226 protein-coding genes, 21 tRNA genes, 4 rRNA genes, 1 other RNA gene, 1 pseudogene and 3 other annotated features (1 of these 256 only partly in view) are annotated in these 230686 nt (G+C 44.7%); of the genes and pseudogenes, 224 read left to right on the top strand and 29 right to left on the bottom strand.

The annotated features are described in order from the left end of the window. Positions 1-590: 590 nt before the first annotated feature. Positions 591-881, bottom strand: a complete 291-nt coding sequence (locus tag E5260_RS10605; RefSeq protein ID WP_003641368.1) for a hypothetical protein — start codon at positions 879-881, stop codon at positions 591-593. A gap of 165 nt (positions 882-1046) precedes the next feature. On the opposite strand from E5260_RS10605, the gene E5260_RS10600 reads away from it, so the two are divergent. From E5260_RS10600 to E5260_RS10375, 46 genes are all read left to right on the top strand, one after another. Then, the gene (locus tag E5260_RS10600) at positions 1047-1250 is read left to right on the top strand and encodes a helix-turn-helix domain-containing protein (protein ID WP_003641369.1); all 204 of its coding nucleotides are present in this window, start codon (positions 1047-1049) and stop codon (positions 1248-1250) included. Between the two features lie 12 nt (positions 1251-1262). Next, positions 1263-1511 carry a hypothetical protein gene (locus tag E5260_RS10595; RefSeq protein WP_003641370.1) on the top strand — a complete coding sequence of 83 codons (249 nt, stop codon included), beginning with the start codon at positions 1263-1265 and terminating at the stop codon, positions 1509-1511. 2 nt (positions 1512-1513) lie between these two features. Further along, positions 1514-1714, top strand: a complete 201-nt coding sequence (locus E5260_RS10590) for a hypothetical protein (protein ID WP_003641371.1) — start codon at positions 1514-1516, stop codon at positions 1712-1714. A gap of 177 nt (positions 1715-1891) precedes the next feature. Continuing rightward, positions 1892-2062 carry a hypothetical protein gene (locus E5260_RS10585; RefSeq protein WP_003641372.1) on the top strand — a complete coding sequence of 57 codons (171 nt, stop codon included), beginning with the start codon at positions 1892-1894 and terminating at the stop codon, positions 2060-2062. Next, entirely contained in the window at positions 2063-2368 is a 306-nt protein-coding gene (locus E5260_RS10580) for a hypothetical protein (RefSeq protein WP_003641373.1), read from the top strand. It begins immediately after the preceding gene. Between the two features lie 19 nt (positions 2369-2387). Next, positions 2388-3080 (top strand): putative HNHc nuclease, encoded by a 693-nt coding sequence (locus tag E5260_RS10575; protein WP_003641374.1) that lies wholly within the window; start codon positions 2388-2390, stop codon positions 3078-3080. Positions 3081-3129: 49 nt separating this feature from the next. Then, on the top strand, positions 3130-3927 hold the full coding sequence (locus E5260_RS10570; RefSeq protein ID WP_003641375.1) for a hypothetical protein: 798 nt from the start codon (positions 3130-3132) through the stop codon (positions 3925-3927). Continuing rightward, entirely contained in the window at positions 3927-4712 is a 786-nt protein-coding gene (locus tag E5260_RS10565) for an ATP-binding protein (RefSeq protein ID WP_003641376.1), read from the top strand. Before E5260_RS10570 ends, E5260_RS10565 begins: the two co-directional genes overlap by 1 nt. A gap of 135 nt (positions 4713-4847) precedes the next feature. Continuing rightward, positions 4848-5150 carry a hypothetical protein gene (locus E5260_RS10560; protein WP_003641378.1) on the top strand — a complete coding sequence of 101 codons (303 nt, stop codon included), beginning with the start codon at positions 4848-4850 and terminating at the stop codon, positions 5148-5150. Positions 5151-5152: 2 nt separating this feature from the next. Further along, positions 5153-5464 carry a hypothetical protein gene (locus tag E5260_RS10555; RefSeq protein WP_003641379.1) on the top strand — a complete coding sequence of 104 codons (312 nt, stop codon included), beginning with the start codon at positions 5153-5155 and terminating at the stop codon, positions 5462-5464. 79 nt (positions 5465-5543) lie between these two features. After that, the gene (locus tag E5260_RS10550; RefSeq protein ID WP_003641380.1) at positions 5544-5759 is read left to right on the top strand and encodes a hypothetical protein; all 216 of its coding nucleotides are present in this window, start codon (positions 5544-5546) and stop codon (positions 5757-5759) included. Between the two features lie 70 nt (positions 5760-5829). Next, a complete protein-coding gene (locus E5260_RS10545; protein WP_025015700.1) occupies positions 5830-6240 on the top strand; it encodes a YopX family protein in 411 nt (136 codons plus the stop codon). Further along, positions 6230-6388, top strand: coding sequence for a hypothetical protein (locus tag E5260_RS10540; RefSeq protein WP_003641382.1), 159 nt, complete (start codon positions 6230-6232; stop codon positions 6386-6388). The genes E5260_RS10545 and E5260_RS10540 overlap by 11 nt, the downstream gene beginning before the upstream one ends. A gap of 72 nt (positions 6389-6460) precedes the next feature. Continuing rightward, the gene (locus E5260_RS10535; RefSeq protein WP_021732015.1) at positions 6461-6886 is read left to right on the top strand and encodes a RinA family transcriptional regulator; all 426 of its coding nucleotides are present in this window, start codon (positions 6461-6463) and stop codon (positions 6884-6886) included. Positions 6887-7214: 328 nt separating this feature from the next. Beyond that, on the top strand, positions 7215-8198 hold the full coding sequence (locus E5260_RS10530) for a hypothetical protein (RefSeq protein ID WP_003641384.1): 984 nt from the start codon (positions 7215-7217) through the stop codon (positions 8196-8198). Between the two features lie 47 nt (positions 8199-8245). Beyond that, positions 8246-8656 (top strand): hypothetical protein, encoded by a 411-nt coding sequence (locus E5260_RS10525; RefSeq protein WP_129560430.1) that lies wholly within the window; start codon positions 8246-8248, stop codon positions 8654-8656. Between the two features lie 148 nt (positions 8657-8804). Beyond that, positions 8805-9110 (top strand): hypothetical protein, encoded by a 306-nt coding sequence (locus E5260_RS10520; RefSeq protein WP_003641386.1) that lies wholly within the window; start codon positions 8805-8807, stop codon positions 9108-9110. A 255-nt stretch (positions 9111-9365) separates the two neighbouring features. Next, complete coding sequence (locus E5260_RS10515) at positions 9366-9674, top strand: hypothetical protein (protein ID WP_025015701.1); 309 nt, start codon at positions 9366-9368, stop codon at positions 9672-9674. After that, complete coding sequence (locus tag E5260_RS10510) at positions 9658-9828, top strand: hypothetical protein (protein WP_003641389.1); 171 nt, start codon at positions 9658-9660, stop codon at positions 9826-9828. Before E5260_RS10515 ends, E5260_RS10510 begins: the two co-directional genes overlap by 17 nt. After that, on the top strand, positions 9797-10309 hold the full coding sequence (locus E5260_RS10505) for an HNH endonuclease (protein ID WP_033607701.1): 513 nt from the start codon (positions 9797-9799) through the stop codon (positions 10307-10309). The genes E5260_RS10510 and E5260_RS10505 overlap by 32 nt, the downstream gene beginning before the upstream one ends. A gap of 5 nt (positions 10310-10314) precedes the next feature. Next, positions 10315-10647: a hypothetical protein gene (locus E5260_RS10500; protein WP_129560429.1), complete on the top strand. Its 333-nt coding sequence runs from the start codon at positions 10315-10317 to the stop codon at positions 10645-10647. Positions 10648-10810: 163 nt separating this feature from the next. Continuing rightward, positions 10811-11266 carry a phage terminase small subunit P27 family gene (locus E5260_RS10495; RefSeq protein ID WP_003641392.1) on the top strand — a complete coding sequence of 152 codons (456 nt, stop codon included), beginning with the start codon at positions 10811-10813 and terminating at the stop codon, positions 11264-11266. Positions 11267-11275: 9 nt separating this feature from the next. Continuing rightward, complete coding sequence (locus E5260_RS10490) at positions 11276-13174, top strand: terminase large subunit (RefSeq protein WP_003641393.1); 1899 nt, start codon at positions 11276-11278, stop codon at positions 13172-13174. Continuing rightward, positions 13164-13358 carry a DUF1056 family protein gene (locus tag E5260_RS10485; protein WP_003641394.1) on the top strand — a complete coding sequence of 65 codons (195 nt, stop codon included), beginning with the start codon at positions 13164-13166 and terminating at the stop codon, positions 13356-13358. Before E5260_RS10490 ends, E5260_RS10485 begins: the two co-directional genes overlap by 11 nt. A gap of 2 nt (positions 13359-13360) precedes the next feature. Further along, positions 13361-14524, top strand: a complete 1164-nt coding sequence (locus E5260_RS10480) for a phage portal protein (RefSeq protein ID WP_003641395.1) — start codon at positions 13361-13363, stop codon at positions 14522-14524. Next, positions 14502-15242: a head maturation protease, ClpP-related gene (locus E5260_RS10475; protein ID WP_025015702.1), complete on the top strand. Its 741-nt coding sequence runs from the start codon at positions 14502-14504 to the stop codon at positions 15240-15242. Before E5260_RS10480 ends, E5260_RS10475 begins: the two co-directional genes overlap by 23 nt. Before the next feature lie 14 nt (positions 15243-15256). Beyond that, on the top strand, positions 15257-16489 hold the full coding sequence (locus E5260_RS10470) for a phage major capsid protein (protein ID WP_003641397.1): 1233 nt from the start codon (positions 15257-15259) through the stop codon (positions 16487-16489). Between the two features lie 72 nt (positions 16490-16561). After that, on the top strand, positions 16562-16894 hold the full coding sequence (locus tag E5260_RS10465; protein ID WP_025015703.1) for a head-tail connector protein: 333 nt from the start codon (positions 16562-16564) through the stop codon (positions 16892-16894). Further along, positions 16884-17231 carry a phage head closure protein gene (locus E5260_RS10460; RefSeq protein ID WP_003641399.1) on the top strand — a complete coding sequence of 116 codons (348 nt, stop codon included), beginning with the start codon at positions 16884-16886 and terminating at the stop codon, positions 17229-17231. The genes E5260_RS10465 and E5260_RS10460 overlap by 11 nt, the downstream gene beginning before the upstream one ends. Before the next feature lie 2 nt (positions 17232-17233). Continuing rightward, a complete protein-coding gene (locus E5260_RS10455) occupies positions 17234-17641 on the top strand; it encodes an HK97-gp10 family putative phage morphogenesis protein (RefSeq protein ID WP_003641400.1) in 408 nt (135 codons plus the stop codon). Beyond that, entirely contained in the window at positions 17641-18021 is a 381-nt protein-coding gene (locus tag E5260_RS10450) for a DUF806 family protein (RefSeq protein ID WP_003641401.1), read from the top strand. The genes E5260_RS10455 and E5260_RS10450 overlap by 1 nt, the downstream gene beginning before the upstream one ends. Positions 18022-18036: 15 nt before the next feature. Beyond that, positions 18037-18690: a phage tail protein gene (locus tag E5260_RS10445; RefSeq protein WP_003641402.1), complete on the top strand. Its 654-nt coding sequence runs from the start codon at positions 18037-18039 to the stop codon at positions 18688-18690. 76 nt (positions 18691-18766) lie between these two features. After that, positions 18767-19141 carry a phage tail assembly chaperone gene (locus E5260_RS10440; RefSeq protein ID WP_025015704.1) on the top strand — a complete coding sequence of 125 codons (375 nt, stop codon included), beginning with the start codon at positions 18767-18769 and terminating at the stop codon, positions 19139-19141. A 44-nt stretch (positions 19142-19185) separates the two neighbouring features. Further along, a complete protein-coding gene (locus tag E5260_RS10435; protein ID WP_003641404.1) occupies positions 19186-19371 on the top strand; it encodes a hypothetical protein in 186 nt (61 codons plus the stop codon). A 29-nt stretch (positions 19372-19400) separates the two neighbouring features. Continuing rightward, complete coding sequence (locus tag E5260_RS10430; RefSeq protein ID WP_003641405.1) at positions 19401-24554, top strand: NlpC/P60 family protein; 5154 nt, start codon at positions 19401-19403, stop codon at positions 24552-24554. A gap of 73 nt (positions 24555-24627) precedes the next feature. Continuing rightward, on the top strand, positions 24628-26400 hold the full coding sequence (locus E5260_RS10425; protein WP_003641406.1) for a phage tail domain-containing protein: 1773 nt from the start codon (positions 24628-24630) through the stop codon (positions 26398-26400). Positions 26401-26463: 63 nt separating this feature from the next. Beyond that, entirely contained in the window at positions 26464-28878 is a 2415-nt protein-coding gene (locus E5260_RS10420; protein WP_003641407.1) for a phage tail spike protein, read from the top strand. 16 nt (positions 28879-28894) lie between these two features. Continuing rightward, entirely contained in the window at positions 28895-31648 is a 2754-nt protein-coding gene (locus E5260_RS15515; RefSeq protein WP_003641408.1) for a carbohydrate binding domain-containing protein, read from the top strand. Further along, positions 31641-31880 carry a hypothetical protein gene (locus E5260_RS10410; RefSeq protein ID WP_003641409.1) on the top strand — a complete coding sequence of 80 codons (240 nt, stop codon included), beginning with the start codon at positions 31641-31643 and terminating at the stop codon, positions 31878-31880. Before E5260_RS15515 ends, E5260_RS10410 begins: the two co-directional genes overlap by 8 nt. A gap of 3 nt (positions 31881-31883) precedes the next feature. Next, entirely contained in the window at positions 31884-32045 is a 162-nt protein-coding gene (locus E5260_RS10405) for a hypothetical protein (protein ID WP_003641410.1), read from the top strand. Beyond that, the gene (locus E5260_RS10400; protein ID WP_003641411.1) at positions 32029-33096 is read left to right on the top strand and encodes a phage head spike fiber domain-containing protein; all 1068 of its coding nucleotides are present in this window, start codon (positions 32029-32031) and stop codon (positions 33094-33096) included. The genes E5260_RS10405 and E5260_RS10400 overlap by 17 nt, the downstream gene beginning before the upstream one ends. Continuing rightward, positions 33093-33305, top strand: a complete 213-nt coding sequence (locus tag E5260_RS10395) for a hypothetical protein (RefSeq protein ID WP_003641412.1) — start codon at positions 33093-33095, stop codon at positions 33303-33305. The genes E5260_RS10400 and E5260_RS10395 overlap by 4 nt, the downstream gene beginning before the upstream one ends. 12 nt (positions 33306-33317) lie before the next feature. After that, positions 33318-34484: a GH25 family lysozyme gene (locus E5260_RS10390; protein ID WP_003641413.1), complete on the top strand. Its 1167-nt coding sequence runs from the start codon at positions 33318-33320 to the stop codon at positions 34482-34484. Beyond that, a complete protein-coding gene (locus E5260_RS10385) occupies positions 34485-34781 on the top strand; it encodes a hypothetical protein (protein ID WP_003641414.1) in 297 nt (98 codons plus the stop codon). After that, entirely contained in the window at positions 34768-35139 is a 372-nt protein-coding gene (locus tag E5260_RS10380; RefSeq protein WP_003641415.1) for a phage holin, read from the top strand. Before E5260_RS10385 ends, E5260_RS10380 begins: the two co-directional genes overlap by 14 nt. Positions 35140-35318: 179 nt before the next feature. Beyond that, a complete protein-coding gene (locus tag E5260_RS10375; RefSeq protein WP_003641416.1) occupies positions 35319-35531 on the top strand; it encodes a LysM peptidoglycan-binding domain-containing protein in 213 nt (70 codons plus the stop codon). Between the two features lie 205 nt (positions 35532-35736). On the opposite strand, the gene E5260_RS10370 is transcribed toward E5260_RS10375, so the two are convergent. Together E5260_RS10370 and E5260_RS10365 are read right to left on the bottom strand one after the other, a co-directional pair. Then, complete coding sequence (locus E5260_RS10370) at positions 35737-36582, bottom strand: hypothetical protein (RefSeq protein ID WP_003641417.1); 846 nt, start codon at positions 36580-36582, stop codon at positions 35737-35739. Positions 36583-37179: 597 nt separating this feature from the next. Next, entirely contained in the window at positions 37180-38031 is an 852-nt protein-coding gene (locus E5260_RS10365) for a polysaccharide deacetylase family protein (RefSeq protein ID WP_003644667.1), read from the bottom strand. Between the two features lie 222 nt (positions 38032-38253). On the opposite strand from E5260_RS10365, the gene E5260_RS10360 reads away from it, so the two are divergent. From E5260_RS10360 to E5260_RS10345, 4 genes are all read left to right on the top strand, one after another. Beyond that, positions 38254-38646, top strand: a complete 393-nt coding sequence (locus tag E5260_RS10360) for a YxeA family protein (RefSeq protein ID WP_003641420.1) — start codon at positions 38254-38256, stop codon at positions 38644-38646. A gap of 223 nt (positions 38647-38869) precedes the next feature. Beyond that, positions 38870-40600, top strand: coding sequence for an ABC transporter ATP-binding protein (locus tag E5260_RS10355; RefSeq protein ID WP_003644665.1), 1731 nt, complete (start codon positions 38870-38872; stop codon positions 40598-40600). Further along, entirely contained in the window at positions 40600-42489 is a 1890-nt protein-coding gene (locus E5260_RS10350) for an ABC transporter ATP-binding protein (protein WP_003641422.1), read from the top strand. The genes E5260_RS10355 and E5260_RS10350 overlap by 1 nt, the downstream gene beginning before the upstream one ends. A gap of 14 nt (positions 42490-42503) precedes the next feature. Then, complete coding sequence (locus tag E5260_RS10345; RefSeq protein ID WP_003641423.1) at positions 42504-43475, top strand: hypothetical protein; 972 nt, start codon at positions 42504-42506, stop codon at positions 43473-43475. Positions 43476-43683: 208 nt separating this feature from the next. Here E5260_RS10345 and E5260_RS10340 read toward each other — a convergent pair whose 3' ends face one another. Then, on the bottom strand, positions 43684-44046 hold the full coding sequence (locus E5260_RS10340; RefSeq protein WP_003641424.1) for a hypothetical protein: 363 nt from the start codon (positions 44044-44046) through the stop codon (positions 43684-43686). Between the two features lie 131 nt (positions 44047-44177). Between E5260_RS10340 and E5260_RS10335 the strand changes: the two genes are divergently transcribed. The 4 genes from E5260_RS10335 (at position 44178) to manA (ending at position 47875) form a co-directional block, all read left to right on the top strand. Further along, entirely contained in the window at positions 44178-45206 is a 1029-nt protein-coding gene (locus E5260_RS10335; protein ID WP_003641425.1) for a branched-chain amino acid aminotransferase, read from the top strand. A 251-nt stretch (positions 45207-45457) separates the two neighbouring features. After that, a complete protein-coding gene (locus E5260_RS10330) occupies positions 45458-45643 on the top strand; it encodes a hypothetical protein (protein ID WP_003641426.1) in 186 nt (61 codons plus the stop codon). A 170-nt stretch (positions 45644-45813) separates the two neighbouring features. Further along, on the top strand, positions 45814-46833 hold the full coding sequence (locus tag E5260_RS10325; RefSeq protein WP_003644662.1) for a serine hydrolase domain-containing protein: 1020 nt from the start codon (positions 45814-45816) through the stop codon (positions 46831-46833). 76 nt (positions 46834-46909) lie between these two features. Next, positions 46910-47875 (top strand): mannose-6-phosphate isomerase, class I, encoded by a 966-nt coding sequence (gene manA / locus E5260_RS10320; protein ID WP_003641428.1) that lies wholly within the window; start codon positions 46910-46912, stop codon positions 47873-47875. 259 nt (positions 47876-48134) lie between these two features. Here manA and E5260_RS10315 read toward each other — a convergent pair whose 3' ends face one another. Both E5260_RS10315 and E5260_RS10310 read right to left on the bottom strand, forming a co-directional pair. Continuing rightward, a complete protein-coding gene (locus E5260_RS10315; protein WP_003641430.1) occupies positions 48135-48857 on the bottom strand; it encodes a type 1 glutamine amidotransferase in 723 nt (240 codons plus the stop codon). A 2-nt stretch (positions 48858-48859) separates the two neighbouring features. After that, entirely contained in the window at positions 48860-50206 is a 1347-nt protein-coding gene (locus E5260_RS10310; RefSeq protein ID WP_003641431.1) for a Mur ligase family protein, read from the bottom strand. Between the two features lie 261 nt (positions 50207-50467). Here E5260_RS10310 and E5260_RS10305 point away from each other — a divergent pair, with 261 nt between their 5' ends. The 6 genes from E5260_RS10305 to upp all read left to right on the top strand — a co-directional run bounded on the left by E5260_RS10305 (position 50468) and on the right by upp (position 56319). After that, on the top strand, positions 50468-51046 hold the full coding sequence (locus E5260_RS10305) for a thymidine kinase (protein WP_003644660.1): 579 nt from the start codon (positions 50468-50470) through the stop codon (positions 51044-51046). Positions 51047-51059: 13 nt separating this feature from the next. Further along, entirely contained in the window at positions 51060-52142 is a 1083-nt protein-coding gene (gene prfA / locus E5260_RS10300; protein ID WP_003641433.1) for a peptide chain release factor 1, read from the top strand. Beyond that, positions 52135-53001, top strand: a complete 867-nt coding sequence (gene prmC / locus E5260_RS10295) for a peptide chain release factor N(5)-glutamine methyltransferase (protein ID WP_003641434.1) — start codon at positions 52135-52137, stop codon at positions 52999-53001. Before prfA ends, prmC begins: the two co-directional genes overlap by 8 nt. A 292-nt stretch (positions 53002-53293) precedes the next feature. Next, complete coding sequence (locus tag E5260_RS10290; protein WP_003641435.1) at positions 53294-54313, top strand: L-threonylcarbamoyladenylate synthase; 1020 nt, start codon at positions 53294-53296, stop codon at positions 54311-54313. Between the two features lie 58 nt (positions 54314-54371). Then, complete coding sequence (gene glyA, locus E5260_RS10285; RefSeq protein WP_003641436.1) at positions 54372-55610, top strand: serine hydroxymethyltransferase; 1239 nt, start codon at positions 54372-54374, stop codon at positions 55608-55610. A gap of 79 nt (positions 55611-55689) precedes the next feature. Next, complete coding sequence (upp, locus tag E5260_RS10280; protein WP_003639227.1) at positions 55690-56319, top strand: uracil phosphoribosyltransferase; 630 nt, start codon at positions 55690-55692, stop codon at positions 56317-56319. A gap of 317 nt (positions 56320-56636) precedes the next feature. On the opposite strand, the gene E5260_RS10275 is transcribed toward upp, so the two are convergent. After that, complete coding sequence (locus E5260_RS10275) at positions 56637-56810, bottom strand: hypothetical protein (RefSeq protein ID WP_003645418.1); 174 nt, start codon at positions 56808-56810, stop codon at positions 56637-56639. Positions 56811-57471: 661 nt separating this feature from the next. Between E5260_RS10275 and E5260_RS10270 the strand changes: the two genes are divergently transcribed. From E5260_RS10270 to E5260_RS10145, 26 genes are all read left to right on the top strand, one after another. Continuing rightward, on the top strand, positions 57472-58752 hold the full coding sequence (locus E5260_RS10270; protein ID WP_003641437.1) for a uracil-xanthine permease family protein: 1281 nt from the start codon (positions 57472-57474) through the stop codon (positions 58750-58752). A 277-nt stretch (positions 58753-59029) separates the two neighbouring features. After that, positions 59030-59743 (top strand): F0F1 ATP synthase subunit A, encoded by a 714-nt coding sequence (gene atpB, locus E5260_RS10265; RefSeq protein WP_003641438.1) that lies wholly within the window; start codon positions 59030-59032, stop codon positions 59741-59743. A 37-nt stretch (positions 59744-59780) separates the two neighbouring features. Further along, positions 59781-59993 carry a F0F1 ATP synthase subunit C gene (gene atpE, locus E5260_RS10260; protein ID WP_003639224.1) on the top strand — a complete coding sequence of 71 codons (213 nt, stop codon included), beginning with the start codon at positions 59781-59783 and terminating at the stop codon, positions 59991-59993. Positions 59994-60046: 53 nt separating this feature from the next. Then, the gene (gene atpF, locus E5260_RS10255; protein ID WP_003641439.1) at positions 60047-60562 is read left to right on the top strand and encodes a F0F1 ATP synthase subunit B; all 516 of its coding nucleotides are present in this window, start codon (positions 60047-60049) and stop codon (positions 60560-60562) included. Then, the gene (gene atpH / locus E5260_RS10250) at positions 60552-61097 is read left to right on the top strand and encodes an ATP synthase F1 subunit delta (protein ID WP_003641440.1); all 546 of its coding nucleotides are present in this window, start codon (positions 60552-60554) and stop codon (positions 61095-61097) included. Before atpF ends, atpH begins: the two co-directional genes overlap by 11 nt. 22 nt (positions 61098-61119) lie before the next feature. Beyond that, positions 61120-62640 (top strand): F0F1 ATP synthase subunit alpha, encoded by a 1521-nt coding sequence (gene atpA / locus E5260_RS10245; RefSeq protein WP_003641441.1) that lies wholly within the window; start codon positions 61120-61122, stop codon positions 62638-62640. Between the two features lie 29 nt (positions 62641-62669). Further along, positions 62670-63614, top strand: a complete 945-nt coding sequence (locus E5260_RS10240; protein ID WP_003641442.1) for a F0F1 ATP synthase subunit gamma — start codon at positions 62670-62672, stop codon at positions 63612-63614. Between the two features lie 24 nt (positions 63615-63638). Further along, positions 63639-65042, top strand: a complete 1404-nt coding sequence (atpD, locus tag E5260_RS10235) for a F0F1 ATP synthase subunit beta (protein WP_003641443.1) — start codon at positions 63639-63641, stop codon at positions 65040-65042. 11 nt (positions 65043-65053) lie between these two features. Next, the gene (locus E5260_RS10230) at positions 65054-65482 is read left to right on the top strand and encodes a F0F1 ATP synthase subunit epsilon (protein ID WP_003641444.1); all 429 of its coding nucleotides are present in this window, start codon (positions 65054-65056) and stop codon (positions 65480-65482) included. A gap of 973 nt (positions 65483-66455) precedes the next feature. Next, the gene (gene murA, locus E5260_RS10225; protein WP_003644659.1) at positions 66456-67772 is read left to right on the top strand and encodes a UDP-N-acetylglucosamine 1-carboxyvinyltransferase; all 1317 of its coding nucleotides are present in this window, start codon (positions 66456-66458) and stop codon (positions 67770-67772) included. A 107-nt stretch (positions 67773-67879) separates the two neighbouring features. Further along, the gene (locus E5260_RS10220) at positions 67880-68434 is read left to right on the top strand and encodes a GNAT family N-acetyltransferase (protein WP_003641446.1); all 555 of its coding nucleotides are present in this window, start codon (positions 67880-67882) and stop codon (positions 68432-68434) included. A gap of 123 nt (positions 68435-68557) precedes the next feature. Beyond that, complete coding sequence (gene mreB / locus E5260_RS10215; protein WP_003644658.1) at positions 68558-69559, top strand: rod shape-determining protein; 1002 nt, start codon at positions 68558-68560, stop codon at positions 69557-69559. Between the two features lie 6 nt (positions 69560-69565). Further along, positions 69566-69838, top strand: a complete 273-nt coding sequence (gene yidD / locus E5260_RS10210; RefSeq protein ID WP_003644657.1) for a membrane protein insertion efficiency factor YidD — start codon at positions 69566-69568, stop codon at positions 69836-69838. Continuing rightward, positions 69822-70049, top strand: a complete 228-nt coding sequence (locus E5260_RS10205; RefSeq protein WP_003641449.1) for a DUF2969 domain-containing protein — start codon at positions 69822-69824, stop codon at positions 70047-70049. Before yidD ends, E5260_RS10205 begins: the two co-directional genes overlap by 17 nt. A gap of 147 nt (positions 70050-70196) precedes the next feature. Further along, on the top strand, positions 70197-71402 hold the full coding sequence (locus tag E5260_RS10200; protein WP_003644656.1) for an FtsW/RodA/SpoVE family cell cycle protein: 1206 nt from the start codon (positions 70197-70199) through the stop codon (positions 71400-71402). A gap of 30 nt (positions 71403-71432) precedes the next feature. Further along, a complete protein-coding gene (locus E5260_RS10195; protein ID WP_003644655.1) occupies positions 71433-71729 on the top strand; it encodes a glycine cleavage system protein H in 297 nt (98 codons plus the stop codon). 367 nt (positions 71730-72096) lie between these two features. Next, the gene (locus E5260_RS10190; protein WP_003641452.1) at positions 72097-73128 is read left to right on the top strand and encodes a methionine ABC transporter ATP-binding protein; all 1032 of its coding nucleotides are present in this window, start codon (positions 72097-72099) and stop codon (positions 73126-73128) included. Then, the gene (locus E5260_RS10185; protein WP_003641453.1) at positions 73121-73813 is read left to right on the top strand and encodes a methionine ABC transporter permease; all 693 of its coding nucleotides are present in this window, start codon (positions 73121-73123) and stop codon (positions 73811-73813) included. Before E5260_RS10190 ends, E5260_RS10185 begins: the two co-directional genes overlap by 8 nt. Positions 73814-73838: 25 nt before the next feature. After that, entirely contained in the window at positions 73839-74663 is an 825-nt protein-coding gene (locus tag E5260_RS10180) for a MetQ/NlpA family ABC transporter substrate-binding protein (RefSeq protein WP_003644654.1), read from the top strand. Between the two features lie 242 nt (positions 74664-74905). Further along, positions 74906-75823 (top strand): L-lactate dehydrogenase, encoded by a 918-nt coding sequence (locus E5260_RS10175; RefSeq protein ID WP_003641455.1) that lies wholly within the window; start codon positions 74906-74908, stop codon positions 75821-75823. A gap of 198 nt (positions 75824-76021) precedes the next feature. Continuing rightward, complete coding sequence (locus tag E5260_RS10170) at positions 76022-76996, top strand: DUF2785 domain-containing protein (protein WP_003641456.1); 975 nt, start codon at positions 76022-76024, stop codon at positions 76994-76996. A 21-nt stretch (positions 76997-77017) separates the two neighbouring features. Then, positions 77018-78046, top strand: coding sequence for a zinc-binding alcohol dehydrogenase family protein (locus E5260_RS10165; protein ID WP_003641457.1), 1029 nt, complete (start codon positions 77018-77020; stop codon positions 78044-78046). Between the two features lie 101 nt (positions 78047-78147). After that, the gene (locus E5260_RS10160; protein ID WP_003644652.1) at positions 78148-79260 is read left to right on the top strand and encodes a D-alanine--D-alanine ligase family protein; all 1113 of its coding nucleotides are present in this window, start codon (positions 78148-78150) and stop codon (positions 79258-79260) included. A gap of 75 nt (positions 79261-79335) precedes the next feature. Then, positions 79336-80895, top strand: a complete 1560-nt coding sequence (locus E5260_RS10155; RefSeq protein ID WP_003641459.1) for a glycerophosphodiester phosphodiesterase — start codon at positions 79336-79338, stop codon at positions 80893-80895. 449 nt (positions 80896-81344) lie between these two features. Beyond that, on the top strand, positions 81345-82241 hold the full coding sequence (locus E5260_RS10150; RefSeq protein WP_003641460.1) for a helix-turn-helix transcriptional regulator: 897 nt from the start codon (positions 81345-81347) through the stop codon (positions 82239-82241). Between the two features lie 117 nt (positions 82242-82358). Then, a complete protein-coding gene (locus E5260_RS10145) occupies positions 82359-83489 on the top strand; it encodes a serine hydrolase (protein ID WP_003644651.1) in 1131 nt (376 codons plus the stop codon). A gap of 88 nt (positions 83490-83577) precedes the next feature. Here the strand turns inward: E5260_RS10145 and E5260_RS10140 are convergent, their stop codons facing one another. From E5260_RS10140 to E5260_RS10125, 4 genes are all read right to left on the bottom strand, one after another. After that, a complete protein-coding gene (locus E5260_RS10140; RefSeq protein ID WP_003644650.1) occupies positions 83578-84060 on the bottom strand; it encodes a universal stress protein in 483 nt (160 codons plus the stop codon). 66 nt (positions 84061-84126) lie between these two features. Further along, positions 84127-84411 (bottom strand): hypothetical protein, encoded by a 285-nt coding sequence (locus tag E5260_RS10135; RefSeq protein ID WP_003641462.1) that lies wholly within the window; start codon positions 84409-84411, stop codon positions 84127-84129. Between the two features lie 382 nt (positions 84412-84793). Next, positions 84794-84981, bottom strand: a non-coding RNA gene (gene ssrS / locus E5260_RS10130) — 6S RNA. 60 nt (positions 84982-85041) lie between these two features. Next, a complete protein-coding gene (locus E5260_RS10125; protein ID WP_003641463.1) occupies positions 85042-86322 on the bottom strand; it encodes a replication-associated recombination protein A in 1281 nt (426 codons plus the stop codon). A gap of 109 nt (positions 86323-86431) precedes the next feature. On the opposite strand from E5260_RS10125, the gene gshAB reads away from it, so the two are divergent. The 9 genes from gshAB (at position 86432) to E5260_RS10080 (ending at position 95300) form a co-directional block, all read left to right on the top strand. Further along, positions 86432-88687 carry a bifunctional glutamate--cysteine ligase GshA/glutathione synthetase GshB gene (gshAB, locus tag E5260_RS10120; protein ID WP_003641464.1) on the top strand — a complete coding sequence of 752 codons (2256 nt, stop codon included), beginning with the start codon at positions 86432-86434 and terminating at the stop codon, positions 88685-88687. 239 nt (positions 88688-88926) lie between these two features. Further along, complete coding sequence (locus E5260_RS10115; protein ID WP_003641465.1) at positions 88927-89931, top strand: LacI family DNA-binding transcriptional regulator; 1005 nt, start codon at positions 88927-88929, stop codon at positions 89929-89931. A 55-nt stretch (positions 89932-89986) separates the two neighbouring features. Further along, positions 89987-90454: a PTS sugar transporter subunit IIB gene (locus tag E5260_RS10110; RefSeq protein ID WP_003644648.1), complete on the top strand. Its 468-nt coding sequence runs from the start codon at positions 89987-89989 to the stop codon at positions 90452-90454. A gap of 17 nt (positions 90455-90471) precedes the next feature. After that, on the top strand, positions 90472-91269 hold the full coding sequence (locus tag E5260_RS10105) for a PTS mannose/fructose/sorbose/N-acetylgalactosamine transporter subunit IIC (RefSeq protein ID WP_003641467.1): 798 nt from the start codon (positions 90472-90474) through the stop codon (positions 91267-91269). After that, entirely contained in the window at positions 91259-92074 is an 816-nt protein-coding gene (locus E5260_RS10100) for a PTS system mannose/fructose/sorbose family transporter subunit IID (RefSeq protein WP_003644647.1), read from the top strand. The genes E5260_RS10105 and E5260_RS10100 overlap by 11 nt, the downstream gene beginning before the upstream one ends. Positions 92075-92090: 16 nt before the next feature. After that, the gene (locus tag E5260_RS10095; RefSeq protein ID WP_003641469.1) at positions 92091-92507 is read left to right on the top strand and encodes a PTS sugar transporter subunit IIA; all 417 of its coding nucleotides are present in this window, start codon (positions 92091-92093) and stop codon (positions 92505-92507) included. Then, positions 92500-94194 (top strand): glycoside hydrolase family 13 protein, encoded by a 1695-nt coding sequence (locus tag E5260_RS10090; protein ID WP_025015678.1) that lies wholly within the window; start codon positions 92500-92502, stop codon positions 94192-94194. Before E5260_RS10095 ends, E5260_RS10090 begins: the two co-directional genes overlap by 8 nt. A 201-nt stretch (positions 94195-94395) precedes the next feature. Then, positions 94396-94674, top strand: coding sequence for an autorepressor SdpR family transcription factor (locus tag E5260_RS10085; protein WP_003641471.1), 279 nt, complete (start codon positions 94396-94398; stop codon positions 94672-94674). After that, positions 94674-95300 (top strand): DUF1648 domain-containing protein, encoded by a 627-nt coding sequence (locus E5260_RS10080; RefSeq protein ID WP_003641472.1) that lies wholly within the window; start codon positions 94674-94676, stop codon positions 95298-95300. Before E5260_RS10085 ends, E5260_RS10080 begins: the two co-directional genes overlap by 1 nt. Positions 95301-95355: 55 nt before the next feature. On the opposite strand, the gene E5260_RS10075 is transcribed toward E5260_RS10080, so the two are convergent. Beyond that, complete coding sequence (locus E5260_RS10075) at positions 95356-95820, bottom strand: YueI family protein (protein WP_003641473.1); 465 nt, start codon at positions 95818-95820, stop codon at positions 95356-95358. Positions 95821-95953: 133 nt separating this feature from the next. Between E5260_RS10075 and E5260_RS10070 the strand changes: the two genes are divergently transcribed. Next, positions 95954-96580, top strand: a complete 627-nt coding sequence (locus E5260_RS10070; protein ID WP_003641474.1) for a DUF1054 domain-containing protein — start codon at positions 95954-95956, stop codon at positions 96578-96580. A gap of 58 nt (positions 96581-96638) precedes the next feature. Here E5260_RS10070 and rpsD read toward each other — a convergent pair whose 3' ends face one another. Then, positions 96639-97247 carry a 30S ribosomal protein S4 gene (gene rpsD, locus E5260_RS10065; protein WP_003641475.1) on the bottom strand — a complete coding sequence of 203 codons (609 nt, stop codon included), beginning with the start codon at positions 97245-97247 and terminating at the stop codon, positions 96639-96641. Between the two features lie 201 nt (positions 97248-97448). Beyond that, positions 97449-97910: a GAF domain-containing protein gene (locus tag E5260_RS10060; RefSeq protein WP_003641476.1), complete on the bottom strand. Its 462-nt coding sequence runs from the start codon at positions 97908-97910 to the stop codon at positions 97449-97451. Between the two features lie 171 nt (positions 97911-98081). Here E5260_RS10060 and ezrA point away from each other — a divergent pair, with 171 nt between their 5' ends. From ezrA to E5260_RS09980, 16 genes and pseudogenes are all read left to right on the top strand, one after another. Next, positions 98082-99803 carry a septation ring formation regulator EzrA gene (gene ezrA, locus E5260_RS10055; protein ID WP_003641477.1) on the top strand — a complete coding sequence of 574 codons (1722 nt, stop codon included), beginning with the start codon at positions 98082-98084 and terminating at the stop codon, positions 99801-99803. A gap of 311 nt (positions 99804-100114) precedes the next feature. After that, on the top strand, positions 100115-101269 hold the full coding sequence (locus E5260_RS10050; protein WP_003644645.1) for a cysteine desulfurase family protein: 1155 nt from the start codon (positions 100115-100117) through the stop codon (positions 101267-101269). A gap of 17 nt (positions 101270-101286) precedes the next feature. Beyond that, entirely contained in the window at positions 101287-102504 is a 1218-nt protein-coding gene (gene thiI, locus E5260_RS10045; RefSeq protein ID WP_003641480.1) for a tRNA uracil 4-sulfurtransferase ThiI, read from the top strand. Between the two features lie 196 nt (positions 102505-102700). Next, positions 102701-103939: pseudogene (locus E5260_RS10040) on the top strand (glutamate--cysteine ligase). A gap of 239 nt (positions 103940-104178) precedes the next feature. Then, positions 104179-104673: a thiol peroxidase gene (gene tpx, locus E5260_RS10035; RefSeq protein WP_003644643.1), complete on the top strand. Its 495-nt coding sequence runs from the start codon at positions 104179-104181 to the stop codon at positions 104671-104673. 37 nt (positions 104674-104710) lie between these two features. Continuing rightward, positions 104711-104947: a binding site (T-box leader), on the top strand. 49 nt (positions 104948-104996) lie between these two features. Next, complete coding sequence (locus E5260_RS10030; RefSeq protein ID WP_003641484.1) at positions 104997-107666, top strand: valine--tRNA ligase; 2670 nt, start codon at positions 104997-104999, stop codon at positions 107664-107666. Positions 107667-107839: 173 nt separating this feature from the next. Beyond that, complete coding sequence (locus tag E5260_RS10025; protein ID WP_003641485.1) at positions 107840-109174, top strand: bifunctional folylpolyglutamate synthase/dihydrofolate synthase; 1335 nt, start codon at positions 107840-107842, stop codon at positions 109172-109174. A gap of 171 nt (positions 109175-109345) precedes the next feature. Next, positions 109346-109981, top strand: coding sequence for a JAB domain-containing protein (locus E5260_RS10020; RefSeq protein ID WP_003641486.1), 636 nt, complete (start codon positions 109346-109348; stop codon positions 109979-109981). A 225-nt stretch (positions 109982-110206) separates the two neighbouring features. Further along, positions 110207-111211, top strand: coding sequence for a rod shape-determining protein (locus E5260_RS10015; protein ID WP_003644642.1), 1005 nt, complete (start codon positions 110207-110209; stop codon positions 111209-111211). A gap of 70 nt (positions 111212-111281) precedes the next feature. Beyond that, a complete protein-coding gene (gene mreC, locus E5260_RS10010; RefSeq protein ID WP_003641488.1) occupies positions 111282-112127 on the top strand; it encodes a rod shape-determining protein MreC in 846 nt (281 codons plus the stop codon). A gap of 12 nt (positions 112128-112139) precedes the next feature. Further along, positions 112140-112658 (top strand): rod shape-determining protein MreD, encoded by a 519-nt coding sequence (mreD, locus tag E5260_RS10005; RefSeq protein ID WP_003641489.1) that lies wholly within the window; start codon positions 112140-112142, stop codon positions 112656-112658. 21 nt (positions 112659-112679) lie between these two features. Continuing rightward, the gene (locus E5260_RS10000; protein WP_003641490.1) at positions 112680-113348 is read left to right on the top strand and encodes a septum site-determining protein MinC; all 669 of its coding nucleotides are present in this window, start codon (positions 112680-112682) and stop codon (positions 113346-113348) included. Continuing rightward, the gene (gene minD, locus E5260_RS09995) at positions 113348-114154 is read left to right on the top strand and encodes a septum site-determining protein MinD (RefSeq protein WP_003641491.1); all 807 of its coding nucleotides are present in this window, start codon (positions 113348-113350) and stop codon (positions 114152-114154) included. The genes E5260_RS10000 and minD overlap by 1 nt, the downstream gene beginning before the upstream one ends. A 47-nt stretch (positions 114155-114201) precedes the next feature. Continuing rightward, positions 114202-114432: a binding site (T-box leader), on the top strand. A 201-nt stretch (positions 114433-114633) separates the two neighbouring features. Then, positions 114634-115275, top strand: coding sequence for an amino acid ABC transporter permease (locus tag E5260_RS09990; protein ID WP_003641492.1), 642 nt, complete (start codon positions 114634-114636; stop codon positions 115273-115275). A gap of 12 nt (positions 115276-115287) precedes the next feature. Further along, positions 115288-115929: an amino acid ABC transporter ATP-binding protein gene (locus tag E5260_RS09985; RefSeq protein ID WP_003641493.1), complete on the top strand. Its 642-nt coding sequence runs from the start codon at positions 115288-115290 to the stop codon at positions 115927-115929. 11 nt (positions 115930-115940) lie between these two features. Beyond that, positions 115941-116780, top strand: a complete 840-nt coding sequence (locus tag E5260_RS09980) for an amino acid ABC transporter substrate-binding protein (protein WP_003641494.1) — start codon at positions 115941-115943, stop codon at positions 116778-116780. A gap of 1083 nt (positions 116781-117863) precedes the next feature. On the opposite strand, the gene E5260_RS09975 is transcribed toward E5260_RS09980, so the two are convergent. Further along, positions 117864-119216, bottom strand: a complete 1353-nt coding sequence (locus tag E5260_RS09975; protein ID WP_003641497.1) for an aspartate kinase — start codon at positions 119214-119216, stop codon at positions 117864-117866. 209 nt (positions 119217-119425) lie between these two features. On the opposite strand from E5260_RS09975, the gene yfmF reads away from it, so the two are divergent. The 12 genes from yfmF (at position 119426) to E5260_RS09915 (ending at position 138651) form a co-directional block, all read left to right on the top strand. Continuing rightward, positions 119426-120691 carry an EF-P 5-aminopentanol modification-associated protein YfmF gene (yfmF, locus tag E5260_RS09970; RefSeq protein ID WP_003644641.1) on the top strand — a complete coding sequence of 422 codons (1266 nt, stop codon included), beginning with the start codon at positions 119426-119428 and terminating at the stop codon, positions 120689-120691. Then, positions 120688-121989 carry an EF-P 5-aminopentanol modification-associated protein YfmH gene (gene yfmH / locus E5260_RS09965; protein WP_003641500.1) on the top strand — a complete coding sequence of 434 codons (1302 nt, stop codon included), beginning with the start codon at positions 120688-120690 and terminating at the stop codon, positions 121987-121989. Before yfmF ends, yfmH begins: the two co-directional genes overlap by 4 nt. A gap of 103 nt (positions 121990-122092) precedes the next feature. Further along, positions 122093-122965, top strand: a complete 873-nt coding sequence (locus E5260_RS09960) for a helix-turn-helix domain-containing protein (RefSeq protein ID WP_003641501.1) — start codon at positions 122093-122095, stop codon at positions 122963-122965. Between the two features lie 22 nt (positions 122966-122987). Next, positions 122988-123572 carry a CDP-diacylglycerol--glycerol-3-phosphate 3-phosphatidyltransferase gene (gene pgsA / locus E5260_RS09955; RefSeq protein WP_003641502.1) on the top strand — a complete coding sequence of 195 codons (585 nt, stop codon included), beginning with the start codon at positions 122988-122990 and terminating at the stop codon, positions 123570-123572. Between the two features lie 271 nt (positions 123573-123843). Continuing rightward, the gene (locus tag E5260_RS09950; protein ID WP_003641503.1) at positions 123844-125106 is read left to right on the top strand and encodes a competence/damage-inducible protein A; all 1263 of its coding nucleotides are present in this window, start codon (positions 123844-123846) and stop codon (positions 125104-125106) included. A gap of 91 nt (positions 125107-125197) precedes the next feature. Further along, positions 125198-126340: a recombinase RecA gene (recA, locus tag E5260_RS09945; protein WP_003641504.1), complete on the top strand. Its 1143-nt coding sequence runs from the start codon at positions 125198-125200 to the stop codon at positions 126338-126340. Between the two features lie 230 nt (positions 126341-126570). Beyond that, positions 126571-128130, top strand: a complete 1560-nt coding sequence (gene rny, locus E5260_RS09940; RefSeq protein ID WP_003644638.1) for a ribonuclease Y — start codon at positions 126571-126573, stop codon at positions 128128-128130. Between the two features lie 124 nt (positions 128131-128254). Further along, entirely contained in the window at positions 128255-129061 is an 807-nt protein-coding gene (locus tag E5260_RS09935) for a TIGR00282 family metallophosphoesterase (RefSeq protein ID WP_003641506.1), read from the top strand. 27 nt (positions 129062-129088) lie between these two features. Then, on the top strand, positions 129089-131779 hold the full coding sequence (gene mutS, locus E5260_RS09930; RefSeq protein ID WP_003641507.1) for a DNA mismatch repair protein MutS: 2691 nt from the start codon (positions 129089-129091) through the stop codon (positions 131777-131779). Positions 131780-131946: 167 nt separating this feature from the next. Then, on the top strand, positions 131947-133983 hold the full coding sequence (gene mutL, locus E5260_RS09925) for a DNA mismatch repair endonuclease MutL (protein WP_003644637.1): 2037 nt from the start codon (positions 131947-131949) through the stop codon (positions 133981-133983). Between the two features lie 1047 nt (positions 133984-135030). Beyond that, the gene (locus E5260_RS09920; protein WP_003641510.1) at positions 135031-135429 is read left to right on the top strand and encodes a hypothetical protein; all 399 of its coding nucleotides are present in this window, start codon (positions 135031-135033) and stop codon (positions 135427-135429) included. A gap of 153 nt (positions 135430-135582) precedes the next feature. Continuing rightward, on the top strand, positions 135583-138651 hold the full coding sequence (locus E5260_RS09915; RefSeq protein ID WP_003641511.1) for a YfhO family protein: 3069 nt from the start codon (positions 135583-135585) through the stop codon (positions 138649-138651). Between the two features lie 133 nt (positions 138652-138784). Here the strand turns inward: E5260_RS09915 and E5260_RS09910 are convergent, their stop codons facing one another. Further along, positions 138785-139303: a hypothetical protein gene (locus E5260_RS09910; protein WP_003641512.1), complete on the bottom strand. Its 519-nt coding sequence runs from the start codon at positions 139301-139303 to the stop codon at positions 138785-138787. 200 nt (positions 139304-139503) lie between these two features. Here E5260_RS09910 and ruvA point away from each other — a divergent pair, with 200 nt between their 5' ends. From ruvA to trxA, 15 genes are all read left to right on the top strand, one after another. Continuing rightward, positions 139504-140115 carry a Holliday junction branch migration protein RuvA gene (ruvA, locus tag E5260_RS09905; RefSeq protein WP_003644635.1) on the top strand — a complete coding sequence of 204 codons (612 nt, stop codon included), beginning with the start codon at positions 139504-139506 and terminating at the stop codon, positions 140113-140115. A gap of 17 nt (positions 140116-140132) precedes the next feature. Then, positions 140133-141143, top strand: coding sequence for a Holliday junction branch migration DNA helicase RuvB (gene ruvB, locus E5260_RS09900; RefSeq protein WP_003641514.1), 1011 nt, complete (start codon positions 140133-140135; stop codon positions 141141-141143). 17 nt (positions 141144-141160) lie between these two features. After that, positions 141161-142195, top strand: coding sequence for a tRNA preQ1(34) S-adenosylmethionine ribosyltransferase-isomerase QueA (gene queA, locus E5260_RS09895; RefSeq protein ID WP_003641515.1), 1035 nt, complete (start codon positions 141161-141163; stop codon positions 142193-142195). Positions 142196-142504: 309 nt separating this feature from the next. After that, a complete protein-coding gene (tgt, locus tag E5260_RS09890) occupies positions 142505-143647 on the top strand; it encodes a tRNA guanosine(34) transglycosylase Tgt (RefSeq protein ID WP_003641516.1) in 1143 nt (380 codons plus the stop codon). Between the two features lie 77 nt (positions 143648-143724). Next, a complete protein-coding gene (gene yajC, locus E5260_RS09885) occupies positions 143725-144108 on the top strand; it encodes a preprotein translocase subunit YajC (protein ID WP_003641517.1) in 384 nt (127 codons plus the stop codon). A gap of 128 nt (positions 144109-144236) precedes the next feature. Next, positions 144237-145370 carry a DNA polymerase IV gene (gene dinB, locus E5260_RS09880; protein ID WP_003641518.1) on the top strand — a complete coding sequence of 378 codons (1134 nt, stop codon included), beginning with the start codon at positions 144237-144239 and terminating at the stop codon, positions 145368-145370. Positions 145371-145462: 92 nt separating this feature from the next. Then, positions 145463-146419 carry a DHH family phosphoesterase gene (locus E5260_RS09875; protein WP_003641519.1) on the top strand — a complete coding sequence of 319 codons (957 nt, stop codon included), beginning with the start codon at positions 145463-145465 and terminating at the stop codon, positions 146417-146419. Positions 146420-146421: 2 nt separating this feature from the next. Continuing rightward, a complete protein-coding gene (locus tag E5260_RS09870) occupies positions 146422-147765 on the top strand; it encodes a DEAD/DEAH box helicase (RefSeq protein WP_003641520.1) in 1344 nt (447 codons plus the stop codon). A 327-nt stretch (positions 147766-148092) separates the two neighbouring features. Continuing rightward, positions 148093-150735, top strand: coding sequence for an alanine--tRNA ligase (gene alaS, locus E5260_RS09865; protein WP_003641521.1), 2643 nt, complete (start codon positions 148093-148095; stop codon positions 150733-150735). 386 nt (positions 150736-151121) lie between these two features. Beyond that, the gene (locus tag E5260_RS09860) at positions 151122-151391 is read left to right on the top strand and encodes an IreB family regulatory phosphoprotein (RefSeq protein WP_003641523.1); all 270 of its coding nucleotides are present in this window, start codon (positions 151122-151124) and stop codon (positions 151389-151391) included. Then, positions 151388-151822: a Holliday junction resolvase RuvX gene (gene ruvX, locus E5260_RS09855; protein ID WP_003641524.1), complete on the top strand. Its 435-nt coding sequence runs from the start codon at positions 151388-151390 to the stop codon at positions 151820-151822. The genes E5260_RS09860 and ruvX overlap by 4 nt, the downstream gene beginning before the upstream one ends. Positions 151823-151834: 12 nt before the next feature. Then, complete coding sequence (locus tag E5260_RS09850; RefSeq protein WP_003641525.1) at positions 151835-152131, top strand: DUF1292 domain-containing protein; 297 nt, start codon at positions 151835-151837, stop codon at positions 152129-152131. A 131-nt stretch (positions 152132-152262) separates the two neighbouring features. After that, the gene (locus tag E5260_RS09845; protein ID WP_003645448.1) at positions 152263-152514 is read left to right on the top strand and encodes a cell division protein ZapA; all 252 of its coding nucleotides are present in this window, start codon (positions 152263-152265) and stop codon (positions 152512-152514) included. A gap of 59 nt (positions 152515-152573) precedes the next feature. Then, positions 152574-154937: an endonuclease MutS2 gene (locus E5260_RS09840; RefSeq protein WP_003641527.1), complete on the top strand. Its 2364-nt coding sequence runs from the start codon at positions 152574-152576 to the stop codon at positions 154935-154937. Positions 154938-155092: 155 nt separating this feature from the next. Continuing rightward, on the top strand, positions 155093-155404 hold the full coding sequence (gene trxA / locus E5260_RS09835; RefSeq protein ID WP_003641528.1) for a thioredoxin: 312 nt from the start codon (positions 155093-155095) through the stop codon (positions 155402-155404). 167 nt (positions 155405-155571) lie between these two features. On the opposite strand, the gene E5260_RS09830 is transcribed toward trxA, so the two are convergent. Next, on the bottom strand, positions 155572-156255 hold the full coding sequence (locus tag E5260_RS09830) for a YslB family protein (RefSeq protein ID WP_003641529.1): 684 nt from the start codon (positions 156253-156255) through the stop codon (positions 155572-155574). A gap of 37 nt (positions 156256-156292) precedes the next feature. Here E5260_RS09830 and racE point away from each other — a divergent pair, with 37 nt between their 5' ends. From racE to E5260_RS09800, 6 genes are all read left to right on the top strand, one after another. Then, positions 156293-157114, top strand: coding sequence for a glutamate racemase (racE, locus tag E5260_RS09825; RefSeq protein ID WP_003644631.1), 822 nt, complete (start codon positions 156293-156295; stop codon positions 157112-157114). Further along, the gene (locus tag E5260_RS09820; protein ID WP_003641531.1) at positions 157107-157715 is read left to right on the top strand and encodes an XTP/dITP diphosphatase; all 609 of its coding nucleotides are present in this window, start codon (positions 157107-157109) and stop codon (positions 157713-157715) included. Before racE ends, E5260_RS09820 begins: the two co-directional genes overlap by 8 nt. Beyond that, on the top strand, positions 157712-158230 hold the full coding sequence (locus tag E5260_RS09815) for a metallophosphoesterase (protein ID WP_003641532.1): 519 nt from the start codon (positions 157712-157714) through the stop codon (positions 158228-158230). The genes E5260_RS09820 and E5260_RS09815 overlap by 4 nt, the downstream gene beginning before the upstream one ends. An 87-nt stretch (positions 158231-158317) precedes the next feature. Further along, entirely contained in the window at positions 158318-158809 is a 492-nt protein-coding gene (gene cbpB / locus E5260_RS09810) for a cyclic-di-AMP-binding protein CbpB (protein WP_003641533.1), read from the top strand. A gap of 18 nt (positions 158810-158827) precedes the next feature. Further along, entirely contained in the window at positions 158828-159538 is a 711-nt protein-coding gene (dapD, locus tag E5260_RS09805) for a 2,3,4,5-tetrahydropyridine-2,6-dicarboxylate N-acetyltransferase (protein ID WP_003641534.1), read from the top strand. A 17-nt stretch (positions 159539-159555) separates the two neighbouring features. Next, complete coding sequence (locus E5260_RS09800; RefSeq protein ID WP_003641535.1) at positions 159556-160710, top strand: N-acetyldiaminopimelate deacetylase; 1155 nt, start codon at positions 159556-159558, stop codon at positions 160708-160710. A 267-nt stretch (positions 160711-160977) separates the two neighbouring features. Here E5260_RS09800 and E5260_RS09795 read toward each other — a convergent pair whose 3' ends face one another. Further along, positions 160978-161871 (bottom strand): mechanosensitive ion channel family protein, encoded by an 894-nt coding sequence (locus E5260_RS09795; protein WP_003641536.1) that lies wholly within the window; start codon positions 161869-161871, stop codon positions 160978-160980. A gap of 188 nt (positions 161872-162059) precedes the next feature. Between E5260_RS09795 and E5260_RS09790 the strand changes: the two genes are divergently transcribed. The 3 genes from E5260_RS09790 (at position 162060) to E5260_RS09780 (ending at position 163522) form a co-directional block, all read left to right on the top strand. After that, on the top strand, positions 162060-162476 hold the full coding sequence (locus E5260_RS09790) for a DUF948 domain-containing protein (RefSeq protein WP_003641537.1): 417 nt from the start codon (positions 162060-162062) through the stop codon (positions 162474-162476). 2 nt (positions 162477-162478) lie between these two features. Beyond that, positions 162479-162991 (top strand): YtxH domain-containing protein, encoded by a 513-nt coding sequence (locus tag E5260_RS09785; RefSeq protein ID WP_003641538.1) that lies wholly within the window; start codon positions 162479-162481, stop codon positions 162989-162991. Between the two features lie 69 nt (positions 162992-163060). Further along, a complete protein-coding gene (locus E5260_RS09780) occupies positions 163061-163522 on the top strand; it encodes a MerR family transcriptional regulator (RefSeq protein ID WP_003641539.1) in 462 nt (153 codons plus the stop codon). An 86-nt stretch (positions 163523-163608) separates the two neighbouring features. Here the strand turns inward: E5260_RS09780 and E5260_RS09775 are convergent, their stop codons facing one another. Next, on the bottom strand, positions 163609-164718 hold the full coding sequence (locus tag E5260_RS09775) for a M24 family metallopeptidase (RefSeq protein WP_003644630.1): 1110 nt from the start codon (positions 164716-164718) through the stop codon (positions 163609-163611). A 263-nt stretch (positions 164719-164981) separates the two neighbouring features. Here E5260_RS09775 and ccpA point away from each other — a divergent pair, with 263 nt between their 5' ends. From ccpA to E5260_RS09680, 19 genes are all read left to right on the top strand, one after another. Next, the gene (gene ccpA, locus E5260_RS09770) at positions 164982-165992 is read left to right on the top strand and encodes a catabolite control protein A (RefSeq protein ID WP_003641542.1); all 1011 of its coding nucleotides are present in this window, start codon (positions 164982-164984) and stop codon (positions 165990-165992) included. 122 nt (positions 165993-166114) lie between these two features. Further along, positions 166115-166987: a sugar phosphate isomerase/epimerase family protein gene (locus E5260_RS09765; protein ID WP_003641543.1), complete on the top strand. Its 873-nt coding sequence runs from the start codon at positions 166115-166117 to the stop codon at positions 166985-166987. Continuing rightward, the gene (locus E5260_RS09760; protein ID WP_003641544.1) at positions 166980-167300 is read left to right on the top strand and encodes a DsrE family protein; all 321 of its coding nucleotides are present in this window, start codon (positions 166980-166982) and stop codon (positions 167298-167300) included. Before E5260_RS09765 ends, E5260_RS09760 begins: the two co-directional genes overlap by 8 nt. Before the next feature lie 217 nt (positions 167301-167517). Next, positions 167518-168246, top strand: a complete 729-nt coding sequence (locus E5260_RS09755; protein ID WP_003641545.1) for a YebC/PmpR family DNA-binding transcriptional regulator — start codon at positions 167518-167520, stop codon at positions 168244-168246. A 136-nt stretch (positions 168247-168382) separates the two neighbouring features. Continuing rightward, positions 168383-169303, top strand: a complete 921-nt coding sequence (gene rbsK / locus E5260_RS09750; protein WP_003641546.1) for a ribokinase — start codon at positions 168383-168385, stop codon at positions 169301-169303. A gap of 199 nt (positions 169304-169502) precedes the next feature. After that, complete coding sequence (gene comGA, locus E5260_RS09745; protein ID WP_003641547.1) at positions 169503-170477, top strand: competence type IV pilus ATPase ComGA; 975 nt, start codon at positions 169503-169505, stop codon at positions 170475-170477. Then, positions 170416-171462, top strand: coding sequence for a type II secretion system F family protein (locus E5260_RS09740; protein ID WP_015640611.1), 1047 nt, complete (start codon positions 170416-170418; stop codon positions 171460-171462). The genes comGA and E5260_RS09740 overlap by 62 nt, the downstream gene beginning before the upstream one ends. Then, positions 171459-171815, top strand: a complete 357-nt coding sequence (gene comGC, locus E5260_RS09735; RefSeq protein WP_003641549.1) for a competence type IV pilus major pilin ComGC — start codon at positions 171459-171461, stop codon at positions 171813-171815. Before E5260_RS09740 ends, comGC begins: the two co-directional genes overlap by 4 nt. Continuing rightward, on the top strand, positions 171805-172278 hold the full coding sequence (locus E5260_RS09730; protein WP_003644628.1) for a type II secretion system protein: 474 nt from the start codon (positions 171805-171807) through the stop codon (positions 172276-172278). The genes comGC and E5260_RS09730 overlap by 11 nt, the downstream gene beginning before the upstream one ends. Further along, complete coding sequence (locus E5260_RS09725; RefSeq protein WP_003641551.1) at positions 172271-172456, top strand: hypothetical protein; 186 nt, start codon at positions 172271-172273, stop codon at positions 172454-172456. Before E5260_RS09730 ends, E5260_RS09725 begins: the two co-directional genes overlap by 8 nt. After that, complete coding sequence (locus E5260_RS09720; RefSeq protein ID WP_003641552.1) at positions 172449-172937, top strand: type II secretion system protein; 489 nt, start codon at positions 172449-172451, stop codon at positions 172935-172937. Before E5260_RS09725 ends, E5260_RS09720 begins: the two co-directional genes overlap by 8 nt. A 172-nt stretch (positions 172938-173109) precedes the next feature. Further along, a complete protein-coding gene (locus tag E5260_RS09715; protein ID WP_003641554.1) occupies positions 173110-174159 on the top strand; it encodes a class I SAM-dependent methyltransferase in 1050 nt (349 codons plus the stop codon). Between the two features lie 11 nt (positions 174160-174170). Beyond that, positions 174171-175364 carry an acetate/propionate family kinase gene (locus E5260_RS09710; protein ID WP_003641555.1) on the top strand — a complete coding sequence of 398 codons (1194 nt, stop codon included), beginning with the start codon at positions 174171-174173 and terminating at the stop codon, positions 175362-175364. A gap of 319 nt (positions 175365-175683) precedes the next feature. Continuing rightward, the gene (locus E5260_RS09705; protein ID WP_003641557.1) at positions 175684-177069 is read left to right on the top strand and encodes an amino acid permease; all 1386 of its coding nucleotides are present in this window, start codon (positions 175684-175686) and stop codon (positions 177067-177069) included. Between the two features lie 515 nt (positions 177070-177584). After that, a complete protein-coding gene (locus tag E5260_RS09700) occupies positions 177585-178193 on the top strand; it encodes a metallophosphoesterase (RefSeq protein WP_003641558.1) in 609 nt (202 codons plus the stop codon). A gap of 69 nt (positions 178194-178262) precedes the next feature. Beyond that, a complete protein-coding gene (locus E5260_RS09695; protein WP_025015689.1) occupies positions 178263-179648 on the top strand; it encodes a bifunctional metallophosphatase/5'-nucleotidase in 1386 nt (461 codons plus the stop codon). Positions 179649-179666: 18 nt separating this feature from the next. Then, positions 179667-180296 carry a YutD family protein gene (locus E5260_RS09690; RefSeq protein WP_003641560.1) on the top strand — a complete coding sequence of 210 codons (630 nt, stop codon included), beginning with the start codon at positions 179667-179669 and terminating at the stop codon, positions 180294-180296. A gap of 21 nt (positions 180297-180317) precedes the next feature. Continuing rightward, positions 180318-181109: a TIGR01457 family HAD-type hydrolase gene (locus E5260_RS09685; protein WP_003641561.1), complete on the top strand. Its 792-nt coding sequence runs from the start codon at positions 180318-180320 to the stop codon at positions 181107-181109. After that, positions 181093-181734 (top strand): TIGR01906 family membrane protein, encoded by a 642-nt coding sequence (locus tag E5260_RS09680; protein WP_003641562.1) that lies wholly within the window; start codon positions 181093-181095, stop codon positions 181732-181734. Before E5260_RS09685 ends, E5260_RS09680 begins: the two co-directional genes overlap by 17 nt. Before the next feature lie 90 nt (positions 181735-181824). On the opposite strand, the gene E5260_RS09675 is transcribed toward E5260_RS09680, so the two are convergent. Beyond that, the gene (locus E5260_RS09675) at positions 181825-182481 is read right to left on the bottom strand and encodes a VTT domain-containing protein (protein WP_003641563.1); all 657 of its coding nucleotides are present in this window, start codon (positions 182479-182481) and stop codon (positions 181825-181827) included. A 163-nt stretch (positions 182482-182644) separates the two neighbouring features. Between E5260_RS09675 and E5260_RS09670 the strand changes: the two genes are divergently transcribed. From E5260_RS09670 to E5260_RS09535, 28 genes are all read left to right on the top strand, one after another. Continuing rightward, positions 182645-183229 carry a peptidylprolyl isomerase gene (locus tag E5260_RS09670; protein WP_003641564.1) on the top strand — a complete coding sequence of 195 codons (585 nt, stop codon included), beginning with the start codon at positions 182645-182647 and terminating at the stop codon, positions 183227-183229. A gap of 129 nt (positions 183230-183358) precedes the next feature. Next, the gene (locus E5260_RS09665; RefSeq protein WP_003644624.1) at positions 183359-183766 is read left to right on the top strand and encodes a CvfD/Ygs/GSP13 family RNA-binding post-transcriptional regulator; all 408 of its coding nucleotides are present in this window, start codon (positions 183359-183361) and stop codon (positions 183764-183766) included. Then, entirely contained in the window at positions 183766-184146 is a 381-nt protein-coding gene (locus E5260_RS09660; protein ID WP_003641566.1) for a hypothetical protein, read from the top strand. Before E5260_RS09665 ends, E5260_RS09660 begins: the two co-directional genes overlap by 1 nt. 498 nt (positions 184147-184644) lie before the next feature. Next, positions 184645-186211: ribosomal RNA gene (locus E5260_RS09655) — 16S ribosomal RNA — on the top strand. 205 nt (positions 186212-186416) lie between these two features. After that, positions 186417-189337: ribosomal RNA gene (locus tag E5260_RS09650) — 23S ribosomal RNA — on the top strand. Between the two features lie 71 nt (positions 189338-189408). Further along, positions 189409-189525 (top strand): 5S ribosomal RNA (gene rrf, locus E5260_RS09645). A gap of 6 nt (positions 189526-189531) precedes the next feature. Beyond that, a tRNA-Val gene (locus tag E5260_RS09640) sits at positions 189532-189604 on the top strand. A gap of 4 nt (positions 189605-189608) precedes the next feature. After that, positions 189609-189681, top strand: a tRNA-Lys gene (locus tag E5260_RS09635). 54 nt (positions 189682-189735) lie between these two features. Continuing rightward, positions 189736-189852 (top strand): 5S ribosomal RNA (gene rrf, locus E5260_RS09630). Together the 16S, 23S and 5S rRNA genes with 21 tRNA genes alongside form the textbook arrangement of a ribosomal RNA operon. A gap of 6 nt (positions 189853-189858) precedes the next feature. After that, positions 189859-189931: transfer RNA gene (locus E5260_RS09625), tRNA-Val, on the top strand. A 4-nt stretch (positions 189932-189935) separates the two neighbouring features. After that, positions 189936-190008, top strand: a tRNA-Lys gene (locus E5260_RS09620). A 94-nt stretch (positions 190009-190102) separates the two neighbouring features. Then, positions 190103-190175, top strand: a tRNA-Thr gene (locus tag E5260_RS09615). 16 nt (positions 190176-190191) lie between these two features. Continuing rightward, positions 190192-190263 (top strand) — tRNA-Gly (locus E5260_RS09610). A gap of 15 nt (positions 190264-190278) precedes the next feature. Then, a tRNA-Leu gene (locus tag E5260_RS09605) sits at positions 190279-190364 on the top strand. A gap of 10 nt (positions 190365-190374) precedes the next feature. Continuing rightward, positions 190375-190448, top strand: a tRNA-Arg gene (locus tag E5260_RS09600). Positions 190449-190453: 5 nt separating this feature from the next. After that, a tRNA-Pro gene (locus E5260_RS09595) sits at positions 190454-190527 on the top strand. Between the two features lie 31 nt (positions 190528-190558). Next, a tRNA-Met gene (locus E5260_RS09590) sits at positions 190559-190632 on the top strand. Positions 190633-190647: 15 nt separating this feature from the next. After that, a tRNA-Ile gene (locus E5260_RS09585) sits at positions 190648-190721 on the top strand. Positions 190722-190760: 39 nt separating this feature from the next. Further along, positions 190761-190850: transfer RNA gene (locus E5260_RS09580), tRNA-Ser, on the top strand. A gap of 6 nt (positions 190851-190856) precedes the next feature. Beyond that, positions 190857-190930: transfer RNA gene (locus tag E5260_RS09575), tRNA-Met, on the top strand. A 3-nt stretch (positions 190931-190933) separates the two neighbouring features. Further along, positions 190934-191008, top strand: a tRNA-Asp gene (locus E5260_RS09570). Positions 191009-191037: 29 nt separating this feature from the next. Then, a tRNA-Phe gene (locus tag E5260_RS09565) sits at positions 191038-191110 on the top strand. Between the two features lie 12 nt (positions 191111-191122). After that, positions 191123-191193 (top strand) — tRNA-Gly (locus E5260_RS09560). A gap of 6 nt (positions 191194-191199) precedes the next feature. Further along, a tRNA-Ile gene (locus E5260_RS09555) sits at positions 191200-191274 on the top strand. Between the two features lie 4 nt (positions 191275-191278). After that, a tRNA-Ser gene (locus tag E5260_RS09550) sits at positions 191279-191366 on the top strand. Between the two features lie 19 nt (positions 191367-191385). After that, positions 191386-191458: transfer RNA gene (locus tag E5260_RS09545), tRNA-Glu, on the top strand. A 9-nt stretch (positions 191459-191467) separates the two neighbouring features. Next, a tRNA-Met gene (locus tag E5260_RS09540) sits at positions 191468-191541 on the top strand. Positions 191542-191543: 2 nt separating this feature from the next. Beyond that, positions 191544-191618, top strand: a tRNA-Asp gene (locus E5260_RS09535). Positions 191619-191961: 343 nt separating this feature from the next. Here E5260_RS09535 and E5260_RS09530 read toward each other — a convergent pair. Beyond that, the gene (locus tag E5260_RS09530) at positions 191962-192462 is read right to left on the bottom strand and encodes an antibiotic biosynthesis monooxygenase (protein WP_003640886.1); all 501 of its coding nucleotides are present in this window, start codon (positions 192460-192462) and stop codon (positions 191962-191964) included. A 140-nt stretch (positions 192463-192602) separates the two neighbouring features. Between E5260_RS09530 and E5260_RS09525 the strand changes: the two genes are divergently transcribed. The 5 genes from E5260_RS09525 to pepF all read left to right on the top strand — a co-directional run bounded on the left by E5260_RS09525 (position 192603) and on the right by pepF (position 198057). After that, positions 192603-193346: an MBL fold metallo-hydrolase gene (locus tag E5260_RS09525; protein ID WP_003644623.1), complete on the top strand. Its 744-nt coding sequence runs from the start codon at positions 192603-192605 to the stop codon at positions 193344-193346. Between the two features lie 286 nt (positions 193347-193632). Then, positions 193633-194031: a transcriptional regulator SpxA gene (spxA, locus tag E5260_RS09520; RefSeq protein ID WP_003640884.1), complete on the top strand. Its 399-nt coding sequence runs from the start codon at positions 193633-193635 to the stop codon at positions 194029-194031. Positions 194032-194166: 135 nt separating this feature from the next. Next, positions 194167-194898 carry an adaptor protein MecA gene (locus tag E5260_RS09515; protein ID WP_003640883.1) on the top strand — a complete coding sequence of 244 codons (732 nt, stop codon included), beginning with the start codon at positions 194167-194169 and terminating at the stop codon, positions 194896-194898. A 184-nt stretch (positions 194899-195082) separates the two neighbouring features. After that, complete coding sequence (locus E5260_RS09510; RefSeq protein WP_003640882.1) at positions 195083-196168, top strand: competence protein CoiA; 1086 nt, start codon at positions 195083-195085, stop codon at positions 196166-196168. A gap of 77 nt (positions 196169-196245) precedes the next feature. Further along, positions 196246-198057, top strand: a complete 1812-nt coding sequence (pepF, locus tag E5260_RS09505) for an oligoendopeptidase F (RefSeq protein ID WP_003640881.1) — start codon at positions 196246-196248, stop codon at positions 198055-198057. 214 nt (positions 198058-198271) lie between these two features. Here the strand turns inward: pepF and E5260_RS09500 are convergent, their stop codons facing one another. After that, complete coding sequence (locus tag E5260_RS09500; protein WP_003640880.1) at positions 198272-198907, bottom strand: DsbA family protein; 636 nt, start codon at positions 198905-198907, stop codon at positions 198272-198274. 292 nt (positions 198908-199199) lie between these two features. Here E5260_RS09500 and E5260_RS09495 point away from each other — a divergent pair, with 292 nt between their 5' ends. From E5260_RS09495 to E5260_RS09485, 3 genes are read left to right on the top strand one after another with little or no spacing between them, the layout of a single operon-like run. Further along, a complete protein-coding gene (locus E5260_RS09495) occupies positions 199200-199862 on the top strand; it encodes a GTP pyrophosphokinase (protein WP_003640879.1) in 663 nt (220 codons plus the stop codon). Then, positions 199859-200662, top strand: a complete 804-nt coding sequence (locus tag E5260_RS09490; RefSeq protein WP_003640878.1) for an NAD kinase — start codon at positions 199859-199861, stop codon at positions 200660-200662. The genes E5260_RS09495 and E5260_RS09490 overlap by 4 nt, the downstream gene beginning before the upstream one ends. Continuing rightward, positions 200659-201561, top strand: coding sequence for an RluA family pseudouridine synthase (locus tag E5260_RS09485; protein WP_003640877.1), 903 nt, complete (start codon positions 200659-200661; stop codon positions 201559-201561). The genes E5260_RS09490 and E5260_RS09485 overlap by 4 nt, the downstream gene beginning before the upstream one ends. A gap of 253 nt (positions 201562-201814) precedes the next feature. Here the strand turns inward: E5260_RS09485 and E5260_RS09480 are convergent, their stop codons facing one another. Together E5260_RS09480 and E5260_RS09475 are read right to left on the bottom strand one after the other, a co-directional pair. Next, on the bottom strand, positions 201815-202453 hold the full coding sequence (locus E5260_RS09480) for a copper homeostasis protein CutC (protein WP_003644620.1): 639 nt from the start codon (positions 202451-202453) through the stop codon (positions 201815-201817). A 15-nt stretch (positions 202454-202468) separates the two neighbouring features. Beyond that, complete coding sequence (locus E5260_RS09475; RefSeq protein WP_003640875.1) at positions 202469-203488, bottom strand: lactonase family protein; 1020 nt, start codon at positions 203486-203488, stop codon at positions 202469-202471. Positions 203489-203619: 131 nt separating this feature from the next. On the opposite strand from E5260_RS09475, the gene E5260_RS09470 reads away from it, so the two are divergent. Both E5260_RS09470 and E5260_RS09465 read left to right on the top strand, forming a co-directional pair. Further along, positions 203620-203979 (top strand): PTS glucitol/sorbitol transporter subunit IIA, encoded by a 360-nt coding sequence (locus E5260_RS09470; protein ID WP_003640874.1) that lies wholly within the window; start codon positions 203620-203622, stop codon positions 203977-203979. Between the two features lie 14 nt (positions 203980-203993). Beyond that, positions 203994-205148 (top strand): AI-2E family transporter, encoded by a 1155-nt coding sequence (locus tag E5260_RS09465; RefSeq protein WP_003640873.1) that lies wholly within the window; start codon positions 203994-203996, stop codon positions 205146-205148. Positions 205149-205309: 161 nt separating this feature from the next. Here the strand turns inward: E5260_RS09465 and rpsN are convergent, their stop codons facing one another. Then, a complete protein-coding gene (rpsN, locus tag E5260_RS09460; RefSeq protein WP_003640872.1) occupies positions 205310-205579 on the bottom strand; it encodes a 30S ribosomal protein S14 in 270 nt (89 codons plus the stop codon). Between the two features lie 266 nt (positions 205580-205845). Here rpsN and E5260_RS09455 point away from each other — a divergent pair, with 266 nt between their 5' ends. Beyond that, a complete protein-coding gene (locus E5260_RS09455; RefSeq protein ID WP_003640871.1) occupies positions 205846-206700 on the top strand; it encodes a methyltransferase domain-containing protein in 855 nt (284 codons plus the stop codon). A gap of 347 nt (positions 206701-207047) precedes the next feature. On the opposite strand, the gene brnQ is transcribed toward E5260_RS09455, so the two are convergent. Continuing rightward, positions 207048-208397 (bottom strand): branched-chain amino acid transport system II carrier protein, encoded by a 1350-nt coding sequence (gene brnQ / locus E5260_RS09450; protein ID WP_003640870.1) that lies wholly within the window; start codon positions 208395-208397, stop codon positions 207048-207050. Between the two features lie 334 nt (positions 208398-208731). Next, entirely contained in the window at positions 208732-209379 is a 648-nt protein-coding gene (locus tag E5260_RS09445) for an NAD(P)-dependent oxidoreductase (protein WP_003640869.1), read from the bottom strand. 291 nt (positions 209380-209670) lie between these two features. On the opposite strand from E5260_RS09445, the gene E5260_RS09440 reads away from it, so the two are divergent. Both E5260_RS09440 and E5260_RS09435 read left to right on the top strand, forming a co-directional pair. Continuing rightward, complete coding sequence (locus E5260_RS09440) at positions 209671-210183, top strand: tRNA (cytidine(34)-2'-O)-methyltransferase (RefSeq protein WP_003644616.1); 513 nt, start codon at positions 209671-209673, stop codon at positions 210181-210183. A 112-nt stretch (positions 210184-210295) separates the two neighbouring features. After that, positions 210296-212683, top strand: coding sequence for a DNA translocase FtsK (locus E5260_RS09435; protein WP_003640867.1), 2388 nt, complete (start codon positions 210296-210298; stop codon positions 212681-212683). Positions 212684-212992: 309 nt separating this feature from the next. On the opposite strand, the gene E5260_RS09430 is transcribed toward E5260_RS09435, so the two are convergent. Together E5260_RS09430 and E5260_RS09425 are read right to left on the bottom strand one after the other, a co-directional pair. After that, positions 212993-213112: a DUF4044 domain-containing protein gene (locus E5260_RS09430; RefSeq protein WP_003645940.1), complete on the bottom strand. Its 120-nt coding sequence runs from the start codon at positions 213110-213112 to the stop codon at positions 212993-212995. 75 nt (positions 213113-213187) lie between these two features. Continuing rightward, positions 213188-214147 (bottom strand): magnesium transporter CorA family protein, encoded by a 960-nt coding sequence (locus E5260_RS09425; RefSeq protein WP_003640865.1) that lies wholly within the window; start codon positions 214145-214147, stop codon positions 213188-213190. A 115-nt stretch (positions 214148-214262) separates the two neighbouring features. Here E5260_RS09425 and E5260_RS09420 point away from each other — a divergent pair, with 115 nt between their 5' ends. The 16 genes from E5260_RS09420 to ileS all read left to right on the top strand — a co-directional run. Further along, positions 214263-214631, top strand: a complete 369-nt coding sequence (locus tag E5260_RS09420; protein ID WP_003640864.1) for a DUF3397 domain-containing protein — start codon at positions 214263-214265, stop codon at positions 214629-214631. 169 nt (positions 214632-214800) lie between these two features. Further along, positions 214801-215226 carry a division/cell wall cluster transcriptional repressor MraZ gene (gene mraZ / locus E5260_RS09415; protein ID WP_003644614.1) on the top strand — a complete coding sequence of 142 codons (426 nt, stop codon included), beginning with the start codon at positions 214801-214803 and terminating at the stop codon, positions 215224-215226. Between the two features lie 33 nt (positions 215227-215259). After that, positions 215260-216219 (top strand): 16S rRNA (cytosine(1402)-N(4))-methyltransferase RsmH, encoded by a 960-nt coding sequence (gene rsmH / locus E5260_RS09410; RefSeq protein WP_003640862.1) that lies wholly within the window; start codon positions 215260-215262, stop codon positions 216217-216219. 30 nt (positions 216220-216249) lie between these two features. Continuing rightward, positions 216250-216636, top strand: a complete 387-nt coding sequence (ftsL, locus tag E5260_RS09405; RefSeq protein WP_003640861.1) for a cell division protein FtsL — start codon at positions 216250-216252, stop codon at positions 216634-216636. Continuing rightward, complete coding sequence (locus E5260_RS09400) at positions 216633-218774, top strand: penicillin-binding transpeptidase domain-containing protein (protein WP_003640860.1); 2142 nt, start codon at positions 216633-216635, stop codon at positions 218772-218774. Before ftsL ends, E5260_RS09400 begins: the two co-directional genes overlap by 4 nt. Before the next feature lie 28 nt (positions 218775-218802). Next, positions 218803-219768, top strand: coding sequence for a phospho-N-acetylmuramoyl-pentapeptide-transferase (mraY, locus tag E5260_RS09395; RefSeq protein WP_003640859.1), 966 nt, complete (start codon positions 218803-218805; stop codon positions 219766-219768). A gap of 291 nt (positions 219769-220059) precedes the next feature. Next, complete coding sequence (murD, locus tag E5260_RS09390; RefSeq protein ID WP_003640858.1) at positions 220060-221439, top strand: UDP-N-acetylmuramoyl-L-alanine--D-glutamate ligase; 1380 nt, start codon at positions 220060-220062, stop codon at positions 221437-221439. Further along, on the top strand, positions 221439-222530 hold the full coding sequence (gene murG / locus E5260_RS09385; RefSeq protein WP_003640857.1) for an undecaprenyldiphospho-muramoylpentapeptide beta-N-acetylglucosaminyltransferase: 1092 nt from the start codon (positions 221439-221441) through the stop codon (positions 222528-222530). The genes murD and murG overlap by 1 nt, the downstream gene beginning before the upstream one ends. 30 nt (positions 222531-222560) lie before the next feature. Beyond that, positions 222561-223436 carry a cell division protein FtsQ/DivIB gene (locus E5260_RS09380; RefSeq protein ID WP_003640856.1) on the top strand — a complete coding sequence of 292 codons (876 nt, stop codon included), beginning with the start codon at positions 222561-222563 and terminating at the stop codon, positions 223434-223436. A gap of 116 nt (positions 223437-223552) precedes the next feature. Further along, positions 223553-224899 (top strand): cell division protein FtsA, encoded by a 1347-nt coding sequence (gene ftsA / locus E5260_RS09375; protein WP_003640855.1) that lies wholly within the window; start codon positions 223553-223555, stop codon positions 224897-224899. A gap of 29 nt (positions 224900-224928) precedes the next feature. Then, positions 224929-226212, top strand: coding sequence for a cell division protein FtsZ (gene ftsZ / locus E5260_RS09370; RefSeq protein ID WP_003640854.1), 1284 nt, complete (start codon positions 224929-224931; stop codon positions 226210-226212). Between the two features lie 23 nt (positions 226213-226235). Then, positions 226236-226658 carry a cell division protein SepF gene (locus E5260_RS09365; protein WP_003640853.1) on the top strand — a complete coding sequence of 141 codons (423 nt, stop codon included), beginning with the start codon at positions 226236-226238 and terminating at the stop codon, positions 226656-226658. A gap of 18 nt (positions 226659-226676) precedes the next feature. Next, positions 226677-226931, top strand: a complete 255-nt coding sequence (locus E5260_RS09360) for a YggT family protein (RefSeq protein ID WP_003645935.1) — start codon at positions 226677-226679, stop codon at positions 226929-226931. 23 nt (positions 226932-226954) lie between these two features. Continuing rightward, positions 226955-227740: a YlmH family RNA-binding protein gene (locus tag E5260_RS09355; RefSeq protein ID WP_003640851.1), complete on the top strand. Its 786-nt coding sequence runs from the start codon at positions 226955-226957 to the stop codon at positions 227738-227740. A 17-nt stretch (positions 227741-227757) separates the two neighbouring features. Next, a complete protein-coding gene (locus tag E5260_RS09350) occupies positions 227758-228456 on the top strand; it encodes a DivIVA domain-containing protein (protein ID WP_003640850.1) in 699 nt (232 codons plus the stop codon). A gap of 31 nt (positions 228457-228487) precedes the next feature. Further along, positions 228488-228700, top strand: a binding site (T-box leader). A 69-nt stretch (positions 228701-228769) separates the two neighbouring features. Continuing rightward, a protein-coding gene (gene ileS, locus E5260_RS09345; RefSeq protein ID WP_003640849.1) for an isoleucine--tRNA ligase crosses the window boundary here: on the top strand, positions 228770-230686 show its 5' portion. 882 nt of this gene lie beyond the right edge of the window; the window shows 1917 of its 2799 coding nt (coding positions 1-1917); its start codon is at positions 228770-228772; its stop codon lies beyond the right edge, outside the window.

The following is a 230686-nucleotide window of genomic DNA, read 5'->3' as shown; positions in this document are numbered from 1 at the left end:
CTAGGCGGGTAGCTGATGATTCAATTCATAAGGAGGAATTGCCATGGTAGAAGTAGCAGTATTAACTTGGGCGTTAACAACCGTGTGGTACAAGCGCTGTGAGATTAAACATTGGTTTGGTATTTAAGGAGGACACTGCAATAGCAAGAGTACTAAATAAACTGGTATGTGTATTATGGATAATTCAAAAGGACCTCCACATTATTGCAAGTAACATGGGGGTCCAGAGTAAGAATAGAGACTAGTGCTTTTTAATCCACGTTTTGACATCGTCCGTGAAACCGTGCCAAGCAGCTTCACCGCTTAGCTTGGCCACAAAAAGTTTGTCATTTTCATTTATATATTTTACCAAATGATTGCGTATGCTTTTTGCAGACAAGCCAGAAGTTATGCACCAACATGAATGTGTTAAGTTGGCCCATCCGCCAAAAGATTTGATGGCAGTTATTAATTCTTCATAATTTTCGGAAGAACTTTCTAAGTCATAGCTGATTAAATATTTAATAATAATTCGCCTCGATTAATTGGAATAAATAATTTTTGTTTTCGAACAATCAAATTGAAAAAAGACAATAAAAAAATAATGAATATTAATTATTGTCATCTTCATGGGCTAAGGCATCTTTAAAATCATCTATAGTATTAAACCATGCAGATCGTGATCCGGAAACATAGTCAATAATAAATAGATGGTCATTTTCATCTAAACAGGGTTTTATAGTGTCTCTTAATTTTGCAGGAGTGAGAGAAGTATTTACCATCCAAAGTGATTCTGTGATTTTTCGGTGAGTAGAAAAGTTTTTTAATAATTTGTAAAGGGCGTCGTAGTGTTGGCCTCTGTTTAACAGTTCAAAAGCAACGAACTTACTGGTTTCATTCATATTTTAATCACCTCAATTATTAAAGACATACTAATTGTAACGCTATAAGGAGTTATACGCCATGAACATTATTTTGATTTCGCATGTTCTGACCATCAATTGTGAATGATTAGAAAGTAGTAGTCATAAGTTAGCAACATGTTTGAAATTTAAGGAGGAAACAGCATGCAAACAGATTTGCCAAAGCAAATGAATTACAAGCAAGCACTAAAATTTTTCAACATTGGTTCTTATAACACATTGTATTCGTTCATTAAAAAGGGACTTAAAGTTACACAGATAGGTGGTGTTAGAAGGATTGATCAAGATGACGCAAATGAGTTTTTAGAAGCACATAAAACTCAAGTAGGCAGTGAAGGTGCAGAGTAAGGAGGAAATGATATGTATGAAGAAGACATTGAGCACGCGTTAAGAGCACGTAAGTATAACGCGATTCGTGCAGATGAACGTGAGCTGATTAATGCTATTGCTTATGACACAACCGGAATTATTAAAAGGCACCCGCGTCTTTACTATTCAGAAGAGTTTATTGCTGAATTACAAGAACACGATATTAATGTTTGCGAGCCAGATGAAGAAAACGACGATGGATGGACATTTACATTACCACCAATGTATCGGGAGGAATAACCATGAAAGTTCATGTAGGTGATCGAGTGAGTTACAAGGCAGAGTATAGTTGTGGCCAATTAATACGAGAAGCCGGCGTTGGTAAAGTAGTAGATATTAAAAAAATTCCGTTCACATTGCGCACTCAAAAAGATGTGGCTGTAGTTGAACAAAATGGACAGCAATTCGAGATTATTACCAATGGTATTCAAGTGCTCAAGTAGGAGGAATGATCATGCAAAAAGTATCAGTTTTATCAGTTAACAACTGGAAACGAGCGCAAAAAAGCCATCGCTAGTATTGGCTAACGATGGACTAATGGAAAAAATGTTCAGCACCAACATCTACTCTATTCCAAAGCAGTCTCGTTTGCAAGTGCTAAGAAAGCGAGGACGGTAGTTATGGATAGTCCATTACCTTACAAAGAACAACAGGATTGTATTTTTCATGGTATTACACGGATTGCATCAATTGATCCACAAGAATTAACTCCAGAATTACAGCAAATTGAAAATAATATGGCGATGGCATTTTGCTTGAACCTGTGGATGTTTAATAGGGGGCTGAAATAAATGGTGGACTTACTATCTGAATGCCAATCATTTGAAATGAAACTTAACCGTGTAGAAAAAAAGTTATCTGCGGCCACAAGCGCTGCTGACTTTGCCTACAAGGCGGTACAGGCACGTCAAAAAATTGTTTCGTTTGACGACCTGGACGATGAGGAAAAGATTGCACTGTTTAACGAATATGACTGGTTGTTATTAGAACTAGAAGGTTACTTAGGTGGATTGGAACAGCAATTTGAAGATGCGGATGAAGGCTTGTCTGGCGGAAAATTTTTGCTGGAGGCTTTAAAAGATAATTCGGTGATATAAATTAGGCAGAGGTGATCGTGTGGAACTGCTACCGACTAAGTTAATTGAAAAAGATGGTGAGTGGTATCAGGTTCAGAAGCTCACCCATAAGCCTAACCTTGACCATGTTGAGACGGTAAGTGGTTCTGCTGACGAATACTACACGTACTCGGAATTAGCTGACACACGTAAAGCTAGGCCACAACAGCGACGCTTGTTCTTCGCGTTGCTTAGTGACATCTATACGTGGTCAGGCATGCCGACTGACTTCTTGAAAAACTTGTTTTATTTGCAGTATGAGACATACACGTTTGGCAAGCAGATTAGCCTGTCAGACACCACAGAATCGTCTGTGAGCGATGCTAACCAATTACTCGACCTAGTCATCGACTTCATGTTTGAGTGGCACGTGCCGCTCAAGGAAGGCTATAAACTATTACCACGTGAGCAAGAGTATTACCTGTTCCAATGTTGCCGCCACCGAGTTTGCATGATCTGCGGTAATCGTGCTGATATCCATCATGTAGACGTTATTGGAGCCGGCTTGAACAGAACACACGTTGACCACACCAAACGGCACGTTATGGCATTGTGTCGAGTCCATCACAGTGAGATTGAGCAAATTGGCTCCGTGGCATTTAGTGCAAAATACCACGTCCCGGTAGATGGCATAAAACTAGATAAAAAAACGTTAAAACGAATTGGCTTGAAAGGTAAATACAGCAGTGACTAATACACCGGGTAGGTGGAATGCCTACTAGTAAATAAGGGAGGATTAAGAGATGGCACAGAGAAGAATGTTTAGTAACCGTATAACTGATAGCGCTAAATTTTTAAAGATGCCGTTGAGCAGTCAGGCACTCTATTTCCATTTGGGGTTGCATGCGGATGATGATGGTGTTGTAGAAGCGTTCTCGGTTATGCGGCAAACTGGTGCAGTTGAGGACGATTTGCGAATACTAGTAGCTAAGAATTTTGTAAATGTTTTAAACGATGACTTAGTTGCCTATATCACGGATTGGAACGAAAATAATCGAATTAGAGCGGATAGAAAAGTGGATTCGATATATAAGGACTTGCTATTAGAAGTCTTGCCAAACATAGAATTAACTGAACCAAAACCACGTGCTGACACGGGTAAGGCTACTGGACGTCCAATGGACAACCAATGGACGGGCAATGGACCGCATAGGTTAGGTAAGGATAGGTTAGTAGAGGTTAGGTTAGGTAAGGATAATAAAGATAGTCACCATTCGACAAAACCGAATTATGACCCGTCTTCTCAGCCATACAAAATTGCTAGTCATTTGTTGACCAGAATTAAACAACGGCAACCTGACTTCAAAGAACCAAACTTACAGAAATGGGCTAATGATATTCGATTGGCACACGAACGTGATCATCGTGATTATGAAAAATTAGATTGGCTAGTAGATTGGTCACAGGATAATTCATTCTGGCAAGCAAACATTTTGTCGGCAGGAAAGTTACGCAAGCAATATGACGCACTCATGGGTCAGGTTAAACGTGATCACCCGACTAACGTTGCACCACAGACACGAGAGGATTGGTTTGGCTAATGGAAAATGTAACGAAGCTATTCAATCAAGCCACGATTCAGAAAGTAGTAGCGGCTAGGGGAATTGATACAACTAAGTTGCCAACCAAAGAAGAATTAGATCATCAAACGATTGATCGGGCGAATGCGGGCGTAATTGCTAACCGAAAACGGTATTACTATCGCATGTCAGTCTGGTCTGGAGGCGTGCCACTACGATTTAGCTTTAATGATTGGCAGGTTGATAAACAGCCTAATCAAGCTAAAGCTAGAGAACTTGGTAATCAAGCATTTAAGTTAGCTAGGCAATTAGAGACTAACCAGTTCAACGTAGCACTAGCAGGCGGACCTGGCGTTGGTAAAACATCATTAGCGCTAGCAATCATGTATCAGCTAATGAATGCAGGACAGACAGCAATGTTTGTCTCAACAGCTGAGTTGCTACGGCTGGTTAATGAAAAGTATGAAGCACCGGATGTACGTCAACGTTTACTATACATTCTAAAAGGCATGCAAAACGTTGATGTTCTAGTTTTAGACGATTTTGGTACTGAAGGTGGTAAGCCAACTGAAAAGGGGTTCTACAAGCCAGTACACAAAGATTTGCAGACACTGATGTATCAAGTGGCGAATGCGCGTTGTGATTTTGATCATAACGAAGTCAAACATATAACCATCATTACGACTAACAACACACGTAAGCAATTAGAAAGTATGTATGATGGCAGAACAATCGACCGCTTATATACCAAGGATACTAGCTGTCAATTGCTGTTTGACAACATGGAAGGAGTCAGAAGTGTATGAGTTGTGAATTATGTCATGGTAGTAAAGTTGTTCAGCAACCACTTGGGAGTTATGGTTTCACGTTTGGACCATGCCCAAATTGTACGAATGAGATACATGATCATTACGAGCAGGAGATTGAAAGGAAGTTAGCCTATGGCGAGCAAAAATTGGCCTAAAGAACTAGAAGTAATTCATAAGCTAGAAGCGAGATATGGCAGCATGGATAACGTGCCTGAGAGCAAACTAGCTAACTTGCATAAGATGCCTGGAATTAAGACCGTATCAGGCGATTACACGGAGATTACGCGTACCCAGTATAATGCCATCAAATTAGTCATGGAAGGCAAGCAGGGTAAAACTAGGACGTCTCGGGAGCTAAAGAACAGTAACGTTTGGCTGGAAAATCGTATTCGTGCGATTGACGAAAACAAATACTACATTACGGAGGACAAATAAGCATGATTGATATGAAAATTGACCAGTATCATCTGACTAGTGACAAATACGAAGTTAAGGTTAACAAGATGTCAGTAGACAGTCAGGGCCACCCAGTAACTAGCTATGATGATAAGTCTGGCATCAATCGCCTAGTAGAAGCACCCCTAGCGCATTGTAAGAATGTCGAGGACGCATTGCACTGGCTTCGTGGGTATTTAATCCGGACCGGTAGTGAACGTATTACAACAGTGGATCAGTTAGCCAGAGAGAGTCGTAAAATTGAGCGGCAATTTGACACGTACATTAAAGAGCGTGTACCGGAAGGACTGTGAGTTATGCCTAAACACACTAAGAAACGTTCAACGATTAAACGGAAGCACCGGCGTTTGAAGCGTTCGGGGAGGGATATAAATGTTAATTGATGTAACACGTGTTAAAAAATATAACGCAGCTTGGAATCATGTTATTAGTATTGATGGCACGCCTGTTGCTATAACTAAGTCAGCTAACCGAGCTAATGAAGTAGTGGCTTATTTGATGGGAAATCAAGCTGATTTAAATGATGGCACGTTTATTAAGCAATTAGATAAGCACAAAAATAGTCATGGGAGGATTGAAAATGATTGAATCAGATGAAGTAATAGAATGGTTCTTAAGCCAATTGGTACAGGCCTGCTAGTGATAGGAGATGGCGACGATGATTAAGTTTAGAGCGTGGGACAAAGCGACAAGTAGCTATCGTAAGGTGCTAGAAATTGAGTTTTACCCTGACGGCGAGTTAAAAAAAGTCAAAGTAGCAGGCCTTCAACGTAAAGGCGCAATAACACCTGACAAGCTGGTGCTAGAGCAGTTTACCGGCCTGACAGACATGAGTGACAAAGATATCTATGAAGGCGATATTTTACAGCCAGTCATTTCTTACACTAAGAGGAATATTGGCAAACCTTTTGAAGTTAAGAAAGGCAATTATGTATACGGTAAATGGATTGCTAAGGATGTTTTTAGCAAGGAATTTGGCGTAGATGGGTACTATTTCAGTAATGAAATGCGGCTAATTGGCAACGTACACACTAACCCGGAACTATTGGAGGAAAAAAATGACAATTGAGTATGAGTGCCAAGATATGTTTTCACACGAGGTCATCGCGACGTTCGACACCTATGATGAAGCCAACAACTTCATGGACGCAGCGTATGACATGCCCGACTGGTGGACGACACCAGCAATGACTATTGTGAAGGTATTGTGGAGGTGACTAATGACGAGCAATGATACGAAGCGGGACGTGTTCGAAATATTGCGGAGTTGAGTGAAAGGGGAATTGGTAGTGAAACGAACGACGATTAGAAAAGTTGAAGATATTCTACGTGACTATCCCAAAATTGACAAGTATATCGAGAAACGTGAACAGGAATTACGTTATCCAACTGTACCTCGTGATGATAATGTCGGAGGTGGCAAAGCACAATACAAGTATCCAGATACGGCGTTAAATACGCTCATTACAATTGACGATGATCGGCGCATTAACACATTGAAGCGTCAGCGAGAAGTAATTGATGATTGTTTAGACGGCGTTGGCCGTGATACAGAAGTAATTATAAATGAGCTATATTTTAAGAAACACCAGCAGTACACAATTGACGGATTAATTGCAAATCATATGATAAATGTTAGCCGTCGAAAAGCATTTGACTTAAAGAAAACTTTTATCAACGATTGCGCTAAGGGGTTTGGATTGTACGAAATATAAAAACGTGCACTAATCGTGCACTTTTGACCCCTATAATCGTGCTAAATTGGTAGTATGCCAAATGTGATTGACGTGCATGACGTAATCCTCCAAATTACAGACTGGTAATCGCTGTGGGCTAATTGGTAAGCCACAATGGAATGTAGGTTCGAGTCCTACCGGCGATATTCAGATATATAATCGAGACTAATAGCTTGGTTTCGAATATATGTTCTGATGATGTTTATTTATCCACATATATTATTAGTTATAGGTGATAGTCTATTGAACTATTACCTTTTTTGGTGTTTAATTTTAATAACTAATAAATATACGATAGGTGAATATTATGATTTCAAATACAACTCAAAAAAAATTTGATTTTTTTGCCATTTATCGACATACCTCTTTAGCAAATAAAGACGGCTTTGACGAAAATGGTGATTGTTTTGACTTAACACCGATTGATATGGCACTCTTAGATAGATTTAAAATGGATGAAACTAAACTAAATTTAGTAAAGCTTGGGCAAACGCTCTTTGCAGGTATCACACATATCCGTTTGATTTATTTAAATGGTACTGTTGGAAATAAACGGGAAGAAGAAACATTGTCCCTTGATACTGAACATGTTTGGGTTTTTAATATTGAAAAGGCTAATACCCTTGATAAGGCAGTAATTGTTGATATTAATGAATCTGTTGGAAATGGAAGGACTGAGTATGGTGATGATCCCGATGAAGGGGCGGCGAGAGATACTGTTGTTTGTTTCAATCCGTCAAATGGTGTTATTGTAGTACCACCACGTTCAGCCATGGGTGTAAACATGTTGGAGCGTTTCTTTACCCATATCACAACTCCTAGGACCACTGGGCTATATGATGATGTGGTTCGTGACTCAACGGGAACTGGAAATATAGCCCACTTGAGTGGAATAAATGAGATTGATCTTCGAGTCAGTAATTTGTCGGATACTGTTAAGCATGGGAATGTGAAAAAGGCCATAGAGTTAAGTAGTCATAAAATGTCATTAAAACTCTACGATGGAGGATTCACAGTTGCTGAAGCTGCAGACTATGTGAAGAAACTATTTATGCGCCAGAAAAACAAAGAAGTTGTTGTTGAAAAGCTGCTTATAGATGGTGAATACAATGATACTCACCAACTGATTGATTTAGTAGATCATCGAATGATTGCAACTGTTGATGTACCAACGAATAGAAATGGAAAAGTTATTGTGGATGCTATGATGGATGCAGTATATAGTGCGTACACTTCTAATAGAACTAAGCTGGATATTAGTCATGCAGTGAAAGGTGGGAATGGTGTATGAGATTTATAAGACGGCATTTCTTTTTACTATTTGTAGGGATAGTCGTCATGCTAGCAGAATGGAATTTTAAAGTTTATCCTCAGAATCTGGAGTCTCTAATGTCAGCTGTTTTAACTTTATCTGCTACTCTAACTGCAATATTTGTGGGGTTTGTTTCTATAGTGTTGAGTTTGCGAAAAAATGTAATTTTTCATGCTTTGGACTTAGATTTGAGTATGTTGGAAAACTTAATGTTAGGAACATTTGCATATTTAGCATTATCGTTTGAATCACTTTTGGGATTCTTTATAAGTAGTTCAATGGGATCCTTCAGAATTTTTATGACTATCTGGTTTGTAACTTTGTCGCTTGCATTTGGTGTCACTATCTCTCTTCTAAAAGACCTAGCCTATATATTACATGGTCAGTGGAAAAAGAGGCAAGAAAATAAAGATATATATCCAGATAAGAAAGACTAATTAGATTTTTTTGTTTATAATTCTCCAAACTAGCTCTCGCTTATTGGCGGGAGTTTTTTGATACATAAATTTAGGAGTGACGTCACGCCAGTGTGGGTGCAATTTACACAAAGCAATAAAGTAGAATAATACGGAAGGTGGCAGATAAATGGATAAGTTAAATCAAGAGGAAGCAACCACACTAGGCCGATTTATCGGAGACCTATTAAACCTAGCACATTGGCTATTTACAATAGCAGTATCCAATGGACTATTGTGGCTGGCTGGTTTATTATTGCCAATACTATCCGGACCAGTTATTAGCATACTGTTGGAGCTAGCATTATGGGCATGTATATTCCTAGCTGGCCTTATCCTAGTTGGCAACATATTAGCCTATTACTACGTGCTATACTGTGAACGCAATAATCTAGACCGATTTATCAAGCAAGCTAAAAAGGAATCAGGTAAGTAGAATGATGGCCTCACATAGCGACCACGTTGGAGTGTTATATTCAGACAATCGACAGGTAATTAGAATGGAGGCATCACAATGAATAGGGAAGACAACAAGGCTATTGAGAATGATTGGAAAAAAGTTAATCTAGAACTATTCGGGGTACAATATCCATTCTGTTCAAGCAGTGAGGCAACTCATAGTAAAAAAACGGTGGATAGAAACAAATAAGCCTGAATAGTATTCAGACTTTTTTTATTGGAGGAATCAAAAGTGACATTAAAAATCGTGTTATGTGGAACGCTAAGAGATGTTGAAAAGCGGATAGTACTTGACTATGAAATAATGTCTAAAATTTATCCTCAAGCCAATGTGGTTAGACATGGCCATACTATTGAAATTAATAGCACTTGGATTAGCAAGTATATCTCAGTTAGACAACTTAAAAATATTGATGGGCTAAAGCCAAGATATATGGAAGCTGATGTATCTGCATTCTTAGTAGCAACATCAAAGCAAATGAAACTCGCAACTGAATGGTATCAAAGTGTGTCGGTGATTAACTATGGCAAAGATGATTAACACAAAGTATGGCTACGTCACGCCACAAGAAGCGGAGATGGATGCCCACTTAGATAAATGGATGAAGCGTCGTGCTAAACAGCATGGCGCTTTTAGTTTGGAAAAGAAACGGAGAAAGCAACATGCCAAGGACAAGAAGATGCCGCTATCCTAACTGCCATGCGATGGTCACTTTCCCTGACCACTATTGTCAGCAGCACTATGAGCATGAAGCTGAGTACTTGGCTAGTCGGCAACGTTGGGCACGTAGCAATGATAAACAATACACACACAAGTACAACACGGTTACACGTTATCGTAATGAAGACAAGCGTCAACAATACAGCTTCTATCGGACAAGGCAATGGTCACATCTAAGGCAACGAGTCCTAGAGCGTGACCATTACTTATGTGCTTACTGTAAAGTGCAAGGCGTTATCACGCCTGCTAAGACAGCCGATCATATTGTGCCAATTGAGTTTGATGAAACGTTGAAAGCTAACGTTGATAACTTAGCTGTAATTTGTGGGAGCTGTCATCGTGCTAAGACGGACTGGGAACAATCATACTATGGCACCGGTCAAGGAAACGAGTTGCAAAACGTTACGCCAATCAATGATGTATCAGCAATCGTTGTGTTAATGAATGAGGAGTGATGAATGTGGAACGTTCTAAAGAAGAATATGAAGCTATTGCAAACGAGATATTAGCAGTTCTTATGAACCCTGAATCGTTTGCATCATTTAACGAAACAATTAATGATTATAACGCTTTTGGAATTAAATACATTGTCAAATTGGTAAATGACAAGTCACCGGAATTAATGAGCTGTGTTTATGATAAATATAGATTCGTGGGAAAATCAGAATTAGAAGTAATTGGCAAAGTCGCACGATACGTCTATCAACACACGACCATTAAGAAGGATGGAGAATCATATGAAGTAGTTATGCCAGATGTTTTAAACCAGTCTAATTGGCATCCTAAGGAATAATAAAACAATCATGTATAATTGGTCGCAACGGTAATTAAAACAACCCCCGCCCCCTCATACGACGCGAGAAGAGCACACACATTGCCGTTATTTTGTGATAGAAACAATTTTTGAAACTTTTTAGGTAGGGGGGGTCACCAAATAATGAAAGGAGAGATTAGTGATGAAAAAGTCGGATAAAGACGTCAACGACGGGCAATTAACGCGTACACCGCCAGCTTACTTGGGCCGGCAAGCTAAGGTCGTTTGGCGTCGATTAGTGCCTTTTTTAGAAGACAGTACCCCGGTTAAACGCATTGATAGCGGGCTTGTAGAGCAATATGCTTCCCAATATGAGATTTATCGCAATGCGTATAAACATATCCAGGAAAACGGTGAAGTCCAAGCAATCTATAAAACGTTACAAGATCAGACCGGTAAAAAAATCGGTCAAGACTTCGTGGGTTACAAGCGTAATCCCATGACACAAATTTACGATTCAGCGGTTAAAAATCTGACTAAACTAGGCGCTGAACTAGGCTTGTCGCCAAAATCGCGTAGTGATTTGTTAAAGCTGAATTTAGATGATCATAAAGACAAACGCAGCGTCGCTGATCGAATGAAAGAGTTTTTAGGATAGGCGGTAATTATGAAAGTTGATCTAACACAAACACACGATGTCTTGGGCGTTTACCAATCAATCGATTGGCAACCCATTAAAACGCGTTATAACGATGCTGGTACCAAATACGCTTTCTCAGTTTTAGATGGCGATGTTGTTACCGGTTATTTGATTAAGCTAGCTGCACTACGACATTTGCGTGATTTACAGCGTCAGGGAAGTGTTGACTTTCCCTTCCATTATTCAACCAAGAAAGTTTCACAGGTTTTGAAGTTTGCAGCAATTTGCCCGAATGTTGATACTGGTGAACCCACAAAACTAATGCCATGGCAAGAGTTTATTATGGCAATGCTGATTGGTTGGCGTAATGATGACGGTGGCAAGCGCTTTTCGCGAGCAATTGTTTCCGTTGCGCGGGGGCAAGGTAAAACTTATCTGATGGCGATTATCACTGCCTATAGTTTTTTAATTGAGTCATTGGGACTATCTAACCAAGACTATCTAGTTTCATCAATTAATTACAAACAAACGAGCAAGATTCTGGGCTACATTAAGTCAATGCTTGCTAAGATTGCAACTATTGAGCCATTTAAAACACTAATTCAAGATAGTGGATTAGATACACGGACGCTGTCCTCACAGGCCGATCAAGTCACAATGAGCAAGACTAATAACAAGCTACGGGCGATTAGCCATGAGGCTGGTCAGTATGACTCATTTCACTTTACAACTGCTATTTTTGATGAAATTGGTGAAGTAAGAACACGGCAGAAGATTTCTAAAATTGTTTCGGGCCAAGTTAAGGTGCGTAATAAGCAATTTATTCAAATTTCAACGGCATATCCTGATCCCAATGTCCCATTTCACGATGATGAGCGTATGATTCAGCAAGCCATGGAACAAGATTATTTGCGCGATGCTGATACATATTTGGGGCTTATTTGGTCGCAGGACAATCTGGACGAAACTTATAAGCCCGATATGTGGGTTAAAAGTAATCCCTTACTAGATTTACCAAGCCAACGAGAAGTGTTGCTGAACGGCTTGACAGATAAGCGCGATTCTGACGCTTTGTCGGGCACACTCAACGATTTCCAAAACAAAAACCTTAACTTGTGGCTAGAACAATCGACCGACAGCTTCTTGAAACTGCCTGACGTTGAGCGAGCTATTATATCATCATTTAGTTTTGATGATCGGCAAGTTTATATTGGTTTTGATTACTCGATGTTTAGTGATAACACGGCGCTAGCGTTTGTATTTCCTTATCGTGATAATAATGACAAACCACGATGGTTTATTTATCAGCATAGCTTTATTCCCTGGCAGAAAGCTGGTTCGATTGAAGCTAAAGAAAAGCAAGACGGTATTAATTATCGGAACTTAGCTCAAAAGGGATTTTGCACAATTAGTAGCCATCCTCAAGGACTAATCAATGACGAGCAAGTTTATCAGTGGTTACTTAACTTTGTTGAGCGGCATCGACTGGAAGTTGTTTTCTTTGGTTATGATGCGTGGGGGCTAACACCCACAATCAAGCAATTGGATTTGAATTCAGGGTGGCCATTGCAAGCCATTCGGCAGCGGACTAGTGAATTGAAGGATCCAACTAAGTTTTTGCAGACGATGTTTGTTGAAGGCTCGGTAGACCGCTTGGATGATCGAATTATGGAAAAGGCATTACTAAATGCTGAAATTTATGAAGACAAAATTGGTATTCAAGTCGATAAAGCTAAGGCCACATTGAAGATTGATGTGGTAGATGCGTTAATTGATGCCTTATTCCAAGCCATGTATCACTTTGAAGACTTTTCAGACGTAAACAATCCTGATAAACAGGTCGAACGTATGAACGAAAAACAAGTTCTTGAATGGTTTAATAACCCGGAGTCAGGATTGCTAGGAGATGATATTGATGATTTTTAAACAATTTTTTGCAACTATCTGGCATTATTTTGATGTACTGTGTTTCATTCTAGGCATGATTGCTGGGGTATATGCAGCCTTTTTATTGGGGCAGGCACAGGGCGTTCTAGCAATTGCTGTAGCTTTGTTTTTAGTTGGCTGGCTTTCGGAAGTCGTAACAGCTGGCCAAAAAGGAGGTGATTAACAATGCCTTTTTTTGAACCACCAACGGCAATAAATAATTCAGTTAGTATTCAAAGCGTGCCAGTAGAAGACGATAATATCGTTAATTTTCTGTCGCCAACTAGCAATAATGAGTATGTTAGTGCCAAAGATGCTTTGGAAAATTCAGATATTTATTCAGCGGTTAATCAAATATCTGGAGACTTGGCCACGATACAATTAATAGCCAATATGCCACGAGCACAAGGAATTCTAAACAATCCTAGCACGACAGCTAATGGGCACACGTTTTGGCAGTCTATGTATTCACAATTGTTATTGGGTGGTGAATGTTTTGCATATCGCTGGCGTAATCCTAATGGCTTAGATCTGCGCTGGGAATATTTGCGACCAAGCCAAGTGCAAACCTACTTATTAGATGATGGCAGTGGTTTAACCTATACGGTTACCTTTGATGAGCCTAATTTGGGCGTTCTTCAATATGTACCACAGTCTGACATGATTCATATTCGTTGGGCTAGTACCGATGGCGGTATGACGGGTAACAGTCCATTAAAAGCATTATCGAATGAGTTACAAGTCAAGAGTTCATCTAACAGTTTAACGTTGGCTGCATTAGCGCGTTCAATTAGTGCTCCTGGCGTCCTATCTATTCAGCACGGTGGGCTGCTGAGTGAGAAGATGAAGGCCAGCCGTTCACGTAACTTCATGAAACAGGTGAACAAGTCAAACGGTGGCCCGGTAGTTATTGATCAACTTGAAGATTACAAGCCACTAGAAATGAAAGCAGATGTTACTAAGCTGTTAAGCCAAACAGATTGGACGAGTAAGCAAATCGCTAAAGTCTTTGGCATTCCTGATAGCTATTTGAATGGCCAAGGCGACCAGCAAAGTAATATTGACCAAATTAAAGGCATGTACACGAACGCCCTTAATCGCTATTTACAGGCGATCTTAGCTGAGCTGGATAATAAGCTTAACGCTAAAATCACGGCCAATATACGGACTGCTGTAGATCCATTGGGAGACTCATTTGCAGCTACTCTATCAGGGTTAGCTAAAGATGGCACAATTGCTAATAATCAAGCAACTTGGTTATTACAGCAGACTGGTTATTTCCCAGATGAAATGCCTGCTGCTCAATCGGGAAAAGGAGGTGATAATGATGACAAAGAAAGTGATGATTAAAGGCGATATTGTTGATGATCAAACAGCCGGTTTCTATCAGTTCTTTGGAATGCCAGCAGTATCACCTTCGGGCGTTGCTGACATTTTAAATGATGACGATGACACTGACGATGACGACGGTGATGATGAAGCACTTGAAGTTGACATTGCTTCCAATGGCGGCGATGTTTTTGCGGCTAGTGAGATTTACACTATGCTAAAGAATTATGCTGGCAATGTAACAGTTAATATTCAAGGCTTAGCCGCTAGTGCGGCAAGCGTGGTTGCTATGGCTGGCGATCATATCAACATTTCACCAACTGCTCAGATTATGATCCATAAGGCTTGGTCACAACCAGCTGGTAATGCTGACGATCTGGAGCATGAAGCCAGTATTTTAAATGGCATTGATCAATCGATTGCCAGTGCTTATGAAGCTAAAACTGGCATGGATCAAGCTGACTTGCTACAGCTAATGGCAAATGAAACATGGTTAACCGCTAGTGATGCCGTCGATAAAGGCTTCGCTGACGAAATTATGTTTACTAATGATCAACAATTGCAACCGGTGAATGCTATTTCACATATTCCGCCTAAATCTGCAGTTAACAAGCTGCTGAATCTCATTTATAAGGCGGATAAGGATAAAACTAAGCCATCTAAAGAAGAAAATACTACTAATAGTCAATCTGCTGAATTACGAAACAGCAAATTGGCTATTTTATTTGGCAAAAATTAAAAGGAGGCCAACTAATGGCTAATATCAATACAATGAATGATGCCTGGATTGCCCAAGGGCAAAAGGTGTCAGACTTGAACGATAAGTTAAACGCAGCTGTCCTTGACGACAGCTTTGATCAAGAAGAATTTAAAGCAATGAAGCAAGATCGCGACAATGCGGTTGCCCGGCGTGATGCTTTACATGAACAATTGGAAGAAGAACGCAAGGCTCAAGAAATTGCCAATATGGATGACAAGAATAAGACCCCACTTGATGATGACGAAGAAGACATCAAAGCCAAGTTCATTAAGAACTTCCAAGGCATGATTAAAGGTGACCCTAAAGTTATGAACTTGGTAACTTCTTCTACCGACGAAGCTGGTAACGCAATTGGTTTGACTATTCCTCAAGATATTCAAACTGCAATTAATACACTGGTTCGTCAATATGACAACCTTCAACAATATGTTAATCGGGAAGCTGTTAGCACCCAGACGGGATCACGAGTTTTTGAAAAATGGTCAGATGTCACTCCATTGATTGATTTAGATGATGAAACAGCCACCATTGGTGATAATGATGATCCAAAGCTTACTTTGATTAAGTATGTAATTCATCGTTATGGTGGAATTACGACGGCAACAAATTCATTATTGAAAGATACTGCTGACAACCTTATGGCATGGCTTACCCAATGGATTGCTAAAAAGGTTGTTGTTAGTCGTAACACTAAGATTATTGAAGCCATGAATAATGCGCCAAAGAAGCCAACCTTAGCTAAGTTTGATGACATCATTGATATGATCAACACGGCTGTTGACCCAGCAATTAAGGCAACATCGTTCTTGTTGACGAACACGTCAGGATACAATGAGTTATGCAAGGTTAAGGACGCTATGGGAAATTACCTATTGCAACCAGATCCAACCCAGCCGGACCGCATGATTGTCCGCGGTAAGCGAGTGGTTATGATTGCTGACAAGTGGTTGCCAAATACTGGGACGGCAGCGGCACCAGTTTATCCATTGTATTATGGTGACTTATCACAAGCGGTTACTTTATTTGACCGAGAAAATGCGTCATTGTTAACGACTAATATCGGAGCTGGCGCCTTTGAAAAGGATCAAACTAAGATTCGTGTGATTGATCGTTTTGATGTTGAAGCTACTGATACGGAAGCCTTTGTTGCAGGTTCGTTCAGTAAAATTGCTGACCAACCGGCCAACTTTGCGGCGAGCGCTGCTACAACGACCCCTGCTAAGTAATTAGCCAACTATGTCGCCAATAAATACACAGTACAGTGACAATCTGGGCGGCTAAGTAAGGATGTGATTAAAGTGGCAGCCGATTTAGGAACATTAAAATCATCTTTGCGAATTGACGGGGATGATGATGACGAGCTGCTAAAAGGTTATTTGTCTGCAGCCACTAGCTACATTGAACAGGCCATTGGTGATGAAAATGGCGTTACGGGGTTCTATGAAATGGAAGGCGTGAATGACTTGTTTGAAACTGCTGTTTACGCCTTAGCTGGTTCATACTGGTATTACCGGACATCAATCACTTCAAACACCGTTAATCCAGTTGACTTAGTTGTTGATTCAATCATTGGCCAACTACGAGGTCTGTATAATCAAAAACAGGATGAGGTGGACGACAATGGCAATTAATAGGCTAACTCCAGTTGACTTTAACCAACGTATACAGATTGGCACTGTTAAAACTGTTCAAAATCCTATTAACGGAACTAGCAAACAGACATTTGTTAGTCAGTTTAGTTTATACTGTGTATCCTATACACGATCGATTGCATATTCATATCAACTCACAACTGAGCAATTAGAGCAAGTAGTGGTCATTATTAGGCACAATCCTAAAGTTTATGAAGGCATTAAATGCCAGTATAAAGGTAAACTTTACGATGTCATCAATGACAGCATGGATGATTCTAGTAATTATCTGTCTTGCGATTATTTGACGCTTAAACAGGTCACTAAGGGGGCCTAGCTATGGCAAACGATGATATGGCCGACCAACTAGCAAGCTGGCTTAAAGACGTCCATAAGCTAGTTCCCAATGAAGCTGAACAGGAGCGGATAACCAAAGCCGGCGCTAAGAAGTTAGCTGATAACTTGACGGAAGTCACGAGAAAGAAACACTATTCAAATCATAAAGACGAGAAGTACGGACACATGGCTGACAACATAAGCTATAACAGCAACGATATAGACGGCGAACACGATGGGAGCTCAATTGTAGGGTGGACTAATAAATACCATGATATGAACGCCATGAGGCTAAACGATGGGACTAAACATATTAGGGCTGACCACTTTGTTGATGAGAACTTAGCCGACAGCCAAGATGATATCTTTAACGCCATGCTAGATGAATATAAGAAGGAGGACGATGACTAATGCTATTACCAGTATCACAGGTAGCCAGCCTAGTTAACGCCCTCAATTTAACGTGGCTAGATAAAGTCTACCTTAATGAAATACCTAACGAAGATTTAGACAACACTACTAGTACAGTCATGCTATTGCAAGAGACCGATTCAAGCCCGGCCTACCTTGCAAACAACACGTTTAAAGGGTTAGCAATGGGTGTTGAGATTCAAATCTTCTACAAGGTTAACCTAGCCGATGACTTTAACCCATTGGAAGCTGAGATAGCTTTGATGAAAAGCCTTAAAGAGGCCGGCTGGTTAATTGTATCTAGTCAGCACCACACAACTGACCCGGATACCAACCAAGTGACCAAAACAATTTATGTAACTAAAAATGAAATGATTTAAAGGAGAGATATTTAAATGTCAAAACACAACATTGTAAAAGCAACTTTTGCTTTGCTAGATGATAATGGCGACTTAATTAAAGACGCTACCAAAGGTCTATCTACTGACGGAATCTATGTTGCCGATCACAATGGCGAAGGTTTCAGTCAAATCAATGTGACTGCTATCGAAGCGGCCGGGACGCCTGGTTGGGGGAATGGACAAATCAAACGAACAGCTTATGGTAAGTCTATGCCCACGCTGGCTTTAACCGCCTTAGATTTGGACTTCAAGATTAACCAGATGCTAAAGGGGTTCACACAAAACACCAATACAGGTGCCTGGGTTCGTCAGCTACCTAAGCCACATGTTGCGATGATTGCCGAATCACAATCATTAGATGGCGACATCTCAATTTATGAATGCTTTAACAATATCGAATTCGTTGAAGAAGCATCTAATAACAGTACTGATACCAACAGTGAAGCTGCTTACTCAACTGTCCTAAATGGTACCGTCTTAACGCCATTAAAGTCTAACATTTTCTTAGCTGCCAACGGGGTACAACAACCTTATATGATTGCCAAGTCAACTGATACTAACTTCGACCTAGACAAGCTTATGGCTGAAACGTTTGGCGGCTACACTAAGTCAACAAGTGGCACAACCGGTGGAGCGACTGGTAAATAGAACTAATTATCTAAAGGCTTCCTTAATTTGGGTGGCCTTTTTACATACCTAAAAATAAATGAAAGAGGTAATTTTTATGAAAATCAATGCTAAAAACTATTTTAAAATCAACAAGACGGCTGATGTAACGCCAACTAACAATATCATTCGATTAGCTACCAAAGTTCAAATTGGTATGTTGGAATCACAAGACACCGAAAAAGAAGTTACCGAACTAGACGCAATGAAAAACGGCCTAGAATTACAGGACGAAATGACCAGCTTTGTACAACGGGTTATGGGCTACACTGACAAGCAGATGGAAACGATTAACGATACCATCTCAATTGAACGGTTTGGCGAAGGTGTCGGTTACCTAATCATGCGGTTAAACGGTATCTCAGACGCTGATATTAAACTGTCTGAACAGAAGCAACGTAAAGCCATCGAAGACGCTAAGTCGTCAAAATAAGCCGGCACAAACGTAACGGTGAGCTTAAAAAGGAAGTCTTAAAGTTGAAAAACCAACAGGAAGACTTCAACTTACTAGCTAAACAATTATTAACCGAGGGGTTATCACCGAAAGAATTTGATGATAGCTCATTTTTTAATATGATGGCTAGTTTAAACGCTCGTAAAAAGGAAGACCGTGCTGAACTGGTTGACCCACTAGAATCCATTAATCAAACGTATGGCTTATAAGCGTTTGTGCCTAAAAGGAGGTTAAATAAATGGCTAAAAAAGTAGTCGGCCGTGAGATGACTAGTAAGGTTGGCCTAGATTCAGCAGAAGCTGTTAAATCACTCAAGACGTTGACAGCTGAGGTTAGAGCCAATACTAGCGGCTGGAAGGCTCAAGAGACGGCCTTAAAATCAGCTGGAGAGTATCAAAAGGCGGCCGCATCTAGGGTAGACGGGTTAGCTAAGTCAATGGAGATGCAAAAGTCTAAAATTGATGAGTTAAAGTCCCGTCAAGCAGGCTTAAACAGGGATACTAAAGATGGTGAAGAAACCTATCTAAAGCTGTCTGACCAGATTAACAAGGCAAGTCGGTCATACGACTCAATGGGTGGTCAGCTAGACCGGGCCAAGTCAAAGCTACAGTATTACAATTCAGGCTTAGCAGACCTACAAAAGGGCTATAAACAGAGTACAGCTTTAAGTGAGTCCTATGTTAAGCGCCTAGAAGCCGAAGGTAGGTCAGCCGAAGCCAACAAGGCTAAATTGGGTGGTTTAAAACAGGCCTATTCTAACATGGAGGCTCAGTATAAGGCCCAAACTAGCGAACTGGAACGAATTAAGACGGCCAGCGGTGCTACTAGTGACGCTTATAAACGTCAGCAAGTGCGTGTTAATGAAACCGCAACAGCCATGGCTAAAGCTAAGACTAGCCAAAACGAGCTACTTAAAGCGATGGAAAAAGAACCTCATGGATTTATGCACGGTGTTCGTTCTAAGCTTGATAGCATTGATGACAAGGCTAAGAAGACATCTCATTTATTCGGTACAATTCTAGGCGCCCATTTAGTTGCTAATGGGATTACCAATGCTTTGTCAAGTATGACGGAATCTTTTGGCGAACTTACTAGTGCTGTAACAGAATATGATAACAAACAACGCACAATGACGGCCACATGGACTACTTTAACCGGTTCAAACGGAAAAGGTAAACAAATGGTCGACATTGGTAATGGGTTAGCTTCGGCTTTCAATCAAAATATCAATGTGGTTGATGAACTTAACCAGTCGTTCTATCATGTGTTTGATAATGCACCACGGACTAAAGAATTAACTAAGTCCATCTTAACGCTGGGTGATACGCTTAACCTAAGTGATGAGAATGTTACCCGACTAGGCACTAACTTCACTCATATGCTATCAAGTGGCAAGATGCAGCTTGGCGACTTCAACATGATTAATGACCAATTGCCAATGTACGCTGAAAAGATGTTGGAGTTTGAAAAGAAGCAACAGCATAACAGTAAGCTAACCATGTCAACACTACGTGACCAGATGAGTGCCGGCAAGATTAGTGCTAAAGACGCTGAAGAAGTTATGAACTCACTTGGTGGTAAGTATGCCAAGGCTTCAGAAAACTTGATGAAGACCATACCCGGTATGGAACGATCAATCAGAACTCAAATGCCGGCGTTATTAGACGCAATTTACAAACCAATTGCCAATATGAAATCTCCGTTAATGGGCCAGTTTACCAAGTGGATTGGTGATAAGAATACTAAAGCTGAGTTTAAAGATGTTGGCAATGCGCTAGCCTTGCAGATTAACAACATAACTAAAGCATTTGCCGGTAAGAATTTCAACGTTGGCAATACGCTAGATAAAATGTTGGCTAATCTAGCAAAAGGCATTGATAAAATGGGCGCTAATATTGTTGCTCACAAAAAAGAGATTAAGTCATTCTTTAGTTCGATGAAGACTGCTTCTAAGACATCATTCAATGTGTTTGTACAATCCCTCAAGGACATCGAACCTATACTGAAGATTGTTGGTGGATTTGCTGAGAAGCACCCTAAAGTATTCGCTGGTTTAGCTTCTAGTGCCTTTGTAGCAAGTAAGGGTATATCTGCATTAAAGCTAGCCTTCAGTGGCTTAGACTTGGCGAAGGGCCTAGGTGGCAAGCTCAGCCGGCTTGTGTTCAAACCAAAGGTTGATGGCGCTGAAGGCAAGCGCGAACTAACCAAGTTTGCAAGTTTTGTTAAGCGTTCAGGAACTGGAATGGGGCACTGGTTAAAGATGGCTGCTAGTGTAACCACCACTAAGGCAAAAGGTGCGCTTAGTAGTATGTGGACACACACTAAATCAGTCGGTGGCAAGATTGGTAAGGGCTTGAAGTGGACGGCTAAGATCGCTTATAAGGGCGCTTCTAAGGCATTCAGTGTGCTAGGTGCTGGCATTAAAACACTAGGTAAGTCATTTCTATCATTGGGAAGGCTATTATTAGCTAATCCAATCGGCCTAGTTTTAACCGCTGTGGTTGCTTTAGGTGTAGCATTCTACGAGGCTTACAAGCACATTAAGCCGTTCCGTGAATGGGTTAACAAGACATTTAAGTCAGTGGTTAACTTTGGCAAAGGTATCGCTAAATGGGGTTCAAATGTTGGCAAGTCGGTAGGCAAAGCGCTAGGTAAAGTTGGCAACACCATGGGTAAATGGGCTAAAACCACTACCGGTTTCTTTAAAAAACACAAGACCGAGATATTAACTACTTTGATTAACCCATTTGCAGGCTTAGCTACATGGTTCTTAAAGGACACTAAAACTGGTAAGAATATTCAAAAGTGGTCTAAAGGTTTTAGCAAAGACATTCAAAAAATGGGCTTTAAGAAGGCGATGGACAAACAGGTCAATGACGCTTCTAAGGCGTTTAGCAAGACTAAGTTCGGCAAGTGGTTTAAGACCGTTTCAGATAGTTTCAACACTTGGAAGTCTAGCTTTAAAAAGAGCTGGAACGGTCACTGGTCAGCCATGGGTAAATCGCTCAGGAACAACTGGAACGGTTCCGTTAAGAACACTAGGAACTTCTTTAGCACCGTTGGTAAGAAGTGGAATGGCTTTAAAAACAGCTTTAGAAAAGGTTGGAACAGCCATTGGAATGCTATGACTAGGAACTTGCATGGTGCATGGAACAGTTCCTATAAGCACACTAGAGACTTCTTTTCTAGCATGGGTAAGAAGTGGGACGGTTGGAAGTCTAGCTTTAGAAAGAGCTGGAACAGCCACTGGAATGATATGCGTTCCAACTTAAACCACTACTGGAACAGGTCAATTAAACATACTAGAGATTTCTTTAGTAGTATGGGATCCAGATGGGTTGGATGGAAAAAGAGCTTTGCACATAGTTGGAACAGTCATTGGGACACCATGCGATCTAATCTGCATAGCTATTGGAACAAAGACTTGAGCCATACTAGAGTGTTTGGCCATTCAATGGGTGACTGGCTCTCAACATTCAAACATTCATTCAAATCAGGCTGGTCTAGTTTAGGAACCGGCGTTGAGAATATCTTCAAAGGTCTTTGGAAGGATTTAAAGAATTTTGCTAAAGATGGCATGAACGATGTTATCGACATTATCAACGGTGGGATTAATGCGGTTGATAGTGTCATCCATACATTTGGTGGTAAGAGGAAGACTATCGGTGATTTAAGCCATGTTCATTTTGCCGAAGGTACTGGTATGTTTAGTGGGTCGCGGAATCCGATTACACGCCCTACTATGGCAATGTTAAATGATGGTAATGATAGCCCTCAAACTGGCAACAAAGAAATGGTCATGCTACCTAATGGTGACTCAGGCATTGTTCAAGGCCGTAACACTAAGATGATGCTACCCGCTGGCACTGAGGTATTGAATGCCAGTGAGACAGCCATGTTAATGGCAATGCAAGGCGTGACTAAGTACGCTAAAGGGACTGGATTATTTGGTGACATTTTAAACAGTGTCACTAGTGGCATTTCAGGTGTGACTAGCTGGGTTGGTAAAAAGGTAGGCAGTTTAGAGAAGTTATTCAAGACCGCTGAAAATATTATTGCTCACCCAATTAAGTCACTAGAAAACCTGTTTAGTTGGTCTTCTAAGGGCGTCTCAGGTGTCATGAGTAACATTGGTCACGGCCTATTTAATGGTGTTGAAAAACAAGCTAAGACGTGGTGGTCAACCCTATGGGGCGGCGTTAGTGACAGCCTAGACAGTGGTGCTTCTAGTTCTACGCTAGTTAATGCGATGATGAAATATGGCGCCACAAACAAGTATGTTTACGGTGCTGAGGGCCCTAGTGCGTTTGACTGTTCCGGCTTAGTTGAGTACACGCTAAAGAAGCTTGGAATTAGCTTCCCACGGACTAGTGGCGAGCAGTATAGGGCGTCTAAGTATGTCAGCAATCCTAAACCGGGTGACTTGGTATTCTTTGGCCCAGGTGGTAGCGATCACGTTGGGGTATACACCGGTAATGGCGAGTTTTACAGTGCTGAAAATGAGCATGATGGTATGGGTATCAGTAAAGTTCATGGCGGTGGCTATGGGTCGTTTGCTGGCTATGGGCGAGTACCTGGTTTATCAGATAGCGCTAGCTCAGATAAGTCTTCTAAATCTAGTGGGCTGTTAGGCACCATTAAAAAGCAAGTTGGCTCAGGCTTTTGGAAGTTCATCAGCAAGTTAGCCGATGAGTTTGGCGATGGCGGTAGTAGTAACCCCGGTGGTTCAGGTGTTCAACGTTGGAAGCCAGACGTTATCAAAGCGTTGAAGAAGAACGGCTTTGAAGCCAGTGCTAGTCAAGTCTCGGCTTGGATGAAGGTTATTGCACGTGAATCAAACGGTGACCCGTCAGTGGTCAACAATTGGGACGCTAACGCTAGAATGGGTATTCCATCTAAAGGGCTGGTTCAAACTATCCAGCCAACATTTGATGCCTACAAGTTCCCTGGTCATAACAATCCACTTAATGGTTATGATGACTTGCTAGCTGGTATCCACTATATGAAGGCTAAATACGGATCAGGTGCTAGTGCGTTTGATCGTGTTAGTGGGCCTGAAGGTTACGAAAACGGTGGCATCATCAACACTAACCAGTTGATTGAGGTTGCTGAACACAACAAACCTGAAATGGTGTTGCCGTTGACTAATAAATCACGGGCTAACCAGTTAATTGCACAGGCTAGTCAGGTGGTAAATGGCAATACTAGCACACAGGTTGCGTCTACTAACAGTGAAAGTAATGAGAAGCTTGATAAACTAATCAGCTTAATGTCAGCCATTCTAGGCAACATGGGCAGTGTTCAAGCAGTCATTGCTAAATCCGATGTGGTTAATGCCGTTAAATCTGACAATAAGACAGCTTCACAGTATTCACAAATGATGGGCTATTAAAGCCATCAATCAAAGGGTCGTCCTTAAATGGGCGCCCTTTTTACATAGCTAAACTTAAAAAGGAGGTTAAATCGTGACCTTACAACGAGATGATTTTGAATATGCCAGTTTAAATAGCCGGGACGATTTACAAGTTGAGATGGGTAACGTGGTATTGCCTAGTGCACCGGCCATGGCTGAACAGGTGACTGATATACCGGCCATGTATGGCAATCAATTTAATGGCACCGATTTTACTAGCCGGACGATTAGTATACCGGTATCCATTTACTGTGCTGATAACCAAGATGCCTTTAATCAGATAATGCACAATTTAAGCGGGTTGTTGTTAAGTGATGACCCTAGCGATAATGGTAAAGAGTACCCACTAGTATTTGGCTTTGAACCTAAAGTGACATATTGGGGACATATTACCGCAATTAGTGACCCAGCCCCGATTAACACGGGTATGTATGACATGACGGTAACCATTACCTTTGTGCAATCTGACCCACGGGCAACCTTACCACAGGTTGAAACACCATTAAAGAACGGTTTAAATACAATCACTGTTGATGGTACCGCTAGAACAGAGCCGGTTATTCAGGTCATACCTAAGCGGGATTTAAAACACATTGGTTTCACCTTAAATGGTGGTGAATATGGACTAGGGCCAGATAGTGATGAGGATCAAGCGGTGGCAGTACAGCCTTACACGCAAGTTGTGAACAGCGACGTATTAAATACCATGGCTGAGTGGACTAATGATGCCAATGCCATTGCTCAGATGAAGACCGCCGGCAAGTACATTTATCAAGGTGAAGCTGATAGCAACCGAGATACCCAAGTGTTAATGGTCAAGCTAGCTAATGGGGTTAAACAGTATGGTAGCCATCAGCCAGACTGGTATGGTCCCGCTGTTCGCTTTACCGGTATGACTAACAGTTTAACCAATTATCGAGTTAAAACTAGAATCCACCACATTAAGCACTCAGGTACTCATAATGGGCGTGCAATGGGGCGCGTGGAAGTCCTGTTGTTAGACCCTAATGGGGCAACGATTGGTCGCTTTGGTCTAGCTGATACTAATTCTGGCGGTACACCAACTTGTTACTTACAAATCACTAAGCCGGGTGGCACGTTTGCCGGCGGTGATGGTAAACATGAGACGTTCTACAATGGCAAAGGCCCATCAGGTAGTTCCAGCAATGGCCGTGACCAGAAGATTAAAATTAAAACTGGCACTACGACTAAGACAGTGGTTAAAAGATCACGCAACAAGCATGGCAAAGTAACCACTAAAACCATTAATAAAAAAGTCGATAAGTATATCACGGTCGTCAACAAAGAAGAAAAGTCGGCGCTAAGCACTAGTTGGCTAGAACTCGACTTAATCAAAAATGGCAAGGTATTTAGCTGGTCAATCACGCAATACTACACCAGTGGCAGTCATAATGGGCAACCATGTAAAGACCCTAAACGGTTCCTAATTGTTCATGGGACATTTGTTGATAGGAATTCAGATTATCAATCGGCTTTAGGCGGTATCGGCGGAGTATTCTTTAAGCACTCGATTGCCGAGGATGATGAAAATATCGGCTATGAAAACCCGTTTATGTCAATCACCCACCTAGATATTTACCAAGTTAATGATGTAGCTCAGGACGCACCTAAGTACATTGCTAATGCCGGTCAAGAGATCGTGCTAAATTGTGAGACTGATAGTACCACGGTTGGCGGTAAGCTAGCTAGTCCAATCTGGTCAACGGACTATCCCAAGCTTAGTCCGGGGGTTAATAGTCTGACGATGATTGGTGACTTAGATGACGCACAAATAACGCTTAAATATCTACCCAGATTACTATAGCAACACTTAAAGGCTTACCACTTGGGTGGCCTTTTTACATAATTAAAATAAGGAGGTTAACAGATGGCTTTAAATAACCAGTATTTAATCCTAGATTCAAATTTAAAGCGAATTGGTACTCTAACTGTGGATGGTGCCACTAAGTTCTCTAATGACAGCGTCAGGATTCAACTAGCCGACTCAGATACAACTAGCACTAGCTATGATGATGACATCAACGTGGGTACTAATGACACGTTTAACGGCACGATTAACCTAAATGCTCAGTCTAAGAAGTTTGACCATCAAGGCTCATTAGACGTGCTTCAAGGTCAACCTGATTCAGACAAGGTAGTGGCTGGTAACAACTTAGCTTATTATGATGCCTTGTCGGGTCATTGGTATGTCATGCGTATATACAGCGTGGAAGAAAGCAATACCGCCGCTGTTAAACACGTCACAACGGCTAACTTTACCAACCTATGCTTGTACAATTTAGCTCATCATTATCCTATCGCTAATACAGCTAGTGCAAGTACGATTCAGACAGCTTTTAACGAGTGTTTTAATGCCACTGGATGGACGCTAGACTATCAGACGACTAATGTGATGACCCCAACGATTACCATTGACGGTAAAACGAAAGCTAGTACGCTGATTCAGACACTAATCCAGACTTATAACGTTGAGATTGACCCTTATGTTGAGATCGATAGCCAAGGTAATATCACAAAAAAGGTATGTGTCATTACTGATCAGCTTAATGCTGACGTGGTCTATAACGAGGCAGTATTCGGCAAGAACATGACTAGTATTAAACGGACAACGGTATCAACACCTATTACTAAGCTGATTCCTTATGGGGCAAACGGTAGCACGATTGCAGTGGTCAATAATGGTAAGCCCTATATCGTTGATGATGAGGCTAATCAGAAATATAACCCTGATTGGCAAGCCGGACTGTATTATGAAGCCATTGTTACTGCTAATCAGATTAGTAACTCAGCCGGTTTAAAGTCATGGGCTCAGGATATGCTTAAACTGTATAACCACCCTAGAACGTATTATGAGGTAAATGTAACACCTAACTTTAATCCACCATTAGGCGCCACAATTAGGTTTAAAGATGAGTTAATTGATCCGGTATTAGACGCTAGTGGCCGGGTTATTCAGCGGACAATCAGCTTTGCTAACCCTTATGGCAACACGGTTGGCTTTGGTGAGTATACAACTGTTCAAGCTGCCACCCCAGCATGGATGGAACAATACCAGAATGCGCTCAGTAAGGCGGTTGATGAAGCTAAGAAGGACGCTAGTTCAATTAAACCAGCTGCTTTAACACCTGACGGTAACAATTTCACGGATACTACGCAGACTAAGCGCTTAATCTTACAGGCTTGGGAAGGTAGCACCAATATTTCATCATATATTGACAGCAAGGGCTTTATATGGCGCCGTTATAATACCGATGGCACAGTCGATAGTAGCTATAAACAAACGGGCTACCTAATTAATGCAACTAGTAACGCTGTTGGTACCTTACACGGCACAATTGAATCCGACTATATCCAGGATGACCCCGAGATTAAGCTAGACACCACTGGGATTAGCTATTTAGGCGTCTATGGTCCCGATGATAATGGGGCGCATTCAGCGACCCAATATATGGCACGTTTAAGCAATGGGCAGTACCTAACTAGTCGGGCTCGTGATGACAGTGGGTCTAGTGATACCATGTTTGCTTTACAGGATAGCAAGTTTGCCGTGCAGTCAGTGATGTTACAAGTCCATGGGCAACATGGTGGGACATTCGGCGTGCAGGAGGTCAATAACACGGTCTATATCTGGAACATTGTGAGCTTAAAGAACGATGGTAATTACATTCTCGTGCGGTTCCCATATGTAGCGGGGCTTACTTTACAGCCTACCGATAGTCGTGTTCAACAGATTATGGCACTCAAAGGTTACGGCCGAATTAACTATGACCGTCAACATGATATGGTTTCAATCGGTTATAACAATGGTAGCACAGACATTCTCAAAGCTAGTGACCTGCTAGCCGGCAATTACAACGTGCTATACAACTTTAATATCACGGATTATGGGATTGATTTTAATAAGAATACTTACCAATCGGAGTGTTTAGACTTCCCATACTTCTACTTTGCGGCTGGTGGTGGTGAAGCTGAAACAACCGATGACCCCCATAAAGTATGGGCGTTAAATGTTGTGCATAAAGGAGCCGAGTTTGAAGCTTACTTTGACAATGATATGGTAATGCCCAACCTAACTGATGAAAGCCGTGAAGTGGAAACTTGCAACGTCTTTTACCAAGGCACACAGGCCTACTTGTTAGTGACCTTTAACACGCGGGTACTAGAAATTGACCCCTATTCAGTTGAAAAGGAAAAGGTGTACACAATACCCATTACGAAACGATCGGCAGCTAGTGTGATTGATAAGGGGACAATCAATGAAAATGATAGCACGGCTGATTAGAAGGGAGGTGAATTAAATGGCTGAATCTAACGCAACTCAGGTCATTCTAACCGATGATGGCATTAAAATTATCAAGGCTCAAAATACGGCTGACAATGCAGCTAGTCAGGCAGAAAATGCTGATAGTGCCGCTTTAATCGCACAGTCTACAGCGAATGCCGCTAAATCAGCCGCAGATAGCAATTACAACTACGCCAATTCAGAAATAGCCGTCCAGTCTAATGCTACTGCTAAGGCTCAAAGTACAGCTGATAATGCCTTTAGCCAAGCTCAAGCAATTGGTAGTCAAGCTAGTGCTGAAATAAACAGCAACTCTACAGCTACTGCTAAAGCTAAAAGTACGGCTGATAATGCCTTTAGCCAAGCAACTACAGCAATAGACAATGGCAAAGTAACTAGTCAAGCAGTGACAGACCTAAAAGACGGTTCCAAGCTAACGATTGCTGACCTAGAAAATGGACTAGCTACCAAGGTTGCTAACTCAGACTATGCTAGTTACAAGGTTCAGACAGCTAGCCAGATAGCGCAGAAAGTTGATAATGGTGCTTTCTCAGCCTATCAAACGACTACCGCTGACTTAATAGCCCAAAAGGTGGCTACTAAGGACTTTTCAGCCTACCAAGCTACAACTGCTAAGTCGATTGATAGTAAGGTGTCGTCTAACGACTTTAACACGTACAAGACACAGACTGCTGACCTGATTGATGACAAAGTTTCTAGCTCAGAGTATGCGTCTGACAAAACACAGACTGCCAGTGAGATAACTGATAGAGTAAGTAATAGTGCTTTTTCAACTTATCAAACACAAACAGCTAGCCAGATAGCCCAGAAAGTTGATAATGGCACCTTCTCAGCTTACCAAACAACTACCGCTGGCTTGATAGCCCAAAAGGTAGCTACTAGTGACTTTTCAGCCTATCAAGCTACAACCGCTAAGGAAATATCTAGCAAGGTAGAATCTAGTGACTTTCAAACTTATCAAACACAGACTAAGGATATGATTGCTAGCAAGGTTTCTAAATCAGATGCTAATAATGCCAACTTAATTCCATATTCAAGCAACTTTACTACCCCACTTACTGGTTGGACATTAATGAACTGGGGGGCAACTGACCGGAAACTATCAGTGACTACACATACTTTCTACCAGAACGGCACTGGGGCACTGCTTTATTTAAATACAGCTCAAAATGGTACTGCTGCCGCTGGCTCAAATCGTTTTCCATTATCACCAAATACAACTTATACATTCCAATTTAAAGCTTTTGCATCTTCTAATGTTGTCGGTGCAAATGTCTATTTGTTAACTAGGACTTATGGGTCTACTAATGATTACGATATCGTTCACGGACTGTTTACGAATTTGGTAACTTCTCCGTCACATATTGACCAGTATACGGTTACTTTCACAACTGGAGCTAATGATAACGAAGGCTATATTCGAGTTGACAACATCGGGTCTAATAATAGCGCTTCTTCTGGTTTATTCTTTACAGAGCTAAAACTAGAACTTGGTGGTGTGGCCACACCTTACGTATATGGTGGTCAAGACTCTATGATTTCTCAAATGTCTGATGATATTAACCTTAGAGTTACTAAAGATGGCTTGATTGACCAGATTAATATTCAGGCCGGTAATACCCTAATATCATCTAGTGGTCAACTAACGCTAGCTGCTGACACGATTTACTTTGATACTAAGAAGCCAGTTATAATTCCTAACGCGAATATTACTGATACATTAAACGGTAAAACATTCCATGATGGTGACATTATCAATGACGCTAACAATACTAGTAATTTTTATCCATTCACCATTGAACCTACTGGCAAAGCTTCCACGACACTCTTTAACTCAATGGACGCTCTAAGGACAGAGATGAGTGGTGGCGGACTAAGAACCATGTATCGCGCCATAAACTCTTCCGGAAGTCAATATGAAGCTTATGATGGCAATTTTAGTGGCGATATAATTTCTTTGAACTCTGGCTTTACTAATGGCAAGGATATGTCATTCTCACAATCTGTTTCCGGTAATCAATTAACTGGTCAGGTTATTCTTAGCCCATTAGATGGTATTCATTTATGGGGTAGTACGCAATCTATTCATTTTAGCGGCCTTCAAATGAACGGCACGGGTATTACTTTTAACAGTTATGGCAACATTATTGCAGACCAAGCTTCTACTTGGTGGCGAGTTACCAATTTTTCTGGATCTGATATTGCAAACTTTGGTACTGACACGGCTGGCTCTAATGTGATTCAGTTTAACCGTGAGCTAGATATTGGTAACTTCCACATCAATACCGGCCATACGTTTACTAGTGCTGATAACGGTGATATTCACTTTGCTAAAGGTGGAGGCGGTGCCGCTAACATCTATGCTGGTGCCGTTAACTATACTAGCTTAGTTAAATCGTCCCTATTAAGTGTCAAGCGGGACGTTCAAAAGGCTGATACGGCCTATTGGGCACAACTAGTTAACTCAATTGACTTGGCAACATACCAATACAAAACCGACGATAATACCAGTCATTCGCGATTATCTAGCATTGTTGACGACGTTAATGTAACAAAACAGTGGCAATTGCCAGATGTATTTATTAGTCGTGATGAAAACGGCAGGTTAAATGGGGTGGATGACAGTGTGCTTTTAAATGCCACCCTAGCTACGGTACAGGAACAACAAAAGCAGATTGACCAATTAAATGGTCACAACATGGAATTGGAAGCTAGATTAAACAAATTGGAGGCAAAATTAAATGGATAGCATTTTGATTACAAATTATAAACCAGATTACACGAACAATATTATGACTATTAGCATTCAAATTAACACGCTGGGGATCAGTTCACAGGTAAGTATTACCATGGATGAATTTAACACTGCCATTGCTGGAGGTGCCGGGGGAGCAGATAGGGTTAAATTGAAGGTGTTGAACACACTAATTGACAGTCTGACCGCTTTAAAGCCAGTTACCACAACCACACAGGAGGCTTAAATTATGAATATCGATGCACAGGCTTTGATTAACAAGCTGACGAGTAACTATGCCCAAGCGATTGCCCTTAAAGACCAGCAGTTAGCGATGGCTCAAGTTCAAATCGATCAGCTTAATGCCAAGTTGGCTGAAAAGGAGGCACCTAAAGATGGCGAAAACGCTTAGTTTTACCGATACTTCACCACAGACTGTTAAAATTGGCGATACCACCACTAGCTTTACGTTAATTTGTGGCAATGATAACGTGGCAACGGACTTAACTAATGCCACTTCAATTACCGTTAAATTGGGCAATGCTAGTGGCTATCTTAAATCAGCCACTATTGACCCAACTAGTTTAACGGACCCAACGACTGGTCAAGTTACCGTTACCTTTAATGCTGACTTGATGACTAGTTTACCAGCTGGCAGCTATTCCATTGAAGTCTGGGTGGTTGATAGTACTGGGACGTCAATCTACCCTAGTGATGGGTCAACTGGGTTTGCTATTACCAATAACATTCAAAGCGCCAATGGTAGCACGATTACCAAGATTACCTTTGATGACTTTGTTAAAGCAATGAATAAAGCCGCAAGCACAATTAAGTGTCCCAAGGGTGACAAGGGTGATAAAGGTGACACTGGCACTGTTGATAATGCTGGCTTGACCACAGCACCAGCTTTTGTTGAGCTTCAAACGCAAGTTGATAATAGTGCAGTTGGAACAAATTTATATGTTGATACTCGTGACTTTGACAATCCGAGTGCATGGGCTCATTGGGGGAGTTCTTACAAAACTGGAGAAAAATTTAAGGGACTAACAGTCATGGGAACGGAAGCTAATTGGTCTGGTCTAGGACAAATTATACAGGTCAAAAAAGGTGAGACTTACACCTTCTCAGCGTATGTGAAATACCAAAGTGGTACTGGAAATTCTAAAGTATTTTTTGCAACTGATAGTGGTCTTAATGTTGTCAGCATTGGGAACATACAGGTTTCTTTAAATGAAACATGGCAAAGGGTCACGGGAACTTTTACAATAATCGTAGACGGACAAATAAGTCCTCGTATTGAAAGAACTGATGACAACGCTAATACCTTGCTCATTGCGGGGCTAAAGCTTGAACGAGGGTCCAGGGCAACTGACTGGTGCCCTAATCCATCAGAAATTTTGACACAATCAGATTACGCAAAAATAAAAGCAGCTATTGTAGCGCTAGGAGGTTCTTTATCATGAGTTTTGATTTAAGCAATTTTTTAACAGAAGGGTTAATTGATAGTATTAACAATGGATTGATTCCATCTGATTTGGCAACTGTATATGCTGGCAATTATCTAGTAAAATCACTGATTACCCAAACTCAGGTTACTCAAATATCAGATGCAATTACAGCCTACAAAGCTGCACAGGTATCAGCTACCGTAGATAATAACAGCGTACAATAGGAGGTAACCTAATTGAATAAGCGCAAGTTGAAGGCACTCGTCTTAATGGTGGGCGCCATTTTTATGGCCTTTTTTATGTTCAATTTAAACAGTCAGGCTTCAACTAGCCGTGACCAAGGGGTTGATTGGTCTAAGTTTCAAAGCAATAGTGGTGTATTCGGCTATAGCACCGATAAGTTTGTATTCTCACAGGCGGGTGGCTTTTATGGTGGCACTAACATCCCTCAAACCACTTATGCTAGCCAAGTGGCTAGTGCTAAACAGGCTGGCAAACGGGTGCACACCTATTTATGGGATGGTGTTGGTGGCAATATGATCAATGCCAAGGCGATGATGGCCTATTACTTGCCACGAGTTAAGACACCCAAGGGTAGTATTGTAGCGCTAGATTACGAGAACGGTGCTTCTTATAGCGTGACAGCCAATACTAATGTCATTCTAGCCCAGATGGCTCTCATTAAAGCGGCCGGCTATACACCGATGCTGTACTCCGGTAAAGCTTACCTCAATGCTCATGTTAATGTGGCTGATATTGTACGTGCCTATGGTAATTGCCTGTGGCTAGCTGAATATCCGGACTATCTGGTGAGAACTAAGCCGGATTATAACTGGTTCCCTAGCATGGACGGCGTGGCTATCTTCCAGTTCACTAGCACTTACAAAGCTGGCGGATTAGATGGCAATGTCGATTTAACAGGCATTACCAAGTCAGGCTATACGACTGCTAGCAAGGCTAAAGCACAGGCCAACGTTAAGAAGGCTCAAAAGGCTCAGGCAGCTAAGGTCGTTAAATACAGCCAACGTGGGGTGTTCTACCCTAACCGGACACTAGCTGTTCGTTACACGGATAGCGACAAGGTACGTCAAGTGGCTACCTATTACAAGGGTGAGAGTGTAATTTACAATGCTGTCATTATTGAACACGACTACGTCTGGGCGCGCTACACCCGTTCAAATGGCCTGTACGGCTTCATCAAGCTAGGTGTCACCAATGGGCCAGCCTACGGGAAGCGAGTTGTTGGTCAGCTGGTTAGTCATACGTATTACACAGTCAAGTCTGGCGACAGCTGGTGGACAATCGCTCAGCGCAACGGCCTAAGTATAACTACATTAGCTAGTCAGAACGGCAAGACGATTTACACCACTATCTATCCTGGTCAGCGATTGGTGGTGCGGTAATTGCATACACTATTAGGATTAGGTTGGGATGAATGGGGATCCATTGTTGCCATTATCACTAGTATTTGTGTATTGGCTAATTGGATTTTAAATAAAACGGTTCGTATTCCGCTTAACGATTTAGGCAAGCGGCTGAGCCATTTTACCGATGAAAGTTTAAAAGTGAGGCAGCAAAATGCTGAAGCAATGAATGCGATTGAAAATCGGGTCATTAAGGTAGAAGGCCGGCTAGATGGTCATGACATGGAATTTAAACATCTATATGAAAAGGAAACCAAAAGAAATGAGAAAAATTAGTTTTAAGAATGTCGACGGTAGTTTGAATGGTAAATTGATCGCTGGGATTATTTCGTTATTAATTGTGTTAATCCAACAAGTCTTTGCCATGTTTGGTGTTAAGTTTACTGGTGATTGGTCAGCAATTATCGCAGTAGTGAATACCGTATTAACGATCCTTGGTATGCTGGGCGTTATTACTGACGTTCAAACAGTGACAGTACCAACAGTTAAAAGTGACGAGGAAAGCCAAGTCGAAGCAGCAGCTAATAAAGTTGCTGACGAAGCGCAAACACCAACGTCCACAGTTGCTGTAGTGGATAGTTCTGCATCATCTGACACTGAAACGGCGTCAGAATCCGCCTCACAAGCAAGCTAAAAGTAGTATAATAATCGTGAACTGTTCTAGTCCCCCATGCTTCGGCGTGGGGGATTTTTTATGTATTACCCGCCTAGGAATTTTGGTGCACATTTGGTGCACGCCGTGAAACGAAACGTTGCTATGTCAGTACCTAACCACCGTATACTACTCCGGGTGGGTACGTCAGCCACGATTTAATGGGTTATGGTTGTCTAGCAACAGGCCCAGCCAATAATTCACTGGAATACGTTAAAACGGATGCTTCTCACACGTATTACACGGTCGTTTCAGGTGATAGTTGGTGGTCGATTGCCAAACGAAACGGCCTGAGCATGTATACGTTAGCATCACAAAACGGTAAGAGTATCTATTCAACGATTTATCCGGGCATAAAATTGATTATTAAATAGACGAAACCCCTATACTAGCAATTGCTGGTATAGGGGCTTTTTTCGTTTGTTGTAAAATTTACGCTTTCATTGTATAACTGTGTAATGATTACAAAAATCGGTGTAATAGTAAAAAATTGCTTTTTAACTACAAAAGTTGTAATTTTAGATAAAATAAGAAAAAAGTCCACACTAGTCTTAATTGGCCGGCGTGAGGTTTTGTTGTTTATTCAAATGTTATTTCTTTGATTTCTTCATAATTATTATAAAACTCTAAAAATCCTGTAGCTGAAGGTGCGTTAAGTTGCAAGTATGCAGAGCCTTTTTTCGGAACTGTTACTTGAGAAATATGATTTTTGGTAGTCTGTGGTTTTGCAAAGCTAACTCCCACTCTGCCTTCATGCTGAGGTTCAAAAAAATTGGGCTTATTCAACACTGACATTTTGACGCTCTTAGTGTAAATATTATCTGTGTTACATTCTGGTAAATCTAACGGTATATCAGATAAATCGATGTCTCTATTTGAAGCTAATAACTTTTCAATCGGAATAGCTAGATTACAATAATCATCTAGAGAGCGATAATTTACATATCTATAAAAGTAACCAACACCAGTTAAGTTTTCTCGCGCAACACAGTTATTGAGTGCTTTTAGAAAGGGTCCTATGTAGTTATGCTTTACTAGAATAAACCCTCGTTTGTTTATTTCAGTTCTGTCTATATCTTGAATAAATTTGTTGGATAAATGTCCATCTTGGGTTAAATCGTTTTTTGTGACGATGTAAAAGCAGCTTATAAATGACACGTTATCTGGAAATTTTGTACTTAGAATGTGATTTTCTAACGGATCTACTTGGTAATCTGATTTATTATTAAAATAGCGTTCTAGACTGTCGGTATCATATCCTATAGGCTCAGATTCCTTTTCATATGATGTTGATGATGTAAAGCGCCAGCAACCGTTTTGAATATTTGACATGGCTTCATTGTATACAAACTCAATTAAACCGACAGTTTCCTGGTCCAACAATCTTTTCTCATTCTTAGAAATATCTAAGGGCAGTGTGTTCATATGGATAGCCTCCCAATTGTAAAGCTGAAAAACTTCAAACTGTAACTATTATAACTCTAAAAGTAAATGTTAAATTCGGCATAATGATATTTCTATTTTAAAATTAAAACGAAAGATTTTTTATCAAAAGGTCACCCAGTAACATTCTGTTATCTCACCTTAAATAATTATACGAACGAGTGTTTCTGATTACGAGGCTAACTTTTGAAAATAGATAATGGTTAATTAAAATAAACGATTGACGTGAAATAACGAATTATAGAATGTTTTGGGGCTTTCCACGAATTATAGAATGTTTTGGGGCTTTCCACGATTTGTAAATTAAAAATCTCTCTTTTTCAGAAATGGCTTATAAATGGCATTTATAGCGTGCTACCCTTAATGGTATAACTACCGTGCGGGTGATAAGTCGACGTCGGTAGATAAAAAGAGAAGCGTCATAATGCTGGTATATCAGCATTATGACGCTTCTCTTTTGCTAATTGGTATCAAATTAAAACCCCAATTTTGCGTTTTGGCTGTTGTGATCACAACAGCACTGTTAAGCGCTCATAAAAAAGGGTTTTGGGATCGTGTCACAAGTAAGGGTCCTATGAATTAATTATTACTCGTTAATAGTGTCTGAAAGGCCGTTAGCGACATTCCAGGTACGACCCGTTGTCGAGTGAGATTGTATGGGTTCTGTGTGCTGGTGGCGATGCCAGGTGCCGTTGATAGGGCATACTGATAGCCAGCCTGTTTATCGGCTTTAATGGTCTGCTGATTAGCACGGCCGGCTGGGTAACAAATAACTTGTGTGTTCTGTTGTAAATTATGATCGAGCCATTTTTTGGAACTTGATAATTCCGTAAGTTGAACCTGGTAAGTTAAATTATTTAAATCCAGATGGCGAACGGTGTGACTTTGAAAATCAATATTACCGGATGCTTGCATCCGCTTAGCATCAGCTAAAGTTAAGTGGTTTTTCTTATGGGTAAAGCCGGTAATAAAATTAATGGTGGCGTGTTGGTGCGTCTGTTTCAAAATTGGCCAAGCTGCTGTCATGTTATCTTTATAGCTATCGTCGAGTGTGATCCAGACAATCTTCTTTTGTGGAATTCGCCGATGTTTGAGCGCGTATACGGCTTCATTGGCAGTCAGCGTTCGGTAGCCGTGTGCCTTTAGATAAGTCATTTCAGTTTGAAATTCTTTGGCGGGGACACGTAACTGGTTCCCGCTAGAAATACTGTGATACATCAAAATAGGCAAGTGAACATCTTTGACGGTATGCCAATGTTGATAAGGCCGTGCTTGTGCTTGGTGTTTAGCCGAGCTGTGAACGCTTTTAGCGCTAGTCTTAGATGATTGACTGCTGGCTTGTTTAGTTGCCGGTGAAGCCGCCTGACAGCCTGCTAACAGGCCGAGCGCGACGCCGAGACCTAATACAAAGTTGATACCCCGCATGTGCATGATAAATCCCCCCATGATTTAAAAACTACTTCCTATTCTAATAGAATAGCATGCAAAGCGCGATAATTATTGAATTATTGTTAAAATAATTTCCTTAATGTTTAAGGAAAATCGAATTTGATTAGTAATCGTTTAAACTGATTAAGAAAGCCTAGTTAGGGTAGCCAGAGGAGCTTTACTCCGATACGATTAATAAAATAATTAATTCGGGGGATAGTATTTATGAATAAAAAAAGGGCTATTTGGTTGGCGGCGATTATTATGATGATTAGTGTAGGTACATTGTTAATTGTACCGACGATGACGAAGAATCAGGGGAGTGAGCTGGCAATGGCGGTGGATAACTTAAACCCATTTGTTAAGGTACAAACGGTCTATGGTCGGACTAATCAGGCAATCGGCCACTCGACTGGTCAGATGGGCGAAGATATCTATACCTATCGAATGCTGACCAGCGATGCGCAAGGTAAGCAACGCTGGTTGACATTTACCGCAGATCACCGGCTAAAGCAACGACACTATTTAAAGATTGAGACGAAGGGACAAAACGTGAATTCATGGGAGGCCGTTGCGACAAATCAGGTACCTCAAAATATACAAGAAGTATTGGCTTAAATTTAGGCATAGTGCCGTGTCAGCGATTAGTGACGCAGCACTTTTTTTGTGTTATTACGAAGGCGAGCTTAATAAATTCTTAAATCCTTTTGAGTGCTAAACTGCGATGAGTGCGTTACAATATTTTACGTGAGACTTGTAAAGATGGTTGACAAAAGGACCATTTTTAGTTAGATTAAGATACTGCATTATTATGTAATAATGAATGAAGGGGAGCTTGCAAATGCTTAAAATAGCAAAGGGTCGGATTTCGTATCCCGCGGTAATCGGTGCGGTCTTATTTATGATCGTGCAAGTGATTGCGACCTTAAATCTGCCTAGTTTGACATCTAATATTGTGAATAACGGGGTGGCTACTGGTGACATTAGTTATATCTGGAAAATCGGATTTGAAATGATTGGTTTTTCATTGTTATCAGTCGTCGCAGCGTTTGGCAACGTCTTTTTGGCGGCGCGGTCATCACAACAATTAGGGAAGAATTTACGGTCGGATATTTATAAGAAGGTCATCAACTTTTCAAATGATGAATTTGATAAAGTTGAGACGTCTTCACTAATCACTCGAACGACCAATGACGTCGTCCAGATTCAAAACGTGGCCATGATGGCGTTACGAATGATGATTATGGCGCCAATCATGCTGATTGGTGCAAGCTTTTTAGCGTATACCAAGAGTCATGAATTAACTTGGATCTTCGTGGTTTCTATTCCGGTACTATTGATTTTTATTGGTTTGATCATGGCGTTTGCAATACCGTTGTTTCGGGCGATGCAAACTAAGACTGACCGCATCAACCTTGTTTTTCGTGAAGGCTTAACGGGAGTACGTGTTATTCGAGCATTCCGTCAAGATAAATTTGAACAGGACCGTTTTGAAGACGCTAACCAAGATTACACGCACAATGCGATTAAGGTTAATACGATTGTGGCCTTGGCTTATCCGGTAATGACTTTGATTATGAGTGGGACTAATGTGGCAATTGTCTGGTTTGGTGGCCAATTGATTAGTAGTCAAACAATGCAAGTTGGGAACATGATTGCGTTTATGACTTATGCCATGCAAGTATTGATGAGTTTCATGATGCTTGCCATGGTATTTGCGTTCATCCCACGGGCGGCCGCTTCCGCTTCCCGGATTCAAGAAGTCTTGAGTATTGAACCTAAAATTACTGACCCTGACAAGGCAGCAACGTTACCAGCGACGACTGAACACAGCTTAGAATTTGATCATGTCAACTATCGGTATCAAAGTGCGGAGCAATTAGCGCTGGCAGATATTGACTTTAAAGCCCATTCTGGACAGACCGTTGCCATTATTGGTGGGACCGGTTCTGGGAAGACCACGCTCGTTAATTTAATCCCTCGATTCTATGATATTGAGAGTGGGGCGGTCAAATTAGATGGGAAAGATGTTCGGCAGTTGAAGTTAGCTGATTTACATCAAGCCGTTTCGTTTGTCCCGCAAACTGCTACTTTATTCACGGGGACGATTCGTGAAAATATGCAATTCGGTAACGAACACGCGACCGATGATGAAATCTGGCATGCGTTAGAAATTGCTCGTTCAACTGACTTCGTTAAAGAAGAAGGCGGCCTGGATGCACACGTTGAACAAGGTGGGGGTAACTTCTCTGGTGGTCAACGGCAACGATTAGCAATTGCTCGTGCACTTGTCAAACAGGCTTCCGCTTATGTATTTGATGATTCTTTCTCCGCATTGGACTTCAAGACTGATGCTCAATTACGGGCTGAATTACGCCAGGATAAACAGATTCAACAGAGTGTCGTAGTTATCGTGGCGCAACGAATTGCGACGGTGGCGGATGCTGATCTGATCTTGGTCCTAGATAACGGTAAGTTAGTCGGCAAGGGGACCCACGCTGAATTGAAAGCTAATAATGAAGTTTATCAAGAAATTATGAAGTCACAATTACGAGAGGAGGATCAGCTGTAATGAGCGAAAAGAATACGAGTTCTACTAAGCCTGCACGTCCTGCTGGCGGTCATGGCCCCGGTGGTCATGCTGGACTAGTTGAAAAGCCTAAGAGTTTTTGGAAAACGGCGATTCGATTGATGCGCTACATGTCAGACCGGTGGGTCGGTTTGGCAGTGGTCATGATTTTTGCCATTGCTTCCGTGATTTTCCAGATTCGAACACCTAAGATTTTAGGTAAAGCAACGACCGAACTTTATAAGGGAATTATGAAGGGGGCCGCGCAACAGAAGGCTGGTATCAGTCAATCCGGTTACCCAATCAACTTTGAAAAAATCGGTCAGATTATTATGATCGTTTTGATCATGTACTTGGCCTCAGCACTGTTCAACTTTATTCAACAGTACATTATGACGCGGATTTCCCAACGGACCGTGTATAAGTTGCGGCGTTCATTTAAGGGTAAGATGCAAAAGGTGCCGATTTCATATTATGATACCCATTCGAATGGGGACATTATGAGTCGGGCCGTCAATGATATGGATAATATTGCCAACACGTTGCAGCAAAACCTAACCCAAGCGGTGACAAGTACCGTCACCTTTGTTGGAACCTTATGGATGATGCTGACGATTAGTTGGAAGCTGACCTTGATTGCACTCGTTACCATTCCACTGAGTGTCGTGGTGGTTGGTGTGATTGCGCCGAAATCACAGAAATTCTTCGGAACACAGCAAAAGAGCTTGGGGTTGTTGAATAACCAAGTTGAAGAAAACTATGCTGGACACGTGGTCATCAAGAGCTTTAACAAGGAACAAGATGCCATCGATGATTTTGAAATCCAAAACAATAATTATTATCAATCAGCCTGGAAAGCGCAATTTATTTCAGGTATTATCATGCCACTGATGATGTTCTTAAATAATATTGGCTACGTCTTTGTTGCCATCATTGGTGGGATTGATGTGGCTAACGGGAACGTTTCGTTAGGTAACATTCAAGCGTTCTTACAATACACGCAACAATTTTCACAACCGATTTCACAAATGGCGAACTTGTTGAACACGATTCAATCGACCGTGGCTTCCGCTGAACGGGTCTTTGAAGTGCTTGATGAAGAAGAAATGAAACAGACGAAATCCAACTTACCAGCCGAACCAGATAGTGATAACTTGATTAGTCTGCAACACGTTCAATTTGGTTATGCGGATAACGACCTGTTAATGAAGGATTATAATCTGGACGTTAAACGTGGGCAACAAGTGGCCATCGTTGGGCCAACTGGTGCTGGTAAGACGACCATCATTAATTTGTTGGAACGTTTTTATGACATCAAAGGTGGTTCTATTAAATTGAAAGGGACCGATACACGGGACCTGGATCGTGAAGACTTGCGGTCACACTTTGCGATGGTGCTTCAAGATACCTGGCTCTTTACTGGGACGATTTTTGACAACTTGAAGTACGGCCGTGAAGATGCGTCAGATGAAGAGATTTATGCTGCGGCTAAAGCGGCCCATGTTGATAGCTTTGTTCGCAAATTGCCAGATGGTTATCAGACGGTTCTGAACGAAGAAGCTTCAAATATTTCACAGGGACAACGCCAATTATTGACGATTGCCCGGGCGTTTGTGGCTAATCCAGAAATTCTGATTTTGGATGAAGCAACGAGTTCGGTTGATACGCGGACTGAAGTGCATATTCAGCATGCCATGGAACGACTCCTGAAGAACCGGACCAGTTTTGTGGTTGCGCACCGGTTATCAACGATTCAGGGTGCGGACAACATTATTGTGATGAACCATGGGTCAGTGGTTGAAACTGGGACGCATGAACAGTTGATGGCTCAAAATGGGTTCTATGCGGATCTATATAACAGTCAATTTACTGGCAATATTAGTCTCGACTAAAGGAGGGGTGTCAATTGTTCCGGAAAACAGCAATGGTTGCCGTTACTGCGGGTGCGCTAACGTTCTTATTAGCGGGCTGTGGCAAGACAACCTTATCAACGACTAAAACCACATACAAGCCGAACGGGTTAGTAGCGGCCGTCAAAGGAAAATCCAACGTTAAAAAGGTTCATTATCAGCTTGACGGTGGTCAGACGAAGACGGCGACGGTGCGTAATCATACGTTTGTTATTCAAGTTCCGACCAAGACGACCCGCCAAACGGTGAAGATTAAGGCCGGTTCGGATACCACGACGGTGCACGTAAAGGGCGCCAAGAAGCTAGTTGGCTATCAAAAGATGGCGACGACTTACAATCAGGCTTTGATTGCTTCTAAACTCAGCAAGTCTGATCAACAGGCGGCTAAGAAGTTGCAAACTGAGGGTGCAGCCCTTAAAAAGCAACAAGCAACGATCCAAGCCAAAGTCAAGCAAGCCCAGGCCCAAATCAAGGCTGGCGGTACGGCGGCTGCCACGGGTGCTAAGACACTCCAGGCCCAACAAACTGCTGCGGCGCAGCTCAAGACCAAAGCAGCTAGTTTGCAAACGACTCAGAAGCAGGTCGAAGCGGCAATGGCAACGGCGAAAAAGCAGGTCAAGTCGCAATTGTTACCGACGAAGATGCCAAGTGATGGCATTAAGAACGTGTTAACAACTAAGGATTATAAGATCCGGCTAAATGTTCAGAAGGGTGACGTATTAGGGGCAGCGATGATTGTTCCAACCAAGGCCTTTAAGAACAAGACCCGCCAGAAGAACTTTGGGACGGCGTTTGCTTTGATGACGACAACAACGGGCGCCAATGCCAAGAAGGTTATGAAACAGTTCCAGAAGGAAACCAAGGATAATAGTGGTAGTACGACGACAATCGATCCGATTACCTCTAAGGGCGTTCGCTTCACGATTGGTGTCTCCACGTCTGACTTGTATATCTTTATGACTAAGTAACGTTTTATGAGCGCGACTGGACTTTGATTAGTCAAGTAAAGCTCACTATTCGAGGTTATGACGGGACGAACCCGTAGTTCTAAGTCGGCTGCATTTTACGCTTGTAAAGTAATTAAAAAATCACCACCTGGATTATGTTCATCCAGGTGGTGATTTTTTGATTGTTAAATTTGATTCCAAATAGATCGTAAAGGTTACGTGCGTTAAATTACTCAAATGATAACTCTAAGAAGTATAAGTGTTTGGCTGGTAAATGGGCCGAAGAAACCCATACTTCATGGTAGTTAGGGACCTTTTTCTCTGTGTAATCGAAGAAGAAGTCAAGTAAGTTGCCGTTTTTAGCGACAAAGTCATCCTGAAATCGGTTGACTAATAGCTTGTTGTCAGGAAAATAAATTTCGGGGTTAGCGACCTTAATATGATCGGGGACACCCATCCGAACGACATTCGTGTATTCCGGTTGGGTAAACTGAATTTCAGTCGGGTGATGGGTGATATAAAACATGACGTTATAAATTGAATCTGAATTACTAGCCACGACAAACCAGTCCTTTGCTAAATTTACACTCATTATACCAAAAAAATCTTAAAGCGTTGGAAATGTTTAACGGGCCCTTGACAAACTTCTAATTAACCATTAATCTTTTAATTAAATTCAAATTAATTAATTTGGAAAATTACATATAAAGGAAGTCGAAGCATATGGCAGACGTACAATTAGACTGGAACAACTTGGGGTTTGAATATCGGAATCTTCCGTACCGTTATCGTGCGTATTGGAAAGATGGTGCTTGGTACAAAAAAGAATTAACGGGAGATGCAACTTTACATATTAGTGAAGGCTCAACAGCATTACACTATGGTCAACAAGACTTTGAAGGCTTAAAAGCTTACCGCACTAAAGATGGTAGTGTTCAATTATTCCGGCCAGATCGTAATGCAGCCCGAATGCAGACCAGCTGTGAACGGTTATTAATGCCACAAGTGCCGACAGACATGTTTGTGGACGCTGTTAAACAGGTTGTTAAGGCTAATCAAGATTACGTGCCACCGTATGGAACTGGTGCGACTTTATACTTACGGCCATTGATGATCGGGGTTGGGGGTAACATTGGTGTTCATCCAGCTCAGGAATACATCTTCACGGTCTTTGCCATGCCAGTTGGTAGTTATTTCAAAGGCGGGATGACGCCAACCAACTTTACGACGTCCGAATATGATCGTGCGGCCCATAAAGGAACCGGGGCTTATAAAGTTGGTGGGAATTATGCGGCTAGCTTATTCCCAGGTCAAGAAGCTCATGCCAACGGTTTCTCCGACTGTGTTTATCTTGACCCGGTTGAACATCGTAAGATTGAAGAAGTAGGTTCAGCGAACTTCTTCGGGATTACTAAGGATGGCACTTTTGTGACACCCAAGTCACCATCAATTCTACCTTCCGTTACGAAATATTCATTACTCTACTTGGCAGAACATAAATTTGGGATGAAGACTGAACAAGGCGACGTCTACATTGATGATTTAGACCGGTTTGCTGAAGCTGGGGCTTGTGGGACAGCTGCGGTTATTTCACCAATCGGTGGCTTGGAACATCAAGGCAAGTTACACGTGTTCTACAGTGAAACGGAAGTTGGTCCGGTAACGAAAAAATTATATGATGAATTAACTGGAATTCAATTTGGCGATCGGGAAGCGCCTGAAGGTTGGGTCCAGAAAGTTGAATTAGACTAAGTACAGTGTTGTTTGTGTGAATAAAAAGACGGCTTTAGTAAGACCCGTGATACGGGTGGAACTAAAGTCGTTTTTATGTGCGTGCGCATGATGCACGTGGTATTGTGAATAGTAAGAAATGCTGTCTAATCAGTAGACGCATGATTGGAACGACAGTTATTCGGCTAAGGGGACGTTACGGTTAGGTTAAGATTGCTGATTGTGATGTAAAGTTGCTGAAGAAACGCTAAAATTAAAGGGAGTTGGGCAAGATGATAAAGTGGAGTAATCGACATTGGCAGACAGTTGAATGGGTCAGCACGGGAATTTTGGTGGGCTGTACGTTACTGTATAATCATCAGGTTGTCTCGAATCAATGGCTTCTCGTCATTGGCGGGGCCGCTTTAATCAGTTATTGGTTGGTCACATTACCGCGGTTATTCGGAAGTCAGCACTAGCTTCGGGAAGGTCGTTGATGCAATCAGGTCAGTTTGTATCCGTAGAAATTGTCAGGGTAAAACGTGGACAGTTTGCCAGGTTACTTGGTTGATACTGACCTTGAAGGCGGTTTAGCCACAGTCAATCCCGACTTGAATCATGATCCTAATAAGAGAGAATGAATAAATTAATGTTAACTTTTAGTAGAACCGCAGCACTAATTAACCAAATGGTCCAAGATCAAGTGATCCCAGGGGCGAGTTATGCCTTGATCGATGGGGCTGAGTGGCACACGAATCAAGTGGGCGTCGCTCAAATAAAACCAACGATCAAACCATTATGGCCGGATGCGATGTATGATTTGGCCTCGGTTACTAAGGTCGTGGGAACGACAACCGTGGCGATGCAGTTGATGCAAAATGGGCAACTTGAAATTGATCGCCCCGTGCATGACTACCTACCGACTTTACAGTCCACAACGATCACGGTTCGTAATTTAATGACCCATACAAGTGGGCTGAGTGGTTATATTCCAAATCGGAATGCGTTGTCAGCGGATGCGTTATTAGCCGCGATTCAACAGCTACCAATCAGTGAGCGTAACCGCAATCATCGGGTGGTTTATACGGATTTAGGCTTGATCATCATGGGGCAAGTCATTGAACGAATTCTTGGAGCGGCCATTCAGCCAATTATCACTGAGCGCGTCTTGCAGCCATTAGGGTTGGCACACACGAGTTTTCAACCTCAACTAGCGCAAACCGTTCCGACGACGTATTCCATGAAAACTGGGTTGTTACGGGGGATCGTTCATGATCCTAAGGCCAGAGTCTTAGGTGAACACTGTGGTTCCGCCGGTTTATTTGCCAGTGTGACAGACCTTGTTCGGTTTTCACAACTGATGCTCGGCCAAATCGACGTACCAGCTGTGCTATCACAGGCTACGATTGCAAGCTTGTATCAAGATTGGACGCCCAATCAACACTTACGCCGGAGCTTTGGTTGGAACCTCTGGCACCGTTCTGATGAGACACTGCCGGTGATTTTTCATACTGGTTATACTGGTACGCTCCTGATGCTTGACCGTCAACGGCAACGGGGCCTTGTTTTCTTATCCAACCGGGTGCATCCAGTTGCAAATAATTCGGTATTCCTTCCAGCACGTCGCCGGTTAATTGCGGCTTGGTTGGCGGATACGGTTACAAATTAGCTACTTCGGTTTCACAACCGCTTTCATTTATGCTAAAATTTAGATATTAAATTCAACAATGGAGTGAGTAGATCTTATGAGTGAGCCATACTTTTTAAAGCCGGTGTTCCATGAAAAAATTTGGGGCGGTACCAAATTACATGATGATTTTAATTATGATATTCCCAGTGATCATACTGGTGAATGTTGGGCTATTTCAGCTCATCCGCATGGTCCGGCGACCGTTGAAAATGGGCCGTACGCTGGCATGACACTGGATCGGGTATGGGCAGAACATCGTGATGTGTTCGGTGATGCTAAGGGAGATGTCTTCCCACTATTAACGAAAATCTTGGATGCTAGTGAAGATTTGTCGGTGCAAGTGCATCCTGATGATGCGTACGCGGCTGAACACGAGCACGAACTTGGCAAGACTGAATGCTGGTACGTGATTGCGGCTGAACCGGGTGCAACGATGATTTATGGTCATCATGCGAAGACCCGTGAACAGCTCGCTGAATGGATCAACAACGGTGAATGGAATAAGCTATTACGGCGAGTGCCCGTTAAGCCCGGCGATTTCCTTTATGTCCCATCTGGAACGATTCACGCGGTTGGTAAGGGAATTATGGTGTTAGAAACGCAGCAGAGTTCTGATACGACTTACCGGCTATATGATTGGGACCGGGTCGACAAGACCACTGGTCAGAAGCGCGAGCTGCATTTGCAACAATCCATTGATACAACTAACGTTCCGCATCATGACCCTGATCTTGACATCACGACTACCCAGGTTGGGGATGCAACGGTGACCAAATACGTCCAATCACCATTCTTTGGTGTTTGGCAATGGCGGCTAACAAATGGGCAAGCAACTTTTAACCGGGGAACAGCACCTTATACGTTAGTCTCTGTACTTGATGGTGAAGGTAGCATTGTCGTTGACGGTCAAGACTATCCATTGAGTAAGGGCGTCCACTTTATCTTGCCATTTGACGTAAAACAATGGACATTGAAAGGCGATTTACAAATTATTGCTTCAGAACCTGGGGCTAAGGCATAATTAGTTAACCCCTTGATGGGATAAAAAAGATTGATACTGGTTGGAAGCCAATATCAATCTTTTTTTGTGTATCTACTGATAGTATCAGTTTATTAATAATCACTATCTGAAAGTATATAAATATTTATTATAGCTTGAAGGGGTTTACTAATGAGAAGGCTTCCAAAAACTATTATCATTGTAACCAATTAATACGGATCAAACTAAAAAATCGTCACTGGCTGGTAACTAAGTCAGTGGCGATTTTGAGTGATACGTTTTAAGGTTTCACGATAACGTTTTTAGTGAGGTCTTCGTTGAGTTGATCCAGTGCATCGAAGTTGCCTTCAGGGTACTTACGTTGTAAGGCCAGTTTCAAGATTCGTTTAGCGAGGGCTTCATTGCGTGCAAGGATTGGACCATGGAAGTAAGACCCAAAGGTGTTCTTGTAGATAACGCCCTCAGATTGATCTTTGCCATTATTGCCGTTACCTTGGAGCACTTGACCAAGGGGCCGTTCACCTTCGCCCAGGAAGGTCATCCCGTTGTGGTTTTCAAAACCATAGTAGGTCTGGTGGGTTTCGGCGTTCTCAATGGTTATATTACCAATAAAGCGATTGTTATCCTGACTGAGCGTGTAATGATCTAAGGCACCGATACCCGCGATCTTTTCACCATGGGCCCCAATGTAGTAATGGCCCAGCATTTGAAAGCCACCACAGATTGCTAATAATGGGCCACCGGCTTCGATATATGCGGTCAAGGCGTCTTTTTTCGTTTGTAAATCCTTGGAAACAATCGTTTGCTCGTAATCCTGACCACCGCCGAAGAGGGCGAAGTCATATTTTTCTTCGTCAAACCGATCATCCAAGCTAACTAAGTCAACAGTGATGTCGGCATCCACTGCTTTAGCATAGTAGCGCATTGCTAAAATGTTACCGATATCACCATACGTGTTCATTAGATCGCCGTAGAGGTGTGCGGCGTGTAGTGTATAAGTCATGGTTAAGCCATCCCCCCATCGATAATGCCTTGGCTAGCAAGTTGTTTTCGTAATTGCAACATCGCGGTGTAAGTTGCGACGACGTAGACTTGCTTGGTCGGTAGTTTTTGAATTGCGGTCGTCATGTTGGTCAGGTCAGGAATAATGGTTAACTGATCTTCCGGTACGCCAGCAACTTTTAGCCGGAACGTGATATCACGATAACGTTCACCGCCACTAATATAGGCGGGAATATTCAATGCCGGTAATTTTTCAAAATTACCATCCCAGATCCAACTAGTATCAATACCATCTGCATAGTTTGCGTTGAGCAGAGCGGCAAATGAGAATGGCCGGTCATCGGTGCTGATTGTTTGCAAGACTTGGTTAAGGCCCACTGGATTCTTGACGAGAATCAGCGTGACGTCCTTTTCGCCAACGTGAAAGGTCTCTTGACGACCAAAGACTTGTTCATCGTTGTCGCTAAGGGCGTGCGCGATTTTGGCCGGCGTGACGTCCATGAAGCGCCCAACCGCGTAGGCAGCTAGCGCATTATAAATATTGTATTGACCACCGATATTAAGATGCATGGCCTGACCGTTGATTTCAAAGTCTGAGCTAGTCGGTGTCATAGCGGTTAGGGCGTTTAATTTGTATGTCAACTGTGGACGCTCAAAACCGCAGTGGGGACAATAATACTTGCCCATATTGCTATAAGTTCGACTATGGTAACGCAAAATATGCTGACAACGCGGACAAAGCAGGCCATCCGTATTTGCTGGCGCTTGTTGGTCATGGTCGGGCTGGTAGTCAAATCCGTAATACAGTATCGGATTAGGCAATTGTTTGGCATTGAAGAGTGGCAAATCACCGTTGGCAATAATTGTCGCTTCAGGTGCTAAAGCAACCCCGTCTAAGATTTTTTGATATGTCGTGTAGATTTCACCATATCGATCCATCTGGTCACGGAAAATGTTCGTGAAGACAAAGGCTTTTGGTGTGATGTACTTGGTGACCATGATTACGTTAGCTTCGTCGACTTCTAGAACTGCGAGTGGCTTTTGGTGCGCTTTAGGTGCCCGTAAAAAGGTCGTGACGATACCTTGCTTCATGTTGGATCCGCTTGGATTGGTTAAAATGTCAGGGTACTGTTCACGTAAAACCTTGACCGTCAAGGCGGTCGTTAACGTTTTACCGTTGGTCCCAGTGATGACGATGACGTCGTAGTTTTTAGCGAGATGCTTTAAAATCGTTGGATCGAGCTTCAGCGCTAACTTGCCGGGGAGTGAGCTCCCACCGCCACGGAAGGTGTGTAAAAACCAATATGCGGATTTACCCGTCCAGGTGGCTAATGTACTATTAATTGACATAAGTTATCGGTACCCCTAATTCTTGATTTACCTGGGAAATGATCAGTGTGACCAACTACCGGGTATTAAAATCATAATTACCGGACAAAATGTCCTACTCTCAAGTATTTTATACTGAACGTCCCTAAAAGAAAAGTGATACTCCCGCCATTTAACCGCATATTATCAATTCGTTAATTAGTTTTAATGACAGAATGCTGAAATTCACGGCCAAATCCGCTATAATTGACTAGAAATGTGTAAAAAAGGGGAATGAGTCGCTTGGCACAGTTATTTTTTCGATATGGCGCGATGAACAGTGGTAAAACCATTGAAATTTTGAAAGTTGCCCATAACTATGAGGAACAAGATAAGTCGGTCATTATCTTAACGAGTGGCTTAGATAATCGTGATGGTGTGGGCTATGTTGCGAGTCGCATTGGCCTTAAACGTGAAGCAACGCCAGTATTTGATGATACCAATATTTTTGAGATCGTTAAACAAACCAATCCGGATGCTGCGTGCGTTTTAATCGACGAAGCCCAATTTTTGAAAAAGCATCACGTCCTAGAATTGGCTGACATTGTTGATGAGCTAAAGATTCCAGTAATGACGTTTGGTTTAAAGAATGATTTTCGTAACGAATTGTTTGAAGGTAGCAAGTACCTACTGCTATATGCGGACAAGATCGAAGAAATGAAGACAATCTGCTGGTTCTGTCGTAAAAAAGCAATTATGAATTTACGGTTCCACGATGGTCAGCCCGTTTATGAAGGCGAACAAGTTCAAATCGGGGGTAATGAGGCGTACTACCCAGTTTGTCGTCATCATTATTTTTACCCGCCGAAATTAACAAAGTGAGGATTAACTGAGAATGGATAAGTTTTTTGATAAGTTACAAGCCGTTGCCGATCGGTATGAGGAACTCGGTGAACTATTAAGTGATCCGGAAGTTATTTCGGATTCTCAACGTTTCATGAAGTTATCTAAGGAAATGGGTAATATTCGTGAAACGGTTGAAAAATATAATCACTACAAGGAAGTCACGAGTCAGATCGAAGAAAATGACGAATTGCTTCATGAAAAGCTCGACGATGAGATGAACGCGATGGTCAAAGATGATTTAAAGAACCTTAACGCGGAAAAGGATCAATTGGAACATGAAATCACGTTATTGATGTTGCCTAAAGACCCTAACGATGACAAGAACATCATCATGGAAATTCACGGTGCTGCTGGTGGTGACGAAGCTAGTTTGTTTGCTGCGGACCTGTTCAACATGTACTCGAAGTACGCAGAACGTCAAGGCTGGCAAGTAGAAGTGGCTGATCGTAATGAAACTGAAGTTGGTGGCTTTAAAGAAATCGTTCTGATCATTTCTGGTGACAAGGTCTACTCTAAGCTGAAGTATGAGAGTGGCGCGCACCGGGTACAGCGGGTGCCAGTGACTGAATCAGCTGGGCGGGTTCATACCTCAACTGCAACAGTCGGCGTTATGCCGGAAGCGCAGGATGTTGACATTGATATTGATCAAAAAGATATTCGGACCGATGTCTTTCGTTCATCTGGTGCTGGTGGTCAGCATATCAACAAGACGTCTTCAGCGGTGCGGATGACCCACTTACCAACCGGTATCGTGGTCTCGATGCAAGACCAACGTTCGCAACAGCAAAACCGGGCCAAAGCGATGGAAATCTTGCGGGCACGGGTCTACGACTACTATCAGTCACGGGAACAAAACGAATATGATGCTGAACGTAAATCAGCCGTTGGGACGGGTGACCGTTCTGAACGTATTCGGACTTACAATTTTCCACAAAATCGGGTGACGGATCATCGAATTGGGTTAACGCTCAACAAACTTGACCGGGTGATGAACGGCGAGTTAGACGAAGTTATTGATGCCCTCGTTTTAGCTGATCAAGCTGAAAAAATGGAGCGCTTAACTAATGAATAAGCCCACTCAACCCACTTATTTTGAAGCCCAGCAGTGGGCTTCTTTTTGTCTAAAAACGGCCCAGTTGCCGACTGATAGTGCTCGCTTCCTGTTATTGGGCTTGAGTCGGCTAGACCAGACACAATTACTCATTCGTTACCGCGAGCCGCTACCCAGTGCTGTTTGGCATGCTTATCAGCAGGGGATTGACCGGGTTGTTGCTGGTGAGCCAGTGCAGTACGTACTCGGAGACGCACCGTTTTATGGACTCACGTTACAAGTTGATCCAGCAGTGCTTATTCCTAGAGTCGAAACAGAAGAATTGGTAGACTGGATTTTGACGGATGTCCCAGCGACAGCGCCAGTTCGACTCTTAGACGTTGGTACCGGCTCGGGCGCCATTGCATTGGCAATCAAACACGAACGGCCGGCATGGGAGATTACGGCCAGCGACATTTCAACCGCTGCGCTGCAAGTTGCCAAAGCCAATGCGGACCGCCTACATTTAGATGTTAAGCTGGTTCACAGTGATCTATTGACCAGCGTATCTGCGCAGCCGTTTGATATTATTGTCAGTAATCCGCCATACATCGCTGCGAGCGAAAAAGACGTCATGGACGCCAGCGTCCTCGCCCACGAGCCACAAACGGCCTTATTTGCTGACCACGATGGGTTGGCACTTTACGAGCAGTTAGCGACGACGGTTGCCGATCATCTGACTTCGACCGGTCGCTTATACTTGGAATTCGGCTACCATCAGGGACCGGCCTTGCAGACGCTTTTCGCGCAGTCGATGCCCGACGCGACCGTGACGCTGCGACAAGACATGGCGGGTCACAATCGGATGCTGCGAGTTGCAATGACTCTGACTCGGCAATAGTTGCGCGTTATCCTGGAGAATGCTGATAAAAGCGGGCCGATTAGGTAGATTGCTGTTTGTAATCCGCGTCCCATTCCGGCCTTCGGGGGTGGGTGAACGCAGTCGTCGATTTGAGCTCGCGCATAACCCGCGTTATCTCAAATGTGAGTCTTATCCTAAGCGGGCTGTTTTTAACCTGGGAGGTACGGCGTAAATTTATGAGCAATTGATTAAGTCCGTGATGTAAAAATAATAAAGAATATTATATGAAAGTAACGATGAATTAATAATAAAGTAGAGGTTTGAATATATTATGGAAACGAAAGTATATACGCCGGCGGAGATTCCGGCTGCTGCGGCGTTGTTAACTGCGGGGCAGTTAGTGGCATTCCCAACGGAGACGGTCTATGGGCTAGGTGCCGATGCGACAAATGTGGATGCTGTTAAGCAAGTGTACTTAGCTAAAGGCCGCCCGAGTGATAATCCTTTGATCGTGCATGTTGCTGATGTGGAAACGGTTGAGCGGTTTGCTCAACCGTTATCGGAAGCAGCCAAGAAGCTGATTAAGGCGTTTTGGCCAGGACCCCTGACGATGATTTTTAAATTGAAACCAGATGCGTTGGCACCGGAAGTTACTGGCGGGCTGCAGACGGCGGCTTTCCGTAATCCTGATAATGAGGCAACCCTGGCTTTGATTCGTGCGGCCGGAACGCCTATCGTGGGACCATCCGCTAATACATCTGGTAAGCCGAGTCCGACGACGGCGCAACACGTATTGCATGATCTACGTGGTAAAATTGCTGGTATTCTGGATGATGGTCCGACGAAGGTTGGCGTTGAATCTACAGTTTTGGATCTTTCAACCGACAAACCAGCAATTCTACGGCCCGGTGCCGTAACGCCTGAAGCAATCGAACGGGTCATTGGCATGCCAGTTCAAACCGAATTGCACCATGTCGGAGCTAAAGAAGTTCCTAAGGCGCCAGGGATGAAATATAAGCACTATGCGCCAAACGCACAAGTTTATATCGTTGATCGTTCGGAAGATTGGCCAGAAGCGCTGGCGTGGGCAGCCCAGCAAGATGTGCCAATGGGCGTTATGGCAACAGATGATATTTTAACTAACAATCAAATTCCGGCTAATTGCGAACAATTTTCGCTTGGAGAAGATATTCAATCGGCAAGCCGGGAGCTGTTCGCGGGCTTGCGGCACTTTGATACTGAGACGGAAATTAAAGATATTCTGTGCCAAGCCTTTGAAAATAAAGGACTTGGGCTTGCCTACATGAACCGATTAAATAAATCTGCCGGTCAGACTCATTTTAGTGTATAATGATTGCAAGTCGGGAAAACCCGAAAGTTGTCACTTGCGAAATGGAGGAGATTTATTCATGAATTACCAGGAACAAGATCCAGAAGTATGGGCTGCGATTAGTAAGGAACAGGCACGGCAACAACATAATATTGAGTTGATTGCTTCTGAGAACATCGTTTCAAAGGGCGTCCGGGCAGCGCAGGGGAGTGTGCTGACCAATAAATACTCTGAAGGCTATCCGGGTCACCGCTTTTACGGTGGTAACGAATACATTGACCAAGTGGAAACCTTAGCAATTGAACGGGCTAAGAAATTATTTGGTGCGGAATATGCTAATGTGCAACCACACTCTGGTTCCCAAGCCAATGCGGCTGCATATATGGCACTGATTCAACCTGGTGACCGGGTGATGGGGATGTCACTAGATGCTGGGGGACACTTAACACATGGATCTAGTGTGAACTTCTCTGGTAAACTTTACGATTTTCAAGGTTATGGGCTCGATCCTGAAACCGAAGAATTAAACTATGATGCAATTCTTGCACAAGCACAAGATTTTCAACCAAAGTTAATCGTTGCGGGGGCTTCTGCTTATAGTCGATTGATTGATTTCAAGAAGTTTCGCGAGATTGCAGATCAAGTTGGGGCCTTATTGATGGTTGATATGGCTCATATTGCCGGCTTAGTTGCGGCCGGGCTACATCCTAATCCAGTGCCATATGCTGATGTGGTTACGACAACGACGCACAAAACGTTACGGGGGCCCCGTGGCGGTATGATTTTAGCGAAAGAAAAGTATGGCAAGAAGATCAACTCAGCCGTTTTCCCTGGCAATCAGGGTGGGCCGTTGGATCACGTAATTGCGGGTAAAGCGATTGCTTTGGGCGAAGACTTACAGCCTGAGTTTAAGGTTTATGCCCAACATATCATTGATAATGCCAAGGCAATGGCGAAGGTCTTCAATGACTCTGACTTGGTTCGGGTTATTTCTGGTGGCACGGACAATCATTTAATGACGATTGATGTCACTAAGTCTGGTTTGAACGGTCGCCAAGTACAAGATCTGTTAGATACGGTTTATATTACGGTCAACAAAGAAGCGATTCCGAATGAGACGTTAGGGGCTTTCAAGACCTCTGGTATTCGGTTGGGAACACCTGCGATTACGACCCGTGGTTTTGACGAAGCTGATGCAACTAAGGTCGCTGAATTGATTTTGCAAGCGTTACAAGCACCGACAGATCAAGCAAATCTAGATGACGTTAAACAGCAAGCAATGGCTTTAACAGCGAAGCACCCGATCGATGTTGATTAAGTAATTTATATCAGGTCTGGTTTTTTCTCTCTAAATTAGCTACAATAGAAAGAAATCACTAAGGAGTGTGCGTAGCAACATGGGTAAGTTTGAGGTTTTGGATCATCCGCTCATTCAACATAAATTGACGATCATTCGGGAAAAGAACTGTGGTACTAAGGTCTTCCGGGAAATGGTTAACGAAATTTCAACGTTGATGGCGTACGAAGTATCACGCGATATGCCGTTGAAGGACATTGAGATTGAAACACCGATTGCCAAGTCAACGCAAAAAACGTTGGCAGGTAAGAAAGTCGCCATTGTACCAATCTTACGGGCTGGCTTAGGGATGGTTGACGGTTTCTTAAACATGATTCCGGCAGCTAAAGTTGGGCACGTTGGGATGTATCGGGATGAAAAGACCTTGAAGCCGGTCGAATATTTCGTTAAATTACCAAGTGATATTTCACAACGGCAATTATTTGTCGTTGATCCAATGTTAGCCACTGGTGGTTCAGCCATCATGGCGATGGATATGTTGAAAAAGCGCGGCGCAAGTAATATTAAGTTTATGTGTTTAGTTGCGGCGCCTGAGGGTGTTAAGGCACTTCGGGACGCACATCCAGACATCGACGTTTACACGGCAGCACTTGATGACCATTTAAATGAAGATGGCTACATCGTTCCTGGTTTGGGCGATGCGGGCGACCGGTTATTTGGTACGAAGTAAGTTGCATTGACAAAAGGTAGCACCGCCAGGCAATGTCTGGGGGGCTACCTTTTTGTTTTCCAAAATTATTAACAACTTTAGCTATAATCATCCGCATTCTGTGAGTTCATTAGTCATGAATCGTGACTAAAACGTGCTAATTTCTAAGATTAAAAGCAGCCAGCTATGGACCACTGGAAACGGGTGTAAGTGGGCGTAAACATGCTTTGCTGGTTCGTCCTAAGCCGACTTCCAGTCGTGACAGTGTTCGAATGGCTGACGAAGATGTACCTAACTTTTGATGAATTTGTCGTTGCTTTTTACAACCAGTAATTTTGTCAATCAACCGGCAGACTGAAAATGATATTGAGATAGCTCACTAATCCTGAATTGGTGTAGTAAAATTTAATCTCTTGACAAAGTGCTAATGCACCTAACGCTTTGTTTAAAGTTCCAGTGTCAAAATAGTCAGCGACAAATTGTACCAAGTTAAGTGGCCGTTCATCAGCCATTTGAGCGGCTTACCGACCGGAGGGGCTGGGTGACAATGCTCAGTAGCCAAATTATTCTTAGCTGGAAGTGGTCTGCTTCCGGCTTAGAATAAGACTCGTATTTGAGATGACGCGGGTTATGCGTTAGCTCAAATCGATGTCGGCTGCGTTCCAGCAATTGTCACCCAGCCCCGGAGGTCGGAATAGGACCCACACCGGCTGACGCACAACAATCTAATTAGCACGTTTTAATCACCGTTAATGCCAAATAATAATTTGTACAATGCGTATATTATAGGTAGTTATTGACATTAACTGTTGGGGGACACTGGATAATTAGGGTGTTTTAGATGGCGATTACGCTGTATTGGTCGAATATTCGGTAACGTTGGGTGAGAAAGTCACATTATTTCAGGAATGTTGTCACAAATATTATGATGTTTTGAACTAATATCGTTTTTAGGGGCTGTTACTGGTTCGGTTCAAACATTGAGTTGACAATTATTTCGGAGACGAGTAGACTAATTGCAATTAAACAGTTCCTTTAAATTAGCTCAGAGAGGCTGAAAAGGATGAACGGACGTGCGCTTTCAAGGAAGCTGTGCGTAATTTCGGACAGCCTAGCCGCTTTGAGTGGTGGGCTGTCTTTTCTTTTGCAATCATTCATAAAAAGGGGTGCGTTATGACAAAGAAAGCGGCGTTTCATAATGATGAAGTCGTGTTAGATATTCATGACCGACCAAAATTAGGTAGTTGGTTAGGCTTGTCGGTGCAACATCTGTTCTCGATGTTTGGTTCCACGGTATTGGTGCCAATCCTGGTGGGATTAAATCCAGGTATTGCGCTGTTTAGCTCTGGTGTTGGGACGCTAATGTATATCCTCATCACGCGCGGAAAGATTCCGGCGTATATGGGCTCGAGCTTTTCATTTATCGTTGTGATGCAGTCTCTGATGAAGACCGCAGGATATCCGGCCATCGCTCAGGGGACTGTCGCGGTGGGCTGTGTGTACCTGCTAGTTAGTTTATTAGTTACTTTAATCGGTTCTGACTGGATCGATAAGGCGCTTCCCCCGATCGTCGTGGGGCCGATTGTGATGGTAATTGGGTTGTCACTCGCAGGGACGGCAGCTAAGGACGCAACGATGAACGGGAGTAGTTATGATATTAAATATTTCGGCGTCGCGATGGCGACGATGTTACTGACCGTCATTTTTAACATGTACTTGCGTGGATTTATGAGTTTAGTACCGATATTGTTGGGAATCGTCTGTGGGTATATCATTGCCGTGTTAGTTGGAATCGTTGACTTTTCTGGTGTGGAAAAAGCGCAGTGGTTTGCGATGCCCGCCTTTCAATTGCCTTTTATTAGTTATCATCCTGGCATTTATTGGGGCGCGATTCTGAGTATGGCACCAATCGCCTTTGTGACGATGTCAGAACATATGGGCCATATTATGGTACTCAATAAGTTGACTAAGCGGAATTTCTTCAAGGATCCTGGCTTGAACCATACATTGGCTGGTGACGGGACAGCCTCGATTATCGCCGGCTTTGTCGGTGGACCACCCGTGACCTCCTATGGTGAAAATATTGGGGTGCTGGCAATTACGCGGGTCCACAGTATTTATGTGCTCGGTGGGGCCGCCTTTTTTGCCATCGTCTTTAGTTTTGTGGGTAAGTTATCCGCGTTGATCGAGAGTATTCCATCACCCGTCATCGGTGGGGTCAGCTTTCTACTGTTTGGGGTAATTGCTTCAAGTGGGATGCGAATTCTGATTGATAATAAAGTTGATTTTAATCAGAAGCGAAATTTAATGATTGCATCAGCGATTTTGGTCATTGGAATTGGCAATGCCTATTTACAACTGGGAAGCTTTCAGTTCAGTGGTCTAGCAGTTGCAACGGTGCTCGGAATTGTGATGAACTTGGTGCTGCCAAAGACGGCGGTAAATGAGAAGTAGGCCGTCATTGCGCGTGCCAAGAATGAAAATAAAGTCAAAATAATGAAAATCCAACGATTTGAAAGCTTAATGAAAGCTTGATATTGTTGGATTTTTATTGATTGACGAAATGTTGAAATTATTTTGAATTTTTTCGACGGTGGTGGTATTATTACCTTTGTATTTTGATTAGGGGTGTCTCTAATCTACCATTTCAGGTTACGATAAAATTGACGTTGACTAGCTCAAAGGTTAAGGTTATCGTAGCACCGAAATTAAAGGAAAGAGGTGATATTCAGTGGGTGATCCAGTTCCTACAGTCAAATTCCTTGGACTGACGTTTAATATCGCGAATGACATCTCAGTAATTGTGACTTGTCTGATTGTTTTCTTGTTTGTTTTTTTACTTTCGCGACATTTAACAATGAAGCCCAAGGGTGGACAAAATGTGCTGGAGTGGCTCATCGAGTTCACGAATGGCATTGTCAAAGGGTCGATCAAGGGTAACGAAGCGTCTAACTTCGGTTTGTACGCATTTACATTGTTTCTCTTTATCTTCATCGCTAACCAACTTGGATTGTTCATTCACGTTCAGGTCGGGCAGTATACGTATCTGAAGAGTCCAACCGCCGATCCGATTGTGACTTTGACGTTATCGTTTATGACCGTTGCACTTGCACATGCTGCGGGTGTTCGTAAGAAAGGTATGGGTGGTTATTTGAAAGAATACACACAACCTTTTGCTGTTTTCTCGGTTATTAACGTCTTTGAACAATTTACCGATTTCCTAACTTTAGGTCTTCGGCTGTTCGGGAACATCTTTGCTGGTGAAATGTTACTAACGAAGGTTGCTGATTTGGCAAAGAGCAACGGTTGGTTGAGCTATGTTTACTCATTTCCAATTGAACTCTTATGGCAAGGTTTCTCAGTGTTTATCGGGAGCATTCAAGCGTTCGTGTTCGTAACCTTGACTTCAGTTTATATTTCTCAGAAGGTTAACGACGAGGAATAATTTCTAGTTTTTTAATTTTAAGGAGGATACACAGATTATGGGAGCAATTGCTGCAGGTATTGCTATGTTTGGTGCCGCTTTAGGTGCTGGTATTGGTAACGGTTTGGTTATTTCTAAGATGCTTGAAGGGATGGCCCGTCAACCAGAATTATCTGGTCAATTACGGACTAACATGTTCATCGGTGTTGGGTTGATCGAATCAATGCCTATCATTTCCTTCGTTGTTGCTTTGATGGTTATGAACAAGTAATCATTGGTCAACGAGTTCATTTTAATGAAAATGAAAGAAGGAGGTGTCATTAGATGCTCTCGCATTTAATTATCGGTGCATCCGGTCTCTACCTTGGTGATATGTTGTTTATCGGGATTAGCTTTATTGTTTTGATGGCATTGATCTCTGTTGTTGCTTGGAAGCCCATCACAAAAATGATGGCTGATCGAGCTGACAAGATTGCGAACGACATTGATTCAGCACAAAAGTCTCGGCAAGAAGCGAGTGACTTAGCTGATCAACGGCGTGATGCGCTATCACACTCTCGCGCTGAAGCGAGTGAAATTGTCGCTGACGCGAAAAAGAGTGGCGAAAAGCAACGGTCAAGTATCGTTGCCGATGCGCAAAACGAAGCAACGCAGTATAAACAAAATGCGCGTAAGGATATTGAACAGGAGCGTCAAGATGCCTTGAAGAACGTCCAATCAGACGTCGCTGACATTTCGGTTGCGATTGCTACGAAGATTATTAAGAAGCAATTGGATCCGGAAGGCCAACAGGCATTAATTAATTCGTATATTGAAGGGTTGGGAAAGCATGAGTCTTGATAATCTTACAATTGCAAGTCGTTATTCAAAGGCACTCTTTGAACTTGCAGTTGAAAAAGATCAGACCGAAGCATTCCTGGCCGAGTTAAAGCAATTACGGCAAGTCTTTGTCGACAACCCGCAATTGGCAGAGGTCCTCTCAGGATCATTGCTTCCGGTTGATCAAAAACAGACAACGTTGTCAACTTTGACTGACCACGCTTCAGAATACATTAAAAACTTTATTCAAATGTTGTATGATTACGGCCGCATGTCGAACTTAGTTGGCATTGTTGACGCGTTTGAAGCACGTTTCGATGAGAGTCGCAAAATAGTGCATGCCGAAGTAACGTCTGCGGTCAAGTTGTCAGATGAGCAAGCTGATGCAATCGCAAAGGCATTCGCCAAACGCGTTGGTGCCAATCAGGTTGTTTTGTCACGTAAAGTCGATGAAGCAATCATTGGCGGTGTAATTGTGAAGTCAAATAATCAAACGTTTGATGGTAGCGTTGCGTTACAACTAACGAATTTAAGACGAGCACTCATCAACAATTAGTTTACGAAGAGGTGAAACTTTTATGAGCATTAAATCTGAAGAAATCAGTGCTCTAATCAAACAACAATTAGAAAGTTATCAAACTGAGCTCTCAGTTGCTGAAACCGGTACTGTCACCTACGTTGGTGATGGGATCGCCCGTGCTCACGGACTCGACAACGCCTTACAAGGTGAATTACTCGAATTCAGTAACGGAGTTTACGGGATGGTACAAAACCTCGAAAGCAACGATGTTGGTATCGTTGTTTTAGGGGATTTTGATGGTATTCGTGAAGGCGATACTGTTAAGCGGACTGGCCGCATCATGGAAGTTCCAGTCGGTGACGCCATGATTGGCCGGGTCGTTAACCCATTAGGTCAACCAGTTGACGGTTTAGGTGAGATTAAGACCACGAATACGCGGCCAATCGAACATAAAGCTCCTGGTATTATGCAACGGCAATCAGTTAGCGAACCACTTCAAACTGGGATCAAGGCCATTGATGCCTTAGTTCCAATTGGTCGGGGCCAACGTGAATTGATTATCGGTGACCGTAAGACTGGGAAGACGTCCGTTGCCATTGATGCCATTTTGAACCAAAAGGACCAAGACATGATTTGTGTCTACGTTGCAATCGGTCAAAAGGACTCAACTGTACGGGCCCAAGTTGAAACGTTGAAGAAGTTAGGTGCGATGGACTACACAATAGTTGTAACTGCCGGACCTGCTGAACCAGCGCCATTACTGTACTTAGCTCCTTATGCTGGGGCAGCGATGGGTGAAGAATTTATGATGAACGGCAAGCACGTTTTGATCGTCTATGATGACCTTTCAAAGCAAGCAACGGCTTACCGTGAACTTTCCTTGATCCTCCGTCGTCCTCCAGGTCGTGAAGCTTATCCTGGGGATGTCTTCTACTTGCACTCACGGTTACTCGAACGGGCTGCCAAGTTGAGCGATGAATTGGGTGGCGGTTCAATGACGGCCTTACCAATTATCGAAACGCAAGCTGGGGATATTTCGGCTTATATTCCAACTAACGTTATTTCAATCACCGATGGGCAAATCTTCTTGGATAGTGATTCATTCTATTCAGGTGTGCGGCCAGCGATTGATGCCGGGGCCTCTGTTTCCCGGGTTGGTGGGGATGCGCAAATTAAAGCGATGAAGTCCGTTGCCGGGACCTTGCGTCTTGACTTGGCTTCTTATCGTGAATTGGAATCCTTCTCACAATTCGGTTCTGACTTGGATGCTGCAACCCAAGCGAAATTAAATCGTGGGCAACGGATCGTTGAAGTCTTAAAACAACCTGTTCATTCACCATTGAAGGTCGAAGAACAAGTAATGATTTTATATGCTTTGACCAACGGTTATTTGGATAAAGTGGCAGTTGATGATATTGCCCGTTACCAAAGTGAATTGTTTGAATTTATTCATGCTAGTCATCAGGACCTCTTTGATACGATTTTGGCAACCAAGAAGTTACCAGAAGCTGATAAGATGAATGGGGCCTTAGATGCGTTTGCAGAACAATTCCAGCCAACCGCTGCCGCTGCGAAGTAGTTATGGCTGAAAAGGATGGTGAGTAGTGCATGGCAGAATCATTAATGGATGTCAAGCGCCGAATTGACTCAACAAAGAAGACTCATCAAATTACGTCGGCAATGCAAATGGTCTCAACTTCAAAATTGAACCAGATTCAAAAGCATACCAGCACGTATCAGGTGTACGCTTCTAAAGTTGAAAGCATCGTTTCACATCTTGCCAAAGCTCATCTGATGTCAGCAAGTGCCGGTGTTGCTAACAGTAATTCGAATACGATTTCAGTTAGTGAATTGCTCGCGCAACGCCCCGTTAAAAAGACTGGTTTATTGGTGATCACTTCGGACCGTGGCCTCGTTGGTAGTTACAACAGTAACGTGTTGAAACAGACTAACGATTTCATGCGGACGCACAAGGTTGATGCCGATAACGCAGTCGTTTTGGCGGTTGGTGGCACTGGTGCGGATTTCTATAAAAAGAACGGGTTAAACGTGGCTTATGAGTACCGCGGCGTCTCTGATGTCCCAACTTTTAAAGAGGTTCGTGAAATCGTTAAGACAGTCACATCAATGTACCACAACGAAGTCTTTGATGAACTTTACGTCTTCTACAACCACTTTATTAATCGGCTCTCTTCTGGTTTTCGGGCCGTTAAGATGTTACCGATCTCCGAAGAGACCTTTGAACAAAGTGAGTCAGATAATCGTAAAGCCAAGGATAGCCGGGTAGATGTCGGTCCCGAGTATGAAATGGAACCGTCAGAAGAAGCCATTTTGTCGGCCGTGTTGCCACAATATGCTGAAAGCTTGGTTTATGGTGCAATCTTGGATGCCAAGACTGCTGAACATGCTTCGTCGTCAACCGCGATGAAGGCTGCATCAGATAACGCTGGCGATTTAATCGATAAATTAAATCTGAAATATAACCGTGCGCGTCAAGCTGCTATTACCACTGAAATCACTGAAATCACTGGTGGTTTGGTTGCGCAAGAATAACGAAGTGGGAGGAATTAACGACTAATGAGTACAGGTAAAGTTGTACAAGTTATTGGACCCGTTGTTGACGTTGAATTCTCTCTAAACGATAAGTTACCCGATATTAATAACGCCTTGATCATTCAGAAGGACAACGATGACACTTTAACGGTGGAAGTATCGTTGGAATTAGGTGATGGGGTTGTTCGGACCGTCGCGATGGATGGTACGGATGGCTTGCGCCGGGGAATGACAGTTGAAGACACTGGTTCTTCAATTACTGTTCCCGTTGGTAAAGAGACGTTAGGCCGGGTCTTCAACGTTTTAGGGGAAACCATTGATGGTGGTCCAGAATTCGGTCCAGACGCAGAACGTAACCCGATTCATCGGGATGCGCCTAAATATGATGAATTAACGACCAGTACTGAAGTATTGGAAACTGGAATTAAAGTTATTGACCTCTTAGCACCTTATGTTCGTGGTGGTAAGATTGGGTTGTTCGGTGGTGCCGGTGTTGGTAAAACTGTTTTAATCCAGGAATTAATTCATAACATTGCCCAAGAACATAACGGGATTTCCGTGTTTACCGGTGTTGGTGAACGGACGCGTGAAGGGAATGACCTTTACTTCGAAATGAAGGCTTCCGGCGTTTTGAAGAATACCGCCATGGTTTATGGTCAAATGAACGAACCACCTGGTGCCCGGATGCGGGTGGCCTTGACCGGTTTGACGATTGCGGAATACTTCCGTGATGTTCAAGGTCAAGACGTGTTGTTATTCATCGACAATATCTTCCGGTTCACGCAAGCTGGTTCTGAAGTTTCCGCCTTACTTGGTCGGATTCCTTCAGCCGTTGGTTACCAACCAACCTTAGCCACTGAAATGGGTCAATTACAAGAACGGATCACTTCTACCAAGAAGGGGTCAGTTACTTCGATTCAAGCCGTTTATGTACCTGCCGATGATTATACCGACCCGGCACCTGCAACGACTTTCGCCCATTTGGATGCGACGACCAACTTGGAACGTTCTTTGACGGAACAAGGGATCTACCCAGCCGTTGACCCATTAGCTTCTTCTTCAATCGCTCTGGACCCATCAATCGTGGGCGAAGAACATTATCAAGTTGCAACGGAAGTTCAACGGGTCTTGCAACGTTATCGTGAATTGCAAGATATTATCTCGATTTTAGGGATGGATGAATTATCTGACGAAGAAAAGACAACTGTTGCGCGTGCACGGCGGATTCAATTCTTCTTGTCACAAAACTTCTTCGTTGCCGAAAACTTTACGGGCCAACCTGGTTCGTATGTGCCAATCAACGATACCATCAAGGGCTTCAAAGAAATTCTTGAAGGTAAATATGATGACCTACCAGAAGACGCATTCCGTCAAGTTGGTAAGATCGACGACGTGGTCGAAAAAGCGAAATCGATGGTAACTGATTAGGAGGGGTTTACATGGCTGACAATGCAAAATCATTAACCGTTAGCATCGTAACTCCAGACGGTCAGGTCTATGAGAATAAGACGCCAATGTTGATCGTGCGAACGATTGACGGCGAACTCGGAATTTTGCCGAACCATATTCCTGTGATTGCATCGCTTGCAATCGATGAGGTTCGGATCAAGCAACTTGAAAGTGATCAGGAAGATGACGAAATTGCCGTTAATGGTGGTTTTGTTGAGTTCAGTAATAATACGGCAACGATTGTTGCCGATAGTGCTGAACGTCAGAATGACATTGACGTTGCTCGAGCTGAAAATGCACGGAAACGCGCTGAAACACGGATTCAAAATGCCCAACAAAAGCACGATGATGCTGAGTTGGCGCGGGCCCAAGTCGCTTTGCGGCGTGCCATGAACCGTTTGAATGTTGCTCGGCATTAACAACTTAAAATTCTGAAAAGCATCTGCAATTATTTGCGGGTGCTTTTTTTGTGCGGTTCAGTTAAGCCGCGATGCACAAGTTAGTCAAACTTACCGCGGTGAGTCGTACTCGTTACTGTCCAGTTTTAAGCTTGCACGGTTCAAAGCAGATTGGAACCGTGGGTTGATCAAGGGCCAAGCACTGGCTTACTAATGGCGATATCGCGTTGTTAACTAGAAGAATCGGTCTGATTCGAATATTTTTCGCCAACATTGCATCAGTATCTGGCAGAGCAGTAATTAAGACGTGGATCGCGACTTAAATGGGTGATCATCACATTCCGACAATTGGCAGCAATTTCCAAAGGTCGGCATAGGGAACATGAACAACTAAGTTTACATCGAACTTAAACGTTTCAGTGGCCAATTTTATCGCGACGTTGAAATGTTTTGTCCAGTCGGCGCGGATGTTCGTGAACTAGATTTTACTAATCGATTGAGCGTATTAGGGGCATTGCGATAAGTTGAATGGTAGAATGCAACTTATAGTGAGATTACAATAAAGAAAACGATTACAAACGAACGATACTGCTAATCAATATGGGTATGGCTTGTCAAATAATTGCACGACGGACTTCTAATTAGTTAACTAATCATAAGTATTTAATATTTGTGTTGAAATTGTAACGAAAATGTAAAATGTAATATTTATCCACTAGTGTTCTATGGTATGATGATTAGGAACCGATTTGAACCTGCATGCTGCTATTGGCAAGTTGCCATGGTGTGTCCAGGTTGTTTTGATGGTTGAGCTGGTGTTTGGATTGCACACCGCGCGTTGCCGATTTGCTTAGTACAGCGGTGAACAGTGGAATTTGGGCAGGTGCGAGGCATCTGATCCAATCGGGTTCTTTTAGTAAGTGTGCTTTTTACGCAATCCGAAATCTCACGTAACTTGTTTGTTGATTATCGTTTAGTGATGGAGGGTTTATCCATGGAGGAAATTGTAGTTCATGGCGGTCAACGTTTGACAGGAAATGTCCATATTGAGGGCGCTAAAAATGCCGTGTTACCAATCTTAGCCGCAAGCTTGTTGGCTAGTTCTGGTCAGACACATTTATCAAATGTACCAGTGTTATCAGACGTTTTTACAATGAACAACGTCTTGAAATTTTTGAATACTAAAATTGATTTTGATGAAATTAATAAAACAATTGATATTGACGCTAGTCGTCAATTATCATCCGAAGCACCATTTCAATACGTATCCAAAATGCGTGCTTCAATCGTGGTCATGGGACCACTATTAGCACGATTAGGCCATGCGAAAGTCGCGATGCCAGGTGGCTGTGCGATTGGTTCACGACCAATCGATTTACACTTAAAGGGACTGAACGCGCTTGGTGCTGAAATCGAACGCCACGATGGCTATGTTGAAGCAACCGCGAACCAGTTACACGGAGCGGCCATTTACTTAGATTTTCCAAGTGTTGGGGCAACGCAGAACATAATGATGGCGGCAACACTTGCAGATGGCATCACGACGATGGAAAACGTCGCTCGTGAACCTGAAATTGTGGACCTAGCGAACTATTTGAATCAGATGGGCGCTAAGGTTACCGGGGCCGGTACTGAAACGATCCGCATTGAAGGGGTTAAAGCGATGCATGGCTGTGACCATAGTATCGTTCAGGATCGGATTGAAGCTGGGACATTCATGGTCGCTGCTGCGGTGACTCAGGGAAACGTCTTGGTTGAGGATGCTATTGCCGAACATAATAAGCCATTGATCTCGAAGATGCGTGAGATGGGCGTCACAGTAACGGAAGAACCGGCTGGTATTCGGGTCATTGGTCCAGAAATCTTGAAGCCAACCTCCGTTAAGACGATGCCCCATCCGGGTTTCCCAACGGATATGCAACCACAAATGACAATTTTGCAGTTGTGTGCGCAGGGCACTAGTTTATTAACTGAAACGGTTTTTGAGAATCGCTTCATGCATCTTGATGAGTTACGGCGAATGAACGCCGACTTCAAAGTTGAAGGGCGCTCCGTCATTATGTATGGTCCCACTGACTTTAACGGGGCCCAGGTCACTGCGACGGATCTTCGGGCAGCTGCAGCGTTAGTAATCGCTGGACTGGTCAGTCGGGGTTACACTGAAGTGACTAATTTGAAGTATCTTGATCGGGGCTACTTTAACTTCCATGGTAAGCTGGCTAAATTAGGTGCTGAGATTAAACGAGTTGATGTTCCCGATGGCACCGTTTATGCGTTGAATCCTGATTTTGCGAACGAAGCTGCGGAATAAATCGAAATAAATGCTTACAAAACCTTCAAAGTGCGATAAACTCGTTTTTGAAGGCTTTTTTGTGGCGAAGCGGGGTAACCCGGCGCCAACATTCAGGAGGACAACTTATGTTTATTAATATTATCGACAAACACATTTCATTGAAACCAACTGAAGTGGCTGACGCGGAGCCGCTTTTCGACTTAGTTGATCATAATCGCGACCATTTGAAGTTATGGATGCCGTGGGTTGATGCGACGGCGACCGTGCAAGACGAGCGTCATTTTATCGAATCAATGTTGACCAAGCAGGCTCATGGACAGGTGTTTATCACCACCATCATTGTGGATGGCGAAGTCGCTGGGATGCTAGACTTGCATAATATTAGTGCCATTAATCACAACGGTGAGATTGGCTACTGGCTGGGCCAGAAATATACTGGTCGTGGCGTCATGACTAAAGCGCTCGAACGATTAGAAGAAATTGCTTTTACGGAGCTTGATCTGCACAAGGTCATCTTAGGTGCAGACGTTGCCAACCAGGCAAGTCGGGCTGTTGCTGAGCGACGCCAATATCATTTGGATGCGACCCTGCCAGAAAATATCTTGTTAAATGGTCAATATCGTGATGAAGCAATTTATTCGCTGACGGTCGATGAGTGGTCGAAACGACAGGATGATTAGGCACAGCCAATTGATTGGTAGTGACAAATGAACGAGTGGCTAGGACAGCCGTCAGTTCTCATCAACTGTAGAGTATGGTATAATGATTAGTCGTATAATTGTATGTTTGAGAGGAGCAAAAACATGGCTTTAGATATTGGTATTGACTTAGGTACTGCCAATGTTTTAATTTACGTATCGGGTAAGGGCATCGTCCTTAACGAACCATCCGTGGTCGCTATCGATACGAACACGAATCAAGTGTTGGCAGTCGGGTCCGAAGCCTACCAAATGGTTGGAAAGACGCCTAGTAACATTCGGGCAATTCGACCATTAAAAGACGGAGTAATTTCGGATTTTGATGTCACCGAAGAAATGCTGTCCTATTTTATTAAAAAATTAAATGTCCGTGGCATTATGTCGCGGCCAAGTATCATGATCTGTACCCCAACGAACACTACTGAAATTGAACGCAAGGCAATCTTGCAAGCTGCTGAAAAATCTGGCGGTAACAAGGTTTACTTGGAAGTTGAACCAAAAGTGGCGGCTATTGGCGCAGGGATGGATATTTTCCAACCACGTGGGAACATGGTCATTGATATTGGTGGTGGGACTAGTGATATCGCTGTCCTATCATTAGGTGACATTGTGGCAAGTAGTTCGTTACGAATGGCCGGCGACCGGATGAATCAGGACATCGTGAACTACGTCAAAGATCAACATCACTTGTTGATCGGTGAACGCAGTGCAGAACAAGTTAAGATTCAAATCGCACAAGTTTTCAAGCAGGACGGCGATGATGATAAGGTCACCCAAGTTCGTGGTCGAGATACTGTGACGGGGATGCCGCGCTCAATTGACATTGACTCCAATCAAGTTGAAGAAGCTATTCACGAAACGCTGATGCAGATCGTTAGCACGGCCCATCACGTGATGGAAACTTTACCACCAGAAATTGCGGCCGATATTATTGACCGTGGAATTACGTTGACTGGTGGTGGCGCACTGTTGAGTGGCCTCGATCAATTGATCAGTGAAAACTTAAAGGTGCCCGTAATGGTTGCCGAACACCCATTGAACAACGTTGCTCAGGGGGCTGGGATTTTACTTGAACATATGCAGAAAACTGCTAAGAACAAGAAATAAATTACGATGCGACGGTTATTAATGAAAGGCATCCGCTTTTATCAGCGGGCCTTTTCTGCGTTTAGTCCGGCTCATTGTCGCTATTATCCAACCTGTTCTAATTACACGTTAGAAGCGATCGATCGGTTTGGCGCAGTTAAAGGCGTTCTAATGGGAGTTGCACGTATCTTACGTTGTCAGCCCTTAGTTAAGGGCGGCTTTGATCCGGTACCAGCCCATTTTTCATTGCGTCGTAATCCGCAATACAAGGAGGAAGACCACCGTGGCAAGAAAAGATAAGGCGATTTCGGTCACTTTAAACGAAACTAAGGTCAACGGTCAACCAGTTACCGAAGTTTTGATCGGTAAACAAGTGATTGGACAAGTGACTCAAGTCGGTGAACGATTTGAAGCTGAAATGGTTAGTGACAACCAACCATTTGCGCATACCAAATCTTTTGATGAGAGTCTGCAAGAGATCTTGTCGGCTTACCATCTACACAAAGGCTAATTTTTAGTAAACCTTCAACCTGGTTCCGAGAATTCGGCACCAGGTTGTTGTATAATAAAAACTATCTTAAAGTACAAAATGATATTGTGAATAGGGTTAGTCTGACGCGTGCGGTGGGCTAATCCCAACAGGTTAGGAGCGTTATTTGTGGCAGAAGAATCTAGACTCCGCAGTCAAGACGAGGATTCAAGAATTGACTGGGGTATCATATTTTCAGTGATGATGCTAGGATTGATCGGGCTGGCGTCGATTTATGTCGCCGCAGTGCACGACTCTAGTTCAGTAAACGTCACGAAGCAGGTGATTTCTCAAGTCATGTGGTTCGTGATTGGGACCGCGATTGCCGTAATTGTGATGCAATTTGATTCGGAACAGTTATGGCGAGTGGCACCGATTGCCTATTGGTTTGGGATCTTCCTGCTTGCGGCCGTTTTGGTCTTGTACAGTAGATCACTGTTTGCGAGCACTGGGGCTAAAAGTTGGTTCGCAGTTGGTTCCTTGACGTTGCAACCGTCTGAAGTCATGAAGCCCGCCTTCATCTTGATGCTTGGACGAGTCGTGACAATGCATAACACGGAGCACCCAACACATACGATGGCGAGCGATTGGCAACTCATTGGGAAGTTAATTGCGTACATGGTGCCAGTTGCTATCCTTTTGAAGTTACAGAATGACTTTGGGACGATGCTGGTGTTCTTCGCGATTCTTGGGGGCGTTATCTTAGTTTCTGGGATTTCGTGGCGATTATTGGCACCGACGTTTGCCATTGTGGCGGCGATTGCGGGGACTGCGTTATATCTCGTGATCTCGCAGAGTGGTCGCCATATTTTGGAAGCTATCGGTTTTAAGCAATACCAATTTGCGCGGATCGATACGTGGTTGAATCCGTCGACGGACACGTCTAACAATGCTTATCAAGTTTGGCAGAGTATGAAAGCGATTGGTTCAGGTCAGATTACTGGGCGGGGATTTAACGTTTCCCACGTGACTGTTCCTGTGCGTGAATCTGATATGATTTTCTCGGTAATTGGTGAAAACTTTGGCTTTATCGGTTGTGCCGTGGTCATTTTATTGTATTTCTTATTGATTTACCAGATGATCCGAGTGACGTTTGATACGAAGAACGAATTCTACGCTTACATTTCAACCGGGGTCATTATGATGATTCTCTTCCACGTGTTCGAAAATATTGGGATGAGTATCGGACTGTTACCAATGACTGGGATTCCCTTGCCGTTTATTAGTCAAGGGGGTTCGGCGTTGATTGCCAATATGGCTGGGATAGGTTTAATGATGTCGATGCGATATCATTACAAGTCCTACATGTTCAGTCGTAACGACCGGTTTGAATAGTAAAATTATTGTAAAGGTATGGTGTTTAGTATGAGTGAAGATGCAGCTTATTTTTGGACAAAAGACGTTGATGGACATACGCGGTTAGGTTTAACTAAGGCCGCCCATGAGGCTCTTGGTGAAGTGAAATATGCTGAGTTACCAGCTATCGGTGACAAGGTCAGTCAGAACAGCGCTTTTCTGAGCGTTGAAGCGACCAAAGCCGTTTCTGAATTCAACTGTCCAATCAATGGGACCGTGGTTGCGGTCAACCCGGCGTTGAGTGAGAACTTCGATGCGTTAAATAGCGTTGAAGACGGCGTTGCTTGGTTAATCGACGTGGACTAATTGCCAGGCCTTGACAATTAGAAACAGGCTCGGTATACTCGTTACATTAACAATTGATTAAAAAAGTTATCATTTTGAAAAGATGAGTACGCGGTTATGATTACTTAGAGAGTCCCTGATTGGTGAAAGGGGATTAATCGTGAAGCTGAAGATGGTCTTGAAGTAATGAAGTTTAGTGAGCAGTCGCAAGCTAAGCTTGGGTCGCACCCATTATCATGCGGAGTTCAAAGTAACTCTTGAGACAACTGGCGTGAGCTAGTTGTGAAGATGGGTGGTACCACGAGGCTAAGCTTCTCGTCCTATTGATGATTATTGTCATAATTGTCTGGGATGAGGAGCTTTTTTTGATGCGTAAGGAGGAATTGACTTGATTGAATTTAAAGATGTGACGAAAACCTTTGATGCTAAGCAAGGGGCGGTTCACGCCGTTCAAGATGTTAATTTAAAAATCGAAGATGGTCACATTTATGGCATTGTTGGCTATTCGGGTGCTGGTAAAAGTACTCTGGTACGGATGCTGAATGGCTTAGAGACACCCACTAGTGGGTCAGTTGTGATTGATGATGTCAATATTACAACGTTGAGCGGGGCCAAGTTACGCGCCCAACGTCAAAAGATCGGCATGATTTTTCAACATTTTAATCTATTATGGTCGCGGACCGTTTTGGAGAACATTATGTTTCCACTTGAAATTGCTGGTCTGTCCAAGGTGGATGCCCGTAAGAAAGCCGAACACTTGGCAGACTTGGTTGGGTTGGCCGGTCGGGAAACGGCTTATCCGTCAGAATTATCAGGTGGTCAGAAGCAACGGGTCGGGATTGCCCGGGCACTTGCGAATGATCCTCAGATTTTACTTTCTGATGAAGCCACTAGTGCCCTAGACCCGCAGACAACTGATGAAGTGTTGGATCTGTTGTTATCGATCAACCAGAAGCTCCATTTGACGATCGTATTGATTACGCATGAGATGCACGTGATTCGCAAGATTGCTGATCATGTCGCGGTGATGGAAGCTGGTAAAATCGTCGAACAAGGACCAGTACTTGAAGTCTTCAAGCGACCACAGCAGGCTGTGACTAAGCGGTTTGTTAATGAAGAGGTCACGCCGTCGCTGAATGACACAACGGTGGTCGTGGACCAGCTGCTGGCGAAATATCCAAAGGGAACCATCGTACAACTGACGTTCCATGGCGATCAAGCCCAGCTACCGATTGTTTCAGAGATGTTGAAGAAGTATCCGTTAGATTTAAATATTATTGAGGGTGGGATTCACCAAACCCAAGAAGGGGCGATTGGTTCGCTGTACTTACAACTAACGGGTGATCAGGAACAGATTAAGGGCGCTCTAGCGTACCTACAAACGATGCGGGTGGAAACGGAGGTCTTGAACCGTGAATGATCAAGGATTAGATTCATATTTTAAATTTGCAAATGTCGATTGGGGTAGCATGATGTCGGCCACGTGGGAAACAATTTGGTTGACGATTGTGTCGATGGTCGTAGTTGCCATTCTCGGAATCGCCTTAGGTCTGTTACTTTATGAGACGGCGGGGAGTCAGAATCCGCTGGCTAAGGCCTTGAATTGGATTGTTGCGCTGTTCGTCAACGTTTTCCGGTCGATTCCTTTCATTATTTTGATCGTGCTATTATTGCCGGTAACGTCTAAGTTAGTTGGAACGATTATCGGACCGCGCGCGGCCTTACCATCACTGATTATTTCTGCTGCGCCATTCTATGCGCGGATGGTTGAATTGGCCTTCCATGAATTGGATCATGGAGTGATTGAGGCCGCTGAATCAATGGGGGCGACCCGGTGGCAGATTATTCGAAAAGTCCTATTGCCAGAAAGCATGCCGGCATTAGTTTCTGGAATCACGGTCACGACGATTTCATTAATTGGCTACACCGCGATGGCAGGAGCCATTGGTGCTGGTGGTCTGGGTAATTTGGCCTACCAAGACGGGTTTCAGTCCAATAACAACGCCATCACATTAGTGGCGACGGTAATCATTGTGATTATCGTGTTTATCTTCCAATTTATCGGGGATATTGCAGTTCGGCATATTGATAAACGGGTTAATTAAAGTTCGTATAGGAGGAAACGGAATTATGAAAAAAAAGGGAATTCTAGGATTATTAGCAGTTGCGGCAACGGCAATTTTGTTAGTCGGTTGTGGGAAGTCATCGTCAACAAAGACAACAACCATTACTGTAGGGGCTTCTTCAGTGCCACACGCACAAATCTTGAAGCACGTGCAGCCAGAATTGAAAAAGGAAGGCGTTAACTTGAAGATCAAAGTCTTTCAAGATTACGTCTTACCTAATAAGGCATTGGCTTCGAAAGAATTAGATGCCAACTACTTCCAACACATCCCATTCTTGGATAACTGGAATAAGGAAAATAATGGGAGCCTCGTATCAGCGGGGAAGGTTCACTTGGAACCAATCGGTGTTTATTCCAAGAAAGTTAAGAGTCTAAAAGACTTGAAAGACGGCGCAACCGTTCTGGTCAGCAGCAACGTGGCTGACTATGGTCGGGTCCTGACGTTATTTAAGGATGCGGGTTTAATTACTTTGAAAAAAGGGACAGATTTAACTTCAGCAACTTTTAATGACATTAAGACCAACAAACGTCATTTGAAGTTTAAACATTCATACGAAGCTAAGTTAATGCCAACATTCTACAAAAATAACGAGGGTGACGCGGTCGTTATTAACGCGAACTACGCGGTTCAAGCTGGGTTGAATCCTAAGAAGGATGCGATTGCACTTGAAAAATCAGATTCACCATATGCCAACATTGTGGCTGTTCGTAAGGGTGATAAGAACAAGCCAGCTATTAAGAAACTAATGAAAGTTTTACGTTCTAAGAGCACCCAGAAATGGATTGAAAAGAAGTACAAGGGTGCCATCCTGCCAGTTTCGGCCGACTAAACGGACCATCTTAAATCAGAATATTGATTGATTGAGCTAGCTTCAGGGATTCCCTGAGGCTAGCTTTTTTCACGGAGTTTGACTACGGTAACTTTCCGAAGCGGGTTAATGAAAATGCACGTTTGATATTATCTAAGTAGTACTATTGATTAAATTCTTATGAGACAGCGTCCTGCTTGACTTTATAGCGGTTGCAAGGTACGCTAACCAAGTTAAATAAACTACAGATTGGGGTTTGCAGCATGCGTAAATATGGTGTGATCGGGTTAGGCCAAGTCGGTGCGACAGTGGCTTATACGTTGGTTCAACAAGGAACCGTTGATGAATTAGTTTTAATCGATAAGAATGAGGCCTTGGCCAAGGCGCAAAAACTCGATTTAGACGACGCGTCACCTCGTCTAAGCTCAACCACTAAGATTATTTTAAACGATTATTCAGCTTTGGCCGATGCCGAAGTGTTGATCGTGGCTTCTGGCAATATTGGTGCCATTGATATGAATAGTTCCAAGGGTCGCTTTGGTGAGTATGATTTAAACCAAGCGATTGTACGGGAGATTGCGCCCAAGATTGTGGCATCTGGCTTCAAGGGTATTTTGATCGATATTATGAATCCGTGTGACGTCATGACGGATTATTTACAACGAATGACAGGTTTTCCACGGCAACGGGTTTTTGGTACGGGGACCTTCTTAGATACGGCGCGGATGCAAAAGTATGTCGGACAAGCAGCTGGTACGAATGGTAAAAATGTTGCGGGGTACGTATATGGCGAACACGGCAACTCACAATTTGTAGCTTGGTCAACGGTTAGCGTCAATGGGCAGCCTATCAAAAATTTCCCAGGTCTGAACCTTGATCAACTTGAAGAAGATGCAAGGCAAGGGGCATTTGCAGTCATGGCGGGTAAGCATTATACAAACTTTGCGATTGCTACTTGTGGTGTCCGATTGGCAGAAGCTGTCAGCGCGGATGCACAACTGGCTTGCCCAGTTTCAGCTTTTGATCCGCAATATGGGACATACGTTGGCATGCCTGCTGTGATTGGTAAAAACGGGATTGAATCATTAATTCAACTAGATCTGACCACTGATGAACGAGCGTCGTTAGCAGCGTCAGCGAAGTTTATCAAGTCGCAAGTGGACGTTTTACCGCAAGCATAAGCTTTTTCTAAGCATGGATTGAAACATCTTGTCATTAAACGTGGCCTAATCAGGGTGTGCGGTGTGGACTTGGGTATTGGCTCAGGTTGGCTTCGTGACGTCTATAATTAGGTCACGTTTTATGATTGAATGGTTCTTTTGGGCAGACAGGCGCTGACATGCTAAAATAGAAGGTAAATTCGAGATTACGAGGTCATTATGCAAGCAGAGAAATTGATGCAGGTTAAGGATGCAGTGTTAAAGTTAAGACAACAACTTCGATCGGGACAAATCTATCAGTCACTGCCCAGTCGAATGGCAACGCTGATTAAGCAGTTACCGAGTACCGTGACGACCACGGTAACGATTCCGAGCGACGAAGAGGTGCTTCCACTGATTGCAACACTTCATGAGCAGTTGAAGAAAGGCACGTTGACCGCGATGAGCGACGATCAAATCAAATTATTGATGGCACACGTTGGTTCGCTGAATCCGCTGGTTCGTGATCAAGGCGTCTACTATTTGTTAAACGAGGCATTACAGCAGCAGGTACTCACACCGGAACAGTTGGGCGATATTTTTGATCAGTTGATTCAAGATCAGATGTTATTTGCACACATCGATGAGCCGCAAAATGATGCCATTTATCAGCGGTCATTTGCGATACTATTACTGTCAGTGCTCTTGTATGCGGACCATGCGGGTCTCAAGTTTATGACACCCGCGCGGCTGGATCTAGTTGTTGAGCAAATGACAGTCTACATTTTACTCGAAAAGGATACTCGGGGGTTTGTGGGCACCACCGGTTGGGCGCATGCGTACACGCATATTGGCAATATCTTAGATGAACTGGCAGATGAGTCTCAACTCGCACGTGCGGATAAATTATTACTGTTGGCCGCATTGATTGCTCGTTATCAAAAGTTAACAACGCCGTTGATTTTTGGCGAGCCAGAACGACTATCGACTTATTTGACCTTGATTACAAACAAACATGAGCTTTATTGTGATTATTTGTTAACTGCGATGAAGGACTGGCATCAGCAGTTGATGATGCATACTCGTCCGGCTAGTGAAGCTGAATGGACGCAGATTTTCAATCGTAATCGATTATTGGAAGCACTTGCATTACACGATGATCTGCCAACGGCCGTCGTAGATTATTTGGATGATGAATTAGAATTTTTAGGTTAGTTTTGGAAGGAAGTCTTTTGAATGCAGGCAAAAGCAGTTGGATTAACGCAAGGGTTGCCAGTGAGCGATCCGAATAGTTTACAAGATGTCACCATTAATGTAAATCAACCTCGTGGCCGTGATATCTTAGTAGCCGTCTTAGCAACCGCAGTCAATCCAATCGATACGAAGCAGCGGCAAGGTCAATCGCCAGTGACAACGCCGCGAATACTAGGTTTTGATGCCGTTGCTAAAGTGTTGGCGGTCGGTGAAGCAGTGACAACGATTATGACAGATGATGTCGTTTATTATGCTGGCGCCGTCGATCGGCCGGGGAGTGATGCTCAGTATCAATTGGTTGATGAACGGTTAGTTGCGTGTGCCCCGAAAACGTGGTCGCCGGCGCAGTCAGCTGGTCTGCCGCTAACGACACTGACAGCTTGGGAAGCATTGTTTGAAAAATTACCATTCACTGCAGCGGCTGACGCGAATCTTGGTCAGAGCGTCCTTATCATCAATGGTGCTGGTGGGGTTGGCTCGATGGCCATCCAGTTGGCAAAGTGGGCGGGTCTTCAAGTTATTACGACGACTGGTAAGCCAGAAACCACTGAATGGGTTAAGCGGTTAGGTGCTGATATCGTCTTAGATTACCATCAGGATCTGGGATCGCAATTAGCTGCGGCCGGTTTGCAGGCTGTCGATCATGCGATACTATTACACTCTACGGATCAATACTTGCCATTAGTGACACCGCTAGTCCGGCCACTTGGCACAATCGTCGCCGTAGTGACAAATCAGCACCCCTTGCCAATGGCGTTACTAAAGCCGAAAAGTTTGAATTTTGCTTGGGAGTTTATGTTTACGAAGGCTAACTATCAGTTGCCATCGATGGCGACGCAGGGGAGTATTCTGGCACAGGTAGCGCAACTGGCCGATGCCGGGGTGATTGTACCGACGACCAAGCGGACTTTAGCTGGAATTAATGCAGCAAATTTGCGAACTGCGCACACAATCGTAGAGACGGGGCAAATGTTGGGTAAGATTGTCTTGACTGCGCCATTTGACGCGTAAAAAACAACGTTTTATTGTAAAAATGTTTTCAATTGTGCTCAGATATTGTAGAATTAACTAAGCCGTAGTATGAAATAAACCTTGATAGGATGAACAAAATTATGGAGACACAAAAAAAGATCCATGTTGGTATGTTGTTTGGTGGTAACTCTTCAGAACATGATGTTTCGAAGCGTTCAGCGCACAACATTTATGATGCCATGGACAAGAATAAGTACGAGATTGACTTGTTTTTAATCACGAAGAACGGGATTGTCTTGAGTGATGCTGCAACTCGGCGCGTATTTGATGGTGAACCAGAAGATCAAGTCGTCGCCGAAGAAATGCCAAAGTTGGACATGAGTGATCCATTAGCTCCCATCAAGAACCTGACACTGGCCAAAGATATTGATATCTTCTATCCAGTGGTTCATGGTAACTTAGGGGAAGATGGTACTTTACAAGGGCTGTTCAAGTTATTGAAAAAGCCGTATGTTGGTAGTGGTGTCTTAGCGTCGGCAGCTAGTTTTGATAAGGATATTACGAAGCAGATTTTAACGCATCATCATATTCAAAACACCAAGTACGTGGTGGTTACACCGGAAAACCGGGACCAAATGACGTACGCTTATTTACAAGCCCACGTGGGTGATCATTTATTCATTAAGCCAGCCAATCAAGGATCGTCGATTGGGATTCATAAAGCTGAGAATGAACAAGAATACTTGGATGGTTTGGCCGATGCGTTCAAATATGACTACAAGATTTTAGTTGAAGAATCGATTGACAATCCGCGTGAAGTGGAATGCTCGATCTTAGGCAATGAAAATCCTAAGGCATCTAAGCTTGGTGCCATTGATGTGCCGAAGACGGACACGTTCTACGACTATAATAATAAGTTCGTGGATGCAAGTGGTGTGACGTTCGAATTACCAGTCGAATTACCAGCTGATTTGACGAAACGGATTCAACAGATGTCGCTAGACGCGTTTAAAGCGCTTGGTCTAAAAGGAATGGCACGCGTCGATTTCTTAGTGTCTGAAGATGGTGAACCATACTTGGGTGAAATCAATACGTTACCTGGTTTTACTAACATTAGTTTATATCCAAAGCTATGGGAAGTTTCGGGCATTAGTTATACGGCGTTGATCGATCAATTGATCCAACTTGGTTTTGATGAATTCAAACGTCAATCTGATATTCACTATGATTTCGTTGCGTTAGACGCGGAATAAGATAGTAATGAGTTTTGTGGTGGTTGGGATGAAGCGATTCATCACGGCCGCCTTTTTTTGTGAGGAGGGGTCAGGTTGTTAAGTCGCGGATGGCACTTAGTGATGCAGGGAGCGCGCCAACTGGCTGGACCGCTAGCCTGCTGGTGGTTGGCCGGCATATTGCTGGCGGTACTCGCTAAGGTGCTCGGGATTCTGGTCGGTGGGGTAGTCAGCTTGCTAGGCTTGTTGCTTTTGAGTGCCTGGTTACCAGCCATGGTCGCTCGTAGTAATCATGAGTCGTGGCAGGCCGGTCAATTTTTGTATCGCTGGGTGCTGTTAATGTTTACGGCGGTGTGGTGGTTACCACTCGGTTGGTTAGGCTATTTAGCAACTTTACAAGCGAGCATACAATTGCCAGCGACTGTTCAAAATATAATCTTTAATACGCGTTATGACTGGCTTCCTGTGGCGGGACCACTTTGGCTGTTGGGCTGGCTGATTAGCTGGAAGTGGTTACCAGCACTCCAACGCCAATTGACCGCTCCGACCAGCTGGCGTAATTATTGGCGAACGGGTTGGCGGATTTCCTGGTGGACAGTCTTTAAAAAAAGTCGAAATGTGTGGCTGTTCCTGATTAGCTGGCTCGTTATGGCAATCATTAGTGGTGGCATAGTGTGGGCTAGTGGCGCTGTTAGCCAGCTGGTCAGTCAATTTATTGCAGTTTTCATGATGACTGGGTTGCAACTGCTGGCTTGGTTAATGTTTATGGGATGGTGGTCGTGCCTTTGGCCAGAAACAGCAATCGCCGGTCACTCTAACTGGCAAACTGGGCTACTTACGTTGACCGGTTTGCTAGTCTTGGGTGGTTACGCAGGCTGGTGGCTAGGAACGCCACCAACGGCGCCGCTAGCAATTATTGCACATCGGGGTGTTAATGGTCGTGACGGTGTCCAAAATACCACAGCGGCGCTTAAAAGGACTGTAAAGCAAGTTCAGCCTGATATGGTCGAAATGGATATCCAGCCGACAGCGGATCGCCACTGGGTCGTCATGCATGATCCAACGCTGAAAGCTTTAGCGGGTCAACCCGGTCCCGTTCATGAGTACCCCGTTGATAAGTTGAGTGGATTACCACTACGGGAGCATGGTCAAAAAGGCTACTTGAGTACGTTTAAGCAGTACTTTGCGGTGGCACACAAATTACAGCAACCTTTATTAGTCGAAATCAAGTCAGTTGGGACGGCTGATCAACTAATGGGGATTTTTGCCGACAACTATGCACAACGACTGATACAACAAAAAGGGGCGGTACACTCTTTGGACTATCGTGTGATTGAACGATTACATCAACGGGCGGCGCAACTACCGGTTGGCTTCATAACGCCGTTTTATCTGACGGATTTTTCTAATTCCGTCGCGGGATTTTATTCTTTACAAGCACTGACCGCGACCCGTGAGCAGATCAGTGCGGCCCACCGCCAACATCGGATCGTCTACTTCTGGACTGTTGATCGGCCGCTTGCAATGCAGCGACTGACGGCCATGGGGGCTGACGGGCTGATCACAAATCGACCGGGCCAACTACGAAGATTACAGGGTCAATCTAAGCATTATTATTTTTATCAATTGATAAATTGGTTAGTTAGTTGGTTATAAACTACTGAAAGAAGTATGAGAACTAATCTTAATTATTAAGCCACGTCAACCGATTAATTGAGGGTGTCATGACAATTGATGTTTGCTGTTAATAAGGTTAATTTGCTCCCCTTTAAATCGCTTTCAGTAGTTCTCACTTTTAATGAACAAGTCCTTGATTAGGGTGGTTAACGAACTGTAAGCCTGGATAATTAATAAATGACCTTCGGCCGATATCATGGTATAAACTTAATATTAAATAAGAATTACGCGTATTTCTTGCTAAAATTCCGTTATGTGAATATAATTATATGCGTAATTGGTATTGTCCAATTGGTTAGTGCTCAATTATTCGAACGGATTAACGAGGATTGATTAGGTGTCACGATACCCTTGTTCATTTAGTGGGGGCAGCAAGGGGAGTTACAAAATGAGTTTGGTTTAAGGCAATCAATGAAGAGGGGTTAAGCATGAGAATATTAGGAGAAAAAGTGCGGCAGTTCAGAAAGCGGAAGGGCATGTCGCAGAAGGAACTGGCTGATGGGATTTGTACTCAGGCAACGATTAGTCTAATCGAGAAAAAAAGTAAAATTCCAAGTATGAAGATTATGATGAAAATTTGTAATCGATTAGGAATTCGTTTATCGGAAGTCATTATTGAAAATGACGACCAGTTATATCGGACCTTCAAAAAAATTGATACTTTGATTCGACATACACAACTGGAAGAGGCTCAGGATGTGTTCCAGCATATCCGTCCGAAGCAGTTACGTAGTAATACGGATAAGAAACAGTATTATTACTATGAGGGCTATCTTCAATTAGTGCTCAATGACAATGCTGACGAAGCCATCTTTAACTTTGGGATGTTGCTTAATCAGTTCGTCAAGTCTAGTCACGATATGTTTGCCATCCTGGCCACACTTGGAACCGGCTTAGCTTATGAACGTAAGCAGGCCTATGACAAGGCTGAAATTTTTGTCAAACAGGCAGTTGCTACCTTACACACAATGGATGCGCAAGCAATGCCGATGGGTGACGACGATTACTTACAAAATGAAATTTTGATTTACGCCTCAGCCGCACAATTGTATGCTAAGATCAATTTTCCAGAGGAAGCTTTGGAGTTGATCGACTTGGCACTCAAGAAGGCTCAGGAGAGTCAGTCACTTTATTTATTAGACCGTTTGTATGCACAAAAGGCGGCCAATGAAGTTGTTTTAAATAATGTCCAGTCAGCGCATGATCACTATTACGTGGCGTATGCGTTAAGTCTGGTGACACATAACAGTAGTTTGACCGAAAAAATCACGAAAGAAATGGCCGAGTACCATATTGCACCCTTGCAAGTGGCTAACGACGCTTAGATAACGTGATAGGACAGTTAGCGGTGAACGGCCGCGCTTAATGGGAGATATTGCGGTTCCCATTAGGCACGGCACACCGCTGACTGTCCTATTTTTAATACCGGGGGGAATGTGAAGATGAGTTGTCAAAACTGTGGTTACCAAAATTCACCGCATGCCGTGACTTGCCTAAAATGTGGTCATCGTCTAACGCCAGTGAATGGTGATGTCAATCAGCAAAGCCGAGTCCAGCGGCGGCGTCAACAATCACGGCGGACAACTTTTTCGAGTCGCTTTAGGCCACAAACACTCCTTGGGGTATTAATTGCGGGGTTACTATTGCTGGGTGGCGGCTATATCGTGGGACAACTATTGTGGTCGTCTACGACATCGGCAACTGCCGAGTCGGCAGGTAAAAGCCAGGTGCATAAGCCGGCTGCCAGCGATTCTGACGCACTGATGAAGGCAACACAGACATTTCCGACTACGACAGTTACTGATCTGGTTGCGCAAGCAACGAATGGGTTGGCTGGTCAAACTTCGGTAGCGGTGATGCCATTAACGGGTAGCCAGACCGTGGTTTTGAATAATCGAGCGCAACGTGCTGGCAGTTTGATCACGTTATTTATTATGGTCACTGCCTTTGATCAGGTCCATCAAAATAATTGGCGCATGCAGGATCGTTATACCCTGCGTGCTGCCGATAAAGTTGGTGGAACCGGGACGTTGCACACGTTACCAGCTGGAAGCCAGTTGACGTATGCTGAAATCACGAAACGCATGATTACGGAGAGTGATAATACGGCTGCTAATATCATGTTGGATCGTGTTGGCGGCTTCTCGGCGGTCAACACGGAAATTGCACAGTTGGGTCTGACTGATACAAAAATGGCTCGGCGGTTAATGGATACTGCCGCACTAAAGGCCGGGCATGATAACGATACTTCGGTTCGGGATGTGGCAACGGTGCTGAAACGACTGGCGAACCTGCGTTTGATCTCGAACAAAGCCGATCACGCGATGTTAACGATTTTGAAGGCGAACACGGATCACAGTAAGTTGGTCAAAAATCTGCCAACACGCGCGACAATCTATAACAAAACTGGGGACTATCAAGCATACGGTGTTCAAAATGATGCGGCCATCGTTCAGAATCGTCAGGGAACTTTTATCATGACGATGATGACTGCTAGTGGGGAACGTACCGCGCAAACGGTCGCGATGAATGATCTTGGTCAGGCGCTTTACCGGGCAATTTTAGAGCAGTAAGCGGTATGATTTTGGCAAATAGTAAAAAATCGGCCAGTGAGGTAAGTAACTTCACTGAGCCGATTTTTATTGTACGTGTATCAAAAGATTACTTTTTCTTTGGTTTAGGAGCTGGCTTATTTTCCAAGTCAGTCCGGACAACGAGAACGTCACAAACAGCCATCCGAGTGACATATTCGGTGACTGACCCGATCAATAAGCGTTCAACCGCGTTGAGACCAGTTGCGCCAATCATAATTAAATCGATGCCCATATCCTTAGGAACGTCGCGCGCAATAATCGTCTTAGGTGCGCCATATTCAATCGAATAATCCACGTTATCTAAGCCGTCCGCCTTAGCTTCTGCAACGTACTTGTCCAACGTTTTTTGAGCAGTATCGGTCACTTGTTCAACCATGGTCGTATCAAAACTAGAAATGTTTTGGAAAGCACGGGTATCAACCACGTGGACCATGTGAACTGAGGCGTTAGGTCCGTTCCGTTTCGCGACGGCAACCGCCTTTTTAAATGCTAATTCCGCTTCATAAGAACCATCAACAGGAACTAAAATGTGTTGGTATTGTTGTAACATCATTCTCACCCCTCATTACTTTATAACTATATTGTAAAGGTTTTCGCAAAAAATAAAAAGCGTTTTCTATGAGATTTGCATGAAACTCACTAAAATTAGTGCAATTGCCATCATAATCAGTGAACCGCTAGCCAGTACAATGGCAATTAGCATTGTCGCTTGAACAAAGATGGTCACGAAACAGGCGATGGTAACTAGTAACATTAAGCCGCCACCATAGCGTGCGACGTGTTTGATTGTCGGCGCTTTGTTCGGGTCAAAAAAGAGAAATGGTCGGGACTGGTGCGTCAGCAGATAATAACTGAGCCAACCCGCAATGAGCGTGTATATGACAAGCAGTAATGTAATCAAAATGAACCTCCAACAGGTGATGTTAATCTTATTTTAGTTGATTCCGGAAGAGAAGACAAATGCAATGCTAGCTAAAGATAAGCGATTAGTACTAGTAGTTCACACAACACAATTTAGCGTCAAATGATTGCGACACACGTCATGCTGGTTTTATGAGGATGAGTAATTGTTCAGGAGTGTCGGATTGTTGCAGAAATACCCAAACCAGCGTGATGGACTGTATTTCAATAGCCGAGATTATTCATGTATAACCGGCTTCCCAATTAACCATTCTCCCCATGAGTTTTGGACGGTGTTAGTAAAATGACGTTGTGAACTTGGGTCGCTTTCACGCCACAAAAAAAGGCCAGGAACAAGTCCTGACCAACGGAAGTAAACTTCCGGAAAAACTAGTGGTGCCGTTAATCGCCCTTCAGTATTGACCCGCTTTAAGGCAGGTGGGACGTTCTGACTAATTCGCTAACTACCAAAGGATAAGGCATGTTATGGAATTAGCTAACGGACATCCCAAAGTAGTATTAATTGTTCGGCAACACTTTGTTTAGAGCAATGCGCACACCTTAGTAATTTCGACTCTTAGTCTAGCATATAAAAATAAAAGTTGCAATTATTAGCACAACCAAGGTATTGTTAGCGATTTCTCTCGTTAGCCTTTAATAATTTTTCGTATTGTTGCGCAAGGGCTGTTTCGTAGCGGCCATTTGTTTTGGGCTCGTAATACTTGGCTGATTTGATGGCATCTGGTAAATACTGTTGAGCGACCCAATCACCCGGGTGATCGTGTGGAAAATCGTATCCAACACCATGACCGAGTTTGGCAGCGCCTTGATAATGCGCATCCTTGATGTCGGCCGGGATATCACCGAAATGGCCGTCACGGACCGTTGTGAGCGCGGCATCAATGGCACTGATCCCTGAATTTGACTTTGGCGATAAGGCTAATTCAATCACAGCGTCAGCTAGCGGAATCCGTGCTTCAGGAAATCCCAATTGATCGGCAGCTTGAACAGCTGCGACGGTGTGGGCACACGCGGCTGGATTAGCTAATCCAATATCCTCATAGGCAATCACCATCAGCCGACGCATAATACTCTTTAAATCCCCCGCCTCAACTAGCCGGGCTAAGTAGTGTAATGCAGCGTTTACGTCGGAACCGCGTATGGACTTTTGAAAGGCCGAGATCACGTCGTAGTGGGCGTCACCATCTTTATCTGCGGATAAGGCTTTCTTTTGCAAGCATTCTTCAATCGTTTGTTGTGAAATGGCGATGGTGCCGTCATCGGCCGGAGACGATGATAATACGGCCAATTCTAACCCATTGAGGGCACTGCGCAAATCACCGTTGGTAGCGGTGCACAGGTGGTGCATGGCCGCGGGTGCTAAATCAACGTGGTAACTGCCAAGACCGTTTTTTTCGTCAGCGAGGGCTCGTTCCACCGCGTGCTGAATATCATCGTCAGTGAGCGGGAAAACTTGAAAGATCTGCGTTCGACTACGGATGGCTGGATTAATGCTAATATATGGATTTTCGGTCGTAGCACCAATCAAAATGATGCGGCCACTTTCTAAGTGAGGCAATAAAAAGTCTTGTTTAGTTTTATCCAACCGGTGGATTTCATCCAGCAGAAGAATGACCGTCCCGCTCATTTTGGCTTCTTCGGCTACGATTTGAAGTTGTTTTTTACTGTCGGTAGCTGCATTCAGCATGCGAAAAGCATACTTGGTGGAACCGGCAATGGCACTCGCGATACTAGTCTTGCCAGTACCTGGTGGGCCGTATAGAATCATTGATGATAGTCGTTTGGCTTTGACCATCCGGGCGATGATCTTGCCTGGGCCGACCAATTGTTGCTGGCCGACAACGTCTTTCAGCGTTTTTGGTCGCATCCGGTAGGCTAATGGTTGTTGCATCGTTTGAAATCCCTCCTTGCAAAACTAGTCCCAACTATTATAGCATTTACAATGAAGGACACCGAATAATCAGTTTAACGAACAAAATAATTATAAAGGATTGATCATTATGGAATTAGATGCCGTTGGTAAGGCAATTGTACAGTATCACTTAGTCCCACTCGTTCATCAGGCTAATTTAGGACTAGAGGTCACCATGCACCGGGTGGACGACCATGGTCACTTAGCGACGACAGCACACCCGCAAGCGTTTGGATCAGCGCAACAAAATCATCAGTTACGTCCGGGCTTTTCCGCAAGTGCTTTAAAGTTTACTACGCCGGTGCGTCGTGACATTCCTGCATTGATGGCGTATCTGAAGGGCTTGAATACCGCAGCACGGTGGTCACTCGATGCGGACGAACGACTTTGGCCACTGTCGAGTACGCCTGTGTTGCCGGATGATCTAACGAACGTGCCACTGGCTGATGTTGATCAAGTCAGCTATCAGCGTCGTCGCGACTTAGCTCGTAAGTATGAGTTACAGCGATTAATGACGACTGGTAGTCACGTGAATATGAGCTTGAATGAAGCTTTATTCACCCGTTTATATACTGAGACTTTCCATCAGCAGTATCACAGTTATGTTGACTTTCGCAATGCAATTTATCTGAAAGTCGCTCAGGGATTGGTGCGCATGAACTGGCTGATTCAGTATTTATTTGGCGCTTCACCACGCCTAGCCGTTACGGATACTACGAGTCGTCCACAGCGCAGTAGTGTTCAACATCCCGATGGTCGCTACAGTCAAGTGACGGGAGACTATACGTCAATTGATCGCTACGTGGCCAAGTTGACGGCGGCTGTTCGTCAACAGCAGTTGTTGTCGGTCAATGATTTTGACGGGCCAGTTCGGCTTCGGAGTAATGGGCAGCTAGCTATGATGGCCCGGCAGGGGGTCTATTATCTTGAATACCGGGGCTTGGATCTCGATCCAACTAGTCCAGTCGGGGTGGACGCGAACGCGGTGGCATTTGTTCGTTTGTTGGCGAGTTATTTCGTAATGATGCCGGCACTTCCAGCTAAGATGGTATCCCAAGTCAACGCTCAAGCTGACCAATTGACCCGTCAAGTTTTGGGTGAAAATCCAACGACGGCTAGTGCTCAGGCCGTGCCGGCTGTTCAAGTTTTAGATGCACTTGCTGATTTTGTTAAAACCTATGGCCTACCAAATGAAGATGCCGTGTTACTCAAACAGTTGAAGTCGCGGGTCACTGATCCAAAGAAGACGCTGAGTGCGCAGATTGCCATGCAAGCCGATCCGTTAGCATGGGCACTCGAACGGGCTGCACGCTATCAGGAATCGAGCAATGAACGTCCGTTTGAACTTGCGGGCTTTACCGCGCTAGATCTATCGAGCCAGCAACTAGCCCAGCAGGCCTTGACGCGGGGAGTGCAGGTGGACGTTGTTGACCCACACGCTAACATTTTACGATTGACTAAGTTAGGACGGTCGCAATTAGTTGTGAATGGGAGCGGAACGGATTTAAATCCACAGGCGCTAACGACCGTACTGACACATAAAGCAGCGGCCAAACAAATTCTGGCTGAGCACGGGGTTCCGGTGCCGGCTTCACAGACATATCATACAGCTAATCAGTTGATTGCTGATTATGATCGATACGTTCAAGCTGGTGGGATCGTATTAAAAGCGGCGGATGAGTCGCACAAAGTAATTGTCTTTCGGATTATGCCCGAACGCGGACTGTTTGAACAAGTCGTCCGGCAACTATTCGAGCAAACGTCCGCGGTAATGGCCGAGGAAGTGGTAGTCGCATCAAGTTATCGCTTTTTGGTTATCGATGGTCGTGTGCAAGCAATCGTCGAACGAATTCCAGCCAATATTGTTGGTGATGGTCGCTCAACGGTCAAGACGTTACTTGATCGCAAAAATGGTCGAGCGTTGCGCGGGACCGCTTTTAAGTGGCCTCAATCAGCGCTACAGTTAGGAACGATCGAACGGTATCGCCTGGACTCATATCACTTGACCTTAGATTCTGTGGTCAGCCGGGGAACTCAGATCTTATTACGAGAGGATGCGACTTTTGGTAACGGGGCGGACGTGCTAGACGCGACGGCTGATATGCATCAATCCTATGTGCAGGCGGTGGAAAAGTTGGTAGCAGACTTACACTTAGCGGTCGCTGGGGTCGACGTGATGATTCCCAATCTCTATGCCGAATTAGTGCCAGAGCATCCTGAAATGGCGGTATACTTGGGTATTCATGCGGCGCCGTACTTGTATCCGCACTTGTTCCCAATGTTTGGTACTGCCCAACCAGTGGCGGGGCAGTTGTTGGATGCATTGTTTAAAAATGAAGATTAAGTTGCGATTGATTTAAGCTGTAATCATACGGAATTATACCGAAAAAATGAGCTTGACAAGGTAATCTTGTTAAGCTCATTTTTTATCCCTGGAAAACGCATTTGGACATTCTTAGATAAAATTTACGTTTAAATAAATACAACAGAAAATATGAAAACGATACCAAAAAATGTTGACAATCAAAATATAAGCTTGTATTATGATGAATGAAGAAAGTAGTTCTATTAAGGAGGGCGTAAATGGCAACGATTTCAGACGTCGCAAAGTTAGCGGGTTTGTCAGTCTCAACAGTTTCACGGGTTATCAATAACAGTCCACACGTATCAAGTAAAAAGAGAAATCTTGTTAAAGCAGCAATGACCGAATTGGGTTACGTTCCACGGCCGGCCGCTCGGCAACTGCGCGGGTCTAAAACGAATACAATTGCGGTTACAATTCCACGAATCGTGAATCCGTTCTTTGCATATTTGGTAGATGCTATTGAACGGGTTTTAGATGAGCAAGGTTATAGTACGCTGATTGTTCAGACTTTTGGTCGACCAGAAGAAGAGGTGACAGCATTAAATTTATTGAAAAATCAACAAGTTGATGGTGTGATTCTTTGCTCAATTGAAAACTCATGGGCAGTTATTGGAGCATATCAAAAATATGGAAAGATTGTCCTAGTTAATGAGTATCTAAAAGAAAAAGATGTCCCCGTTATTCGTTCGAATCAATATAAGGGTTTTTATATGGCAACCAGTTTTTTATATGATCAAGGGTATCGTAAAATTGCCTATGCTACTGGCCGTAAGAATATCGTGATTACAGAACGTGGAGAGGATTTTGATTCGGACCGGTTTGCAGGTTTTCAAGATTCATTAAATGAGCATCAATTACGTTTCAATCGGCAGTGGTTATTCACTGGCGCTCATACTTTTGAAGATGGTCGTAAAATATTACAACAAATATTGACACTGAATGTACGACCCGATGTGTTGATTGCGGGGAGCGATGAAGTTGCCATGGGTGTTGTTCAAGAGGCAGAACGATGCAAAATTAATGTTCCTAGTGCCATTGGAGTATTGGGCGTGGACGACCAGCCAATGTCTGCGAATCTAAAAATCCCGTTATCAACTGTACAACAACCGGTTAAAAGAATGGGACAAGCAGCTGCCGAAGTCATGTTAAAACAGATCAGTGGCACAGAAACGTCTACTGAAACAGTATTTGAGCTAAAGGTTATTAAGAGAGCATCAGCCTAATGCTCTTTTTAAAATAAATAATTTGGTATCGATACCAAAAATGGAGGAATTAATTATGTCAGTAATTTTAGCACGGGTAGACCAACGTTTGATTCATGGATTAATTGTTAATCAATGGGCACAAGCATTACAAGTTAAACGGTTTATGGTGGTTGATGATGAATTAAGTACTAACGAGGCCATTAAAGCAAGTATGCGGATGTCTAAGCCAGCCGGAACTGGGATGTCTATTATCAATACGGAAAAAGCTATTACTAACTTCAACGCTGGTAAGTATGATAATCAACGGGTATTTGTTTTAGTAAAAGAACCCGCTACATTGATTAAGCTTATTGAAGGTGGCGTCGAAATTCCTAAAGTTGATCTTGGTATTCTATTTAATGAAAGCGGTCGCAAACCAGTTACGAAGTTTGTTGCCTTAGATGATGAGGAACGTCGTGATTTGCAAATATTGGAACAGAAAAATGTCCCTTTGGTAATCCAGTACGTGCCAACTGATCCAGAAGAACCTTTTAAAGCGTAGACGAGGAGGAACTAATAATGTCAGGTATTCAAATATTACAAGATATTCTTATTGTTTTGTTAGCAGGGTATATGACGATTGATCAGAACGGTCTTGTGATTATGTCTTGGTTCCCGGTAATTGTCGGAACGATTACTGGTTTGATTATGGGAGATTTACCCACTGCGTTAACTATTGCTGGGACATTTCAATTAATGATGTTAGGTGTCGCCGCTTTAGGTGGTGCGTCTGCGCCTAATTACGGATTGGCAACAATTGTCGGTATTTTTATTGCTGTACGAACTGGATCTGGGATTAAGTCAGCGATTGCTGTTGGGTTACCAGTTGGATTATTAGCAATCCAGTTAGAAGTCATTGCACGGATCATCGTCAATTTCTTAGCGCATAAGATGTTAGGTGATGTTCAAAAGCATGATTTTCAGAAAATGCGTCGTGAAGCCTGGTGGGGTCCGGCCTTGTTCAGTTTGCAAACTGCCTTACCTGCAATTCTAATTGTTTTCTGGGGCGCCGATGTTGTCAAATTTATTTTGAACGTTGTGCCTAGTTGGGTTACAAACGGACTAACTGTTGCTGGCGGTATGTTACCTGTAGTCGGAGTTGGCATGCTATTACGGTATATGCCAGTCAAAAAGTTCCTTAGTTACATTATTGTTGGCTTTGTGCTAGCGGCATATTTGAAGATTGATGTCTTGGGTGTTGCCTTAATTGGATTTGCTGCAGCTTATTGGTACTTCTTAAGCGAGTCCAAAAAGGTCAGTCAAGTAGCAACAAATGCCGGTGTGGTTGAAGATGAAGGGGACGATTATGATGAATAAGCAACCAACAACTAAGATTACGAAAAAAGATCGTCGGCGGGCCGCGGTACGCTATAATTTTATGGCTTGCAATATCTTTAATTATGAATCCCAAATGGGACCTGCGGTGGCTTGGGCACTGGCACCAGCCTTACGAAAAATTTATGATGATGACGATGAGTATCAAGAAGCATTAGAAAATCATTTTAATTATTATAATTCGACAACTGTAATGTCTTCGCTGATTTTGGGCGCTTCATTAGCCATGGAAGAGCGTGATGGTATTAAGGCTAAGACAGCAGTTCAATCATTGAAGACAAGTTTAATGGGACCGATGGCTGGTGTTGGTGATACGCTTGTCTGGGTATTGTGGCCGACAATTATGGGATCGATTTCAGGGTATATGGCCTTACAAGGAAACCCATTAGGTGCAATCGTTTGGTTGATTGCAAACATTGTTTTTTGGTTTGTGAAACTTAAAATGTTTGATATTGGCTTTACCAGTGGTACGAAGCTTATTACGTCATTGGGTGAACGACTAAATATTTTTACAGAATCTGCCTCAATTGTCGGACTAAGTGTTGTTGGCGCTCTGGTTGCAACGGTGGTTAAAATTTCAATGCCTGTTAAATTTGCGGTAGGTAAAGTAACGCTTAATCTTCAAACCGGAATTTTTGATAAAATCATGCCTGCATTGTTGCCGGCATTACTGACTTTATTAATTTATCATTTGTTAGGCAATAAGAAATGGACACCAACAAAAATAATCTTACTAGTTATTGCAATATCACTGGTAGGAACATTTTTAGGCATCTTTAAGGCATAGGGGAGAGTTGTGAATTATGAAACGTAAAATTATTTTAGCATCACATCATCAATTTGCTAGTGGGCTGGCTGACACCGTTAATTTTATTTCTAATAATGCAGCTGATATTGTTGCTTTAACGGCATACATGGATAACCAGCCAGTAGAACAACAAGTTAAATCATTAATGGCTAGTATTCCTGCAGAAGTGGAGATCGTTATTTTGACAGATATGCTGGCGGGCAGTGTAAATCAGCAATTTTTTAATTATCGAATGCGCCCCCACACACAAATTATTAGTGGCATGAATCTTCCGTTAGCGTTGGCAATTGCACTAGAACCGACTGATCACGAGTTAACAGATCAGCGGGTTTGCGATTTAATCACCCAGGCTCAAGAATCAATTGTTTCAGTTAATCAAATGAGTATAGAAATGGATGATGATGATGAATAAAACAGAGTGGTGGCGGAAGAGTGTTGTTTATCAAATCTATCCGAAAAGCTTTAATGACAGTAATGGCGATGGAATTGGCGATATAAGAGGTATCATTGAAAAGTTAGATTATTTGAAGCAACTTGGTGTGGACGTTATTTGGCTGAATCCTATCTATCAATCTCCACAAGTTGATAATGGTTATGATATTAGCAATTACCGAGAAATTGACCATCAGTTCGGGACGTTAGCGGACTTCACTGCATTACTAGATGCAGTACATCAGCGACATATGCGATTAATTTTGGATTTAGTCGTCAATCACACATCAAGTGAACATCCGTGGTTCAAGGCGGCTAAGCAAAGTACAAGCAATCAATATCATGATTATTACATTTGGAAAGATGGGAGTAAAGAACAGTTGCCTAACAACTGGGGTTCCTCATTTGGCGGCTCAGCTTGGGAATATGTTGATCAACTCGGTCAATACTATTTACATTTGTTTGCAAAGCAACAGCCTGATTTAAATTGGGAAAACCTTAAAGTACGTCAGGATGTATATGAAATTATGCGTTTTTGGTTGAACAAAGGCGTTGATGGTTTTCGGATGGATGTCATCAGTCTGTTGTCGAAAAAACCAACTTATCCGGATGGTCCGGTCATTCAAAATAAAGCGTATGGCAGTTATTATTATGGTGCAGCCAATGGGCCTAAAATCCATGATTATTTACGTGAGATGAATCAGCAAGTATTAAGTCATTATGACATTATGACTGTTGGCGAGACACCCCATACTAGTGTTGCTGAGGCTGAAAAATATACGGATGAACGACGTAAAGAATTAAACATGGTTTTCCACTTTGACCATATGCATTTAGATTATGATGAAAATGGTAAGTTTTCTACGAGACGCTTCAAATTATCCGCACTAAAACAAGTGTTTAATAAGTGGCAATTAGGCATGGCTGAACATCATGGCTGGAATAGCTTGTATTGGAGCAATCATGATCAAGCACGTCCGGTAACTCGGTTTGGTGTCGATGATACTGAGTACCGAGTTAAATCTGCGAAGCTGTTGGCGACTGTGTTACATTTTCAACAAGGAACACCGTTTATTTATCAAGGTGAAGAACTAGGAATGACAAATGCCAAGTTCACCTCAATTGATGACTATCAAGATATTGAAACACATAATATCTATCAAGACTTTATTAATCATAAACATCTCAGCAAAGAGTACACAATGAAGGCCATTTATTTGAAGTCACGGGATAATGCGCGGACCCCGATGCAGTGGACCAGCAAACATAATGCCGGTTTTACAACGGGAACGCCATGGCTTAGCGTCAATCCTAACTATACTAGAATTAATGTGGAACAAGCGTTAAAGGATAAAGACTCAATTTTCTATTATTATCAGCAACTGATCAAGTTGCGTCATTCTTTATCGATTGTGACAATGGGTGACTTTGAGTTGCTTGATCCCGACAATGAACAAGTATTTTCATACTTAAGACGAGATCAGAAGCAGATACTATTAGTCGCCGGGAATTTTACCGAAAAACCAAAAAAAATTGTTTTGCCAACAGAACTGCAGAATAGACCATGTGAGAAGATCATTAGTAATGATCAAAACATTGCAGAAGAGACTAACAGTGTTGTTTTACCAGCATATGGTGCTGTTGCTTATTTGTTCAGTATTGATTAAATTTAACAGAGGCTAACAGTGCAACAATCGAGTTGTCCAGTGTTAGCCTTTTATTTTATATAAAGGATTATAGTCAATACACGGTGTCGTGATTGAAAACACCTATTTCGAATTTTATCTAAATATCTCTTGTTGAATTCCTGGTTGCCTGTTATACTCTATTTAGATATATATCTAAATAGTTGATTGGAGGTAGCCCGTATGGCGTTGAATACGACCTTTAAAGCAATTGCAGATCCTGTCAGACGCCAGATTTTGGAAGATTTACGCCAGAATCGGCAATCGGCTGGTGAGATTGCGGCTCATTTCAAGTTAAGCAATGCAACGGTGTCTTATCATCTCAAGCTTTTGAAGCAAGCTGGTTTAGTTACCGTGACCAAGGAAAAAAATTATGTGTACTATGAGCTAAATGCGAGCGTATTTGAGGAAATGTTGACGTGGCTATATCGTTTTAGTCCAAAGCAGGGGGATGAAAAGTGATGACAAAAAGGAACTTGCAGTTGTGGCTGAGCTATATTGTTATTCTGTTACCAATGAGCTACGGCGTCGTGAATTATGCGGCCTTGCCCGCCAAAATGGCTATTCATTTTAATTTGGATAATCAACCTAATGGAATGGCCACAAAATTATTAGTGGTCGTTGGCTTTCCAATTATGATGATGGCGTTTCAGCTGATTTGCGTTGGGGTGACACGGTTGAATGCCAATCATAAGGCACCGGCGCCACGGTTTGAACAGATGATCATTTGGATCGTGCCTGTACTATCAAGTGTGATCTATGCGACAACTATCAGTTATAACTTAGGCCATCAATTGGATATTTGGCGTATTGCCGTTAGTTTGATTGCCTTTATTTTCATGGCCATCGGGAATTATTTGCCAACAATCAGTGCAAATCAATACGCGCAGATGCACCGAGGTGGTCACACGATTCGGCCAATGATTTGGCGGCGTGTTCGTTATTGGTTGGGCTATACGCTAGTTGGTGGTGGGATATTGTTACTACTGAGTATCGTCACAACAGCATGGGTTTCAGTCAGCCTCATGGGGATCATTGTTGCGGCCTTAGTTATCATGAGTCTTTATGGCACTCTAGCGCGTAATTAACGCAGTCAAACGTAAAAAGGTCCTCATCCGTGCGTGGATGGGGACCTTTGTTGTATTAAAGTAACTTTTTGAATTTATCTAGCAACCCAGGTGTTTTCTCGGCCTGGGGTGTTGCTGATGAAGTCTGCGAGGGATAACGCTGCGCAACATCAATAATATCTTGGTTAATGGCGCTTGCAGCAGTGAAGATAAGCGCGTAATCATCATCAGCAGTATGGTAGATGTCATCCGTTTTGATAGTGAATTTGATATTGGCTTGACTAGCCGCCTTGATATACGGCCCAATCAGTTCCTGGTCTAAATTACCATTAATATATAATTGGTCATCCGGATGGCTCGTAAATGCTTGGTGAAGTGAGTCGACGTAATTGGCCTGTTTAATTTGGGCAACGGTCACTGCGACTTCGACGCGTTCCCGAAAGGTCCCCAGGTACTTGCGTTGTTCGTCGGGATGCAACTTTGGCGTCCCGTGCATGGCCGTTTCGATGCGGTCAACTGGTTGTTTATCTGTTTCAGCCATTGTCTAACATCCTTTCCTTGATAGTAATTATCATTGTAGCATGTTCCTCCAATAATAGCGAAGGGAAGGGGGGTAGCGTTGCGTTAGTGAATGCGGTATGGTTAATCTAAATTAGTTTTGGGGATGATAAAACTTGTTTACAAATCAAGATTTTGAAATTTTTAATGACCAGACGTTAGCGGGCCGCATGCATTTAATCAAAACGGTGATCGATCCTAAGTTCGAACAGGTCGCACCAACGATTATAGCGAGTTTACAAACACCTAGCGAGCCACCGTTCTACGCGCACGTTGCCAAACATTTACGGCGATTTAAGAATCCGCCGGTAGACACTTGGGTCGCTTTTAGTCAAAACAAACGGAGCTACAAAGCCTGGCCACATTTTGAATTGGGGCTATGGCCTGACCGTTTGTTTATCTATTTTGATATTTTGGATGAGTGTAAACCGGCCGTGCAGGCAAAGATGCAACTCGCAGATTTAACACCACTTTTGAAGGCCTTGCCGGCGGGCTATGTTATCAGTAATAATCATGGGGTGCCGGCCACGCAACTTGCAACACCGGCCAATATTACGCAGGCCATCAAGAAATTCGATCAGTATAAACACAGCGAGTTGGTCGTGGGCCGCGCAGTCTTGGTCGGTGATCCGTTATTTGAAGATGCTGATACGTTGAATAAATTGATCATCACAACATTCAAACAATTATTGTCGATTTATCAACCGGTCATGGCGGCTGTGAGTGCTGAGCGTCAGGTCTGAAATTAACAGAACATACAAAAAAGCCGCCGCAAACGCGACGGTTTTTAAATACCGGAAATTAAAGTTTGTTGTAGTATTCAACGATTAATGATTCGTCGATATCTGCTTCAAGTTCTTCACGTTCTGGTAAACGAGTTAATGAGCCTTCAAGCTTATCAGCATCGAATTGAACGAAGTTAGGGCGTGCAACAACGGCTTCAACAGCACCAGTGATAACAGCCAACTTCTTGGACTTTTCACGAACTGAGACAACTTGGCCGACACTAACTTCGTATGAAGGGATGTCAACACGCTTGCCATCAACAGTGATGTGACCATGGTTTACTAATTGACGAGCTTGGCGACGAGTTGTTGCTAAGCCTAAACGGTAAACCATGTTATCCAAACGACGTTCGAGTAAGATCATGAAGTTAACACCATGCTTACCTTCGCGAATCTTACCAGCTTTGATGAATAAGTTAGCGAATTGACGTTCAGTTAAACCGTACATCATCCGTAACTTTTGCTTTTCACGTAATTGTGTACCGTATTCAGAAAGCTTACCGCGACGACCTTGGCCATGATCACCAGGTGCGTAAGGACGACGAGCTAATTCTTTACCAGTACCTGAAAGGGACATTCCCAAACGACGGGAAATTTTCCAACTTGGACCTGTATAACGAGACATAAAATGTTTCCTCCAATAATTTTAGTTGGAGTAAAATAATCCGATGTAAGTTCGATATTCGTTCAGATTGGACTGCAGGTTTCACCATTGCAGCCGCAGGTTACTAACTGACCAAAATATTGGCACCAATCTGTTGACGAGCTTACCCACTCACTGCTGCATTATTTTACACAAAGAGTAGCATAACACGTTTAATGCTGATTAGTCAATGTGTGACGTCAGAATCGCCACAAATTCGGTCAATTCAGCTTCGTTATCAGCATTGAATCGATCTAATGATGGAGAGTCGACGTCGAGTACGCCGATTTGGTGGCCGTCCTTGGTGATTGGGACCACGATCTCAGAGTTGCTGGCGCTGTCACAAGCGATGTGGCCGGGGAATTGATGGACATCGGCTACCCGTTGGTTCGTTTGCGTTTCAAAAGCAGTTCCGACGACACCAGCCCCAACTTTGATGTGCATGCAAGCGACTTTGCCTTGGAAGGGACCTAAGTCGAGCTCGCCAGTTTGTTCGTTAAATAAGTAAAAGCCGGCCCAGTTAAGGTTGTCATAAGTACTGTTGAGGAGGGCACTAGCATTAGCTAAGTTCGCGACCAGGTTAGTTTCTTGAAACAGTAGGGCGTCGAGTTGTTGGTTCATAAGTGATGTTTCCGTGGTAGCCATGTAAAAAATCCTCCTTGAATGTTAACAAATTGTTACTGTCCGTTAGTTACGTCTATGTTATAATTTAAGATAGATTTTAATTGGATTTTCAGAAAAAAGCAAGGTTACGGTTCTCAACAGGGTGAGGCGCAACGCAATTAAAACGGAATAAATAATGTAAGGGGTATTCGTATGCAAGTAGCAATCGGCATTGTTGTGGTTGCGATTGTCATCTACGCGGCGGTCAAAGGCTTTCAATTTTATATCGACAAGCAAGTCCGTCAATTGACGGAACGGCAACAGGCGCTAGTCAAGCAATCGCAGACCACAGATTTCGAAAAAATTGAACAACTCGGACTAACGGGCGGATCGTTAGCGAAGTTGGAAGCGTTGCAGAGCGCTGGTCAAGAAGTTGATAATGATCAGTTACCCGCCGTTAGTGAGCAATTAACGGCCATTACTTCGCAGGCGCGGGGCATCAGATTTCTCGATGCTCAGCAGAATCTGAAGAAGGTTGCGGCCACATTAGATACGATTGAACAACGACAGGCAGAAATTCGTCAGGGCTTGCAGGCCTTAGATGACGCGGATGCCGCGCACCGCCAAGCAGTGGCTAGTTTAGAGAAGAAGTACCAAAACATACGGAAGACGTTATTATCGCAAAACTTTTCATTTGGTCCGAGCATCGACAAATTGGAGGATCAGTTAGCTAACTTAGAAAGTGATTTTGATCATTTTTCCGAATTAGCCAAGGCTGGCGATCATGACGCGGCTGAAAAGGTTTTGGATCAGTTACATCACGATACTGGCACTCTTGAAATGGATATTGATCGGATTCCACCGATTTATAAGGACCTAGTGAGTGGGTTTCCTGATCAGTTAGCCGAACTGGCTAGTGGTTATCAACAATTAACGGCTCAACATTTTCACTTTGAGGTCGAATCGATTGAACCAGAAATCAAAGCGTTACAGCAAGCAATCGACGATAATATTGCGTTACTTGGTGATTTGAAAGTTACGGATGCTGAAAACGGCAATCATGCGATTGAAAAGCGGATCGACCACTTATATGACGTGATGCAAGCAGAGATCGATGCTAAGGCCGTTGTTGATCAACAACAAGAAGAAATCAGTAAGTTCTTGACACATGCCATGAATCAGAATCACCGCTTACAAATTGAGTTGGATCGATTAGCACAAAGCTATACGTTGAATAATGGCGAAGTTGAACGGACGCGTGAATTGAACGAACAACTGAAGAATATCGAAGCTGTTTATCAGGCGGACGTCACAGCTATTACTAGTAAGCAAGCTGTCTTTAGTGAGATCGCAGCTCATTTTGCCGAACAAGATGAGCAGTTGAAAGGCATTGAAGAAGAACAAGTGGCAATTAACAAAGGTGTGGCGAGTTTGACCGCTGAAGAGTCCAAAGCCCACGAGACGTTGCAACGGTTCGATTTTGAAATCCACGCGATCAAACGCCAGGTTGAAAATTTGAACTTGCCTGGACTACCGAAAGACTATTTGGACTATTTCAAAGTAGTTGCCAAGGAAATCGAACGGCTTGACCATGATATTAATAAGCTTGTGATCAATATGGACGACATCACGAAACAGTTGATTGTTATTCAGGCGGACATGGCGACCTTAAAGGAAAAGACCAGTGATTTAACGGATGCTGCGGTTATGGCGGAACAGCTCTTACAATACGCTAACCGTTACAAGACGAATCATGAAGAGGTGCAAGAAGCCAGCGTGGAAGCACAACGGTTGTTTACCGAGACTCATGACTACGCGCGGAGTTTAGAAGTAATTGCAACAGCTGTGGATAAAGTTGATCCGGGGTCCTATAAACGGATTGAGGACAGTTACTATGCGAATAAACAAGCTGATAAGATGAACGATGAGGCCTGACGAGGATAGTTGGGACCGCCCATATGCAAAATTTTAGTTAACTGAAAATAACCAGCTGGTGGTGATTGTTAAATGACAACCGCCACCAGCTGGTTTTTAGTTGGCATCATGATGCAAGTAATCGTGATGGTTCTGAGAAGGGTGACTGGGAACGGCCAACAAAAATGGTGTTTAGGACGCAATTGTCGTGTGATTAATCAGAAATTTGAAACAAAAACCCTTGTTTCACTAGTAATATTTGGTATAATTGCAAAGAATTCTTATCGAAAGTAAGTGCAATGCACACTTTCTTGGAAAGAGAAGGCGTAGTAATGATTTATTTTGACAATAGTGCGACGACGCAAGCTGCTCCTGCCGTACTGGAGACGTATACAACGGTTTCCCAAAAAATTTGGGGTAATCCGTCTAGTTTGCATAACTTTGGTGAAACGGCCTTTCATTTGTTGGAACAATCACGTCAACAAATTGCCGGCTTACTAGGTGTGCAAGCCCACGAAATTTTCTTCACGTCTGGTGGGACGGAAGGCGATAATTGGGTTTTGAAGGGTACAGCGATTGAAAAGCGGGCCTTTGGGAAGCATCTAATTACCACGGCGGTGGAACATCCTGCCATTCATAATTCGATGGAACAATTGAAGGAACTTGGTTATGAAGTGACTTACTTACCGGTCGATCAGGAAGGCCGCATCAACGTGGCGGACTTGAAAGCGGCAATTCGGCCTGACACGATTTTAGTGTCAACGATGGCAGTCAATAATGAAATCGGTACGATTCAGCCTTTACTTGAAGTGGCGGAACTACTGAAACAATATCCGAAAATTCATTTTCATATTGATGCAGTCCAAGGAATTGGTAAAGGAATTCAGAACATGATCATGAATGACCGGGTGGATTTTGTGACCTTTTCAGGGCACAAGTTTCATGCGACTCGCGGGGTTGGCTTTATTTACGCGCGCAATGGTCGTAAGTTAGCGCCATTAATGAATGGCGGCGGTCAGGAAAGTAACTGGCGTTCTGGAACTGAGAACTTACCAGCAATTGCCGGCATGGCGAAGGCCCTGCGATTGTTGCTCACGGATGAAGATGGTAAGGTAGCTCGTGAGCGAGCTATCAAACAGCGAATCTACGAGCACATTAAGTCGTTTCCTAAAGTGACGATTTTTAGTCAGCCAACGACGGGGTTCGCACCCCACATACTGTGTTTTACGATCAACGGTGTGCGGGGCGAGACCATTGTTCACGCGTTTGAAGATCAGGGCATTTATATCTCAACAACGAGTGCCTGCTCATCGAAGAAACACTTGGCCTCCAGTACTTTAATGGCGATGCACGTGCAAGAAAACATTGCGACGAGTGCTGTGCGGGTCAGCCTCGATGAGAATAATACGCTGGCAGAAGCTGACCAGTTTATTAAAGTATTTGATCAACTTTATCAAAAATTCTCAAAAATTAATGCAGACGCATAACGGAAAGGAACTTGTTCATGCAGTACACTGAAATCATGGTACGTTATGGTGAACTATCGACCAAGGGCAAAAACCGGCGGAACTTTATCGATAGCTTAGGCCGTAACGTACGCAAAGCGTTGCACGACTTTCCAGAACTAAAGGTCCACGCGAACCGTGACCGGATGCACATCATGTTAAATGGTGAGGATGCCGATAAAGTCATGGGCCGTTTGAAGCTAGTTTTTGGAATTCAAAACTTTTCACCAAGTATTCGCGTCGATGCCGACATGGATGCCGTCTATGAAACGGCGATTGCGATGGTCAAAGCCCAGTTTAAACCGGGGATGACTTTTAAAATTTACACACGGCGCTCCGATCATCAGTTTGAATACGATACAAATCAAATCAATGACATGCTCGGTGGGCAAATCTTGGACCACGTTGACGGGATTCAAGTTAAGATGAAGAATCCGGACATTGTGTTACGTGTTGAAGTTCGGTTAAACGGTATCTTCTTATCATCAGAAACGATTCAGGGTGCCGGGGGATTACCGGTCGGCACCGCTGGCAAGGGAATGCTGATGCTTTCTGGTGGGATTGATTCACCAGTTGCCGGCTACCTTGGCATGAAGCGTGGTGTGGACATGGAAATGGTCCATTTCTTCAGTCCGCCATACACGAGTGAACAGGCGTTAGCAAAGGCCAAGCAGTTAGCGTCAACGCTAGCAAGTTACTCTGGTAGCGTGAAGTTTATTCAGATTCCATTCACTGAGATTCAAGAAGAAATCAAAGAAAAAGTGCCCGAGGGTTATCTTATGACCGTTCAACGGCGCCTAATGATGCGTTTGATGGACGCCATTACGCGTCAACGGCATGGTAAGGCGATTTTTAATGGTGAATCATTAGGGCAAGTGGCTTCACAAACGATGGATAGCATGATTGCCATCAATGATGTGACCACCTTGCCGGTTTTGCGCCCAGTGATTTCCATGGACAAGACGGAAATTATTAAGATTGCCGAAGATATTGATACCTATGACTTGTCGATCATGCCATTTGAAGATTGTTGTACGATTTTTGCGCCGCCAGCACCCAAGACGCATCCGAAGCTAGACCGTTCACGGTCCTACGAAGAACGGATTGATGTTGAAGGACTGATGGCACGCGCTTTGGCTGGTGTTAAAATGACTGAGATCAAGCCGGGTGAAAATTATTTGAATACACAAGAAGACGTTTTTGCTGAACTATTGTAGGTCAAAAACGGGTGATATTATTACCCTAAAAACGAGTACCCGGTAATACTGGGTACTCGTTTTTTTGATCCTTTGGATGATCAAGCGCGGAAGCTCATTTCGTAATGGTAAGTCAGCTAAATAATAGGTCATAATCAGCCAACCAAGGTCGGGACTATGCTACGATAAATTTAGATTGAATCAGCGAGGTGAGTGGATGGAGTGGCAACAATTATTAATGGAAAATACGGCGTTGATCAATGCACAGGTTGTTCAGATTGGGCTGGAACGGGAAGGCCAGCGGGTAACGGTGACCGGTCATTTGGCGGATACGGCATTATCACCAACACTTATCAGCGAGTTGTCCGGCCTGCAACGGGACTTTGCGGAGACACAGTTGGAGTTAGTCACCCAACCGCAAGCAAGTGCGGTTGCTGCGTTGCACGCCTTAACGATGCTCACACAACAAGTCCGGCAAAGGCTTCTGCCTGAACTGATTTGGCCGCTAAGCATGCCGCCCACACTTCCACGATAAGACCGGGATATTCCAATCGCTAAGTTGGATGCGGCCGCTGTCGCCTATCGACAAGGACTTGCTCACCGCTATGGCCGACGACGTCAAATGTTGTCAGGTGTTCACTGTAATGTGAGCTTGGCGGCTAGTCTGATGATGGGATTGTATCAGGCCCAGACAGATAGTCGTGATTTCACCACCTTTCAAAATCACTGTTACCTGCACATTGCGCAGAATTATTTGCACTATCGCTGGCTACTGACGTATCTTTATGGCTGCTCACCATGCTGCTGGCCACAGTCTGGTCTTACGCCACCAGCCCAGCCCGTTCGAAGCTTACGCAACAGTTCTAGCGGGTATACCAATCGGCCGGGTGTTACGGTCTCGTACGCGTCGTTAAATGATTATTGTCAAACACTGCAAGCGGCCGTTGATAATGGAAAATTAAGTGCGACCAAGGAATTTTACGGTCAGGTTCGGTTGCGTCATGCTGGTGGTCATTCACAACTATGTCAGGATGGGATTCAATACTTGGAATTACGTAACTTAGATCTGAACCCATGGGCCGGTGCGGGCATCGATCTGTCCCAACTGACCTGCTTAACGTGGTTCGTTTTACTGATGCTCTGGTTACCAGTGCCAGCTAGTACGGATAATTGGATTCAGGCGGGTCAGCACGCCAACGAACAAGTTGCCATCGAAACCCCTATGCAAGTGACTCGACAGCTAACTGAAGGCGAACAACTAGCTGACGCGCTACAAACTATGGCTACCAGTTTACATCAACCACACGCGTTGCAAGTCGCCCAACATATTTTAACTAGTCTGCACGACCCGGCCAACACACTCGCTGCCCGCTGGGAACAACAAACAAACGATTCGCTCGAACGTGCAACCCAACTTGCACTCCAGCTGGCGACGACACCACATTTTAATGCTTGAATATACTGAAATCGGCGTACACACATGTTGGCACGTTAGGACGCACATCGGCTGACGAACAACAAACCAACTAATAAGCACGTTTAAACCATGACTAACGTCAAATAACGCGTCGCATGTCAAGAATGATAATTTTTGAGACGATTATTTGCGCGGAAACTGAAATTGCGTTAAATTTGAGCTATACTATTACTACCACAAATATTAGAAAACCATTAGTTATCGAAGGGGTGTTTTACGTGCAAGTATTATTTCATGATCAAGCGTTAGACTTAGTCGGTGAACCGTTACAAGATGGTGACCAGTTACCGAAGTTCAAAGTGTTCACTACCCATGATGAAAAGATTAAGACTAAGGACTTGCTAGGTAAGCCTGTCTTGTTAAGTGTGATGCCAGATATTGATACGCGAGTTTGTTCTATTCAAACAAAGAAGTTCAATCAACAGGCTGATAAGTACCCCCACGTTCAATTTTTAGCCATTTCCAATAACGCGGTTGCTGACCAAGCTGGTTGGTGCGCTAAGGAAGGCGTTAAGAACTTAACGGTGGCTTCCGATGAAGAACTATCCTTTGGTTACGCCACCAATCTATACTTGCCCAACAATGGGACGTTGACCCGGGCGATTTATGTCGCTGATGCGGCCGGTAAAATCGTTTATCATGAAATCGTGCCAGATGTTAGTCACGAGCCAAATTACGTTGCGGCACTGGATGCCTTAAAACAATTCGAATAAGGATTGACGGCACTCAGGAAATTCATTACAATAGTGACAACCAGCAATGAGCAAGAGAGTAGCGGTAAACAACGTCAACAGAGAGAGCGTGAACAGTGAAACACGCTTGGCGGTTTTAGCGTGAAGGTAGCTTGCGAGCTGCTATTCTGAACTGTTTTAGTAGGAATAGCCGGACGGGATACACCGTTCGTTAACAACGATGTTTAAGCTGTAAAGCGATCACTTGTGATGGCTTTAAAATTAGGTGGTACCGCGAAGTCCATTCGTCCTAGTCTAATAGGATGAGTGGGCTTTTTTAGTGCCAAAAGAAAGGATGTGCCCCAATGTCAGAAGAACCAACTACTGATATGCCAACTAAGTATGATCCGACCGCCGTGGAAGCGGGTCGTTATCAGACTTGGTTAGACCAAGATTTATTTAAGCCTTCGGGCGACAAGAAAGCTAAACCCTATTCAATCGTGATTCCACCGCCAAATGTTACGGGTAAGCTGCATTTAGGCCACGCTTGGGATACCACGTTACAAGATATTATTATTCGTCAGAAACGAATGCAAGGTTTTGATACTTTATGGTTACCAGGAATGGATCATGCCGGCATTGCCACGCAGGCAAAGGTTGAGGCCAAACTGCGCGAACAAGGGATCAGCCGTTACGATCTTGGTCGTGAGAAGTTTGTCCAACAAGTTTGGGATTGGAAAGACGAATACGCGTCGATTATCAAACAACAGTGGGCTAAGATGGGACTGTCATTGGATTATTCTCGTGAACGGTTCACCATGGATGATGGTCTGTCAGATGCGGTTAAGAAAGTCTTCGTTGATCTTTACAACAAGGGCTTGATTTATCGTGGTGAATACATCATCAACTGGGATCCTCAAGCACGGACGGCTTTGTCTGATATCGAAGTGATTCATAAGGATGACAAGGGTGCGTTCTACCACGTCAAGTACCCATTTGCTGACAAAGACTATACTTTCAATGGTAAGCATTACATTGAAATTGCCACGACTCGTCCTGAAACCATGATGGGCGATACCGCCGTTGCGGTTAATCCGAGTGATGACCGTTACAAGGAATTGGTTGGCAAAAAAGTCATCTTGCCATTAGCAGAACGTGAAATTCCAATTATCGCCGATGCGTACGTTGACCCTGAGTTTGGAACTGGAATGGTGAAAATCACGCCTGCTCATGACCCGAATGACTTTAAGGTCGGCAACCGGCATGATTTGAAACGGATTAACACCATGAATGATGACGCTTCAATGAACGCCAATGCGGGTAAATACGAAGGTATGGACCGTTTTGAAGCACGTAAAGCGATGGTCAAGGATCTTGAAGATCAAGATTTGATGATTAAAATCGACCCAATTGTGCATAGCGTTGGGCATTCTGAACGGACTGGCGTTCAGGTTGAAGCGCGGCTCTCAACTCAGTGGTTTGTTAAGATGAAGCCACTAGCTGAGCAAGCGTTGAAGAATCAAAAGACTGATAATAAAGTAGAATTTGTGCCTGATCGGTTTGAAGACACATTCAATCAATGGATGGAGAACGTCCACGATTGGGTTATCTCACGCCAACTCTGGTGGGGACATCGGATTCCAGCTTGGTATAACAAGACGACCGGCGAAACGTATGTCGGTGTTGATGGACCAAAAGATCCAGAAAACTGGGAACAGGATCCAGACGTGTTGGACACTTGGTTCTCAAGTGCACTTTGGCCATTTTCAACGATGGGCTGGCCAAACACTGATGCGGAAGACTTTAAGCGCTACTTCCCAACGGATACGCTGGTTACCGGCTACGACATTATCTTCTTCTGGGTATCACGGATGATGTTCCAGAGTTTGGAATTTACTGGCAAACGGCCATTCAAACACGTGCTTTTACACGGTTTAATTCGTGATGAACAGGGTCGCAAAATGAGCAAATCACTCGGTAACGGGATCGATCCAATGGATGTGATTGAAAAGTACGGGGCCGATGCATTACGGTGGTTCTTATCTAACGGGTCGACGGCTGGCCAAGATGTGCGGTTCAGCTATACGAAGATGGATGCTGCATGGAACTTTATTAACAAGATTTGGAACGCCAGCCGTTACGTTATCATGAACCTGGGCACCATGGACAAACCGGAATTACCAGCTGCAAGTGACTGGACGTTAGCAGATAAGTGGATCTTGAGTCGTTTGAACGCGACGGTCAAACAAGTGACGACTACCTTTGATAAGTTTGACTTTGGTGAAGCTGGTCGAGCCTTGTACAACTTTATCTGGAATGACTTCTGTGACTGGTATATCGAAATGAGTAAGGAAGTCTTGACCGGTGATGACGCTCAAGCCAAGGCCAATACCCAAAACGTGTTAGCCTATGTCTTGGATCAAATCTTACGGTTATTGCACCCAATCATGCCATTTGTGACCGAAAAGATTTGGTTATCAATGCCACACGTTGGTGAATCCTTAGTAGTCGCTGCTTATCCTGTTGACCATCCTGAATTTGATGACGAAACGGCGGAAAGTGATATGGCCTCACTTATTGAATTGATTACGGCCGTTCGGAGCATTCGAGCAGAAGCTAATGCGAAGATGTCATCAGCCGTGGATCTATTAATTAAGACGGACAACACTCGGTTACAAGCTGTTTTCAAAGCTAATGAAGATTATATTCAACGGTTTGCACATCCGAAGACACTGTCAATTGGCGCCGACGTGGTTGCACCGAAGTTAGCCATGACACAAGTGATTAGTGATGCGGAAGTTTACATTCCGTTAGCTGAACTTGTTGACCTCGATGAAGAAGTCAAAAAACTTGAAAAAGAACAAGCCAAGTTTGAAAGCGAAGTCGCACGGGCGACGAAGAAGTTAGGTAACGAACGCTTTGTTGCCAATGCCCCTGAAGACGTCGTTAATAGTGAAAAAGAGAAGTTAGCGGACAATCAGACAAAACTAGCTGCCTTAAAGCAACGTTTAGTTGATATTAAGGCTGAAGCTTAATTTGCGATAATAGTTAACTGAAATGTGTGTTACTGGTAAAATGGTAATCGTCCCGTTTTGGGATGGTTACCATTTTATTATTAAAACGTAAAATATAAGGGCTCATTAGCTAGAAGTATGGTGAGCAAACGGCCAAATGATGATTCGCGCGGTTTACAGGAAGGAAGACCAACATGATTGACACTTATTCAGCAGCATTAGCCTTTATTCACGGCCGGACTCAGTTCAAAAAAGCCCCGACACTCAGTCGTATGCGCCAATTCTTACATGAATTGGGTGATCCACAGTTAAAGGTGGCCGGCATTCACGTGGCGGGGACCAATGGCAAGGGGTCGACGGTTGCGAATTTACGCGAATTATTTATGGCAGATGGGCTAACGGTGGGAACTTTCACGTCGCCGTTCATTGTTCGCTTCAATGAACGGATCAGTGTTGACGGCACCCCCATCAGCGATGAAGAACTTGTTGGTCTGGTGCAACAGATTCAACCGATCGTTGCCAAGCTTGACGCGACATTGGCAAGTGGGGGCCCCACAGAATTTGAGATCATTACCGCAATGATGTTTCTTTACTTTGCTGCTCAGCCAATCGATATTGCCATTATTGAAGTTGGGTTGGGTGGGTTATACGATTCTACCAATGTTTGGACACCAGCCGTTAGTGTGATTACTACGATCGGTTATGATCATATGCAAATTCTAGGTAATACATTGACGGCGATTGCGACTCAAAAAGCAGGTATCATTAAGACGCAGGTGCCGGTAATTGTTGGTAAATTACCGGCTGAAGCACAGCAAGTGATGATTGATACCGCCATGAGCAAACGGGCGCCGTTGCGGACGTTGGGAGTTGATTTTACAACCAAATTATTACCGCCCCAAGGCTGGCAAGAACGGTTTAACTTTGACGGGTTAGAGGCGCATTTTAAAGACTTGACAACTCCGCTACTGGGAGACTATCAAGTTGATAATGCGGCCGTTGCAATAGCGGCGTACCTAACTTACCACCAAGCGACTCAGCTACCCGTGGTCACTAGCGACGTCAAAGCGGCTGTGGCAGCAACACAATGGCCTGGCCGTTTCGAACGCTTGAATCAGGACCCACTGATCATGATTGACGGTGCGCACAATGAGCCGGCAGTAACTGAATTAGCAGCTACTTTGAGTGAGCGATTTGGACAGCAAACCGTTTATGTCATCTTTGCGGTCTTAGCGGATAAGCAGCATCAACAAATGATTCAGACCTTGGGCGCATTACCTAATGTTCAATTACGGTTGACACAATTCGAAGGTCCGAACGCAAAACGTCCAGCGACCGACCCGACGATGTTGGCACATGAAATGCCAAATGGCCGGACCGCTGAAGTATTTGATAATTGGCAAGCTGCCTTGATGCAGACACTCCAAGAAATGTCGAGTGATGATGCGTTACTACTAACGGGGTCGCTGTACTTTATTAGTGACGTACGGGCTTATTTCAAGGATGGCAGCGACTCAGAAACTGATTAGGGGCTGACACGGATGCTTAGAAGACAATTGCGCAAGAAATAATACTGCGTCCCTGGTACTGATATTATCAAAGATGATTGTGAGTTAACTGAAAAAATTGCGTTAAAATGTCGGTGAATTAATGGTTAGCCGGTCACTTTACGAAACTACTAGGTAGAAAGGGTGGTTTCAATGACGATGATCAGCGAAGAACAAATACCGACAGCACAAGTTCGTGAATTAATGCAAGCCTACTTTGGGACGTTTTTACCCAACGACGCGGTGACTAGCGCGATGCAGGCCTTTGAGCGTGAGTACCCGATAGAGGACGCTATAGAGTGGTTACATGAGTCGTCTGAAAATCCGCGCTGGCAAGGTTTAATCGTGGCGCTCAGATGTGGGCAACTATTACCCCGGCCAAGTCGATTAATTTTGGGGCAGGTATATGGTAGTGAACAACTGGGAGCCGTTTTAGCACGGGACTTTGCCAACTTAGAGCAGGAACAGTTGCAATTGTTATGCTTAGATACGAAAAATCAAGTGATCAAACGCCAGGTCGTCTTTCAGGGCACGCTCAATAGTTGTCCGGCTCAACCGCGGGAAATTATTAAAGTTGCCCTAACGACACCGACTGCCCGGGTCGTTATTGCACATAATCATCCGAGTGGTGATGTGACGCCGTCAAAAAAAGACGTTGAATTTACCAAGCGGTTACAACTGGCTTGTGAACTGATGGGGTTACCGCTCTTGGATAGCTTTATTATCGGTGTAAACGATTACTTTAGTTTTGCCGAGCAGGGCGTGTTAAATTGTAATACGGATTCGTAACAGAATGTGGTAAAATAACGGGGTTAGGACCGATAATTTAATCGGCCTGATCGCGTTTTTTTGTTAAATTTTATCTAAGTTAAATAGTGGGACTGTATTTTTCATTAATTTACGGTATGCTAGGACTCAGGCAATGCTTTTTTAATGCAGTGCGACTATGCTATAATACTTACTATTATGACTAAATAAAAAATTAAATTTGTTAATGATGAAGGGATGAATGTAGTGTTCGGATTTGGGACAAAGAATATCGGGATCGATCTCGGTACGGCCAACACAATTGTGTACGTTGACGGCAAGGGCATCGTATTACGTGAACCATCCGTAGTTGCGAAGAACACGAAAACTGGTGAAATTGTATCAGTTGGTTCAGAAGCACGGGATATGATTGGGAGAACCCCAGCAAGCATTGTGGCGATTCGGCCAATGAAGGATGGCGTTATTGCGGACTACGATACGACCGTTGCGATGATGAAGTACTTTATTCAAAAGACACTCGGCCGCTCAAATGGTAAGCCATACGTCATGGTTTGTGTACCAAGTGGGGTTACCGAAGTTGAAAAGCGGGCCGTTATTGATGCAACACGGGTTGCAGGTGCGCGGGATGCATATGTCATTGAAGAACCATTTGCAGCCGCTATTGGTGCAGGGCTTCCAGTCATGGATCCAACTGGGAGCATGGTCGTTGATATTGGTGGTGGGACTACCGATGTTGCGACAATTTCCTTAGGTGGAATCGTATCAAGTCGTTCAATTCGAATGGCTGGCGATAAGATCGATGACTCAATCATTTACCATGTTCGCCAGAAGTTTAATCTTTTAATTGGTGAACGCACAGCCGAACAACTTAAAATCGACTGTGGCTCAGCTTCTTTGGAAGCCGCTGAAGACTTGGAAGGGTCAACGATTCGTGGACGAGATCTTTTGTCGGGCTTACCAAAGACGGTTGAAATCTCATCTGTAGATGTTTCAGAAGCCATCCAAGAAGTGGTCTCTGAAATTATTTCAGCCATTAAAGAAACCCTTGAAGAAACTTCCCCAGAAATTGCCTCTGACGTAATTGACCACGGGATTGTTTTGACCGGTGGTGGTGCCTTATTGAAGAATCTTTCCGAAGTGATTGCGGACGAAACCAAAGTACCGGTTTTCATCGCTAACGAACCGCTTGACTGTGTTGCAGTTGGGACCGGTGAATCACTCAAGAGCATCGACGTTATGAAAAAGCGATAACAGGTGAGCGGGAAGACGTCTTCCCGCTTATTTATTGTTAAATCATTGAATTTTCGACCGGGGGTTCATTATGCAAAAGTTTTTTTCTAACCGAAAACTAGTGATTGCGATTGTCGTGTTCATTATTAGTTTCGGCTTGATGAGTGTCTCAGTAGCCATTCGTGATAAGAAATCGACACCACCATTGATCCAACAATTCGGAAACGATGTGGCTGGTGCGGTTGACCGGGTGATTGCTTGGCCAGTCAATGGCTTACAGAGTGCGACCAACTCAGTTTCTGACTTGTTGAACACCTATCAAGAAAATCAAAAATTGAAGAAGCAAGTTGACCAACTGGCGCAGGCCAAGGTTAGTGCCCAGACGACGCGTGCGGAAAACAAGCAGTTACGCAAGCAGTTGAAATTAAATAATTCGTTATCTGATTATACGACGGTGACCGCCAATGTTTTGACGCGGACACCATCATCTTGGATGAACCAACTCGTGATCTCTAAGGGTGCGACATCCGGTGTAAAGAAGAATATGCCTGTCATGTCACAAAAGGGTTTAATTGGCCGGGTCGTGGAAGTTAACCAAACGAATTCTAAGGTTGAATTAATTTCTAATACGAGTTCGTCTTCGAATAAGTTTGCTATTCAGATTACGAATAGTGCTGGTAAGACTGTTAACGGGATTATTTCAGGTTATGATAAGAGCAATAATCTTTTAGAGATGGGTTCCGTGACGTCTAACGTTAAAATCAAAAAAGGCGATAAAGTCGTGACGAGTGGTTTAGGCGGCAATACGCCGAAGGGACTTTATGTCGGCACGGTTGCTAGTGTCAAGCAGGATGATTACGGGCTAGCATCCGAAGTGGAAATCACACCCGCAGCGGACCTTAGTGACTTAACAGTTGTGACGGTCGCTGAACAATAGGGAGGTGCAACGGTGCGTTACTCAAGATTAAAAATCATCTTTCCAATTGGGTTATTTGTTGCACTCTTTTTAGACGGCTCGGTGTCAAATGTTTTTGCCGGTAAACTATTTAGTTACCCCTACGCCAGTGTCTTACACCTAGTTTTACTGTGGATTGTCTTCGCTGTCTTTTTAGATGACCGTGATAATCTGTCGGTTGGAATTTGGTCTGCATTCGTGGGCTTGGTGTTTGACTGGTACTATACTGGGATTTTAGGCGTTTACATGATTGGCTTACCGTTGGTAGTCTATATATGTCGACAAATCAAGCCATGGATCGACCTGAACTTTTTAACGTTACTGATGATCTATATTATTAATTTGACCATTTTGGAAGCATTTACGTATATTTGGTACACGATGAGCCATGTGATCTCTAGTGGGTTAGCAGACTTTGCGGTGTACACGCTAGGACCGACGATTGCGGTCAACCTAGCCATCTTTGTCATATTATATTATCCAATGCGTCGGTTATATCTGAGTGTTAATTAGTCGGCAGAAAGGAATTCTAACATGCAACAGAGTGTAGTTTTAAAGGCCAGTAATGACGGCTATGAACTGATTTTACGGCAAGAAGCAAGTTTCGATGATATTATGATCGACTTGAAGGTCTTGTTGGATCGGTTGCAGGCTGATAATACGACTGATAAACAAATCTCGTTTGACCTGGATACGGCTAGTCGACTACTGACTGCGGAACAAAATCAAAAAGTGACACAGTTGATTCAACGATATCCGTTATTCAGTATTCATAAGCTAACGGCAGATGTTATTTTGACGGCGGATGCTTTAGCGATGATTGAACGTGATACGGTGCATCTGGTTAATCAGATTATTCGCAACGGTCAGGTCGTTGAGATTACGGGGGACGTGTTGTTCTTCGGTAAGATCCATGAAGGTGGGGTGCTCCGGGCGACGGGTAGTATCTTTGTGATGGGTGAGGTAAACGGTGCGCTTGAGGCCGGTTATCCCGATCACAATGATGCGGTGATCGTTAGCCCCTTAGCGACCGTCCCGCGGGTTCGAGTCGGTGAATTGTTAGAATTAGTGGACCTTGAAAAAGTTGTTGATGGGACGAACGTCGTCTATATTAATGACATTCAAGCGTTGGACTACCAGCCGCTCCAGCAATTAAAACGGGTACGACCGAAGCTATTTACTCGAAATGGAGGACGTGTTTGATGGGAAAAGCAATTGTCATCACCTCTGGTAAGGGTGGGGTCGGCAAAACGACCACTACGGCCAATTTAGGGACGGCCCTTGCTTTGATGGGCAAGAAAGTTTGCTTAGTTGATTTAGATATTGGATTGCGGAATTTAGACGTTATTTTGGGTCTCGATAACCGGATCCTTTATGATATTGTGGATGTAGTTGCCGGTCGTGCTCAAATACGGCAGGCGTTGGTCAAAGACAAGCGGTTTGATGACTTATTGTTTTTATTGCCAGCTGCACAAAATGCGGACAAGGATGCATTGAATCCTGACCAAGTTCGGGCAATCGTAGACGAGTTGAAACCAGATTTTGATTACGTTTTGCTCGACTGTCCCGCCGGAATTGAACAAGGTTTCATGAATGCGATTGCTGGTGCGGATGCGGCTATTATCGTCTCGACACCCGAGATTTCAGCAATTCGTGATGCGGATCGGGTCGTTGGCTTATTGGAACAATATCCGTTAGCCGAAGCACCTAAGTTAGTGATTAATCGAATCCGGACGCGCATGATGCAAGATGGTGAGACGATGGATATTGATGAAATTACGCATCACTTATCGATCGACTTGCTAGGAATCGTTTTCGATGACGATGCCGTCATTCGGACTTCAAATAACGGTGAACCGATCGTTCTTGATCCTAAGAATCCAGCCTCACAAGGCTACCGCAACATTGCCCGCCGAATCGAAGGTGAAACGGTGCCATTAATGAATTTGGATACACCTAAACCGGGTGTTTGGTCACGAATCGCCGGAATTTTTCATCGTGGCAAGTAAAAAAGGCTTGACGGTTGATTAATTTTCGATTAGTATGAACTCAACATTAAAAAACAGGGAACAGAAGAGTAGTTGTAAGGACCTTGCCGAGCGAGTTATCGATGATGGGAAGATGACCAAGGATTACAACGAACCACATCTGTGAGTTGGACAGCTGAAGTTAGTAAGCTGTTTCGGTTGGCCTCGTTAGCGGCGGAGTTTAGTGATAAACTCGTTGAGATTAGTTGTGTGAGCAACTAGTGAATATGAGGTGGAACCGCGATTAAATCGTCCTCTTAGGCATGCTGGCCTAAGGACGATTTTTTTATTATCACAAAACTCCCTGAGGTAATAACTGTGAAGTTATTACGAAGTGAGGTGGCACCACGGATAACCGTCCTCTTGAGTATTCGACTCAAGGGGACTTTTTTGTGTACTTGAGTCGTGACCGATTAGTGGACGCAGGACAATGTGACCTGTAAATTTGGGAGGGAAAGTACATGCAGTATATTTTAGAAATTTTGCCATCATTATTATCCGGTGCCGTTATGACACTGAAAATTTTCATTTGGACCCTGATTGGGTCGCTACCATTGGGGTTAGTTGTTGGTCTGGGATTAATGTCTAACTTCAAGCCGCTGCAATGGTTATTGCATTTCTACGTTTGGTTAATGCGTGGTACCCCGTTGTTACTGCAATTAATCTTTGTCTTTTACGGCTTACCGTTGATTGGGATTGTTTTTCCACGGTACTACGCCGCGTTATTCGCATTTATTCTGAACTACGCGGCCTACTTCGCGGAAATCTTCCGTGGTGGGTTACAGTCGATTGACAATGGTCAATATGAAAGTGCACGGGTCTTGCGGCTGAGCTACTGGCAGACGATTCGTAAAATCGTTATTCCCCAAGTGATCAAAATTGTTTTACCGTCAGTTGGCAATGAAGTCATCAACTTGGTCAAGGATTCATCGTTAGTTTATGTCATTGGTCTCGGCGACTTGTTACGTGCCGGTAACGTTGCGACAGCGCGCGATGTTACTTTGGTACCCTTAGTATTAGTCGGAATCATTTACTTAGCACTGACAGCCGTAACGACTTTTGTGCTTGGACGAATCGAAAAACACTACAGTTACTGGAAATAGGGAGGCCATCATATGTTAGAACTAAAAAATATTACAAAAAGCTTTGGTTCACGGACAATTATTAAGAATTTGAATTTAACCGTTAAGGATGGCGAGATTCTAAGTATTGTGGGCCCTTCAGGTGCTGGTAAGACAACGTTATTACGCTGTATTACGGGGCTTGAAAAGGTGAATGCCGGTGAGTTCTTAGTCGACGGCCAACCATTTGACCCCTATACTAATCGGAGTAACGATAGTGTGATTGGTGTTGTATTCCAAAATTTTGAATTGTTTCCCAATTTAACAGTCATGCAGAATATTACTTTAGCACCGACCACGGTCTTAAAGCAGTCTAGCGCAGAAGCAGAACAGCAGGCGCAGACTTTATTAGATCGTTTGAATCTCGGTGATCACGCTGACCAGTATCCTTTCGAATTATCAGGTGGTCAAAAGCAACGAGTGGCGATTGCCCGGGCATTAGCCATGAAACCGAATGTCTTATGCTATGATGAACCAACTTCAGCACTTGACCCGAACTTACGACAGGAAGTTGAAAAGTTGATTTTAGGCTTAAAGGCTGATGGCATGACTCAAATTGTGGTGACCCATGATTTAACCTTTGCTGAAAATATCGCGGATGAAATGTTCCACGTTGAACCAACCAAGAAGCAATAGGGGGCGTCAGAATGAAGAAAAGATTATTTGCACTCAGTTTGATCGTTGTGATGCTCCTGGGTATGGCAACGACGTTAAGTGGCTGTGGTCAAAATGTGACTAAACGCGCTGACACCCAAGATACTTGGTCTAAAATCAAGAAACGCGGTTACGTTGTCGTTGGTTTGGACGACAGTTTTGTCCCGATGGGCTTTCGCGAAAAGTCTGGGAAACTAGTTGGTTATGATATCGACCTCGCCCGGGCCGTCTTTAAGTTGTACGGTATTAAGATCAGCTTTCAAACGATTGACTGGTCCATGAATGCGACCGAATTGCGCAATGGCACAATTGATTTGATTTGGAACGGCTACACGAAAAATCCCCAACGTGAAAAAGTGGTGGCTTTCAGTAATACTTATTTGAAGAACAAGCAAGTCCTCGTTTCTTTAAAGAAAAATCATATTAACTCATTTGACGATATGACTGGTAAGACGTTGGGTGTTCAGTCAGGTTCTTCGGGCTATGAGTCATTGGAAAACAATCCGAAACTGCTGAAGGATAAGATTGCTAAGAAAACGCCAGTTCAATACGATACCTTCACGAATGCCTTCCTCGACTTGAATGCTGGACGAATTAAAGGGCTCTTGATTGATAGCGTCTACGCGAGCTATTATATTAAGCACGAAGCGAACTCTGCGGATTACCAAGAAACGCAAGGCACCTTTAAGTCGGAAGACTTCGCAGTTGGGATGCGTAAGGGTGACAAAACGATGAAACGCAAAATTAATGCCGGCCTAAAGACGTTGAAGGCTAACGGAACGTTAGATAAGATCAACAAGAAATGGTTTGGTAATCAAAAAGTTGAAAACTAACGTGACGTGGCAGGACTTGTCATTCAGTGACCCCAGTTATCGGTGAGCAACTAATCATAAATAGGCTTTCCAAGACGGACGATGTCTTGGAAAGCCTATTTATATTGGCACGCAGACAAACTGGGATTGAAGGCTTAAACTTATACACGAAAAATTGTTGAAAGGTGCCGCTATAAGGCCAAAAACAACCAGCTAAGGCCCGCTGGAAAAAGTTCGAGTTTTGCATAAACTTGCTTGGCTAGCGTCGTCCTAAGCCGACTTCCAGGCATTTCTGCCAATTGCTGGAACGCGGTGGACACAGATTTAAGCCGAAGACCACGTCTTAAATACTGGTCTTCCACTAACCAAGCAAAGAACGCTTGCTAAGTGGAATTTCACCGCTGAGCATTGGCCGAAATGCCTTCCAGTCGGGACAGTATTCGAATGGCGGACGAAGATGTACCTAACTTGTGATGGACTTGTCATTACTTTTTATAAACGATAACTTTGTCAAGCAACGGTCAGACAGAAAATGATATTGTTATGGTTCACTATTTCTGAACCAATGTAGCAATAATTGAACTTCTCGATAAACATAGAGATTTACACCTGACGCTTTATTTGAAGCTCCGGTATTAAAAGACCAATTACACCAAGTTAAGTGGCCGTTAATCAGCCATTCGAGCGGCTTAACGAAACGCGCGCGGTGACGCTGAATCCTGTGCTTGCTACGCCAACGGACTGATGCCCAAACCGCATTAATCCGTTGACTAGGCAATGCTTAAATTCAACCCGTGATCCCTCGCACACTTTAGACTGGAGGGGTTGGGTGACAATGCTCAGTAGCCAAATTATTCTTAGCTGAAAGTGGGTTGCTTTCGGCTTAGAATAAGACTCGTATTTGAGATGATGAGGGTTGGGCATTAGCTCAAATCGACGTCGGCCGCGTTCCAGCAATTGTCACCCAGCCCCGGAGGTCGGAATAGGACACGTACATGCTGACGAACGAGTATCCGGGGTCAATTGCCGGCACCTTTCAACAACAATTGATGAAAAACACGGCCATAAAAAATGCCCGACTAGTTGACTAGTCGGACGTATGGGTTAATCGAAAAATTCTTTATATAACGCAATAACGGCTTGATCGGCATCATTGTCGTGTACACCGAACATAATAGAAATTTCGGATGCGCCTTGATTGACCATGATTAATTTAATATTGTCGTTGGCTAATGCGGTGGCGGCACGTGACATGATGCCGACGCGGTTGCGCATGTTTTCGCCAACGAGCATTAAGATTGAGTAGTCGTGCGTAAAGTAAATTTCATCGGGATTGATGGCCGTTGAGATTTCTGCAACTAACGTTTTCTCTAATTCGGGCGTCAACTGATGTTCATCAAAGATGATGGTCAAATCATCGATCCCAGATGGCATGTGTTCATAACTAATATGATGATTTTCTAAAATCGTTAGAATTTTACGGCCCAGCCCAACTTCTTTGTTGAGCAGATACTTACGTAAGTATAGTGAACAAAAACTAGAAGAACTGGCAATCCCAGTCACCGGGTAGTGGGGATTGGGTTCGCGAGTTGACTGAATCAAAGTTCCCGGAGCCTCGGGATGGTTCGTATTCTTGACGTTGACGGTAATGTTGCCTTCGATTGCTGGAATCAACGCTTCGTCGTGAAAGACAGAAAAGCCAGCGTAAGAAAGTTCGCGCATCTCAGTAAACGTCATTTCACTAATGGCCGCTGGTTTTGCGACCAAACTAGGATTGACCGCGTAAATTGCATCGACATCGGTAAAGTTTTCATAACGTTCAGCATGGACACCCCGAGCGATGATCGCGCCAGTAATGTCGGAGCCACCGCGTGAAAAGGTACAAATTTGGCCGTTACGATTGTAGGCGAAAAATCCGGGGATAACTAGGATTTGTTCGCTGTTGGCCCACTTAGCGAGCTGGTCATAACTACTCTTGATAATCTGAGCGTCATCAGGAACGTCCGTAACGACCATTCCCGCATCTTTAGGGTCAAGGTAGCGAGCGTTGAGGCCGCTTTGTTGAAAAACAGCGGCGACCAGTTGCGCATTGAGACGTTCGCCGTGCGCTTTGAAAGCTGCCATCAAGTAGGTGTTGTCGGCGTATGATTGTTTTGGTAAGTTGCGAATCGTTTCAAAAATCGGAGTCAATTGTGCTTCGGGAACGTTAAACCCGTGACCGATTTCTGCATAACGGTCAATGATAGCTGCGGTAACGGCTTGCGTATCTTGATGATGGATCGTTTGACGGGCATATTGAATAAGTAAATCAGTGACTTTGGTGTCGCCATCGAACCGTTTACCAGGTGCCGATACAATCACATATTTACGTTTTTGATCAGCCTCAACGATCGCGAGGACTTTTTGCAGTTGCTGACTACTAGCAAGGGAACTGCCACCAAATTTAATTACTTTCACATTAACCGCTCCTTAATTTTATCAATAATGAAAAGAATAGCAGACAAATCGCGACTTGGCAATGTTAATTGCCACTCACGAGAATTTAATTTAATCGTGAAAATAATCATTTTGGCGACCATAATCTGAAAATAAAAAAAACAATAGGACGGAAAGTTGCGTCAATCCGGCCTTTCGCTTATTATTTATTACATATGCAAGGAGGAAACATGTTGCAAACTCAGTTAGCAAAAGGGGTCCAATTGACGACGGTTCAGAGTCATCAATTTAAAACCAACCAGATTATTATCAATTTTCGGGCACCGCTTGCACGTGAAACAATTACTCAGCGGTCGCTACTATCGAATTTATTAGAAACAAGTTCTCGTGATTATCCAGATCAGCGAGCGTTAGCCAACGCATTGGCTGCCATGTATGGTGCTGCGTTTGGTGCGGGTGTTAGTCGTAAGGGACCAACGCATAACTTGCAATTAGCCATCACCGTTGCGAATGAACGGTATTTGGCAACGGATCAGCCACTGACAAATCAGGCCATCCAGTTTTTACAACAAGTCGTTTTACAGCCGCTAGTGGCGGACGGTCAGTTTGATCAAGCGACGTTTGACCGCCAAAAAAAGAATTTGGAAGCGGCGATTATGTCGGTCGCTGATGATAAGCAATATTATGCTGCACAGCAGTTAAATACGGCGTTGTTTGCGGACGAACCTGCGCAACAAGTGCCAAGTTACGGTACGGCGAGTGATTTGGCAGCCCTCACTGCGGAAGGTTTGTACGACTATTATCAAATGATGATCCAAAATGATCAAATCGATATTATCGTGACGGGTGACGTTGATGAGGCGGCCGTTTTAGCTCAGTGGCAACAAGCTGGTTTTGAGGATCGACTGGCGGGGCGCCCACGGCCATTTTATCAACATCATAATACAAACCAGTACGTCGAAGTGAGTGAACAACAGGCACTCAGCCAAGCAAAGCTAAATTTAGGTTATGATTTGCCAGTCTTTTATCGTGGCAATCATTATTACGCGGCCTTGGTTTTCAACGAACTATTTGGTGGGTCACCGCTGTCTAAATTGTTTATGAATGTACGTGAAAAGGCGAGTCTGGCTTACTATGCCAGCAGCTCATTGGATACTTTCCGTGGGGTGCTTAAGGTGCAAGCTGGGATTGATGGCAAAAATCATGACCAAGTGTTAGCAATTATTGCGGCCCAATTAACGGCGATTCAAGCCGGTGATTTTACGGATGATTTAGTTGAACAGCTGAAGCTGGGCTTGATCAACGATTTTGAGTCCAGTTTGGATAGTCAACGGACATTCGCTGTGCAAGCCTTGATCGATGATTTAACGCAACAACGCGTTACGGATACTGAATGGCTACGGCAGATTCAAAGTGTGACGCGTGAACAGATCATTGCAGTCGCGAAGATGGTGACCCTTAATAATGGGTTCTTCTTGAGTGGGGTAACCGCATGAAAGTAAAAAAATATGATCAATTTAATGAAAGTTGTTATCAAGCTCAGTTGGATAATGGGCTGACGGTGACGTTGTTACCTAAGGCCGGTTATCACAAAACGTACGCAACGTTTACAACGAACTATGGCTCGATCGACAATACCTTTGTTCCAGCCGGAAGTACTGAAATGCAACGCTTCCCAGATGGAATTGCCCACTTTCTGGAACATAAAATGTTTGAGAAGGCTGACCATGATGCGTTTCAAATTTTTGGTCAGTACGGGGCGAGCGCGAACGCCTTCACTAGCTTCACGAAGACGAGCTATTTGTTCTCAGCTACCCGGCACCTGCAGGACAACCTCATGACCCTCTTAGATTTTGTTCAAGATCCGTATTTTACGCCAGCGACAGTTGACAAGGAGAAGGGCATTATTGGGCAAGAGATTGAGATGTACGATGATGATCCAAGTTGGCGCCTGTATTTCGGAATGATTGGTAATCTATATCCGAACCACCCACTACAATATGATATTGTGGGGACGACTGAGTCGATTGCTAAGATAACGGCTGATGACTTGTACGCCGCTTATCGGACGTTCTATCATCCTGAGAACATGACGTTATTTGTGGTTGGTAATTTTGATCCAGACGAAGTGTTAGGGTGGATTACGACTAATCAAGCAACTAAAAAATTTGCTGCCTTTCAACCGATTGAACGTAAGATTCCTGAAACCGCAACGGATGGACATGACATTATTCCTTATCGGACGATTGATATGCCAGTCAATCGGGCCAAATCAATCGTTGGTGTCAAAGGCTTGCTGCCGATTGAAGCGGGGGCTGCTGCTTTGAAGTACCGTGCAGCGGTTAACGTTTTATTAGAATTATTGTTTGGCGATACGTCAGCAGATTATTTGCGATTATATGATCAGGGTATCATCGATGATACGTTTGGTTATGATTTCGAATTACAGTCTGGATTTAATTTTGTCACTTTTAGTGGTGAAACGGATGATCCAGCCCAGTTTGATGCAGCCATCATTGATGTGCTAGAAAACTGGCGGACGGCTGTAGTTGGTCAGGAAGCAGCACTCGCATTAGTCAAGAAGGAAATGATTGGGCGGGTCGTCTTCATGGCGAACTCCTTGGAGGCAATCGCGAACCGGTATGATCAACGGCTATTCGGGACGGCGACAATCTTTGATGAACCGGGTATAATTGATCAGTTGACCCTTGCAGACTTGCAGACGGTTGCTGAACAATTATTGACTTCTCAGGCAATCAGTGAATACCAGATTCGACCACAAGCAAAGAGTTAAGGAAATCTGAAATTTAATGGTCATGGGGCTGCTAAATTTAGTTGCTGTGATATACTATTAACCGTAAGATTTTGAAAATAGACTTAGGGTGGAGAAAAAGTCAATGAGTGAAAATAACGAAGAAACAACAACGATTGGGGCGCGCTTAAAGGCTGCCCGGACAGCGAAAGGCCTCACAATTGATGATTTGCAACAAATCACCAAGATTCAGAAACGCTATTTGATTGCAATCGAAGATGAACAGTTCGATAAACTTCCCGGTGATTTTTACGTTCGGGCGTTTGTTAAGCAATATGCGGAAACTGTCGATTTAGATGGTAACGCGTTGTTAGAAGAATATCGAGACCAATTACCGAGTGTTCATACTGAAACCATCGTTGAAAATGTTGATGAAGTTCAACCTACCCGGGTTGCTAGTCGCGAACAACCTGCTTCACCAGCGAGCCGCGTGCGTAATTATTTACCAACGATCATCGTCACTGCCATTGTGGTTTTGATTTTGTTATTTATTTGGTTTATGGCGGTTCGCACGCACGCTGGTTCAAGCTCTAGCACGAGTGCGGACAGTTCTTCTGTACAAGTTTCGAGTTCTAAGAAGCAATCGAGTTCGTCGAAAGCTAGTTCATCAGCAAAGTCTAGTTCTAAAGCGTCTTCTGCCAAGGAACAAACAATCAAGGCTAACGGCAGTAGCGATACGGCTTATACTTTGACGAATGGTGCGGATAAGAACAAAGTGGTCATCAAGTCTACTAAGGCTGCTTGGACTTCCGTTACGACTAACGGTACTCAGACTTGGCAAGGAACGCTAAAGGCGGATGGCTCACATACATTAACGTTACCAAGTAATGCTACGACGGTTAAGTTCCAGTTTGGGAACGCAACTGCCACGACCGTAACAATCAATGGTAAGGCGTTCAATTTTAATCCGAAGAACAGTACGTCACAAGTTCGGACGATTACCTTGACCATCAAATAACGTTGCGGAGGAGGCGGGTACTTTGAATTTACCTAATAAATTAACGGTGTTTCGGATTATTCTGATTCCAGTTTTCATTCTTATTATGGTGTTACCCCTTAGTTGGGGACAGGTTGTGTGGGCTGGAACAACAATTCCAGTCACCCAAGTGGTTGCAACTGTCATTTTTGCGGTTGCGTCATTAACTGACTTAGCGGACGGCAAGATTGCCCGGGGTCAACACTTGGTTACGAATTTTGGGAAGTTTGCGGATCCACTGGCAGATAAGATGTTAGTAATGACCGCGTTCATCATCTTAGTTCGGTTAAATGCGGCCCCTGATTGGGTCGTTGCCATTATCATGTGTCGTGAACTCGCGGTAACGGGGTTACGATTATTGATTGTTGAAAATAATGGTAAAGTGATGGCTGCTGCTATGCCCGGGAAGATTAAGACAACGACACAAATGATTGCCATCATCTTCCTGCTGCTGAACAATGTCTTATTTGCGGCAATCCACATTCCATTTGCGGCAATTATGTTATATATCTGCTTATTCTTCGTTATTTATTCTGGCATTGATTATTTTGTTCAGAATCGTGACGTGTTTGCAGATGGCTTCAAATAAAATTAATCATGAGCGTCTCACCGAGTCTTGCATTCGGTGAGACGTTTTTGTATACCATTAACGTGTTGCCCTTATTAATTAATCATGACTCCTGTCAGTCGATAATTTTAACGATGAGTCGCGTTGGCAGGTTATGTCAAATGAAGGTATTTGAAAATGCTAATCTTTTTAATGGGGTCGATCGTCATTTTCGTATATACTTAATGTAGGACGCTAATCATCGCGCCCACACTGAGTGTAATCGATAGGATTACGGGGAGGCATATATGGCATGCAAGCAGAAATAATCGCGGTTGGTACCGAGATTTTACTGGGTCAGATTACGAACACGAATAGTACGTACATCGCACGTGGATTGGCCGAATTAGGAATTGATAGCTATTATCAAACGGTGGTTGGTGATAATCGGCAACGTTTGTCGACCGTCATTGAAATTGCGGCCCAGCGGAATGACTTAGTTATTTTAACGGGTGGTTTGGGGCCGACCAAGGATGACTTGACGAAGCAGACGCTCGCGCATTATTTGAATGTTGCCTTGGTTGAAGATCAGGCAGCAATGCAAAAAATTACGGCCTGGTTTGCCACTAATGACAAAGTAATGACGGCCAACAACCGATTACAGGCATTGTATCCGGCAGGCGCGCAACCGTTGACTAATCATAACGGAATGGCTGTTGGTGCGTTTTATCAGTCAGAAAATAGTGCTGATTTCTTGTTATTGCCAGGTCCACCCCGTGAGTTAGCCGTAATGTTTGATTCTGAGGCAAAACCGAAATTGGCAGCTGCATATGGGGAACAAGCCCAAATCTATTCGCGAGTGATGCGTTTTTATGGCATCAGTGAGTCTGAATTGGCGACCCGGTTGCACCCCTTGATTGATGAACAGCAGGCGGTTACGATCGCACCCTATGCCAAGACTAACGAGGTTACCCTCAGATTGAGTGCCCAAGCTATGACGGAAACGGCTGCAAGGGGAATGATCGACAAAGTTGACCACCAGATCAAGGCTACCATTGGGCCGTACTTTTACGGTTATGGAGACGATAACTCGTTAGTTACTACTGTTATTAATCAAATGATTGCGGCTAAGCTGAGTATTACAGCCGCTGAAAGCTTAACAGCTGGGCTGTTTCAGAGTACCATCGGCAGTGTGTCCGGGGTCTCCGCAATCTTTCCGGGCGGCTTTGTAACGTATGCGAATGAGGCCAAACATCAGCTAGTGAACGTTCCACAAGCAATTATTGACGCTGAGGGCGTGGTTTCAGAAGCGACCGCTAAGGCCATGGCGAGTGGTGCTAAGCAGCAGCTAAATACTGATGTTGGTATCAGTTTTACAGGCGTTGCCGGTCCAGGAACCTTGGAAGGTCAACCGGCTGGAACGGTATGGATTGGTCTTGCTTACCGTGATCGACCCGTGAAGGCCAAGCAGTACCATTTTGCTGGTAATCGACAACAAATTCGGGAACGCAGTGTGATGGCCGGGTTAGACCTATTGAGACATGCATTGAATGAAGATACGGACTTAAAAAAATAATACGAACTTTTGTTCGCTTTTTGCTTGCAATTCTAACTTTGAACAGCTATGATATTAAGAGTTAGAAACGAGCACCAAAGGAGGAAATAATTTGGCTGATGCACGGAAAGCAGCACTAGATACCGCCCTGAAAAAGATCGAAAAGAATTTCGGTAAAGGGGCGATTATGCGGATGGGTGACGCTGCCCAGACGACTATTTCAACGATTTCAAGTGGATCGTTGGCCTTAGATGACGCGTTGGGTGTCGGCGGCTACCCACGTGGTCGGATCGTGGAAATCTACGGTCCTGAAAGTTCAGGTAAAACGACCGTGGCACTACATGCGGTTGCTGAAGTTCAAAAGCAGGGTGGTACGGCGGCCTATATCGATGCTGAAAACGCACTAGACCCCGTTTATGCGGAACACCTAGGGGTCAACATTGATGACCTGTTACTTTCGCAACCAGATACTGGTGAACAAGGGCTTGAAATTGCAGATGCCTTAGTTTCCAGTGGTGCGGTCGATATTTTAGTTGTTGACTCGGTGGCGGCCTTAGTGCCACGTGCCGAAATTGAAGGTGAAATGGGTGACGCACACGTTGGGTTACAAGCGCGGCTGATGTCACAAGCGCTCCGGAAGTTATCAGGGACATTGAACAAAACCAAGACAATCGCGTTATTTATCAATCAAATTCGTGAAAAAGTTGGTGTGATGTTTGGTAATCCTGAAACGACTCCTGGTGGTCGGGCCTTGAAATTTTACGCCACGATTCGTTTGGAAGTACGGCGGGCAGAACAGATCAAGGAAGGAACCAATATTATTGGTAACCGTGTCCGGATCAAAGTCGTTAAGAACAAGGTTGCACCGCCATTTAAGCGTGCCGAAGTGGATATCATGTATGGTCAAGGTATCTCACAAACTGGTGAAATTGTTGATATGGCTGCTGAAAAGGATATTGTTAAGAAGAGTGGTTCTTGGTATTCATATGGTGACGATCGCATTGGTCAAGGCCGTGAAAATGCCAAGAAGTATTTGGACGAGCATCCTGATGTCATGACGGAGATTCGCCAAAAGGTTCGTGATGCATATGGTATGGATGCAACTGGTGAAGAAACGTCTGAAACTGATGATCAGGCCAAAGAAGCTAAGGATAAGGGAACTGCTAAGAATGGCAGTAAGGGTCAAAGTAAGTCCACTAAAGCGACACCAGCGGAAACTGCTCTCGATCTCGGCGACCAACCAACCGAAAAATAGACAGTTTGTTATGCAACGCCCAAAATATTTATTTTGGGCGTTTTTTGTACATACTTAGCTTGTTTGCACGACAAAAGTAGCCTGCAGAGAGCGGTTGCCATAAGACTTTAAGTTGACACTATTCGTTTCTAACATTAGAATAACAAGTGTGTAAATAATCAAAATATAACATCTGAAAATTTGTAGTTGATTTTATGTTAACTGGATTTTGGTGGTGCGGAGGTGGAAACATGAATGTTTTCGGTATAATCCTCGCAGTCATCGCAATTGTTGTCGGTTATGGGATTGGTTACTATGTACGCAAGAACGTCCATGAAAAAGAATTGGACGTTGCCAGGAACACAGCCGAAGGTATTATTTCTGAGGCCAAACGGGCAGCGGAGACTCATAAGAAAGAAAAAGTCCTTGAAGCTAAGGAAGAGAGTCATCGCTACCGGGCTGAAGTTGAAACGGAGTTAAAGCAACGTCGGAATGAAGTTCAAAAGCAAGAAGACCGGTTGCTTCAACGTGAAGAAACTTTAGATCACAAAGAGAATACTTTTGAAAAGCGCGAGGATGCTTTAGGTAAAAAAGAAGATAAGATTGCCAATGAGCAAAAACGCGTTGAACAACAGCAACAAAGTGCAGCTTCACTAATCACGCAACGTCAAGCTGAGTTAGAACGGGTCGCCGCCTTGTCGCAAGAACAAGCTCGCGATCAGATTTTGACCCAAACGCGCGAACAATTAACGCATGAACGGGCCGTGTTAATTAAAGAAAATACGGACGAAGTGAAAGCGCAGTCTGAAAAAGAAGCCAAAAACTTAATTGTCCAAGCGATTCAGCAAAGTGCTGCCGATATGGTTTCTGAAACCACGGTTTCGGTCGTTTCTTTGCCGAATGACGACATGAAAGGCCGGATTATTGGTCGGGAAGGTCGTAACATCCGAACGTTGGAAACGCTGACGGGAATTGATTTAATTATTGATGACACGCCGGAAGCCGTCGTTTTAAGTGGTTACGATCCGATTCGTCGTGAAATCGCAAAGATCGCGCTTGAAAAGCTGATTCAAGATGGGCGGATTCATCCAGCTCGAATTGAAGAAATGGTTGAAAAAGCGCGTAAGGAAATGGACGAAAAGATCCGTGAAACTGGTGAACAAGCTGTCTTTGATTTAGGATTGCACGGGATGCATCCTGACTTGATCAAGCTTGTTGGTCGGCTGAATTATCGGACCAGTTATGGTCAAAATGTTTTGAATCACTCAATTGAAGTTGCGAAGTTAGCGGGCGTTTTAGCCGCTGAACTTGGTGAAGATGTTACACTCGCGAAACGCGCAGGATTATTACACGATATTGGTAAGGCCGTCGATCATGAGGTCGAAGGTTCCCACGTTGAAATTGGCGTGGAATTAACAACGAAGTACAAAGAGAGCCCCGTCGTGATTAACACGATTGCCTCCCATCATGGTGATGTGGAAGCTAAGTCGATTATCGCGGTGTTGGTTGCGACGTCTGATTCAATTTCAGCCGCCCGGCCAGGTGCTCGGAGTGAGTCGCTGGAGAATTATATTCATCGGCTCGAGAAGCTGGAAGCGATCGCTAATAATGAGGATGGCGTCAAGAAGAGCTATGCGATTCAAGCTGGTCGTGAAATTCGAGTCATCGTTAAGCCAAACGAGATTTCTGATTTACAGGCAACGGTTTTGGCGCACGATGTCAAAAAGCAGATTGAAAATGAACTTGAATATCCCGGTCATATTAAGGTTACGGTTATTCGGGAAGTTCGAGCAGTGGATTACGCTAAATAACCGGGAAATGAGTTTAGGTCTTGACCTAAGCTCATTTTTTTAGTTGCCAGCAGAATTCAATCACGTTTTCAAGGCTAAATAATGCTAAAATAATTGGTATAACGTTAAAACAAGGGAGCAATCTATGCGAATTCTATTTGTTGGGGATGTCATGGGCAATGTCGGCCAAACGGCGGTCACCACGTACTTACCTAAGTTAAAACGGCGCTACAAGCCACAAGTTACTATTGTTAATGGGGAAAATGCCACCCGCGGCCGCGGCATTAATCAGGAAGTGTATAAGGACATCTTGACTGCGGGGGCTGATGTCATTACGATGGGCAACCACACCTGGGATAATAATGAAATCTTTGATTTTATTAATGGTGCTAAGAAGTTGATTCGACCGTTGAACTTTCCGCCAGCGACGACTCCGGGGGTTGGTTATACGATCGTGAAGGTCAATACGGTGAAGTTGGCCGTGATTAATCTTCAAGGAAACGTCTTTATGGGGCAAAATTTAGCGGATCCTTTTACGACTGTCCAACCATTGGTCGAGCAACTGCGGGAAGAGACACCTAACATCTTCATCGACTTTCACGCTGAAACGACAAGTGAAAAGGAAGCCATGGCGTGGTATTTGGATGGTCAGGTGAGTGCGGTAGTCGGCACCCATACCCATGTGCAGACGAGTGATGAACGCGTATTGCCCAATGGAACGGCCTTTTTAAGTGACGTTGGTTTTACGGGTCCGTATAATGGTATTTTAGGAATGACCCGTGAGAATGTTATTCAGCGTTTCTTGGAACAAATGCCGACCCGTTTCAACGTGCAAGAGGATAGTCCGGCAGTGTTGTCGGGTTGTGTGATCGACGTTGATGGTCAGAGTGGTCGGGCGAAAAAGATTGCCCGGATTTTGATTAATCCGGACCACCCATATTTTGATGACTAAGATTTACGATAGAAAGTAGGATTAAGCGTGCCACAGAAAACAAAAGATACACCGATGATGCGTCAATATTTTGCAGTTAAAAATCAATATCCCGATGCGTTTTTATTTTACCGACTTGGTGATTTTTATGAAATGTTTTTTGATGACGCGATTAAAGGTGCTCAGTTATTAGAGTTGACCTTAACGACGCGGAATCATTCGGCGGAAAACCCTATACCGATGTGTGGGGTTCCCCATCGAGCCGTGCAAAATTATATTGATATTTTAGTAGATAAAGGTTACAAAGTCGCTATTTGTGAACAGATGGAAGATCCCAAATTAGCCAAGGGCATGGTCAAACGCGAAGTGATTCAGCTCGTGACACCTGGTACGACGTTGGAACGGGGCGCGGAACAAGCTAAGACGAACAATTACTTGACTGCGCTGATTCAGCGTGATCAACAATATGGTTTTGCGTACGCCGACTTGTCGACTGGGGAACTAAAAACGAGTGTCTTAACGACTAACGATACCCTAATTAACGAGTTGACCAGCTTGCAAACTAAAGAAATTGTGGTCGACGACTCTGTTGCTAGCGATTTGCGCGATCAAATTAAGACGCTAGGAATTCTAATTTCAGAACAGAATAACGTCACCCCCCAGGCTGAATTGAGCTACTTGACTCAGGACTTGACGGTCGATTTGGAACAACAGGTCGTGGAACGGTTATTGATGTATATTACGGTGACTCAAAAGCGGAGCCTCGCGCACTTACAAAAGGCGATCGCTTATGAGCCGTCATACTTCCTGAAACTCGATCATAATTCCAAGTATAATCTGGAATTAATGAAGTCCATCCGAACTGGTAAAAAGCAAGGAACTCTCCTGTGGCTATTAGATGAAACTAAGACGGCGATGGGCGGACGACTATTAAAGCAGTGGATCGACCGGCCATTGATTGTGAAGGCCGATATTGAAACGCGTCAAAATAAGGTTGCGACGTTATTAGATCATTATTTTGAACGTAGTAACTTACAAGAAGAGTTGACTAAAGTTTATGACTTGGAGCGTTTAGCTGGCCGGGTGGCTTTTGGTAGCGTGAATGGGCGTGACTTAGTGCAACTCAAGACATCCTTGCGTCAGATTCCAAAGATTCGGTATATCTTATCGGAATTAGATACGCAGGTATTTAATGATGAAGTTAATCAGCTGGATCCAGTCGAAGACGTTGCGGATTTGATTGACGCGGCAATCGTTGAAGACGCGCCTTTGTCAGTAACGGACGGTGGTGTGATCAAGGATGGTTATAACGAGCAACTCGATCAATATCGGGATGCTATGAATAATGGGAAAAAATGGATTGCTGAGTTGGAAGCCCAGGAACGGGCGACAACCGGTATCAAGAATCTTAAGATAGGGTTTAACCGGGTTTTCGGCTATTATATTGAAGTCACGAAGGCCAACTTGGCCCAATTACCGAAGGACCGCTATGAACGTAAGCAAACGTTAACGAATGCTGAACGCTTTAGTACTCCTGAACTGAAATCGCATGAAAGCCTGATTTTAGAAGCTGAGAGCCATTCTACGGATCTTGAGTATCAACTCTTCACAAAGGTTCGTGAAACGGTTAAAAAGGCAATTCAGCGGCTACAAACATTGGCGAAGGCGGTCGCAGCAATTGATGTCTTGCAAAGTTTCGCCGTCGTTAGTGAAGATTACCACTTTGTTCGACCGAAATTAACTAAATCACATGATTTGAAGATCGTTGATGGTCGTCATCCGGTCGTTGAAAAAGTGATGGGTAACCAGAGTTACGTCCCAAATAACGTGACAATGTCACCTGATGAGACGGTCCTTTTGATTACTGGTCCTAACATGTCCGGTAAAAGTACGTACATGCGTCAATTAGCATTGACGGTCATCATGGCGCAAATTGGTTGTTTTGTACCGGCTAAATCAGCGCAACTTCCAATTTTTGACCAAATTTTTACACGTATCGGTGCCACGGATGACTTAATTTCCGGTCAAAGTACGTTTATGGTGGAGATGCAGGAAGCCAATAATGCCTTGCAACATGCGACAGCCAATAGTCTAGTGTTGTTTGACGAGATTGGCCGGGGGACGGCGACTTACGATGGCATGGCGCTTGCCCAAGCAATTATTGAGTTTGTGCATAACCATATTCATGCCAAGACACTGTTCTCGACGCATTATCATGAGTTGACCGCGTTAGATCAAGAATTATCCGGGTTACGAAACGTGCATGTGGGTGCGACTGAACAGGATGGCGAGCTCGTCTTCTTGCATAAAGTTGAGCCCGGGGCCGCCGATAAGTCCTACGGGGTGCACGTTGCCAAGTTGGCTGGGATGCCAACGAGTTTATTGGAACGGGCCAATAAGATTTTAACGAGTTTGGAAAATCAAACGAGTACGGTATCGACGACAGCGGCTTCGATTGCTGCTAGTGATGCTGCTAATAGCGTGGCACCTAACACAGCGGCTTCAATGCCGGTTGAGGCCGCCGATGAGTCACAGCCAGTAGAATCGGAGACCCCGGTTGCCGAAGCTCCGGTCGCTGAAGCCGGTGATGAACAGCTGTCGTTATTTGCTGAGCCGGCGGTGACGGATGCGAAGGGTGAAAAGGTTTTACAACAGCTGAAGACGTTGAACTTGATGGCGATGACTCCGATGGATGTAATGAACCAGCTGTATAAATGGCAACAAAAATTAGGTAAGTAGGCGCATTTTAACTCATCATAAATGAGCGCAATAAGCTGTTATGATGAGCTATTGGTGCGTCTGACGGACAGGTAGGTCGACACTAGTCAGTTATTGCTAGTTGTGGTAATCGAAAATGTTCGTGCAGGACACGAGCTTAATTATTTTATGTGAAAGGACCGATGGAAATGGGAAAAATTCATGAGTTATCTTCTGTGCTGGCCGACCAGATTGCTGCCGGCGAAGTTGTGGAGCGGCCCGCCTCGGTCGTTAAAGAACTGGTTGAAAATGCTGTTGATGCGCACGCGACGCAGGTTGATATTTTGGTGCAAGAGTCGGGTGTTCAGTCAATTCGGGTTATCGATGACGGTGACGGTATTGATGACGCTGAAGTCCTGACCGCTTTTAAACGGCATGCGACGAGTAAGATCACATCACGTGAAGATTTGTTTCGCGTCCATTCTTTAGGTTTTCGCGGTGAGGCGTTGCCAAGTATTGCGTCAGTAGCGGACGTGGTGATGAATACGAGTACCGGCGCCACTGGGACGAGTATTCATTATCGCGGCGGTAAACTATTACAACAATCGCCCGCTCCGTTGCGGCAAGGGACGGACATTACCGTCACTGATTTGTTTTTTAATACACCTGCGCGACTAAAATATTTGAAGTCCCCCCAAACGGAATTAGCGAATATTTTAGACGTGGTTAACCGCATCGCACTTAGCTATCCAGCGGTGGCATTTCGGTTAGTTCATAATGCGAAAGAGCTATTAAAAACGGCTGGTCGCGGTGACTTACAACAAGTCATTGCTGGTATTTACGGTGTCCAAAATGCGCGCAAGATGGTTGCCATTCAAGGATCGACCACTGATTTTAAATTGAGTGGCTTTGTGGCTTTACCTGAGCTGACGCGGGCCAGTCGCCAGTATATTACTGTTCTGATTAATGGTCGTGCTATCAAGAACCAGCAATTGACCAAAGCCGTCATCAAAGGTTACGGTTCTAAGTTGATGGTCGGCCGTTATCCAATCGCGGTGATCGCTTTAACAATGGATCCTTTATTGGTGGACGTCAATGTTCATCCCACGAAACAAGAAGTCCGTTTGAGTAAGGAACCAGAATTAGCCAAACTGGTCAGCACCACGATTACGGACCGGTTAGTGGATGTGAACTTGATTCCGTCAGCATTGACCAATCTTGGCAGCCATCGGCGTGAACATCTAAATACAGACCAGCTGGCGATGGATTTGAACGCCGTTTCGTCACAGTATCAAGTAGCGGATAAGACAACGCCGGCATCGACTGAGCAGTTTGCAGCCTCGCTGGCAGCGGCAACCATGCAGCCCAGCTCGGCAACGACCATGGTAAGTACTACTTCAGCACAGCCATCAGCGGTAAACCGTGCAGCAGTTAGTGCGGTTGTTCCGTCAGAATCAGCGGCAAGTTCTGCCAACCCGCCGATTATGATTAGCCATCGCGACGAACTGACAGCTACTCCAGTTCAAGCATTTGACCAGCGTTACCAGTCAGAATCAGGCGCTTTACCCTTTGGTGAAACTGCTGAACCGTTAGAAACCAGCACGGCTGCAAGCGCGCCGACTAGTGAAGCGCCGGATACGGAACGTTTTCCACAGTTACGCTATCTTGGTCAGATGCACGGGACTTATCTGTTAGCTGAGGCGGATGATGGTATGTACATTTTGGATCAGCATGCGGCCCAGGAGCGAATCAACTATGAATATTATCGCCAAGCGATAGGTGAGGTTAGTGCGGATCAACAAAATTTATTGGTTCCGATTATTTTAGATTACCCGACGAGCGATGTTTTAAAGATCAAGGAAAAATTGCCGTTACTAGCAGAATTAGGGATTCATCTGGAATCATTCGGCGGCAACAGCTTCATTGTTCATGCCCATCCGACCTGGTTCAAAGCTGGGCAAGAAGAAGATACGATTCGTGAAATGATTGATTGGCTCTTACAGGATGATAAGTTGACGGTCGCCCAATTTCGGGAAAAGTCAGCTATCATGATGTCCTGTAAACGGGCAATCAAGGCCAATCACCATTTGGATGATCAGCAGGCCCGCGCGTTATTAGCCAAGTTACCGACCTGCGAGAATCCGTTCAATTGCCCACATGGCCGTCCGGTGACGGTACACTTCACGAATTCAGACATGGAACGGATGTTCAAACGAATTCAGGATAGTCATGAAGCACGTGATTAAAGTGATTATTGGCGGCGTACTCGTTACTTTAGTATGATTCGTAATCGATCCGCATTGTGCAAGTAAATATTTCATGAATTATGATTAAAACGTGCCAAGTTTAGATTGTTGTTCGTCAGCCGGTGTGCGTCCTATGCCGACCTCCGGGGCTGGGTGACAATTGCTGGAACGCAGCCGACGTCGATTTGAGCTAACGCATAACCCGCGTCATCTCAAATACGAGTCTTATTCTAAGCCGGAAGCAGACCACTTCCAGCTAAGAATAATTTGGCTACTGAGCATTGTCCACCCAGCCCCTCCGGTCGGGAAACTGCTCGAATGGCTGATGAACGACCACCTAATTTGGTACAATTAGTCGCTGACTATTTTGATGCTGGAAGTTTAAACAAAGCGCTAGGTGCATTAAGCACTCTGTCAAGAGATTAAATCCTACTATACCGATTCAGGATTAGTGAGCCATCTCAATATTATTTTTAGTCTGACAGTTGATTGACAAAATTACCGTTTATGAAAAGCAACGACCAATTCATCAAAAGTTGGGTACCTCACCGTCTGCCATTCGAATACTGTCCCGACTGGAAGGCGTTTCGGCCAATGCTCAGTGGTGAAATTTCACTTAGCAAGCGTCTTGTGCTTGGTTAGTGAAAGGCCAGTATTTGAGACGTGATTTTTCGGCTCAAATCTGTGCCCACCACGTTCCGGCAATTGGCAGAAATGCCTGGAAGTCGGTGTAAGGCGCACACACCAAGCAAGTCTACGCTAGTCCGAACTTTTTCCAGCGGTCTTAAGCTGGTTGCTTTTGAACTTAAGAAATGGCACGTTTTAATCATGACTGATACTGAATAATCACGAACCGAATGTGTTATCGAATAAAAATAGCAATGTTGAGTAGTCCCTGGGTTAAAAAACCTAGGGACACTTTTATTGTCGCCAGTATTGCGGTCTAAAAAACAACTTTAAGATTGGGGAAGTGGCGTTTGTGACACTAATTTGAGTTGTAAAATTTCAGATTGAATTGGTTTAAATAGTTAGCTATCATTGATTAAAATGAGTGGTGAGCGCGTATCGGGTGCTTGGACCACTCAACATGATTGGGAGTTGATTGTTTTGGATATGACCAAACTTTATTATCGCCAGGTTTATTCGGCATATTGTTTTTTGGCAGATTTACCAGAGGCCACGCCCGCGTTCGTGGCCGGGCGCAAGACGCTGTGGGAATTAAATGCGCATCCAAGTGCGCGGGACGCCAAATTGATTACGCTGAATTTATATGAGCAAGTTGCTGCTTTTGAGCTCGATCCTAACCGTCATGATCAAGCGGCAATCGCTACGATCAACTTACAACGTGATAATGCTGTGAGTGGCTTACAACCTTTAGTACAGTTGTTTGGGAGTTATCCGGCGACTACTAAGATTGAAACTTTAGATAACTGGGATTGGCGTTAGTTGTTGATGGGACAGCTGTGAATCACGAATTTATTAAGATTCAAACTGAACATCACGAGACGAAATTGTTCATGGTAAAATAGAAACATTGTTTGAGATGGCAAAATATGGGGATTGCGTTGTCGACGTAATTACAAGATAGGGGCACCTGATTTGAAGACAGTACGGAAGATACCACTAGTCGTCTGGTATACGGCGATGTTTGTGGTTATTGCGACGATTACTTACAGTGGGCTTTTCTTAGCCGGCCGGACATTGATTTGGGAAGTGGATGGCATCGCCCAACACTTCCCGATTTTATTGGAATTTCAGCGGATCTTACAGCACCACCCACAACAATTATTCAGTTGGTCATGGAATCTCGGCTTGGGGGCCGATCAACTGACGACTTTTTCCTACTACGTGGTCGGTGATCCGTTTAATTATTTAGTGGCGTTTGTTTCGCGCGCTCATTTGGAATGGGCCTACCAAGCGTTGATCTTGCTGCGATTGTACTTCGTTGGACTTACTTTTCTAGGTTTCAGTCGGCAGTTCAAGTTCAAACGTGTCAGTCAATTGATTGGAGCTTTGACGTATACGTTTACCGCGTATACGTTCTATGTTGGGATGCACCACCCGTTTTTCTTGTTACCAATGATTTGGTTTCCGCTACTGTGTTGGGCGATTGAACGGGTCTTACGAGGCCGACATTGGTTACCACTCAGTCTGATTACCGCCGTTGTAATTTTGAGTAACTTCTATTTTGCTTACTTACTCGCATTGGGCGGCTTAGTCTATGCTTTGGTGCGTTTCTGGTCACGTCGTCGTGATCATTTAACGATGCGGTCGTTTGGACAGTTATTTTGGCGGTTACTAGTGGCGGTTGGTCTTGGTGTCACGATGGCAGGCATCTTACTAGTGCCCACGCTGCTCGCGATGTTGACGGCAACGCGTGCGAGTTTTAACTTTGCGAATGGCTTGACAAGTTATCCCATCAATTATTACGTTAATTTACCCAATCGACTGTTGACCAATGGTGGCAGTGTCCAATACTGGGTGACCCTCGGGCTGAGTAGCATTAGCTTTATTGCAATTATTTATACACTACGTCATTTCAGACGCTATTGGGTGCTTAATTGGGTACTGGTCGTGATGATGTTGGGTATTTTGTTGCCTCAATTTGCGGCCGTATTCAACGTTTTTTCAACACCTTCTAATCGATGGTTGTTGATGGCAACCCTCGTGTTTGCTTATGCGACGATGGCATTTATGGACCAAGTCACTGCTCTGACAGCGGCTGATTTAAAATGGTTGGCTGGTATTAGTGGCGGTCTGCTTGTCATTATTTGGCTGATCAATGGATTCTATCTCAATATCCGCAAACATGATATTGCGACATATCTCATCTTGTTAGCGTTAATTGGGGTCCTGCTGGCCAAACAATCCTTAAAATTGACCAATCGGCAATTTTATGTGTTATTACTGGGAATTGTCACGCTGAACCTGGCGAATAACGGACTGGGCTGGTTGAGTATCAATACTAATTCTAATAGTACTGAGCAGTTGCGGCAGGGCGCGGCAATGAAATGGGTCAAAAATTATTTTGATGGCGCGCAAAAAAGTTTAACCACGACTAGCCAATTTTATCGAACGGCTTTGGCACCCAACTACTATACGATGCGTTCGGCTGAGAGTGATGTGCCGATGGTGTTAGGAACTCACACGGTTGGATCGTATTTTTCAGTTCAAAATGGTTACGTGGGGGCATTTAGTCAGGCCTTAGGCAACTCAGAGTATGCGATGAACTCGCCACTCGGTTCGTTGGACGGTCGGACGACGATGTATAACTTATTAGGTGTTAAATATTTATTTGCACGTGAGGACCAGTTGAAGAAACAAGCCTTACCAGCCGGATATGAGGTTGTTAAGATGAAAACTGGCGAACCGAAGATTTTTGCGGACAAGTTTATTTATGGCATGAGTAATCATACCGGCACGATCTTGTTAAAATCCAAGAATGCGTTGCCGTTAGTTTATACACAGCAGCATCAGATTAGTCAACGCCAATTTAATCGCTTGAACGCAGTTGACCGCGAGCAAGCCTTGTTACAAGGTGCAGTCACTACGCAGCAGGTTAGTGGTGTTAAGACTGTCAAGCCAACCGTTACCGGAAAAAACGTCGCTTATACGGTTCAAGCGGATACGACGAATGTTTTGGATACGTTGGACAAGGTGATTATTTACCGCAATCAACATGCAACGGGAGCGTCGAACAACGCGTTGACTAAGTTACCGGCAGATACGATCACATTAACGCCGGAACAACGAGAAAGTTTGACGCCGGCAACTGGCCTGACGACACCGTCAAACCGCGTGTTGAACTTGATTGCAGCTAATCAAAAGTTAGTCCAGAAAAATCAGGAAAACAATGCCGACGAGTTAACGAGCATGGTCAGTGATGTGCAGGGGCACCAGATACCGTACCAATTGACCATTCAACACCCTAAGAAGTATCGAAATACGGAACTCTATCTTGTGCTAGATGGCATCAGTTATCGGCGTTCCTCAATCAAGCACGCCTTGACAACGAGTCAAAATATCAACGTGTTCACGGCCCGTCCGTATACCAAAGTCGATTATCTAGATGATGTTCGCGATGGTCTGAAGGGCAATTTGAGCGCTAGTGGGTATTCTTTAACTGCTCAGACAACGGATAACTTGACGAGTTTTAGTCAGTTGGGTACCACGAATATGTCAGACTATGAGCCCCGGACATCAGCAGTAATCAACTTAGGGTATAGCAAGTACGCGCGTAAGCTGATTACGCTGAACTTTACGAGCATTCGTAGTTTGCATTTTAAGTCCGCTAAACTGATCGCTGTACCGCTTGGGAAGACTTATCGTCAACGGACGCGGCAACTACAGACGAGTGGGTTGAAGCATCAACAAGTGACGAACAACCAGATTACGGGAACCACGCTGACTAAGACAGCAACCGTGTTAACAACGTCAATTCCGTATTCGACTGGTTGGCAGCTACGAGTTGACGGTCAAACCGTTAGGACTCAAGTTGTCAACAAAGGGTTTGTGGGGGCCAAGTTGACAGCCGGCCGGCACCAGATTCGATTGACGTATCACACACCAGGACTAAAAATCGGCATATGGTCGAGTATTATTGGTGGTGTGATTAGCATACTGATTGCCTGCTGGTGGGGGCTTCACAAACGTGTCAGACAATCTTAATTGAGTAAATCGGTATTAAAATAGGCTTCTTAGGAATTAACTTTGATTCCTAAGAAGCCTATTTAACGTTAGATGGAACACAAACGAATGTATGCCATAGCGAAATTCACAATTAACAGCCACGACTGGTTAATTATGAGGTTGTCGCTAACGCAATTAACTGTTCGGGAATGACTGGTGCGGTGGCTAATTTTTGCCATTCACTGGTTGAGACTAACATGACGAGTGGCGTGCTGACCGTTGTCAACCACGTTTTCTGCGGAGTAACGGGTGCCATGGCCGTTGTGATGTCGGTATTGACCTCAGACTCAGTAATCTGCCAAAGTCGATGTGTGACGTGCGCGGTATCCGTCACCTCGACGACCGGGGCAAAATGACCGACCCAGTCGTCAATCAACATCTCGATAACGGGTTGCTGTGGGTAAAGGACTGTGTTGATCATGCCGGGAACCATGGTCGTCACGGTTTGATCCACCGGCCAGCTGCCAATTAAGCGCCACTGGTGAACACCGTTGAGTGTGAGTTCGTACCAGTAATAGCTGGCTTCGGTTGTCGTCATTGTATCCTGGCTGTCCCAATTGGTCGCAGCTGTTTGAATTTTAGTTTGACCAGTTGTGGTCGGTAACACCGCTTTAAACGGTTTGAGTTGCATAGCGAGACCTCCCTAGGACTTTGAGCATAGCATGACGTTAACGTGGCGGCAAGCATTTCTTGCCACGAAATCCGTCAATCGAGGTGAAATTGATTTAACATTAAAATTTGGTTTTTATCGGTGCACCAGTGTTAAGCCACTGTGAAAATGTGGTACAATTTAGCAAGCAAACATACGTTTTATTTAAAGGAGTTTTTTCGGTGTACGAATATTTTCTCGGTCAAGTGACCGATGTAACCCCCGGTTATGTGGTGATTGAGGTCAGCGGCATTGGTTATAAAGTGCTAACGGCTAATCCATACCGTTACCAGGTGGGCCCAACAGCAGTTAAGATGTATATCCATCAAGCCGTCAGCGAAAATGGCATGAGCCTATTTGGCTTTTTTGATGCTGACGAGAAGGCGTTGTTCGAAAAGTTGCTCGGGGTTTCGGGAATTGGTCCGAAGTCGGCCCTCGCGATTTTGGCCAACAACGACCATGCAGGTCTGATCCAAGCCATCAATCAAGAGAATGCGACTTATCTGACGAGTTTTCCTGGCGTGGGCAAGAAGACAGCTCAGCAAATCGTGCTGGACTTGAAAGGTAAATTAAACGATCTAAACGTTGATGTTACTGGTCAAACTGCGCTCGATGTGGATGCTCCTGCTGTTGATGGCGCGTTAGCGGACGCGTTGGCGGCTCTGGAAGCTCTTGGCTATTCGAAAGCGGATGTCAAGAAGGTCACTAAGAAGTTGGAGACGTTTAGTCAGACACAAGGGGCCGATACGAACACCTTGTTGAGTGAAGGACTACGACTATTGATGAAGAAGTAGATGGGAGGGGTAACTAAATGGACGATGACAAGTTATTATCCGGTGACAAAGCCGATGACGAAGAGGCGTCATTAGAAAAATCGCTCCGTCCGCAAACGTTAGCCCAGTATATTGGTCAGGCCCGGGTCAAGCACGAATTAGGAGTGTATATTGAAGCGGCCCGCAAGCGTGAGGAATCCTTGGATCACGTTTTGCTGTATGGTCCACCGGGATTAGGGAAGACCACGCTAGCGATGGTAATCGCCAACGAGATGCAGGTCAATATCCGCACGACCAGTGGCCCTGCAATCGAAAAGCCAGGTGATTTGGTTGCGCTCTTGAATGAACTGGAGCCGGGTGATATCTTATTTATTGACGAAATTCACCGGTTACCGAAAATCGTTGAAGAAATGTTGTATTCGGCCATGGAAGATTTTTTTGTCGATATCGTGGTCGGACAGGGGCCAACCGCCCATCCCGTGCACTTTCCACTGCCGCCGTTTACGCTGATTGGCGCGACCACCCGAGCTGGTATGCTGTCAGCTCCGTTACGTGACCGATTTGGAATCGTCGAACATATGGCGTACTATGAAGTTGCTGATTTGGAAGATATCGTTAAGCGGACTGCAGATATTTTTCAAACGAGTATCAAACCATCGGGTGCCCACGAAATTGCGCGTCGCTCACGGGGAACGCCCCGCATTGCTAATCGCTTGTTCAAGCGAATTCGTGATTTTGCAGAAGTGGCGGATCAAGATGCCATTGATGAGGCCATTGTGGCGCGATCACTGACATATTTACGCGTAGATGATGCCGGCTTGGACGAGACTGACAATAAGCTCTTACGAACGATGCTAGAGTATTATGACGGGGGTCCGGTCGGGCTTGCTACGATTGCGGCCAATATTGGTGAAGAAACGGATACAATCGCGGAAGTGGTCGAACCGTACTTACTCCAGATTGGGTTCTTGAAGCGAACACAACGTGGACGCGTTGTTACAATTAAAGGTTATCAGCATTTGGGATTCCCATACCCAGAAAATAAATAAAGATAAGAGGTCACAACATGAGTTTAACACTTGAAGATTTTGATTATGATTTACCACATGAACTGATTGCCCAGACACCAATCAAAAAACGGGATAGTTCACGGTTGTTGGAATTGGATCGCCAAACGGGCGAAATGCAAGATAAGCATTTCTACGATATTATTGATCAACTCAATCCAGGCGATGCGGTCGTTATGAATAATTCCCGCGTTATGCCAGCTCGTTTGTATGGTGTTAAACCTGAAACTGGTGGTCACGCTGAAGTCCTATTATTGCATAATACGGAAGGTGATGAATGGGAGACACTCATGAAACCTGCCAAACGTGCCAAGGTCGGTACCGTGATCTCATTTGGCGATGGTAAGTTGACGGCGACCGTAACGGCCGAAAAGGAAGATGGCATTCGGATGATCGAGTTTCATTACGATGGGATCTTCATGGAAATTTTGGAGAGCCTGGGTGAAACGCCATTGCCACCATATATTAAAGAAAAACTCGATGATCCAGACCGTTATCAGACTGTTTATGCCAAGGAAAATGGCTCGGCAGCTGCGCCAACAGCTGGTTTACACTGGACGAAGGAACTCTTACAAAAAGTTCAAGACAAGGGTATTAAGTTGGTTTACTTGACGCTGCATGTCGGACTAGGGACGTTCCGGCCAGTTGAAGAAGATAATATCGATGATCATAAGATGCACAGTGAATTTTATCGATTGGACGAAGATGCTGCTAAGACGTTGAATGAAGTACGGCAAAATGGTGGGCGCATCATTGCAACCGGGACAACGTCAATCCGGACGTTAGAGACCATTGGTAGTAAGTTTGATGGTGAAATCAAGCCGGATTCGGGTTGGACGGATATCTTTATCAAACCTGGTTATCAATGGAAAGTCGTTGATGCGTTCATCACGAACTTTCATTTACCGAAGTCGACCTTGGTCATGTTAGTGGCTGCCTTTACGGGCCGTGATATGATTTTGAAGGCTTATCAACATGCGATTGATGAAAAGTATCGCTTCTTTAGTTTTGGCGATGCGATGTTTATTCACTAGTATAACTGGCTTTAAACGAGATCGCTTATTTTGAAACGGATGACGGTTGAATATTAAAATGCCGTATTATACGAGGCGTATCGCTAATTTCAAGCTGCCGTTTTAGCTCTGGAGATAATAAAGATTGTCAATAGTCGCTTCAAGAAGTTAAAATGCATTCTTGAGGCGACTATTTGACGTTTGAACGCTTTGTTAACAGACTGACTAAAGCCACGTGGGTGCCCACGCCAATTGCCGCGACTGGTTCACGGCTGGATTTCGTGCTATCATTATTTGAGTTTAGCAACATTTTAATACGGAGGAACAGATATGGAACCGGCAATTAAATACCGATTAATTAAGAAAGAAAAACACACAGGAGCCCGCCTTGGCGAATTGATTACGCCACACGGGACCTTTCCAACACCGATGTTTATGCCCGTTGGGACGCAAGCCAGTGTTAAGTCACTGGCACCCGAAGAATTAGACGCGATGGGTGCGGGTGTTATCTTATCGAATACGTACCATCTGTGGTTACGGCCAGGCGAGCAAATCGTGAAAGAAGCTGGCGGGTTACATCAGTTTATGAATTGGAAAAAGGGAATCTTGACGGATTCAGGTGGGTTTCAAGTCTTTTCCCTGGCTAAAAACCGTGATATTACGGAAGAAGGGGTCCACTTTAAGAATCATCTGAATGGCTCAAAGATGTTCTTATCTCCTGAAAAGGCTATTCAAATCGAAAATGATCTTGGCCCAGATATCATGATGAGTTTGGATGAATGCCCACCATTCTTTGAAAGTTACGACTATGTTAGCAAGTCAGTTGCCCGGACAAGTCGCTGGGCAGAGCGGGGGTTGAAGGTTCATCAACACCCTGATTACCAAGGCTTATTTGGGATTGTTCAAGGTGCGGGCTTTAAAGACTTGCGTGAACAGAGTGCCAAAGATCTTGTTAGCTTGGACTTTCCAGGCTACTCGATTGGGGGCTTATCAGTGGGTGAATCGAAGGCTGAGATGAATCATGTTTTAGACTTCACGACGCCACTATTGCCAGAAAATAAACCCCGTTACTTGATGGGAGTTGGCTCTGCGGATGCCTTGATCGACGGTGCAATTCGTGGGGTCGATATGTTTGACTGTGTCTTACCGACTCGGATTGCCCGTAATGGCACTTGCATGACGTCCCATGGGCGTTTAGTTGTCAAAAATGCGGCCTACGCTCACGATTTCACCCCGTTAGATGATAATTGTGATTGTTATACCTGTCGTAATTTCACGCGTGCTTATATTCGTCATTTGATTAAGGCGGACGAGACGTTTGGTTTGCGTTTGACGAGTTATCATAACTTATATTTCTTGTTACACTTAATGAAGCAAGTTCGTCAAGCCATTATGGATGATAATTTACTGGAGTTTCGCCAGAACTTCTTTGAAATGTACGGTTTTAACGATAAAAACCCGAAAAACTTTTAGTGCTACTGGTATTTCAGACCGTAATTTGTTAAAGTTAAAGATAGTCAAACTTTTAATTAGAGTAGGAGCGATATTAAATGGGTCAAATGGCATCAATTCTGTTTATCGTGGTCATGTTCGCATTCTTATACTTCTTCATGATCCGTCCACAACGGAAACAACAACAACAACATCAACAAATGTTAAGCAAAATCAAACGTGGTGACAAGGTTACGACAATTGGTCGCTTGCACGGGGTCGTTGATGAAGTTAACGAAACCGAAAAAACAGTTACTTTAGACTGTGATGGCATCTACTTGGTTTTTGATTTGAACGCTGTTGCTAAGATTTCTCCAGCCGAAGATGCACAAGCTAAGACAGTTGCACCAGAATCTGGGACAGCGGCTGAATCAGCTGCTACTTCTGAAGTTGAATCGGCAAGCTCAGCCGCCGACGATAATGCTGATTCTGAAGCAAAATAGGTTTACACCATAAGTGGTCGATCATTGCTGATGACCGCTTATTTTTTTGCTCATTTTTTGGTCTTGAAACGCGCTTTTGAACGTATGTTCGTGTATAATGAAAGTACTAAGGATTGGAGGGGCGGCGGATGGCACAGTCAATTGTTGAAGCGCCTATTCGGGTGGATACGAGTCGGAAAATTATTCATGTGGACATGGACGCGTTTTATGCGTCAATCGAAGAGCGGGAGCATCCAGCCTACAAGACGCAGCCGTTAGTGATCGCGCATGATCCTCGGCAGACAGGTGGGCGAGGCGTTGTGACGACGGCTAACTATGTTGCCCGCCAATTTGGCGTTCACTCGGCGATGCCAGCTGCTAAAGCATTAGAACTCTGCCCAACAGCAGTATTTAAGACGCCCAACTTTCCGTTGTACCGCGAAGTTTCGGCGCAGATTCATCGTATTTTCCATGAGTATACAGAGATGATTGAGCCAATTGCCTTTGATGAGGCTTACTTGGATGTGACTACGAATAAGAAACACATCCATAGTGCGGTCGAACTGGCGCACCGATTACAACAAGAAATTTGGCATCAAACACATTTAACTTGTTCAACGGGAATCTCCTACAACAAATTCATTGCCAAACTAGCATCAGATTATCGAAAACCAGCGGGTGTGACGATCGTATTACCACAGGATGCAGAACCATTTTTGTTACGTGAACCCATCGAGAAATTTCGGGGTGTCGGTAAAAAGACGGTACCTAAAATGCACGATTTAGGAATCAAGACTGGACAGGATTTATACGCACAGTCTGAATTAGACCTAATCAAACAATTTGGCAAGTTGGGCTATATTTTATACCGGCGAGTGCGCGGCAGTGATGATCGGCCAGTCGAGTATTTACGTGAACGGAAATCAATCGGCAAAGAGCGGACGTTTGGACCGTTTCTCCAATCGACGACGGAAGTTAATACGCACTTGAAGGCCATCGCTAAGTTGGTAGCAGCTAGCATGCAATCGCATCAGCGCCACGGTAAAACACTCGTTCTCAAGTTGCGTTACGGTGACTTTGTCACAATTACCAAGCGGCGAACGTTCGGTGAATTCATACCTAATGACGCGGCCTTGTTTGAGCAGTACGCCGAAGAGATTTTTGAAGAGGTGGTCGATGATCATTTTAACTCTGGCATCCGCCTGTTAGGGATCACGCTAACTGGCTTGGCACCACTGGCGTTTGAGAACTTAACGTTACCACTTTATCCAAATGATAATTAATTTATTTGGCGCGACGCGGATTCTTCGGTATACTGGAGTACTGTGACAGTTTAATCGCCACCAGTAAATTATGAGAGTAAGAAGGTTCATTTATGACCGTCCAAACAGCAATTTTTGACTTAATTAAACAAGCAAAAACAATCATCATTCATCGTCATCAGCGACCTGACCCAGACGCCATCGGAAGCCAGTTAGGGTTAGCAGCTATCATTAAGGCTAGCTTTCCTGCGAAGCGGGTATTGACACCTGGAAAACAGTACCATGGTTTTGACTGGTTAGGACAAATGGATGAGGTTACCGAAGCGGACTATCAAGACGCACTAGTATTAATTCTTGATACCGCTAATCAGCCCCGAATTGATGGTGAACTTTGGAATCAAGGTAAGACAATTGTTAAAATCGATCATCACCCAAACGATGACGCTTTCGGTGACCCACAGTGGGTCGACGTTGATGCTTCCAGTACGAGTGAGATGATTTATAATTGGTACGCACCCCTTGCGGCGGAGTTAACGCTAACGGCTAACGCCGCTCGGTTGTTGTATGCCGGCATCGTTGGGGACACCGGTCGCTTTCTATACTCTGCGACCAAGCCTAGTACCATGCGAGCAGCAGCGGCCTTAATGGAAGCCGGTGCGGATGCTGAAGCTGTCAATCGTATTGAAGATACCATCACGTTACCAGTCGCACGGTTGTCGGCCTACGTTTATGAACATCTGACACAGTTGGATTCGGGTGCAGCTTACGTTATTTTAACGAATGCGATTCTCGATTCATTTGCAATCGGTGATGCTAGTACTGCTGGGGTTGTCCCATTACCTGGGCGTATTGATACGGTTAAGTGCTGGGCGATTTTTGTTCAACAAAAGGAAGGTGACTTCCGTATTCGGTTACGTTCAAAGGGACCGTCAATCAACGGTGTGGCCAAGAACCATGATGGTGGGGGCCACGCATTAGCGAGCGGTGCCAAGGCTAAAGACCAACAAGAAATTGAAACGGTAGTGCGAGAACTCGACCAAGTCGCTAGCCATTATGAGAAAGAGGTTTAAATATGACCGCAAGTTTTGAAGATTTTAAATTGCAGCCGTTCTTGATGCAGGCACTGACTGACATCAATTTCCGCAAACCGACTGCGGTACAGGAAAAGTTGATTCCAGTGATTGCTGCTGGCCGCAGCGTCATCGGTCAGTCAGCAACTGGGAGTGGTAAGACGCATACGTTTTTACTGCCAATGATCAATCAACTGAATGCTGATGAACGTTACGTGCAGGCAGTTATCACAACGCCCAGCCGTGAATTAGCTTATCAGATTCAGACTGCTGCTAAACAGTTGATCCAACACAGCCCGAAAGCCATTCACATTGGACTCTATGTCGGTGGGACTGATAAGCAGGAACAGATTGAAAAGCTAAATCGGCACCAACCACAGTTGATTATTGGGACCCCAGGACGGATTCTGGACTTAATGCGCTCCCAGGCACTCGATGTGCATCGTGCGACTCAGCTAGTAGTTGATGAAGCCGATATGACGCTAGACTTGGGCTTTTTGAACGTGGTTGACCAGATTGCTGGCCGAATGCCTGCTGATTTACAAATGTTGGTGTTCTCAGCCACGATGCCACAAAAATTAACGCCATTTTTGCGCAAGTACATGAACAATCCAGTTATGGAAGAAATTCCAGTAGAATCTGTGATTAGTCCGACTATTGATAACTGGCTGATTTCCACCAAGAGTCACGATAAAAACAGTATTATTTATCGCTTGCTGACGATTGGTGAACCGTATCTCGTGTTGGTTTTTGCTAACACGAAGGAACGAGTTCAAGAGTTGACCCATTATTTGCGCCAACAAGGTTTAACGGTCGCAATGATCCATGGAGATATTCAACCACGTGAACGAAAGCGGGTTATGCGCGACGTCCAACAATTGAAGTATCAATTTGTTGTTGCCACTGATCTAGCTGCCCGTGGGATTGATATTGAAGGTGTTTCACACGTCATCAATGATGATATTCCGAATGACTTAGAATTCTTCATTCACCGTGTTGGCCGGACCGGCCGGAATGGAATGGCGGGGACTGCGATTACGTTATATAGCCCAGGCGAAGAAGCCAAGGTCAGTGCAGTTGAAGCAATGGGGATCAAGTTCAAACCGAAGGCGATTCGTGATGGTGAGATTGTGGATTCATATGACCGTAATCGTCGGGCTAAACGGGGGCCAAAACAGGAAAAACTGGACCCAACCTTGATTGGTTACGTCAAAAAGTCCAAGAAAAAGATCAAGCCGGGTTACAAACGCCGCATTCGTAAAAAGATCAGCGATAAGGCGCGGATGGACCGCCGCATCGAACAACGAGCGGCTGCCCGCAAGGAACGCAAGGATCGTAAGTCTTAATTGACGTGCATCCGGATAGATTAATGCAAAATAACTGAGTGGTGTATTGACAAGTCGCCGCAAGTTTTCTATACTTTGCAAAGTAAGGACATATCTATCTCACATATCGGTCAAGAAACACTTTGGTTGCTGGAAAAAGTGCGGTGTGGGGTAGATGCTACCTAGAAGTAATGACTAGCAAACTAGTTCGTGTCTCAGCGTTAATGAGCTTAAGAGGTAAACGAACACATCGTTGCAAGCAGAGTGGTACCGCGTTAACAGCGTCTTTGCTAGCAACGGTGTTTTTTTGCCTTAAATTAAGAATGATAGAGAGGATGCCAGAATTAAATGAAAAAATTAAGTAGTAGTGAAATTCGGCAAATGTACTTGGACTTTTTTCATGAAAAAGGTCATACGATTGTCCCTAGTGCATCACTAGTTCCCGTGGATGACCCAACGTTATTATGGATCAACTCCGGTGTTGCAACGATGAAGAAGTACTTTGATGGCTCCGTTGTGCCGGATAACCCCCGCATGACGAGTTCACAGAAGAGTATTCGGACGAATGATATTGAGAATGTTGGGCGGACGGCGCGGCACCACACGTTGTTTGAAATGCTTGGTAATTTCTCAGTTGGTGACTACTTCAAAAAAGAAGCAATCAGTTGGGCCTGGGAACTCTTGACCTCACCAAAATGGTTTGGCTGGGATCCTGACAAGTTATACATGACTGTTTATCCCAAGGACACGGATGCCGCGAAATTCTGGGAAGCAACTGGCGTGAAACCAGACCACATCATTAAAGTCGAAGATAACTTCTGGGACATTGGTCAAGGCCCATCTGGCCCCGATTCAGAAATTTTTTATGATCGTGGCGAAGCTTTCAATAATTTAGCTGATGATGACCCGGAAAACTATCCTGGTGGTGAAAATGAACGTTACTTGGAAGTTTGGAACATTGTCTTTTCGCAATTTAACCACACTCCTGAAGGTACTTACGAACCACTCCCGCGTAAGAATATTGATACGGGGATGGGGCTAGAACGGGTCGTTTCGGTCTTTCAAAATGCGAAAACCAATTTTGAAACTGACCTATTCCTCCCAATTATTCATAAGACGGAAGAATTAAGTGATGGCAAGCACTACGGTGATAACGCCCAGGACGATGTGTCCTTCAAAGTGATTGCCGATCACGCTCGGGCCATTACGTTTGCTATTAGTGACGGGGCCTTACCTTCCAACGAAGGTCGTGGCTATGTCATTCGGCGGTTGATTCGGCGGGCAATCCTACATGGTCAAAAATTAGGTTTGAAAGAAGCTTTCTTGGACCAATTAGTACCGATTGTTGGCAAGATCATGGCTTCACACTATCCCGACGTGCTCAAAAATAGTGCGTATATCGAAAAGATCGTGGCTTCAGAAGAAAGTCGCTTCAATGAGACCTTGAATGATGGGTTGAATCTGTTAAATAACTTGATCGCGGAAACCAAGCAGGCTGGTCACGATACACTAGCTGGTAAGGATGCATTTAAGTTATATGACACTTATGGCTTCCCGTTCGAACTAACTAAGGAATACGCTGGCGACGAAGATTTAGATGTCGACGAAGCTGGTTTTGAAGTTGAAATGAAGGCTCAACGTGACCGCGCACGCAATGCACGTAGCAGTGCCAAGTCCATGGGCGTCCAACGGAGTCTCTTGATCGACATCAAAACGCCAAGTGAATACGTGGGATATGACGAATTAACGAATGTGCAGGGGACTTTGAACGACATTATTGTTGACGAGACCCTGGTTGATCACGTCGACAGTGGTCAAGCTGAGATGATTTTCAGCAAGACACCGTTTTATGCTGAAATGGGTGGTCAGGTTGCCGACCGTGGTGTGATCTTAGATGATGCCGGTGAAATGGTGGCTAAAGTGACTGACGTACAAAATGCACCCAACAAGCAGCATTTACACACCGTTGAAGTGTTGAAACCAATGCGAAAAGACGCGACTTATACGCTGAACGTTGACTTGGCATTCCACAACAAAGTCGAAAAGAATCATACCGCCACCCACTTGTTAGACCAGGCGCTTCGTGACGTTCTCGGTGAACATACGAAACAAGCTGGTTCACTTGTAGAACCTGATTATTTACGGTTTGACTTTACTCACTTTGGTCAAGTGACTGACGAAGAGTTAGCTAAAGTTGAACAAATCGTCAATGATAAGATCTGGGCAGCGTTACCAGTCAGTGCTATTCAAACGGACCAAGAAACTGGTCACAAGATGGGCGCAATTGCGGTTTTCACTGAAAAGTATGGCAAAATTGTGCGGGTTGTTTCAATTGGTGATTATTCTATCGAATTCGATGGTGGGACCCACGTTAAGAACAGTAGTGAATTGGGGCTATTTAAGATTGTTTCCGAAACAGGGATTGGCGCTGGAACGCGGCGGATTGAAGCCGTTACTTCGAAGGAAGCTTTCGAACTGCTTGCCGGCGAAGAACAAACCTTGAAGCAAGTTGCTGCTCAAGTCAAGGCACCGAAGTTAGCTGATACGCCAGCCAAGGTTAGTCAGTTACAAGCCGATCTCAAAGCGGAACAACAGAACCGGGCCAGCCTCGAAAGTCGCTTAGCCAAACAGCAGGCTGGGGCAGTCTTTGATCAAGTTGACGATGTGAACGGTACGACGTTGATCGCCCAACAAATTGAAGTCTCTGGCATGGATCAACTCCGTCAATTGGCCGATACTTGGAAGACCAAGCAGTATTCTGACGTACTGGTACTTGGAACAGTCATTGGCGAAAAGGTCAACTTATTAGTTGCTGTTAGTGATGACAAGGTCAAGGCAGGTATCAAAGCTGGTGACTTGATCAAAGCCATTGCACCAAAAGTTGGTGGTGGCGGCGGTGGCCGCCCAACCTTAGCCCAAGCTGGCGGGAAGAAGCCTGCTGGACTACCAGCGGCGCTGAAAGCTGCGCATGAGTGGCTTGCCGAACAATAAGACTGATTGCTTTGGTTGCACATCCTGTTTTTTATGTTGGTTAGCTATGTTAAAGCTATCAAAATAACAATTAAATCAGTGCTGTTAGGACGAGACCGTTCTAACGGTACTGATTTTTTAATGTTATGGCACCTTGTGACCGGCTTAACTCGTAGAAGATTGGGTTACAAAGGGTGTGCCTGTTTTGAATTTCAACTATTCGAACATTCGAAACAGGGGTATGTCAGCATATGAAAAAACAGTGTAAATCGGGATGGATTTGCAGAAAACGTCTGCATTCTCCGGGTTATTATTACGAATGTGTTACATCAAAGTGGATTGATTGTACTTCATATGGGCATTTAGTAAAATAGATTAGAAGCGGAAACTAGCGGGAGGTGCTTGATATGAGTTCATTAGACAAAACAATGTACTTTGACTTCGATAATGACAGCGTTAAGGATGTCCACGACACGTTAACGACAGTTTATGAAGCGTTACAAGAAAAGGGCTACAATCCGATTAATCAAATCGTGGGTTACTTACTATCCGGTGATCCGGCGTATATCCCGCGCTTAAAGGATGCTCGGAACTTAATTCGGAAGCATCAGCGCGATGAGATTATCGAGGAACTTGTCAAGTCTTACTTAAAGGCAGATAAGGATGTTGATGCATGAAGTTGATGGGGTTAGATGTAGGTTCCAGAACTGTTGGCGTTGCCATTAGTGATGCTTTTGGATGGACGGCGCAGGGCGTTGAAATTATTCGAATCAATGAGGATGCTGAGGAATTCGGAATCGACCGGGTTGCTGAACTCGTTGAAGAATTGGATGCTGGGGGCTTTGTCCTAGGGCTACCAAAGAATATGAATAATACCTTGGGACCACGGGCTGAGGCGGCGCAACATTACGGCGAGTTACTGACAGCCCGGTTTCATTTGCCGGTAGACTTTGAAGATGAACGTCTGACGACCGTTGAAGCTGAACGGATGTTGGTTGAAGAAGCTAACACCTCACGTAAGAAACGCAAAAAGGTGATCGACAAGCTAGCTGCAAGTTTAATCTTGCAAAACTACTTGGATCGCCACGGCAAACTCACACAAGAATAGCGAGGAACTAACATGAGCCAAAACCAAGATCGTAAAGACAATGATGTGATCACATTAGTTGATGACGAAGGTAACGAAACCTTATTTAATATTTTGTTCACGTTTGATTCAGAAGATTTCGGTCACTCCTATATTTTATTATATCCAGCTGATGCTGCGGCCGATGATGAAGTTGATATTCAAGCCTACATCTTTAATCCTGAAGATGGCGACAATGGCGAATTACAACTGATCGAGTCGGACGACGAATGGGATATGGTTGAGCAAGTTTTGAATACCTTCTTAGCCGATGACGGTGGCATGCAATAGTCGAAAGTAGATTAAGCTCGTGGGCGCATGTCCGCGGGCTTTTTTAGAAATTATGAGACGGTTCTAACTGTCGCATAATTGTGATAACCATGCTAGAATATTAATTGTTATTGAAAGGAAGCGGGATGTTGATGACTGCTAACAAGCGCCGCTTTAAAGCGGAAATTGATGGTCGTACTTACACGATCATTGGCACGGCATCTGACCGTCACATGCAAACGGTGACGCGGATGATGAATGAGCAAGTGGCACAATTAAAAAAATTAGCCCCCGATTTGTCTGATACGGAGATTGCGACGTTGCTCGCATTCAATGCGATTTCAGATCAGGTTGACAAACAAGCTGAATTATTGAAAATGCAAACGGATGATGCCGACAAGTAATTGCATTGTCCGTTTTTTTGCGGCTTTTCGTAATTCATTGGAACTTCGGAGGGATATCAGTGAATTCCAAAGTATTGAATACGTTAGAGTACCAACAAGTAAAACAACAATTAGCACCATACTTAGTCTCGGCAACGGGCCAACAAGCACTCAATGAACTACACCCAATGACCAGCGTTGCGGATATTCAACGGGCCTTAGATGAAACCAACGACGGGGCAGAAGTGTATCGTTTAAAGGGTGGCATTCCGGTCGCTCGTTTAGCGGATATAAAACCGCATATGAAACGGTTAGCTATCGGTGCGACCCTGAATGGGAGTGAACTCGGGCAAGTTGGGCGGGTGTTACGGACAACGCGCGCAATCACGCGCTTTTTTGCCGAGTTGCTAGAAGATGCACCTGAGAATGATATTCGACACCTGTTTGATGAAGTTGCAGAATTAGTTACTTTACCAGATGTGACGAAGCGCCTCGCTACTGCCATTGAAGGTGACGGTCATATCACGGATGAGGCGTCACCAGAACTGAGCCGGATTCGGAGCAATATCCGTCGTACTGAAACGGAGATTCGTAACCAAATGGGTCATTATACCCGTGGCCATGATGCCAAGTATTTAAGCGACCCAATCATCACGATTAGAAACGACCGTTACGTTATCCCGGTCAAGGCCGAGAATCGCAGTCGGTTTGGTGGCATCGTGCATGATCAATCAGCGAGTGGGCAGACGCTCTTTATCGAACCCCAGGCTGTCATGGCGATGAATGACCGGTTACGGCAAAATCAAGTTGCGGAAAAGCAAGAAGAACAGCGTATCTTGGAGGAACTCTCCAACTTGATTGCGCCTTACCAGGACGAAATCATTAATAATGCGGCGATTCTTGGACATTTCGACTTTATCAATGCCAAGGCGCGTTATGCGCATGATATGAAGGCGACTGAACCGGCCGTTTCACCCAAAAATGAAGTCTATCTACGGCAAGCACGCCACCCCCTGATTGATCCTCGCAAAGTCGTTGCCAATGATATTAGTTTAGGTACTGATTATCAGGCGATGGTCATTACGGGGCCTAACACTGGTGGGAAGACGATTACGTTGAAGACGCTGGGATTACTACAATTGATGGCCCAGTCAGGATTATTTATTCCTGTTGAAGCCGGAAGTCGCGTTGGCGTTTATAATGAGATCTTTGCGGATATTGGTGATGAACAGTCGATCGAACAGAATTTAAGTACGTTCTCATCCCATATGGAAAATATTGAAAGTTTCTTAGCGCAGATCGACGCTCACAGTTTAGTACTCGTTGATGAATTGGGTGCCGGGACTGATCCGCAAGAAGGTGCGGCACTGGCAATCGCAATTCTGGATGCCATTGGGGCCAAGGGAACCCAAGTCGTTGCGACGACTCACTACCCAGAACTTAAGGCGTATGGGTTTAACCGACCTGATACGATCAATGCTAGTATGGAGTTTGACGAAGAAACACTCAAGCCGACGTACCGGCTATTGGTCGGGATTCCTGGTCGAAGTAATGCGCTCGATATCGCACAGCGGTTGGGCATCCCGCAAGCGATTGTTGATCAAGCTCGGTCGTTGACGGATACGGATAGTCAAGACCTCAACGCAATGATTGCGGATTTGGTGACGAAGCGCAAACAGGTTGAAGATGAACAACTGCATCTGAAAACCCAAGTGGCAGATTCTGAAAAATTGCACCGGCAGTTGAAGAGCGAATTCAATGCGTATCAACAGCGTAAAGATCAGTTGATCGAAGATGCCAAAGTGCAGGCGAACACCATTGTTGAGCAAAGTAAGACTAAGGCCGATGCTATCATTAGTGATTTGCGTAAGAAACAATTAGCGAGTGGTACGGCGACTGTCAAAGAAAACGAGTTGATTGATGCGAAGGGCGCGTTGAATGCATTGGAGCAACAGCCTAAGCTCAAGAAAAACCGTGTATTACGGCGTGCCAAAGCCCAACATGATTTTCATGAAGGTGATGACGTGCTGGTCAAATCGTATGGTCAACGTGGTGTGTTGATGCGTCAGATGGGTAAACACGAGTGGGAAGTCCAACTCGGCATCTTGAAGATGAAGATTAGTGACGGTGACTTGGAACGCGTTAAGCCAGAAGAGCCAAAACGCGCGCGTGCTACTGTTCAGAGTGCCCACGCGAGTCACGTTTCGCCGAACTTGGACCTGCGGGGTGTGCGTTATGAAGACGCGATGACTCAAGTTGATCGCTATATTGATGCTGCGTTGTTGGCCGGGTATCCTTCCGTCACAATCGTACACGGGAAGGGAACTGGTGCTCTACGAGAAGGCATTACCAACTATCTCAAGTCTAATCGGCAAGTCAAGTCGTTTCACTTTGCTGCGCCAAATCATGGCGGCAATGGTGCGACTGAGGTGCAGTTCAAATAACCAGTGACGAGTGCCAGGTGCAGATCAGTGATGACGCGAATTCATGGCTGTGCACGATATCGGCGCTTTGATTGCAGGCAAATTGTTTGTGTTCCACCCGGTTACTGGTATACTTACTATTAGTAACAGATAAAGCTTAAAGGAGGCCGATTATAATGGTCGCAGCAACTACTGATAAAACTTTTACAACGGATACGGCTTCAGGAGTAACGTTAACTGACTTCTGGGCGACATGGTGTGGTCCTTGCCGGATGCAGTCACCAGTGGTCGAACAATTAGCTGACGAGATGGGTGACAAGGTGACGTTCAATAAGATGGATGTCGACGCCAACCCTGAAACGGCCAGCAACTTTGGTATCATGAGCATTCCAACCTTATTAGTTAAGAAGGATGGCGAAGTGGTTGATACCTTAGTTGGCTACCATTCCAAGGAACAGATCCAACAAACTTTAGCTCAATATCTATAATAAGCTGGGCCATTATTTCATTAATGGTTCGCTAGCGAACGCGCCTTCTTAAGTGAACGGCGCGTTTTTTTGCGCTCTTTTTTAAGACCGGGGACAACCGTTAATAATGACTATATAAGGAAAACTATTTAACGTTGCAAAAAAGGGCGACCACGTGGCCGTCCTTTTTACTGTGCTTCTTCAGGTTGTTCGTCATCAAGTTCAACTTGAGGCCGCACGATTTCGATTGGTGTTGCGGGATCGTGATTGACGATTGGTTGATTGTGATCAATCGTAACTGAGATGCGCAGTCGCATGCGATTTTGGAACGTAATTTTAGCTTCACTCACACAGTTGGTGCGGAGCGCCGACTGCTCAGCTAGAAAGCCAGTTTCAAGCATAAAGTCTGGTGATTTGATCGTGGCGCTACGCCGAGCGACCGGCTCACCAGTCAATTCATACGTGATTAGATCATCCGTCGTTGTAATCACGACAAGGTGACCCCAGCCGGTTTGCTCAAAAAAGGTAACAAGATCATCATCACTAGCGACAGGAAACTGGCGTGCCAAGTCTTTACCCGCCCAGTAAAGGATGCCACTACTGTCATCACCCAATAACTTTGGTATTAAGGCATCTCGCAAGATTTCCACACTGAGGATGGAAGCTTTGATCGAGTTGCCCGCAAATTGAGAATAAAAGTCGTTCGTCATGATAATTCCTTTCCATGCAAAAAATCGTGGTACTCTAGCCACTGTATAATCATTATTATACCCCGTTTCCACTAATGTGTCGGTTTTTTTCAATTTATCAACGGAAACTTTACAATTTCGTCGCAATTGGTCTGGCTTGAAATCAATTTCAAAAAAGACCATAATAAAGTTTCAGAATTCAGTGAACGGAGATTTTAAAATGGCAAATGAACATGCAATTGGCTTCATGGATTCGGGGGTTGGCGGGTTGACTGTCGTCAAGCAAGCTTTGAAACAACTCCCGCGCGAAACAGTTTATTTTATTGGTGATCAGGCGCGTTTGCCATACGGTCCGCGACCAGCTGAACAAGTGCGAACTTTTTCTTTTCAGATGGCGGATTTCTTAATGGCAAAGCAGATCAAAATGCTCGTGATAGCTTGTAATACTGCGACCGCAGCGGCATTGCCGGCGTTGCGGCAGCAGTTGTCAATTCCCGTTATTGGGGTGATTGCGCCTGGTTCGCGGGCTGCGTTAAAAGCTTCTCATCGTAATCGAATCGGTGTGATTGCGACTGAGGGGACGATTCGTAGTAATGCTTATCGAGATGCTATCTTAACCAAAGATCCTACTGCGACGGTCGTTTCGCAGGCGTGCCCAAAGTTTGTGCCGTTGGTTGAATCGAATGAGTATCAATCAACGGTTGCCAAGCGGGTGGTTGCGGAAACGTTGAAACAACTAAAAAAACAAGACGTTGATACGCTTGTTTTGGGCTGCACACACTATCCATTATTGCGGCCACTTATTCAAAATGTGATGGGGCCTGGGGTGACCTTGATTGATTCTGGTGCCGAAACGGTGAACGATGTCTCGGCGGTACTCGATTACTTGGATATTGCTAACGATCGTTCTACTAAGCGTTATCCGGATGAGTACTACACGACGGGGGCGGCTGATCAATTCGAAGCAATCGCGCGGAACTGGTTGGGCCAACCGGACTTTCACGCACAACATATTGATTTAGGGAGTGAAGCGAATGACTAAACCACAAACATTGATCATTGCGACTAACAATGCCAATAAGGCGCGCGAGTTTAGCGCGATGTTGGCACCGTATGATATTACCATCAAAACGTTGGCTGATTTTCCAAATATTCCTGAAATTAAGGAGAACGGTATCACGTTTGAAGAAAATGCCACTAAAAAGGCGACGGTTGTGGTCGAAGCAACCGGATTACCGGCAATTGCGGATGATTCCGGCTTGATGGTCAAGGCGTTGCACGGTGATCCGGGAGTGTTTTCGGCACGGTATGCTGGTGATCATGATGATGCTGCGAATAATGCCAAGTTGTTAGCCAACCTTGGTGGCGTTCCTGAAGCGGAGCGGACCGCGACTTTTCATACGACCCTGGTTGCCCTTAAACCCAGTGGTGAGAAACTTGTCGTTAACGGTGAGTTAGCCGGCCGTATTCTGATTGCCCCCCGTGGTGACAATGGGTTTGGTTATGATCCGTTATTTTGGTCAAGTAAGTTTCAAAAATCCTTGGCGGAATTGACGCCAGCACAAAAAAATCAAATCAGTCATCGGGGTGCAGCCTTGCGACAACTGATGACTAAATTCGATGAATGGTGGGCGAAAGCATGAAATGTTTAGTAGTGAGTGATAGCCATGGCGATCGTGACGTGTTAGTTCGATTGCTTGATAAGTACCGCGGTCAGGTTGACGCCTTTTTTCACTGTGGTGATTCTGAATTACCGCATGATGACGCGGTTTTTCAAGAGATATTCACGGTTCAAGGAAATATGGATTTCGATGACGTGATTCCAAATGAAGTGAATCCAACTATTGATGAGGTGACAGTCTACATGACGCACGGTCACTTAGTCGGTGTGAACATGGGATTGGACCATCTATTAGCTAATGCTGAGGTGCACAATGCGACGCTGGCTTTCTTTGGTCACACGCATCAACTGGGTGTTGAACGACGAGGCGGCGTGGTCGTGCTTAATCCTGGTAGTATTACTTATCCGCGTGGTGAATTTGCACGTATCGGTGGCACCTACGCCATCGTGACAACGTCAGCCGCAGGTATCGACGTCCAATATTATGATCGGCAACTACAAGCGGTGCCAGAACTAAAATTTCATTTTGCTGATTAAAATGTGGTAAAAAAACTGATTTTTAGGGCTGTGCAAAGTGCTTTTGCGGTTAAAATAAAGGGATGGGCTTAGTGAAGGAGGCGCTGTATGTTAATTCAACCAGTTGAGGACTTATTGTCACGTAACGCCGACCATTATTTGATTCCGGCGGACGTGGTTGCCAACGTTCAAACTGATAATAATTTGTATCACGCGTTTTTAGTACTAACGAAGGTCAAGTATTCCAAAATTCCAGTACTTGATCATGGTGGTCACTTTGAAGGTTTAGTATCGTTGCCACTGATTACTGAACAAATGTTAGGTTTTGATCAACTGAATACTGAAATATTACTGCAAAAACGTGTCTGTGACGTAATGGAGACACAAGTTAAGACGGTTCATGATGTGGATGACGTTGAAGAGACGTTACACTTGATGATTGATAATCCGTTTGTTCCAGTCGTTGATGAACAGCAAATTTTTCAAGGAATTGTCACTCGTCGTGAATTCATGAAGAGTTTTAACTTTCTGACCCATGAAATCGGCAAACAATATGATATGATTGAGAAGGATTTTTCCACTAGTGAAAAAGCTAAATAAATTTTTGGAGGGTCTCCGATGGCAAAATTAGATGCACAATCAATTATTAACTACATTGGCAGTGCGAAAAAGAAAACACCCGTAAAAGTATACGTGAAGGGTGCTTTAGACCAATTAAACGTTCCAGCAGGCATCAAAACTTTCTTCAGTGGCAACGCTGGGGTATTATTTGGTGACTGGGCGGATGTTGAACCGTTCTTAAAGGCTAACGCTGCAAATATCGAAGATTATGAATTAGAAAATGACGCGCGCAATTCAGCCGTACCAATGGCAGATTTGAAGCAATACAATGCGCGGATCGAACCCGGTGCGATTATTCGTGACCAAGTATTGATTGGTGATAATGCCGTTATCATGATGGGTGCGGTGATCAACATTGGTGCCGAAATCGGTGAAGGCTCGATGATTGACATGGGTGCCATTCTTGGTGGTCGCGCAATTGTTGGTAAGAACTGTCATATTGGCGCTGGTACTGTGTTAGCTGGCGTGGTAGAGCCACCTTCGGCTAAACCAGTTCAAATCGATGACGACGTGCTGATCGGTGCCAATGCGGCCGTACTTGAAGGCGTGCATGTTGGTAAGGGTGCCGTTGTGGCTGCGGGTGCGATCGTCATTGAAGACGTCGCTCCTAACACCGTAGTCGGTGGGGTTCCTGCTCGTAAGTTGAAAGATATTGATGATAAGACTAAGAGCAAGACTGAATTAATGGCAGAATTACGGAATCTTTAATGGTGGAGGGATAAACAATGGTCTTACGGGAAACCGATCTAATTCCAATTTATCAACACTTACACCAAATTCCGGAAATCGGCTTACAAGAACATGAAACACAGGCTTATTTATTGTCGATTATTGGTAAGATGCCTCAAGAGTGGCTGACAATCAAAACCATTCCTACTTTGGATACGGCGATTTTAGTGAAAGTCAGTGGTTTAAAGCATGATTATCGAATCGGTTATCGAACTGACATCGATGCGTTACCAGTTACTGAAAATACGGGCTTACCATTTGCATCGACCCATCCAGGTGTCATGCACGCGTGTGGCCATGATATTCATATGTCAGTCGCGCTAGGAATCCTAAGCTACTTTGCAGAGAACCGACCTGCGACCGACATGGTTTTCATGTTCCAGCCGGCTGAGGAAAATGCCTCGGGTGGGCAACGCTTGTACGAAAGTGGTGCGCTAGATGGTGATTGGATGCCAGATGAGATTTTTGCATTCCATGACAATCCTAATTTACCAACTGGAGCGATCGGTTGCCGGATGGGCACGTTATTTGCGGGGACTTGTGAGATCCACGCACACTTAAGTGGTAAAAGTGGACACGCGGCTTACCCACATCAAGCAAACGACATGGTCGTCGCTGGTGCGGCGTTAGTCTCCCAGCTGCAGACGATTGTAGCGCGCAACGTGGACCCGATTCAAAGTGGTGTGGTGACATTAGGTCACTTTACTGCTGGCACGATTGGCAATGTGATTGCCGGTGAGGCCCAGATTGACGGGACGATCCGAGCGTTGACGCAGGAGATGAACATGCATATTCAGCGGCGGGTTCGGACGATTACTGAGGGGATTGCGCTCGCCTATGACTGCAATATCGATTTGAAGCTCAATCAAGGTGGTTATTATCCCGTTGAGAACAATGACGCAATCACTGCTGATTTTATCAAGTACATGCAGGATGATGATGATGTCAACTTTATTGAAACGGAACCAGCAATGACTGGGGAAGACTTTGGTTATTTGATTCATCAGATTCCAGGGACAATGTTCTGGTTAGGGGTCGACAGTCCATATTCGTTGCACTCGGAAAACATGGTGCCGCACACGGCTGCCATTATGAGTGGGGTCAATGCGATGACCGGCTTTTTGACTCATCGGAATGCGTTACACAAATAAATTACAAAACGTACTGCGCTAACACGTGTCAGTACGTTTTTGAGTTTCAAGAATGCAGAGCGTTGCTGCAATTAATGGTTGGTTGTGACCGCACAATAGTTTTCGCCTGGTCACGTTAGGTTGCGAATGGGAATAACTAAAACTATTCCTGACAATAACAACGTGCGTCATGGTTCCCACCTGAAGAAATTTGTCAGATGAAAGATCAAGCCCGCACCGTGGCGCTCATTTCTGAGCAACCGCTGTGCGGGCTTGTGTTGGTTGAGCTTACTTGTGCGTTGGGGCGATATTTAAACGTGGCGAGGGGAGTTGAATTCCCGCTGCTCGGGCCGCGTTCAAGTAGGCGGCCAAAAAGTCGCGCTGAATTGCGAACTGCATGCCATTTTTGACGTAAAATTGTACTCGGAAGACCAACGTCCCATCGGCTTGTGTCGTGACGCCTTGAATGTCGGGCTCACCGATGATATCAGGATACTGAGGCACGAGGTCGGCATTAGTTTCGCGGACCACGTTAGTCAGATCTTGAACGGGAGTCGTTGTGAGAATGTAGAGGTCAATCAGCACGCGCATATCGTTACGCGACTGGTTGCTAATGATTAAAATCTTGCGATTGGGAATAAAGTTCAACGTGCCATCGGGACTCGTAACTTGAGTTGTCCGTAAACCGATTGCGGAGACGGTCCCCTCAATGGTTTCGATTTTGACGTAATCCCCAACATCAATCTGATCTTCAAGTAGAATGAAGAACCCGGTGACAATGTCACTGACGAAGCCTTGGGCGCCTAAACCTAACGCCACACTGAAAATCCCAGCACTAGCAATCAACGTCCCCACGGGAACACCTAACACTGAAAGTACCGCATAGATGCCAAAAAACATGATGACGTAATGGTAGATATTTAATGATAATGTAAAAATCGTTGAAATCCGATTATTGGCAGTATCACTGGTATTAGCATTCGTTAAAAATAAGTGGTGGATCAGGCGTTTTCCTAGCCGATCAATCACCCAAAATAGTAAAATAAATAAAATGATTTCGAGTAGCTTGCCGCCAATATTAATAATAATTTGTTGCCAGTCAATTTTCTTAGCCAACTTCATCCACACCGAAACTTGTTTAGTCGGTGTGTCAACCGCTGCTAGGTTAATTGAATTAAACATATCTTCACCCTCGTTATTGTTGTCTGTTCACTAGTTTATCAGATTTGACGCGGGCAACCAAGCCGTGATCAAGTTATTGCGACCAAATGTGACTGGGTGAATGTTGTAAGCACTTTTTTAATTGCGGTATACTAAAGACAATGCTATGCTAGTTTTAATATCATGGCTGTTGAAGGAGGAATTTTAGGATGATTACACACATTGCGGGCATCATTGCCGCCATTGCGTTCTTATTATTAGTATGCTTTATCGGGATTTTTTTAATGCGGATTACTAAAACGATGGGGGAAGTCAACCGTAGTTTAAATAATATTACGGATGATGTTGACGCCTTGTCACATGAGACTGAAAAAATCATGGCAAATGCCAATGAACTCTTAAAGGATGTTAACGGCAAAGTTGCAACAATTGATCCAGCGTTTCAAGCGATGGGCGACTTAGGTCAGAGCGTCTCTGACTTAAATGCTGCGACTCGAGACTTAACAGCCAAGATTGGCAAGAACAATGAGAAGCGGAGCAAGTTCTCCAGCGCAAGCAAGGTCGGCAAAGCCGCTTTTGATGTCTATCGTAATCGACGTTCAAAAAATAATAGTGAGGAGTCTTAATTATGTCGAAAAAGGGATTCTTATTAGGTGTTGTTTTAGGTGGTGCAGCGATTGCTACCGCCGTTATGAAGATGGATGATGATAAAAAGGCTGAATTGAAAGCTAAAGCACAGCAAGGAATTGCCGATTTTAAGGATCGGGCAATCGACTATGCGTTCTATGCCAACGATGCTGCTGAAGACTTCAAGGCTGAAGCTGGGCAACAATTTGAAGATACAAAGCGAAAAGTGGCCGATTTTGCTGACCAGTATCAAGCCGCTAAGCAGGAAACGGGTGAAAGCTTTGGCTCAAGTCTTGACCAAGCTACGGATAGTTTACGGTCTGAATTAGCTAAGGTCGAAGATGATGAAGGTGATGATGAAGATATCGTCATTGATGGTGGAGCTGCTTATCAAAAAGCTGGCGAGGACGAGAAGACTTCAGCGCCCGTACCAGAATCAGCACCTGCTAAGGACGCAACACCTGCGAAGTCTGATGATGAATCGACAACGGATGAATCGTCACCAGCCAAGTAAGCTGACAGCGATAAGATAGGACACTGAGCAAGTGCTCGGTGTCCTATCTGCTTTTGAGGAGGAATCACATTGTATTCAATCGGAGCGGTCGCCAAAAAGACCGGTATTTCAAGTTATACACTGCGCTATTATGATAAGGCGGGCTTAACGCCCTTTGTGAAGCGTGATAAGCAGGGCCGCCGGGTCTTCAATGATGAAGACTTGGATTCACTGGCATTGATTCGTTGTCTTAAGCAGACCGGGATGCCGTTAGAGGATATTCGACAATTTATTAGTTGGTGTGCCGATGGGGATGGAACGATTGATCAACGGCTAGCAATGTTTGAAGAGCAACGCCAGGCTGTTGAAGCGCAAATCCATCAATCCTTGTTGAATTTGCAAAAAGTCAATCATAAGATTGATGTTTATCGGCGTGCGAGTCAGGCGGGGAGTGAAGCCGCGGTTGACTGTGACGTGCTGCCACTGAAAACGACGGCGGCGCTGTTAGCCGAAGTGGCTGATTATGAAACCGAACATCCGCTACCGGAATAACACTAAAAGCAAGTACCAGTCAACGCTAGGTAAAAAAAGAGGGCCGTCACGGATTATGTCGTGACGGCCTTCTTTGACGTTTTTAATTAAAGATCTAATACTTTTAATTCTTTTGGCGTATGGGTAAATGGCTTAAAGCCTTCCTTAGTAACGACCCCACAGTCTTCGATTCGAACACCAGCTACGCCGGGAATGTAGATCCCAGGTTCTACTGAGAAGCACATGCCTTCAACGAGTGGCATGTGGTTACCAGCCATAATCGAAGGAAATTCGTGGTCAGTTTGGCCGATTCCGTGACCTAACCGGTGAATGAAGTATTCGCCATAGCCCGCTTTGGTGATGATATCGCGTGCGATTTTATCGACATCTTCGGCTGCCATGCCTGGTTTAATGGCTGCCTGAGCAGTCAAGTTGGCTTCCAGACAGACGTCAAAGATTTCCTTTTGCTTGGCACTCGGTTGGCCATAAGCAATTGTCCGGGAAGCATCAGAAGCATAGCCTTCATACATGACGCCGAGGTCGAATAGCACTAATTCATTTGGCTTGACTTGGGTTTCGTTAGTTGCACCATGGGGGTTGGCGGCATGTTCACCAGCTTGGACTAAAGTGTCGAAACTCATTTCCATAATTCCCTTTTTCATTAAGGCATACTGTAATTCGGCAGCAATCTGTTGTTCGGTGCGACCCGCCTTGACAGCAGCAAATCCTTGTTCAAAAGCAAAGTCGGCCCATTTACCGGCAATGTTTAGTTTTTCAAGTTCATCAGCTGTTTTGACCAGCCGTAATTGCTGAATATAAGGTGATAGATCCTTATCGAAGTGGGCAGCTGGAAATTGCTGTTTGAGCGCGGTAAAGCGGTCTAACGTCAAGTTCCCAGTTTCAAGGGCCCAAACTTTAGGATCAGTCAATTGTGCGTGAATGTGATCAGCAATTAGCGCGTATGGATCTTCATGGTCGAGGTAGCCGAAAACTTTGTAAGGCCAGCCCATCTCCTTGATTGCTTCAACTTCGAGAGCGGGTGCAAAGAGAAATGGTTCCGCATCCGCGAAAACAAACAGTGCTAGCGTCCGTTCGTAGGGGTTGCTCTCAAAACCAGTCAAATATGAAATTGTGTGAAAGTTACTGATGTAGGTCACGTCAACGTGATTGTCTTGGGTCCATTGACGGACTTGTTGCAGTTTCGTATAATCTGTCAATTCAAACACTCCTTAGATAAAATAATAGATAATAATACTAGTATAGCGCTGTTGATGATAAAAAGCTGAGAATAATGAGCCCAAAATAACAATCTTCGTGTGGTAAATCTTGCATTTTGAAAACAAGTACGGTATTATTTTCATGAAAGCGATTTCAATAACAATCTTAAGTTGCATTGGAAGCGTAATTTTGCTATATTGGTTGATGTTGCATGAAAACGGATGAAAACATATGATACCAAGCAAGAAAGGGCTATTTTTATATGGAAAAACAAACAGTAACAATTTATGATGTGGCACGCGAAGCGGCGGTTTCAATGGCCACAGTTTCACGAGTCGTCAATGGTAATCCCAACGTTAAACCCGCAACGCGTAAAAAGGTACTAGCTGTCATCGAACGGTTAGATTACCGGCCTAACGCAGTTGCACGAGGGTTAGCAAGTAAGCGTTCAACTACGGTCGGGGTAATCATCCCGGACGTGACCAACATTTATTTTGCGGCGTTAGCACGCGGGATTGATGATATTGCGATGATGTACAAGTACAATATCATTTTAACGAACTCCGATGATGCGGGTGAACAAGAAGTCAACGTGTTGAATACGTTGATGGCTAAGCAAGTTGACGGGGTCATCTTTATGGGTAACCATATTGATGACAAGCTCCGGGCTGAATTCAAACGGGCCAAGGCACCAGTTGTTTTAGCTGGGACGGTTGATCCGAACAATGAAACGCCAAGCGTTAATATCGACTACGCTGCAGCTGTTGAAGAAGTGGTCACTAACTTAATTGCACGTGGTCACAAGAAGATCGCGTTGGCTTTAGGCTCATTGTCACAATCAATCAACGCTGAATACCGACTGACGGGTTACAAACGGGCCTTAACCAAGGCTAAGATTCCGTTTGACGACGCCCTCGTTTATGAAGCGGGCTACTCATATGATGCTGGGCGGAAGTTACAACCAGTCATTGCGGATAGTGGCGCTACTGCGGTATTCGTTGGGGACGACGAAATGGCGGCTGGTCTTATCAACGCAAGTATGGAATCCGGGATCAACGTTCCAGATGACTTGGAAGTTGTGACGAGTAATGATACGATTATTACCCAAATCACGCGTCCAGCCATTACCTCGATTACCCAACCATTATATGATATTGGTGCGGTTGCCATGCGGATGTTAACTAAGTTGATGAACGATAAAGAACTTGACGAGAAGACGGTCACCTTGCCATACGGCATTGTTCGGCGGGGCTCAACCAAGTCTGCTGATTAAGTTCGGTTGTCTGCCAGCTAGTGACGTTGGCATAATTTAGAACGATAGCGTTATACTAGGTTTGGAATATTTATTCCAAGCCTTTTTTGGTTTTGGAATGCGTGAAAGGATGAGTTAAACGGATGACACAACTAATAATGCGGCCACGGCCCGGAAAAATTAAGTTAGGCTTGAAGGCGTCCCAAGCACCCGCACAATTAATGGATCGTTTGCAATACCGGCCCGAAGTATTTGAATTTTTTACGAGTGCCACGGACTTTGAACCGGAAGCATTTCAGACACTTAAAACAGCTGTCCAATTTGTAAAGACAACTGTCACCGAGCAAATTGTGATTCATCACCCTATGAGTTATCAAGGCGTTCATCTTGATCAATTGCTTGATCCACATCGTGAAGCTGCGGCGTACCAATTCCTACAAACGAGTACGGCCCAGTTACTTGCGTTGGCGACGGAATTGGATGTCAAGGTGCTCGTACACGGTGGCTATGGTAGCGACAGTGGGCGCTTGATCGATGAGTATGAGTCCTTGCAGGTTGCACGTGACGTGGTCTTTGAGCGGTTGGATAATTTGGTTCGTCAGGCGAGTGGACATGTCGTGATTGAAAATGGGGTAACGGCAAGTTTTATGTATGGTGATCCCCAGTTAGATGAGCGTATCATTCAGCATCATTATCCGCTGGTTTGTGATTTGAGCCACGTCTTCATTGCGCTGCACGGTGATATGGAATTGACCATGTTGGCTTTGAAGCGGCTGGCTCCACTCATTCAACATTATCATTTGGTTGATTCGATGGGGACGCGGCACGATAGTTTACCTTTAGGGCAGGGACTGATTGACTGGCAGCGGGTGTTACCAGTCCTCAACCCGCACGCTACCATGATTTATGAAGTGCCGGATGAAACGGATGCGACCTGCGCTAACATGTTGAGTAGCTATCACTATCTACGCGCACTCGAACTGCGGTCGATCGAGGGAGGACAAGCGAATGACTAACTTAGTAGTCCATGTCGACGAGCCGGCTAAGGTCGCAACGGCCATAAGCAATGTGCAGAATTTTTTGGCAGCCCGGCCAACTAGTACGGTGGTGGTTGTGGTCAACGGGCCCGCTATCACGACGCTGGTAACTGGTGCCTGGAAGCCATTACAACAGACGTTACCGCAAGTTGAGATTGATGCTTGCCATAATGCCATGGTGAGTCATCAAATGACTGCGGCCCAACTTCCTGCCAGTGTGACGGTCGTTCCCGCTGGTGTGGTGCGAATCGTGGACTTGCAAGCTGTGGGTTACGCATATTTACGGCCATAACACCAGTTTGTCGTGGTTGTGGTTGTCATTAGCAAACTGAAATTTCAAATTTGAAAGAGAGTCCAATAACGAAACTGGTTCATTAGATTTGCAATAAAAATCGCAGAACTTGGACGCCCTTGGTTCTAGTGCTTGAAATCGCTCGCTTTTTTTGCTATCATACTTTACGTATGTTTATCTACTAAACTGAAAATAAATATGAAAGAAGGAGTCACACATGTCAGGACATTCAAAATGGCATAACATTCAAGGACGTAAGAACGCCCAAGATGCTAAACGTGGGAAAGTCTTTCAAAAGATTTCCCGTGAACTTTATATGGCTGTAAAAGCCGGGGGTCCTGATCCAGATTCTAACGCGCAATTGCGGTTAGTTATGGATAAGGCCAAAGCTGCCAACATGCCTAAAGACAATATTAAACGGGCGGTTGATAAAGGTAGTGGCTCCGGTGCGGAGAACTACGAAGAAGTTACTTACGAAGGCTACGGCCCTGGTGGTATCGCCGTTCTGGTTCACGCATTAACTGATAACAAAAACCGGACTGCTGCGGCGGTTCGTTCAGCGTTCACGCATCATGGTGGGGCTTTAGCCGCAACTGGTGCGGTTAGTTACATGTTTGATCGTAAGGGTTACATCGTGATCAGTCGCGAAGATTTAGATACCGACGAAGATACGATGTTGATGGACGTTTTAGATGCTGGTGGCGACGATTTACAATCAAGCGACGAAGCGTTTGAAATTTACACTGATCCTAAACAATTAGCTGCCGTTCGTGATGCCCTCGAAGCTAATGGTTACAAGTTGGAAACAGCTGAATTAACCATGATTCCTGAAAACCTAACGGACGTTCCTGCTGATAAAGTGGAAAAGTTACAACACATGATTGATGAATTGGAAGATAACGACGACGTATCAGAAGTATACGAAGCTGCTAACTACCCAGATTAATGATGAAAAGACGTGGTTCTTTGATGATAAATCAAGAACCACGTTTTTTATTGCTTAAAATATTAGTAAAACAAGTGCGTCGAACAGGCCAGTTTGCTAAAATTAGAGCAGTTGAATACTGAAGGGACGAATAATCATGAATAAAGTAACCGTACTAGGTAGTTTGAATGTTGATTCGATTTTGCGTTTCAAGCGTTTTCCTAAGCCTGGTGAAACGCTACCGCTGACTGGTAAGAGTGTCGCTGGTGGGGGTAAAGGGGCTAACCAAGCCATCGCAGCCGCGCGCGCTGGTGCCCAAACGACTTTTATCGGTAAAGTTGGTACTGATCAGGAAGGGGCCTTTATGGTGCAGCAGTTGACGAATAGTGGTGTTAATGACCAATATGTTCAACATAGCAATGTGGCTAGTACCGGCTCAGCTTTCATCTTGTTAGATAGTAGTAGTGAGAACCGTATCTTAATCGATGGTGGAACTAATCAGCAGGTTACGGCCGAAGATGTCGAACGGGCCCAACCCGCAATTAGCGCTAGTACTTTTTTGATTGCACAGTTTGAAACGCCGATTGCAGCAACGATTCGAGGGTTTGAATTGGCTCAGGCCGCTGGGCAAAAAACGATTTTAAACCCGGCACCAGCTACGACGACGGTGCCCGCAGAATTACTAGCGACGACCGACTTAATTGTTCCTAACGAAACTGAGACGGAAACCTTGACTGGCGTGCACATTACTGATGAGCAATCGATGATTCAGGGCGCACAGAAGTTGCAGGCGCTGGGCGTTGCTAACGTGATCATTACCGTTGGGAGTAAAGGCGCTTTCTGGATGCGCGGTGCTGAGCACGGCTTCGTCCCAGCTTATAAGGTTGAGGCCGTTGACACGACTGCAGCTGGGGACACCTTTATTGGTGCACTCAGTTCGGTCTTAATGCCAGACTTTAGTAATTTGGCCGCTGCGGTACGGTTTGCCAACCGGGCATCTTCGATAGCTGTTCAAAAATTGGGTGCGCAACCATCGATTCCAACTAAGGAAGCCATTGAAGCGGCTGAGCGGGCCTAACGCCTTAATTGGTTTATATCGGGGCGCTTATAACGCCGTATGTTAGGATTGCAAATGAAAATATGCGATGACGAGCTGTTCTGGAAATAATTTGTTATTTCTGGAACAGCTTTTTTGATGCCAAAATAAATGTCATTTTTTTCGTGGAAAGTGGTCGTTGTTACGAAACTAATGATTGAAAGGAGCGTGACCATGATAAATGGTGATTGAAGCAGAGTTGAACGAAATCATTCAGGCAGCCGTGAATCAGCGGGCCAGTGATATTTATTGGTTACCCACGGCAGAAGGGTATCAGGTGTTAGTGCAAGCAGCAGGCAGTTTGCGGGCACTTACTCAGATTACAACTGAGTTGGCCCAGCAATTGATGAATCACATCAAATACCGTAGTAACATGGCGATTAGTGATCATCGGCGGCCCCAATTAGGGGCGATGACGTTAACATTGGCAGAGCAAACTTTAAATTTGCGAATCTCGGCAGTTGGCGACTTTTTGGACCGTGAGTCGTTGGTTGTCCGGTTATTGTATGAAGGTCCGGCCCGAAAATTGAGCTATTTGGTCCCACAGCAACGGCAACAATTGAGTCAATTAATGCGACGAACGGGATTGATCTTATTTTCCGGGCCGATGGGTTCTGGCAAAACTTCCACGATGTATGATCTTGTGCGGCAGCTTCGTGGCCAACGGCTAGTCATGACGATCGAAGATCCGGTTGAAATTTATGAACCACAATTTTTACAACTACAAGTAAACGCACCGGCCCAGATGGCGTATGGCGATTTACTGAAGGTTGGGTTACGCCACCATCCCGACGTCTTTATTATTGGTGAGATTCGTGATGCCGAAACGGCTCGGATTGCGGTACAGGCAGCGCTAAGTGGTCACTTAGTTTTAAGTACTATTCATGCGCGCGGTGTCTACGGGATTATTCCCCGGTTGACGCAATTGGGAGTGGAAGCCGCTGTTTTGGAGCAGGCTTTAACTGCAATGTCCTATCAGCGCCTCGTACCAGTGACGAATGGCAGCGTGGCGACGATTTTCGATACGGTCGTGTTACCGCATGCAATGCCCAAAACGTCGCAAATGATGACTGAAAGGTGGGCGGAGTTAATTGATGAACAATTGGCAGCGGGCCGTCTCGATCATGCGACGGCCAATCAACTTAAGGAAGCGTAAACGGCTTCCGATTGCTATGCAGGCGAAGCTGTTTGAAACGCTAGCCGACTTGCTAGGCAACGGCTTCTCGTTTCAGCAAGCCTTTCAATTTACATTGGATGTAGAAGGACCGGCCTTTCAATCCTTGCAGCCCGCGCTGGGGCGTTTAGCCGCGGGTGATGATTTGTCTATGGCGCTGCGTCCATACATTGCGGTGGACTTGTATTACCAGTTCTTAATTGCTGAGACTCATGGTGAATTACGCCGGACCTTGATGCAGGCAGGTCAATTAATGCGAGCGCGTGCTGAACAGGGACGCCAAATTCGGCGGTTGTTACAGTACCCTTGTCTGCTGTTAATTCTACTGCTGGGAACTTTAGGCACGGTCAAAGCTGCGATTTTACCGAGTCTTGCTCATGGTGGTAATGGTAGTGGGACAATCGCGAATTGGCAATGGTTTAGCGGTATCACGGTCATTACCTTGGTGATTTGCTTATTGCTGGTTGGCCTTCAAGTTAGCCGATTACCCATTCGGCGGCGCTATCAGTGGTTGGCTCAAGTCCCCTTGATTGGTCCCCTGATCAGAAACTACTGTGGTTACTATTTAAGCCTTAATGCGGGTATGCTGCTGACTGGTGGTTTAGGGATTCGTGGCATTTGTGAAGTCAGTCAGCACTTTCAAACTAAGGCGCTGATTTATCAGCAAGGGCAGGTTATCGAACAGGCGTTACTGACTGGGACTTCGTTAGTCACAATTATCCAGGAGGACCGATTATTACCTGATGAGTTAGCACTACTGGTCGGCAAAGAGAGTCCGGCAGAACAGTTAAGTCAGGAATTACTATACTTTGCAACTTTGCAGTACGAACGCTTGATTCGACAGTTGAACCGGATGATTGGTTGGATTCAACCCATCATGTTTGGCATTATTGCACTCGTCGTTGTCGGCACATACTTGAGTTTGTTATTACCGATGTATCAATCAATGGGGGAGATTTTAAAATGACATTATTAATGAAACGCTTGATGAAAAAAACGGCAGCACCACAGCGCGGTTTTACCTTAATTGAAATGGTGATCGTATTGGCGATCATCAGTCTCTTGATGTTGATCGTGGTGCCCAATTTGAATCAACAACGTAAACAGGCGGCTGGTCGCCAACAAGAAGCCCTGACTGAAGTTGTTCAAAATCAGGCTGAAATGTATGCGAATGATACGGGTAAGACCGTCACGGATGACGACGCAATGTTAGAAGAACTTCGGAACAAGGGATATATTAACGATGGTCAATATAAGCAGGCTAAGTCACAGGGCATTAGTCCGGTACGGCCGCAACCACAAAAAGTAGTTGGTGGTTAAGCGACAGGGATTTACCTTAATCGAAACGGTAGCGGTCTTGGCGATCGTGGCTAGTGTGGCGGTGATTGCTGTGCACCGTTTTCCCACACGGCAACGCCAACAGAATGCGGAACAGGCTTTCTGGCGGGAGTTACAAACGATGTGGCAGCAACAGACCTTAACCGCTAGTGTGACGGGTCAGCCCCAGGTCGTGAGCTTTCGTGGCACAGAAGTCGTGACTTGGGGTGGCAAGCGGGGGCGGCCTATCAGTGGCCCACAGTGGCATCTCCCACTGCCTGCAACATTAAAAACAGAGCGCGGTCGTGATATTCAAATCCAGAAAAATGGGCATCCACAGCTAGCAGTGGTTATTTTCAAGTCGCAATTACAGCCGAAGCAGAAAATCAAACTGAATGCTTTGATGGGGTGGGGGGCCTATAAAGTCACACATGTTAAAGACGCGAATGGGTTTTTTGATGATTGAAACGATTACCGCTCTGGGGCTATTGATGGGTGGTTTGATTGGGTTTGAAAGTTTAGAGATTATGATGCAGTCACATGAACGCCAGACCTTGCAGGCGATTCAGACGGCCAGAAAACAATATGAAGACCGGCAACGTCAGCAGCTATTATCCAGGATACCGGAGCAAGCACATGATTAGGCGGCGCGGTTTTACGTTAATTGAAGCCGTTGTGTCGTTAGCAATCGTGGCCGTAGTGCTGACGACACTTTTTCAGGGGCAGCGCAATTTGGCCCGGCGCACCCAAGTGGATTTGCCAACAGTGGATTGGTATTTGATGCTTCACGAGCTTGAAAATCCAGATCACCATTTTGTGGTGGACCATATTTCCGATGAGGGTGGTCTGACGCCGGGAAAAGCCGTTCATTTGGTTAATACGGTCACCGGCAAACAGTATTTATTGACTTATTATCATATCCTACATCGAATCGGATTGCGCCACTATGGTGGTGGTGAAATCAATCTGATGCAGGGCGTTCGGCAATTTCACGTGGCCGATGATTTGACCCTGACGATGACGACTGATAAGGGGATTCATTTTCAAGCCCAATTACTGTTACCAGATCGGAGGACAATGGTAGATGAGGAAGCGACGCGGAACGATCCTGCTTTCGGTGATTAGCTTATTGTTAATTGGTGGGGCGTTTGAAACCCAACGATACGTTAATTTTCAGTCTCGCCAGACGTTATATCGCTTAATTTTACAATCCTATGAGCACCCTTATCAGCATAATTCGCTCCCTTGATTGGTGAGTGAACCCCGTGACTTGAACTTAACGCGTAAAATCAGTAATATGGTTAAGGATTACAGATTTTGCGGGAGGGTGAGTATTCTGGCACAAGCAGAAACCGAGACGCTTTTTCAGGTCTTAGATCAATCAGTTCAAGTTTTGATGCAACAACTATCCGTTTCTTACGTGGATGCGCTCATTGAGACTGGCGATAATTTATTAAGCCAATCTGTACATGTTGAGGATGGCAAGCCAAATCCGGAACAGACGGCAGCTTTAACAAAGCTCTATCAAACGATCGACTTAAAACAATTGGACGCCGAAACAATTCGGCGTGCGCTTCAGTTGGCCTTACTAAAGGCGATTCATAATGATCACGTTGATCCAAACCATCAAATGACACCAGATTCGATTGGACTGTTAACGGCATACTTGATTGCTAAGTTAGTTGGATCGACGACTGATTTGTCAATTTTGGATATTGCTGTCGGGACTGGTAACTTATTAACTACGGTCATAAATCAGTTGCAGACGGACCGGCCACGTCCGATTCAGGGTTACGGAGTCGATAATGATGATAATCAGTTGGCAATCGCCGCGATGAGCATGGATCTCCAACGATCAGCAGTGGAGTTGTTTCATCAAGACGCAATTGATTCCCTGGTCATGCCGAAAACGACCGTTGTAATTGGTGATTTGCCAGTGGGGTACTACCCATTGGATGACCGTGTCCAAGGTTTTCAAACGAAAGCGACGAATGGTCATTCTTACATTCATCATTTGATGATGGAGCAAGCGATGGCTCATTTGTTACCGGGCGGCTGGGGTGTTTTCCTTGTTCCAACGACGATTTTTCAGTCGCAAGAGTCTCAAGGACTGTTAAAATGGATGAGCACTGCGGCTTACCTCCAAGGTCTGTTGAACTTGCCGACTAACCTTTTTCTTGATGAAAAATCACGAAAATCAATTGTTGTTTTACAGAAACATGGACAACGAGCCCACCAAGCAGGTAAAGTATTACTAGGCGACTTTCCATCATTTGAGGATCAACGTGCCTTTCAAGCGTTTACCGCTCAAATTGATGCGTGGGTCGACCAGAATATTATTCGCTAGGAGTGTGTCGTTTGGGGAAGACCATTGCCATCAACGCTGGTAGTTCGACGTTGAAATTTAAGTTATTTGAAATGCCACAGGAACGGGTGATTGCACAGGGCGCTGTTGAACGAATTGGATTCAAAACTTCACCGGTCAATATTCGCTATGGCGTTGATCATCATTACCAAGAGAAAGCCGTAGTCGCGGACCATTTGGCTGCCGTGAATATCGTTTTGGATGAGTTAATTAAATTGCGAATTATTGACTCATATGATGAAATTACTGGGGTCGGTCACCGGGTCGTTGCTGGTGGCGAGCAATTCCATGATTCAGTTTTAATCACTGACCAAGTGCTTAAGCAGATTACGGATCTGGCCGAATATGCGCCATTGCATAATCCGGCTAATGCGGTCGGTATTCGTGCTTTCAAGCGGGTACTACCACATGTGCCCGCGGTCGCTGTCTTTGATACGGCGTTTCATGCAAGTATGCCGGCGGTTAACTATCTATACTCGTTACCGTATGATTACTATCAACGATATGGTGCTCGCAAGTTTGGCGCTCATGGAACGAGCCATCGCTACGTCGCGGTGCGAGCAGCTAAATTATTGGGCCGACCGCTCGAAACGTTGAAGCTGATTACGTTGCATTTAGGTGCGGGAAGTTCGATTACGGCGATTGATCATGGACAGTCACTAGATACCTCGATGGGATTTACGCCGTTAGCTGGTATTACAATGGCAACGCGCTCGGGCGATGTGGATCCGTCGCTGGTTGCTTATCTCATGAAAAAGCTTAATATTAGCGATCCTGATGAAATATTAACGATTTTGAATACGCAGTCAGGCTTACTGGGGCTAGCTGGTTCTGCAGATATGCAGGAGCTCGAGGCACGTTATGATGAGGACTCACAGGCTCAGTTAGCTATTGATATTTTTGTCAATCGGATCGTTAAGTATGTCGGTGCTTATTTGGCTGAGCTACAAGGTGCGGATGCATTAGTGATAACGGCTGGTATCGGTGAACGGGATGCACGGATGCGACAACGAATCGCGGATCGGTTGACCTACTTTGGCGTCGCGATTGACCCGACTAAGAATCAAGTCAGTGGTGTCGAACGGGACCTGAGTACGACCGATGCGAAGATTCGGACGTTACTCATTCCTACTGATGAAGAACTTATGATTGCCCGCGATGTTGAGCGCGTGGCTCAGAATCAGTGATCAGCATCGTTTCAATATGATTAAGGTTGTAAAGAGGCACGCGGATGAAAATCCGGGTGCTTTTTTAGATGCTGAAGTGAAAGTTATTCATGTTAGTATGCGTTGCCTTCACTTTATTCACGTAGCGGGAGCGTTCACTGGTTTAGTCAACTAACAAAGCTGAATCCCAGCCATGCAAGTTAGCAAACGCTTACGCGTACATAAGATGAATTTCGCTAGCAAGCAATGGTATAGTCCAATCATGTGATTTTCTTAAGCGTGGCCTTTTGAATGCTAGGAATTTGGCCGCTATAATAATTTCAAGGGGAGTGCAAAGATAATGACGAAAGAAAATTCACAGCCTGCGACGGAACAACTCTCGCGAGGCTTAAAAAGCCGCCATGTTCAATTAATTGCCATCGGCGGCACGATTGGGACCGGACTGTTCTTAGGGGCCGGTCAATCTATCCACTTGGCGGGGCCAGCGATCCTGATCGCATACTTAGTGACCGGTTTAGTGTGCTTTTTATTAATGCGGGCGTTAGGTGAACTACTGTTATCTGACCTTCATACGCATTCTTATATTGATTTTATTAAGCAATACTTAGGTGATAAGACCGGCTTTGTGGCTGGATGGACGTATTGGGTTTGCTGGATCACGATTGCGATGGCCGAAATTACGGCTGCTGGTGAGTATATGCAGTTTTGGTGGCCTAGGTTACCGCAATGGCTTCCGGGGCTGATTATCTTGATTTTATTGCTGGGCTTGAATTCTATTAATGTCTCAGCGTTCGGTGAAACTGAATTTTGGTTTGCGATTATTAAGATCGCTGCTATCTTGGCATTAATTGCTGTTGGGATTGGCATGGTCTTGTTTAGCGTTAAGACCCCTGTGGGCCACGCCAGCTTAACCAATTTGGTTAGTTATGGCGGTTTTATGCCACACGGAATCAAAGGCTTAGTGCTTTCCTTCCAGATGGTCCTGTTCAGTTTTATTGGGATCGAGATGGTCGGCATGACAGCTTCTGAGACGGCTGATCCGAAGACGGTGATTCCCAAAGCAATCAATGATATTCCCGTGCGGATCATTCTGTTTTATGTTGGGTCACTATTCTTTCTAATGTGTATGTACCCGTGGCAATACTTTTCAGCGGCACACAGCCCGTTCGTACAAGTATTCACCAATTTGGGAATTCGTTCAGCGGCTGCGATTATCAACTTCGTAGTGCTCACGGCGGCCGCTTCTAGTTGTAATAGTGCGTTATTCAGTACCGGGCGGATGTTATTCTCACTAACGTATGATGGCAAAAGCAAGTTTGCCAAACGAATGGGGACACTATCGACCCGCCAAGTTCCCCGCAATGCGTTATGGTTCTCGACTCTGGTGATTGGGTTGTCAGTAATTCTAAACTTACTGATGCCTGGGAAAGTCTTCTCGCTGATTGCGAGTGTATCGACTACTTGTTTTATCTTTATTTGGGGCGCAATCGTCGTCGCACATATCAAGTATCGACGTCAAGCGGGCAGTCAGGCTAAAGTGAAATTCCGGATGCCACTGTTTCCGTTATCTGATTACTTCATTCTAGTGTTCTTAGCTTTTATCGCTGTTGTTCTCTGTCTGAAGTTTGAAACGTTAATCGCGTTACTCGTGTCAGCGGTCTGGGTGGTTGGCTTATACATTGTCAAGATCGTTAGTGACCGAATTCGTCAACGGACACACGACTAGTCAGCAATAACCAGGAGTGCTGATTGGCTATCAAGTAGGTTAACTAATGGGATTTATGAAGTGCACTTAACTCTGCCGATTGCAGTTAAGTGCACTTTTTGACGATATTAGCTAGATTTGTGAATATGGGTTGGTCATAAAACATGGTTCCAGTGCTGACAAAGCAATAAACTTAAAACTGTTCTAGTGTCTTTTAGAACGGTGCGCGGTACAATGATAAATGACTAACGCGTTGTGTCAGGTGTTCTTTAAAATGGTTCATGATTAATACGTGCTGTTCAGTAAGTGCCAAAACTGTCAGCTTTGACTCGGTGGAAACGGTTTGTTTAGTATAAACTTGCCGAGTTAGTGTGCCATATGATGACTGACAGTCGTAATAGGATTCGAATGACTGACATGGGTACATGCTGACGAACGGATAAGTCAGCTTTTCAAGCAAAAGTCATGAAATTCGCTAGACATGACACATCCGATTGATGTTACAAATGTAAATATACGAATAAGAGGTTTGAACGATGCAATATTTTACGTCCGACACACATTTTTATCATGCTGATTTGTTGGGGGACAACGACTTTGCGCCCCGGCTATTTCCAGATGTAGAGACAATGAACCAAGCGATTGTTGACCATTGGAATGCCCGTGTGACGGATCAGGATACAGTCTATCATTTAGGCGATGTTGCGCTGTATTTTACGCGACCAGCGAAATTGTCTTATGAGCGGGTTTTTGCACTCTTAGCACAGTTAAATGGCAAAATCATTTTTATAAAGGGAAACCATGATTCACGGGCCTTCTTTAAGTATTTGGCTGCTCATGATCCACAGTTGAATGGTCAACCGAAGTTTGAATTTCACGACGTGGGGGTACTGATTAAGTACGACCACCGCCAATACTATATGACGCACTACCCAATGATGATGGGGATCGTCAAACAAATTATCAATTTGCACGGGCATATTCATCATTATGCCGTCAACGTCAAGGAGAACATCAACGTGGGTGTCGATACACCAGAAGTCGATTACTTGGACCATCCGGTGCCCTTTGGAACGCCATTTTCACTGGCCGAGATCGAGCAGATGGTTGACGGTAAAGCCATTGATTTTGCCAAGCGCCAGTAAGCGAGTGCTTGACCGACTTTGGTGAATGCTTTAGGATTAACAAAGACAACGATTGAGGGGCGATTGACCGTGGACGAGCAAGTCACGATTCTGCATACCAATGATATTCATTCGCATTTTGAAAACTGGCCACGTATTCAACGGTATTTATTAACCGAACGTGAGCAGCGCCGGCAATCTGGAAGCCATGTGATCACGGTTGACCTCGGCGACGCGGTTGATCGTGCCCATCCACTCTCAGAAGCCACTCAAGGGCAGGCCAACGTGGCGTTATTGAACGCGATTGGCTATGATGCGGTTACGATTGGCAATAATGAAGGACTGGGTTTAACGCACGCGGCCTTAAACCGGTTGTATGACCGCGCCAACTTTGATGTTGTTCTCGGTAATTTGACAGATACTGCAACGCAACGACCGCCGCAGTGGGCATTACCAGCTAAAATCATTACAACTGCACGGGGGACACGAGTCTTGTTGCTGGCATTTACGGCACCGTTTACGTTGACTTACCCGTTGAACGGTTGGACGCCGGCCAGTGTTAAGACGCGATTCCCAGAGTTGTTACGACAATATGCAGGGCAATATGATGTCTTAATCGTGATGTCCCACCTTGGTATCAATGTCGATCGGTGGTTAGCAAAACAGTTTCCGGTGATCGATGTTGTTATTGGCAGTCATACGCATCATTTACTGGTGAACGGTGAACTGAAAAATGGGGTCCTGATAGCGGCAGCTGGAAAATACGGTGAGTATATTGGGCGAATTGAACTGACGATTGATCATCAACATCACGTTAAAGCGGCCGCGGCGCATACCGTTGCCACGGCCAGCTTACCAATTGTGGCCGGTGATGAAACGTTGATTACTGGCTGGGAGCAACAGGGTGAAACGTTACTCACGCGGCAAGTTGTTGCGAAGGTGCCGACGCAGCTGCGGCCACATTGGCACCATGCAAGTGATTTGACGGCCCTCGGGCTAGCGGCCATTACGGACTATGCCAAAACTGATCTAGGTATGTTGAACGGTGGCCTGTTCATGCGGGATCTTCCCGCAGGCATGGTCAACCGAAATGATTTACATACCATGCTACCTCACGCGATGCATGTTATTCGAGTGACGTTAACTGGTGAAGCATTGTGGCGCTTAGTCTATGAGATGGAGTTAGTTCGCCCGTTTTTGAACAAATTTCCGATTAAAGGAATGGGATTTCGTGGTCAAGTCTTTGGTTATATCCAGTACCAGGGCCTCACGTGGAAAACGGGACAGCATACATTACTAGTGAATGGTCAGCCGGTCAATCGGCAACAAACGTACCAGATTGCGTTATTAGATCATGATTTATTCATTCCGTTTTTCCCGACCATTAATATCAGTGGTCGAACTGAGATATTATTTGAAGCCATGTTAAGAACGGTTGTTGGCGATTACTTAATGCGTCGATGGCCGGTTAAATAAGAGAAAGGTGGTGTCAATGTGAATCGCGAACATATTGATGAACTAGCTGAACAACAAGCGGAACGGCGGCGCAATTTGTATCATGGATTACGAACTGATAAGACCCACTTTGAAGTTAGCAAGCACCCGTTTGAAATCGTGTACGATTATCGCCAAGGGTTTGACCTCGACAAGTTCGTTGAGCGCTACAGCTCAATTTTAAATAAATATGATTATATTGTCGGTGATTGGGGCTTTGAACAGTTACGGTTAAAAGGTTTTTTCCGTGATGATATGAAAGATGTCCAGCGCTCACAGACGATTGGGGCGGTCCAAGACTATCTGTACGAATATTGTAATTTTGGTTGCGCCTATTTTATCATTAAAAACGAACGGGTCATTAAACCTAAGCGTACCAGTCGCTCACGTAAGGATGATCGGCGGGGAAAGAAAAACACTAATAGTCGGCAATCCCGAGCGCGGAGTAACCGTAACAGTAGTCGCAGCAAACAACGGCGGAAGTCTCATAGCTTCACCACTAAGCAGAAGGCCGCACCGTTTACTGAAAAGCGGCGGCAACCGGCGAAAGTTACGGCCGGTAATGGTAAGCAAGCGCAAACAACGAAGCAGAGTAGTGGTAAACGCCACTTTACGATTCGACAAAAGTAGGAACAGAGAGAGGTATTTTGATTGGGTAAGTACAAGGGTTATTTAATTGATTTAGATGGAACAGTTTATCGTGGTCGGGAACGTATTCCTGCTGCTAAACGGTTTATTGAACGACTACAGGCTAGTCAGACTGATTTTTTATTGGTCACGAATAACACGACTAAATCACCAGAAGATGTGGCTGCAAACTTAGCGAACAATCACGATATTCATGTGAGTCCTGCGAATGTTTATACGGCAGCGTTAGCGACTGCAGACTATGTTAATGACCTTGCAGGTGATGGTGATAAAACGATGTACGTCATCGGGGAACTTGGCTTGAAGGGTGCAATGTTGGAAAAGGGCTTCAAGTTCGATGAGCGCACACCTAGATTCGTAATCGTTGGTTTAGACTATGATGCGACCTACCATAAATTTGAACTTGCTACGCTGGCAATTAAGCGGGGGGCTAAGTTCATTGGCACCAACGCGGATACTAATCTTCCAAATGAGCGGGGGCTAGTGCCAGGTGCTGGTTCAGTAATTGCGATGGTCGAACGGGCCACCCAACAACGTGCAACTTACATTGGTAAGCCGGAGACAATTATTATGCAGAAAGCGGTCGACCGGATTGGTCTCGATAAGCACGATTGTGTGATGGTTGGTGACAATTATATGACGGATATCTCAGCGGCAATTAACTTTGGGATTGACTCCTTATTGGTGTATACCGGTGTCTCTACCCCTGAACTAGTGGCACAACAGGCCGTCAAACCAACTAATGAGATCAATTCTTTGGACGAATGGGACCTAGACGATGGTGTGGCTAAATAAATTTAAAAATGCGGCTCAGTGGCTGAGTTTATACTTATGGTTAGTGAGTGGCACGATAATTGTAACAATCAACGCGAGCTGGTTGTATTTTGCCAATGCGGTTGGTCAAAAGTTAGGCGCAACTGTGAATTTGACATTGGGACGGCTGATGACGAACTACTATCAGCTGTTAGCATATCTTAACTTTCCGTGGGTACCCAAATTAACTATGAACGATTTTACGGATTCGACGAGTGCGTTGGTTCACTTTGCGGATGTGAAGAATCTATTTATGCTTGATTACGGTGTGTTTATCGTCACGAGTGTTGTGGTCTATTTTTTTTGGCAGCGACTACGACGTGATCGACAATTGTGGCGGTTAGTATTACCGATGCAGACAGCCCTCTGGGTACCACCAGTAGTGACCGTTATAATGGCTATCAATTTTGATCAGTTCTTTATCATGTTCCATAAGATCTTATTTCGCAATTCGGACTGGTTGTTCGATCCACTATTGGACCGAATCATTTTGGTCTTGCCGGATACGTTCTTCGGTCAGTGCTTTGTTCTAGCGTTTATCCTGATTGAGTGGTCTTTTTTTTACTTACTCAGTATCGGCAGACAAGCGTTACGTGAAGCGGATTAATGAAGAGTATTTACAGTGGACACTGCATTTTAAGTTAGATTATAAAAGGCCGGTCAGCTATTATTAGCTGATCGGCCTTTTATAATTGGATTAATCTTCGTTTTCAGTTGGATGGCTAAAGCGTGCGCGGATAGCAGAGAAGACAGCTGGAATCAGTGAAACCAGGATGATTCCAATGACAACCATCGAAAAGTGTTCCTTAACGAACGGGATATTACCGAAGTAGTAGCCACCACCACAACAGAGAATGACCCACAGGACACAGCCGATAACGTTGTAGCGAATGAATTGTTGATACTTCATTCGCGAACTGGCAGCTACAAATGGGACAAAGGTTCGGATGATTGGCATGAAGCGTGCGATGGTCACGGTGATGCCACCATGTTTTTCGAAGAATTTTTCGGACTTTGCCAGCTGTTTTTGATTGATCAGTCTACCAAACCAGGATGTTTCAGTTAGGCGTTCTCCTAGGGAATGACCAATATAGAAGTTAAGTGAGTCGCCCGCCAAAGCTGCCACCAAGAAGAGAATGACAAAAGTCCAGATATGTAAGCCATAGGTTGGATTAGCGGCGAGTGCGCAAGCTGCAAATAAAAGGGAGTCACCGGGAAGAAATGGTAAAATGACCGCGCCAGTCTCAATGAAGATGATGGCAAAGAGAATTAGGTAGGTCCAGATTCCAAAACTATTCACGATGGTGACTAAGTGCTGGTCAATGTGCAACACAAAATCGATTAAAAAACTCATGGTTACCTCCAAGTAATGTGAAATTAATCCTATCTAGGTTACCAGAAAATCAGTGGAAATACTATGCTTAGTCGCTAATCGCAAGAAATCCTTACAAATGGCTAGCATTTAATCGAGTTCTCTTGTATTATCAAGATAATCTTAATAGAAAACGGGTGATTTTGTGGCATTTCCACAATTAGATTTAAGTCAGGTCGATGGACCAAAAGCAACAATCAAAACTAACTTTGGTGATATTAAGGTTCAACTATTTCCAAAGCAGGCCCCCAAGAGTGTTGAAAACTTTGTTGGTTTAGCTCAGAAGGGTTACTACGATGGCATTATCTTCCACCGGGTCATTCCTGATTTTATGATTCAGGGTGGTGATCCAACCGGTACCGGGATGGGTGGCGAAAGTTTGTGGGGTAAACCATTTGAAGATGAATTCTCACAAGAGGTTTTCAACTTGCGAGGGGCATTATCAATGGCCAACGCTGGTCCTAATACGAACGGTAGCCAATTCTTTATCGTTCAAAAGCCACAATTAGATGCTGGGATGAGTGATCAGATGAAGCAAGCTGGTTATCCGGAAGAAATCGTGACTGCGTATGGCAATGGTGGCACGCCCTGGCTAGATTTCCGGCACACTGTTTTTGGTGCAGTTAGTGATGGGATGGATATCGTTGATAAGATTGCGGCCACTGAGACTGGTATGCAGGATAAACCAGTGAAGGATGTTGTGATCGAAACAATTACAATTGAAGATTAGTTAGTTTGAAAGAAATCTGCGGCTGCGGGTTTCTTTTTTTGCAATTACGATTTTGCAATCCGCTGTATTCAGGTTATAATATTGGGGATTAGAATTATCGACAATATAGAATGAATGAGAAAGGATGGTATGATCGTGAGCAATTATCGAATTGGTATGCGGGTACACGGACGAGTCACTGGTATTCAACCATATGGTGCTTTTGTCACCTTAGATGGTGAGCATCAGGGATTGATTCACATTTCAGAGTGTCATGAAGGATACGTTAAAAGTATTACGGAGTATCTAAAGGTTGGTCAAGCCGTAGATGTTATTATTTTAGATATTGACGAATATACTGGAAAAATCAGCTTATCATTACGTTGTATCGAGCATCAACCGCATCCGACGGTCAATGATTTGGAAATCTACAAGACTTTTCGGCATAAGCATTTTTGGACGAATCGGCATGTTCATGCTGGCTTTGAACCAATTGCCAATCATTTAGCGAGTTGGACTTCGGATTCACTAAATCGATTGAAAGCGGGTGAGTATTAGTGCAGAAAAAAGTTGCCGGGACAATTATTTATAATGACCAGCAAGGGTCGCACTTTTTAGTTAAGCATTCTACTAATGGATACAATTTTTATCAGTTGCCAGTACGAGCAGGGCATTCGCCCTTAGCGTCAGTATTGTGGGATTTGCGATATACGATTGGTATTGATGTTGACCAATTGCGCTTGTATGATTCGATTATGGCTGAGCTGGATGATGAAAAAGTTGCGGTCTTTGTCTTTGACCACCTAGCTGTTGACGGGCAGGTACGTGCAAAGTTTGATCGTCAAGGGCTCGAGTTTGTTCTAGCCAGTGAATTGCACGAGTTATTTACGAGTGTTCGTGTGAGTGAAACAATGCCGTTTACGAATTTATCAAAATAAATTCGAATAAAGGGTTGACCTGCATACTAATACTTGATAATATATATCTTGTCGCTGCGAGCACTGCTGTTAAACAGCTAGCCGCTAGCACTTACATTGTTTCATTTCAAATTGTTGTAAGTGAATAAATATTCAAAACAGCAAAAAAGTTATTGACATGAGTAATCGCTAATGATAAGATATTTCTTGTCGCGTTAACAATTCAACTGATTGAGGCGTTACCGATTATGTTATGATAATAACGTTTCAAATTCATTTGCATAGTTATTCAACTTCTTAAATAAAGTTGTTGACAAGGAAATGATGAAATGATATTATGTAATAGTTGTGTTAAGCGATTAACGCACGGAATTAGATCTTTGAAAACTGAACAAAGTTTCGACGAATCAAATGTGTAGGGTCTCTTGATTTTGAATCAAGAGCAAAACATTTGCGAAGTCAATTCGCTAGCAAATAAATTTTAGTACAACATTAAATGAGCTTTTTAGAACTCATCATTAATTTGAGAGTTTGATCCTGGCTCAGGACGAACGCTGGCGGCGTGCCTAATACATGCAAGTCGAACGAACTCTGGTATTGATTGGTGCTTGCATCATGATTTACATTTGAGTGAGTGGCGAACTGGTGAGTAACACGTGGGAAACCTGCCCAGAAGCGGGGGATAACACCTGGAAACAGATGCTAATACCGCATAACAACTTGGACCGCATGGTCCGAGCTTGAAAGATGGCTTCGGCTATCACTTTTGGATGGTCCCGCGGCGTATTAGCTAGATGGTGGGGTAACGGCTCACCATGGCAATGATACGTAGCCGACCTGAGAGGGTAATCGGCCACATTGGGACTGAGACACGGCCCAAACTCCTACGGGAGGCAGCAGTAGGGAATCTTCCACAATGGACGAAAGTCTGATGGAGCAACGCCGCGTGAGTGAAGAAGGGTTTCGGCTCGTAAAACTCTGTTGTTAAAGAAGAACATATCTGAGAGTAACTGTTCAGGTATTGACGGTATTTAACCAGAAAGCCACGGCTAACTACGTGCCAGCAGCCGCGGTAATACGTAGGTGGCAAGCGTTGTCCGGATTTATTGGGCGTAAAGCGAGCGCAGGCGGTTTTTTAAGTCTGATGTGAAAGCCTTCGGCTCAACCGAAGAAGTGCATCGGAAACTGGGAAACTTGAGTGCAGAAGAGGACAGTGGAACTCCATGTGTAGCGGTGAAATGCGTAGATATATGGAAGAACACCAGTGGCGAAGGCGGCTGTCTGGTCTGTAACTGACGCTGAGGCTCGAAAGTATGGGTAGCAAACAGGATTAGATACCCTGGTAGTCCATACCGTAAACGATGAATGCTAAGTGTTGGAGGGTTTCCGCCCTTCAGTGCTGCAGCTAACGCATTAAGCATTCCGCCTGGGGAGTACGGCCGCAAGGCTGAAACTCAAAGGAATTGACGGGGGCCCGCACAAGCGGTGGAGCATGTGGTTTAATTCGAAGCTACGCGAAGAACCTTACCAGGTCTTGACATACTATGCAAATCTAAGAGATTAGACGTTCCCTTCGGGGACATGGATACAGGTGGTGCATGGTTGTCGTCAGCTCGTGTCGTGAGATGTTGGGTTAAGTCCCGCAACGAGCGCAACCCTTATTATCAGTTGCCAGCATTAAGTTGGGCACTCTGGTGAGACTGCCGGTGACAAACCGGAGGAAGGTGGGGATGACGTCAAATCATCATGCCCCTTATGACCTGGGCTACACACGTGCTACAATGGATGGTACAACGAGTTGCGAACTCGCGAGAGTAAGCTAATCTCTTAAAGCCATTCTCAGTTCGGATTGTAGGCTGCAACTCGCCTACATGAAGTCGGAATCGCTAGTAATCGCGGATCAGCATGCCGCGGTGAATACGTTCCCGGGCCTTGTACACACCGCCCGTCACACCATGAGAGTTTGTAACACCCAAAGTCGGTGGGGTAACCTTTTAGGAACCAGCCGCCTAAGGTGGGACAGATGATTAGGGTGAAGTCGTAACAAGGTAGCCGTAGGAGAACCTGCGGCTGGATCACCTCCTTTCTAAGGAATATTACGGAAACCTACACACGCGTCGAAACTTTGTTTAGTTTTGAGAGATTTAACTCTCAAAACTTGTTCTTTGAAAACTAGATAATATCAAATATATTTTTTCATAATGAAACCGAGAACACCGCGTTTTTTGAGTTTTTTATTGAAGTTTAATTATCGCTAAACTCATTAATCGCATTTACCGTTAGGTAAATGAGGTTAAGTTAACAAGGGCGCATGGTGAATGCCTTGGCACTAGGAGCCGATGAAGGACGGGACTAACACCGATATGCTTCGGGGAGCTGTACGTAAGCTATGATCCGGAGATTTCCGAATGGGGCAACCCAGCAGTTTTAATCAACTGTTACCACTAGATGAATTCATAGTCTAGTTGGAGGTAAACGCTGTGAACTGAAACATCTCATTAGCAGCAGGAATATAAAGAAATTTCGATTCCCTAAGTAGCGGCGAGCGAACGGGGAACAGCCCAAACCAAAGTGCTTGCACTTTGGGGTTGTAGGACTGAACATTTGAGTTACCAAAGAACTTGATAGTCGAAGGATTTGGGAAAATCCGCCATAGATGGTGATAGCCCAGTAGATTAAATCAAATTCTCTCAGTTCAGGATCCTGAGTACGGCGGAACACGTGAAATTCCGTCGGAATCCGGGAGGACCATCTCCCAAGGCTAAATACTACCTAGTGACCGATAGTGAACCAGTACCGTGAGGGAAAGGTGAAAAGCACCCCGGGAGGGGAGTGAAATAGTTCCTGAAACCATGTGCCTACAATAAGTCAGAGCGCGTTAATGCGTGATGGCGTGCCTTTTGTAGAATGAACCGGCGAGTTATGATCCCGTGCAAGGTTAAGACTAAAAAGTCGGAGCCGTAGCGAAAGCGAGTCTGAAATGGGCGTTTTGAGTACGAGGTTATAGACCCGAAACCAGGTGACCTATCCATGTCCAGGTTGAAGGTGCGGTAAAACGCACTGGAGGACCGAACCCGTGTAAGTTGAAAATTGCTGGGATGAGGTGTGGATAGCGGTGAAATTCCAAACGAACTTGGAGATAGCTGGTTCTCTCCGAAATAGCTTTAGGGCTAGCCTCGGAATTAGGATCATGGAGGTAGAGCACTATTTGGACTAGGGGCCCGTCTTGGGTTACTGAATTCAGATAAACTCCGAATGCCATTGATTCATATCCGGGAGTCAGACGATGAGTGATAAGATCCACCGTCGAAAGGGGAACAGCCCAGACCATCAGTTAAGGTCCCTAAATGTATGCTAAGTGGAAAAGGATGTGGAGTTGCATAGACAACTAGGATGTTGGCTCAGAAGCAGCCACCATTTAAAGAGTGCGTAATAGCTCACTAGTCGAGTGATCCTGCGCCGAAAATGTACCGGGGCTAAGCATACTACCGAAACCATGGATGCGACCATTAGGTCGCGTGATAGGAGAGCGTTCTAAGGGCGGTGAAGCAAGATCGTGAGGACTTGTGGAGCGCTTAGAAGTGAGAATGCCGGTATGAGTAGCGAAAGATAGGTGAGAATCCTATCCACCGAATGACTAAGGTTTCCTGGGGAAGGCTCGTCCTCCCAGGGTTAGTCGGGACCTAAGTCGAGGCCGAGAGGCGTAGACGATGGATAACAGGTTGAGATTCCTGTACTAGTTAAGTGCGTTTGAGCAATGGAGGGACGCAGGAGGCTAAGATGTGCATTCTGTTGGATTAGAATGTCCAAGCAGTAAGTCTTGTGAAGAGTCAAATGCTTTTCACTTTAAGGACAAGCTGTGATGGGGAGCGAAATTTAGTAGCGAAGCGTCTGATGTCACACTGCCGAGAAAAGCTTCTAGTGAGTACTTAACTACCCGTACCGCAAACCGACACAGGTAGTCGAGGAGAGAATCCTAAGGTGAGCGAGTGAACTCTCGTTAAGGAACTCGGCAAAATGACCCCGTAACTTCGGGAGAAGGGGTGCTGATCGCAAGATCAGCCGCAGTGAATAGGCCCAGGCGACTGTTTATCAAAAACACAGGTCTCTGCAAAATCGCAAGATGACGTATAGGGGCTGACGCCTGCCCGGTGCTGGAAGGTTAAAAGGATGGGTTAGCTTCGGCGAAGCTCAGAATTGAAGCCCCAGTAAACGGCGGCCGTAACTATAACGGTCCTAAGGTAGCGAAATTCCTTGTCGGGTAAGTTCCGACCCGCACGAAAGGCGTAACGATCTGGGCACTGTCTCAACGAGAGACTCGGTGAAATTATATTGTCCGTGAAGATGCGGACTACCCGCGACAGGACGGAAAGACCCCATGGAGCTTTACTGTAGCTTGATATTGAGTGTTTGTACAGCTTGTACAGGATAGGTAGGAGCCATAGAAACCGGAACGCTAGTTTCGGTGGAGGCGTTGGTGGGATACTACCCTCGCTGTATGACCACTCTAACCCGCACCACTAATCGTGGTGGGAGACAGTGTCAGGTGGGCAGTTTGACTGGGGCGGTCGCCTCCTAAAAAGTAACGGAGGCGCCCAAAGGTTCCCTCAGAATGGTTGGAAATCATTCGCAGAGTGTAAAGGCACAAGGGAGCTTGACTGCGAGACAGACAGGTCGAGCAGGGACGAAAGTCGGGCTTAGTGATCCGGTGGTACCGTATGGAAGGGCCATCGCTCAACGGATAAAAGCTACCCTGGGGATAACAGGCTTATCTCCCCCAAGAGTCCACATCGACGGGGAGGTTTGGCACCTCGATGTCGGCTCATCGCATCCTGGGGCTGTAGTCGGTCCCAAGGGTTGGGCTGTTCGCCCATTAAAGCGGTACGCGAGCTGGGTTCAGAACGTCGTGAGACAGTTCGGTCCCTATCCGTCGCGGGCGTAGGAAATTTGAGAGGACCTGTCCTTAGTACGAGAGGACCGGGATGGACATACCTCTGGTGTACCAGTTGTGCCGCCAGGCGCATCGCTGGGTAGCTACGTATGGATGTGATAAACGCTGAAAGCATCTAAGTGTGAAACACACCTCGAGATGAGATTTCCCATTCCTTTATGGAAGTAAGACCCCTGAAAGATGATCAGGTAGATAGGTTAGAAGTGGCAGTGCGGTGACGCATGAAGCGGACTAATACTAATCGGTCGAGGACTTAACCAAGTAATTGGTGTTCCGGTTCATATGAAGATATTTGATATTGTCTAGTTTTGAGAGCACAAGTTTCTCAATAGTGTGGTGACGATGGCGAGAAGGATACACCTGTTCCCATGTCGAATACAGAAGTTAAGCTTCTTAGCGCCGAGAGTAGTTGGGGGATCGCTCCCTGCGAGGGTAGGACGTTGCCATGCGAAATTGGAGGATTAGCTCAGTTGGGAGAGCGTCTGCCTTACAAGCAGAGGGTCACAGGTTCGAGCCCTGTATCCTCCATCATGAGCCGTTAGCTCAGTTGGTAGAGCATCTGACTTTTAATCAGAGGGTCGACAGTTCGAGACTGTCACGGCTCATTTAACCGCAAGGTTAAATGGATATTATTCAATTTAATATTTAGTTTCACATAGTGTGGTGATGATGGCGAGAAGGATACACCTGTTCCCATGTCGAACACAGAAGTTAAGCTTCTTAGCGCCGAGAGTAGTTGGGGGATCGCTCCCTGCGAGGGTAGGACGTTGCCATGCGAAATTGGAGGATTAGCTCAGTTGGGAGAGCGTCTGCCTTACAAGCAGAGGGTCACAGGTTCGAGCCCTGTATCCTCCATCATGAGCCGTTAGCTCAGTTGGTAGAGCATCTGACTTTTAATCAGAGGGTCGACAGTTCGAGACTGTCACGGCTCATTGTTCACGGCTCATAATTAAATAGTTTCACAAAAGTTATTGTTGATTTATGTAACTGAGCATGATATGATGTTATAGTTGTGTTAATCGTCATGCCGACTTAGCTCAGCTGGCAGAGCATCTGTCTTGTAAACAGGGGGTCGGAGGTTCGAATCCTCTAGTCGGCATTAACTGAATAGTTATGCGGAAGTAGTTCAGTGGTAGAACATCACCTTGCCATGGTGGGGGTCGCGGGTTCGAATCCCGTCTTCCGCTTTGTTCCAAAGTGTTGCCGGGGTGGCGGAATTGGCAGACGCACAGGACTTAAAATCCTGCGGTTAGTGATAACCGTACCGGTTCGATCCCGGTCCTCGGCACTTTTATGAAGCACCCATAGCGCAATTGGATAGAGTGTCTGACTACGAATCAGAAGGTTGTAGGTTCGACTCCTACTGGGTGCATATAACGGGAAATAGCTCAGCTTGGTAGAGCACCTGGTTTGGGACCAGGGGGTCGCAGGTTCGAATCCTGTTTTCCCGATTAAGTAGTCATATACGATTATTTAACACATCGCGGTGTAGCTCAGCTGGCTAGAGCGTCCGGTTCATACCCGGGAGGTCGAGGGTTCGATTCCCCCTGCCGCGATAGGAATTAGAGCTTGGACCTTTAGCTCAGTTGGTTAGAGCAGACGGCTCATAACCGTCCGGTCGTAGGTTCGAGCCCTACAAGGTCCATCTACTATTAATAGTGGACATTTCCTAGTTACATCATATGGAGGATTACCCAAGTCTGGCTGAAGGGAACGGTCTTGAAAACCGTCAGGTGGGTCAAACCACGCGAGAGTTCGAATCTCTCATCCTCCTTATTATCGCGGGATGGAGCAGTCTGGTAGCTCGTCGGGCTCATAACCCGAAGGTCGCAGGTTCAAACCCTGCTCCCGCAATTTGGTCCGTTGGTCTAGTTGGTTTAGGACGCCTGCCTGTCACGCAGGAGATCACGAGTTCGAGTCTCGTACGGACCGTTAAGTTAATAGTTCTAAATGGCTACAATGGCTCGGTAGCTCAGTCGGTAGAGCAATGGATTGAAGCTCCATGTGTCGGCGGTTCGATTCCGTCCCGCGCCATATCTGTATTCTGCGGGTATAGTTTAGTGGTAAAACCACAGCCTTCCAAGCTGTTGTCGCGAGTCCGATTCTCGTTACCCGCTTTTTTTGGGCCTATAGCTCAGCTGGTTTAGAGCGCACGCCTGATAAGCGTGAGGTCGATGGTTCAAGTCCATTTAGGCCCATTTTGGAGAAGTACTCAAGTGGCTGAAGAGGTGCCCCTGCTAAGGGTATAGATCGCGCAAGCGGTGCGAGGGTTCGAATCCCTCCTTCTCCGTTGTACCATTTAAAAATATGACCCCTTGGTCAAGTGGTTTAAGACACTGCCCTTTCACGGCAGTAACATGGGTTCGAATCCCGTAGGGGTCATTATATTATCGCGGGATGGAGCAGTCTGGTAGCTCGTCGGGCTCATAACCCGAAGGTCGCAGGTTCAAACCCTGCTCCCGCAATTGGTCCGTTGGTCTAGTTGGTTTAGGACGCCTGCCTGTCACGCAGGAGATCACGAGTTCGAGTCTCGTACGGACCGTCACAAACGTCATTCGTTGATGAATGACGTTTTTTTGTGTTTTCAGAATATTAACTGTTTGACGAGATCACCTAAAGAGGTGCGCACTGTAATCAGTAAATAGGGTGGGTGTCATTCAACAGATGGCTGATTGGGCTCACGATTGCTCAACTAAAGCTGACGGCAGATTCTTTAGGATCACACTGATCGGGACATATGTTGGTTCTGACTGCGATGTGATGTTGTGAACGAGGCTTATATATCAACTGATGAGATTTAGCAGTGTTGAGTAAAAGTAATATTCATGAAAAAAGTCGTTGCAGTTCAATCACTGCAGCGACTTGAAATATCCAATACCGGATGATTATGATTTTAATGAACGTACAAATGAATAGCGACTTTCGTGGTAGCCGTAATCTGAGGTGATGTACTTGGCAAATGGCTTGAATGAAGCGCTTCGCAGCCAAACAGCATATTCGGAGTCGCTATGCCAATTTGTGACAATCACGAAGGCTGAATTATTTTTGGACTCACGTAAGATCCAAAAATGTTTCAGCCCATCTGGCTTATTATAATCGTGTCGGAAACTACTAAACTTAGATTTAAAGACTTTTTGTTCTTCTTCCGGTAAATCAATGAAGATGAAACTTGTCATTCCATGCCAGTCAGCTGATCCTTTTGAAAGTAAAACGTCATACGTTACGGGGCTTGAAAAAACGGTTTTTTCGCCGGTTAAATCGAGTAGCATATAGCGATCTTCAGTGGCGTTGGCCTGCATTAATAACAAGTCACGATCAGCATTTTGTTGTTGGATCATGGTTAGAATTTTACGTGTCCCAAATGTTGCTGCAATCTTTCCACTCATCAATATCACTCCTTATTTATTACATCTATTATTATACGTGTTTTTCAAAATAATTGAAAATATGTTAAGTTGTTGGTTTCATTTTTTCTTGGTGCTATATTAAAATAGAAGTGGACAGAGAAATGAAGGGATGGTCAATAATGAAACTAACAGTTCTTGGTTACTATGGTGGTTATCCATACGATGGCGTGGGTACGAGTTCTTACCTGATTACAGCCGGTGATTACCATTTATTGCTCGATTGTGGGTCGGGGGCGCTAAACGCCTTAGAAGAGATTTTAGACCCCTTACAGCTCGATAGTGTGCTCCTGACTCATTATCATCACGATCATACGGCGGACGTTGGGGTCTTACAATATTACTGGCAGTTGCGTGCTGGTGAACGGAAGACGCCCGTGCTGCCGATTTACGGGCACACCGCTGATCCACTTAACTTTGGTGCCTTGACCTGGGCGAATGCCACAGAAGGTCGGGCCTATGATCCGGCTGCTGTCAATCAAATTGGGCCGTTTGATGTGAGCTTTTTACCGACTAAACATCCAGTTCCAGCCTATGCCGTTAAGTTGGTCGAGCGAGCGACGGGGCAAGAACTTGTCTTTTCCGCCGATACGGCTTATTTGCCAGAATTAGCGACTTTCGCAGCCGGGGCACAGTTATTGATGACTGATACGAATTTTGCCGCAGATAAAACTGGTAAAATGTGGCATATGACGTCGGCACAGTCTGGTAAAATTGCCAAAGATGCCCGCGTCAAAAAATTATTGCTCACACACTTGCCACAAGATGTCTCATTTACACAACTCCAACAAGAAGCACAAGCAGCCGCCGGTAATGACATTCAAGTGACAGTTGCTCAAAAGTTTTTACAATTGAATCTTGGCTAGTATGATAGGGCTTAGCAAATTATTTTGCTAAGCTTTTTCTGTCAGTTTACCGTTAATAGATTATTGATATCATAAGTCATAATTAAATTGTATACGAATTAATTAATAACAAGAATGACTATAAAAGCGGTTTATTCAATAGAAAAAATACATATATCGAATAATTGTATTTTATATTATTAGTTTTAAATAAATTAATTTTGTTAAACCTATTCACAATTAAAAGTGAGTAGCGTATAATGAATTATGTTATAAAATTGATTAACGATGCCAAGGAGGACCCAGGATGGTTATTTTATATACCGCACCAAGTTGTACCTCATGTCGCAAAGCCAAGGCTTGGTTACAGACACACGACATTGATTTTCAAGAACACAATCTGTTTACCGAACCGCTTTCAATTGAAAAAATCAAGCAGATCCTACAACTGACTGAATCAGGGACGGAAGAAATTATTTCCACTCGCTCAAAGGCCTTTCAACAACTGAACGTTGATATTAATGATTTGTCACTCAATGAATTGTTTGACATGATTACTCATGATCCTAGTCTGTTACGTCGACCAATTATGCTTGATGAGAAGCGGCTGCAAGTTGGTTACAATGAGGACGAGATTCGCCGCTTCTTGCCACGAAGAATTCGGACATTAGAATTATTACGGGCACAACAATTAGCAAATATGTGATTATCATTGGCTAGTTAGCTTAACTAATTGGCCAATTTTTGTATTTTCAGATAGATTACTTTACAATAAACTGAAATAAGTTAGAATTGTGATAGTGATTATGGCCCTTGACACTTAGAAAGGGGTGGATCTGTAATGGAGATGGAACGCATCAACGAAGATACGATTCGCGTCGTTATTGGAAATGATGATCTCAATGAACGCGGTATTCGCGTACTAGATTTACTAGGGAATCATAAGCAAATTGAAAGTTTCTTCTATAGCATCTTGGAGGAAGTTGATGTTGATCATCAATTTCAGGACAATGATGCCGTAACTTTCCAAGTATTACCAAACCGAAATGGTTTAGAATTATTTATTAGCAAAAACAGTGATAATTTACAAGATACGATTGCTAAAGCAACTCAGTCACCCGACCAATCGGATGATAGCGACTCACAAGATGATGTTTCAGATTATTTGAAGCGTAAACTGATGCAGACGGATACGAATCAGGTTGAAGATGGACAAGGTATTGCACATAATCCAACTAAGGACACTAATGATCTCGATCCGTATTTGGATGATCCTGATACACCAACTAAGGAATACGTGTTGAAATTCGATCAATTTGAGGATCTTGTTTCATTGGCACAATTATTCCGGCCAGAGGGACTCGCGTCTAACTTATTCAAGTATCGCGACCAATATTATCTAGAACTGGTTTTCTTTGTCGATCAATCATCAACGGCCACTATCAAAGATGATGTCGCAGTAGCCTTGGAATATGCCCATTTAGCTAATATTTCAGCTGACGTACTACTTGAACATGGTGAAAAGATCATGTCTAATGCTGCTTTGGAAACCATCCGGCACTATTTTAAATAGCAGTTAATTGCCTCAACATAACGTTTATTCGTAATGTTAAGGCTTTTTTGTATCCACGGATAAACAATCTGCCTGCCGGACGCTTTGCCAAAAGACGGGTGCTGCTCGGGGTCAATAAATGATGATGGGTTTGCGTGAGAATTGGCTTTAATGACGTAATTAGTTGTTGAAGGGAGGGACCATCATGTTGATCGCGATGGATGCCCAGCATCAACTCGTTAATGCGGCGACGGCTGATCGCCAAATAGAATATTACTGTCCAGAATGTGTGCAGCCGGTGCGATTGAAACGGGGGGCAGTGATCGTGCCACATTTTGCCCACGTCCATGCCACGGATTGTGATGCTTTCTCTGAAGGGGAAACAACGGAACATCTTCGTGGTAAACAACAATTAGCGACCTGGTTCGCTGCCAGTGGTTATACGGTGCGCTTAGAGGCTGGTTTGCCAGAGATACATCAGCGCCCGGATATCTTGGTTCGACGAGGTACAGCGCAACCACTCGCGTTAGAATTTCAGTGTTCACCCTTGTCAGTGGAGCGACTCGCAGCTCGGACGCAGGGCTATCGTCAGCATGGCTATCAAGTGTTATGGTTGTTGGGACGCCCCTATCAGCGACAATTGCACCTCAATAGCAAGGCTTTGAAGTTTTTGCAGTACCAGCAACGGTGGGGCCTGTTTCTACTTTTTTTGGACACTCAAAGTACTAGTGTTCGTTTATTGCATCACGTCTTGACATTGGATACGGAACCGCTGACCTATCAAACGATTCGACTGGATACGCGCAGCCAGTCGGTGTTACGTTTTCGCCAATTGGCTCCTAAAATTAACACCCCAACTTTGCCGGACACGCATTTACGGCATTATTATCAACAGTTAATGTTGGCACGGCTTCGACATCAACGTGGTTTTGATGCGTTACAAGTGGCTTGCTATCAACGCGGAGGAACGATTGTCCAGTTACCGACGTGGACGATGCCCACTGTGCCGCAACTACCGCTGTTATCGGTACCATATCTGGTCTGGCACGCCCACGTCTTTTTTGCACTGCGGCAACAGTCCGGACGGCTTACTGGGCCACAATTAGAGGCATTGATCTGGGCCCAATTACGGCCATTACTTGCCCGGCGTGCCTGCCTGCAAGCACGAGGCACGTTAATACAACAACTGATAACGACCATGATTACGATGCTTAGCGAGCAGCAAGTGATAAACTGGCAGAAAACTGAGTGGCATGTGAATTCCGGCCAGCTTCGATGGCGCAAACATTGATTCCGGAACAGATGCTACCGCGATAGGCGCAATCTGTGGTAATCTAGTGCTATATTGAAATAATTGGAGGAATTTGCATGGTAGCAACCAAACAATTGCCGACCCGTTCGGCCGTTCCTGAAGAACTGACGTGGGATTTGACGCCCATTTATGCAGATCAGGCCGCGTATGAGGCGGATATTGCACAAGTCAAAGCTGCAATCCCCACCGTCACTGCGCTTAAAGAAACGTTTACAAGCTCGGCCGACACGGTGCTGGCTGGCATCCAGGCTGTTTTAGCGCTGTATCGTCGGTTAGAGAAAGTGGCGGTATACGCAAGTCTGAAAAGTGACCAGGATACTGGCAATAGTACCAATGCGGCTTTAGACGATCAAGCTAGTAGTTTGACTGCCAAGGTATCCGCAGCGACTGCCTGGTTCGAACCAGCAATCTTGGAATTAACGCCGGGCGAATTGGATACGTACCTTGATGAAAACGTCGATTTACGTGATTATCGGCATTTGTTGGATACGATCCGGTTGCAAAAGGGACACGTTCTGTCTGAAAGCGAAGAAGCTTTACTCGCAGGCGCTAGTGATATTTTTGGTGCTTCTGCGAAAACTTTTGGTGTACTGAATAACGCTGACTTTCAATTTCCAACGGTAAAGGATGACGACGGCAACCCTGTCAAATTGTCACAAGGAATTTATGGGGTGTTACTTGAGTCCGTTCATCCGGCTGTTCGGCGAGAGGCGTTTGAAGCACTGTATAAAGTATACGGCCAGTTCCGGCGAACACTTGCTTCGACTTTAGCTAGCCAAGTCAAGGTACACAATTTTGTTGCCCAGGCTCATCATTATCCAGATGCGCGGACGGCAGCACTTGCTGCCAATCAGATTCCGACGGCGGTTTACGATTCTTTAGTCACGTCCGTTGACAAGCATTTGGACTTATTGCACCGGTATGTTGCGTTACGGAAACAACTGCTCGGAGTTGATCAGTTGCATATGTATGATATGTACACGCCATTGGCACCCAAGCCGACGACCAACTATTCCTACCAGCAGGCTCAAGCAACTGCTTTACAAGCGCTCAAAATTTTGGGCTCTGATTATCTCAAACACGTCAAAACAGCGTTTGCTTCACGGTGGATTGATGTGGTGGAAAATCAAGGCAAACGTAGCGGGGCGTATTCGTCAGGAATGTATGATACCGCGCCATACATGCTGTTGAACTGGCAGGATAATATTGATAATTTATATACGTTGGTGCACGAAATGGGACACAGTATGCACTCTTACTTCACGACACATCATCAGCCTTATCAGTATGGTGACTATTCAATTTTCGTGGCGGAAATTGCTTCAACGACTAATGAAAACTTGTTGACGAACTATTTCTTAGCGACTGAACAAGATCCAAAAATGCGGGCGTATGTCTTGAATTACTACTTAGATGGATTTAAAGGCACCGTTTTCCGGCAGACGCAATTTGCTGAGTTTGAACAGTGGCTTCATGAGCAAGATCAAGAAGGTCAGGCTTTGACTGCCGATCGCTTGTCAAAACATTATTTGCAGTTGAACCAACGCTACTATGGTGACGCCGTCGTCAGTGATCCGCAAATTGCCGACGAATGGTCCCGTATCCCGCATTTTTATTACAATTATTATGTTTATCAGTATGCCACGGGTTTTGCAGCGGCCTCAACGTTGGCTGACCGTATTAGTACGCAACAGACAGATGCTGTTGCGGATTATCTCGGTTACTTGAAAGCTGGTTCATCTGCTTTCCCAATCGATGTCATGCACCGAGCTGGAGTTGATATGACCAAGCCTGATTATCTTGATGCAGCTTTCGAGGTATTTGAAGAACGATTAAATGAATTTGAACAGTTGGTCACCCAAGATTAACCAGTTATAAAAGCAAGCACAATGAGCGTCAGGATGTTCGGTCCCGACGCTTATTTTACACCTGACCCGCTTATCAGTTAGGGTGTTAGCTGCCGAGTCCAGAAGGCTTATTCTGGCAGCTATAAAAGGTAAATACAGTCAAAAGCACCCGGCGAAAATGATCGTCGGGTGCTTTTGACTGGTAGGACCAGTTGAATAATTGCAATTACTGGAATTATAAAACGTGTAATTGTGCGTTGGCAAGGCTAGCACAGCTGGCATTGGTTGCCCGAGTTGCATCTTGAAAAGGATCCAGATTGCCATTGACTAAGTCAAAAAGAGTCGTGTAATTAAAATGTTCTAGCAAGACACCATAATCATATTGGTCGCAATCAAAAACGACGGCCGACGATGCTTCGGTAATGTTCATTTCAGATGCAAGCCGCTGATCAGCATGAAAGGCCTGTTTCGCCAAGTCACTGTCCCGATCTTCCATGAACATGTCTAAGTCAATCTGACAGTTAGTTGCAACCGTTTTGACGAGCTCTTCCGAATAGTGTTGACCAGCCTTGAGCATTGCAGATTGCAAGGCAATTAAAAAGTTACGCCCCCGTTTTTTGCCTTGAAAAAGGGCGGCTTTATAATCCAAAATAACTCGGTACAATGTTTGAGACTGTTGATTTTGAGCATGCCAGTCGGATGCCTTGATTCCTTGGCACTTTAGAGCCCGTTGAATCACATTAATATTGAGTAATGGTACGAATTGAAATTGGATTTGCTTGTCTGAGTCGTTTGCCAACCGTAACACGTTTTGCTCATCACGTACGCATTGGTTTGCCAACGGATTTACAAATAAATACACTTCTAACACGTTATAATTCCTCCACTTTCTCTATTCGCGTCATAGTGCAGAATACCAATCAAACGAGGTATTTGCAAGTTTTTCATTTCATAAATTTTTTAATGCAGAAAATCACTCGTTACTTAGCTTAAACCTTCACCCGTAATCATGCACCGATTTGCTAAATTCGTAAAGTATTTTGTTTCTAGGATTACAGTTTGGAAAAAAAGTGAACTTAGGGTTCAATCTCGAGAACGTTAACTTTTTATTCCGACGATTTATGGTAAAATTTTAGGGTATGGATTGAAACGGAGGTGCCCCGATGGAAGATTGGAATCATTTTTTACTGCCTTATCAGCAAGCCGTTGATGAGCTTAAAGTTAAATTGCGGGGAATGCGCAAACAATTTCGTGATTTGAATCAGCATGAACCGATTGAATTTGTAACGGGGCGGGTCAAACCCGTTGATAGCATTAAGGAAAAGATGACCCGACGTAAAGTACAAGAAGATCGCCTAGAACAAGATATGCAGGATATTGCTGGTTTGCGGATTATGTGTCAATTCGTTGAGGATATCTATCAGGTCGTTGATTTATTGCGAAAACGGACGGATATGACAATTCTGGAAGAACGCGATTACATTAGTAATGAAAAGCCATCTGGTTACCGTTCGTATCATATCGTGATTGAATATCCGGTCCAAATGGTCGGTGGTGAAAAGAAAATTTTGGCCGAAATCCAAGTCCGGACACTTGCCATGAATTTCTGGGCGACCATTGAACATTCGCTTAACTATAAATATCAAGGGGATTTCCCTGAAAACTTGAGTCAACGATTACAACGGGCTGCGGAAGCCGCCTTTAGTTTGGATAAAGAAATGTCAGAAATTCGTGAGGAAATTCAAGAAGCTCAGAGCTTGTTCTCGTATGGGAAGGGGCCGGGCAACGATGAGCCTGACACGACAAAGGAAGATCAAAATTCATGAAAGTAACGATTTTTGCAAATGCGAGTGCCAAGACCAAGAAAGTAGCGGGTGAGTTACATACTAAACTGCTGGCTGCCGGGTTTGAAATTGATGATGAGCACCCAGACATTGTTTTGTCGGTAGGAGGCGATGGGACGCTTTTAGCGGCGTTTCACCACTATAGTCACATGGTTGACCAAGTTCGCTTTGTTGGCGTGCATACTGGCCATTTAGGCTTCTATACGGACTGGCGAGATTATGAAATCGACCAACTGATCAACGGTTTACTGGAAGACAACGGCCAGAGTGTGACCTATCCCTTGCTAGCTGTAGATATTACTTATGCGGATACGGATGCGACTGATCATTATTTGGCGTTGAACGAGTCAACGCTTAAGAAGCTTGGGAGTACCATGGTTGCCGATGTTTATATTCAAGATGAACTATTTGAACGTTTTCGTGGCGATGGGTTATGCGTCTCCACTCCAACTGGTTCGACGGCTTATAATAAGTCAGTTGGTGGTGCTGTCATTCATCCGCGCTTGGACGCTTTACAAATGGCCGAGATTGCGTCGATCAACAACCGAGTCTTCCGAACATTAGGCTCGCCAGTCATCGTAGCGCCGTATGAAACAATAACGATTCGGCCACAACAGCAGTCACACTTTGTCTTTACAGCTGATCAAATGGATACGCAGCCGCGGCCAATTGAACAAATTCGTTATTCAATTGCTAATCGTCGAATTGCATTTGCTCAGCATCGTCATAATCGCTTCTGGCAACGGGTCGGGACATCCTTCATCGGGTTGGACGAGCAATGAGGTTTACTTGGATCAACCATGAGACGACCCCGATGAAAGTTAAGACACTCTTGGCACAACATGGTGTGACACGTAGTTTGTTGAAAAAAGTTAAGTTTCATGGTGGGGCAATTCTCGTTGATGAACGACCGGTATTAGCGATTCATATGCTGACAGGCGGTGAGACTGTGACGATGGTCACACCTGCTGAAATTGGTAATGACCACTTAGGCGTCTCGACGTTGCCGATCGATATCTTATATGAGGATCGTGACTACCTGATTGTGAATAAACCAGCAGGAGTGGCCTCAGTACCGGCGCATGCCTTACCTGACAATACCTTAGCGAATCGGGTAAAAGGTTATTATCAAGCGGCCCATTATGATAATGAGGTTGTGCATATCACCACGCGTTTGGATCGGGATACGAGCGGTATCGTTCTCTTCGCTAAGCACCATTTTGCCCATTCGATTATTGATCATCAATTGAAGGCCCATGCGATGCGCAAAATGTACTTAGCCGTCGTCAGTGGTGAATTGACGACTGACCACGGGTGGCTAGATGCGCCCATTGGTCGTGCCGCTGATTCATTTATCAAACGAACGACCCGTCCCGACGGTAAGCCGTCTTTAACCGAGTACTGGGTGGTCAAGCGGCTGCGTAACATGACAGTCGTCCGGGTACGGCTGCATACCGGCCGAACGCATCAGATTCGGGTGCACTTTGCAGCTAGCGGTCATCCATTGATCGGTGATGCCCTTTATGGCGGTCCTCGTGACCCGTGGATTCAGCGCCAAGCACTGCACTGCATGCAACTGGAATTTGATGATCCATTCATTAGCCAGACCCTCACGACCTTTGCACCATTACCGGCTGATCTTAACCGTTTAATTATTCATAATCAACGTGCCAATTCATAAAGTGACCATTAAGATTTGGTCCGTTTTATGTTTATCCTAATTAGCATGATTGATGATGAACACGAGCCAATTGATCAGCGTTGACAATGACCAATTTGTTCGCGGAAGAGGGCTCAGGGCAAGTTGGCTTAGTGCGGGCGCTTGTGCCAATATTAGACCATTGAATAACCGTGATTAATGGTCTAATTTTTTAGTTTACTTCGCCAATCAAAAGGCGCATCTCAAAAAATGAGATGCGCCTTTTTGGCAGTTCTTAGTAATTAATAATCTTGGTCCCATGGGCCTGTTTGACGCCGAGCGTTGTGGTGATGTCGGCGACATTGGCGGTGGTAATGCCACCACCAGGTAGGATCTGAATTCGGCCAGCGGCCTGTTTGATCGTCGTTTGCAAGTGGGGGACACAGTCAGCAATCGGCTGATCAAGTGGGCCGCCATGTGTCAAAATGCGATCGACGTCATGGTCTACTAACCAGTCAATTGCCGCGGCTTGTTGATTTTCAGGGATGGCGTCAAAAGCCATGTGGAAGGTGATCGACATGCCACCGGCTGCACCAATTAGTAACGCTAAGGCTTCTTCGTCAAGCTGATTATCCGCAGTCAAAGCACCAAATGCGACACCATCAACACCTAATGATTGAGCCTGTAGCAGGTCCGCTTCCATGATTTTTAATTCCGTATCATTATAAACGAAATTGCCACCACGGGGGCGAATCATGGTCACTAGGGGCACGTGATGTTCACTGGTATACTTGGCTGCCTCAGCCATTACACCACGACTGACCGTTGTACCGCCAACGGATAGGTTATCGTTGAGTTCGATCCGATTGGCACCGGCCGCAATGGCTGCGGGAATGTTAGTGTAATTTTCAACACAGACTTCTTTTAATAACATGAGTTTCATCCTTTACTAGAAACGGACGCAAACGCCTTCAGGCACAGTAACGTCCTTTTGTAATAGACTTAGTTTACCACTCGTTAAGTCGCGTGCATACAAAGTGGCATTATCAGTGTTTTGATTAACGACCACGACAAAGGCTTCAGTTGGATCTAAATCAAAATCACGGGGGAAGTCACCTTCCGTACTGATTTGCTGAATCAGGGTCAAATGACCGTCGGCGGTTACTGCAAAGACAGCTAACGTATTGTAGCCACGATTGGAGACGTAGAGAAAATGACCGTCGTGACTTAAGCGGATGGCTGCGGCACCGTTGTGCGCCGTGTAGTCGGCAGGAATGGTCTTCACAATGCCAAGCTGCGTAAAGGCACCAGTTTGGGCGTCATATTTTAAGCTCGCAATCTGACTCGATAATTCACCAGCTAAGAAGGCGTATTGGCCGTCTGGACTGAACACGAGGTGACGTGGTCCAAAGCCAGCTTCCATAGTGAGCAGGGATTGTTCACTTAACTGACCGGCGTCGCTGACGTTATAGACATAGACCTTATCGCTACCTAAATCGATTACGGCTAAGCAATTATCTGGCGTGAGGTCGGTGTAATGAATATGGGAGCCGTCTTGTTCAGGACGAGGGCCATGGCCACTATGTTGAACAGTATCGGTCAAAGTCAGCGCGCCATCAGCAGCAATTTTCATGACTTCGGCCGTTCCCTTATGATAGTTGGCACTGTAGACGAGTTGCCGGGCCTCATCGACAGCAACGTAAGCTGGTGGGGTGCCAGGTGCGACAACGGTGTTTAGTTTGTGAGCAGTTTGCCCGTCGATTTGCCAAGCAGCGATACCGCCCTCGTCATCTTCCTTATCGACACTGTATAGGCAATCCTTAGCTGAGAGGGCCAAATAGGTGGGATTTTGAGTGGCTGCCAGTAAGCCATCGTTGGTTAAGGTTTTGGCAGTGGTGTCAAGGGTTCCTTGGTAAATCCCTTGGCTTGTTTTTTTCGTATATGTTCCGAATAAAATGCGTTCTTGCATGATAACAAACCTCCTTGATAGATAATTCAAGTATAGCATAGATATGGCCCGTGTAAGCGATGACAAATTGGCGTCTGTGATTAGGACTATGCTACAATTAAAGCAATTAATTAACCGATGGGGGTCTCAATATGACAATAACTGCAACAGTACAATCGATTGGTGCGAGTGCTATCGATTCCAAGGAACCAATTTTAGTTTTATTCGATGAAACGGCCACGGCACCATTACAGCAAATCGCGGTGATTCAGAAATTTGAGCAGCCCATCGCGAGTCTGTCGTTAGTTGCTGGTAGCACCATTACGATCGATCGACAAACTTATACGGTGGCCTTTGCAGGGGGACTAGTGGAAGCTAATTTAACGTCAATTGGGCACGCGACGTTGTACTTCAAACCAGTACCTGCCAAACCAATGGAAAACGGCATTTATTTGACACCAAACCAGTTACCAACAATCAAGGTCGGTAGCGTTATTACGTATCAGGCTTAGGAAGGAGGGATTGTTTGAAACCTGATTCACAGAAACAACGGTGGTCAGCGCAACGGCTCATTCGGATTTTGGTCGTTATTTTATTAGTATTGACGATCTTCTTTATGGGCAAGCAAGTCGATTGGCTATTAGATCCGGTCCGGCAATTTTTTAGCATCGTGGGTTTGCCGATTATTTTGGCCGGTGTGCTGTACTACTTGCTTAATCCACTTGTTGACTGGCTAGAAAAGCGTTTTCGCGTACGACGAACCTGGACGATCATTGGTTTGTTTATTGTGGTTGTCGCGCTGTTGGCGTTAGGCATTATTGCGATTATCCCAACGATTCGCGATCAAACTTTATCAATTATCAATGACTGGCCCAATTATTGGAAAAATGCCAGTACTGAAGTTAATCGCTGGCTCAATGATCCGCAACTCAGTAGTATCCGTGACCAACTTGAAAGTTGGAACACGGATCTCAGTAAGCTAGTGAGTGGCCGCTTTTCGAAGTATTTGACCGGGACGGTGACTTCACTTACAGGCGTATTTAGTACCGTAACGACCGTCATCATTGGGTTGATAACAATGCCGTTTATTCTTTTTTACCTATTGCGCGATGGTCATCAACTACCGAAGTATATGGCTAAGTTTGTACCTACCAAAGCGCGCTCAGGATTCTTAGAAGTTTTGACAGAAATCAATTCACAGGTCAGTAATTATATTCGTGGTCAATTGACCGTGGCGTTCTTTGTTGCCGTGATGTTTGCGGTTGGTTACAGTATTATTGGCTTGAAATTTGCGCTGACGTTGGGAATTGCGGCTGGAATCTTAAATTTGATTCCATATTTAGGGTCTTTTCTCGCAATGGTGCCTTCAGTGGTCATTGCGTTAGTCACCTCACCATGGATGTTGGTCCAAGTTCTGATTGTCTTCGTCATTGAACAAACGATTGAAGGCCGCTTTATCTCACCGTTAGTCTTAGGGAGTAGCTTAGCTATTCATCCGATTACGATTTTAGTCGTCCTATTAGCGGCTGGTAAAATCTTCGGGTTGATGGGGGTTATTTTCGGGATTCCAGGCTATGCGATCTTGAAAGTTTTGTGGACACATCTGTTTGACTGGTATCGACGGTCTTCGGGATTGTATGAGGCTGAAGCAACCCCATCAACTGATCAAACTAACAAGTAAGGTAATTGTTGGCTACTCAGATGGCGCTGAAACGCGATTAAACCAATAACGCCAAATTAAAAAGGTTCCACAGAAGTCTGATGACAATTCTGTGGAACCTTTTTAATTTAACTGAATGGTGATGTTACTAATCATTAGTGAATATCACGCCAGTTGTCACTTTACCAGCTTGCTTTTTTAACACCTGGAATTTGACCAGCGTGCGCTAAGCGACGAAAGTTAAGGCGCGACATGCCGAACTTACGTAGGTAAGCATGTGGTCGACCGTCAAGTGAGTCGCGCCGATGAATACGCACGGGTGAAGCATTACGTGGTAATTTTGCCAATTCGGTATAGTTGCCAGCAGCTTTAAGTGCTTGGCGTCGTTCGGCATACTTAGCCACGGTTGCTTCGATGCGTTTTTCTTTCGCAATTTTTGATTTCTTTGCCATCTGAATGAGTCTCCTTTATGTCATTAAATTCATGCCATTCGGTAGCAAATTCATTTTGACAATTTAAGTCAGCCTTTAGAACAGTTAATAAGATACCACACCTAAATCGTAACAGCTACTATTTTGTCCGCCCCGATATGGTATGATTGAACATACGTCCTTTACACGATGTTGTCATCGTGAATCCATAGTTTCAGGTAAGCTGGAAAGCATCGCTTGGATATGGGACGCCTAATGATAAAATTAACCAAGGTAAGGTGACACCTGTGAAAAAAATTGACCGCGGCATCCAGTTTGTTCAGGCAAATATCGATCGCTTTCGATGCTTAGTTTGTAATCAAGCATATGTGACAATTGACGGCCACAGCTTATGTTGTCCTAATGGGCATCAAGTAGATTTTTCAAAAAAAGGGACGTTGTATTTTCTGACGCATCAAGTCGCTAGCGAATACGATGCTAACATGCTGGCAGCGCGGCGCCGAGTTTTGCAAGCTGGTTTTTTCGGCCCCATTGTCCAAGCCATTAATGCGGCATTGCCAAAAACGGCGCAACGAATCTTAGATATTGGTAGCGGTGAAGGCACCCCCCTAGCTGATTTGTTGACAATGCATGCCAATTCTGAAGACGTGGGGATTGGTTTTGACATTAGTAAGGATGGGGTTAACTTAGCGACCCAATTGACGACGACTGCTTATTATTGTGTGGCCGATTTGGCCCAATTACCCTTTACCGATGGGGCATTCACGGCCATTATGGATGTCTTCTCACCATCCGCTTACCAAGAGTTTGAACGGGTCCTTGCGCCCGGTGGACAGTTATTGAAGATCGTGCCAAATCCTGAGTACTTAGTTGAACTGCGTCATTTACTATTTAAACCGACTGATCGACAGTATCAGTATGATAATCAACGGGTGTTAGATCTGTTTGCCCAGCACTATCCCACTGCTAAGCGGCAACGAATTCAATACCAAGTTGCGCTTGATAACATTGACTTTAACGACTTATTAGTCATGACACCGCTGCACTGGGGTGCGGATGCTGAGCAGCTCGCAACCGCTAAACGGCAGGGGTTAACTAAGATTACCGTTGATGTGAGTTTATTAACGATGCAAAAAGGTTAGCGCGGGTGCTTGCATGATTGAAACGCCGGTGTTAAGATAACCTTTGAGAAATCGTTTGGTAGTTAACATCGACATGTCGTTGGTGACTACCGAGTTGTACTTCATTAACGTAGCGTTTCGCCGTGCCCACACCGAAATACTACGTTTTTTTGTGTCTTCAAAAGCTGACGGTGAGGTGTGACCATGTGTTGCTATTGCATTCATACCAGTCCTGAATAATGCCATGATTCACCGGTGAGGTTCAATGGCAACCAGTCAATTGGCATGGCTCTCGTAATTTAAAGCGGACCTTCTGAAAAGTCGTGGATGGCTATCAGAAGGTCCGCTATTTTATATGTGACGCTATATTAATGCAATTTAGAAGCAGATGGTTGTTTACGGCTGATCAACCACCCTAAACCGAAACCTAGCAGTGCGGGTACACTCCAGCCTAACCCTAGATTGGCAAGCGGTAGCCACGCGTTGAGATGAAGCAAAGCTTGCAACCAGGATGCTTGTACCCAGGCGGATGGCATAGCGTTAATGCCGGCAAGAATGGCCGGAATCATGGTCCAGACAGTTGTCATTCCATATAACCAGCGGGACATCCCAAGCCATGGTGCCAGTACTGCCAGTATGATTAACACGATTGCGAGCGGGTAGAGAAACATCAGCACTGGGGTTGAATAAGTAATCATTTCAGTTAGCCCAACGTTAGCAAGAATGGCTGGAATGAGACAAGCGATGGTGATCAGCCAATGGTAGGAAATCTTAGGAAACATGCCATGCAACGTATCACCGAAAGCAGAAGTGAGGCCAATGGCAGTTTTTAAGCAAGCGATGATGACAATTAGAGCTAGTAAAACATTACCGAATCGGCCGAAGTAGGCATCGGCAATTTGAGCTAAGGTAATCCCCCCATTGGCAGCTGGAGCAAAGCGACCTAAGCTCATGGTACCCATAATCGCCAGCAGGCCATAGATGACTGCCATTAAACTCATGCTGATTAGACCTGCTTTAATGGTATCAGTTGCGATTTGCCCCGGATCACGGACACCGAGGTCGCGAATCGCATCAATCACGACGATGCCAAAAGCTAGCGAGGCTAACGCATCCATCGTGTTGTAGCCTTCAGTAAAACCAGTTAGAACTGGATGGCTGACATAGGCGCCACTCGCCGCGACGTTAAGTGATCCCAGTGGCTTAATGATAGCGACAAGCATTAAGGCACCTAATAATAGCAAAAAGATGGGTGTCAGCCACTTACCAACATAGGTCATAATCTTACCGGGATTACGAGCCAGTAACCAAGTGACGACGAAAAAAGCAACGGAGAAGCCCAATAGCACCACGGGTTGTAATTGGGTGGTTAAGAAGGGGGCCAGTCCAATCTGAAAGGCCGTAGTTGCTAATCGTGGCATTGCAAAAAGTGGCCCGAGGGTAAAGTAAAGCAGTACGGTGAAGACATACGCGTATGATCGGCTAACGTTTGTTGCCAGGTCAAATACGCCCTGACTGCGCGTCAGCCCCATGCCGATCACGCCTAGTAATGGAAGTCCAATCCCGGTGATCAATAGTCCGATAATGGCCGCACCAACGTGTTGGCCGGCTTGCTGGCCCAGAAAAATTGGAAAAATCAAGTTACCAGCACCGAAAAATAGTCCAAATAACATGGTGCCGATGAAGAGTAAATTCCGTCCTGATAAACGGTTATTCATGGTATCCCCACTTTCAAATAAACATGGCAATAGTTTAGCATGCTTTGGTGAAGAATTAATTAAAGGTCGGTGAGGGCGTTAACTGGCGGTGTAATGCAACCAACTGGTTAGTGACAATGTTGGCTACGACTGTCGCAATGAGGAGAGATGGGGCGGTGGCAGCACTTAGCTGTTAAATACTGCCAGCAATTGCGACGCCACAAAAATCCCGTCAGATTCTGGCGGGATTAATTGGTCTTATTTAAAGCGCGTCACAGTTAACTAAATTGCTCAAGTAGCGCTCGGCTTGTGGTTTGGCTGCCACTCGATATTTTAGCGCTGCTAGGCAAGACGTTTACTGGTTAGCGACTGTAAAGCGTTCTTGATGATGTTTGGGCGTTTCCAGTTCGTTTAAAACGGCTACCGCCATCGTGCCACTATTGGTCACTGATTCACCAGTAGTGTTCGTCAGTAATGTGTCATGGCCGTACTGGGCCGGGGTAGCAGGACCTGCTGTGAAATTGGCGGCCGGGGAAATTCCAACCCAATCGACGTTGGTGACGGTTCGTAAGAAGGTCAGTTCGGCCAGTTGGTTTTGCGGAATGGCGACGAAGGCAGCATTGGCGGGATTACTTTCAATGTCGTGCACGAAGAGGTGTTGATCATCACCAGTTGTTAAACTACCGGCCCCTAAGATGAAGAGGAGACGTGGCCGCTGTTGTTCGCGGAGCTGAGCGATCAGCTTAGTTGCCAGATCCACGTGTCGGTAAGCCTTATCAGGACTAGTCGCCATTGCGTCAACGACCACGTCAACCGCCTGTAGCTCAGATAGTGTGAGATCGAAAGCGTCTTTAGCTTTGGTCTGCAAATTTGGGTTAGCCGGTAGAGCGGCTAGCTTTTCTTCAGAACGTCCGATGGCTACGACGGTGTGGTTCCGTTCAAGTGCTAGTTTGGTGATGGCTGAGCCAGCCATTCCGGTTGCGCCAATAATCATAATTTTCATAGATAATTCCTCCTCGAGTTATAAAATGATCCGAATGCTGCCTTGTACGTGTTAATCCGGCATGAATCATGATGACAACGTGTCAGGTTTAGATTGGTGTTCGTCAGCCAGTGTGCGTCCTGTTCCGCCCTCCGGCGCGTACGGTGATTAGTATAGGAAAGATTGGTTAAGAATGCGAACAAAGCGTTTTTTAGTTTCAAAGTTCGCTGTTGAACCATAGACATGGTATGATTAATAGGATTGCTATGAATGAACATGGCGTAGAGACTAATATGAATGAGGACGATTATTTTGACAAATCACATTGCGTTATTTGAACCGTTAATGCCAGCGAATACTGGTAATATTGCCCGGACGTGTGCCGGAACGGATACGGCCTTGCATCTGATTGAACCGTTGGGCTTCAAAATTGATGATAAGCACTTAAAACGGGCTGGCTTGGACTACTGGGATAGTGTCGATATTACTTATCATGCTGACTTGCAAGATTTTTTAGCTAGTATCCCTGATTTAAATCAGTTGTACTTAGTGTCTAAATTTGCTGAACATGACTATACGGATGTTGATTATAGTGATACGGGTAAGGATCACTATTTCTTATTTGGTAAGGAAACGACAGGGTTACCAGAACCATTTATGCGCAAATATCCCGAAAAGGCCATTCGGATTCCTCAAGATGATTCACATATTCGAGCCTTGAATTTATCGAATTCGGCTGCGATTGTGATTTATGAAGCCCTGCGGCAACAACAATTCCCGAACCTTGAACGGTCGCACCACTATGAAAATGATAAGTTGAAGTAACCAACAGAACGTGCACTAGCGCTAAACGTTAGGGTGCGTTTTTTGATGGGGACGGGGGAACTTGAGTTTGTTATAATGAAGACAGTATTAATTGAGAAAGGATGAACGAAGCGTGGCGCGTAGACAAGCAACAACAAAAAAGCGCCGGACCTCGACGCGCAAGAAGAAGCCGACGGTTGCGGCTAAGCGGCAGATGACGGGGAATGTCATTGGCCTGATTGGACTATTGGTCACGATCCTCGCCTTGTTGAAGGTGGGGTTAGTGGGCATGGTATTCGCAGAGTTTTTCCGAGCCATTGCTGGGAATGCCTACCAGATTTTTGCCGGGCTAACACTCCTCGTCATGGGATATTTGATGATTTTTGGTCGGTGGCCACGACTGACTTGGCGGTGGTGGGTCGGTGGTAACTTGTTTTTCTTCAGTTACTTATTGCTATTAGAGATCCCGATGTTTAATCAATTGAATCACCATACCGATTTTTGGTCGTTGACGTGGAATCTGATCAAAAATGATTTTGCCAAGGGGGGCATGGCCAGTAATCTTGGTGGCGGATTAGTCGGCGCTGCTGGCTATAGTGTCACTTATCCACTATTGGCTAATGTCGGGACAATTTTGATCGCACTGATCCTGATGGTTGCCAGTATCTACATTACCTTTGATTTGCCGTTCCATAAGACGATGCAAGCGTTGCGTCAGGCCTTGATGCAATTGGGCCAGCAACTGCGATCCGGTTATGAATGGCTGACGCACGTGCTCCGGGTTCAAATTGCCCGTTGGCGGGTTCACCAACAAGTGCGCGCCAATCAAGCGGCAAGTACTGAGAAGCAGCCAACGTCAACCGTACCACAGTCAGCAGCCCCTGCTGAGACAACGAGCGGGACTTCGGCGCCGGACTCAGCAGCCAGTGCAGTTACGAGCTCGCCTGCCGACTTGAATATCACGGTGGCTAGTGATCGTGAAGCCTTGCCCATAAAATCCCCAACTTCAGCTGCTACGGTTGATCATGAACAAGAACTCCAAGGGACTGAAGTGATGGATGATGCGGACTACCAGTTGCCAGAGTCAACACTATTGACGAAGATTCCAAAAACGGATCAGAGTGCTGAGTACGCAACGATTGAGAGTAACTCGCAGAAGCTAACAACCACGTTGGCAAGTTTCGGTGTTCAAGTTGAAGTGAAGAATGTCAGCTTAGGGCCATCCGTAACGAAGTATGAGTTACATCCAGCTGTTGGGGTCAAGGTCAGCAAGGTCGTCAATTTAGCGGACGACTTAGCGTTAGCGCTGGCAGCGAAGGATCTTCGAATCGAAGCGCCCATTCCCGGTAAATCATTGATTGGAATCGAAGTGCCAAATAAACAGATTTCAACAGTGTCATTTCGGGATATCGTTGAGGCCCAACCAGCGCACCCGACCAAACCGTTGGCCGTACCGCTCGGCCGTGATGTTTCTGGTAATTTAGTCGTTGCCGACTTGTCTAAAATGCCGCACCTACTGATTGCTGGTTCAACTGGGAGTGGGAAGTCGGTTGCCATTAACGTGATGATCACGGGGCTACTGATGAACACGAAACCAAGTCAAGTTAAGTTTATGCTGATTGACCCTAAAAAGGTTGAATTAGGGGTTTACAATGGGATTCCACATCTGTTGACGCCCGTAGTCACGGAACCGAAGAAGGCGGCCCGGGCGTTGCATAAGGTCGTTGCCGAGATGGAGCGACGCTATGAATTGTTCGCGGATTCCAAGCAGCGTAACATGCAGGGGTACAACCAATATATCCGTCAACAAAATGCGGCTGATGGGCAGTCACGGCCCGTCTTACCATACATTGTGGTGGTCGTCGATGAATTAGCCGATTTAATGATGGTCACTTCGAGCGAAGTGGAGGATGCCATTATTCGCTTGGGTCAAATGGCCCGGGCAGCCGGTATTCATATGATTTTGGCAACACAACGGCCGTCGGTAGATGTTATTACCGGATTAATTAAAGCCAATGTACCGTCACGGATGGCATTTGCCGTTTCAAGTGGGACGGATTCGCGGACAATTATTGATAGTAACGGTGCTGAAAAGCTACTTGGTCGTGGGGACATGCTGTATCAGCCAATGGGCATGAATAAGCCACTGCGCGTGCAGGGTGCTTATATTTCTGACCATGATGTTGAAGAAGTTGTCAACTTTATCAAAGCCCAACAGACGGCTGATTATGACGATAGTATGCTGGTCAAGGATGACGAGACGGATGCCGCTGGTAGTGGGGACCCTCGTGACGGTGAGGATGAGTATTATGCCGAAGCCGTTGAATTGGTGACTGATCAACAGTCCGCCAGTGTCTCGATGCTCCAACGACGCTTCCGTATCGGGTATAACCGGGCAGCACGGATCGTCGACGAAATGGAGGAACGCGGCGTGGTGGGCCCTTCGGAGGGGAGTAAGCCACGTAAGGTTTACCGCCAAAAATCGGCTGACGAAGCGCCCGCGTCGGGTAATGACGCTTAGCGTCCAGTAAGATTGGTGGGCATCATTTGAATGGCATGACTTCACATGGTGGCGCTGCCGATACGATTGAATAATCGACGTTAAAGTAAAGGTTTCAATCGTTAGCCAGATTTGACTAACGGTTGGAACCTTTTTCAGAGACAAATGCGTGATTTTTTTAATTCACATTGTCTCAGAAGTTGGTGGCTAGGCTTGCCGACCATGGCTGAGTGATCCACCAGTAATAAAAAAAGTTACGCTTGTTGTGAGCAAGCGTAACTTTTTTCTTGGTAAGTATTGCAACCATTCGTGGTTCGCAAGGTGTTTAACCTAGAAGGTTAGTAAACCTAACCCAGATAAGGCGGTAAGCACCAATGACCCAATGGTAGAAATGATCATTAACCAGATAACGACCATCGTAATTTTTTGAAAAGTTGATTTTTTCTTCATTATGTTTGTATGCACCACACTTTACGAGTAATTCTTTCATAGTTTAACGTGGAATCAGTTTTTTTTCAATTGAAATTAAAAATAGTCATGGTTTCGTAAATATTCGATACTAATAATGCAAAGAATAATCGTTCCTAGCATCAGCCAAGTGAAAGCGTGGACGAGACCGGCACCAGGTAATTTGACGTTCATGCCATAGATTCCACCGATAATCGTTGGAATCGTCAACACCATCGTGAGTGAGGTCAGAAATTTCATGACATCATTCAAATTATTGGAAATTACTGAACCCACTAATTGACTATATTGCTGCAAAATCTGATTGGTCGTTTCAGCCATGTCACTCGCTTGCTGGGTCTCAATCTTAATGTCATCGGTGAGTGATTGGTGATTAGGTGCGTTGAAATGGGTGATCGAAGTTTCAACCGCGTCAAGCGTGGGTGTGTTCTGATTAAGGGCGGCCTTAAAACGAATCAAGGATTTTTGGTAAGCCATAATGGTAAAGAGTTCCACGTTGTGAGTAGCTTGATTCAAACGGCTTTCCAGGGCACTTGTCCGTTGGTTGATCAATTCGAGTGCGGTCACAAAACTGTGCTCGATGTACCACATGATAGTCAGCACAAAATCTTCATGATTATCCAGACTTAGCTTAGAAGAGGCCGGGTCCATCACAAAGTCTTGAATAAAACTAGCCGGGTAATTACTGACGGTAATGACCACTTGATCCACTAAAATCAAGGCGAAGGGATAGACTTGAAATTCAAGGTAACCCAGCTTACTCGTCGTGAGTTTGGGATACTGCATCACGATTAAGATTGGTTGACTGGATTGCGTGGTTGATAATTGCTCGGCTCGTGAAACCTCCGCATCGTCGAGGATGGCAGTTAAGTAATCTTTGGGAAGGTCAAATTGTGTGACCAGTTGGTCGATTTCAGTTGAGGTCGGGCGTTCAACGTTGATCCAGTATGGCTGATCGTGATGGTCGTCCGGCGTAGTCAAAAGGCCATTTTTACCAGTGGTAAAGTATTGTAACAACGGTCATCCCTCCAGTAATAGTTTATGTTTATTATAGGGCTGTCACAGATGATTGAAAAGTTTAACGATAATCTCTATAATTTAACCCGACACTAATGGGGAGGCAAGTACGCATATGCGAGATTTATGGACCACTTGGTATGGGCAGCTGGTATTTTTAGCCGCCATCTCGATGATCATTTTAGGTGCTAAACGGGTTGCACACCGCGTTTGGCCACATGGATTAAGATTGTTGGATTTTTGGCCGCCATTTTTAATTGTTTTCACCCACTTTCTGACACTGCAAGCAACGGATAGTTCGCTGGCACCGTACGAAGTGTTGTCCCTAATGATTTTGGGGATCGGTTTAACACTGATTGAAGCTGTTGAACGCGGAGAAATCCTTTACTGGCGCTTTTTTAAGCTCTATTGGCGGGGAGCGGAATTATTGACACTCGTCGTCTATATCCTAGCACTTGGCAGCCACTTCTTTTTAACATCGTAAAAATGTCCCCCACTAAGTCCCACCTAACGAAACTAACGTTAGGTGGGACTTTTTTTGATATTTTGTTAACAATTTGGAAAAGTAACAAAACGATGTGGTAGGAAGTGGGGGGGTGTGGTAGACTTGAATTATGTTTAATGAAAGGGGTTGATTGGCCGTGGCGTCTAAGATGTTTTTCGGAGAGTTTGAACATGCCTTAGATGCGAAAGGGCGACTAATCATTCCTGCCAAGTTTCGTGAGCTATTGGGCACTTCGTTTGTCATTACTCGTGGGATGGATGGTTGTATTTTTGGCTATCCCGCTGAACGGTGGGCAACGCTTCAAGCACAGTTAGATGATTTACCACTAACTCGCAAGGATGCGCGAGCGTTTGTCCGTTTTTTCTATGCTGCTGCTGCTGAATGTGAATTAGACAAACAGGGACGGGTCATGATACCTGCAACCTTGAGACAATATGCAAAGTTGGAAAAGCAATGTGTGATCGTCGGAGTTTCTGACCGATTTGAAATCTGGGGTGCCGAACACTGGCAACAGTTTGAGACGGAGACCGCAGCGAACTTCGATGATCTTGCAGAAAACTTGATTGATTTTTAAATAACAATAATAATTTAGGAAGGGGGCGCACGCGTGGCAACATTTGAACACACAACGGTACTTTTGCATGAAGCAATCGCCGCGTTAAACGTCCGGCCGGATGGCATCTACGTGGACTGTACATTAGGTGGCGGTGGTCATTCTCGTGAAATTTTGCAACAGTTAGGTCTGGGAGGCCACTTGTATAGCTTTGACCAGGATCAAACCGCAATCGATTATAACCAAAGTAACTTAGCGACTTATCTTGAACGTGGTCAGGTCACGTTCATCAAAAGTAACTTTGCCAACTTGAAGACTGAACTAAATGCTCGGGGCCTTGACCATGTTGACGGGGTAGTTTATGATCTCGGCGTTTCGTCGCCACAATTTGATGATGCTGCCCGCGGCTTCTCGTATCAACATGATGCGCCGTTAGATATGCGGATGGATCAGAGTCAGAAATTAACCGCTCAAACAGTTGTCAATACTTGGCCCTATGCGGACTTGGTTCGTATTTTCTATCGCTATGGTGAGGAGAAGTTTTCTAAACAAGTCGCACGGTTGATTGAGCGTGAACGGGCGGTTCAGCCGATCGTGACGACGGGGCAATTGGTCGAAATTATTAAGAATGCCATTCCAGCAAGAGCGCGGCGAACGGGTGGTCATCCCGCTAAACGGGTTTTCCAGGCTATTCGAATTGCGGTGAATAACGAATTGGGCGTACTGGAGACTTCGCTCGAACAAGCGATTGATTTAATCAATGTTCATGGTCGTGTCAGTGTCATCACATTCCAATCGTTAGAAGATCGTCTCGTCAAGACGATCTTTAAGGAGCACAGCGATTTGCCGGAGCTGCCACCTGGTTTACCAGTTATCCCAGCTGAAATGCAACCAGATTACCGCTTAGTCAGTCGTAAACCGGTCGTGCCTAGCGATGCGGAAATCGAAGCTAATCGTCGTGCCCGCAGCGCCAAGTTACGAGCCATCGAACGTTTAAAGATAACGAATAAATAATATTCAGGAATAATTAAAGGAGTGATTAAAATGGCCCAAAATGGATTAGCGCGGGAGTTGCCACAGCAAACTCCTGGCGCAACCACCCCGGTACATAAAACAAAAACCGTTGTGACCCCGAATCCGTCCATCAAGACGCAGCGAGTTGCTTTTTCATTATTTGAAAAAGTATTGTGTGTTGGTTTGAGTTTGGTGGTGTTTGGATTAGCCATTATGTTAGTTTCAACGAACATTGCAACGAGTAACGCACAAAGTCAGTTACAGACGGTGCAAACGAAAGTCACAAAAGTGCAGGCAAAAAATACGTCGGCCGCACAAGAAATCAGTGAACTTTCAAGTCGGAGCCGTTTAAATAAAATTGCTAAGCAGTACGGGTTATCGCTGAACAACGGTAGCATAAGGAATGTTTACAAATGAATAAGAACAAACAACGAATGACTTCGAAACGGTCACCAAAACAAAATCGTAGAATTTTTGGCCAATGGCTATTTTTTGGCGCGATTGCCGTCTTTGGTGTTTTGATCATTCGTTTTTCATATATCGCGATTGTGCGCCACGTCAACGGGGTCAATCTGGTCGAGGCCACCAAGAAACTTTATACGGAAGACCAGACCATCACGGCCAAACGTGGGACTATTTATACGGCCAACGGTGACCCAATCGCTGAAGATACTAGCACGTACACGGTCTACGCCATTATGGCGAAAAATCAGCAAAGTGCTAGTGGCAAGGCACTGTATGTTAAAAATAATGCGAAGGCGGCGCGTGTCTTATCGAAGTATTTGCCAATCAGCTATAAGAAAGCCCTCGCGACCTTGCAAAAAGGCGCAGGTAAGTTCCAAATTGAATTTGGGACGGCTGGTAAGAATATTTCACTGACGACTAAGGAAAAGATCGATGCCCAAAATGTGGCTGGGCTGCACTTTATTGAATCTGAAGCGCGGCTCTACCCAAACGGCACGTTTGCTTCCCACTTGGTTGGGCTGACCACCTCCAAGAGTCAGAAGGATACCGATCAGACGCGGTTAACGGGGTCGATGGGCATCGAGTTGGCTTTTAACAAGCAGTTATCGGGAACCGATGGTCGCAAGACGATTACGAAGAGCGGATATCAAGGTAGCACTGAGACTGGTAAGAAGGTTAAGGATGGGGATAATATTTATACCACCATCGATAGTAAGTTACAGACATTACTGGAAACTAAAGTTTCACAAGTAAACGCTAAGGTCTCACCTAAGTCAATGACAGCAACGTTGATGAACGCGAAGACTGGTGCCATTCTGGCGACGACGCAGCGACCGACATTTAATGCGCAAACAAAGACCGGACTATCTAAAATGTGGCGTAATTTGTTGGTTGAAGACACGTATGAACCAGGATCGACGATGAAGGTCTTTACAATGGCAGCGGCGATCGACAGCGGTAAGTACAATGCTAATGTAACCGTCCCAACCGGTGAATATAAGATCGGTAATAATACCGTTCCTGATTGGAATACGAGCGGGTGGGGCAATATTACCTATGCTAAGGGGTTTGCCCTTTCAAGTAACACGGCGATGGCCCACCTAGAACAAGCAATGGGGGCCAAGACTTGGCTGAAGTACATTAAACGCTTTGGGTTGCGTGAGAGTACTAATAGTGGTCTTGACAACGAGCAGAGTGGTTCAATTCAATTTACGTATCCAATCGAACAAGCGGATACGGCCTTTGGTCAGGGGATTCAGGTGACCGCTATGCAGATGCTTCGTGGATTCACAGCGATTGCTAATCATGGTAAGATGTTACAGCCGTACTTTATCTCCAAGATCACTAACCCTAACACCAACAAAACGGTTTATACGGGTAAGAAGAAGGTTGTAAGCCAGCCAATTAGTTCGAAGACTGCCAGCAAGGTGTTGGATCATATGCAAGATGTGGTATATAAGTCATACGGTACTGGCTCATCATATAAGATCAGCGGGTATCGCATTGCTGCTAAGACTGGGACTGCCCAGGTCAGCAACGGGAGTACGTATGAGCAAGGTGACAACACCTATCTGTACTCGGTCGTCGGGATGGCGCCAGCTAAAAATCCGAAGTACATTATGTACATTACGATGAAACAACCGACACTTAACGGAAGTTCCGCGTCAGATGACATGGCAGAGATTTTTGATACCGTGATGAAACGGGCATTGGAAGAACAAAAAGCGAGTGAGACTAAAGCGACGACGATCAAAATGAAAGATTTGACGAGTAAGTCGACTAGCGCGGCCAAGAAAGCTGCTAAGAAGCAGGGACTTGACGTGGTCGTTGTTGGTAAGGGTAGTCGGGTCGTCAAGCAATCCATTTCTTCTGGCACTGTCGTTTCAAGTGGTCAACGCGTCATTCTGGTTACCAACGGGCAGATGTATATGCCGAACTTATCTGGATGGTCGGCAAGTGAAGTGGCTGATTTTGCGACGTTGACGGGCGTTAAGCTCACGACTAGCGGGACGGGTTACGTCAAGACGCAAAGTGTGACTGCGGGTAATCCGATCGAAGCTAAGCAGGCAATTAGTGTGACACTGAAGTAGTTATCAAGTCTTAGAATGGAGAATTGTTGTGAGTTTATTAGTGTGGGGTGCAACCCTAATTAGTGGTTTTATTATTGTGTTTGCGTTAATGCCGTCACTTATTCGGTATTTCCGCGCCCGCAAAGAAGGACAGATGATTCGTGAGGAAGGTCCTAAGTGGCATGAGAAAAAATCTGGGACGCCAACTATGGGGGGCCTACTGTTCATTATCGCAATCTTAGTCACCACGTTATGGGTCGGTGGGTGGCAACATCAGCTACAACCAACCACCTGGATTTTGATGTTTATCCTGGTCTTATACGGTGCACTTGGTTTTTGGGATGATAGTATCAAGCTTTGGCGTAAACAAAACGAAGGTTTAAAGGCTTGGCAAAAATTACTTGGTCAAGTCATTGGGGCAGTAATTTTAACGTTGGTCTATCAACATGAACATTTGCCAATGGCACTTAGGATTCCAGGTTTGGGGGTCTGGTCGCTGGGAATTTGGTACATGCTCTTCGCCATCATCTGGTTAGTGGGCTTCTCAAATGCCGTCAACTTAACGGATGGGTTGGACGGATTAGTCGCTGGTCAGGCCACGATTGCCTTTGGTGCGTATGCCGTGATTGCTTACGCTCAAAATCAGTATAATGTTATGTTATTCTGTTTGGCCGTCGTGGGGTCACTATTAGGTTTCTTCGTGTATAATCACAAACCGGCCAAGATCTTTATGGGTGACATGGGATCATTAGCGCTCGGTGGTGCTTTAGCTGCAGTATCAATCTTATTGCATCATGAACTATCCCTCCTCTTGATTGGCATCATTTTTGTCATTGAAACGGCTTCAGTTATCCTCCAAGTCGCCTCGTTCAAGTTAACGGGAAAACGGATCTTTCTGATGAGTCCAATTCACCATCACTTTGAGATGAAGGGTTGGAGCGAGTGGAAGATTGATATCGTTTTTTGGTCGATTGGTTTAGTGGCAGCCGTAATCAGTGTTGCCACGATTATTTAGTCACAGTTTGCTAACTCGGGCATTCTTGTCCGAGTTAGCTGTACATAATTGGTCTTTGCGGTATGACTTTATTCATTGGTGGTCGCCAAGTAAGTGACAAGTAAATAGTACTGATTCCTATCAACGCAACGATTGTTCTTTAAATGGTTGCGTTGTCTGCCGCAGATTATGTCGTGGAATTGGTCACTGGCTCACCATGAATAATTTGCTGATGACCACGAGTTGGTGCATCAGCCACATAACAAGTTAATTTAGGTATCATCTACAAACATTATAGGGAGATCTTGGTTTATGAAGTCGGTTGAGCAGTATCGTAACCAAAAGGTTTTGGTTCTTGGATTAGCAAAGAGCGGGGTCAATGCCGCACGGTTGCTCCACAAATTAGGTGCGTTTGTGACCGTTAATGATAAAAAGAAATTTGATGAGAACCCGGATGCACAGGAATTATTGAGTGATGGAATCAAAGTTATCACGGGTGGTCACCCGTTGTCACTACTAGATGAAGATTTTAAAGTTGTTGTCAAGAACCCGGGTATTCCATACTCAAATCCAATTGTGAGTGGGGCTCAGGAAAAGGGTGTTCCAGTTATTACCGAAGTTGAACTTGCATCGCAAATCCTAGCGGGAGAGTTGATTGGTGTGACGGGGACGAACGGTAAAACCACGACAACGACGATGATCACGATGATGCTTAATCAACGCACAAATGCCGGTAAAGCTTACGTAGCAGGCAATATTGGCGTGCCGGCCTCAGCAATTGCACAAAAGGCTACGGCGGCCGACACAATGGTGACTGAGCTTTCGAGTTTTATGTTGTGTGGTATTCAAACTTTGCACCCACATATTGCGGTGATTACGAATATTTATTCGACGCATTTGGATTACCATGGCTCACGTGAGAACTATGTCAAGGCAAAGATGCGAATCACCATGAACCAAACGGCTAATGATTATCTAGTCATTAATTGGGATAGTGAAGAATGGCGGCAACTCAGTAAGCAATCACAAGCAACCGTCGTGCCATTTTCACGGCAAGCCAATACGAAAGATGGCGCCTATGAAGAGGCCGGCAAGCTGTACTTTAAAGATGAGTACATCATGGATGCTGCTGATATCCGGATTCCTGGTGATCATAATGTTGAAAATGCGTTAGCAGCGATTGCCGTTGCTAAACTTCAAGCCGTTCCAACAGCAGGAATCGTTCAAGTCTTGAAGACGTTTACGGGTGTTCGACACCGGACTCAATATGTCGAGACGTATCAGGACCGGCAATTTTACAACGATTCCAAAGCAACCAACTTGGTGTCGACCGAGATGGCCTTGAAGGGCTTTGATCAGCCGGTCATTTTACTTGCTGGTGGTTTGGACCGTGGTAATACGTTTGAAAAGCTTGCTCCCGCATTAAAGGCGCATGTCAAGACGTTAATCGTCTTCGGTGAGACTGCTGAAAAAATGGCGGACGCTGGGCGTTTGGCTGGTATTCAAGATATTGAGTTTACGGACAACTGTGAGACTGCGGTGCCAATTGCTTGGCAACATAGTCAGGCTGGTGACATCATCATGTTATCACCGGCTTGTGCCAGTTGGGATCAGTACCCGAACTTCGAAGTGCGGGGCGACCGATTTATTAAAGCAATCGAACAGTTAACTGGAAAGGCGGAAGAAAACTAATGCGATTAATGATTTCTGGCGGCGGGACAGGTGGTCATATCTATCCCGCACTGGCACTGATCGATGCCTTAAAAGCACATGATCCCGAAGCGCAAGTTCAGTTTGTGGGAACCCATCGTGGACTAGAGAGCCGCATTGTGCCGGAACGGGGGATCGATTTTAAAACAATCAAGATCCAGGGCTTTAAGCGTTCATTGTCATTACAAAATGTTAAAACAGTCTATTTATTTTTAAAGAGCGTGGTTACGGCGCGTAAGTACATTAAGGCGTTTAAACCTGATGTTGTGGTCGGAACCGGGGGCTACGTGAGTGGTGCGGTCGTTTTCGCGGCGAGCCAGATGCACATTCCAACGGTCATTCATGAACAGAATTCAGTTGTTGGTGTCACTAACAAATTCCTAAGTCGGTTTGTGGATAAAATCGCCATTTCATTTGAGAGTGCGCGATCACAATTTCCCGCTCAAAAAGTTGTGATGACTGGGAATCCTCGAGCCCAACAAGTGGCTAATATTAAAAAAAGTGGCGCTTTGGCGCAGTTTGATCTGGATCCTGACATTCCAACGGCGTTGATTTTTGGGGGGAGCCGGGGTGCTGCGCGCATTAACGCAGCAGCGGTCGCGGCAATTCCTGAACTGAACAAACGTGACTATCAGACCTTGTTCGTCACCGGCCAGGTACACTACGAAAAGATTCGGAATGGCTTGTCAGCGACAGCGCTAGCTCCGAATGTTAAAATCGAACCATACATCAAAAATATGCCAGCAATTCTACCAGAAGTCGCGGTTATTCTTGGTCGAGCAGGTGCAACTAGTATTGCGGAAATTACGGCTTTAGGGATTCCTTCAATTCTAGTCCCTAGTCCATATGTTACGAATGATCATCAGACCAAGAATGCACAAAGCCTCGTGAATGCGGGGGCGGCTGAACTGATTAAGGAAGCTGATTTGACGGGAACCAGTTTGGTAGCTGCATTAGATGGCCTTCTCCAAAGTACCACGCATCGTGAAACGATGGCGGCTAATGCGAAAAAACTGGGGATGCCTGATGCGGCCGACCAGTTACTACACGTTTTAGAAACGGTGATTAAGTAGCACAGAGACTAGAGTGAAAGGGTGGGTGTGATGGCCATTTTTCATAAAAAGCCCAAGGAGCGTGAGCACCCCGAGCAGCTGACACCCTGGGAACGGTTTCAACGAGACGCGGCTGAGAATCATCGCGCAGCGCAAAAGAGTCACCATAGTTGGTCAGGTAAACGCCTGCGAATTGGCGATAAATTACCGAAACTCAAATCTCAGCGCCGCCGATTACTTTTCAAACGGGTCGTGATCTTGATGGGCTGTTTTCTGATCGGTGCTGGTGTGGCTGGTTACTTCATTTCACCACTGAGCCATGTTCAGACGGTGACCGTACATGGTAACGATCAATTGTCTGTTACGCAGGTCAAGACGGCGACTAAGATCAACCCTGGAGTTGCCTTATGGTCCGTGATTGGTCATGATCAACGGACTACTAAGCGCGCAGAACGTGCCCAGCCGCAAATCGGCAAGGTCACGACTAAGTTAGTTGGATTGAACAGTGTTCGGGTGACAGTTAAAGAAATTCGCATCGCGGGTTACTTATCGACTGGTCAACACTATCGACGAATTTTGGAAAATGGGTTGATTTTGAAAGCGACCTATTCTCAACCCGGTGGCGGTTCACCGATCTATGCCAACTTTAAAAGCGGTCACCGCTTAGCAACGATGATTGCACAGTACGCTAAGTTACCATCGGCGGTCAAACACAATATTTCTGAGATCAAGTTTGCGCCGAACAAGGCTAATCCCGAACGGGTTCATCTTTACATGAATGACGGTAATGAAGTGTACGCAACAATTAGCACTTTTGCTAGCAAGATGGCTTATTATCCGGGAATTGTGGCGAAGATGAAAACCAAGGGTGTCATCAATCTTGAGGTGGGCGCATACTCCTATCCGTTCAAGAATCAGAATAATTGATAGAATGCTAAGTGTGACCTTTTTAAAAGCGCTTAGGATATGGTAAACTAAGGAATAACTGGATATGTCAGCAAATCCTTGAATATTTATGTAAAATACTAGGAGGTTCCTCTATTATGGATAATTCAGGAATTTATGTCGGACTTGATATAGGGACCACCTCAATAAAAGTCATTGTTGCTGAACGTGTTAAAGGGCAAATGAACGTTATTGGTGTGGGAAGCGCACGTTCTAATGGTTTAAGTCGTGGCGTGATCGTCGATATTGATAAGGCGGCCGAAACGATTCGATCAGCAGTACGCCAAGCTGAAGAAAAAGCAAGTATCGAAATAAAAAAGGTGATTGCGGGAGTTCCCGCTAACCTGGTTAAAATTGAACGCTGTCGTGGTATGATTGCCGTGGCAGATGAGTCCAAAGAAATTAATAATGAAGATGTTCAAAACGTTGCGGCGGCTGCGTTAGTTCAGAGTTTACCGCCAGAGCGGGAAGTACTGGATGTCATCCCCGATGAATTTGTCGTCGATGGTTTTGATGGCATCAAGGACCCACGTGGCATGGTTGGGGTCCGGCTTGAAATGCACGGCACCCTGTTCACTGGTCCGAAAACAATCATTCACAATACGCGGAAGGCTTTGGAAAAGGCTGGACTGCAAATTGAACAGATTGTGATCGCGCCCTTGGCATTAAGTTCCTTAGTGCTGAATGACGGTGAACAAGATTTTGGTTCGATCATTATTGACATGGGCGGTGGTCAAACGACTGCGGCAGTTATACATGATCACCAATTGAAGTATACTTACGTTGACCAAGAAGGCGGCCAGTATATTACCAAAGATATCTCGGTCGTTTTGAATACATCGATCGAGAATGCCGAGAAGTTAAAGCGTGATTATGGCTATGCCGATGCTCAGCAGGCCTCGGATGATGAACTTTTCCCAGTTGATGTTGTTGGGCAAAGTACACCGGAGCAAATAAGTGAGCAATACTTAGCAGAAATCATTGAGGCTCGTCTAGACCAGATCTTTGATAAGGTCAAGCAGCACTTGGATGAGATTCGGGCGCTCGAGCTCCCCGGGGGCATTGTTTTAACTGGTGGGGTGGCAGCATTACCCGGTATCACTGATTTGGCGGCGCAACGTTTTGGAACGCGAGTTCGCGTCTTTACGCCTAATCAAATGGGCTTGAGGCATCCGTCGTTTGATGAGGCGTTAGCGGTCATCAAATATCAAGCGGCCTTGAGTGAAGTTACGTTACTCGTTAAGAGTGCACTTACCGGTGATACTCGTGCCAGTGTGGCGTTGGAATTTGCTGATACAACACCAGCACCTAGCCAACCCGCAGCACAACCTAAAAAAGCAACTAAGAAACAGTCTGCGCCACAAGCACCACAGGAACAGGCTGATCCAGATCATAAGGGAACTGTTGAACGGGTCAAAGGCTTCTTCAACCACTTCTTTGATTAATATCGGATAGAAATGACGGAGGAAAAAACATGGAATTTTCTTTAGATTCAACCCAGAACTCAGGGGCTAATATTAAAGTCATCGGTGTCGGTGGCGGTGGTGGTAACGCCGTTAACCGGATGATTGCTGAAGATGTTAAAGGCGTCGAATTCATCGTTGCCAACACTGATGTGCAGGCATTACAAACTTCAAATGCCGAAACTAAAATTCAACTTGGACCAAAGCTTACGCGGGGATTAGGCGCAGGTTCTAATCCTGATGTTGGTTCCAAGGCTGCGCAGGAAAGTGAAGAGGCCTTGACAGAAGCGTTACAAGGCTCAGATATGGTCTTTGTAACGGCCGGTATGGGTGGCGGTACTGGTAATGGTGCGGCACCAGTTGTGGCTAAAATTGCTAAGGACTCCGGCGCGCTGACAGTGGGTGTTGTCACCCGTCCATTTACATTTGAAGGTCCTAAGCGTGCTCGTAACGCTGCTGAAGGAATTGCTCAGATGAAAGACAACGTTGATACGTTGATCATTATTGCTAACAACCGTTTGCTTGAAATCGTTGATAAGAAGACTCCAATGATGGAAGCCTTCCAAGAAGCTGATAATGTGTTACGTCAAGGGGTTCAAGGTATCTCTGACTTAATCACGTCACCAGGGTACGTTAACTTGGACTTTGCCGACGTTAAGACGGTCATGCAAAACCAAGGTTCCGCTCTGATGGGTATTGGCTCTGCTAGTGGTGAGAACCGGACGGCGGACGCGACTAAACAAGCCATTTCTTCACCATTATTGGAAGTTTCAATCGATGGTGCCGAACAAGTCTTGCTGAACATCACGGGTGGCCCCGACATGTCCTTGTATGAAGCCCAAGCTGCTTCTGACATTGTTTCCCAAGCGGCAACGACTGATGTTAACATTATCTTTGGGACTTCGATCGATGAAAGTCTTGGCGATGAAGTCCGGGTGACCGTGATTGCCACTGGTATCGATCAGAAGCAACGCGAACTCAAGATGGACAGCCAGCCTAGTCGTAGTGAAGCTAGTCAGCAACGAGGCGGCATGTTCGCAACGCCAACTGACCAGCCAGCGACGAGTGAAGCGGCCCAATCAAGTGAGTCCCAAGCTAACGACCCATTCGGTAATTGGGATATTCGGCGCGAACCGAACAATTCACGGCCAGTCAACAATGGTCAAGAGTTTAACAATGTTGAAAAAACTGATTTTGATGTCTTTAATGACAACTCACAAGCTGACGATAGTAAGGATGATAACAGTGGTGATTCGCTAGATACACCACCATTCTTCAAGCGCCGGCGTAAGTAAAACGGTGAAGGGAGCGCAAGCACATGGCCGGATTCATTAGTAACTTTTTTGGTGTTGGTGATTCTGACAGTCAGTATGAGGAACCCACCGAAGCTTCCCAAGCGGCGGCTCCCACTGAATCTGCAACCAATACTCGGAGCACGCCAAAGGTAGTTCCAATGCAAGGGGGCAAGTCGGTGAATAGCAAAATTGCCCTATTCGAACCGAAAATTTATTCGGACGTGAAAGAAATTGCGACGCAGTTATTGAAAAATCAAGCTGTAATCATTAATTTTGATCACGTCGATGATGAAATGGCACGCCGGATTGTGGATTTTTTGACCGGGACGGTTTTTGCCATCAATGGTGAGATCGAACGGATCGGTGATGAAATTTTCCTCTGTATTCCTGAAAATTACGAGGTTTCCGGAAGTACGACAAGTCAGTTTGATACGAGCAAATTATAAGGAGTGAGTGGCCTGTTAGTGACGATTATTAGTCGGTTGTTTCAACTGTACCAATTAGCCATTGTGGTTTACATTTTGATGTCATGGTTCCCGGGAGCTTATAATACTCGCGTGGGCCAATTCTTAGGTCAAATCTGTGAACCATTTCTCAGTATTTTTCGGCGCTTTATTCCCGCAATTGCCGGACTGGATTTTTCGCCGATCATTGCGCTGTTAGTGCTCCAATTAGCTGAAAGTGGCCTATTTTATCTGATAACTTTATTGATATACTAAATTAAAATAACGAGGATAGTATCGTGAATGATAACTTAAAACAACATTTTCGCGATAGTGAAGCCCCATTTATTGAACAGGTCACTGGTTGGCTACGGCAAGTAGCTGATCAGTACCGACCAATCTTAACTGCGTTTTTGAACCCGCGACAAATCTACATTGCGCAAACGCTGGTCAACCAGTTAGACGACGTGCGGATGCGGGCATCCGGTGGCTTTGAAGGTGCTGAGTTACAACGGATCTTATTTTACCCGGTGTATTACGAACCTGAAGTGGCCGATTTTCAAATCACACTGTTTAACATTGTTTATCCCGTGAAGTTTGCCACCTTAAAGCATGGTCAAATTCTGGGGACGCTTGCCAATGCCGGCGTCGAGCGTGATGTCTTTGGTGACATCGTGACTGACGGAACGACATGGCAGTTTGTGTGCGAAACCGAGATGGCCAGCTATTTCGAGGAGCAAATCGACCGTTTTGGTAAGACGAAAGTCCACTTAACAGCGGTACCATTGTCGGCGGTGATCACACCGGAAGACGACTGGGAGGCAGTTACTACGACGGTTAGTTCATTACGTGCGGATAGTATCATTAAGGCGGCGTTCAACTTGTCGCGGCATCACGCCAAGGAATTGATCGAAGGTGCTAAGGTTCGGCTGAATTGGGCTGACTTACCGAAAGCTGATTACGAGTTAGCATTGTTAGATATGCTGAGTGTGAACCATTACGGTCGTGTCCGACTTGCCGAAATTAGCGGTGAGACCAAAAAAGCGCGGCTGCGAATAACATTAAATATTATTCATAGTAAATAGATATTGGAGGAATTCTAATGGTGTTAAGTCCTGATGACATTCATAACAAAGAGTTTTCAACGAAACTGCGTGGTTACAATATTGATGAGGTTAATGATTTTCTAGAACAAATTATCAAAGATTATCAAATTACCTTGAAGCAAAATAAAGACCTCCAAGAACGGTTGGACTCGAGTGAAGGTAAGTTGAAGTATTTCAATGAATTGAAAGATTCCTTGAATCAATCTATCTTGGTGGCTCAAGAAGCTGCTGATAAAGTGAAGACGAACTCTAAGAAGGAAGCCGACATTATCACCCGCGAAGCTCAGAAACAAGCGTCTGACATTGTGAGTGAAGCAACCGACAAGTCAAACCAAATGATCGACGAAGCTTCTCAAAAGGCCAAACGATTATCCGTTGAAACTGATGATTTGAAGAAACAAACGCGGGTCTTCCGGCAACGCTTGCAAGTGATGTTAGAATCGCAGTTAGAAGTGGTTAAGAGCAAGGATTGGGATCAACTACTTAGCGAAACGAATACGGCTGATTATGCTGAAATTCAACACGTTTTAAAGGAAGATAACCTTGACAACTCGGGGGATGCGAGCGTAAACTCAGAAGCAACCGTTGAAATTACGGAAGCAACGAGTGGTGAGACCCCCGTTGCGGACGGTGGCGATCAAGTCCAACAACAGACGGTGGTTATTTTCCCTGATGATGACAGCACTAATAATTAATTAGGCGATCGTCAGGCACAATTGAAGCGAATTGAATGTATTGAGGAGAACAGCAAACAATTAGCTAATACGCCCAGAGAGCTGCCGGCAATGGAAAGGCAGTCGTCCCTTAGTTAGTTGCAGATCATCTCCGAATGCTATCCTGAATTGAGTAAGGGTGGCCGGTCCATGGACGTTAACCATGCTAAGAGAGAATTTAAACAATTCTAAAATTGGGTGGTACCACGATAACTTCGTCCCTGGGTGGACGAAGTTTTTTTGTGTCTAAAAATCCAATGGCGATTGTTTGATAAAAATTTTAAGGAGTGAGAATATGCGCGTTAAAGAAACGTTAAACCTCGGTAAGACCAAGTTTAAAATGCGTGGAAACTTACCGGTCAAAGAAGTTGAACGGCAAAATGTGTGGGCTGAAAATAAAGTCTACGAACAACGGCAAAAATTGAATGAAGGTAAGCCAAGCTTTATCTTACACGATGGCCCACCATACGCGAATGGTGATATCCATATGGGGCACGCCTTAAATAAGATCACGAAGGATTTCATCGTTCGCTATAAGTCGATGAATGGGTTTCGGGCACCTTACGTTCCTGGTTGGGATACCCATGGGCTACCAATCGAACAGAAGTTAAAGCAAGCCGGTTATGACCGCAAGAAGATGACGGACAATGAATTCCGAGAACTTTGTCGGAAATACGCGTTGGAACAAGTTGATCGTCAACGTGATGAGTTTAAGCGCTTAGGCGTTGCTGGTGAATGGGACAACCCATACTTAACGTTAAAGCCAGAATTTGAAGCGGCTCAAGTGCGGGTCTTTGGTGCGTTTGCTAAACGTCACTTGATCTACCGGGGCCAAAAGCCTGTCTTCTGGTCATGGTCTTCTGAATCGGCTTTGGCAGAAGCTGAAGTGGAATATCATGATGTGACATCGCCATCCGCCTTCTACGGTGAACATGTCATTGATGGTAAGGGTGTCTTAGATGATGATACCTATATGGTTGTTTGGACAACAACTCCTTGGACGATTCCAGCTTCAGAAGGAATCACAATCGATGCAAGTTTTGATTACGTCGTTGTGCAACCGGCTGGTGAAAATCGTAAGTTTGTGCTCGCGGCTGAATTGTTGGACGAAAATGCCAAACGATTTGGTTGGGAAGATGTTCAAGTGCTTAAAACGGTCAAGGGTGCGGAACTCGAAAACATTTTGTGCGAACATCCTTTTGACAACAGTCGGCATTTAGTAACGATGTTAGGTGATTTTGTCACACTTGATTCTGGGACTGGGCTAGTGCATACTGCGCCTGGTTATGGGGAAGATGACTACCGGATCGGTAAGCAATACGACCTGCCAATCTTTGCTCCCGTAGATGACAAAGGGTTCTTAACGGCTGAAGCTGGTGATGATTTTGCGGGGGTCTTCTACGATGACGCTAACAAGATCGCACTGGACAAGTTGAAGGCCGCTGGGTTATTACTGAAATATATGCCATACGAACACAGCTATCCATTTGACTGGCGGACTAAGAAGCCGATTATCTTCCGGGCAACGCCACAGTGGTTTGCTTCCGTTGGTGATATGCGTGATGAAATCCTTAAGTCGATGGATGACGTTGAATTCTTCCCAGAGTGGGGTAAAAAGCGTCTTTACAACATGATTCGTGACCGTGGTGACTGGGTCATTTCACGGCAACGAGTTTGGGGTGTACCTCTTCCAATCTTCTATGCTGAAGATGGCACTGCCATCATGGACGAAGTGACGATTAACCACGTAGCTGATTTATTTGGCAAGTATGGTTCGAATGTTTGGTTCGAACGCGACGCTAAGGATCTATTGCCAGATGGCTATACCAATGAACATTCACCAAACGGTACCTTTACTAAGGAAACCGATATTATGGATGTTTGGTTCGACTCTGGTTCATCACACCAGGGTGTCCTGGCAGAGCGCTCATACCTCGACTATCCAGCCGACTTATACCTTGAAGGTTCTGACCAATATCGTGGTTGGTTCAACTCAAGCTTGATTACGAGTGTGGCTGTTTCTGGACATGCCCCATACAAGCAAGTCTTGTCACAAGGTTTCACGTTGGATAATCAAGGTCGTAAGATGAGTAAGTCACTGGGCAACACGATTGCGCCAGCTGATGTTATTAAGCAGATGGGTGCTGAAATCGTTCGGATGTGGGTCGCTTCAGTGGATACCAGTTCCGACGTTCGGGTCTCAATGGAAAGC

The organism is Lactiplantibacillus plantarum, from assembly GCF_014131735.1.
Classification (GTDB): Bacteria; Bacillota; Bacilli; order Lactobacillales; family Lactobacillaceae; genus Lactiplantibacillus; species Lactiplantibacillus plantarum.
This window is presented reverse-complemented; position numbering and strand designations above follow the sequence as displayed.

What these genes read in the sequence shown, in the direction of transcription:
- E5260_RS10160 (WP_003644652.1), top strand. Translation starts at nt 78,148, where the DNA reads ATGGAGACACAAAAAAAGATCCATGTTGGTATGTTGTTTGGTGGTAAC.
- E5260_RS09960 (WP_003641501.1), top strand. Translation starts at nt 122,093, where the DNA reads ATGAGTGAAAATAACGAAGAAACAACAACGATTGGGGCGCGCTTAAAG.
- alaS (WP_003641521.1), top strand. Translation starts at nt 148,093, where the DNA reads ATGAAAAAATTAAGTAGTAGTGAAATTCGGCAAATGTACTTGGACTTT.
- E5260_RS10565 (WP_003641376.1), top strand. Translation starts at nt 3,927, where the DNA reads ATGGAAAATGTAACGAAGCTATTCAATCAAGCCACGATTCAGAAAGTA.
- E5260_RS09365 (WP_003640853.1), top strand. Translation starts at nt 226,236, where the DNA reads ATGGCCGGATTCATTAGTAACTTTTTTGGTGTTGGTGATTCTGACAGT.
- ftsA (WP_003640855.1), top strand. Translation starts at nt 223,553, where the DNA reads ATGGATAATTCAGGAATTTATGTCGGACTTGATATAGGGACCACCTCA.
- E5260_RS10110 (WP_003644648.1), top strand. Translation starts at nt 89,987, where the DNA reads ATGTCAGTAATTTTAGCACGGGTAGACCAACGTTTGATTCATGGATTA.
- E5260_RS09950 (WP_003641503.1), top strand. Translation starts at nt 123,844, where the DNA reads ATGCAAGCAGAAATAATCGCGGTTGGTACCGAGATTTTACTGGGTCAG.
- E5260_RS10555 (WP_003641379.1), top strand. Translation starts at nt 5,153, where the DNA reads ATGATTGATATGAAAATTGACCAGTATCATCTGACTAGTGACAAATAC.
- E5260_RS10350 (WP_003641422.1), top strand. Translation starts at nt 40,600, where the DNA reads ATGAGCGAAAAGAATACGAGTTCTACTAAGCCTGCACGTCCTGCTGGC.
- pepF (WP_003640881.1), top strand. Translation starts at nt 196,246, where the DNA reads ATGGTAGCAACCAAACAATTGCCGACCCGTTCGGCCGTTCCTGAAGAA.
- E5260_RS10050 (WP_003644645.1), top strand. Translation starts at nt 100,115, where the DNA reads ATGATTTATTTTGACAATAGTGCGACGACGCAAGCTGCTCCTGCCGTA.
- E5260_RS10230 (WP_003641444.1), top strand. Translation starts at nt 65,054, where the DNA reads ATGGCTGACAATGCAAAATCATTAACCGTTAGCATCGTAACTCCAGAC.
- atpE (WP_003639224.1), top strand. Translation starts at nt 59,781, where the DNA reads ATGGGAGCAATTGCTGCAGGTATTGCTATGTTTGGTGCCGCTTTAGGT.
- E5260_RS09430 (WP_003645940.1), bottom strand. Translation starts at nt 213,112, where the DNA reads ATGAAGAAAAAATCAACTTTTCAAAAAATTACGATGGTCGTTATCTGG.
- E5260_RS09490 (WP_003640878.1), top strand. Translation starts at nt 199,859, where the DNA reads ATGAAAGTAACGATTTTTGCAAATGCGAGTGCCAAGACCAAGAAAGTA.
- E5260_RS10310 (WP_003641431.1), bottom strand. Translation starts at nt 50,206, where the DNA reads ATGTCAATTAATAGTACATTAGCCACCTGGACGGGTAAATCCGCATAT.
- E5260_RS10195 (WP_003644655.1), top strand. Translation starts at nt 71,433, where the DNA reads ATGAGTGAAGATGCAGCTTATTTTTGGACAAAAGACGTTGATGGACAT.
- E5260_RS09720 (WP_003641552.1), top strand. Translation starts at nt 172,449, where the DNA reads ATGATTAGGCGGCGCGGTTTTACGTTAATTGAAGCCGTTGTGTCGTTA.
- E5260_RS10330 (WP_003641426.1), top strand. Translation starts at nt 45,458, where the DNA reads ATGATAAAGTGGAGTAATCGACATTGGCAGACAGTTGAATGGGTCAGC.
- E5260_RS09380 (WP_003640856.1), top strand. Translation starts at nt 222,561, where the DNA reads ATGGCCATTTTTCATAAAAAGCCCAAGGAGCGTGAGCACCCCGAGCAG.
- thiI (WP_003641480.1), top strand. Translation starts at nt 101,287, where the DNA reads ATGCAGTACACTGAAATCATGGTACGTTATGGTGAACTATCGACCAAG.
- E5260_RS10335 (WP_003641425.1), top strand. Translation starts at nt 44,178, where the DNA reads ATGGCAGACGTACAATTAGACTGGAACAACTTGGGGTTTGAATATCGG.
- E5260_RS09525 (WP_003644623.1), top strand. Translation starts at nt 192,603, where the DNA reads ATGAAACTAACAGTTCTTGGTTACTATGGTGGTTATCCATACGATGGC.
- E5260_RS10125 (WP_003641463.1), bottom strand. Translation starts at nt 86,322, where the DNA reads ATGCAACAACCATTAGCCTACCGGATGCGACCAAAAACGCTGAAAGAC.
- E5260_RS09800 (WP_003641535.1), top strand. Translation starts at nt 159,556, where the DNA reads ATGGTCTTACGGGAAACCGATCTAATTCCAATTTATCAACACTTACAC.
- yfmH (WP_003641500.1), top strand. Translation starts at nt 120,688, where the DNA reads ATGAAAGTAAAAAAATATGATCAATTTAATGAAAGTTGTTATCAAGCT.
- E5260_RS10020 (WP_003641486.1), top strand. Translation starts at nt 109,346, where the DNA reads ATGACGATGATCAGCGAAGAACAAATACCGACAGCACAAGTTCGTGAA.
- E5260_RS10080 (WP_003641472.1), top strand. Translation starts at nt 94,674, where the DNA reads ATGACAAAAAGGAACTTGCAGTTGTGGCTGAGCTATATTGTTATTCTG.
- comGA (WP_003641547.1), top strand. Translation starts at nt 169,503, where the DNA reads ATGGTGATTGAAGCAGAGTTGAACGAAATCATTCAGGCAGCCGTGAAT.
- E5260_RS10400 (WP_003641411.1), top strand. Translation starts at nt 32,029, where the DNA reads ATGGCGAAAACGCTTAGTTTTACCGATACTTCACCACAGACTGTTAAA.
- E5260_RS09705 (WP_003641557.1), top strand. Translation starts at nt 175,684, where the DNA reads ATGACGAAAGAAAATTCACAGCCTGCGACGGAACAACTCTCGCGAGGC.
- yidD (WP_003644657.1), top strand. Translation starts at nt 69,566, where the DNA reads ATGCGACGGTTATTAATGAAAGGCATCCGCTTTTATCAGCGGGCCTTT.
- ruvX (WP_003641524.1), top strand. Translation starts at nt 151,388, where the DNA reads ATGAAGTTGATGGGGTTAGATGTAGGTTCCAGAACTGTTGGCGTTGCC.
- E5260_RS09475 (WP_003640875.1), bottom strand. Translation starts at nt 203,488, where the DNA reads ATGCAAGAACGCATTTTATTCGGAACATATACGAAAAAAACAAGCCAA.
- E5260_RS10000 (WP_003641490.1), top strand. Translation starts at nt 112,680, where the DNA reads ATGCAACAGAGTGTAGTTTTAAAGGCCAGTAATGACGGCTATGAACTG.
- E5260_RS10380 (WP_003641415.1), top strand. Translation starts at nt 34,768, where the DNA reads ATGAGAAAAATTAGTTTTAAGAATGTCGACGGTAGTTTGAATGGTAAA.
- E5260_RS09470 (WP_003640874.1), top strand. Translation starts at nt 203,620, where the DNA reads ATGACAATAACTGCAACAGTACAATCGATTGGTGCGAGTGCTATCGAT.
- E5260_RS09515 (WP_003640883.1), top strand. Translation starts at nt 194,167, where the DNA reads ATGGAGATGGAACGCATCAACGAAGATACGATTCGCGTCGTTATTGGA.
- E5260_RS09715 (WP_003641554.1), top strand. Translation starts at nt 173,110, where the DNA reads ATGGTTAAGGATTACAGATTTTGCGGGAGGGTGAGTATTCTGGCACAA.
- tgt (WP_003641516.1), top strand. Translation starts at nt 142,505, where the DNA reads ATGGAACCGGCAATTAAATACCGATTAATTAAGAAAGAAAAACACACA.
- E5260_RS10220 (WP_003641446.1), top strand. Translation starts at nt 67,880, where the DNA reads ATGTTTATTAATATTATCGACAAACACATTTCATTGAAACCAACTGAA.
- E5260_RS10180 (WP_003644654.1), top strand. Translation starts at nt 73,839, where the DNA reads ATGAAAAAAAAGGGAATTCTAGGATTATTAGCAGTTGCGGCAACGGCA.
- E5260_RS09980 (WP_003641494.1), top strand. Translation starts at nt 115,941, where the DNA reads ATGAAGAAAAGATTATTTGCACTCAGTTTGATCGTTGTGATGCTCCTG.
- E5260_RS10600 (WP_003641369.1), top strand. Translation starts at nt 1,047, where the DNA reads ATGCAAACAGATTTGCCAAAGCAAATGAATTACAAGCAAGCACTAAAA.
- E5260_RS10075 (WP_003641473.1), bottom strand. Translation starts at nt 95,820, where the DNA reads ATGGCTGAAACAGATAAACAACCAGTTGACCGCATCGAAACGGCCATG.
- E5260_RS10480 (WP_003641395.1), top strand. Translation starts at nt 13,361, where the DNA reads ATGCCTTTTTTTGAACCACCAACGGCAATAAATAATTCAGTTAGTATT.
- E5260_RS10115 (WP_003641465.1), top strand. Translation starts at nt 88,927, where the DNA reads ATGGCAACGATTTCAGACGTCGCAAAGTTAGCGGGTTTGTCAGTCTCA.
- E5260_RS10450 (WP_003641401.1), top strand. Translation starts at nt 17,641, where the DNA reads ATGCTATTACCAGTATCACAGGTAGCCAGCCTAGTTAACGCCCTCAAT.
- E5260_RS09935 (WP_003641506.1), top strand. Translation starts at nt 128,255, where the DNA reads ATGCGAATTCTATTTGTTGGGGATGTCATGGGCAATGTCGGCCAAACG.
- rny (WP_003644638.1), top strand. Translation starts at nt 126,571, where the DNA reads ATGAATGTTTTCGGTATAATCCTCGCAGTCATCGCAATTGTTGTCGGT.
- E5260_RS09875 (WP_003641519.1), top strand. Translation starts at nt 145,463, where the DNA reads ATGACCGTCCAAACAGCAATTTTTGACTTAATTAAACAAGCAAAAACA.
- E5260_RS10590 (WP_003641371.1), top strand. Translation starts at nt 1,514, where the DNA reads ATGAAAGTTCATGTAGGTGATCGAGTGAGTTACAAGGCAGAGTATAGT.
- E5260_RS09985 (WP_003641493.1), top strand. Translation starts at nt 115,288, where the DNA reads ATGTTAGAACTAAAAAATATTACAAAAAGCTTTGGTTCACGGACAATT.
- E5260_RS09755 (WP_003641545.1), top strand. Translation starts at nt 167,518, where the DNA reads ATGTCAGGACATTCAAAATGGCATAACATTCAAGGACGTAAGAACGCC.
- E5260_RS10405 (WP_003641410.1), top strand. Translation starts at nt 31,884, where the DNA reads ATGAATATCGATGCACAGGCTTTGATTAACAAGCTGACGAGTAACTAT.
- E5260_RS10580 (WP_003641373.1), top strand. Translation starts at nt 2,063, where the DNA reads ATGGTGGACTTACTATCTGAATGCCAATCATTTGAAATGAAACTTAAC.
- E5260_RS09870 (WP_003641520.1), top strand. Translation starts at nt 146,422, where the DNA reads ATGACCGCAAGTTTTGAAGATTTTAAATTGCAGCCGTTCTTGATGCAG.
- E5260_RS10270 (WP_003641437.1), top strand. Translation starts at nt 57,472, where the DNA reads ATGACAAAGAAAGCGGCGTTTCATAATGATGAAGTCGTGTTAGATATT.
- E5260_RS10275 (WP_003645418.1), bottom strand. Translation starts at nt 56,810, where the DNA reads ATGGCTGATGAACGGCCACTTAACTTGGTACAATTTGTCGCTGACTAT.
- comGC (WP_003641549.1), top strand. Translation starts at nt 171,459, where the DNA reads ATGACATTATTAATGAAACGCTTGATGAAAAAAACGGCAGCACCACAG.
- rbsK (WP_003641546.1), top strand. Translation starts at nt 168,383, where the DNA reads ATGAATAAAGTAACCGTACTAGGTAGTTTGAATGTTGATTCGATTTTG.
- E5260_RS10595 (WP_003641370.1), top strand. Translation starts at nt 1,263, where the DNA reads ATGTATGAAGAAGACATTGAGCACGCGTTAAGAGCACGTAAGTATAAC.
- E5260_RS09675 (WP_003641563.1), bottom strand. Translation starts at nt 182,481, where the DNA reads ATGAGTTTTTTAATCGATTTTGTGTTGCACATTGACCAGCACTTAGTC.
- murD (WP_003640858.1), top strand. Translation starts at nt 220,060, where the DNA reads ATGAAGTCGGTTGAGCAGTATCGTAACCAAAAGGTTTTGGTTCTTGGA.
- E5260_RS10550 (WP_003641380.1), top strand. Translation starts at nt 5,544, where the DNA reads ATGTTAATTGATGTAACACGTGTTAAAAAATATAACGCAGCTTGGAAT.
- E5260_RS09420 (WP_003640864.1), top strand. Translation starts at nt 214,263, where the DNA reads ATGCGAGATTTATGGACCACTTGGTATGGGCAGCTGGTATTTTTAGCC.
- cbpB (WP_003641533.1), top strand. Translation starts at nt 158,318, where the DNA reads ATGTTAATTCAACCAGTTGAGGACTTATTGTCACGTAACGCCGACCAT.
- E5260_RS09680 (WP_003641562.1), top strand. Translation starts at nt 181,093, where the DNA reads ATGGTGTGGCTAAATAAATTTAAAAATGCGGCTCAGTGGCTGAGTTTA.
- E5260_RS10105 (WP_003641467.1), top strand. Translation starts at nt 90,472, where the DNA reads ATGTCAGGTATTCAAATATTACAAGATATTCTTATTGTTTTGTTAGCA.
- E5260_RS10420 (WP_003641407.1), top strand. Translation starts at nt 26,464, where the DNA reads ATGGCTTTAAATAACCAGTATTTAATCCTAGATTCAAATTTAAAGCGA.
- E5260_RS10530 (WP_003641384.1), top strand. Translation starts at nt 7,215, where the DNA reads ATGATTTCAAATACAACTCAAAAAAAATTTGATTTTTTTGCCATTTAT.
- E5260_RS10025 (WP_003641485.1), top strand. Translation starts at nt 107,840, where the DNA reads ATGATTGACACTTATTCAGCAGCATTAGCCTTTATTCACGGCCGGACT.
- E5260_RS10485 (WP_003641394.1), top strand. Translation starts at nt 13,164, where the DNA reads ATGATTTTTAAACAATTTTTTGCAACTATCTGGCATTATTTTGATGTA.
- mreC (WP_003641488.1), top strand. Translation starts at nt 111,282, where the DNA reads ATGCAAAAGTTTTTTTCTAACCGAAAACTAGTGATTGCGATTGTCGTG.
- E5260_RS09785 (WP_003641538.1), top strand. Translation starts at nt 162,479, where the DNA reads ATGTCGAAAAAGGGATTCTTATTAGGTGTTGTTTTAGGTGGTGCAGCG.
- mutL (WP_003644637.1), top strand. Translation starts at nt 131,947, where the DNA reads ATGGGAAAAATTCATGAGTTATCTTCTGTGCTGGCCGACCAGATTGCT.
- E5260_RS09990 (WP_003641492.1), top strand. Translation starts at nt 114,634, where the DNA reads ATGCAGTATATTTTAGAAATTTTGCCATCATTATTATCCGGTGCCGTT.
- E5260_RS09845 (WP_003645448.1), top strand. Translation starts at nt 152,263, where the DNA reads ATGACTGCTAACAAGCGCCGCTTTAAAGCGGAAATTGATGGTCGTACT.
- E5260_RS10375 (WP_003641416.1), top strand. Translation starts at nt 35,319, where the DNA reads ATGGGTTATGGTTGTCTAGCAACAGGCCCAGCCAATAATTCACTGGAA.
- minD (WP_003641491.1), top strand. Translation starts at nt 113,348, where the DNA reads ATGGGAAAAGCAATTGTCATCACCTCTGGTAAGGGTGGGGTCGGCAAA.
- E5260_RS10395 (WP_003641412.1), top strand. Translation starts at nt 33,093, where the DNA reads ATGAGTTTTGATTTAAGCAATTTTTTAACAGAAGGGTTAATTGATAGT.
- mreB (WP_003644658.1), top strand. Translation starts at nt 68,558, where the DNA reads ATGGCTTTAGATATTGGTATTGACTTAGGTACTGCCAATGTTTTAATT.
- E5260_RS10030 (WP_003641484.1), top strand. Translation starts at nt 104,997, where the DNA reads ATGTCAGAAGAACCAACTACTGATATGCCAACTAAGTATGATCCGACC.
- E5260_RS10095 (WP_003641469.1), top strand. Translation starts at nt 92,091, where the DNA reads ATGAAACGTAAAATTATTTTAGCATCACATCATCAATTTGCTAGTGGG.
- E5260_RS10175 (WP_003641455.1), top strand. Translation starts at nt 74,906, where the DNA reads ATGCGTAAATATGGTGTGATCGGGTTAGGCCAAGTCGGTGCGACAGTG.
- E5260_RS10315 (WP_003641430.1), bottom strand. Translation starts at nt 48,857, where the DNA reads ATGACTTATACACTACACGCCGCACACCTCTACGGCGATCTAATGAAC.
- E5260_RS09815 (WP_003641532.1), top strand. Translation starts at nt 157,712, where the DNA reads ATGAAATGTTTAGTAGTGAGTGATAGCCATGGCGATCGTGACGTGTTA.
- E5260_RS10165 (WP_003641457.1), top strand. Translation starts at nt 77,018, where the DNA reads ATGCAGGCAAAAGCAGTTGGATTAACGCAAGGGTTGCCAGTGAGCGAT.
- E5260_RS09860 (WP_003641523.1), top strand. Translation starts at nt 151,122, where the DNA reads ATGAGTTCATTAGACAAAACAATGTACTTTGACTTCGATAATGACAGC.
- E5260_RS10455 (WP_003641400.1), top strand. Translation starts at nt 17,234, where the DNA reads ATGGCAAACGATGATATGGCCGACCAACTAGCAAGCTGGCTTAAAGAC.
- prfA (WP_003641433.1), top strand. Translation starts at nt 51,060, where the DNA reads ATGGATAAGTTTTTTGATAAGTTACAAGCCGTTGCCGATCGGTATGAG.
- E5260_RS09485 (WP_003640877.1), top strand. Translation starts at nt 200,659, where the DNA reads ATGAGGTTTACTTGGATCAACCATGAGACGACCCCGATGAAAGTTAAG.
- E5260_RS09830 (WP_003641529.1), bottom strand. Translation starts at nt 156,255, where the DNA reads ATGGTCTTTTTTGAAATTGATTTCAAGCCAGACCAATTGCGACGAAAT.
- E5260_RS09760 (WP_003641544.1), top strand. Translation starts at nt 166,980, where the DNA reads ATGACTAACTTAGTAGTCCATGTCGACGAGCCGGCTAAGGTCGCAACG.
- brnQ (WP_003640870.1), bottom strand. Translation starts at nt 208,397, where the DNA reads ATGAATAACCGTTTATCAGGACGGAATTTACTCTTCATCGGCACCATG.
- E5260_RS09850 (WP_003641525.1), top strand. Translation starts at nt 151,835, where the DNA reads ATGAGCCAAAACCAAGATCGTAAAGACAATGATGTGATCACATTAGTT.
- E5260_RS10240 (WP_003641442.1), top strand. Translation starts at nt 62,670, where the DNA reads ATGGCAGAATCATTAATGGATGTCAAGCGCCGAATTGACTCAACAAAG.
- E5260_RS10140 (WP_003644650.1), bottom strand. Translation starts at nt 84,060, where the DNA reads ATGTTACAACAATACCAACACATTTTAGTTCCTGTTGATGGTTCTTAT.
- E5260_RS09795 (WP_003641536.1), bottom strand. Translation starts at nt 161,871, where the DNA reads ATGTTTAATTCAATTAACCTAGCAGCGGTTGACACACCGACTAAACAA.
- glyA (WP_003641436.1), top strand. Translation starts at nt 54,372, where the DNA reads ATGAATTACCAGGAACAAGATCCAGAAGTATGGGCTGCGATTAGTAAG.
- E5260_RS09495 (WP_003640879.1), top strand. Translation starts at nt 199,200, where the DNA reads ATGGAAGATTGGAATCATTTTTTACTGCCTTATCAGCAAGCCGTTGAT.
- E5260_RS10410 (WP_003641409.1), top strand. Translation starts at nt 31,641, where the DNA reads ATGGATAGCATTTTGATTACAAATTATAAACCAGATTACACGAACAAT.
- queA (WP_003641515.1), top strand. Translation starts at nt 141,161, where the DNA reads ATGAGTTTAACACTTGAAGATTTTGATTATGATTTACCACATGAACTG.
- E5260_RS10340 (WP_003641424.1), bottom strand. Translation starts at nt 44,046, where the DNA reads ATGAGTGTAAATTTAGCAAAGGACTGGTTTGTCGTGGCTAGTAATTCA.
- mraZ (WP_003644614.1), top strand. Translation starts at nt 214,801, where the DNA reads ATGTTTTTCGGAGAGTTTGAACATGCCTTAGATGCGAAAGGGCGACTA.
- ezrA (WP_003641477.1), top strand. Translation starts at nt 98,082, where the DNA reads ATGCAAGTAGCAATCGGCATTGTTGTGGTTGCGATTGTCATCTACGCG.
- E5260_RS09480 (WP_003644620.1), bottom strand. Translation starts at nt 202,453, where the DNA reads ATGTTATTAAAAGAAGTCTGTGTTGAAAATTACACTAACATTCCCGCA.
- E5260_RS10085 (WP_003641471.1), top strand. Translation starts at nt 94,396, where the DNA reads ATGGCGTTGAATACGACCTTTAAAGCAATTGCAGATCCTGTCAGACGC.
- E5260_RS09350 (WP_003640850.1), top strand. Translation starts at nt 227,758, where the DNA reads ATGGTGTTAAGTCCTGATGACATTCATAACAAAGAGTTTTCAACGAAA.
- ruvB (WP_003641514.1), top strand. Translation starts at nt 140,133, where the DNA reads ATGGACGATGACAAGTTATTATCCGGTGACAAAGCCGATGACGAAGAG.
- E5260_RS10475 (WP_025015702.1), top strand. Translation starts at nt 14,502, where the DNA reads ATGACAAAGAAAGTGATGATTAAAGGCGATATTGTTGATGATCAAACA.
- E5260_RS10290 (WP_003641435.1), top strand. Translation starts at nt 53,294, where the DNA reads ATGGAAACGAAAGTATATACGCCGGCGGAGATTCCGGCTGCTGCGGCG.
- upp (WP_003639227.1), top strand. Translation starts at nt 55,690, where the DNA reads ATGGGTAAGTTTGAGGTTTTGGATCATCCGCTCATTCAACATAAATTG.
- E5260_RS10370 (WP_003641417.1), bottom strand. Translation starts at nt 36,582, where the DNA reads ATGAACACACTGCCCTTAGATATTTCTAAGAATGAGAAAAGATTGTTG.
- E5260_RS10540 (WP_003641382.1), top strand. Translation starts at nt 6,230, where the DNA reads ATGACAATTGAGTATGAGTGCCAAGATATGTTTTCACACGAGGTCATC.
- dinB (WP_003641518.1), top strand. Translation starts at nt 144,237, where the DNA reads ATGGCACAGTCAATTGTTGAAGCGCCTATTCGGGTGGATACGAGTCGG.
- ftsZ (WP_003640854.1), top strand. Translation starts at nt 224,929, where the DNA reads ATGGAATTTTCTTTAGATTCAACCCAGAACTCAGGGGCTAATATTAAA.
- E5260_RS10525 (WP_129560430.1), top strand. Translation starts at nt 8,246, where the DNA reads ATGCTAGCAGAATGGAATTTTAAAGTTTATCCTCAGAATCTGGAGTCT.
- yajC (WP_003641517.1), top strand. Translation starts at nt 143,725, where the DNA reads ATGGGTCAAATGGCATCAATTCTGTTTATCGTGGTCATGTTCGCATTC.
- prmC (WP_003641434.1), top strand. Translation starts at nt 52,135, where the DNA reads ATGAATAAGCCCACTCAACCCACTTATTTTGAAGCCCAGCAGTGGGCT.
- murG (WP_003640857.1), top strand. Translation starts at nt 221,439, where the DNA reads ATGCGATTAATGATTTCTGGCGGCGGGACAGGTGGTCATATCTATCCC.
- yfmF (WP_003644641.1), top strand. Translation starts at nt 119,426, where the DNA reads ATGTTGCAAACTCAGTTAGCAAAAGGGGTCCAATTGACGACGGTTCAG.
- E5260_RS09510 (WP_003640882.1), top strand. Translation starts at nt 195,083, where the DNA reads ATGTTGATCGCGATGGATGCCCAGCATCAACTCGTTAATGCGGCGACG.
- E5260_RS09400 (WP_003640860.1), top strand. Translation starts at nt 216,633, where the DNA reads ATGAATAAGAACAAACAACGAATGACTTCGAAACGGTCACCAAAACAA.
- E5260_RS10430 (WP_003641405.1), top strand. Translation starts at nt 19,401, where the DNA reads ATGGCTAAAAAAGTAGTCGGCCGTGAGATGACTAGTAAGGTTGGCCTA.
- manA (WP_003641428.1), top strand. Translation starts at nt 46,910, where the DNA reads ATGAGTGAGCCATACTTTTTAAAGCCGGTGTTCCATGAAAAAATTTGG.
- atpF (WP_003641439.1), top strand. Translation starts at nt 60,047, where the DNA reads ATGCTCTCGCATTTAATTATCGGTGCATCCGGTCTCTACCTTGGTGAT.
- E5260_RS09725 (WP_003641551.1), top strand. Translation starts at nt 172,271, where the DNA reads ATGATTGAAACGATTACCGCTCTGGGGCTATTGATGGGTGGTTTGATT.
- E5260_RS15515 (WP_003641408.1), top strand. Translation starts at nt 28,895, where the DNA reads ATGGCTGAATCTAACGCAACTCAGGTCATTCTAACCGATGATGGCATT.
- E5260_RS10150 (WP_003641460.1), top strand. Translation starts at nt 81,345, where the DNA reads ATGAGAATATTAGGAGAAAAAGTGCGGCAGTTCAGAAAGCGGAAGGGC.
- E5260_RS10570 (WP_003641375.1), top strand. Translation starts at nt 3,130, where the DNA reads ATGGCACAGAGAAGAATGTTTAGTAACCGTATAACTGATAGCGCTAAA.
- E5260_RS10545 (WP_025015700.1), top strand. Translation starts at nt 5,830, where the DNA reads ATGATTAAGTTTAGAGCGTGGGACAAAGCGACAAGTAGCTATCGTAAG.
- E5260_RS10520 (WP_003641386.1), top strand. Translation starts at nt 8,805, where the DNA reads ATGGATAAGTTAAATCAAGAGGAAGCAACCACACTAGGCCGATTTATC.
- E5260_RS10605 (WP_003641368.1), bottom strand. Translation starts at nt 881, where the DNA reads ATGAATGAAACCAGTAAGTTCGTTGCTTTTGAACTGTTAAACAGAGGC.
- E5260_RS10445 (WP_003641402.1), top strand. Translation starts at nt 18,037, where the DNA reads ATGTCAAAACACAACATTGTAAAAGCAACTTTTGCTTTGCTAGATGAT.
- atpD (WP_003641443.1), top strand. Translation starts at nt 63,639, where the DNA reads ATGAGTACAGGTAAAGTTGTACAAGTTATTGGACCCGTTGTTGACGTT.
- E5260_RS10440 (WP_025015704.1), top strand. Translation starts at nt 18,767, where the DNA reads ATGAAAATCAATGCTAAAAACTATTTTAAAATCAACAAGACGGCTGAT.
- E5260_RS10490 (WP_003641393.1), top strand. Translation starts at nt 11,276, where the DNA reads ATGAAAGTTGATCTAACACAAACACACGATGTCTTGGGCGTTTACCAA.
- E5260_RS10325 (WP_003644662.1), top strand. Translation starts at nt 45,814, where the DNA reads ATGTTAACTTTTAGTAGAACCGCAGCACTAATTAACCAAATGGTCCAA.
- E5260_RS10170 (WP_003641456.1), top strand. Translation starts at nt 76,022, where the DNA reads ATGCAAGCAGAGAAATTGATGCAGGTTAAGGATGCAGTGTTAAAGTTA.
- murA (WP_003644659.1), top strand. Translation starts at nt 66,456, where the DNA reads ATGGAGGAAATTGTAGTTCATGGCGGTCAACGTTTGACAGGAAATGTC.
- E5260_RS10495 (WP_003641392.1), top strand. Translation starts at nt 10,811, where the DNA reads ATGAAAAAGTCGGATAAAGACGTCAACGACGGGCAATTAACGCGTACA.
- ccpA (WP_003641542.1), top strand. Translation starts at nt 164,982, where the DNA reads ATGGAAAAACAAACAGTAACAATTTATGATGTGGCACGCGAAGCGGCG.
- E5260_RS09740 (WP_015640611.1), top strand. Translation starts at nt 170,416, where the DNA reads ATGAACAATTGGCAGCGGGCCGTCTCGATCATGCGACGGCCAATCAAC.
- E5260_RS09665 (WP_003644624.1), top strand. Translation starts at nt 183,359, where the DNA reads ATGATCGTGAGCAATTATCGAATTGGTATGCGGGTACACGGACGAGTC.
- racE (WP_003644631.1), top strand. Translation starts at nt 156,293, where the DNA reads ATGGCAAATGAACATGCAATTGGCTTCATGGATTCGGGGGTTGGCGGG.
- E5260_RS10505 (WP_033607701.1), top strand. Translation starts at nt 9,797, where the DNA reads ATGCCAAGGACAAGAAGATGCCGCTATCCTAACTGCCATGCGATGGTC.
- E5260_RS09765 (WP_003641543.1), top strand. Translation starts at nt 166,115, where the DNA reads ATGACACAACTAATAATGCGGCCACGGCCCGGAAAAATTAAGTTAGGC.
- E5260_RS09700 (WP_003641558.1), top strand. Translation starts at nt 177,585, where the DNA reads ATGCAATATTTTACGTCCGACACACATTTTTATCATGCTGATTTGTTG.
- E5260_RS10360 (WP_003641420.1), top strand. Translation starts at nt 38,254, where the DNA reads ATGAATAAAAAAAGGGCTATTTGGTTGGCGGCGATTATTATGATGATT.
- E5260_RS10460 (WP_003641399.1), top strand. Translation starts at nt 16,884, where the DNA reads ATGGCAATTAATAGGCTAACTCCAGTTGACTTTAACCAACGTATACAG.
- atpH (WP_003641440.1), top strand. Translation starts at nt 60,552, where the DNA reads ATGAGTCTTGATAATCTTACAATTGCAAGTCGTTATTCAAAGGCACTC.
- E5260_RS10090 (WP_025015678.1), top strand. Translation starts at nt 92,500, where the DNA reads ATGAATAAAACAGAGTGGTGGCGGAAGAGTGTTGTTTATCAAATCTAT.
- E5260_RS10060 (WP_003641476.1), bottom strand. Translation starts at nt 97,910, where the DNA reads ATGGCTACCACGGAAACATCACTTATGAACCAACAACTCGACGCCCTA.
- trxA (WP_003641528.1), top strand. Translation starts at nt 155,093, where the DNA reads ATGGTCGCAGCAACTACTGATAAAACTTTTACAACGGATACGGCTTCA.
- E5260_RS10510 (WP_003641389.1), top strand. Translation starts at nt 9,658, where the DNA reads ATGGCAAAGATGATTAACACAAAGTATGGCTACGTCACGCCACAAGAA.
- ftsL (WP_003640861.1), top strand. Translation starts at nt 216,250, where the DNA reads ATGGCCCAAAATGGATTAGCGCGGGAGTTGCCACAGCAAACTCCTGGC.
- E5260_RS10145 (WP_003644651.1), top strand. Translation starts at nt 82,359, where the DNA reads ATGAGTTGTCAAAACTGTGGTTACCAAAATTCACCGCATGCCGTGACT.
- E5260_RS10365 (WP_003644667.1), bottom strand. Translation starts at nt 38,031, where the DNA reads ATGCACATGCGGGGTATCAACTTTGTATTAGGTCTCGGCGTCGCGCTC.
- E5260_RS09530 (WP_003640886.1), bottom strand. Translation starts at nt 192,462, where the DNA reads ATGAGTGGAAAGATTGCAGCAACATTTGGGACACGTAAAATTCTAACC.
- E5260_RS10470 (WP_003641397.1), top strand. Translation starts at nt 15,257, where the DNA reads ATGGCTAATATCAATACAATGAATGATGCCTGGATTGCCCAAGGGCAA.
- E5260_RS09910 (WP_003641512.1), bottom strand. Translation starts at nt 139,303, where the DNA reads ATGCAACTCAAACCGTTTAAAGCGGTGTTACCGACCACAACTGGTCAA.
- E5260_RS09445 (WP_003640869.1), bottom strand. Translation starts at nt 209,379, where the DNA reads ATGAAAATTATGATTATTGGCGCAACCGGAATGGCTGGCTCAGCCATC.
- E5260_RS10355 (WP_003644665.1), top strand. Translation starts at nt 38,870, where the DNA reads ATGCTTAAAATAGCAAAGGGTCGGATTTCGTATCCCGCGGTAATCGGT.
- E5260_RS09820 (WP_003641531.1), top strand. Translation starts at nt 157,107, where the DNA reads ATGACTAAACCACAAACATTGATCATTGCGACTAACAATGCCAATAAG.
- gshAB (WP_003641464.1), top strand. Translation starts at nt 86,432, where the DNA reads ATGGAATTAGATGCCGTTGGTAAGGCAATTGTACAGTATCACTTAGTC.
- atpA (WP_003641441.1), top strand. Translation starts at nt 61,120, where the DNA reads ATGAGCATTAAATCTGAAGAAATCAGTGCTCTAATCAAACAACAATTA.
- E5260_RS09790 (WP_003641537.1), top strand. Translation starts at nt 162,060, where the DNA reads ATGATTACACACATTGCGGGCATCATTGCCGCCATTGCGTTCTTATTA.
- E5260_RS10585 (WP_003641372.1), top strand. Translation starts at nt 1,892, where the DNA reads ATGGATAGTCCATTACCTTACAAAGAACAACAGGATTGTATTTTTCAT.
- rpsD (WP_003641475.1), bottom strand. Translation starts at nt 97,247, where the DNA reads ATGTCTCGTTATACAGGTCCAAGTTGGAAAATTTCCCGTCGTTTGGGA.
- rpsN (WP_003640872.1), bottom strand. Translation starts at nt 205,579, where the DNA reads ATGGCAAAGAAATCAAAAATTGCGAAAGAAAAACGCATCGAAGCAACC.
- E5260_RS09920 (WP_003641510.1), top strand. Translation starts at nt 135,031, where the DNA reads ATGAGTGGTGAGCGCGTATCGGGTGCTTGGACCACTCAACATGATTGG.
- dapD (WP_003641534.1), top strand. Translation starts at nt 158,828, where the DNA reads ATGGCAAAATTAGATGCACAATCAATTATTAACTACATTGGCAGTGCG.
- spxA (WP_003640884.1), top strand. Translation starts at nt 193,633, where the DNA reads ATGGTTATTTTATATACCGCACCAAGTTGTACCTCATGTCGCAAAGCC.
- E5260_RS10100 (WP_003644647.1), top strand. Translation starts at nt 91,259, where the DNA reads ATGATGAATAAGCAACCAACAACTAAGATTACGAAAAAAGATCGTCGG.
- E5260_RS10560 (WP_003641378.1), top strand. Translation starts at nt 4,848, where the DNA reads ATGGCGAGCAAAAATTGGCCTAAAGAACTAGAAGTAATTCATAAGCTA.